Below are 227,825 nucleotides of genomic sequence, written 5' to 3'. Positions count from 1 at the left end.
CAGGGTGAGCTGGCGCCAGAGCGGCAATTGCCAGCCATTGAGGTAGGAGAGCTTGAGCAGCCAGAGGGTCAAATGGCTGAGCCCCACCGCGACGATGAGTCCTATGCCAATCTCCTCTAGCATCAGGCTCAGCGCCAGGGCCCCGGTGCCCTGGTGCTGCTCGGTCGGGGCGATCAGTGCCAGCAGCAGCAGGATCACGGGGACGCAGATGCCATCGTTGAGCCCGCTCTCCTGGTTGAGCCCCTCCCGTATCGGAGCGGGCACGGCAGGATTGCTGACCACGGCTTGCCCGAGGGCGGCATCGGTCGGCGTCAGTATGGTGGCGAGGATGGCAAGTTCGAGCAGGGGGAGGTCGGGAAATAGCCAGCGGCCGAACAGGGCGCCACCCACCAGGGTCAGGGGCAGACCAATTAGCAGCAACCGGATCGGCAGACGACGGTTGGCTCGCAGCACCTGCCAGTCGGTATTGGCGGCATCGCTGAACAGTACTATCACCAGGGTCAGCTCGGCCAGCAGCTTGATCCCCTCGTTGTCGATCTCCAGGGTGAACAGGTTGAGGGCGCCTGGGCCGAGCAGGGCCCCCGCCAGCAGGAACAGCAGGGGACCATTGACAAGCTTGGATTCGAAGCGGCCAGCTATCAGGCTGTAGACCAGCAGGAACGCGGCAATGATGGTCAGATTCTGGTAAATGAGGCTGGTATCCACGGGGTCAATCGGTCAGGCAATCTGGGTCGAATGCAAACTCGCCGTCCAGCCAGCGCACTATCTCGTCGACACAGGCTTGATCCCTGAACGGCAGGTAACGAGCCCGCAGCCGGGTGATCTGTTCCGGGGTGAGCTGGGCCAGCCCCACATCCTGAAACAGTGGCAAGTCGGCCTCTATCATGGCGGCAATCTGGGGGCCGCAGGTGGCGTGCAGCGCATCGTGCAGTGCCTTGTCCGGGTCGTAATGCTTGCCGAGTCGGTAGCTCATCGGCAGCGTTGCCAGCGGCAGGGCCGAGAGTGCGGCCTGCTTCATGGGGTTGATGCCGTGGCCCGAGGTGAGTTCCAGCAGATCGGCGGGCCTGTTTTCGAAGGCGCGCAGGTACAGATAGCTGCTCGCCTTGCTGCCGTCATTGACGGGATAGTTATCCCACAGGAAGGGCTTGCGGCCGAGCAGCTCGGTCACCTGTTTGAGGTGCGGGGCCGGGTATTCGCTCGAGCACACCTTGGGTCCCGTCCAGAAGATGTCGAAGCGCTGATCCAGCCCCTTGCCAATGTCTTGGAGATAGTTGGCCGGCATGGCGCCGAACACCTTCTCCAGCACGGGGTCGGTCGAGTAGTAACTGGGACAGAACAGCAGGCGACGGGACTGGCTGTGGGCGGCGATGTCATGGGCAATCTTGATCTGCAAGGGGGCGAGTTCAGGGCTGTCACCCACCATATCATCAAACAGCACCGCCAGCATGTCCGGGGCCAGCTCGGCATCGATGACCTTCAGCTTTTCGAGCAGGGCCGGGCGTTGACGCTCGTAGTCGTGATGGGCACCCATGGGGCTCAGGCCTACCCCAAAGGCCAGACCGTTGGCACGACACTGCTCGGCAAACTGGCGCAGGGCGTTGAGGTGCGCTTCTGGCCAGGGCAGGGCCCAGTGCTTGCGCAGATAACCGTCATCCTTGGGGGCATAAAGGTAAAAACCATAGCCGTGGCGAGGCAGCCACTGGGCGTAGTGGGCGCGGGCGGCCCAACTCCAGCCTTTGCCAAAGAAGCCCTCGATGAGACCAAGGTGGGGGTTAGGCGCGCCAGCGCCCGACATCAGGCTGTGCTCAGACATAGTGTTGCTCCATCAGGCGGCCTGTCAGACCGGGTCCTCGTCGAGGAAGCGCACACCTATCTTGCGTGCCTCATCCCCATCCATTTCTGCCACTGTCCAGATCATGCCTTGCCATGAATATTGGTCACCCACGACCAGATTATCGCCCAATCGGCCTGCAAGGAAGAGGCCGAGGCTCTGATTGGGATCGTCCAGTTCGGCGAGATCCAGCCCGTAGATAGGAGCCAAATCCACCAACCTTGCTGAGGCTTCCAGCAGGAAGTCACCGAAGAAGCGCGGTCCCAGATCCTGCTCAGGTGCCTGGCTGAACAGCTGGCCCAGGGCGGTCAAGTCATGTTCATGGCCAATGACGCAGAGAATGTCGTCGGCCTGCAGCCGGGTACTGCCCGAGGGGTGGAGCAGGTCCTGACCGCGAAACAGGGCGCAGACCCGGGTGCCGCCTGGCATCTTGAGGTTGCGCAGCGGCGAACCTATGCACCATTTATCCGAACCGAGCCGGTAGATGAAGGTCTCCCACTGGCTGTCGACATCGATCTCCAGGCCGGAGCGATTAATGGGGGAGGGCGGCACTGGCACCTCTACCCGCGCCAGGCGCGAGGCCAGTGGCAGCGAACTGCCCTGCAAGATGAGGGAGACCAGCACGACGAAGAAGGCGACATTGAAATAGAGCTGGGCGTTGGGCAAGTCAGCCATCATGGGGAACACCGCCAAGATGATGGGCACGGCGCCACGCAGTCCCACCCAGGAGATGAACCAGCGCTCGCGGGGGGCGAAGTTCTTGAATGGCAGCAGGCCTATCCAGACCGAGAGCGGGCGTGCGAACAGTATCATCCACATGGCCAGCGCCAGGCCCGGCAGGGCGATGGGCATCAGATTGCTCGGGGTGGCGAGCAAGCCCAGTACCAGGAACATGCCTATCTGGCTGAGCCAGGTGAGGCCGTCTAGCACGGACAGCGTGGTGCTGCGGCTGCGGATGACCCGGTTGCCGAGCAAGAGGCCGGTGAGATAGATGGCGAGAATACCGCTGCCCCCCACCGCCGTGGTGACGGCGAAGATCAACAGGCCGCCGCTGACGGTCAGCAAAGGGTAGAGTCCGGGTGCCAGCTTGGCGCTGTTGATAAGTTTCCACAGCAGCCAGCCTGCCCCCAGGCCAATGCCGGCTCCCAGGCCAAACTGTTGCAGTAACTTGAACAGGAAGGACCAATCCAGCCCCTGCTGGCCGGTGGCCAGGATCTCGATCAGCGTGATGGTGAGAAACACCGCCATGGGATCGTTGCTGCCCGACTCTATCTCCAGGGTGGCGCCAACCCGCTCGTTGAGACTGCGCCCCCCTAGCAGGGAGAACACGGCAGCCGCATCGGTGGAGCCGACGATGGCGCCGATCAGCATCCCCTGCAGCAAGCTGAGATCAAACAGCCAGGCGGCCATCAAGCCCGTCAGGCCTGTGGTGATGGCGACCCCCAGGGTGGCGAGAGAGAGGGCGGGCCAGAGAGCAACCCGGAATGAAGAGACTCGGGTGCGCATGCCGCCGTCGAGTAAAATAATGGCGAGTGCCAGGTTGCCGACCAGGTAGGCGACCGAGTAGTCGGCAAAATGAATGCCCCCCGGGCCATCTTCTCCGGCCAGCATGCCGACCGCGAGGAATATTACCAATATGGGGATGCCGAGCCGGGACGAGAGTGCGCTCAATAGGACACTGGCACCCACCAACAGGGCACCAATAAGAAAGAAACTGTTGATGCTGACTGCATCCAATGGCGTACTCCTTCTGTCAAAATGCAAATCAGGCACATTATATGCATTTAGCCCCCGCTTGTGTGGGCTATTTGTGCATTATTTTGCAATTTACGGACATGTCGGCCCTGTCCGTCTGGCGATGCCGTCTGACTATGAAGGATTCCAATGAGGCCAGGTTGAGATGAAGGGCGGGGCAAGCGGGAGAGTGCAGCGAGACGGGGTAAATCACCATGAAAAAGGACCCGTAGAGGGGCCCTTCTGGTTAGTAATCGTCGTCGTCATCTTTGACTTCGCGGATCTTGTCCTTGTACTTGGGGAGCTGTTTTTCGAGCTGCTTCATGTCCTTGATGGCATTGAGAAACAGGCCAAGCAGAAAGAGTAGCGGCAAGCCTATTAACAACCAAAGACTCATAAGGTACTCCTTTTGATGTCGTGGCCGCTGTCGTAGGGAACGACATAACGGGCCAGGATTTCGTCGAGATGGGTCAGGATAGTCTGCTTACCTTCAATATCCGCCTGTTGCAGGCAAAGCGCCAGCGCCTTGGCATCTAGCCGCTGCCCCTTGGCTTCTGGCCGGAAGCTCAGGTGCCAGGGTTCGAAGGCGACCTCGCTCTCAATCTCCAGCTCATCCCCCTTGTCGTAGGGCAGAAAGAAGCCGAACTCCCCCATGTGGTCGACTAGCCAGTCGGATAACCCGGCGAACCAGCCTCCCGCCTGATATTCCCAGGGCTCGAGGGTCAATCGAACACCCTCGGGCAGGCAATCCGGATCATAGATATCGAGATCCGTGCCCCAATGGTGGCGGCTGGTACCGGGCAGGGCACTCCAGCGCAAGATGGCATGGAGCCGCTCGACCTCGTTGAGCAGCAGGGCATCCAGGGGCTGGCCGTTGGCATCCTGCAGTGGCCGCTCACCCCGCCATTTGCCGTTCCAGATGGCGAGCTGGCGTTCGAAGCCGCGCCAGCTCGAGGCCGGTTGCAGGTTATGGCCTTCGGCGGCGGCGGCCACTTGCATCCTCTGGAAGGCGGCGGCGGCGGCGGGAGTGAGGCGATGAGGCCCCGTCCCCAGCAAGATGAGGTGCCCCTCATCCCGACCAAGCAGTTGATCCTGGGTCATGTCGGTTCTCGCTCCTGCGCGGGGTTCATGCCAGCAGACGCTCCAGCACACCCTGGTACATGTCAGCCAGCAGATCGAGATCCTCGGCCTTCACGCACTCGTTCACCTTGTGGATGGTGGCATTGACCGGGCCCAGTTCGATGACTTCGGCCCCGGTGGGGGCGATGAAGCGGCCATCTGAGGTGCCGCCGGTGGTGAGCAGGGCCGGGCGCTGGCCATTGACGCTCTCAATGGCGGCCACTGCCGCTTCCAGCAGGGCGCCGGTGCCGGTCAGGAAGGGCTGGCCGGAGAGGGTCCACGTCAGCTCATAGTCGAGACCATGGCGATTGAGCAGGCTTTCAACCCGCTGGCGTATATCAAGGTCAGTGAGCTCGGTGCTGAAGCGGAAGTTGAACTGGACGTGCAGCTCCCCCGGAATGACGTTGGAGGCACCGGTGCCGCTCTGGATGTTGGCAATCTGGAAGCTGGTGGGCGGGAAGTAGTCATTGCCCTGATCCCAGACCGTACTGGCCAGCTCTGCCAGGGCAGGGGCCGCCTTGTGAATGGGGTTGTCCGCCAGATGGGGATAGGCCACATGCCCCTGTACCCCACGCACCAGCAGATCGCCGGTGATGGAGCCACGTCGGCCGTTTTTCACCACATCCCCCACTTCACTGGTGGAGGAGGGTTCGCCAACGATGCACCAGCGGATCTTCTCGTTGCGGGCCTCAAGGGCCTCGATGACGCGCACTGTGCCGTTGATGAAGGGCCCTTCTTCATCGGAGGTGATGAGGAAGGCAATCGAGCCCTGGTGATCCGGGTGGGCGGCGACGAAGCGCTCGGTGGCGACCACCATGGCGGCGAGTGAGCCTTTCATGTCGGCGGCACCGCGGCCATAGAGGATGCCATCCATGATGGTTGGCTCGAACGGCGGCGTGTGCCACTTATCCAGCGGCCCGGCGGGTACCACATCGGTGTGGCCGGCGAAGCAGAACAGCGGCCCCTCGGTGCCACGGCGGGCCCAGAGATTGGTGGTGTCTTCAAATACCATGGGCTCGATGACGAAACCGAGCCGGGCGAGGCGCTCGCTCATCAGGGTCTGGCACCCTTCATCCAGGGGGGTCACTGAGGGGCGGCGGATCAGATCCTTGGCCAGTGTGATGACAGTCGACATCGGCGTTCCTTACACGAAAAGGTTAACGAGAGAAGAGAGATTGATAGTGATCGGCCTTGAAACCCAGGTGCAGTTCGCCATCCACGTCCAGCAGCGGGCGCTTGATCATGGCGGGCTGAGCCAGTAGCAGGGCATGGGCTTTGGTCTGATCTAGCCCCTGTTTTTCCTCATCCGGCAAGGCGCGGAAGGTGGTGCCTCTGGTATTGAGCAAGGCTTCCCAGCCGAGCTTGCCGAGCCACAGATCCAGCTGCGCTGGCGCCAGGCCATCGACCCTGTGGTCGTGAAAGCGGTAATCGACACCGGCTTCATCGAGCCATTTTCGGGCCTTCTTGATGGTGTCGCAGTTTTTGATGCCATAGAGGGTGACGGCCATGGGGAGTCCTTCTCTGGGGGCTGGGCCCCGAAATCAACGGAAGGCCAGATTCTGGCATTGTGGACCGCCCAAGGCAACGACCTGGGCCGCCGTGGGTTCTGGAACTGGAGTTTTGTCGTCAATGAGCGGCCAGACATGGGCATTCCCCATGCCAGACCCAGGGCCACGACCTGGGCGGTCATGTGTTCTGGTACTGGGGTCCAATGAAAGGCCAGGGATTAGGGAGGGGGATGGCGGGTGGTGCCACACATTCAAGGCCCGGGCCTCTAGATGTCGCCCAGTTGAGCGGCCCAACGCAGCAGTACCCCTTCGAACCAGTTGAGCAGGGCGTGGTTATCATCCCGTCGATGGCGGATCATGCTGATCTCGAAGCGCGGCAGCGGGAAGCTGAGCTCGCATTCGGCCAGATCGAGCAGTGTCATCATGGGTTGCAGTATGCGGGCGGGCGCGGTCAGCAGCAGCGGGCTCTGGGCCAGGATGAAGGGGGCGGACAGAAAACTCTGTACCACCAGCGGGATCTCGCGCTGCAACCCGTGGGCCGCCAGCAGTTCATCGACGATACCGTGTGGCTCGCCTCTGGGACAGACCAGCAGATGCTTGCCCCTGGCGAAGTCGGCGATGCTGATTTGTTGACCCAGCAGAGGATGGTGGCGGTGGGCGCAGCTTTGCAGGCGATCCTCGAACAGGGGCTGGCGCCGAAAACGACCAGGGAGGTCATCCTGTTTGCTGATCACCAGGTCGACTGCGCCCTGGTCGAGTTGATGCTCGAATACCAGGGTCAGGGGGACCATCTGTACTCGCAAGCGAGGGGCGAGCCGTTGCAGTTCGGTGATCAGGCTGGGCAGGATCACGTATTCGACATAGGTGTGGGCCCCGATGCGCAGAACTCCCTCGAAACAGCTGGGATCCAGACCCGGTGACGGGCTCAGAGTCTGTTCTATGCCGGCGAGGATCTCGCGCAGGGGCAGCAACAGTGCCTCGGCCCGCTCGGTGGCTTCCATGCCTTGGGGCGTGCGGATCAGCAAGGGGTCGTCATAGAGCAGCCGCAGGCGAGACAGGGCCCGGCTGACGGCGGGCTGGCTCATGGCGAGCCGCTCGGCTGCCTTGGTAGTGTTGCGTTCCTCGAGCAGGGCCTTGAGCACCACCAGCAGGTTGAGGTCTATGCCTCGTAAATTCACTCTATGCATAATGGGATACTAATAAATCATTTCCTAAATGAGAGCAGTCACTCTAGTCTCCTGCCGTCGACGCTCGGCGCGCCAGTCAGTTGTCTGTGACCGCTGATGAGCGGCTGCCGAACAGTTGCCCCTTTTTGCGTGGTGCCTAGGGTGGCGATGCGACAAACCTGAACTCTTTTCCTCTGCCAGGCAGAGTGTTGCTTGCTTGTATGCCCGCCATCATGGCGGGCTTTTTTTATGGGGTTCCGGGCCATCCGAGCCAGACAAATAAAACGCGCCTCGGGGCGCGTCTTGGGCAAACAGGGGGAGGCTTATCCTCAGGGGGAAACGGGCCACTGGTAGTCAAATACCCGGGCCCGCTCCCAGGGGGCTTCCGGCAGACCTGAGGTGAGGCCTGTGTACTTACCGATATCGTCCACCACTATGGCAGAGAGCACGGGCAGCTGATGTTCGGTGCAGTACATGCGGATGCGCTGCAGCAAGGTGCGCAGCTCGTCCTGGCAGGTCTCCAGCCCGGCCATCTTGGCCAGTTTGGAGTAACGGATGGTTGAGCGTTCCTTTGCCGACTCGACGAGAATATTCCACAGCTTGTAGTCGCAGGTTGTCATGCTTGCGGTGGCCTGGTTTGTCATAGCTCTCTCCGGTGCGAAGTGGTCGCAGGGTGTCGATGCCGATAGTGGCAGCTTGAGCGCGCCGGATCTTGATCCAGCGCAAAAAGCGGGTTATTAGCCCCGCCCTGGCAGTTGGAGGAATTCTAAAGCTTTGTCTTTAGATTAAAAGACTGAATTTTACATTTTTTGTAGAGTTTATGATTACCGAAACACCCTGGTGTGCCGTTTTTTGATAGGGATCAATAGGCGGAAGCGAATGAACCTCTAGATTGCACTACGTGATAGACCAATCGACAACGTTACCCTGCCGGCCCTGGACATCCAAGACCACGAGTCGATCAAGTCTTACCTTGGACAGCACTGCCGCTGATTTGAACCTCAGCGCCGGGCTCGCTGCCCAGGAAACCCTGAATGAATGGGGCCTGACCCCGCGTAGGAGAAGCTAATGTCGTTCTCTCTGGATGAATATCTGGCCGAACTGGCCCCCTTCATCAACCTCGATTGTGGCACCCGCACCCCGTCCGGGGTCGCCAGGGTTGCCGATCTCATGACCGAGAAGTATCACGGTCTTGGCTGGCAGGTGCAGCGCCATCAATTCGCCGCCGAGTGCGGTCCCTGTCTCGAGATAACCAATGCCCCGGGGGCTAGCCACTATGACGTGATGCTGGTGGGTCACATGGACACCGTCTTCCCCGAGGGCACCGCCGCCAAGCGGCCATTGCGCATCGAGGGGGATCTGGGATTTGGCCCCGGTGTGTCTGATATGAAAAGCGGTCTGCTGTCTACCTTTCATGCCCTCAAGGGGTTGTCGCCCGAATTGCTGGCCCGGCTTAGGATCCTGGTGTGCTGCAACTGCGACGAGGAGCTAGGGTCGCCCTGGTCAAAGGAGTGGCTGGTTGAAAAGGCGCGGCAATCTAGTTGCGTACTGGTGGCCGAGGCCGCTCGTCCCGATGGCTCGCTCATCAGCGCCCGCAAGGGGAACGCCAAGTACCGCCTGCGTTTTCATGGCCGCGCCTCCCATGCCGGTTCGGCCCTGGCGGAAGGGGTGTCAGCCATCACCGAGTTCGCCCGTTGGGCATTGGCCATCAATGAGCTGGTCAACTTCGAGACGGGAACGACCCTCAATGTCGGTACGGTGCAGGGCGGCACGGGCGTCAATGTGGTACCGGACTTTGTCGAGGCCATGGTTGATCTGCGTTTCTGGAGCAATGAAGAAGCTGAACTCATCGATCATCGCTTCGACTTCATGGCCAATAACCCCTTCCTGGCCGGATGTCGAGTCGAGGTGGACAGGCTCGCCTTCAAACCGGCCATGCGGCCGAGTGAAGATACCAGGGCCTTGATGGCTCTGGTGGAGCGGGCGGGGGTCGCCGAGCGGATGACAGTCAACTGGGTGGAGGCAGGCGGTGGTTCTGATGCCAACTTTACAGCGGCAGCCGGGGTGCCCTCCCTGGATGGCTTTGGCCCCATGGGGGGCGGTTTTCACTCCGAGGCGGAGTTTTTGCAACTGGGCAGCATAGGCCCGCGCATTCGTTTGCTGCGCCAGGTATTGAGGGCGCTGGCCGAGAGCCGGCAAGCCTAGCCAGGGGATAAAGCGAGCGTGCCGACGAGTGCACGGTTCAACAATAACGGGAGGCCAAGGCCTCCCGTTATTGTGCGTGGTGCGCCCGGCTTAGAGCAGTATGCTGGTCAGCACATAGCCCAGGGTGCAGGAGGTGGCGACACCGATCAGCCCCGGAATGATGAAACTGTGGTTGATGATGAACTTGCCGATGCGAGTGGTGCCGGAGCGGTCAAAACCGATGCAGGCCAGATCGCTCGGGTAGGTTGGCAGCACGAAGTAGCCGTAGCTCGCGGGCAGGAAGGCGATCAGCAGCTTGGGCTCGACACCCAGGGCCAGTCCCATGGGGGCGATGGCGGTGAGGGCGGCGGCCTGGCTGTTGACCAGCTTGGAGATGAGGAACAGCACCAGGGCATAGGTCCAGGGCTGGGCCTGTACCACGTGGGCCAGCGACTCCTTGAGCAGCGGCATGTGGGCCTGGAAGAAGGTCTCGCTCATCCAGGCGACCCCGAACACCGAGAAGATGGCGACCATGCCCGCCTTGAATACCGCACCGTTGGAGATATCACCCGGCTTGACTTTGCAGCGCATCAGGATGATGGCACCGGCGATCAGCATCATCATCTGGATCACCAGGTTCATGGAGAGGGGGCCTGTCTTTTCCTTGATGGTGAATACCGGGCGCAGCCCTTCGTTGGCACCGAGCAACACTACGGCGGCGATGGCGGCGAAGAAGATCCAGGTCGACCAGTAGGCCTCTTTCGGGAACTTGGTATTGAGCAGGGTTTCACCGCCGCCATAGATGAAGCTGCGCTGCTCCGGATCCTTGATCCTGGCCTGGAACTCTTCATCCTTGTCCAGATCCTTGCCGCGGCGCAGGCTCCACAGGGCCGCCATCATGACCCCGCTCAATGAAGAGGGAATGGCGATCATCAGGATATCCAGCAGGCCGTAAGCCTCACCGATACCGTGCCCGGCCGCCAGGATGGAGACCATGGAGACCACGGCGACCGAGACTGGCGAGGCACAGATCGCCATCTGGGAGGCGACGGAGGCCACGGCCATCGGCCGCTCGGGGCGGATGTTCTTTTGCAGCGCGATGTCGGCGATGATGGGGAACATGGTGTAGACCACGTGGCCGGTGCCGCACAGGAAGGTGAGGGTCCAGGTGGTGAGTGGGGCCAGTATGGTGATGTACTGGGGGTGACGGCGCAGCAGCCGTTCGGCTATCTGCATCATCAGGTTGAGGCCGCCGGCGGTCTGCAGGGTGGCGGCGCAGCCGATCACCGCGAGTATGGTCAGCATGACTTGCACTGGCGGTTCGCCCGGCGCCAGACCGAACACGAAGGTCAGCAAGAACAGGCCTATGCCACTGATCAGACCCAGTCCCATGCCCCCGAAGCGGGTACCCAGCAGCAAGCAGCCGAGTACCACCATAAACTCCATCAAGATCATTCCATTTCCTCGCGTGATGTCGAGTCATTCCCCTGTGTGCGTCAGTGGTCATGACTCCGGATTATTGCTGTTATTTAGCCCTTAAGGGTTAGTTGTCATTGTGCCCGCCCATGGGTGGCAAAAAGTTGCGTTACTTCAATAACTCATCGCTTTTTGATTTAACTGCATAAAAATTACGGTTTTTCCCCTGTACAGGGGTCTGCGCATCGTGATCGGCAGGGGAGGCTGGGGGCATTCGAGAACCTCCTGTCAGGAGGCCGCTGGGTGTCGATGAAGCGGTGTGGCAGGTCTTTACCGAACAAGCCTCTCGCCGGGCCGGCAGGTGTTCATTCCCGCGGGTCTAGGCGGGGCTGGCTCTTTTGCCCTTTAGCTTGCCAAGTACCTGGGCGCCTCTGTCACGACCTTCACCAGCACGGCGAATGTCGAGTGGGGTCGGTCACTGGGGCCGCTGTGGTGGTCGTTAGCCTTGAGTGGGAGGCGCTGGGCGGCTGCGGGGAATAAAAAAGCCGACCCTGGGGTCGGCTTTTTGCGCAATGGCTCGCCTGGCGCTGAAGATCAGAACTCGGCGGTGCGGGGGGTACGGGGGAAGGGGATGACGTCACGGACGTTGCCCATGCCGGTCACATAGACCACCAGGCGCTCGAAGCCGAGGCCAAAGCCGGAGTGGGGCACGGTGCCGAAGCGGCGCAGGTCGCGATACCACCAGTAATCTTCCTTGTTCAGACCCATTTCGGCCATGCGCTGATCGAGTACCTCGAGGCGCTCTTCACGCTGGGCACCGCCGATGATCTCGCCGATCCCGGGGGCCAGTACGTCCATGGCGGCAACAGTCTTGCCGTCATCGTTGAGACGCATGTAGAAGGCTTTGATGTCTTTCGGGTAGTTCTTCACCACCACAGGAGACTTGAAGTGCTCCTCGGCCAGGTAGCGCTCGTGCTCGGAGGAGAGATCGATGCCCCAGGAGACAGGGAACTCGAACTTCTTGCCACAGTCTTTCAGCACTTCGATGGCATCTGTGTAGTCGATCTGGGCGAAATCGGAGGAGACGAAGCGCTCCAGACGATCGATGGCATCCTTGTCGACATGCTGGGCAAAGAACTCCAGATCGTCGCGGCGCTCGGCCAGTACGGCGTTGAAGACGTATTTGAGCATGGCTTCGGCCAGGGCGGCGTTATCGTCCAGGTTGGCGAAGGCAATTTCCGGCTCAACCATCCAGAACTCGGCCAAATGGCGGCTGGTGTTGGAATTCTCGGCGCGGAAGGTGGGCCCGAAGGTGTAGACCTTGGAGAGGGCACAGGCGTAGGTTTCGACGTTGAGCTGACCGGAAACGGTCAGGAAGGTCTCCTTGCCGAAGAAGTCCTTGTCGTAATCGACCTTGCCGGCGTCGGTGCGCGGCAGGTTTTCCAGATCCAGGGTGGAGACCCGGAACATCTCGCCCGCACCTTCGGTGTCGGAGGCGGTGATGAGCGGAGCCGCAATCCACAGATAACCCTCTTCATGGAAGAAGCGGTGGATGGCCTGGGCCAGGCAGTTGCGCACCCGAGTCACGGCGCCGACTATGTTGGTGCGCGGGCGCAAGTGGGCCTGTTCACGCAGGTATTCGATGCTGTGGCGCTTGGCGGCCATGGGGTAGGTGTCCGGATCTTCGACCCAGCCTACGACCTTGACGTCGGTGGCTTGCAGTTCGAAAGCCTGACCGTTGCCCTGGGAGGCGGCAACCACACCGGTCACTTCCACGGAGCAAGCTGTGGTCAGACGCAGCACTTCATTCTCATAATTGGCCAGGGTATTGGGGACGACGGCCTGAACTGGATGGAAACAGGAGCCATCGGATACGGCCAAAAATGAGATCCCCGCCTTGGAATCACGGCGAGTCCGGATCCACCCTTTGACTGTCTGGGTGGTGCCAACCGCATATTTACCGGTCAGCACATCTACTACGGATGCGTGCGTCATCGAAATATTGTCTCCAGCTTGTTCTTGCAGCGCTATGGGTCCGCCCGGGCACTGCTTGGCCCATGATGGCAGACTGAGCCGACAATCTTACCCGCGCAGGTTTGATAAACAAGCAAAAATGTCGGACTCTGAAGGGATTGAGAGCCAATCGGGCAGAAGGAGCAGAGTGTGGAGGAACGACGGCGGGGACAGGGCAGGCTGATCGTGTTGCTGCACTGGCTGGCCATCGTCTGCTGGGGCTGTGTCATGGTGCTGCTCACCCTGTATCACTATGCCCGTCCCGAGATTGCCTATGGTTTCCTGCGTTATGGCGGCATCACCGTCAGGGAGCACTGGGATCCGGCCTTGACCCCCTGGCTGGAATACAGCCTCTGGGGCTGCGCCGCCTTCACCTTGCTGGTGCTGACGCTGCAATACCGGCGCAGCCGCCGCGAGCAAGATGGCTACTCGCTCTCCCTCATCGTCCTGTTGCTCATCCTTATCATCAGCTTGCTGCTGTTCTACTTCGGCTGACCCGGGTCTGGATGCCTGGTATCGGACTGAGTGCCCTCTGCGCTACCCGACTGTGGGTGAGGGGGCTGGGTGTCATGGACGGCAGTGGCGTGGCTTGCCGCGCAGGGACGCTTGCCGAGCTGGCGTTCGACTCCATCCAGCATCTGGTTATAGGCCAATATGACGCGGCCTATCTCGTCCCCCTCATCCCCGTCCAGTCGATGACCAAAGTCATGGCGATCTGTTGCCTCTTCGATGGCGCGGGTGAGCCGATTGAGGGGGCTCACTATCCAGGTGCGTATCACCCAAAGGGTGAGCAACAACCCGAGACCGAAGATCAGGGTCAGGCTCAGGGCCGAGGTGAGGATGTTCTGCTCAACCCGGGTAAAGAGGGTATCGAGGGAGTAGTCGAAGCGCACCGCGCCCAGCACGGTATTTTCCGCCACCTGATGGCAGCTGGTGCAGTCGGTGCCGCGAAAATCACGCTGGGCGAGCAGGGGGCGGGTTACCACCAGCCGGCTGTGCTGGCCGTCGTGTACCACTTCCATGCTGCTCTTGCCCGCCAATGCCAGAGTGTCGAACTCGTCCCTGGGCCCCTCGTTGTCGAGACCTGCGCCAAATTGTTTGCTGACTGCAGCGCCGCGCAAGATGCGGGCATCTTCGACGTGGGCGTGGTTCAGGAACTTGTGACGCAGGGTTTCGCGCGCCGCCATTTTGTTGGTCAACATCAACATGTTGAGGCCGTCGAAGTAGGCCTCTATCTGCTCGCTGCTCTGCTCCTTGATCATGGTCAGAATAAGGTCGCGCTCGCGTACCGCCTGATAGGCGGCGGAGAAGACCAGCACCATGGAGAAGATAAACAGCAGGAAGAAGTTGAATTTGGCGGCAATGGAGAGGCGCATGAGAGCAGTACATCTGTTGGTAAAACCCGCCGCGCAGTCTACTCGTCTTGGCCGCGCGGGTCTGATGGCTTGCTCACACTCTTGTTAAAAAGCGCCTGTCCATTCCCGCATCTCTGTCTGGGGGGCATCTATTGGCCGTGGCGCTGGATGATGGGAAAGGGCGGGCTCAGTACTCCCCTTCGCTGATGGCGGTGCCGATGGCCTGGGTCAGCCGGGTCAGCTGGGCCGCGGTGATGACGAACGGCGGCATCAGGTAGATAAGCTTGCCGAAGGGACGGATCCAGGCGCCCAGTTCGACAAACTTGCGCTGGATGCGCGCCACGTCCACCCGCTCCTTCATCTCCACCACCCCGATGGCGCCGAGCACCCGCACATCGGCCACAGCCGGATTGAGGGTCAGTGCTACCAGCTCGGTTTTCAGCTGATGTTCGATGGCCTGCACCCGTGCCTGCCAGGGGGATGCGAGCAGCAGATCTATGGAGGCGTTGGCTACCGCGCAGGCGAGCGGGTTGGCCATGAAGGTCGGACCGTGCATGAAGACGCCGGCCTTGCCCTCGCAGATGGTGCGGGCGACATGCTCCGTGGTGAGGGTGGCCGAGAGCGTCATGTAACCACCGGTGAGCGCCTTGCCCAGACACAGGATGTCGGGGCTGATGCCCGCCCAGTCGCAGGCAAACAGTTGGCCGGTGCGGCCAAAGCCGGTGGCTATCTCGTCGGCGATGAGCAAGATGCCGAACTCGTCACACAGGGCACGCACCCATTGCAGATAGCGAGGGTGATAGAAGCGCATGCCGCTAGCCCCCTGCACGATCGGCTCGAGAATGATGGCGGCTATCTCCTCGTGGCGATCGGCGACCAGTTCCGCCAGTTCCACCACGCAGTTTTCATCCCATTGGGCGTGAAAGCGGCAACCCGGTGCCGGGGCGAAGAGCTGTTCGGGCAGGAAGCCTTTATAGAGCTCATGCATGCCGCCATCGGGGTCGCAGACGCTCATGGCGCCAAAGGTATCCCCATGATAACCACCGCGCAGGGAGACGAAGCGGGATCTGGGGCTGCCCTTGCTGTGCCAATACTGCTGGGCCATCTTGAGCGCCACCTCCACCGCCACTGAGCCCGAGTCGGCCAGAAAGACTCTGTCCAGTCCGGCCGGGGTGATCTCCACCAGTTTGCGGCACAGTGCGATGGCGGGCTCATGGGTGAGGCCACCGAACATGACATGGGACATCTTGCCGAGCTGGGCCACCGCTGCGGCATCGAGTTGCGGTACCTGGTAGCCGTGAATGCTGGCCCACCAGGAGCTCATGCCATCGACAAGTTCGCGACCATCGCTCAAGGTCAGGGTCACCCCCTTGGCGCTGGCCACTTCATAGCAGGGCAGGGGCTGGGTGAGAGAGGTATAGGGGTGCCAGATATGGTGCAGGTCGAATTCTTGATTGGTCATTATGCGTTCTGTTGTCAATGTTGTTGATCTGGTCGGTGTTGACAGTCTACGCGCGCTCTTTACACTAGCCAACAATTTCAGCCACTTGCCACGCAGGGTGCTAGTGTCAGGCGCTAGTCTGTCAGGCGGGCAGGGGCATATCTATAAAAAATGGAAGCCACCCATGAGCGCTCTTGTCGATTCTCCCTCTCTGCACGCCACAAAGGCCACCCACCCTCGCCAGGGCTCGGCCCCCGCAGCCGTTCGCCATGACTGGACTCTGGCCGAGGTGCAGGTGCTGTTTGCCCTGCCATTCAATGATCTCTTGTTCCAGGCTCAGGTGGTGCATCGCGCCCATTTCGACCCCAATGAGGTTCAGGTGAGTACCTTACTCTCCATCAAGACCGGAGCCTGCCCGGAAGATTGCAAATATTGTCCCCAGAGTGCCCGTTACCACACCGGGCTTGAGACTGAGCGATTGATGGAGGTGGAGAAGGTGCTGGAGCGGGCCCGGGAAGCCAGAGCCAATGGTTCATCGCGTTTTTGCATGGGCGCTGCCTGGCGCAATCCCAAGGAGCGGGACATGCCCTACATATTGCGCATGGTCGAGGAGGTGCGAGGGCTGGGCATGGAGACCTGCATGACCCTGGGCATGCTCACGGCGGATCAGGCCAGTCGGCTGGGCGCAGCGGGTCTTGATTACTACAACCATAACCTCGATACCTCCCCCGAGTTCTACGGCGACATCATCACCACCCGCACCTACCAGGACAGGCTCGATACCCTGGCGAACGTCCGAGGCGCCGGCATGAAGGTCTGTTCCGGCGGCATCGTCGGCATGGGCGAGCAGGGCAAAGACAGAGCGGGTCTGTTGATGGCGCTCGCCAATCTGCCACGCCACCCCGAGAGCGTGCCCATCAACATGCTGGTCAAGGTGAAGGGTACCCCCATGGAAAATCAGCAGGATCTGGATCCGTTCGAATTTGTGCGCACCATAGCGGTGGCGCGCATCATGATGCCGACCTCTCACGTGCGTCTCTCCGCCGGGCGGGAGAAGATGAACGAGCAGATGCAGGCCATGTGCTTCATGGCCGGTGCCAACTCCATCTTCTACGGCTGCAAGCTGCTCACCACCCCCAATCCGGATGAGAGCACTGACATGCAGCTGTTCAAGCGACTCGGCATACGCCCGGCCCAGCGAGCCCAGAAACCCGACGGGGTGCAGGAAGAAGAGCTGTTGACCCGAGTGGCCAGCCAGCCGGTGAGCGGCGATCTCTTCTATGATGCCAGCCACCCCAAGGGACCGCGTGCATGAGCAGCATTCGTCATGCAGCCGATCGCACGCCGGTGAGCCGCAGCGAGATGGGGGCCCGCAGGCGAGTGCCGCAGGGTGTTTATTCGGCTATCTCCCATGGTACTTGCATGCCAACGCCAGCAAGGAGCGTGCAATGAGCTCTCCCTTCGCCTTGGGCGAGGCGTTGGCCGCACGGGCGCGAGAAGGGCTGCTGCGTACTCGCCAGAGCGGCAATGGTGGTGCCGGTACCCGGCTGCAGGTGGCGGGACGCGATTATCTCAACTTCTCCTCCAACGACTATCTGGGGCTGGCCGGTCATCCGGCATTGGCCCTCGCTTTCAAGGAGGGGCTGGATCGCTATGGGGCGGGCTCCGGAGCCTCCCCGCTGGTGACAGGTTACAGCCATGCCCATCAGGCGCTGGAGGAGCAGATTGCCGACTGGTTGGGGCTGGAGGCCGTCATGTTGTTCAATTGCGGCTTTTCTGCCAATCAGGCGGTGCTCAAGGCGCTGCTCGGCAAGGATCACTTGCTCTGGCAGGACAGGCTTAATCACGCGTCCTTGCAAGAGGCGGGCAGCCTGTTGCCCTGCACGATGAAGCGCTTTGGCCACAACGACATGGCGCAACTCGCCGCGCAGCTTGAGCCGGGTCGAGGACTCATCGTGTCGGAAGGGGTGTTCAGCATGGATGGGGATCAGGGGCCCTGGTCCGAGCTTGCCCGGCTGGCCGAGCAGAGCCGTAACTGGCTGATGATAGATGATGCCCATGGCCTGGGCGTACTCGGCGCCGAGGGACGTGGCACCTTGCACGAACAAGGGGTGGCTGCCCGGCGAGTTCAGATACAAATGGGCACCTTTGGCAAGGCGCTCGGGGTGGCTGGCGCCTTTGTCGGCGGCAGTCGCGAGCTGGTGGACTATATGGTCAACTTCGCTCGTCCCTATGTGTACAGCACTCATATGCCAGCGGCCCAGGCCCATGCGGTGCTGCGCGCCGTCGAGCTGGTGCGCGGTGGCAGCGAATCGCGGGAGCGATTGCGCCAGCTCATCGGCCGTTTTCGCGAAGGAGGACGCCAACTGGGTTGGTCTCTTGGCATGAGTGCGACCCCGATCCAGCCGCTACTGGTGGGCGCGAGCGAGGCCGCCACCCGGCTGTCGAGCCGCCTGCGCGAAGAGGGGATCTGGGTGAGCGCGATACGCCCGCCTACGGTACCTCAGGGCAAGGCGCGGCTGCGCATCACCCTGAGCGCGGCCCACAGCGAGCAGCAGATAGATCAGCTGCTCGATACCCTGGGGGAGGCGAAGTCCCATGTTTGAGATGCATCAGGGCAACCCAGGGCGTAGCCTGACGTGCGAACCTTTCCAGCGGGTTGACAAGCGGGCACTTGCCCGTCGTTTTGGTGCTGCCGCCGCCTCCTACGATGCCCATGCCCGTTTCCAGCAGGAGGTGGGTCAGGCACTCCTGGCCAAGCTGCCTGATGGCCATTGGGGAGAGGGGCTGGATCTGGGCTGTGGCACTGGTTTCTTCCTGCCTGCCTTGGGAGCGCGTTGCAGCCAGCTGTGCGGCTTGGATCTCTCCCCCGGCATGCTGGCCCAGGCCAAGTTGCGGGCCAGCGGTGCCCGCTTGTTGTGTGGCGATGCCGAGGCGCTGCCTCTGGCCGATGCCAGTGTCGATCTGCTCTTTTCCAGCCTGGCGTTGCAGTGGTGCGAGCGACCGCAGCTGGGGTTCAGCGAGCTGAAACGGGTGCTCAGGCCAGGCGGCCAGATCATCTTCTCGACGCTGCTGAGCGGTTCACTCTGGCAGTTGGCGCAGGCTTGGCTGGTCGTCGATGACAAACCCCATGTCAATCGCTTTCTCGACGAAGCCCAGCTCAGAGAGGCCCTTGAAAATGCGGGCTTTCAGTCCCCAGATATAGAGGTGCGCCCCTGGTCTCTGGGTTATGGCCAACTGCTGGAATTGCTGCGCGATCTCAAGGGGATTGGAGCGAGTCAGGTCAACGAGGGGGCCGAGGGCGGGTTGGGCGGACGTACCCGGCTCGCCCGGCTCGCCGAGGCTTATGAAGCGTTTCGCCGCCCCGACAATTTGCTGGAAGCCAGTTATAGCGTGGCCCTGGTGCGACTGGGCTGAACTTGGCGCACCTGCTTGTTTTCACCTCACGTCAGGAGTGGCGATGACGACATTTTTTATCACGGGCACTGATACCGATGTGGGCAAGACCCTGGTCAGTCGCGCCCTGCTGCAAGCCGCGAGTGCCCAGGGCCGACAGTGTGCCGGGTACAAGCCCATCTCGGCGGGCTGTGAGCAGACCCCACAAGGGCTGCGCAACAGGGATGCCTTGCAGTTGCAGCAGGCCGCCAGCCTGAGCCTGCCCTATGAGTGGGTCAACCCCTTCGCCTATGCGCCCCCCATAGCCCCGCACATAGCGGCGGCTCAGGTAGGGCAACCCATAGAGGAAGCCGGACTCACGGCCGGGCTGCGACGGCTCGAGCGCAGTGGCGCCGAGCTGGTGCTGGTTGAGGGCGCGGGGGGCTGGCATCTCCCCTTGAATGACCAGCGGCTGCTGTCTGATTGGGTGACGGATCAGCGACTGCCCGTGGTTTTGGTGGTGGGTGCCAAGCTGGGTTGCCTCAATCATGCCCTGCTGACGGTGGCCGCCATAGAGCAATCGGGGCTTCGCCTGGCGGCCTGGGTGATGAATCGTCTGCCCTGCGGCATGAGTTGCTACGAGGAGAATTTGGCGACTCTCTGCCAGCGCTTGCCCGCGCCTCTGCTCGGCGAGATCCCGACCTTGAGCGAACCAGATAGCGCTAACTTGCAGGAATATCTCGATATTTCCCTGTTGCGCTGAGCGCAGCATTCAGGGAGCATTCATAGAAAACAACTAGTATGTGTGACAGGGAGCACAGTCTGATCTACCGCACTGCGCCCCACTCATTCTCACAAGGAGTCTATATGAAGCGAATTATGCTATTCCTGGTGACCAACCTGGCCGTCATGCTGGTGCTGGGGGTGGTACTCAATATCCTGTTCTCGGTGCTTGGCATCAACAAGTCCAGTATCTCTGGCTTGCTGATCTTCTGTGCCGTGTTCGGTTTTGGGGGTTCCTTTATCTCTTTGCTGATGTCCAAGTGGATGGCCAAGCGTAGCTATGGCGTCCAGGTCATCGAACAGCCCCGTAACGAGACCGAGCACTGGCTAGTCAGTACCGTGGCCCGTCAGGCCCGCGAAGCGGGGATCAAGATGCCGGAAGTGGGCATCTATGAGTCCGCTGACATGAATGCCTTCGCCACCGGAGCCCGTCGGGACGACTCGCTGGTAGCGGTATCTTCCGGCCTGCTCTACAGCATGAGCCGCGACGAGGCCGAAGCCGTGCTGGCCCATGAGGTGAGCCACGTGGCTAACGGCGACATGGTGACTCTGACCCTGATCCAGGGGGTGGTGAACACCTTCGTGATGTTCTTCGCCCGCATAGTGGCTGGCGTCATCAGCAACTTCTTCAGCTCCAACAACAGTGAAGAGAGCAGCAGCTCCGGTGGGTTTGCCTACATGATCACCGTGTTCGTGCTGGAGATGATTTTCGGTGTGCTGGCCTCGATGATCGTGATGTGGTTCAGCCGCCAGCGTGAATTCCGGGCCGATGCCGGCGCCGCCAAGCTGGCGGGTCGTGACAAGATGATAGCGGCGCTGCAGCGCCTCTCCCGCGGTGCCGAGCCGCAGATGGAAGGCGCCATGATGGCCTTTGGCATCAACGGCAAGCGTTCGGTGAGTGAGTTCTTCATGAGCCATCCGCCCATAGAGCAGCGTATCGCAGCCCTGCGTCAGGGGTGAGCCCATGCCATATGAAACGGCTGCCTCGGCAGCCGTTTTTTTATGCATTTTCCAATTGGCTGACCGATCACCCCAGTGTTGTCAGCCCGGGATGATTGACGGGGCAGGGGCAGCCGGAGTCAGGCTATTTCGATGTCGGTCAGAGGAATGGCACAGCAGGTCAGGATCTTGCCCTGAGCGCGCTCGGCCTCGGTGAGAGCCGGTGCGCTCGCCTGCTCAACCTCACCGGCAACCAGCGTCTGCTTGCAACTGCCACAGATCCCGGCCCGGCAGCTCCAGGGCAAGTCCAGCCCCTGCTTGCTGGCCTGATCGAGTATGCTGCCCTGGTTATTGCCAGCAAAGCGCTTGCCTGCTATCTGCAAGGTCACCCCTTGGTGGGGACGGGCACTGATGAGCGGGGCCCCACCGAAACTCTCCTGACGAATGCGCTTCACCCCGGCCCCTTGCAGCAGCGTGATGGCCCTGCTCATGAATCCCTGGGGGCCGCAGAGAAAGACGTCTCGCTCGCACAGATGCTGTACCAGGGCGAGGTGTTCGGCGCCGAGTCGGCCTTGCAGCCCCTGCCAGTGGCCGTCAGCCTGGCTCAGGATAAGGCTCAGTTGCATGCCTTGGCGTGCCAGGGCATGCAACTCCTCGGGGACGGGAATGTCAGCTTCGCTGCGGCACTGATGCATGAAGTGAACTTCGCCGAGCTCGCCGCGCAGGGCCAGAGTGCGGGCGATGGCAAGCATGGGGGTGATGCCTGAACCGGCAGACAGCAGCAGCAACTTGCGCTCAGCGCCAAGCTGGAAGTCACCGGCGGGATCCTTGGCCAGCACGCGATCGCCTACCTTGAGATGGCGGTGCAGCCACTGGGAGAGCCGGCCATCGGCCTGGCGCTTGACGCCGATGGCATAGCGCCCCGGCGCATCCGGGCTCGAGCAGAGAGTGTAGCGGCGCTGCACCCGTTCCCCCTTGATATCGACAAACAGCGGCAGATGTTGACCCGCCTGGTAGTCGGGCAAGGGCTCGCCATCCTCGGCTTCGAACCAGAAGGTCTCCAGATCCCGGGCCAGGGGTGTGCGTGCCACGCAGATCAGGGCGCGCTTCTTCGGCGCGCCATTGCCGTAGACCTGAGGGCGTACCCGCTCCAGCACCTCTATCTCACTGCCAGCCGCGATCCAGCCCTCATTGAGGGCTACCAGGTTTTGGCCGAAATAGACCTCGCCGTCTTCGCCACGACGATAGTGAGTCAGAGTGGCGAGCGGCTCCTTGAGCGCATTGAAGCGGCTGGATCCGGATTCGACTGTGGTCATGATGCAGCGGCTGCAGGGTTTGGCTATCAGGAACTCGACTTCACCGATGCGAATACGGCGCCAGCCATCTTCCTCGAAGGGGCGCAAACCGCTGGCCACCAGATTGGTGCGAAACTGGCTCATCTGATGCAATGCATCGGATCTCAAGTTGAGATCCTCCAGGGAAGCCTGACCTATCAGCAACAGGGGATAACCATCGGCGAAGCTGACGCGGGTGCCGGTTTTATCGCGAAAACGGGCCGATTGTTCGCCAAGCCAGAGCAGGCGTACCGGCTCTCCGGCCACCCGGCTCAGCCAGTGATCCGCCAGCTCATGGGTACGCAGCGCGGTAAAGCTGTCACCCCAGACGCCGGTGGCTTGAGGCGTGAGCAGGAAATCCTGTTCCAGCAGAGTGAGCAGCTCCTGGCCCGGATAGCGCAGTTGCAGGCCGCCCTCGACGGGGCTGGCCACGACTTGCTGCAATTGGGGATGGGTTCGGGCCGTGATGAAGGTGCCGTCCGGCTTGACCACCATGTAACGCCGGTCGCCATCCAGTCCCTCCTCGCCAACGCGGGCCCGGTTCAGGGTCATGCCCGCGGTGGATTTGATGGGATAGAGGTGAATGCTGTCCAGACGGGGCATGGTGCTCTCCTTGAGCGTGGCAGGGCGAGGGCACAAGATAACGGTTTGACCCCGAAAGCTCAATCGAGGTGCAATCAGTGCTGGGGGAGGCAAACGAAAAACCCGGCCTATGGGCCGGGTTGAGAGGATAAATTGCTTATCCGTGCAATCACTCGATCAATTTTCTAGGCGTTCAATGAGACTGATGTTGTTTGAGGATGTCGTATATCTCCTCTTTGAGTTTAAGTTTCTGTTTTTTCAGATCCCTCAACTCAGGACTGAAGTCGCTGGCATGATGCTTTTCCAGTTTTCTGATGGTCCCGTCCAGCTCGTTGTGTAAGGCAAACTTCTGATGGAAATGGTCATCACTGCTCTTCAGTTGCGAGATAAGGTCTCTGTACTCTGGGAACATGTAATGTCGCCTCCTTGTTGCGCTTGGGTGTGCCGACACGATTAAAACTACACCTCGGAGTTCGAGATAGATGTGATCGAGATCGCAGTTATGAGCTGTCTCCAGATCGCTGTCATAACATTGTCATAAGCGATTGAATCAACTGATAACTTTATCGCGCAGCGCGCATTGTCTCGGTAAAAATCGGGGGGAGGTCACAGAAAATGCACAGGGACAGCGATGCGGGAGGTGACAGCGCAGCAGGCGGGTCATCGGCCGAATAAACAAAGGGGCCACAGGCCCCTTTGTTGTCATTGCGATAACCGCGGGTGCAGGCTTACTCCTTTTTCTTCTTAGTCTTCTCGGGCAGCGCCTTGCCATCACGGGCGATGACTTTGCCCGCTTCAAAACCAATCTGGGCCGCCAGCTCCTCAAGATCTCCCGCCTTGGCCTCGTTGCCGATGGCATAGCGGTAGTTGGCTATGGTGATCTTGTCGGCCACAGGTGTGCCCGGGACTATGGGTTCACGCCAGCCTTGGCCGATGTGCGCCACCAGGGTGCCGTTCATGATGAGCTCGCCGACTATCTCCTGGCTGGGTTGGCCCTTGCCGAAGGTCAGCCCTTGGGGATGCTTCTTGCCAATCAGCGGTGCATCGCTGGCCGGGAGCAGCTGGGTGCGGATCAACCATTTGGGATCCTTGGTCTTGCCGAGGGCCTTGCCGGTCTGATACTCGTTGATCTTGATGGTCTTTATCATCTGGGCGGTGAACTCTTTGGTCAGCGCCTTCTGGGCCTCGTTTGTTGCATCTATGACGATGGGCGCCACATACCAGGTCTGGGGCGCTTGCGCCTTGGGGGCAGTGGCATCCGTTTGCGCCAGGGCCAGAGGGCTGAGCAGCAGAGTAGCCAACAAGAGTCCGATTTTCTTCATTCTGATCCCGCTTATGTTTCAACTAGGAGTTTGTTTTGCCAGCGACGACTGCGCCAGCGCCAGAACATGGCCAGTCCGCGAACCCATTCATCACAGGCGAGCGCCAGCCAGATGCCGACCAGTCCATAGCCTTGCATGATACCAAGGTAATAGGAAAGGGGAACGGCGATGCCCCACATGGACAGCAGTGCCATGTAGAGCGGGAAACGGGCATCCCCGGTGGCGCGCAGGGCGTTGATCACCACCAGGTTGAAGGTGCGGCCAGGTTCGAGGATCAGGCTGATGAGAAACAGCTGAGCCACCATGTCGATGATGTCGCCATCTGCGGTGAACAGACTGATAATCTGCCGTCCGCTGATGGCCACGGCAATGGCGATCAGGGTGGTGACGATCAACCCCAGCTTGAGGCTGTGCAACAGCTGGGCGTAAGCCTGCTCGAAGCGGCGGGCGCCGGCCAGGTGACCGATGATGATCTCGTTGCCAAGGCCGATGGAGAGGCCGAACAGCAGAATGAACAGGCAGATCTGGAAGAAGTAGCTCTGGGTCGCCAGCGCCTTGTCACCGAGCAGGCCGACGAAGGCCGTTACCACCATGAACTGCAGCATCCAGGAGAGGTTCTCCCCCGCCGCCGGCAGGCCGATATGCAACACCTTGCGCAGCATGGGACGGCTGGGTTTGAGGATCTCTGGCAGGCGCAGCCGGATCCCCGTCTTGCGCGCTACCAGCCAGACCAGCAGTACCACGCCAACCAGACGACCCACGACTGTGCTGATGGCGACCCCGGCCACTCCGAGTTGTGGCAGGCCAAACCAGCCATAGAGCAGCAACAAGTTGCCGACGAAGGTGATGAGGTTGACTATCAGGGTCACATACATGGCCTGACGGGTATGACCGTGGGCGCGCAGGGTGGATGCGAGACAGAGGGCGGCGGCCTCGGGCAGCAGGCACAGGCCGATGATCTGGAGGTAAAGCAGGGCATCGCCCATCAGGTGATCGGGCAGGTTCATCAAGGCCAGCATGGGGGCCGCTCCCAGCATGACTCCCACAGCGGCGACCAGCCCGACCAGCAGATTGAAGCCGATGGCCGTGTGGATGACGATACGTGCCTTCTCCCGATCGCCTGCGCCCAGATACTGGGTGATCACCACGCTGGTGCCTATGCTGACGAAGCTGAACAGGGTGATGGCCAGATCGAACACCTGATTACCGACCGCCAGCGCCGCCACCCCCTGGTAGGAGACGTGACCCACCATGAAGGTGTTGAGGGCCCCGGTCAGGAAGTGCAGGGCGAGATCGATAAACAGCGGCCAGGTCAGCGCGAACAGCGTGCCAGGTCCGGCTTGGGATTGAGTGTGCATGGGGAGTCCAAATACTGGGGATGGCCCTCGTCAGGGCCATCTGGACGGGCATTTAACACCAAGAGTCTGCGGGGTGCAATCTTGCTCTGAGAGGATAGCGCCAGACCATCGCCATTCGGATGGACTGGCGCCCAATCAGGCTTGAGTGGTACTCGCCTCTTGCTCGCAGGGGAGGGTGAGCCGCGCCGAGTCCGGCAGCGCATCATCTTTGGGCCACTGGGAGAGGATAGCGTTAGTGGTGCTCTCCACTACGTCGTCATCCTTGAACAGGGGCTCGCGGTAGCAACGGGTCATGCGCAGTGCCTGATACATGTCGGGGCAGAGGATGATGCCTTCGTCGCCGACCCGGATCCCGGCCTGGCGGAACCAGTGGCTGAGCTGGCCGTGGCGCCCCGCCATTACCATGTGGATACCACGGCGTTTCAACTCGCGGTGCAGCTCGCCGACCATGCTCATCACGCTGATGTCCTGATGAGTGAAACAGGCCACGGCATCCACCACCAGACACTGGGGGCTATGGGGATCCTGCACCAGCAGCGCCAGCACTCGCCGTTTGAAGTAGGGGGCGTTGAAGTAGGTGAGCGGTGAGTTGAAGCGGTAGACCAGCACCCCCGGGATCGCCTTGGCCTGTTCGTTGTCGCCCAGGGTGCGAACCACCCCTTCATCATCCATGCCGAGCAGTTGATCCGTCGGGCGCATCACGTTGCGCAGGAACTGGAACAATCCAAGCAGCACCGCGAGCGTGATGCCGGGGATGACCCCCATGGTGAGCACGCTGATAAAGGTGATCAGCGCCAGCCAGAAGGCGGCGCGATCGGAATCCTTCAGCGCCCACAACCCCTTGAGATCGAGCAGGGAGATGGATGCCATCACCAGTACCACCCCGAGGGCGGCGGTGGGGATATATTGCAGCGGTGAGGTCAGGTAGAAGGCAATGAAGCCGATGATGATGGCGGCGATGATGGAGACCAGCTGGCTCTTGCCACCGTTGGCATCGTTGACCGCGGTGCGCGAGTCGGCGCCACTGATGGCAAAGCCCTGGGAGACGGCGGAGGCGAGATTGGCCATGCCCAGCGCCCTGAACTCCTTGTCTGCATCAATCTCATAGCCATTTTTGGCGGCAAAGCTGCGGGCAGTGAGCATCATGGAGACAAAGCTCACCATGGCAAGGTTGAGGGCGGGTAGCACCAGTTCACGCAGCAGCCCGGGGGGAAACTCCGGCATCTGGAAGGCGGGCAGGCCCGAGCCAATGGTGCCCAGGGTATCAATCCCGAACTGACCCAGATGACCCGCCCATACCAGGGCAGCCGTGGCCACCATGGCCACCATGGAGGAGGGCCAGCCCGGCCGGTAACGTTTGCTGAGCAGCAAGATGAGCAGGGTGAAGAGGCTCATGGCCAGGGTGGGCAGATGGGTACGCGCCAGATAGTTGGTACCGCTCATGATCCGCTCGATGAGGTAGCGTTCGTCAAAGGTGAAGCCGAGGATCTTGGAGAGCTGACCCACCATGATGGTGATGGCGACCCCGTTGAGCAACCCCATCAAGATTGGCCGGGAGAGAAAATCGGCAAATACCCCCAACTTGAAGCGGCTGGCGAGCAGGCACCAGAAGCCCGTCATGGCGGTCATCGTCATGACAAGTTGCCAATGGCGGGTCGCATCGCCTGCGGCAAGGGGGGCGACCACGGCGGCGATGACGGCGCAGGTAGCGGCATCGGGACCGACAATGAGCTGGCGTGAGGTGCCAAACAGGGCGTAAACCATCATCGGCAATATGCAGGAGTAGAGGCCGACGATGGCACCTACACCGGTCAATTCGGCATAGGCGATAGCCACAGGCAGCGCAACGGCGGCCACCGAGAAACCGGCCCGAACATCGGGCAGCAACCAGGCCCGTTGGTATTGCAACAAGGCAACCAGGCCCGGCAGCCAGCGCTCGAGAGAGAAAAAATCGCGCATCATGAAACCCGTATTATAAAAGCCACTGTATATCAGTCACTTTAGTTAAGTTGTTGTGCCAAAGTGGCTTTTTACTGAGGGTGGCAAGCAGCCTGGGCTAGCGTCATCCTGATTGAGGGATCCAGAGCTGAGGCCAGAGTCGGCGCCATGCCTTGGCGGCGACCCGCTCATCAAACACAGACCGGGGTTGCCGACAACGGGGGTTGGGCAGAACCTCAAGGGACCAGCAGCTGGTCAGACCAAAGGGGGCCAGCCAGTGCAATTTACCATCCGGTAGCAGGCGCACTCCGACGCAGGTGGGCAGTTCGACCCAGTGACCCAGAGCTTGCTCGCTGCTGTCAAAGGGGGCCACTCCCTGGCGAAGGTGCATGCGGGCCTGATTGCGCACCTGCCAGCGACCGGCCAGACGCGCGCTCAACCAGGCTTCGTGGGCCGACTCTTGTGTTCCCTTAATATCTGCCGGATCCAGATAGACAAGATCCAGGTCGTTGAGCGGGGTCGGCTCGGCGTTATGGTGCAGATGATCCCAGATGAGGTTGCGTACAAAGCCTGCCCCGAGCGCCCAGTCAGGCAGCTCCAGCGTGGCGGCCATCTTCAGGCAGGCCATGCGATAGGGGTCGGCGCGCAGCAGTGCCTCGGTCTGCACCCTCAGCCGGGGCTCGAGAGCGTCACTCATGGGAGCCGAGAGCTCAACCGCCATGGCGTCGCAACCAGGTCTCGATATAGCTGCAGCTCGGGATTATCTCGAGATTTTGTCCCTTGCACCAGTCGAAGAAGGCCCGGGCCAGCTGGTCTGCCAGCCCCTGACCGCGCAGTTCGCCGGGCACTAAGGTGCTATAGGCATCGACCTGGTGTTGGTCGAGCAATCGGTAGCGCAGGCGCGCCTCATGGCCGTCAACCACGCAGAGGAAGGCTTGCTGCTGCGGATCATGGATGATGTCTGTCATGGCAACTCCTGTTCATGGCCACGCCGGCGCATGGCCCTTTGCCGGGGTGACGAGCTCGCTTACACTGATCCCCCTCATGGAAGGGCCAGGTTGCGGGGCGACCCCATCACCGCCCCTTGTCTGATGACACTCATGATGCCACGTTAGCTGCGCCAACTCATCCGCGCATTTGCACAGGAAGCCACGATGGCCTTTGCCACCCTAGACGATTTGATAGGCGATACCCCGCTGGTGCGCCTGCAGCGTATCAATCCCCATGCGGGAGTCACCATTTTGGTCAAGCTGGAGGGCAACAACCCTGCCGGTTCGGTCAAGGACAGGCCTGCGTTGAACCTCATTCTCGCCGCCGAAGCGAGCGGTCGCTTACCGCCCGGCGCCAGACTGATCGAGGCCACCTCGGGCAATACCGGTATCGCCTTGGCCATGGTGGCGGCCACCAAGGGCTACCGGATGCGGCTCATCATGCCGAGCAACATGAGCCAGGAGCGCCGCGCCGCCATGCAAGCCTATGGTGCCGAGCTGGTGCTGGTCGACAATGGCATGGAGGGGGCGAGGGATCTGGCGCAGGCCATGGGGGCCAAGGGAGAGGGGTTGGTGCTGGATCAGTTCAACAATCCTGCCAACCCGCAGGCCCATTACCAGAGCACAGGCCCCGAAATCTGGCGCCAGAGTGGCGAAGCCATCACTCACTTCGTCTCGGCCATGGGCACCACTGGTACCATCATGGGGGTCTCTCGTTATCTCAAGGAGCAGAACCCGGCGGTGCAGGTCGTCGGTCTACAACCGGCGGAAGGGAGTCAAATTCCGGGGATCCGCCGTTGGCCCGCCGCTTACCAGCCCGCCATTTTCGAGCCTGAGCGGGTTGATCGGGTGCTGGACATCACCCAGGCGGAGGCGCTTGCCACCATGCGCCGTCTGGCCAGGGAAGAGGGGATTTGTTGCGGCGTCAGCTCGGGAGGGGCAGTGGCGGGAGCACTGCGTGTCGCCGCCGAGCTTGAGCAGGGAGTGATCGTCGCTATTATCTGCGATCGAGGGGATCGCTACCTCTCCACCGGGGTGTTCGATGCCCCGATCTGAACTTCCTGGCATAAATCAATAAACAGCAGGGGCCATGGGCCCCCGCTGTTTATTGAGCGCTTAGCGGATCAACCAGCTCAGCAGCAGCTTCTTGTACCAGCGATCATAGGGCGGCTGGAGCAGGATACCCGGGCTCCACTTGCCCCGGCGCAGCACCGTCTTGGCCTTGGAGAAGGTGAGAAACCCCTCCCGGCCATGGTAGTGGCCCATGCCTGATGGGCCTATGCCCCCGAAAGGCGCATCGTCCGCCGCAACCTGCTGCAGGGTCTCATTGATGGCGACCCCACCGGAGTGCGTCTCTCTGATCACCCTGGCCTGCAACTCGGGATCCAGGCTCATCAGATAGAGTGCCAGGGGCCTGGGTCTGCTCTGGATATAGGTAATGGCCTCATCGAGGCTGTCATAGGGCACCAGTGGCAGCAGGGGGCCGAAGATCTCCTCTCGCATCAGTTGGCAGTGGCCGGGCAGCTCGGTCAACAGATGGGGCAGCAATCGGCGCTGTTCGTCATCCCGGGCCGGGGTGGCGCAAGGGTGAGCCTGGGCGCCGGCGGCAACGGCCTCCTCCAGCCAGTCGATAAGCCGTTGATACTGGCGCAGGTTGATGATGGAGGCGTAGTCATCGCTCGCCAATCCCTGAGGGTAGAGGCGCAAGAAGCGTTCGCGATAAGCCTGGATAAACGCGCCCTCCTGCCCCCTGGGCAGCAGCACATAGTCGGGCGCGACACAGACCTGGCCTGCATTGAGACTCTTGCCATACAGTACTCGTTCCACCGCCAGGCTCATCGGCATGTCAGGCCCGATGAGGCAGGGGGATTTGCCGCCGAGTTCCAGGGTGAGTGGGGTGAGCTGGCGGGCGGCGCCGGCCATCACCTGCCGACCTATGCTGGTCGAGCCGGTAAACAGCAGATGATCGAAGGGGAGGGCGCAGAAGGCCGCCCCTTGCTGGGCATCCCCCTCGCAGACTACCACCTCGTCCTGCTCGAAGGCATCGCTCAGCAGCTGGATGAGGACTGCATTGGTGGCCGGGGTGAACTCGGAGAGTTTGAGCATGGCTCTGTTGCCGGCAGAAATGGCACCGATGAGTGGCCCCAGGCTCAGCATCACCGGGAAGTTCCAGGGCACCACTATGCCCACGACGCCCAGGGGCTGATAGACCACCTCAAGCCGGGCAGGAGTGAGCAGCAGCCCCGGGCTACGTCGACTCGGGGCCATCCACTTCTTGAGGTGTCTGCGCACATGTTTGAGCTGGGTGAGGCAGGGCAGTATATCGGCGAGCAGACTATCGGCTCGGCTGCGTTTGCCATAGTCGTTGGCCAGCGCCCGACAGAGGGCCTCCTTGTGGCTCAGCAGGGCTTGCTCTAGTCGCGCTAGTCTGGCCAGTCGCTCGGTAAGTGACGGGGCTGGGGCGGCCTGATAGGCTGACTTGAGTCGATCCAGCTGGGTGGCATAATGCATGGCCTGTTCCATAGGGGCTCCCGGACAGAATTGGGTCCGGGGACGTTAACCCGGCCTCGCGCATCCTGTAAAGCCACAGGCCCGGGATCGGCGGCGAAGCGTGCGCCGTCGCCCACTTTCGGTGACAGTATGCTTTTTACAGCCCATGGACATCTTTGGCACTGGCCAAAACTAACCATTTTGGGGTAATTTATATCTCATCACAGCAGAGGGAGAGAGTGCCATGACAGAGGAATTGGAACGCTTGCTGACCAAGGTCAATGATGTGGTAGACCGTATGCCTGCCAGCTTCAATACCTATGAGTTCGTCCAGAAGTTGGCGCTGCATCATCAGGGAGCCTACTTTGCGGCTGGACACTCTCTGGCGGAGCAGCCCTTGCCTGTGCTCAAGCTGATCCATCGCCAGGTGGGCGAGGTGCTCGGATCCAGCGATCGCCTCATAGAGGGGGCTCATCTGGCTTGTGTCACCCCTTGGGGAGAGACCGCCAGCTCACCACGCTGGCACCGCAAGGCGTAGTCGGTTTCAAGCAGCAATCAGGCCCCGATGGGGCCTGATTGATGTCAGCCCGAGGGCCCGGTGACTGAGGTCAGGCGGCGCGCCTGCCAGTAGTGCTTGCGCCAGTAGACGTTGTCGAGGCGTGAGCGGATCACTCCCTTGCTGGTGGAGGCGTGGATAAATTCGCCTGCGCCGGTATAGACGCCGACGTGATACTGATCCCAACCCGTCTTGAAGAACACCAGATCTCCATGACGGAGCTCGCTGCGTGCTATGGCCTCGCCGAGATCGGCCTGGGACTCTGTGGTGCGGGGCAGCTGGAAGCCCAGCACTTGCTGGTAAGCGAGCTGGGTGAAGGCGGAGCAGTCGAGCCCGGCCCGGTTGGTACCGCCCATGCGATAGGGAACGCCGCGCCACTGTTGAAAGAAGCCGTCGAAGGCTCTGTCAGGGGTTGAGGGCGCTACCGGCTCGGGTGTGCTGGAGCAGGCGGCCAGCAACAGGGCAAGCAGAGGCAGGATCAGTTTCATCAGCATCACTCTCCCATACATAGAACCCGCACGTGCCCAAGAGCGCAAGACTTGCTGCTCACCATGGCTGAGAGCAGCCCCTTCACTGCGGGAAAACCGGCTCAGGCTGGGGCTCGATCAGCGGTTTGACCAGCTCTGCCAGCTTGTAGAAGGTCTGCACCCGGGTGGTACTGGGGCGCCACACCAGGCCTATCTCCCGATAAGCTTGTTCACCCGGCAGCGGGATGGCCACCAGATCAGTGTTATCCAGGATGCCGGCGTCTATGGCCATCTGCGGCAAGAAGGTCGTGCCTAACCCGGCGCCGACCATCTGCACGAGCGTGTGCAGGCTGGTGGCGGCAAAGGGATTGATCTTGCTCTTGTCGCGCAGTCGACAGGCGCTCACCGCATGCTCGGTCAGGCAGTGCTCGCGCTCGAGCAGGAAGATGCTCTGACTGGGCAGCTCTTTATAGTCGAACGGCATGTGCAGCCCCGCCGCCATGTCGCTGGGCATCACCATGTGGAAGGGATCCTGACCGACCGGCTTGCAATGGAAACCGCCGATTTCGATGGGTAACGCCAGGATCAGCAGATCGAGCTGCCCCTGCTCCAGCTGCTTGAGCAGGTTGCTGGTGGTGTCTTCACGCAGCAACAGCTCCAGGTCCGGATAGGTTTTGGCGCAGCGCTGCACCAGCTTGCTGAGCAGGAAGGGGGCTATGGTCGGAATGCAGCCGAGCCGCACCGTGCCCTGCATGACGCCACCCTGCTGCTGGCCGAGTTCCATCAGATCCCGGGCGTCGGAAAGCAGGTTTCGGGCCCGCTCGACCACATCCAGGCCGATGGGGGTCATGATGAAGCTTTTGTGGTCGCGCTCCACCAGTTGCAGGTTCATCATGTCCTCCAGGGTCTGGATGCCGGTGCTCAGAGTAGACTGGCTGACATGGCACGCCTTGGCGGCGCGGTTGAAGTTCTTGTGTTCGTCGAGCGCTATCAGATATTGGAGCTGTTTCAGGCTGGGCCAGCGTTGCATAGGAGTACCTGATCCGTTCTATCTATTTAATTTGATTTAACTAATCTAACATTGGTGCCGTTTTTTGTCGCTTTAATAAAGGACGCTGACAGGCTGAAAGCCTCCCTGTGTTCAGCCTGTCGCAAGCTTCATCCCCGGGGATGGCGGGCAAGCGGAGCGGCTGTGCGAGTGACGAATCGGGGTTTGCCAATGAAAAACGCGCCCGAAGGCGCGCTCTTGGGTCGATGGTGCTGCACTCCCATCACTCTTCGAAGATGCCGAAGTGTTCCTTGGAGAAGGCGACGCGCTGCGCCACCGTCATCTTGGTGGAACCCAGCTTCTCTATGGTCTTGAGATTGGGGACCAGGCCGCGGCCGTTGGCTATCTGGATGGCGAGGCCGGGGCGGGCGTTGAGCTCGAGCAGCATGGGGCCACGGAACTTGTCGAGCACCATGTCGGTACCGATATAACCCAGGCCGGACATCTCGTAGCAAGATGCCGCCAGCGTCAGCAAGATATCCCAGTGAGGAACCTTGAGCTCGTACAAGTCCAGGCCGGTGTCCGGGTGGTGGCGCAGGGGGTTGCCAAACTGCACCGCCCGCAGCGCCCGGCCGGTACGCAGGCACAGGCCCACCCCCACGGCGCCCTGATGCAGGTTCGCCTTGCCGTCCGATGCCGCGGTAGAGAGGCGCATCATGGCCATCACCGGGAAGCCCTTGAAGATGATCACCCGGGCATCGGGCACCCCTTCAAACGAGTAGCCGTCGAACACATCATCGAAGTTGATGAGGCCTTCCACCAGCGCCACGTCAGGCTTGCCGCCGAGAGAATAGAGCCCGGCCAGTATGTTGGAGACATGGCGCTCCAGATCCTGGCCATTGGAGGCGCTACCGTTGGGTTTGTAGAAGAGGCCATCTTCCTGGCGCAGGATCACCAATATCCCTTTGCCCCCCGAGCCCCGGGCCGGTTTGATGCAAAAGCCCGGCCACTCCTTGACCAGCTCGGTGATGCGGGCCACATCATGCTGCTCGCGAATGGTCCCGATGAGATCAGGCACTGTCACTCCGGCATCCAGCGCTATCTTCTTGGTCTGCAACTTGTCATCCACTAGTGGATAGAGGTTGCGCGGATTATAGCGGCTGATATAGGTGTGGTTGCGCTTGTTCATGCCGAGGATGCCTGACTGGGCCAGGCTCCACGGGCTGGTGTATTTTTCCCAGAACCACATCTGTTACTTGTCCTTACCCGGTGTGACGCCGGACTTCATCTCATCCACCAGCGGCTTGAAACGCTTGAGCTCGCTCAGTTTGTAACCTGTGTAGTTACCCATCACCAGCACGGTTGCCATCAGCACCAGCTGCAGGCCGAGGAAGTTGAAGGTGAGGTGACGGATCAGCTCGTTGTCCATGGCCAGGTAGGCGATGACCGCCACCAGCAAGGAACCACCGCCTTGGCGGAACACCTCTTTGGATCCCTCTTCTTCCCAGAGGATGGACATGCGCTCTATGGTCCAGGAGAGGATGATCATCGGGAAGAAGGTGATCTTCACCCCGCTGGTCAGTCCCAGCTTGAAGGCCAAGGCCGAGAAGAGACCAATCATCGAGATCACCATGATGATGATCGCCGATATTCGGGCCACCAGCAGCAAGTTGAGCCGCGACAGGTAGGAGCGAATGACAAGACCGGTACCGACGATCAGCAGGAAACCGACCAGCCCCGTGATGAGCTGAGTCTGGATGAAGGCGACTGCAATCAGCACCGGCATGAAGGTGCCCGAGGTTTTGATACCGACCATGACCCGCAGGAACACCACCATCAGCACGCCTATGGGGATCAGCAGCAGACCCTTGAACAGGGCTTGCTCTTCCAGCGGCAAGCTGTGGATGGAGAAGTTCATCATCTCGGACTGCTCGAACTTCTGGGCCAACGCCACACTGACGGGCTGTTCCTGAGCGATCATCGAGAAGGTGACCTTGGAATTATGACCACCGGTCACATCCAGCAGGGCACCGGAGTTGTACTCCCACAGCAGCAGATTGGCGGGGCGGCCCTGTTCGCCGGTCTCCGGGTTGAACAGCTGATAATCGGTCGGGCTGTTGAACACCTGCAAATAGTCGACCAACTCCTGGCGACGGCGACCATCCTCCAGGCTCAGGGCATGGACGACCCGAGTCGGCACGTCGGCGTTGTTGAGCAGTTCGGCAATCAGATTGGCGCGGCTCTTGTGAGATTTCAGCAGTTGGGCGTTCTGCTCCTGCTTCTCGATCTCCTTGATGATCTCGCGGGTCAGGGTGTAACCATCGGCGGATCGCTCCTGGGCGCGTTCGAGGATCTGCTTCATGGCCGTGGCGTAAGGCTCACTCTCGATCTGCTTCTCGATGGCGGGGGGCTGGGCCAGGGCGGCGGGTTTGGCATGGGCATCGGCCATCATGTCGACCCGATAGTAGAGCTCCTGGCGACCGGTCGCGGAGCGGATGGACCACTCGGCCCGGGCATCCCCGTTCTTCTCGACAAACGACAGGCCATAACCCGGACTCGCCGCGTTCTCGTTCATCAGGGTATAACCCGGCTGGGTACCCGGAATGGCCAGGGAGGCGATGACGGGTTCCCCGGTCGCATCGAACTCCAGCTTGGCCTCGATGGACCAGATCTGGCGCTTCTCACCCGGGGTGAGCGGCACGTCCAGGGCAATATGGTGATAGATGGTCATCCCCATGCCGACGATGAACAGCAGGGCAACCAGCAAATAAAACGGCTTACGGGAAACCATGGATTATTTCACATCCTTGAGCTTGGGTTTTGGTTGGATATATTCGCGGGCCACGTCGACCACGGCGATATCTTTCAGGAATTCGCGACCCAACAGCACGGGGAAGGTCATGTCGCTACGGTCTTTCAGGGTAAATTCGGCCTTCTCGGTCATGTCGCCGATGCGCACTGTGAGGCGCACGACGGGGCGACGGTCGAGATCATCGGCAGACGCCTGGCGTACGCGCACATGGCGGACCAGCGGCGCTTCGATCTGGATCTTGTCATCCAACTCCTGATGGCTCAGGAAGAAGCGTACCCAGTTTTTGCCGTTGCGCTCGAAGATGGTGATCTCCTGGGCACTGATGGAGGAGGTGGTTGCCCCGGTATCGACCCGAGCCTGGAAGGCGTCATTGGCGGCATCCACCCAGATCCACTCGGCTTCGCCGACCAACAGCTTGCCATCGACGGTGTGGCCCTGTGCGGGGGCGGCGCACTGCTCAGTCGGCACGACAGGCGGTTTGGGAGGCTGTGCGGGCAGAGTGGCCAGCTTGTTATCGACTTTCTTCACAGATTCTTTCATGTTGACGACATCGGTATTGAGCTGAGTTAGCAGTTGCTGTTGCTGGGCGGTCTGGCGCTCTTGTTGCGCCATGGCGAGCTGGATCTTCTGTTCGCTCAGGCTCAATTCGGTTCTGAGTTCGGCCAGGGTCAGCGGCGGCACTGTGGGCGCCTGTTCCAACTGGGCGCACCCGCCGAGGCTGAGCAGAGAGAGCAGGGTCATTCCTTTCAATTTGCTTTTCATGTCATTCATTTAGCTGTGCTTCCTGGAATTGAATCAGTGTAACTTCCACAACTGCCCTCGGCTAGTCTTTGGCCTTGGTAGCGATTAATACGGCGCGTTTGGGGGCGGGTAGCCCTTCGACGGTGCGGGAGGGATCGGCTGGGTCCAGATAATCTAGCAAGGACTCATTGACCATCCACTCAGTGCGACGCTGTTCGTCCATGCTGGTCATATTTTCATCAACGATGCGCACATCGCAGAAGCCACAGCGTTCCACCCAGCGTTTGAGGGCCAGGCTTGAGGGGATGAACCAGACGTTGCGCATCTTGCCGTAGCGATCCGATGGCACCAGTACCTGCTCCTCATCCCCGTCGATCACCAGCGTCTCCAGCACCAACTCACCACCATCACGCAGTTGATTACGCAGCTGTTCGATGTGTTCTATAGGGGACTTGCGATGATAGAGCACCCCCATGGAGAAGACGGTATCGAAGGCCCGCAGGGTCGGCAGTTCCTGGATGCCGAGCGGCAGCATCTGGGCTCGCTGGTCATTGCCTGCAAAGTGGCGAATGGCCTCGAACTGGCAGAGGAACAGCGGGCTGGGATCGATACCGACCGCAAGCTTTGCGCCTTCCCCGACCATGCGCCACAGGTGGTAGCCACTGCCACAGCCCACGTCCAGTACGTAACGCCCGTCTAGCGGGCTGATGTGGGGCAGCACCCTGTCCCACTTCCAGTCGGACCGCCACTCGGTATCTATGTGGATGCCGTGTACGGTGAAGGGGCCCTTGCGCCAGGGCATAAACTGGCGCAGCAGGCTTTCCACCTTCTTGCGCTCGCCAGCATTCAGGCTCTCGCTGCTGCCTATTTCGACCCGACTTGTCAGTTCTATCTGACCGGGTTCCACCATAGGCAGTTTGTTGAGGGCGCGACTCCAGCGTGGCAGATCACCGTGCAGGTTGTCGTGCTGCCAGGCATGCAGTTGAGCGGGCAGGGTATGCAGCCAATGGCTGAGCCGGGTCTTGGCGATCAATTGATAGAAATTGGCGAAGTCGATCATGGTTTATTGGGCGTCGCTGGATTTGATGGCAATCATGGAACCGAAGTTGAAGCACTGAAACCAGAGATCCTGATGGACGAAGCCGGCACTGCGCAGGCGAGCTCTGTGGGTCGCCAGGCTGTCGGTGCGCATCACATTCTCGAGGGCGGTGCGTTTCTGGCTGATTTCCAGCTCGCTATAGCCGTTGGCCCGCTTGAAATCCAGATGCAGATCGATGAGCAGCTCGTTGACCGGCTCATCGTCGAAGCGAAACTTCTCGCTCAGGATCAGGATACCGCCGGGACGGAGGCCATCAAAGATGCGCTGGATGAGCGCCGCCCGCTGCTTGGGGTCGACAAATTGCAGGGTGAAGTTGAGTACCACCACCGAGGCATCTTCGATGGCGATGTCGCAGATATCAGCCTCGACCAGCTCGACCGGCACCTCGGATTTGAACCCCGAGAGGTGAGCGCGGGCACGCTCTATCATGGGACGGGAGAGATCGACGGCCGTGATGCGGCAACCCGGTTGTGTCAGGTTGCGGCGCATGGCCTGGGTCGCGGCGCCCAGGGAGCAGCCGAGATCGAAGAGGCGACTGTCTGGTTGGGCGTAGCGAGCTGTCATCATGCCGATGGCGGAAATAATGTTGCTGTAACCCGGCACAGAGCGCTGGATCATGTCAGCAAAGACATCGACGACCTGCTCGTCAAAGCAAAAATCGCCCAGTTGGGCGATGGGGGCGGCAAAGATCTGATCATGCATAGTGGTGCAATCCGGCAAGGGATGTGCACATCCCCGGCTTTGTTCAATTTTGGTATTGGCTGACACTCGAATGGTACCGGGAGTCAACGGCTGGCGAAGGGTGACTGGGACTGCTTTTTTGCTGGGCCCCCTGACCGTTCGCACGGGCCATCTGTTGACCCGTCATAGGGGCGTTAGTCTAGAGGATTGCTGGCCATTTGTCTTGAACAGGGCGAAGGGGCCATCGTAAATAATCCACTTTTCCCTGCCGCAGACTAAAACATCAGCACCCCTTGGCGGGCACGATCCACTTCTCCCGGCCAAGGCGCCATTTCTTGGCCGAGCAATTGCACTATTTGACGTGCCAATGCAGGGGCCTGGGCATTGTCTGCGGTATGGACGAACAGATAGAGATCCTTGTCTTCAGCGAGCCATTGGCGCCAATGAGGCAACCAGCTTGGCAGGAAAGGGTGATTGGCGACGGGGTCCGGCAAACCGATGAGGCGCACCACAGGGGCTAGCCCCGTGGCAAGCAGGTGCACCGGCAACTGCGGTTTCTTGCCCTGGGCGTCAATCATGGCGGGCGTGGAGGCGGCAACCGAAAACAGAGGCCGTGAATCGAGCATGATGCGGTTGATGCCTTTTTCCATCAACATGCGATTGAGGGCCCGTTCCGCATCCCCCTTTGCGAAGAAATCGGGGTGGCGTACCTCGATCGCATAGCTGAAATCCCGGGGCAGACGATTGAAAAACTCGGCAAGACGAGGCAAGCCTGAGGGTCCGAAGCGGGCGGGCAGTTGCAGCTTGAGCAGCCCCAGCTTGTGGTGCAGCGGGCCGAGCAGGGCAATGAAGTCACTCACCTGCTTGTCCACGCTGACCAAGTCGCTCTGGTGACTGATGGTTTGCGGAAACTTGAAGGCGAAACGAAATTCATCGGGCACCGCCTCGCTCCAGCGCCGCACCGTCTCCGGGGTCGGCAGGGCATAGAAGGTGGTATTGCCTTCTACCGTGTTGAACACCCGGGCGTAGTCGGCCAGGTGATCGGCGGGCTTGGCTCCCTGGCCGAGTAATTGACCTGGCCAGGCGGTGTGTGACCATTGGGGCAGGCCCAAAAAGAGGCTCATTGCGGATCCTGTCTGCTGGTTTATCGCGTTTTGCGCCCATTTTTTGCCTTGAGATGTAAAAAACAGGGCAAAGGGGGCTGCTGGCTATTTTACCCAAATGGGGGTTTTCCTCTATAATGCCAGCCCTTTTGTTTGCCAATTTGTTGTTACTCACGCTGCTGTGCGCATATTGTGGCGACGGTAGCGGCCATGAATTGGCCAAACAACGACGCTTTCCGATGCCCTCTGACCGACTGCCCGGCCGCTTGCCAGCCGCCTCTGGTCGAGCCGATATCGGTGGCAGGTGTCCGATCCAGGGGATCGGACGGTATGAGACAGATTTCAAACCGGGTAAGAACCAGCATCTGGCCAGTGGCGAGACAGACGGCGCTGACCTGTCGTGCCCGGCGACTCAGGGTTAACCGTCTCTCTTACAATTTCGAAGGAAGAAGTCCATGCGCTCTATCTATTGCGGACAGGTCAATGAAGCCCATGCCGGGCAGACCATTACATTGTGTGGTTGGGTCCATCGTCGTCGCGACCTTGGCGGTCTGATCTTTATCGATATGCGTGACCGGGAAGGCATAGTGCAAGTCTTCTTCGATCCGGACAAACCGGACGCCTTCGCTCTGGCCTCAGAACTGCGCGGTGAATTCTGCATCCAGGTGACCGGTGTGGTGCGTAGCCGCCCCGATTCCCAGCGCAACAGCGACATGGCCACCGGTGCCATCGAGGTGTTCGGCCACGAACTGACCATCATCAACCGCGCCGAGCCGCTGCCGCTCGACTTCAACCAGGTCAACAGCGAAGAGCAACGCCTCAAGTTCCGTTATCTGGACCTGCGTCGCCCCGAGATGGCCAAGTACCTGAAGACCCGTGCCAAGGCCAGCGCCTTCGTGCGACGCTTCATGGACGAGCAGGGCTTCCTCGACATCGAGACCCCGATGTTGACCAAGGCCACCCCGGAAGGGGCCCGTGACTATCTGGTGCCAAGCCGGGTGCACAAGGGCAAGTTCTACGCTCTGCCGCAGTCCCCGCAGTTGTTCAAGCAGTTGCTGATGATGTCCGGCTTCGATCGCTACTACCAGATCGTCAAGTGCTTCCGCGATGAAGATTTGCGTGCCGACCGTCAGCCGGAGTTCACCCAGATAGACGTGGAGACCTCCTTCATGACCGCACCGCAGGTGCGCGAGCTGATGGAAGAGATGATCCGCCAGCTGTGGCAGCACGTGCTGGCGGTGGATCTGGGCGATTTCCCGGTGATGACCTTTGACGAAGCCATGCGCCGCTTCGGTTCCGACAAACCGGACCTGCGCCTGCCGATGGAGCTGGTCGATGTGGCCGATCTCTTGACCTCAGTCGAGTTCGCCGTGTTTGCCGGCCCTGCCAACGACCCGAAAGGCCGCGTGGCAGCCCTGAAAGTGCCGGGCGGCGCCGAGCTGTCTCGCAAGCAGATCGACGAGTACACCAAGTTTGTCGGTATCTATGGCGCCAAGGGGCTGGCCTGGATGAAGGTCAACGACGCCGCCAGTGGCATCGAAGGGGTGCAGTCTCCGGTGGCCAAGTTCCTCTCTGATGCCATAGTGCGCGAGATCCTGGCCCGTACCGGCGCCATGAGCGGCGACATCATCTTCTTTGGTGCCGACAGCAAGAAGGTGGTAGCCGATGCCATCGGTGCCCTGCGCCTGAAAGTGGGTCGCGATCTGGGTCTGGTCGAGAATTGCTGGAAGCCGCTGTGGGTCATCGACTTCCCCATGTTCGAGGAAGATGGCGAAGGTGGTCTGGCCGCCATGCACCACCCCTTCACCGCCCCGAGCGATCTGAGCCCGAGCGAGCTGAAAGCCAACCCGCTGGGCGCCTATGCCAACGCCTATGACATGGTCATCAACGGTTACGAAGTGGGTGGCGGTTCTGTCCGTATCCACAACAGCGAGATGCAGTCCTGCGTGTTCGATATCCTGGGTATCACTCCGGACGAGCAGCGCCTGAAGTTCGGCTTCCTGCTCGATGCCCTGAAATATGGCACCCCGCCCCATGCCGGCTTGGCATTCGGTCTGGATCGCCTGAGCATGCTGTTGACCGGTACCGACAACATCAAGGATGTCATCGCCTTCCCGAAAACCACCACGGCGTCCTGCCTGATGACGGATGCCCCCAGCTTCGCCAACCCGGCCCAGCTTGGTGAGCTGGCGATTGCCACCGTTGCCAAGGCGGATACCGAGGCGAAAGCCTGAACACATAAATAGAGACCGGGTCGCCATGCGACCCGTATCCCATTGATTTGAAATTATAACGGAGCATTTTTATGGCAGGTCACAGTAAATGGGCCAACATCAAACACCGCAAGGCAGCTCAGGATGCCAAGCGCGGCAAGATCTTCACCAAGCTGATCCGTGAAATCACTACCTCGGCCCGTATCGGCGATCCGGATCCTGCCAACAACCCGCGCCTGCGTGCGGCGGTGACGGCAGCCCTGACCAGCAACATGACCCGCGAAACCATCAACCGCGCCATCGCCCGTGGCGCCGGTGGTGGCGACGGCGAGCAGCTCGAGACCATCGTATACGAAGGCTACGGCCCGGCAGGCTCTGCGGTCATGGTGGAGTGTCTGACCGACAACCGCAACCGTACCGTCGCCGAAGTGCGTCATGCCTTCAGCAAGAGCGGCGGTAACCTGGGCACTGACGGTTCGGTCGCCTATCTGTTCAGCAAGAAAGGGCTGCTGACCTTCGTCGGTGTTGACGAAGATGCCCTGATGGATGCGGCACTGGAAGCGGGCGCCGATGATGTGGTCACCGAAGAGGATGGCTCCATCGAGGTGTACACCACCCCGAACGACTTCGGTACCGTGCTGGATGCGCTGGAAGCCGCCGGCTTCAAGCCCCAGAACGCCGAAGTGACCATGATCCCCTCCACCGAAGCCGAGCTGGATGCGGAAACAGCCCCCAAGCTGATGCGCCTCATCGACATGCTGGAAGATCTGGACGACGTGCAGGAGGTGTACCACAACGGCTCCATCTCCGACGAAGTGGCAGCGACCCTCTGATCGTCAGGTTGCACCTTAGAGGCGGTGGCATCATAACGGTGCCACCTTCCTTTGACGAAGTGGTCGCTTTCCTCTGAAAGTCCACTGAGTACAGACAGCGAACGGCAGCCCATGGGCTGCTGTTTTTTATGATGCCCGCTCATAGCGCCCCGATTTTCATGGCGCGTCGCCTTCCATGGGCTTTTCTCTTAATTTTCACTTAAGTCTCGACTTCTATGATGCCTACCAAGTTTGGCTCCCAGCGAGCCGGTTTTCTGGTTAGTGGAGTCTGTCTATGCGCATCACTATGAGTGCCATCAAGGTTAATGTCCTGCTGGTGCTGTTGTTTACTCTGGTATTCAACTGGCCTATCTTCCTGCACTTTTATCACGCACTCTCTCGTCTTGATCACGTCAAGGTCGGCTTCGTGCTCTCCATTCCGCTGGTGTTGCTGGCGGCGCTCAATCTGGTGTTCCTGCCGTTTAGCATCAAATATCTGCTCAAGCCTTTCTTCAGTGTGCTGATCCTCCTTGGCTCCCTGGCCAGCTACGCCATGCTCAAATATGGGATCGTCTTCGATCAGAACATGGTGCAGAACGTGGTGGAGACCAATGCCGGGGAGGCGAGCTCTTATCTCAATGCTTCTGTCTTGACCTGGTTCATGCTGACGGGAGTGCTGCCGACCCTCTGTCTGCTGCTGCTCAAGATTGAATATCCCACGCGTTGGTACAAGGGGGTGGGCCTGCGGCTGGGGGGAATGGGACTCTCCGCCTTGCTCATCTTCGCCGTGGGGGCCCTCTATTATCAGGACTATGCCTCGGTGGGCCGCAACAATCACACCATGGCCAAGGAGATAGTGCCCGCCAACTATGTCGCTGGCATCTTCAAGTATGTGAAGACCAGCTTCTTCACCCCGGCCATGCCTTTTCTGGCGCTGGGTACCGATGCCGTGGTCGCGGCCGAAGGCCACAGCAAACCGACGTTGATGTTCCTGGTGGTGGGAGAGACGGCGCGCAGCAAGAACTACTCCCTGAACGGTTATGAGAAGCACACCAACGCCTTTACCGACCAGGAGCCGGGCTTGATCTCGTTTTCCCATGTGCTCTCCTGCGGCACCGCGACGGCGGTCTCCGTGCCTTGCATGTTCTCCAACATGACCCGGCGCGAGTATGACGAGAACCGGGCCCGTCATCAGGACGGCCTGCTGGACGTGCTGCAGCATGCCGGGGTAGGGGTGTTGTGGAAGGAGAACGATGGCGGTTGCAAGGGAGTCTGTGATCGGGTGCCGACCCTGGTGGTCGAGCCCAAGGTGCATCCCGAGCTGTGCAAGGGGGATTCTTGCTATGACGCCGTCCTGCTGAAAGATCTGGATCAGCAGATTGCCGGGATGAAGCCGGGCAACAAGCTGGTGGCTTTCCACCTGATGGGCAGCCATGGTCCCACCTATTACCGGCGCTATCCGGCCTCGGAGCGGGCCTTCGTACCAGATTGCCCGCGCAGCGACATCGAGAATTGCACCAACGAGGAGCTGGTCAATACCTATGACAACACCATTCGTTATACCGACAAGGTGATAGGTCAGCTGATCGCTACCCTCAAGGGGCTGGAGCAGGATTACAACGTGGGGCTCATCTATCTGTCGGATCACGGCGAGTCTCTGGGGGCCATGGGGCTCTACCTGCACGGTACTCCCTACAAGTTTGCGCCGGACGATCAGACGGTGGTGCCCATGTTGACCTGGATGGCGCCACGCAGCGCCCAGGAAGATGGCTTGAATCTTGACTGCCTCAAGCAGGAGGCACAGGCCAAGCGTTTCTCCCAGGACAACCTGTTCCACTCTGTGCTTGGCATCATGAACGTCAAAACCAGTGCCTACGATGGCGCCCTGGATCTGTTCAAACCTTGCCGAAGGGGTGTATAGCTAACCGCGAGAGAAGCCCGAAAATGACAACGGCAGCCATTGGCTGCCGTTGTGGTATCTGACGTGCCGACTCAGCGGCGCGCCGTCACTTCTGTTCCATGATGATCTGCAGCAGATCCCCTTCCAGCAGACCGCGCTTGACCAGGGCGAAGCCGCCTATGGTGGGCTGGTTCTGGAAGCGGGCCTTCACTATGGGCAGGCCACGGTGGAAGCTTGGCAGGGACTGATGCTCGACGCAGCGACGGATAGCCGGGAACAAGATCTCCTCGGCTTCGGTGATTTCGCCTGCGATCAGTACCTTCTGCGGGTTGAACAGGTTGACCGTGATGGCCACGGCCCGGCCCAGATGTTCACCCACATTCTCAATCACGCTGCGCGCCAGTTCATCACCGGCCAGGGCTGCCTTGCAGACTTCCTGGATGCTGATGTATTTGTCCTGCAGGCTGCTTTGGTGGCCGCGGCTGATCAGCTCCTTCACCTTGTCGACAATGGCCTCGTTGGAGGCGATCGTTTCCAGGCAACCAAAGTTGCCGCAGTGGCAGCGCTTGCCGAGCGGTTCGACCTGAATGTGGCCTATCTCGCCGACGTTGCGGTTCTGACCGAGAAACACCTTGCCCTTGGTGATGATGCCCGAACCCGCCCCCTGGTGAACACTGACCAGAATGGAGTCCATGCAATCGCGGGATTCACCAAAGAAGTGCTCGGCCAGTGCCAGGGAGCGAGTGTCGTTGCCGACATAGCAGGGCAGGTTGAAGTGGTTCTCCAGCAACTTGGCCAGGGCCAGGTTGCGGATCTGATATTTGGGGGTATAGATGACCATGCCCGATTCAGGGTTGACCAGGCCCGGCATGGTGAGCGCGATGCTGATGAGATTGCGGCTGCGTTCCTGATGAGCGTCGATGAAGGCGCCAATTTCGCGCAGCAGCATATCGACCACGGGTTGCTGGTCTATCTCGGTCACTTCGGTGATGTGCTGGTCGAGTTCCTTGCCATCGAGATCATAGAGACTCAGTTGCAGGTAGCCTCGACCCAACTTGGCGGACACAAACTGAAACCGATTCTTGATGGTGGTGAGGGAGATGGCACGCCGCCCGCCGGTTGAGGCTTGCGGTGAGGTCTCCTTGATCAGACCATGCTCGATCAGTTGCCGGGTTATCTTGGTCACGCTGGCCGGGGCCAGGTGACTCAACTCGGCAATCTTGACCCGGGAGATGGGGCCTTGCAGGTCGATGAGCCGATATACGGCTGCACAATTGACCTGCTTGATAAGGTCTACGTTTGCTATTTGTCCGCCAGTCATGATGTCACTGTTGTGTGTAGTGTCCGTTAACCACGGTCCCGAGGACCTTGAAGGCCTGATCGAAGACGGTGAGGTTGGCTATCTTGCCGACCTGGATACTACCGAGACGTGAGTCCCATCCAATGGCGCGTGCAGGGTATAGGGTGGCCATTCTCAGCGCTTCGGCGAGGGGTAACCCCACCTGTTTGACCAGATTTTCCACCCCTTCAATCATGGTGAGGGCAGAGCCGCCGAGTGTACCATTCTCATCGACGCACTGACCATCACGGAAATAGACGGTGGCGCCACAAAAATCAAATTTCTCAAAGCCTTCCGGCGCACCGGCCGGGGCGGTGGCATCGGTCACCAGCACCAGTCGCTCCCCCAGCACCTTGTGGGCGAGGCGGACGTTGGCCCAGTGCACATGATGGCCATCGACGATGACACCCGTGTAGACATCATCCCTGTCATAAATGGCACCGACCACGCCCGGCTCGCGGCCGTTCACCGTCGGCGTCATGGCGTTGTAGAGGTGAGTCGCAAAGCGCATGCCGCTGTCAAACCCGGCCATGGCCTGCTCGTAGCTGGCGGCGGTGTGACCTGCTGAGACCAGGATGCCGGCCTCCACCAGGCGACGGATGTGCTCCGGGTTGTTGCGCTCGGGGGCTAGGGTGATCTTGGCGATGGCGTCACCGTTGGCGCAGAAGAAGTCGATCATCTCGTCGGCGGGCTGGCGGATCTGATCCGCCGGGTGTATGCCCTTGCGCTTGAGGTTGGTGTAGGGCCCTTCCAGATGCACCCCCAGCACCTCATTGGCGCGCGCCTGCATGTAACTGCGGGTGACCGCGACCGCCTGTTTCATGTCCGCATCGGGACTGGTGATCAGGGTCGGCAGGTAGCTGGTGGTGCCGGATTTGAGGTTGGCCGCCTGCATGGTGGCCAGCGTTTCTGTGGTGATCTCGGCGTTGAACATGACACCGCCGCAGCCATTGAGCTGCAAGTCGATGAAGCCGGCACTGAGGTTGGCGCCATCCAGATCGTGGCGAGCCACGTCCGGCGGCAGCGCCGCCAGGGGCTTGATGGCGACTATCTGGTTGCCATCGATGAGTACCCCATGGCCGGTCAGCACTTCGCTGCCGGTGTAGAGGGTGCAGTTGGTCAATGCGTACATGGCGTTATCCTCACAGACGACCGATGTTGTCCGCTTCCAGTTGTTGGAAATAGCGGACTGTCTTGACTTTCAGCTCCATGGTGGACGGCTCGTCGCACACCATCATGCCCTTCGGATGCAGTTGCAGGGTGGAGATGGTCCACATGTGGTTGACGCAGCCTTCGACGGCCGCCTGCAGGGCCTGGGCCTTGGCGTGGCCGATAACCAGGATCAGTATCTCCTCGGCATCCATCAGGGTGCCCACGCCCACGGTCAGGGCCAGCTTGGGGACCTGCTCCATGTCGCCACCGAAGAAGCGGGAGTTGGCGATGCGGGTATCCTCGGTCAGGGTCTTGACCCGGGTGCGGGAGGCCAGGGAAGAGGCCGGTTCATTGAAGGCGATGTGACCGTCGTTGCCAACGCCACCCATGAACAGATGGATCCGGCCATAGGACTTGATTTTGTCTTCGTAGCGTTTGCACTCGGCCACCAGATCCTCTGCGTTGCCGTTGAGGATATTGATGTTTTCCGGGCGAATATTGACGTGACTGAAGAAGTTGTTGTGCATGAAGCTGTGGTAGGACTCGGGGTGCTCCTTGGCCAGGCCAACGTACTCGTCCATGTTGAAGGTCACCACGTGTTCGAAGCTGACCTCACCCGCTTTGTGCAACTCAATCAGGCGCTTGTAGGTGTTGAGCGGCGTGCCGCCAGTGGGTAGACCCAACACGAAGGGGCGCTCGGCGGTCGGCTGGAAAGCATTGATGCGGTCGACGATATAACGGGCAGACCACAGACCGACTTGGCTGGCTGACTTGAGTGGGATCAGGCGCATTTCGAGTACCTCTAGTTGTTGTCACCGGCATGGGCACGATGGTAAGACGTAATGACAAAGCTTAGTTGTTTTATAGCGTAAATAAAGATTGGGAACTAAGCCACATCTATCCACTACCTTTATGTCGTTTGGGTGATAATGATCACGATTATGGCTTTATTAATTTGCGAAGCGAAATAAAAGACCTAGACTGCCAATCAAGCCTTGATGGCTTATGCGTCGAACGTAATAAGCACTTAATTTATAGAAAAACATTAACTAAGGAGAGGAACCGTGAACATTCTCGGTTATTTACAGAAGATCGGCCGTGCCCTGATGGTACCGGTAGCGGTATTGCCCGCCGCAGCGATCCTGATGGGTATAGGTTACTGGATTGACCCGAATGGTTGGGGTGGCGGCAGCCCTTTGGCCGCGTTCCTGATCAAGGCCGGTGCCGCCATCATCGACAGCATGCCGATCCTGTTCGCGGTCGGTGTCGCTTACGGTATGTCCAAAGATAAAGATGGTTCCGCCGCCCTGGCCGGCCTGGTCGGTTTCCTGGTGGTCACCACCTTGCTGAGCCCGGGCGCCGTTGCCCAGCTGCAAGGTATCCCGCTCGAGCAGGTTCCTGCTGCCTTTGGCAAGATCAGCAACCAGTTCATCGGTATCCTGACCGGTGTCATCGCGGCTGAGCTGTACAACCGATTCAGCAGCGTCGAGCTGCACAAGGCGCTGGCCTTCTTCTCCGGCCGTCGCCTGGTCCCCATCATCACCTCCGTGGTCATGATGGCAGTCTCCTTCGTGCTGATGGCCGTATGGCCTGTCATCTACGGTGGTCTGGTTCACTTCGGCGAATCCATCGTCGGCATGGGCTCTACCGGTGCCGGTATCTATGCCTTCTTCAACCGCCTGCTGATCCCGATCGGTCTGCACCACGCCCTGAACTCCGTGTTCTGGTTCGACGTGGCTGGCATCAACGATATCCCGAACTTCCTGGGCGGTCAGAGCTCCATCGATGCCGGTAAAGCGGTCGCCGGTGTGACTGGTATGTACCAGGCTGGCTTCTTCCCCATCATGATGTTCGGTCTGCCGGGCGCCGCCCTGGCCATTTACCACAGCGCCAAGAAAGAGAACAAAGAGAAAGTCGCCTCCATCATGATCGCAGCCGCCTTCGCTGCCTTCTTCACCGGTGTGACTGAACCTCTCGAATTCTCCTTCATGTTCGTGGCCCCCGTGCTCTATGTGATCCACGCCATACTGACTGGTATCTCGGTGTTCATCGCGGCCAGCATGCATTGGATTGCCGGTTTCGGTTTCAGTGCCGGTCTGGTGGATATGGTGCTCTCCAGCCGCAACCCGCTGGCCGTCAACTGGTACATGTTGTTGCTGCAAGGTCTGGTGTTCTTCGGCATCTACTACAGCGTGTTCCGTCTGGTCATCGTCAAGCTGAACCTGAAAACTCCGGGTCGTGAAGACGACGAAGCCATCCCGGCCAAGGCCGTGATCACCGACCGTACCGAGCTTGCCAAGCAGTATCTGGAAGTGCTGGGTGGTCATGACAACCTGGTCACTATCGATGCCTGCATCACCCGTCTGCGTCTGACCCTGAAAGACCGCAGCATCGTCGACGAGCGTCAGCTCAAGGCCCTCGGCGCGGCCGGTGTGGTCAAGCTGGGTGAACAGAACCTGCAAGTGATTCTGGGCCCCTTGGCCGAGATCATTGCCGGTGAGATGAAAGCCCTGCGTTAAGTGTTACCCGGACGGGCGTCTCCTCCTGCCCGTCCGCTCAAGCTAAGTCCATTGTTGACATAAATAGGGCCCCGCCTATGGGGCCCACCATAAAAAAAGCCAAGCAATTCCAATCTTTACTTCAACCAAGAGCAGCAGTTATGAAACTCAAGATCTCTCTCTTAGCCCTCGCTATGTCTGGCGTTTTTGCCGCGCCAGCCATGGCCGCCGATGCCGCCAACCAGGCCCTGGTCGATTCCCTCGCAAGCAACCTCGTCATCAAGTACGAAGTCGTCACCAATGATGGTGCCGGCGCCGGTCTGGATTGTCAGGCGCTCGGGTCCGAATGGGCCAGTTGTGGCGTGGCCAAACTGCACCTGACCAATCAGGGCGCAGAGGTTAATTCCAAGGATTGGGAGATCTATGTCTCCTCCATCCGTCGCATTCAACGGATCGACAACGATCAGTTTGCCATCGAGCATCTGACCGGCGACCTCTATCGCCTGACCCCGACCGACAAGTTCCAGGGCTTTGCCAAGGATGCCACTGTCGAAGTGCCTTTGGTCGTGGAGTATTGGGTACTGTTCGAATCTGACATCATGCCAAGCTGGTATGTCTCCGCCGAGGGGGCTGAACCCAAGGTGATTGCGAGCATGGGCAACATCGATGATGCCACCAGCTATGAGAAGCCGATGCCGGCCGATGGCTGGAAGCGCACCAAGGATGACAACAACGTTCTGATGAATGCGCAGACCCGTTATGAGGCCAACCGCACCAGCACGCTGCTCTCTGCACAGCAAATTGACAACCAGATACTGCCGACCCCGGCAAAACAGGTCATCAAGGTGGGCCCGCAGGTGGATCTCGCCAGCATCAAGCTCGATGCCCTGGACCTGCCGACCGATCGCGCGGAGGCCATCAAGGCGCAACTGACCAAGCTGGGGGTGACCCTCTCCGACACCGGCTATCCCGTGACCATCAAGCTCGGCAGCAAGGTCAAACAGGCCGAAGGCTATCAGCTCGACATCGGCAAGGATGGCGCCATCATCCGTGGTCACGATGTCAATGGCGCCTTCTGGGGGACCCAGTCGCTCATCTCCCTGATCGGGGTCGATGACAAGCTGGTCAGCCAGATGAGCGTCGAGGATGCGCCGCGCTTTGAATACCGGGGCATGCAGACCGACGTGGCCCGCCACTTCAGGACGCCGCAGACCCTGCACAAGCTGATCGACCAGATGTCGGCCACCAAGCTCAACGTGCTGCATCTGGGATTGACCAACGATGAGGGCTGGCGCCTGGAGATCCCGGGTCTGCCGGAGCTGACCGAGGTCGGTGCCGAGCGTTGCCACGATTTGTCCGAAACCAAGTGTCTGCTGCCACAGTTGGGCTCGGGTCCGGCTGCGGACAACCAGGGCTCCGGTTTCTACAGCAAGGCGGATTACATCGAGCTGGTGCGCTATGCCAAGGCGCGCGGCGTGACCGTCATCCCCGAGATCAACATGCCGGCCCATGCCCGGGCCGCAGTGGTCTCCATGGAAGCCCGTTACCAGCGACTCATGACCGAAGGCAAAGAGGCCGAAGCGAACCAGTATCGCCTCACCGACCCGGCCGATACCTCCAAGGTCACCTCGGTGCAGTTCTACGACAAGATGTCCTTCATCAACCCCTGCCAGCCGGGCGCCACCACCTTCGTGGCCAAGGTGATGGATGAAGTGGCCCAGATGCATCAGGCAGCCGGTCAGCCGCTGACCGCCTGGCACTATGGCGGTGACGAGGCCAAAAACATCATGCTGGGCGGGGGTTATCAGGATCCGGCCACGACCAAGCCCGCCGATCTGGTGGCCTGGAAGGGCAATACCGACTGGAGCAAACAGGACAAGCCCTTTGGCAAGTCCCCCCTGTGCCAGAAGATGATTGCCGACGGCAAGATTGCCGATGTGCAGGAGTTGCCGGTCTATTTCGCCAAGGAAGTGAGCGAGATGGTCAAGGGTCACGGCTTCTCCACCCTGCAGGCGTGGGAAGATGGTCTGAAGTATGCCAAGGGAGCCAAGGATTTCGCCACCGGCAGCACCCGGGTCAACTTCTGGGAAACCCTCTACTGGGGCGGCTTCAACGAAGCGATGAAGTGGGCTCACAATGGTTATGAAGTGGTGCTCTCCAACCCGGACTACCTCTATTTCGATTTCCCGAACGAGGTGCATCCGGCCGAGCGCGGCTACTACTGGGCGACCCGCTTCAATGACACCCGCAAGGTGTTTGCCTTCGCCCCGGAAAACTTGCCGCAGAACGCCGAGACCTCGGTCGACCGGGATGGCAATGCCTTCGTCGCCAAGGGCGATCAGGATGCCGTCAAGTTCAAGGGGATGTCCGGTCAGTTGTGGAGCGAAACGGTTCGCACCGACGCCCAGTATGAGTACATGGTCTATCCGCGCATCTTCTCGGTGGCCGAGCGCGCCTGGCACAAAGGTGGCTTCGAGCTGCCCTACGTGAAGGGCCGCGAGTTCTCCGGTGAAACCACGTTCGTCAACAAGGCGACCCTGGCCAAGGAGTGGAACCGCTTTGCCAACCTGCTGGGCCAGCGCCAGTTGCCGAAACTGGATGTCCAGGGTGTCGAGTATCGCCTCTCCGTGCCGGGTGCCAGGGTCGTTGACGGCGTGCTCAATGCGAACGTGGACTTGCCGGGTCTGCCCATCCAGTACAGCCTGGATGGCAAGCACTGGAACGCCTATGACGCGGCGGCCAAGCCGACCGTGAATGGCAAGGTGTGGCTGCGTACCACCAGTTTCGATGGCAAGCGTACCGGTCGGGTGACCGAGCTGAACTGATGGTTGCTGACCGTTAACACCGGGTGGGTCGCAAGACCCGCCTTTCCCAAGGCCTGTCATCCCTTGGCCTTGGGAAAGGTTGACTGTGCGTGTGAACCTTTGTTGTGTGTGAGTCTGTTTTGATTTTTCATCTTGAAACCCCGCCTGGTGCGGGGTCTTTTTTTATCTGTGCGCTTGTGAACAAGCTGCGCGCTGGCTCAGAGGGGATCCTCAGGCCAGTCGATATCCTGCACGCAGCCGGGATCGTTGAGTGTCAGACAGATCAGGCGGTCGGTGTGGCGATCCAGCACCCGCTTGGCGCCTCTATCACCAGAGATCCGGGCAAGCTCGGGCAGCAGATCGGCGGGGAAACTGACGGGATGACCCTGCTCGCCCTGATAGACTGGGCGCACCAGCGAGTCGCCATCCTGGGCAGCCTGCAAGGTTTGCAGGCTGCTGGGGGAGAGGTGCGGCATGTCGGCCAGTACCACCAGCAGACTGTGGATGGCCCTCTGCTGGCTGAGCAGGGTACGCACGCCATGGGCCAGGCTGTCCCCCAGCCCGCCATCGGTCGCTACCTGGGTAATGACTGCACCGCTTGGTGCCAACAGTTGCTGTAATGCTTCATCTTGCTGCCTGAGTACGACCAGCACACAATCATGGTAGGGGAGCAGGGTAGAGAGGGTGCGCAGTATCAGCGGAGGTGACCCCGCCAGGCGCTTGTCACTGCCGTAGCGACGGGAGAAACCGGCGGCCAGCAGCAGGGCAACCCGTTCAGGTTGCATCTTGCTGAAGCCTCATGCGGATGCCATGGCGGACGGCGATAACCTCGGCCAGGGTGGCGATGGCGATTTCGATCGGGGACTTGCTGCCGATCGGAAACCCGATAGGGGCATGGATCCGCGCCAGTTGCGGCTGGCTGGCATCGCCTATCCGCCGTAGTCGCTCCCGCCGGAGTTCACTGGTGCGTATCGAGCCCATGGCCCCCAGATAGAAGGCGTCGGATTCAAGCGCAGCCATCAGTCCGGCATCATCGATGCGGGGGTCGTGTGCCAGGGCAAGCACGGCGCTCTGGGCGTTGGCGTGACGTTCGACAAAACGTTCTGGATCGCACCACTGCACCTCGATGCCACCCTGCTCAGGCCCCCAATGCCAGTCAAAGCGGTATGCGTCGCGGGTATCACATAGCAATACCTCAAAACCGGCGGCCTGCCCGAGCCTGGCCACTTGTTCGCTCACCTGGCTGATCCCCAGCAGCAGCAGACGCCAGCGCTGGGCATAGCCGAGTCGAACGATCCCGGGTTCGTCCCGGCCAGGGATCTCGCCGCTCAGGTAGGCCCTCTCCCTTTGCGCAATGCGGACCTCTCGCACGAAGGAGGTTGCACCTTGGAGCAAGGCAAGCCATTGCTGCAAGTCTTGCATGGCTTCATCGCCTGGTATCAGGTGCTCGACCAGTAGCTGGATGCTCCCACCGCACGGCATCTCGAACTGATTGCCATTGGGGGTCAGGTGAGCGCCATAGTCAAGCAGGCTCAGCGGTGCGTCGTGCTCCCCCTTGGCCAGCTTCTCGACAAAGGCGTCCTCGATGCAACCACCGGAGATGGAGCCGCTGCGACAGCGCCCATCGGTGGCAAACAGTGCCCCCCTTGGCCGAGGGGCCGAGCCATAGGTGGCCACTATGCTGCACAGCCAGACAGATCTGCCCTGGGCGAGCCAGCTCAAGCTTTGGCGTACTACGTCGACGTTATGGTCACTCATGATACTCGGCCAGCTCCTGTTTAAGCGCCTTGACCTCGTCGGCACTCACCTTGGCGGGCTGGTTGGCCCAGGTCTGGCGCAGGAAGTTGGCCAGGTCTGCCAGCTCCTGCTCGCTCATCTCATCGATATAACCTGGCATGGGGGCAAAACGCTCGGTCTGACTGTAGCCTTGGGCCGGGATCCCATGCAGCAGTATGGCCAGGGTGTTGACTGGGCTCTGCTGATCCAGGGTCCCATTGCTGGACAGGGCAGGGGTCACATTCGGCTTGCCTTGACCATCTTGGCCATGGCAGCCGGTGCAGTAGTTGCGATAGAGGGCATAACCGGGATGCTGGGTATCCAGGGTGACAGCCTTGGTCTCGGGGGATGGCAGTGGCGTATCGCTGTCGAGCAGGTAGCTGGTCACTGCATGCATATCTTCCTGGGTCAGATAGGCAAAGCTCTTCTCCACCACCGGGTACATGCCAGCGAATACACTCCCTTTGACCGAGTAGCCTTTTTGCAGCAGCCTGGCCAGTGACTCCTGAGTCCAGCCTTGGCGCCTTAACTCGGTGGCGGTGATGTTGGGCGCCATCACCCCTTCAATCCTGGCCCCTTGCAGATAGTGGGAGGAGTCCATTGCCATGAAGATGTTACGCGGTGTATGGCACTCGCCACAGTGGCCCAGCCCGTCAACCAGATAGCGGCCTCTGTTCCAATTGGCGCTTTTTGTTGAGTCGGGTGTGAAGGCGGTGTCTTCATGAGCCACCAGGTTCCAGCCCAATAGCCCGGTGCGCACGTTGAAGGGGAAGCCGACCCCATTGGCTCTATTGGGGGTCGCTGCTGGTTTGGTCTGCATGAAGTAGGCGTAGAGCGCCTTCATGTCGGCATCCGTGACCAGGTGATAGGAGGTGTAGGGCATGGCGGGATAGAGACGCCCTTTTGGCGCCTTGCCGTTGTGCATCACGTCATAAAAATCTTGGTAGCTGTAGTCGCCGATGCCCTGCTTTTTGTCAGCGCTGATGTTGGTGGAGTAGATGACGCCAAAGGGGGTTTTAAACGCCAATCCCCCCGCGTAGGTCTGGCCGCTTTCGGTGGTATGGCAGGCGGCACAGTCGCCGATCTTGGCCAGGTAGCGCCCTTGCTCAACCAAGGGATCCTGAGCCTGGACGCCTGCGACGACCCCCATGCCGAGGAGAGGAGCCAATGCCAGTCTGGAGAGGTGCATCATTTGACCACTCCTTCTTTGATGAGCATGGCTTTGACCCCCTCGTAGTATTTCTTGTAACCCGTACAGCGACAGACGTGATCGTTCAGTGCCGCCGAGATGGTCTGCTCCAGATCGGCCATCTTCACCGGCTGTTTGCGCAGGCGTTCGAGCAGGACAGTGGTCTCGTTGACAAAGCCCGAAGTGCACCAGCCGCACTGGAAGGAGAAGTGATCCAGGAAGGTTTGTTGCACTGGGCTCAGAGCGATTATTTTGCCCAGGCTATTGCGTTTGGCATGCCCTTCCACGGTGCGCACTCGCTTGCCGTTGAAGCGGCCCACGCCGTTGATGCAGGTGCGTACGCTCTCGCTGGTGCCATCCTCCTTGTCGACGACTATGGTGCAGGCGTGGCAGACCCCAATGCCACAGCCGAACTTGGTACCAGTCAGATTCACATACTCATGCAGGAAGTCGAGCATCATGGTGTTGTCATCCACCTCGAGCGGGCCGACGAGACGGTCATTGATGGTCATGGTTACTGTGGTCATTGGATGGCCTTCTGAATGTCGGTTGCTGTCACGGGAAGATGATAGAAACGGGTGCCGCTCGCCTGATAGATGGCTTCAACCAGAGCTGCCACTACGGGGATCATCACCACTTCGCCTATGCCCTTGGTGGCATCGGTCGGCGAGAGGGGATCGAGCAGGGTGTGGGTGAAGTTCCAGACTGGCAGCTGATCGGCGCTGGGCACACGATAGCGGTTCAGGTTCCAGGTGCCGTTGCCCGGCCCTTCCTGTCCGGCGGGTAGGTATTCATACAGGGCATGACCCACCCCCATGGCCAAGCCGCCCTGGATCTGGCCTTCCACCAGCTCCGGGACTATGACCCGACCTGCGTCCAGCCAGCTGTGGGCCGACAAGATGTGCACTTTGCCCGAGCCCTTCTCCAGGGCGACCTCGACCAGGGTGGCGCAAGGGGCGTAGTAGGTCACCATGGCGTTGTTCAGGCTGGTCTTGGGGTAGTAGGCCTGGGTGCGATCGAGCAGGTGGTAGCCGTTGGCATCGGCCTGTGCGCGTTGCTCGCTGCTGGCGCCGTCGCCATAGCGTATCGCCAGCGCATCGATGGGCAGGCGCAGACTCTGGCCCTCGAGGGGGAAGTCGCACTCGGCCCAGGCCCAGCGGTTGAAGCTGTGTACCATGGCACCGGTAATGAGACCCTTGGCATGGGCGTGAGCCGCCAGCAGGGAGAGCGGCAGCGGCGGCATGCCACGGGTCGTCAGCCCCGCATCGGTCCAGCTTGCCTCGCTGGAGGGACCCAGATCCAGACCGGCCTGACCGACGAAGTACTGCTTGCGCCAGATAGCTGTCGCCGTCGGCCAGAGGCTCTGTTCAAACAGGATACGGGCTGCGGTGGCGGTGGCGTGACTCTGGAAATAGGAGGAGATGGAGGCGGAAGAAGCCTGCGGAATGGCCAGCGTCCAGCGCGGGTTCTTCTGCATCTCGTCCTGGCGTTCCTGGGAGATGGTGTAGGGGTTATCGGTTTCGACCAGCTTGAAGCTTTCCCAGAGTGCAATTTCGGCGAGATCTATGGTGTCGGCTGGCTGGCCGAAGTAGTGGCTGACGATCTCGGCTTGTGAGGTCTGGATCCCGGTACCCATCTCCATGCCGCTGATCTTGAGAAGGATCTCCCCCTTGCTGGTCAGCTCGACACAGGCCGAGGGGGCCACGGCGCCGGTGCCGTAATCCTTGGTGGTGATACTGAAGCCTGTCCCGTGCAGGCGATCCGGATGTTGGGCTTCATAGGCCTGCTTCCTGCTCTGGCGCTGGGCCCATAGCTCATGCTGCTCAGCCATCGCCAGGATCTCGGGATAGCGGTTATTCCCTTCGGGAATAGCGCCCTGGGTATTGGGCTGGCCGGGCTTGATCAGATTGCGGCGACGCAGTTCGAGGGGATCCATCTTCAGCAGCGCAGCCGCTTCGTTGACCATCATCTCCATGGCCGCCATGGTTTGCAGGGAGCCATAGCCACGCATGGAGCCACAATCCGGGTTTTCGGAGGGCAGGGCGACAGCCGTGATGTCATTCTTGGGCAGGTAGTAAACCCCTTGAATGGCACTGGCGCCCACGCTGGCCACCGAGCCGGTGAAGTTCAGGCGACCGCCACCGTCAACGGTCATGGCGGCGATCAGGGCGCGAAACTTGCCGCTCTGTTTATCGACTACCAGCTTGTTCTGCATGTTGAACGGGTGACGCTTGAGCCCACCCTGGAACTGTTCGAAGCGATCATTGGCCAGGCGTATCGGGCCGTCGGCATAGAGGGTTGCGAGCAGGCCGTAAAAGGGAAATATGGTGTGATCCTTGGCCCCGAAACCTCCCCCTATGAAGGGGGAGTGCACTACCAGCTTGTCGACCTTGCCTGCCAGCGGGCCTTTGGCCAGCATCTCGGCGGCTTCGTAGTAGAAGTCGTGGGGGGACTGGGTGCACACCACCAGGTGCATGGTGCGCTCCTTGGCATCGAACCAGCCGTTGGCGTTTTCCGTCTCCATCATCATGGGTTCGATGAACTGGGTCTGATAGGTGCGATCCAGCACCAGGGCATCCTCGCTCTCCAGCTCTTTATGGACGAGTTCGGCCTGATACATGCCCTGCTCGCCCGCATTGCCACTGGCATTTGGGGTTGGCCATACCGGCAGGTGGCTGGCGATAGCCGGAAAGAAGAGCCCGTTCTTCAAGGCACTGTACTGATCACTCATGCCTAGCTTGCCCTCGATCCGCACGATGCGCCAGCAAGCCCAGGGATCGCGGGAGGCGGCAATCAGCGGTGTCACGTCGCCGTAGCGCACCACATTGCCGTTGAACTGCAGCATTTGCTTGGCTCTGTTGAAGGTGGCGAAATCCGGGAAGAACAGCATGGCAACCGCATGCCCCAGGTAGTCCGGGGTACTTCCTTCGCTCACCATCATGTTGATGCCGTAGAAGGATGGGAGTTCGACACCATCGCGGACCAGGTCGGCGGCGGTAAGCACCCGGCTGGGCTGGGCATTGGCGGGCAACATGGAGAGATCCAGTCCCAGATAGATGCGATCCGCCTTGTCGGCCCGGATCAGCAGTGCATGTTGCTGCTGGGATGGCCAGCCTGCCAGATCCTGCGCGCGATAATCCCGACTGTAGATCTTCTGGCCTGTGACTTTGGCCAGTCCGTCGCTGCGAAACTTGATCTTGCCGCCTTGTTTCCACTGGCTGAGCAACTCGGGATCGAAGACCTCATCTTCCATGCAGGACAGGGAAAGGTTGGCGAGAAGCGGGGCGCTGTAGACGGCAATGCCGGCTATGACGCACTGTTTGATGAATTCACGTCTTGATAAGGGATAGGACATGGTTCAGCTACCTGTATGAGGGTCAGACGAGTGGAACGGGGGAAAGATCGGCCAGTGTTGTCGGCCATCTCTCCTGATGTCACAGAAAAAGTAATGAGATTGTTAATATAATACTGCGGTGACGAACTTTGGAAGATGCTTAATGATTGTTGATTCATTTCACATTAACCACTTTTGATATTGAAATCACGGCCATAAACAGAATCGTGTCTGTGCGCATGCAAATAGTGTGGCCAAGACCAAGTCGTCGGCGTTGCATTTTTGTACCGAATTCATCAGCTCGGTTGATAGCAAGTTGTTGCGGGATGAGTCGCTTCCGACCGGGAAGCGGGGCTCCCTCGGTGCGAAGGGCGGTAACTGTGGCGGAACACGGGTTGTGGCGGTAAATTCCTGTTGAGCCTCATGGATGAATAGTGGATCATTGTTGGTTTCTAAGCGGGGGCGTGCGGTTGCCCCACGAGCTGAGACATTCGAGGTGAATTCATGACCGAGGCGAGCAGCCCAACCAATTTTATTCGTCAGATCATCGATGAAGATCTGGCCAGTGGTAAGCACAAGAGTGTGCATACCCGTTTCCCTCCCGAGCCGAACGGTTATCTCCATATCGGCCATGCCAAGTCCATCTGTCTGAACTTCGGCATCGCCAAGGACTACCAGGGCCAATGCAACCTGCGCTTCGATGACACCAACCCGGTCAAGGAAGATATAGAGTACGTCGAGTCCATCAAGCAGGACGTGCAGTGGCTCGGCTTCGAGTGGAGCGGCGAGATCTGCTACTCCTCCGACTATTTCGACAAGCTGCACGGCTACGCCATCGAGCTGATCGAGAAGGGTCTGGCCTATGTGGACGAGCTCTCTCCCGAGCAGATGCGCGAGTATCGTGGCACCCTGACTGAAGCCGGCAAGAACAGCCCGTTCCGCGAGCGCAGCGTCGAAGAGAACCTGGCACTGTTTGCCAAGATGAAGAACGGTGAGATGGCCGAAGGCAGCGCCTGCCTGCGCGCCAAGATCGACATGGCATCTCCCTTCATGGTGATGCGCGATCCCGTTATCTATCGCATCAAGTTTGCCCACCACCACCAGACCGGTGACAAGTGGTGCATCTATCCGATGTACGACTTCACTCACTGCATCTCGGACGCCCTGGAGGGGATCACCCACTCCCTCTGTACCCTGGAGTTCCAGGATAACCGCCGTCTATACGATTGGGTGCTGGACAATATCAGCATCGATTGCCACCCCCGTCAGTACGAGTTCTCCCGTCTGAACCTCGAATACACCGTCATGTCCAAGCGCAAGCTGAACCTGCTGGTGACCGAGGGGCATGTCAATGGATGGGATGATCCTCGCATGTTGACCGTGTCTGGTCTGCGTCGTCGTGGTTATACCCCGGGAGCCATTCGTGAGTTCTGCAAACGCATCGGCGTGACCAAGCAGGACAACATCGTCGAGATGAGCATGCTGGAAGCCTGCATTCGGGACGATCTCAATGAGAACGCCCCGCGCGCCATGGCGGTGTTGCATCCCCTCAAGGTGGTGATTGAGAACTTGTCGGCTGACGAAATGCTGACTGCCCCGGCACATCCGAACAATGCCGAGATGGGCACCCGTGAGCTGCCTTTTGGCCGCGAGATCTTCATCGATGAAGCGGACTTCAAGGAAGAAGCCAACAAGCAGTTCAAGCGATTGGTGCTGGGCAAGGAAGTGCGCCTGCGCAACGCCTATGTCATCAAGGCCGAACGGGTCGAGAAGGATGCGGATGGCAAGGTGACTTGCATCTATTGTTCCTATGACCCGGACACCCTGGGCAAGGATCCGGCAGACGGTCGCAAGGTGAAGGGGGTGATCCACTGGGTCAGCGCCACTCACTCACTGCCAGCCGAAATCCGTCTCTACGACCGCCTGTTCAAGATGCCAAACCCTGGCGCCGAGCAAGACGTCGAAGCGGCCCTGAACCCGGACTCCCTGATAGTCATTGCAGGGGCTCGTGTCGAGGCCTCCCTCAAAAATGCCAAGCCGGAGTTTGCCTACCAGTTCGAGCGTGAAGGTTACTTCTGCGCCGACAGCAAGCTCTCCAGCCCGGAGCAGCTGGTGTTCAACCGCACCGTTGCACTGCGTGACGTCTGGGGCAAAGCCGAAGGCTGATGTATAGGGAAAGAGGGCAGGGGAGACCCTGCCACTTGCCCGGATTTGAGCCAAAAAGAAAGCCAGCGCGATGCTGGCTTTTTTATTGTCTGCGACGCACAGGCAAGTTTACTCGTCGTGCTTGCAGTCGCCGTTGGCGCAGTGGCCATACAGATAGAGGCTGTGATTGGTCAGCCGAATATTGTGATGCTTGGCGATGTCACGCTGACGCTGTTCTATCACTTCATCGGAGAACTCGATCACCTTGCCACAGTCGAGGCAAACCAGGTGGTCATGGTGCTCCTGGGTCGACAGCTCAAACACGGACTTGCCGCCTTCAAAGTGGTGACGGGTGACGATGCCTGCATCATCAAACTGGTTCAGAACGCGATACACGGTCGCCAGACCAATCTCTTCACCATGATCGATCAGTCGTTTGTAGAGGTCTTCGGCACTGGTGTGCTGGCATTCCGGCTGCTGCAGGATCTCGAGGATCTTGACACGCGGCAGTGTGATCTTGAGCCCGGCCTTTTTTAACGCTTGATTATTGTCTGGCATATTCACTTATTCGCATTCTCGAAGGTGGGGTTATTCTGAGTGACTGGCGCGGGAATGGCAACCTTCAACTCATGTCAGATGTCATTATAGGTCTTGTGGTCACAAAAAATAAACCCAGTAATTCAAGGGCTTTAGCCATAATTTATCCGAAGGGGGCGAGCATTAGATTATTTTTGCCCCCTTGTCAGGTCGTTGATTGTTGTTAAGATGTAACACCTGTTTGTCTGGTCGGATGAGATCCATGGATTGGCTTTTTGACAATGCGGCCTGGGTGCGCCGCGCCCTCAACGCCTGGCCTCCTTTCTGGGGAGCTGGCATCAAGATAGAAACCCTGAGCGATGACTTCCGGTTCTGCCGGGTGACCTTGAAGTCCCGCTGGTGGAACAAGAATGCCAACCGGACCCAGTTTGGCGGCAGCATGTTCGCCATGACGGATCCCATCTACCCGCTGATGCTGATGGGGTATTTCAAGAACCACTACTACGTCTGGGACAAGGCGGGCAGCATCAACTACATCAAGCCAGGCAAGGGCAAGCTGGTGGCCGAGTTCAACCTGACCGAGGCCAAGCTGGCTTCAATCCTGGCGGCGACCCGTCAGGGGGACAAACACTTCCCCGAGTTTGATGTACTGGTAAAAGATCACAAGGGTGAGCTGGTCGCCGAGATCAAGCGCACGCTCTATGTCCGCCAGCGCAAGGAGCGCAGGGGGCGCTGTGAGTCGATGACGTGATCTCCAGGGCTAATTACATCCCATAAAAAAACGGCCTCTAGGGCCGTTTTTTTAGTAGAAGTGACTCACTCAAGTTCGGCGAGGCACATCTCTTCATGGATCTGCTTGCTCCAGCCCTTGACGCGCTCGGCGGTCAGTTCTGGTTGGCGATCCTCATCAATTCCCAAGCCGACGAAGTGCTTGTCATCGACCAGGGCCTTGGAGGCCTCGAAGTCGTAGCCCGCAGTCGGCCAGTGGCCAATGATGATGGCGCCCTTGGCCTCGACGATGTCACGCAGGGTGCCCATGGCATCGAGGAAATACTCGGAATAGTCTTCCTGATCACCGCACCCGAAGATGGCAACCAGTTTGTCGGTGAAGTCGATCTCTTCGAGTTCCGGGAAGAAGTCATCCCAGTCGGCTTGGGCTTCGCCGTAGTACCAAGTCGGGATACCGAACATCAGCAGGCTGAAGCTGTCGATGTCGGCCTTGCTGCTCTTGGCGATGTCACGGACTTCAATCAGTTGTTTGCCCAGTTCTTTCTGGATCATCTTGGCGACAGCTTCGGTATTACCGGTATCGCTGCCGAAAAACAGACCTACACTTGCCATAGTGTTTAGTTACCCGTATTTGGTGTTGATGCTTAACGGTCAGATCAGCTGACCCGCCACGAGAGCAGAGTCGATCTGTTGCTTCAGGATAGATTGGATCAGCTCGGCGCGGCTGACGTTCTGTTGCAGCGCAAGTTGGTTCAGGCGCTCCAGCATTTCGGCTTCCACCTTTAACTCTACCCGCTTCAGTCCATTCTCCCGATCGCGCTTGAGCTGATTGCGCTTGTTGATCTTGAGCTGGGTCTCGCGGGGGAGTGGATTGGTTTTCGGCCTGCCGGGGCGCTTCTCATTTGCGAACAGATCCAATGTTGTTCGATCAGTTTGCTGTTTGGCCATACTTCATCTATGAGCTGTTAGCCGAGACCCGAGCCTTCCCAGCTCAGTTCAATCAGCCCCTTGGCGACAAAACCCGCGCAACCTAAAAACAGTACCAGCCAGACGATGAAGCGACCGAAACGGGGCACGTTGCCGCGTTTGAGTACGTCCTGGATAGCCAGGCCAATCAATAGAAAGACGGCCACGAAGAATAATTTCAGGCCCAGACTCTCGATCAGTTCAATGTGTTGGCTCAGCATGGATTGCGCACACTCCTTATGACGGGCCGCACTATATCACAAAGGATTTGAAACTGTTAACCGCCTATAGACAGGAAATCCACAACCAACTTGTTGAACAAAACCGGCTTCTCGGCGTGTAGCCAGTGGCCGGTTCCGGCGATGACCCGAGCCTTTGCTGCGGGGAATTGCGCCATCACCGTCTCGGTATAGGCGGGCAGCATATAGTCCGACTCACCGCCCTTGATAAACAGGGTCGGCCCGTCGAAACGGCTCTGGCTATCCGGCCAGCCCATGATGTTGGCGTAGTTGTGCTCAAGGGCCCGCACATTGAAGCGCCAACCCCAACCAGATTCCCCCTTGGCGAAGGATTTGAGCAGGAATTGGCGCACGCCCGGGATCTCTATGTGCTCTGCCAGCAGCGTTTCTGCCTCGCTGCGACTCTTTGGCATCTTGGCCAGGGTGGCGTTGAGACCGGCAAACACATTCTGGTGACGGGCGTGGGGGTAGGCGACCGGCGCCATGTCCGCCACTATCAGGCGTTCGATCCGCGTGGGCGCCTGCTTGGCCACCTGCATGGCGACTTTACCTCCCATGGAGTGGCCAATCAGGCTTGCCTTCTCGATGTGCAAGCTATCGAGCAGCGTCAGCAGATCGGCCGCCATCAGGGGATAGCTCATCTCCATGGAGTGAAAGGAGGCGCCGTGGTTGCGCAAGTCCAGACTGATGACGCGATACTGGTCCGCCAGTGCACGAGCCAGCAGGCCCAGGTTGTCCAGGTTGCCAAAGAGGCCATGGATCAAAACGACGGCCGGGCCCTGGCCTTGATCCTTGTGATTAAGCAGCGGCAAGGCTGAAGGGGGGGCTGACAATGGTTGTTCTCCTGTGCTGTCTATCCGGGGATCCTGGCATCTGGTTCAGGTTTTGCGCTCCTGTGGGCCAAAAATGCGCCATGGTGGCCTGGATCACTATCTGGTGCGCCATTATGCCGTATTCTCGAGGAGATTCATGCACATCTGACGGGCCGCTTGGGCCGCCGGGTCTGGCTATGTATAATCGCACCATCCCACTTTCTGTGAGTCCAGCGCCAACCCTATGAAAACCATCGAACTTGATGACGATCTCTACTTCTATATTGCCAGTCAGACCCGTCACATTGGCGAGAGTGCCTCCGATATATTGCGTCGCCTGCTGGAGCAGTCCGCCCAAGTCAAGGTGAGCGAGGCGCCCAGCCAGGCCGAGCCACTGACCGTTCAGACTCCGGCTCCTGTCACTCAGGAGAAGTCTGGGATACAGGCCTTGCTGGCGTCGGGTGCCCTGCAGCAGGAGGATAAATCGATCAACCGTTTCATGCTGTTGTTGGGGGCGCTCTACCGGGATGACCCTGTTCGTTTTACCCAGGCAACCGAGATAAAAGGGCGAAAGCGCGTCTATTTCTCCCAGGATCCCGAGGCCCTGCGTGCCAGTGGCAGCACCACCAAACCCAAACCGGTACCGGATACCCCCTTCTGGGTCATCACCAATACCAATACCAGCCGCAAGCAGAATATGGTCGCCCAGCTGATGGCCAGCATGGGTTATGACGAAGCCTTGATTGCCGAGGCGTGCAGCACCGTATGACACTGAGCTCAGGCTAAGACGGTTCTGATTTTTGAATGTGCAGGGCCTTCGCAAGGGCCTGTTTCGTTAAGCAGCAAATGCATATAGCAGCAAGGATAACGCCATGGCACAGCATCCTCATGCCGGTCAACCGGCCCGTCTAAGCGACCTGACCAACATCCCCCGTCTGGTCAGCGCTTACTACCTCAACAAGCCGGACATGAGCCGCCCCGAACAGCGTGTCGCCTTTGGCACCTCTGGTCACCGTGGCAGCGCTCTGCACAATGCCTTTACCGAATCCCATATCCTGGCGGTCACCCAGGCGCTGGTGGAATATCGCCAGCAGGCCGGCATCACAGGGCCCCTGTTTGTCGGCATGGATACCCACGCCCTGTCTGAGTCAGCCTTCGCCAGCGCGGTCGAGGTGTTGGCCGGCAACGGCGTCGAGACCCGCATCGAGGCGGATCTGGGTTTCACCCCGACCCCGGTCATCTCCCACGCCATCTTGCATCACAATGCCAGCAAGCCTGCGGCGCTGGCGGACGGCGTGGTGATCACCCCGTCCCATAATCCGCCGGAAGACGGTGGCTTCAAGTACAATCCTCCCCACGGCGGCCCGGCAGAAGGGGAGATCACCAAATGGGTGGAAGAGCGTGCCAACGCCATCCTGGAAGCCGGCTTAGCAGGGGTGAAACGCATGCCGTTTAGCGATGCCCTCAAGAGCCCGCTCGTGGTACGTCACGACTATGTCACCCCCTATGTGGACGACCTTGGCAACGTGCTGGATCTGGATGCCATCAAGCAGGCTGGCATCAAGATAGGGGTCGATCCCCTCGGTGGCTCCGGCGTGGCTTATTGGGATGTGATCGCCAAGCGCTATGGTCTGCACATCGAAGTGGTCAACTACAAGGTGGATCCCACCTTCTCCTTCATGACCCTGGATAAAGACGGCAAGATCCGCATGGACTGCTCCAGCCCCTTTGCCATGGCGGGCCTGATTGCCCTCAAGGACAAGTTCGACATCGCGCTGGGCAACGACCCTGATTACGACAGGCACGGCATCGTCACCCCCGCCGGGCTGATGAACCCGAACCACTACCTGGCCGTTGCCATCCAATATCTGTTCACCCACAGAACCGGCTGGCCACAAGCGGCTGCGGTCGGCAAGACGCTCGTTTCCTCTTCGATGATCGACCGGGTCGCCGGCGAGATTGGCCGTACCCTGAAAGAGGTGCCGGTCGGCTTCAAGTGGTTCGTGGACGGTCTCTACAGCGGCGAGTTTGGCTTTGGCGGCGAAGAGAGTGCCGGCGCCTCCTTCCTGCGCAAGGATGGCAGCGTCTGGACCACCGACAAGGACGGCTTCATCCTGGCCCTGCTGGCCGCCGAAATCCTGGCCGTCACCGGCAAAGATCCCCAGGCCCATTATGATGCCCTGGAAGCGAAATTTGGCCGCTCCAGCTACCGCCGTATCGATGCCCCGGCCAACAGCGCGCAAAAAGCGGTGCTGGCCAAGCTGGACCCAGCCCTGGTAGAGGCCTCCACCCTGGCGGGTGACCCCATCACCGCCAAGTTGACCCGCGCGCCCGGTAATGATGCCGCCATCGGTGGCCTCAAGGTGACCACCGAGCACGGCTGGTTCGCGGCGCGCCCTTCGGGCACCGAGTCCATCTACAAGATCTATATGGAGAGCTTCAAAGGCGAGGCGCACCTGGACCTGATCCAGCAAGAGGCCCAGCAGATTGTCTCTGCGGCCCTGGCCAAGGCAGGCGTCTGATCCTGGTTTCAGGCTGACAAGCGAACCTGCCAATAAAAAGAGGAGCCTTGATGGCTCCTCTTTTTCATCTCCTCCCGGCGCTTTCATCCACGTTTTCCAGTCATCCCTTGCGGGTCAGCCTGTCTCTGAGCGCAAATCGGGTCGGCAGCTTCATCAGGAACAACGAGCACAGGATCACCCCAATGCCAAGCCATTGACGGCCATCCAGCGTCTCGCCCACCATCAAGACTCCAAGCGATACCGCCACCATGGGATTGGTAAGCGCCAACATGCCCATCATCTCCGGGCCGTGGCGCTTTAGTCCCCAGAGCCAGGCCCAGTAAGCCAGTGCGGTGTTGAGCAGGATCAGCCAGATAAGGCCTGGGGCCGCCTGCACCTGTGGCAAGGGCATGGGACCGGCCAGCCACCAGGCGAGCGGGATCAGCATCAGGCCGCCGAGCAGCAGTTGCCAGGCGGTGAGGGCCATCAGATCGCTCACCGGCCAGCGCTGCATCCAGCGGCTGGATTGGCCGATCAGCAGGGTTGCCAGCAGGGCACATGTCACACCTATGGGATCCAGATTGGCGGAAGGGTTGAGCAGCAGCAGCACACCAGCGAGGCCCATCAGACCGAGCAGCAGCCACTTCAGGCTGGGTCGCTTGCCATCCTGCCACCAGGCCAGCCCCATCAGAATGAGGGGCAGGGTGGCACCCAGGGTGCCGGCTACCGCACCCGGCAGCCGGAAGGCGGCGACGAACAAGAGCGCGAAGAAGGCGGTGATGTTGCAAAACGCCAGCAGGAACTGCTTGCCCCAGGGCAGTGGCGGCCAGCGGGGATGAAGCAGCAACAGCAGTATCCCAGCGGGCAGGGCACGCCAGACTGCCACCCAGTAGGGGGAGTAGTCGATCAGGTAGAGACTGACCACAGCATAGGTACTGCCCCACAACAGGGGAGCGAGCAGGGCAATCAGGACAGGCATGACATATCTCAATATTAAGTATCTTTAAGTGAAGATACATTGGCGGCGATTTGCTTTACTATCAAGTATCTCGATATAAAGATAAGTGGCAGCGTTATGGCAGAGGATCATGTAGACCAGTTGTTGGCTCAATGGGCACGGCAGAGACCCGATCTCGATTGCAGCCCGATGGGGGTGTTGGGCCGTGTGGCGCGCATGGCCGCCATCGCCGGACGGGAGGTGAGTGACGAGCTCAAGGAGTGCGGGTTGCTGGGCTCGGATTTCGATATCTTGGCGACCCTGCGCCGGGCCGGTGGGCCGCTCACCCCGACTGCACTCTATCAGTCTGCCATGTTGAGTTCGGGGGCCATGACGGCCAGACTCGACAAGCTGGAGCTGCGGGGGCTCATCGAGCGCCAGGCGGCGCCGGATGACAGACGCAGCCTGCTGGTCAACCTGACCGAGACAGGTCTGGCCCTGATTGACCAGGCGGTCGAGCGTCATGTGGCTAATGAGCGGCGACTGCTTGCTCCCCTCAATCGGGAGGAGCAGGTCCAGCTCGCGGCCCTGCTCAAACGCTGGTTGCTGGAAAACGAGTGATGCCACAGATAAAAAAGGCCCCGAAAGGGGCCTTTTTTATGTTGTTGATCCGGAGTCAGTAACCACGGGCAGCCTTGACCGCCAGACCCAGCTGCCAGACCGCCATGGCGTAGTGGGTGCTGTGGTTGTAGCGGGTGATGGCGTAGAAGTTCGGCAGACCATACCAGTACTGATAGCTGCTGCCGACATCCAGTCGCAACAGGCTGGCCTTGCTGTGGGCGCCGAGTGGCGCTATGGGGGAAAGGCCAGCCCTGCGCAGGGTATCCAGGCTGTAGCTTGTCTGGAAGCCGGTTTCAAAACCGGGTGCCTGGCCCTGGGCTCTGACCGCCACTTGATCGCCCTTGCGCCAGCCGTGGGCCTGGAAGTAGTGGGCTACGCTGCCGATGGCATCCACAGGATCCCAGAGGTTGGTGTGGCCGTTGCCGTCAAAGTCGACCGCATAGCCGTGGAAACTCGACGGCATGAACTGGCCGTAGCCCATGGCGCCAGCGTAGGAGCCGGTCGGTTCGCTCGGATCGATCCCTTCGTTGCGGGCCATGATCAGGAACTGCTCCAGCTCGCCGCGGAAGAAGGTGGCGCGGCGGGGATAGTCAAAGGCCAGGGTGGCCAGGGCATCCAGGATCGGGGTTTTGCCCATCACTCGGCCCCAGCGGGTCTCGACCCCTATGATGCCGACGATGATCTCGGGGGGCACGCCGTACTGAGCAGAGGCACGATTGAGTTCGGTCTCATAGTCGCGCCAGAAGTTGACACCATTTTGCACATTGTCCGGGGTGATGAACTTGGCGCGATAGCGATTCCAGGCACCATTAGGTCCGCTTGGGCCTGTAGCTACCGGTGCCTGACGGTCCATCAGGTTGATGATCCACTGCTCGCGAGAGGCCTGGGAGAGGGTGTTGTGCAGCTCGGCCCGATCGAAGCCGTGCTTGTTGACCATCATGCTGATAAAGCTGTTGACCTCGGGGTTGCTGGCAAAATCCCCCGCCAGCACCCCAGATGCCTGTTTGGGCGGTGGGGTGAGCAGGAAGCTGCTCTTTGTCTGAACCTTGGGTACGGGAGCCGGTTCGTGAGCGGCGCTGCTGCAGCCGATGAGCAAGGGAAAGAGTACGGCCAAGGGTATGAAACGATGCATAAGGCTTCCAACAGCATAGAAAACAGGATTTCGCCATGGTAGTGGATCCATGGCGATGCGCAAGGGCCGAGCCGAGGGAAAAAGTGGCCACTGTGCTCGAGGATTACAGGTCACCCCGCCGTGGGTCAATGGCAGGGCAGCTCTGCGGATTCAGGACTTGAGGCTGTGGTAACCACTCCAGAGCCGGGTCGCTACCGTGATGAGGCACAAGGCGGCAAAGCCGTAGGCCAGGGGAGCAAACCAGTGGGGGAGCAGGCACATGAGCACGAACAGGGCGATGGTTTCGCTGCCCTCTGTCAGGCCTCCCAGGTAGTAGAGTGACTTGTGATGGTAGACGGGATTCTCGATGCCACGTTTGCCCGCCATGATGGCAAAGGCCAGGAAACTGGACCCCGTGCCCATGAAAGCGAACAGCAGGGTGGCGGCGGGCAGGGCATTGGCGGGACTGGCCAGGGCAAAGCCCCATACCACGGCGGCGTAGAAGATGAAGTCGAGAGTGATGTCGAGGAAGCCACCGCAGTCGGTAATGCCGTGGATCCGGGCGATGGCGCCATCCAGCCCATCCATGATGCGATTGAGCAAGATGCAGATCAAGGCTTCCTCAAACTGGCCGAAGGCGAGCAGGGGCAGGCTCAGCATGCCGATGAAGAAACCGGTGATGCTGATCTGGTTGGCGCTGATGCCCCAGCGGGCCAGGGGACGGGCGATCACGGCCAAGGGACGGCGGATCAACACAATGGCATGGCGGTCAAACAAGGGGAGCGTCCTCTGAGATAGGGGAATAGCGGGTGGCAGGCGACGCCATCGCGGCGAGATCCAGGATGGTGGCGGGGGCATCCTCTTCATCATGGCTGACCAGAATGGCCGGGATGGCGCGGTTGGTTATCTCCTCGAATACCAGGGCGCGAAACGCGGCGCGTAGCGGCTTGTCGAGGCGTGCGAAAGGTTCATCCAGCAAGATGGCATCCGGCTCGGCGAGCAGGGTGCGCAGCAGACTGACACGCGCCTTCTGGCCGCCGGAGAGGGCGCCGGTATGACGGTCGGCCAGCTCTGCCAACCCGACCCGGGCCAGCGCCTGCTGGGCTTGCTCGCGCCGCGCCGCTCCCTTGATATGGGCCGGCATGCCAAACATCAGGTTCTCGACCACCGAGAGGTGGGCGAACAGCAAATCTTCTTGAAACAGCATGCCGATGCGGCGCTGATAAGCGGGCAGCGTACTGAGGAGGCGGGTCCCGAGCCGTATCTCACCGTCAAGTTGCAGGGGGCCTCCCGGAGGCAGCACCCCGGCAAGGCCAGCCAGCAGCGAGCTCTTGCCACAGCCACTTGGCCCCATCAGGGTCAGGATCTCCCCGGGGGCTATGCGGCGCTCGGGCAGTTGCAACAGTGTCTGCTGACGTAGAACCAGAGTCAGGGGGCCCAAGTGCAGGGGCTGCGTCATGAGGTGCTCTCCATCGAGTTTGGTCTGCGCGGCAGACACAGAGCCAGGGCGTAGATCGCCAGCGGCAATGCCAATTGCAGTAAGCCATAGAGACTGGCGAGGCGGCGGTTGAGGCCAGAGCCGATGGCCACGGCGTCGGTCGTGATCGTGATGATGCGCCCGGCGCCAAACAGCAGGGTCGGCAAATATTGGGCCAGGCTGACGGCGGCGCCCACGGCGAAGGCAAAGGCCAAGGGACGCCGCAACAGGGGGCCCTTGACCCGCCACCAGGTTTGCCAGGAATTGGCCCCCAGGGTGGCGGCCGCCTGGACCAGACGATCGTCAAACTGACGATAGGGACCATAGAGGCACAGATAAACATAGGGATAGACGAACAGCAGCTGGCTCCAGAATACCAGGGTGCTGCCGACCGGCAGGCCGAGCCAGTCGGCACCAAGACGGGCCCCCAGCAGCAGGCTGGCCTGGGGGAGCAACAGCGGCAGGCAGATCAGCCAGAGCGGCCAGGGCCTGCGTCCACGTTGGGCTTCCAGGGCAAGTACCACCAGGATGAGGGTCGCGATGGCAGTCGACAGGGCAAGCCAGGTGCTGTGGCCGAGGGGCAGAGCGAGCTCGCCGATCGCTTGTTGCCAATGGCGCCCACTCCACTGGCTGGGCCACGGAGCGGGGAAGGACCAGCGGCGGGTGAAGGACCAGAGGATCAGGGCGGCCAGCACCAGCAGATTGACTGACAGCAACAGGGTGGACAGGGTGGCAGCCAGGGCCGGAACCAGCCGGGCAGAGGGGCGTTGGCGTTGGCCATTGAGCATCCAGCCTTTGCCCCAGGTCAGATGAAGCCACTCAAGGGCGCGTAAGCTGGCGAGCAGCAGCAGATTGAGGCCAAACAGCAGCAGGGCGCCGTTGTTGGCCAGGGCGCGCCAGCTCAGGTCGGCATCCTGATACCAGAGCCAGAGCCGCACGGCCAGCGGTGCCGGTTGGGTGGGGCCGAGCAGCAGCCCCAGATCGACCACCCCTAGGCCATAGGCGGCTACCGCATAGAGCGGCAGGCGCAGACTGGGCCAGAGACTGGGCAGGATCAGTCGCCACCAGATCTGGGCCGGACGAAAGCCGAGACTTTGCCCCAGCCACTGTTGGCGGGCGAGCAGGGGAGGCTCCAGGGCACCTAGCGCCATCAGCAGCAGGAAGGGCACCTCTTTGAGGACCAGCATGATGATGAGGCCTAGCCCCCAGGGATCATGCAGTGTCTGCCAGTCCGGTGGCAGGCTCAGTCCGGTGATCCCGGGGGAGACCAGCCGCAGCAACCAGCCGGAAGGGGCGATGAGAAAACCAAAACCGATGGCAAAGGCCACATGGGGCATGGCCAGCAGGGGGGCGAGCAGGCGGCGCAGCAGTGCGACGCTGCGATTTTCACTGTGGGCCAGCAAGAGGGCGACCAGCAGCAGGCTGAGCAGGCTGGAGGCAGAAGCTATCCAGAGGCTGAGCCAGATGGACTCCCCCAGACCTGGTTGGGCCCAGAGCCGCAGCCAGGGCGCGGAGCCTCTGGCCTGGCCAAGCAGGATCAGCAGGCCGCCGAGCAGGGGCAGCCAGAGCAGGCCCGCCGTCAGCGGCAGGATCAGGCGCCGCATCTAGTGGCCGTAACGCTCGGCCCAGGCGCTTTCCAGCATCAGCTGCCAACTGGGATGAGGCTCGGCCAGCGCCTTGAAGCGCAAGGCGGGCACGGCATTGGCGGGCAGGGCATCCTGGCGCAATACGCTGGGGTCGCCCCAGATGGCCGGTTCGGCCTTGCGCGCCTGGGCGGCGGGGCTGAGCAGGAAGTTGGCCACCACCTTGGCTCCGGCGCGGGCCGTGGCGTTGAAGGGAATGGCCAGGAAGTGGCTGTTGGTCAGTGCCCCCTTATCCATGGCGACCGCCTTGACACCGGGAGGCAGGCTGCCTGTCTCCACCGAGCTCAGGGCCTCCTGGGGATTGAAGCTGATGGCCATGGCCAGTTCGCCATCATCGAGCAGTTGCTTGGTCTCGGCGGCGCTGGCCGGGAAGGCTTTGCCTTGACGCCACAGGCTGGGATGCAGGGCATCGAGGAAGAGCCAGAGCGGCGCCGTGACTTGGGCAAAGGCGGCGTCGGTCGCCGGGCGATAGAGGGGGGCCGGATCGAGCGCCAGCTCCAGCAACATCTGTTTGAGGAAACTGGTGCCGTGGAACTGGGGCGGCTTGGGGTAGCTGAACCGGCCCGGGTTGGCCTTGGCCCAGGCAAGCAGCGCCTTGGCCGAGCGCGGTGGTTCAGGCACCTGGTCGGTGTCGACCATGAAGTTGAGCTGGCCCAGTCCCCAGGGCGCTTCCAACCCCTCGACCGCTACAGTGAAGTCTTTGTCGACCGGCAAGCTGGGGTCGACCAGCGCCATATTCGGCAACTCCTGGCTGAAAGGGGCACCGAGCAGGCCGTTGTCTTTGAGGGCCTTGAAGTTTTCGCCATTGACCCAGAGCAGGTCGATGGGGCCTCCCCGGGTCTTGCCTGCCTGCTTGCCCGCGAGCAGCTGACTGACGCTGGGGGCGATGTCATCCACCTTCACCTGCACCAGGGTGAGCCGATAGTCGCGCGCCAGCTCCTTGGCTGCCCAGCCGAGGTAGCTGTTGATCTCAGGGCTGCCGCCCCAGGCGTTGAAATAGACCGTCTGTCCACGGGCCTCGGCCAGGGTCTGCTGCCAGTTGATGTCGGAAGAGGCCTGGGCCTGCCAACCCCAGAACAGGGCCAACGCGGCTATGCCGTAACCTAGTTTGCCAGAGGTCATCATGGCTCCTTGTGGTGAGTGGAGGGCTGGGCCGGATCCCGCAGGGGAGTCGGGCCTGTCTGCAACGGATGTTGTCTGGCATCGAGCTTGCCACGGCGGCGCCAGTGGTGGTATCGGGCCAGCCAGGGCAGCAGGGCCTCGGGTTTGTGGGCCTGTTTCCACTGGCCAGCCACATACTTGTTGCCCTCCATCAGCGTGGGGTAAGCGTGAATGGTGCCCAGTACCTTGCCAAGGCCCAGCTTGTGGCGCATGGCCAGGGTGAACTCGGCGATGCGCTCGCCGGCATGGGGGCCGACGATGGTGGCGCCCAGGATCTTGTCTTTGCCAGGGGCGGTCAGCACCTCGATGAAGCCCTGGGTTTCGCCATCGGCGATGGCCCTGTCCAGCTCTTTGAGTTCGAAGCGGCTGCTTTCAAAGGCAATTCCCTGTTCTTGCGCCTCCTTGCGGTTGAGGCCGACCCGGGCCACCTCCGGGCTGGTATAGGTGGCTGCCGGGATGACGCGATAGTCCGCCTTGACGCGTTTGAACTGGCCAAAGAGGGCATTGACCGCGGCATACCAGGCTTGATGCGCGGCGAAATGGGTGAACTGGTAGGGGCCGGCCACATCGCCCACCGCTGAGATGCTGGGGTAGTTGGTGGCGAGGAAAGCGTCCACGGCTATGGTGCCGCGAGGGGTCAGCTCGATCCCCAGCGCTTCCAGGCCAAAGCCGGTGACATTGGCCACTCGGCCCAGGGCCAGCAGCAGCTGATCTCCCTCAACTTCCAGACGCTGATCCCCCCGGCACAGGTGCAGGTGGATCTGGCCTTGCGTCAGGGATTCGACCCGCTCGGCACGCCAGCCAATCAAGAGTTCGACCCCGTCATCCTTCATCTGAGCTTGCAGCAACTCGGCCACCTCGCGCTCCTCCCGGGGCAGGAGTTGATCCGCCAGCTCGATCAGGGAGACCCGGATGCCGAGTTGGGCAAAACTCTGGGCCAGCTCGCAGCCGATGGGGCCCCCGCCGAGCACCATCAGATGGCGCGGGGCCGTGCGTAACTGCCAGAGGTTGTCCGAGGTGAGGTAGTTGACGTCACTCAGCCCCGGGATAGGCGGTACCAACGGTCTGGCACCGGTGGCGATGACGATGTGGCGGCTGGAGAGACGCTGGCCGTCCACCTCCAGCTCCCAGGGGGAGATGAGGCGTGCCTCGCCTTGTATGCACTCGACTCCTAGCGCCTCATAGCGAGCCACCGAATCATGGGGCTCCACTTCGCGTACCACTCGGGCAACCCTGGCCATCACGGCCTCGAAGTCGGCAGTGGCAATGAGCGGTGCGAAGCCAAGCTCGGCGGCCCGGCGCTGCTCCAAGGCGAAGCGGGCGCTGCGGATCAGCGCCTTGGAGGGGACGCAGCCAGTATTGAGGCAGTCGCCGCCCATTTTGTGCTTTTCGATGAGGGCCACCCGAGCCTTGACGGCGGCGGCAATATAGCTGGTGACCAGGCCACCGGCCCCGGCGCCTACCACCAGCAGGTTGTAATCGAAGTGGGCTGGTCGCGGGAATCGGGCAAGCCGGCGGCGCAGGGCAAGCTGGCGTTGAGCAGCCCGGGCCAGCCAGGGCAGCAGGCCGAGCAGGCAGAGCGCCGTGATGAGGCCGGGAGAGAGGATGTTGCCGGTGCTGGTGAGTTGGGCCAGCTGGCTGCCCGCCAACACATAGACGAAAGTGCCGGGCAGCATGCCGAGCTGGCTTACCCAATAGAAGGTGCGAAGCGGCAGGGCGGTCAGCCCCATCAACAAGTTGATGAGGAAGAAGGGGAAGACGGGAATGAGGCGCAGACTGAGCAGATAGAAGGGGCCATCCTGGGTCATACCGGCATCGATAGCCGCCAGCTTGTGGCCAAAGCGGGCACTCACCCAGTCACGCAACAGGAAGCGGGCGCTGAGAAACGCCAGGCTGGCGCCCAGGGTACTGGCAAAGGAGACCAGCAGCAGACCCCAACCGATCCCGAAGATGGCGCTGCCCAGCAAGGTCAGCAGGCTGGCCCCCGGCAGGGAGAGCGCCGTGCTCAGCACATAGACCATGAAGAAGAGGGCACTGGCTTGCCAAAAGTGAGCGTCCACCCAGGCCGCAAGCGCCGCCTGGCGGGCTTGCAGGGCATCCAGGGTCAGATATTGGCCCAGCCCCAGGGCGAAGAAGGTACCGATCAGCAGCGCGATCAGCAGCAGCAATCCCAGTTTGCTTCCTCTCATGATGGTTTCTCCTCTTGAGACTGGGGCTCCTGCTTCTCTTCGGCATCAGGTTGCACCGGCAACTGGCAAAAACCCTGGGCCGGGATGTCCAGGGCGGCATTGAACTTGGCAGACATGTTCTGGAAGGCGACCAGGCCGGCCAGCTCCACCAGGGCATCATCATCGAACCAGGGGCGCAGCGCCTCAAACTGGGCTTCGCTCACCCCGTCCAGACCCGTCATGGCCTCGGTAAAGTCGAGCACGGCGCACTCCCGCTCATCGAACAGGGTACTGGTGCGCCACTGGGCCAGGGCCTCGACCTTGGCAGTGGAGCCTGCGCGCTTGACCAGGGTCATGGCATTGATATCGACACAGAATCGGCACCAGTTAAGTTGAGATACCCGCACCGTCACCAGAGAGCGCAGCACGGGATCGATGGGGGAGCGCTTGCGGTTGATGACGCCATAGAGGGTCGCCACGGCGGCAAACAGCCTGGGGGAGCGACCCCAGCACTTGCCCGGGATCAGTACCTGGCCGTAGTTGCGTTGCTGCAGCCAGAAAAAGGGACGGATAAACCAGGCATAGTCCCGATCCGCTTTCAGCTTGATGCGCATGCTAATCCTCTTTTTGCTTCATCTTGGGTTTGTAGGCACCCCCTAACCGTTCGTTGAGCAGATCCATAAAGGTGTGGATCCGCGCCCGGTTGGCGCCCAGGTCGCTGCGCCCCTGACGGGAGGCGGAGCGCATGTCGATACGGGTCTCTTTGGGACCGGCAAAGACCCGCAGTGCCACGTCATCCTGAAAACCGAACCACGCCGTCGTCACCACGGCATCGAGTCCGTGGGGGCCGGGGTGCACCTGCCAGCCCAATTCCTGCATCAGCTCGCTGGCCTCGGCGATCACCTCGGCCTCGGAGGCGCGGGTATAAAGAGGACCGGGGTTGTCCGCAAAAGCTTTCAGGGGAGGGGCATTGATCGGGAGATCCGACGGGGTTCTGAGCTCGGCGGCCCAGCTGAGGGCGGGGGGGTGATAGGGGTCCGTGCTGACATCGTTGGTCAACGGCATGCGTAGTGCCTGCACCACGAACAGCAGGGGCAGCAGCAGCGGAATGGCCCCCCACAGGTTGGCGGCCTTGCTCCGGCACCAAGGGAGGCGCACCAGCAGGAAAAGAGAGAGCAGAGCCCCGGCCATGCAGAGCGTAAAGCCAGCCCACCAGGGCCAGATCGCAAAACGGCTGCCCAGGGCGCCACACAGGGGTAACAACCAGGCTAGCAGGGGTAGAACAGGCATGGTCAGCATGGCAGAACCTTTGGGGAAATGGCCAAAGGATAAACCTAATTGACTGATAAGGTTAATTTATTTTAACGATTGACCCGAAATGGCTCAATTGGCTGACCGAGGCGGGCGCAAGTAGCACGCCCGGCCAAATCGGGCGGTGACTAGGGTCAGTTGCGGTAGAGCACCTTGATCAGATGAAAGCCGAACTTGGTACGGATCGGGCCCAGTACCTTGAGCAGTTCCCCCTTGAAGACGGCATCATCGAAGGCTTTGACCATGTCGCCTTTGCTGAACTCGCCCAGATCGCCGCTGCGCTTGCCGGAGGGGCAGGTGGAGAAGCGTTTTGCCATCTGTCCAAAATCGGCGCCCTTGTCGATTTTACTCTTTATCTCGAGACACTCTTTCTCTGTCTTGACCAAAATGTGTTGGGCGCAGGCTTTGTTCATGGGTTCTCCTCTTCGCGTGCATTGGCGGACTGAGCCGGGCCTCGTCATGATACCGGCCGGATCGGGCGGCAAGATTAGCGCAATTGTTGCCCCTCGTCAGCCCGGATCACCGGCTTGTGGTGGCGAGCCTGCCAGAGCAGCTCCAGGCCGAGCAATCCATACAGGCTCCAGAGTGCCAGTGGCTCCAGCCATTGACCGCCCAGATTGAGGCTGGCCAAGGCACAGGTTAACAGCAGCACCGTCGTGAGAGGGAGACGCCAGTGGTATGGCAAGGGGGCAAGCAGGGCCGAGCCGAGCAAGATGGCGAGGCCAAAGGGCAGATTCAAGGCCGTGAAGGCAAGGGCCTGCTGACCGTTCATGCCAAACAGCAAGGCCAGCAGAGCGCTGCTACAGGCCAGAAAGGTGATGAATTCGAGCCGTTCGGCGATGTAGTCGGCCAGTTGTTCGCTGCGTGTAGCCATGGGAGTGCTCCTCTGATTGATGTCTCCAGTGTGGCGCAGAGGGGGTGGGCAAGGGAGCGGGATAAATAGATTAGGGTGAACGAATAAGCCATTACCGAAACACAAGCTTTTGAATGTAAATGGATAAAGCAGGATTGCTGCGCATTTTCCCATCCCGTCGAGGCGGCCGCACAGCCAAGGGACTTGCCATTTTCAGAAGAGATAAACAGCCCTGGGACAGGGAGGCTGCATCGCTACTCGATGGGGCCCCCAGGCTTTACCTGACAAAAACTGTCGCGCCAGCCCGTCAGGTGACAGGGCTGGATCCCGGGCACTTTGTACGCCATTTGGACATATGGGGGGCCAATTTTGCCAAAGCGGGTTAACTTATAGCCAACTGGTTAAATTTTATGGCAAATTCAGGTCGCTGATGGGTCTGAATCCCGTTACCTACTATGGTAGGATGAAATCCGTGAGGCCAGGACCTCGCCAATATCATCACGATGGCACCAACATCGTTCGCTTGAGCATGAAATTCGGGGAAGTTGACGTTTGACAGGATGCTATCTGCCCACCCCTTCGGGTAAATCGCAGCCGCGCCGCCGGGTGCGCGCCTGGCTCTGGCTGACGCTCTGCCTCTGCTGCCTGGCTTCCCCGGCCATGGCCGCCAAATTGACCTATCAGGTCAAGGGGCTCAAGGGTGCCAACAAAGAGAACGTCGAAGCCTATCTCAACGCCCTGCCCGTTTATCAGGAACGCCAATACAGACCCGCCCGGGCCAAGATCATCGAAAGTACCGAGCAGGCGCTGCAGGTGTATGGTTACTACCAGCCTGAGGTCAAGCTGACCCGGAACAAGGACAAACCGTCCAGGGTCATCGTCAGCGTCAAGGCAGGGGAACCTGTGCTTATTTCCCGGCTGGATGTATTGCTCGAGGGAGATGCGGGCAGCGACGAGATCTACAGTGAACTGCTCGACAAGCTGCCCCTCAAGGAGGGCGATCAGCTCAATCACGGCAAGTACGAATCCATCAAGGCGGATCTGGGTAGCCTGGGACTGGCGCGGGGCTACTTCAATGCCCGGATCAGCAAGAGCCAGGTCAAGGTCTACCCGGAGAAGGGCACGGCCGAGATCTATATAGTGTTTCGTTCCGGTACCCGCTATCACTTTGGCGAGGTGCGCTACAGCGCTACCCCGGAAGAGCTGCGCCTCATCCAGCCCCTCGTCAGCATCAAGCGCGGCGAGCCCTATCTCGCCATCAAGATGGCGGAGACCTCCCAGGATATCTCTTCGACCAAGCTCTTCAAGCAGGTGGATCTCAAGCCACTCATCAGTGAGGCTCAGGGAGATCAGGTGCCTATCCAGGTCACCCTGGCGCCGCGTACCCAGCACGAGATAGAGACGGGTATCGGTTATGCAACCGATGTGGGCCCCAGGGTGAGTGCCACCTGGGAGAAGCCCTGGATCAACCGCTATGGCCACCGCCTCAATGCCACCGCCAATGTGTCGGCGCCTCAGGCTGATCTCAGTTTCGATTACCAGATCCCGATCATCGGCAAGAATCCGCTGCAAGATTACTACTCCCTGCAGGCTGGTTATCGCTACACCAACAACAACGACACCCGCTCCGACTTGACCACCTTCGGTGTTCATCGCTGGAAGCGGCGCCCGGATGCCTGGGACAGGGACGTCTTCGTGCGTCTGGAAAACGAACGCTATGAACAGGGGTCGGATGCGGGCAACAGTCTGCTGTTGATCCCCGGCGTCTCCTGGTCACGACTGCGACTGCGTGGCGGCATGGTGCCGGATTGGGGCGACAGGCAGCAACTTACCCTGGAGTTTTCCGACCCCACCTGGGGTTCGGACATCCGCTTCATGCGCGCCTGGGGCCGTACCAAGTGGCTGCGTACCCTGGGAGAGAACAACCGTTTCCTGTTTCGGGCCGAACAAGGGGCCATCGTCGGTGATGACTTCTCGCTGGTGCCGCCTTCCCTGCGCTTCTTCACCGGTGGTGATCAGACGGTGCGCGGCTACGGCTATGAGGACATAGCGCCGAGGGATGCGGATGGTCAGCTATTGGGCGGCCGTTACACCACGGCACTCAGCGCCGAATACAACTACAGATTCAGCGAGAAGTGGTTGGGGGCGTTGTTTGTGGATGGCGGCACCGCCACCGATGACTATCAGGAGGCCTGGAAGATAGGCACCGGGGTCGGGGTGCGCTGGGTGACCCCAATCGGTCAGGTCAGGCTGGATCTGGCGGTTGGCATCTCGGAGGAGGATAAACCCCTGCGTCTGCATTTTGCCTTGGGGCCTGAATTATGATCTGGTTGAAACGTATTTTCCTCTGGCTGATGGGCCTCATCTTCCTGTTGTTGATCGGCATCAGCTTGCTCGGTTTTACCCACCAGGGGAATAAATGGCTCTGGGAGCAGGCCAAATCGGCGCTGCCCGCCCTCAAGGGTGAGCTGGTGGCCGGTCAGCTTGGCTATGGCTGGACTCTGGAAGGGGTCGGCTGGCAGGACGAGTTGGTGGATGCCAGGGTCGAGCGTGCCGTGCTCGACTGGGATCTGGGCAAGCTGCTGCAAGGCCAGCTCTGGATCCGCTCCCTGAGCCTGACCCATCCGGTCGTCAAGGTAGCCGAATCGGCGCCAAGCGAAGAGACTCCCAGCGAGCCCTTCGTCTGGCGCCCTCTGCCTATCCGCATCCAGATCGATGCCCTCAAGATCAGCGATCTGGACGTCGATGTCCCCGGTCTGGCGCTGGTGCTCAACTCCCTCGACATTGGCGCCAAACTGGACAGGCATGGTCTGACGGTGCGTGGCCCGGTACTCGATGGGTTGACGGTCAAGCTGGCAGAGACGGCGCCCGCTGACCAGCAAGCCCTGAACGAGGGTAAAGCATCCACAGATAAAGCTCCCGACAAGGCATCGGAATCGACCACCCTGGTCGCGAGCTCGGAGCAGGGCGCCATCGCCATCGAATTGCCCAAGATAGACTTGCCTTTCCCGCTGAGTCTCGAGGGGGTGATGCTGACTCGACTCAGCTACCAGCAAGGGGATCTCAAGGAGGGCATCGACAAACTGCTGCTCTCGGTGCGGGGGGAGGGGCAGCGTATCGACATTGATCAGCTGTTCCTGCGCCACGCCATGGCCGATCTCGATCTCAAGGGTCACATCAGTTTGCTGGGTGACTATCCCCTCGACTTGACCCTGACCGCCAAGGCCCGCAAGGCCCTGCTCGATAACCAGCTCAAGGGTGAGCAGGCGACCCTGACCCTGGGTGGCTCGGTCGGCAAGCTGGCCTTGGCCCTAGACGCCAAGGGGCCGGTCGCCGCCAAGCTCAAGGGGTCACTTGCTGCTCTGGACCCGGACCTGCCCTTCGATGTGACGCTGAACTGGCCCGGCCTCAACTGGCCGCTGCACAAGCCGACGGAAGGGGAGCCCAGTTATCAGTTGCAGAAGGGGAGCCTGACCGCCAAAGGGGCGTTGTCAGGCTATCAGTTTGCCCTCAATACCGCAGGCAAGGGGACCGATGTTCCCCCCTTCAAACTGGCTCTCAAGGGCAAGGGCGACTTGGGTCAGCTCAGCAACATCGACCTGCTGCTTAATGCCCTGCAAGGTGAGCTCAAGCTCGATGGCAAACTGGCCTGGCAAAAAGGCGTGCTGTGGCAGGGGGTGACCAGCTTCAAAGGGATAGACCCCGCCGAGCTGGTACCCGAGATCAAGGGCACCCTGGCGGGCCGGGTCGAGAGTGAGTTTCAGCTCAGCGATGCCGGTCATTGGCGGCTCAAGGTGCCGACCCTCAAGGTCGACGGCAAGCTCAACAAGTACCCGCTTGCCATCACCGGCCAGCTCAGCGGCGACGATGCCATGAATTGGCAGATCCCCGCCTTCATGCTGCAAACCGGCCCCAACAAGTTGCAAGCCAAGGGCAAGCTCACCGAACAACTCTGGCAGCTCGATGCCACGCTGGCTGCCCCGGATCTCTCCGGCATCTACCCCGGTTTGCGTGGCGATCTGAGCGGGACTCTGGCCTTGGGTGGCAACCAGCAGGCGCCACGCCTCAATGCGGCCCTGAGCTCGCCCCGTCTCTTTTATGCCGGTACTGACCTCAAGGGCATAGTGCTCAAGGGCAATGGCGTGATCGGCGAGGTGCCGGCGGGCAAGCTGGCCCTGACGGTGGCGAAGCTGACCCAGGGCAGCACTGTTCTCAAAGAGATCAAACTGGATGCCGACGGCGATCTTGGTCGCCATCGGCTCTCTCTTGATATGAAGGGGGATCCTCTGGCGGCAAACCTGCGCCTCAATGGCGGCGTGCAGAAGAGTCATTGGCGTGGCGCCCTGACGGAGCTCAGCATCAAGACCCCCATGAAGCGCTGGAAACTCAAGGCACCCTGGAACCTGGACGTCGATCTCGACAAGCAGCGACTGGCCATGAGCGATCTCTGCCTGGGCTCCCAGCAATCCAGTCTGTGTATCAAAGGAAGCCAGGTCTCGGCGGCGCAAGGGGAGCTCGCCTTCGCCTTGAACGAGTTTGACTTGAAACGGTTGCGCCCCTGGCTGCCGGACAACTTCCAGTGGCAGGCGGTGTTGTCGGCCGATGGGCGTGCCAGCTGGAAAGGGGATCAACCCAGAGTACATGCCACCCTGCGCACCACCCCTGGCACCTTCATTGCCGATGAGCTGACCACCCGTTATCAGCAACTGGCCATCGGCTTCGATCTCGAGCCCCAGCAGGCCTCCCTGCGCCTCGATTTCGTCTCCGCCGACATCGGCAACATCGACACGGATCTCATCATCAAGGATCCGAGCGGCCGTGGCGCGCTCTCGGGCCAGCTCAAGTTTAACGGCCTCAAGCTAAGCCCGTTTGCGCCCTTGATCCCCGAGGTGCGTTCCCTGCAAGGGGTGATCAGTGCCGATGCCCGCTTCGACGGCACCCTGAAAACGCCCTTGCTGTTTGGTCAGCTCAATCTGGTCGAGGGCGAGGTGCAGACCCACACCGACATGGTGACCCTCAAGCAGCTCAAGACCCGCCTCAAGATCGAGGGCAACCGGGCCGAGCTGGACGGCAGCATGCTGGTGGGCAAGGGGCCGCTTGCCTTGGGGGGCTGGATAAGCTGGGCCAAGAATCCCGTCGAGGGCAGCCTGACCATACAGGGCAAGGATCTGGAAGCGCAGTACCCCGGCATGGGCCGGGTGCGTGTCTCGCCGGATCTTGCCATCTCCCTGGGTGACAAGACGCAAGTGACCGGCAAGATAGTGATCCCCTGGGCGCGGATCCTGGTCAAGAACCTGCCGGAGAGCGCAGTGGCGCGCTCCGACGATGTCACCATCATCTATGACGAGCTGGCGCCGCCGGTAGAGCAGACCGCCCTGCCCCTGGAGATGAATGTGGCGATGGTGCTGGGCGATGACATCCGCCTTGAGGCCATGGGGCTCAAGACCAGGGTGACCGGTGGCATCAACCTCAACCAGGAGCCGGAAAAGCCCCTGTCCGGCACGGGGCAGCTGGAGCTCAAAGATGGTCGCTTCAAGGCCTATGGTCAGAACCTGATCATCAAGGAGGGGCGCATCATCTTCTCCGGCCCGCTGGACAAGCCTTACCTCAATATCGAGACCTACCGGGATCCTGACACCATAGAGAACAATGTGACCGTCGGTGTCCGGGTAACGGGGCCGGCCAGCAAGCCGAAGATCACCGTCTATTCGGAGCCGCAGATGGCCCAGTCCGAGCAGCTCTCCTACCTGTTGCGCGGAAAGGGCCTGCAGACCGGAGGGGAAGATGGCGGTTTCAACGGCCTGCTGGTGGCCGGAGCGGTCGGGCAGGTTGGCGGCGTCGTGTCCGATATCGGCGAGTCGCTGGGCATGAGCGATGTCTCCCTGGATACCGAGGGGAGTGGGGATGATACCCAGGTGACCCTATCTGCCTATCTGTTGCCGGGTCTGCAGTTCCAGTACGGGGTGGGGGTGTTCAGTCCCATCGCCGAGTTCAAGCTGCGCTATGAGGTGTTGCCGAGGCTCTATCTGCAGGCCATGAGCGGGGTGGCGCAGGCGGTGGACATCTTCTACCGCTTTACCCTCTAGCGGGAATGGCAATGAACAAGAGGGGGGCTCAGGCTCCCCTCCTGCTTTCAAGGTGCAGCCGATTCCGGCATCAATTGGCACAAGACTGGCGCTGTTGAGGATGAGTGAGTCGGCGTGCAACCGTCGACGTCCCGGGCTTATGACGCCTGTTGGGAGCAAAGATTTGGTTCGGGAGATGGCTGCGCTATGTCGCGACGCTTCTGCCCATGAGCGCTATGGCAGCAACCTGCCCTAAACGTTGGCCCGATGCTGCCGATAACAGGGAACCTCTCCCAGACCAGACTCGTCATGCTACCCAATACCATCCGTGAACGCCTGCTGGTCGATGAAGGTCAGCTGGGCCAGCGCCTCAATCAGGATCTGTTGCGGGGCGATCGCGCCGATTTTCGCCTGCACCTGGCCCTGCTCACCGAGGCGGTGGAAGAGCAGCCCTGGTTTGATGAGGCTCTCTCTTCCCCCGAGGCGAAGATGGATTGGCGCGCGCGGTTCGGACTGGCTCCGGCGACTCCCTTGCAGGCCGACGAGGTGGCCGACAGCTCGCACCTGACCGAGCGGCTGCAGCAGGGGGGCAGCATGGTGGACGCCAGACTCTGGTTGGCGCTCAATCCTCCCCCTCTGGTGGGGCGGCAAGCTGTGCTGGATCAAGGGGTGCTTGATAACTTGAGCGCCCTGGGCCGGGCACGAGCAGCGGCGCATTGGCAGTTGGCCAACAAGGGGCGCGAGAGCCATCCCCTGGTTATGTTGCCGCTGCTGGACAGGCTGGCTCAAGGAGTGGATGCCAGGCTGCACTGGCGAAGTTGACCTGGCTGAATGGGCCCCAAAAATTGGCGACTCCGCACTCTGGCCCAGAAAAGATGGCCATAGAAAAAGGCGGCTAAGCCGCCTTTTTCTCTCCAACTGATTATTTTTCACATTAAGCATCAACTTCCGCGTCGGATTCTTCCGGTTGGGCTTGCTCCTTGAGGGGAGACTGGCCACGGCGCGCCAGGGGCTTTTCGGTATGACGATTGAGCTGACGCTCCAGCTTCTGTCCCAGGTCGTTGATAGCAGCGTAGAGATCCTCGTGTTCTGCCTGGGCAAAGAGTTTGCCGTTGGGAATACCGGCGGTGGCTTCAATGTTGAACATCAGTCGTTCTTTGGAGACGATCACATGGGGTGTGATAAGCGGCACCTGAAGACGCTCGAGCTTATTGAAGCGAGATTCAATACGCTCGCGAATTGCCGGGGTGATCTCGATGATTTTACTGGTGATTTCAATTTTCATATTGGCCCCCTTCGGGTCGTCTTGCTTGTGTCTTCACCTTCAGAATACCCATGGAGTGAGCAGATAATGTGATCTGAATCACATTATCTGCTCTTTGTTATTCATCAAATTGTAAATTGTGATCTTTTCGGCTTCTGGGCCAAAAAGCACTTGAGCTGCATGAAATGGGCAGGCAGTATGGGGAAATTGGATCCTATCTGTCCCTTCCCGGCAGCACAGTCTGCCGACTTTAAATCAGGTTTCACCCGAACAGCCCCCCCATTTTTCCTTTCCCACTATATTCGGGGAGGCGAGGGCGATCTCGGTATCCTGCGCATTCTGGGGCAGAGACAATAAGTTGGAGTCGTACATGAAGCAGCAGGCCACTCAGATGATGTGGTTTTATGATCCGGGGCAGGGCCAGTGGCGGGTCTCGGATCATGCCTCTAACCAGCTTTGGCAAGGGGAGGGCGCTCACCCCTGGAGCGATAACCTGGATCCTGCCGACGAGGTCGGCTTTGCCGAGTTCCTTTCCCGTCTGCAGCAAGGGGACAAGCCTGGCCAATTTATTGGTCACCTGCAGGGGGAGGATGGTCAGGCGCATCATTTCCTCTGGTGCGGCCAATATCTCCCCGAGCAGGCACTCTGTTGTGGCTGGGTCAGTCCGATAGAGGTCAACGATCACCCCTTCCTGCCAGCCCAGGCCAATGACCGACGCTCCCCGTTGCGGGTGCAAGATCCCCTGCTGGCTCAATTGGCACAGGCGCTCTCCGCCAAGACAGGCCTGGAGTTCTTCAATACCCTGGTCGATGAACTGGCCCTTATCCTCAATGCCGATACGGTCTGGTTGGCCGAGCGAGGGGATGCGGCGTCACTGCGGGTCCTGGCTAGCCATGGGGTCGATCTGGATCACTACCTGCTGGCGGGCATGCCCTGCCAGACCCTGTATGAGAAAGGCCAAGCCTGCACTTTGGTGCTGGAAGCCCCAGTCTCGGGTCACCCCTGGCTTGCCCCGGGGCTCACCTATCATGGGCATCCCCTGTGTGATCGCCATGGCCAGACCTTGGGTCACCTGGCGCTGCTTTTCTCCGGTTCAGTGGCTTTGCCGGATTTGGCCGCCGTCCTCACCATTTTCTCGGTGCGTATGGTGGCCGAGTTGGAACGGCTGCAGAGTGAAGCCCAACTGCGGCTCTCTGCCGTGGCATTCGAGACCCATGAAGGCATCATCATCACGGATCCCGATTACAAGGTATTGCGGGTTAACCATGCTTTCAGCCAGATCACCGGTTTCTCCAGCCAGGCGGTGCTTGGCAAGCGGCTGAGCAGCGATCTCTGGCCCAGTGAGGGGGGGCTGGGTTATGAGCTCGACCACTTGAGCCGCTGGCAGGGGGAGACGATGCGTCGCCACGCCCGTGGTCACGGCTATCCCCAGTGGGAAATCGTGACCCCAGTGCAGGATGACAAGGGGCGGATCAGTCACTTCGTCATCTGCTTCGAGGATATTTCCGAGCGCAAGGCCGCCGAGCGACGCATTCAGGATCTCGCCTATTACGACGAGCTGACCGGACTGCCAAACCGGCGCCAGCTGCACGAGACCCTGGCGCAGACCTTCATGGCGGCGAGCCGGGATCATCTGGTCGGCGCCCTGCTGTTTATCGACCTCGATCACTTCAAGACCATCAATGACTCCCTCGGCCATGCTGCCGGTGACTGGCTGCTCAAGGAGGTGGCCGCTCGCCTCAAGCGGTTGGTACGCCAGGGGGATTGTCTGGCCCGCCTCGGTGGCGATGAGTTCGTGCTGCTGTTGCCCTCGCTCTCCAGCAGTCCGCCCCAGGCGGAGATGCAGGCCGACTTGATTGCCGAACGCTTGATTGGCGAGATAGCGGCGCCCTATCGTCAGGGTGGGCAGGTGCTGCACATAGGCGCCAGCGTGGGCATCACTCTGTTTCCGGGGCGTGACCAGGGGGTGGACGATCTGCTCAAGCAGGCTGACACCGCCATGTATCAGGCGAAATCGGCCGGCCGCAAGACCCGCCGCTTCTTCGACGCCGCCATGCAGCATCAGGCGGACCGGCGCCTGCTCATCCACAACGAGTTGCGCAGCGCCCTGACCGGGGGAGAGCTGATGTTGCACTACCAGCCCCAGCATCTGGTGGAAGGGGGGGATCTTATCGGGGTCGAGGCTCTGATCCGCTGGCAACCGCCAGGACGAGCGCTGGTCTCTCCGGCCGAATTCATCCCCATCGCCGAGGAGACGGATCTCATCGTCGACATCGGCAACTGGGTTCTTCATGAGGCGTGCAGCCAGTATGTGAGCTGGGAGGAGAATGGGATCCATATTCCCCAGTTGTCGGTCAATGTCAGCGCCAAGCAGTTTCATGCCCATGATTTTGTCGAGTGCATCCATGATGTGCTGGCGCAGACGGGCATGGATCCGGCCTGCCTGAACCTGGAGATCACCGAGTCCGTGGTGCTGGGCCATGCGGAGGACACCATCAGCAAGATGACCGAGCTCAAGCAACTGGGCATCAGCTTCGCCATTGACGACTTTGGCGCCGGTTACTCTTCCCTGAGCTATCTCAAGCGCTTGCCAGCCGACGAGCTGAAGATAGACAGATCCTTTATCCAGGATATTCCCCGGGACGGTGACAATATGGCCATCGTCGAGGCGGTGATCGCCATGGCCCGTCACATGGGGTTCAACGTGACGGCGGAAGGGGTGGAGTCGCGCCAGCAGCTGGAATTCCTGCGGGCCCAGGGCTGCCACTTCTACCAGGGATATCTGGCTTCCAAGCCTCTGCCCGTGCCTTATCTGGAACGCTACGTCAAACGGATGGCGGGCAAGTTCGAGACGAGAAATTCCATCGCGGCAGAGCTGTAGCGCGGGCCGTTTACGGGTAGAATGGGGAGACAGAACAGGGCGCCATTGGGCGCCCGATTTTAGGGAGAAGTCGAGTGAAAGCCGTCTGGGGAATCATCTTATCCGCCCTCCTGGTGCCGGGGGCCATGGCGCAGACCATGGATCAGTTGCGCTATCGCCAGGCCTATGATGCGGTGCGTGCTAACGACATGGCTCGCTTCCAGATGCTCAGAAGTCAGCTCGGCCACTATCCGCTGTTGCCTTATCTGGACTATTACCGACTCGCGTTTCGTCCGGGCGGCGCCGAGTATGGCGAGGTCACTCGCTTCATCAGGGATCACGCCGATACCCCCCAGTCCAATCGTTTGGAACGCAGCTATCTCGTTCATCTGGCCCAAAGCAATCAGTGGTCCCAGTTCCTGCGGCTCTATCCCGATGTCCCCAATTCCACCGAGCTGCGCTGCATGCACTACGAGGCGCGCTACCATACCGGCCATCGCGAGGAGGGGCTGCGCGAGGCGGGCAAGCTCTGGCTGAGCGGTGAGTCACGCCCGGATGCCTGCGACTCGCTGTTTACCCTCTGGCAAGGTGCCGGGCTGCGGACCCAGGAAGTTATCTGGTCGCGGATGATGCTCGCCTTCGAAGGGGGCAACAGCAACCTGGTGAATCATTTGACCAGTCAGCTCGGCACCGGACTCAAGGGCAGTGGCGCCCTGATGGCCAGCTTGTTGAGCCAACCCGCCAAGGTGATGAACCCCGTCTATTTCAGCCAGGAGCGCCACTCGCGCCAACTGTTGCTGCAGGGGCTGGTGCGTTATGCCAACAGCGAGCCAGATCGGGTGCTGGGGGCATTGGCCAGCTATCGCAGCCGTTTCGCGCTGAGTGCCCAGGAACTCAAGCCGGTTGAGTACGCCATCGCCCGGCGTTACCTGCTGGATAGATCCCCGGCTCAGCGGGTGTGGGTCGACAGCCAGGTGCGGGCTCAGCCCGAGCTGGTGGAGCTGCGGGCTCGGCTTGCCGTCTGGGAGGAGGATTGGCGCGGCCTGTCCGGCTGGATAAAGCAGATGCCGCCTGCGCGCCAGAAAGAGGACCGTTGGCGCTATTGGTTGGCGCGGTCTCTGGAAGTGCAGGGCCAACAGAAGCCAGCCAAAGCGCTCTATATTGAGACCGCCGGCCTGCGGGGCTTCTATGGCTTTATGGCCGCTCAGCGCAGCGGGGTGCCCTATCGCCTCAAGAATGAGCCGCAGGTCAGGGCCCCGGATTGGCGCAGTGCCGCAACCCGCTGGCCCTTCCTGGCCCGGGTCAAGGAGCTGCTCGCCATGAACGAAATCGCCGCGGCTCGCTCGGAGTGGATCCACAACATGGATCGCAACTCGGTGGCCCAGCGCATCGAATTTGGCCATGTCGCCCTCAATCAGGGCTGGCATGAGCTGGCTATTCTGGCCAGCATTCGCGCCGAGGCCTGGGATGCCCTGGACTTGCGCTTCCCGCTGCCTCTGCAACGCACCTTCTCCCAGATGGCCCGTGAGCGGGTCATGAATACCAGCCTGCTCTATGCCATCTCCCGTCAGGAGAGTGCCCTCTATCCGCTGGCGCAGTCACCCGTGGGCGCGCGGGGTCTGATGCAATTGATGCCGGCCACCGCCAAGGAGACCGCCGGCAAGCTGGGAGTACCTTACCGGGATCCTCAGCAGCTGTTTGATCCCATGATGAACATTCGCCTCGGCAGTGCCTATCTCAAACGACTGCTGGATGTGTATGACGGTAACCGCATTCTGGCTGCCGCCGCTTATAACGCGGGACCGGGCCGGGTGAAACGCTGGCGCGATGCGCACACCGACAAGCCGATGGATGTCTGGGTCGAGAGCATCCCTTATCAGGAGACCCGCAACTATGTGCAGAATGTGCTGTCGTTCGACCTCATCTATCAGCACAGGCTCAAGCAACCCTTGCGTTTCATGTCCGAACGAGAACTGCGCCACCAGTACTGACGATGTGCGGCGCGGCCCCGGCTCCCTATCCTCAGTGGATAGGGGTATCATGGGGCAAGGTTCTGTTACAAAAAGAAACCTGCCAGGTGATCGGGCGCCGCGTTCAGGATTGAACGGGTCGCTATAATGGCGAGCCAAGCGCGGCGAACCCCCTAATGAAAGGAATTGAGAGTGGCAACGATTAAAGACGTTTCCCGAATGGCCAATGTCTCCATCTCGACTGTGTCCCGTGTCATCAACAGCACGGCACAGGTCGCTCCGGAGAAGAAGGTGGCGGTGTTGGCGGCCATGAAGGAGCTGAATTTTCGTCCCAACAGCTTTGCCCAGGCGCTGGTCAGTAAACGTTCCAATTGCGTCGGTGTACTGGTGGGGGATTTGTGTGGTGGACCCTTCTTTGCCCAGATGATGCGCGGCATCGAAACCGTGGTCGATCGCGCCGACAAGTTTACTATCGTGATGTCAGGCAACCATGATGAGGTGCGTGAGCGCCATGCCATACAGGCTCTTCTGCAACGTCAGTGCGATGCCCTGATCTTGCACAGCAAGGCACTGCCGGACGAGGAGTTGAGCGAGCTGGCGGCAGGTTCCACTCCCGTGGTCTTCATCAATCGTCAGGTGCCGGGTGCCGAGGATCGCTGCGTCTGGCTGGATAACCAGGCGGGTATTACCACGGCTTGTCAGCATCTGCTCGATGCGGGTCATCACCAGATAGCCTTTGTCACTTCGGATGACGAGGAGTTTGTCGATGGCCAGCAGCGCATGGCCGGTTATACCCATGCCTTGGCGCGGGCCGGGATAGAGGTCAATCCTGCCCTGATAGGTCGCGCCTTTGCCGACGAAAACGGCGGCTATGTGGCCATGACGGCGCTGCTGGCGCGCGGCGTCCCGTTCAGTGCCGTGCTGGGCTTCAATGATGCCATGGTGGCGGGGGCCATCTCCTGCCTGCTCGAGCGTGGCTACAAGATCCCTCAACAGGTCTCAGTGGTGGGGTTCGACGATATTCCCTACGCCCGTTATATCTATCCCAAGCTCACGACGGTGCGCTACCCCATCGAAGCCATGGGGGGACGGGCGGCAGAGTTGGCGCTGCGTCTGCTGAACCATAAGCCGGCGGAGGGGTTGACGCTCAAGTTCGAAGCCGAGCTGGTCGCCCGGGAATCTGTCACCGAAATGGCATGACAAGATGGCCCCAAGCGGGCCATTTTCAAGCCAGAAATTGAAAGCGTTTTCAGAAATCCCTTTCAACTGTGATCTGCTTCATAGCTTTTTGGCTGGGAGAACACTAGCATGAGCCCCACGAATTAGGAGCTCAGGCTCCCGATTTTCCCGCTGTGGGAGATGACTGGTTATCCAGCTGTTTCCTTCGTTACTTTCGACGGTCATCATGGATGGCCGTTTTTTTTTGGTTTTTTTCCCGCTCGGGTCGCCGAACCTGGCCGCAGGGGCATACCATCCATGGCCATAGAGTTTTCATCAACAGCGGAGGTGAACATGCAAGATGCTGTCCCAGGACAAGCACGATATGAGAGCGCAGCAGACGCTGTGTCCAGCGTCGGAATAGTGGGGGCCGGCTGGCTTGGTCTGCCTCTTGCTCAAGCGCTGATTGACGAGGGGCGGAAGGTGGCGGTGACGGTGACCAGTCAGGAGAAGGTTGATCTTCTGCGGGCCAGCGGACTGGATGCCTGCCTGTTGCATCTCTCGGCGCAGGTGAACGCAGCCTGGCCTCTGGCCGTCGGCAGCCTGATCGTCTGTGTGCCGCCCGGCAAGACGGATGACTACCCAGGCGCCATCATGCAATTGTGCGCCAAGGCCCGGTCAGCCGGGGTGCGCAATATCCTGTTCGTCAGTGCCACCTCGGTGTGGGCGCCGGGACAGCGGGAAGAGGAGCAGGCTGCCCCCCAAACTGAACGGGGGTTGCGCATGCTGGCGGCGGAACAGGCGGTGCTGGCTGCCGGTTTCGAACGTGCCATTGTGATCCGCCCGGCCGGGCTCTATGGCCCTGGCCGCCACCCTGGTCGATTCTTGGCAGGCAAGACGGTCAGTGGCGGCGATCAGGCGGTCAATCTGGTTCATCAGCAAGATGTAGTTGCCGCTTGCTGCTTGCTGCTCGCACAAGGGGTGTCAGGCAGTTGCTACACCCTGAGCGCTCCCGGTCACCCCAGCCGCCGCGAATTTTACCGCGTCGCAGCCCGGCGTCTTGGTCTGGTGGCCCCTGATTTCATCGAACCGGCGGGTGATTTTTCGCCTGTGACAGGAGCGCGGATCTGCCGCGAGCTGGGTTTTGATTATCGGGTACCAGATCCCCTGGTCTGGTTGGCGAGCGAGGCGGGCGTGGCATTGTGAGCCGGGCTCAACGGTGGCTGGATACCTTGACTGGTGTGAGCCTTGGCCATTGGCATGGCGGCGGGGAGATCATCAATTCGTCTGGCGCTGGCAGCCCCGGGATTGGGCATAGCATTTGCCAAGGGCGGAGCCTGTCCCTATCATGCCGCCACCCCAATCATAGAGAGTAGTAATGATGGTCGATACGAATACAGCTACCCAGGCACGTCAGCCCGAAGGGGATCTGCTGCTGCGCACCCTGGCGATGCCGGCAGATACCAACCCCAATGGCGACATCTTCGGCGGCTGGATCATGTCCCAGATGGATATAGGGGGCGGTATCATGGCCAAGGAGCTGGCGAAGGGGCGGATCTGCACCGTCTCGGTAGAAGGCATGACCTTCCACAGCCCGGTCAAAGTGGGTGATGTGGTCTGTTGTTATGGTACTTGTCTACAGGTGGGACGCAGCTCCATGCGGCTTAAGCTGGAGGTCTGGGTCAAGCCGGTACTGCGGGCGAATGATGCCCAGCGCTACTGTGTTACCGAGGGGGTCTTCACCTACGTGGCTATTGACGATCAGGGTAAACCGCGCTCGGTACCTGTGTAGCGGGAGTCAGATAAGCCGGGCGTTGATGATGGATATTTCCTGCTCAAACCCGGTTTTTTGCCGTATCATGCTCTCCAGCATCTCCTCAGACCCCACGCACTGGTTCGTATCGAACACACAGAGATCGCACTGTGGGTCGCGCCTGATCTGGTATCGGGTGGATAACTCAACCTGATGGCAATTGCCCTGCTGATCGTAAAAGGTCACACGGTATTGTTGCTGTCTGGGCATGGGGATCCTCCACAGTGGCTTGACGTTGAGCGCGAATGTTCAGCCTAGTCTGCTTGGATGATATTTTGTTGAACGAGCACGCAAAGATAGCCAGGTGGTTGTTAGCCAATGAAAAATAGTTATCGTATTCTGGGTACCTCTCTGCTGACCCTGGGCCTGGTCGGCTGCTTCGAGGTGCCGTCCAGGGATCATCTGGTCACGGCGCAAGGCATAGTACCCAACCTCAGCTGCCATCAGCCGCCGCTGGTGGCCCTGGCTGCCGAAGCCTTGCCTCGGGAATTCGGCATCACCGTCTGGAATCTCTACAAAGGGCAGCGCAAGAACTGGCATGAGGGCATGACTGCGTTTGCCCAGGATCAGGATCTGCTGTTGCTGCAGGAGTCGGCGACCAAGCCCGACATGCTGGCCTGGCTGCAGGCCGGTCGTTTCCAGTGGCAGCAACTGCAAGCCTTTACCCAGGGCGGCGTCTCATTTGGCGTGATGACGGTGGCCAAGACGCACCAGGCGTTCGTCTGCGGCGTCCGTTCCCCAGAGCCACTGCTGCGCATTCCCAAATCGGGTCTGGTGAGCCTGTACCCCTTACAGGGCGATCCTGACGGTGTGCTGGTGGTGAACCTGCATGCGGTGAACTTCGAACTTGGCATGGCCACCTTCCGCGAGCAGCTCAACGACCTGACCGCCCTGGTACACCGTCATCAGGGCCCCGTGATCCTGGCCGGTGATTTCAATACCTGGAGCGAGAAGCGGGAGTATTGGCTTGCCAAGCTGGTAGAAGAGCTGGGCTTGCAAGAAGCGATCCCTTCGCCGGACTTGCGACGCCGTGCCTTTGGCCGCCCGCTGGATCACCTTTACTTCCGGGATCTGGATCTGGTTGAAGTGAAGAGCCCGGCGACCGATGCTTCTGATCACAATCCCATCATGGCCCGCTTCGCCGCCCAGTCTGTGACCCCTTAAGCCGAGACCTCAAGCTCGACTTGAAGCAATAAAAAACCACCCGTAGGGTGGTTTTTTATTGGCGATACAGCGCTTAGCTGTTGTTGTCGACAAACAGGGTCAGCTCCTGACCCGGCTTGAGATAACCGCTTTTGTCGAGCTGATTCCAGCGCATCACGTCCACGACGGCGACCTGGAAGCGGGCGGCAATGGCGGAGAGCGAATCACCGCGACGTACCTGATAGACCATGGACTTGTCACGGCTCTTGGCACTCTTGGACCAGATCACCAACTGCATACCGGGTTTGAGCGCGGATTTGGCGTTGAGGCCATTCCATTTCGCCAGATCGTTATGGGTCACCCCATGAGCGCGGCTGATGTTCCAGAGCGTGTCGCCGGAGCGCACCTTGTAGTGCCGCTTGTTGCCAGAGGCGTTGGCGGCGAGCTGGGTTGGCTTGCTGGGCGCGGTTTTTTGTACCGAGGCGGTAGCCATGGGTTTGCCGCCGGTCGGAATATAGAGGGTCTGACCACGACGCAGGCTATTGCCGCGCAGGTTGTTGGCGGTCTTGAGCTGATTGACGCTCACCCCGTTTTGCATGGCTATCCGTGACAGCGTGTCACCGGAGCTAACCTGATAGGAGCGCGTAGGCACACGCTCACGCTGCGGCAAGTCTGCCAGGGCCAGCTCCAGGCTGTCGGCATACTCTACCGGCACCAGCAGGCGGTAGGAGCCTCTGGGGGAGGTGGTCCAGCGGCTCAGGGCCGGGTTGACCTCTTTCAGATCGGCGGGACGAAGTCCGGCGAGCTGAGCGGCCACATGCAGATCTATCTGCCCTTCGGTTGTGACTACCCGCAGCTTGGGCTCGTTGGCGAGCACCGGCAGGCTGATATTGTACTTGTCGGGATTGCTGAGCACATCCGCCATGGCCAGGACCTTAGGCACATACATGCGGGTCTCGCGCGGCAAGTCCAATGACCAGTAGTCGGTGGGCAGGCCTCGCTTCTGATTGCGCAGTATGGCGTTGCGTACCCGACCTTCACCGGCGTTATAGGCGGCCAAGGTTTGCAGCCAGTCGCCGTCGAAGAAGCGATTCAGGTATTCGAAGTAGTCGAGGGCGGCATTGGTCGAGGCGATCACGTCGCGGCGACCGTCATACCAGCTGTCATGACGCAGACCGAAATTACGGCCAGTCTGGGGCACGAACTGCCACAGGCCGACCGCATTGCTGCTCGAGCGGGCATGGGGATCGAACATGCTCTCTATCATGGGGATGGTCACCAGCTCCATTGGCAGCCCGCGCCGTTCGATCTCCTCAACGATAAGGTAGAGGTAGGGTTCAGCACGACTGGCAATGGTGGCCAGATGATTGTCACTGCGCAGGATAGTCGCACGTTGTTGACCAATGCGCTGGTTATCCTGGAAATCCAACTGCATGTCATCGCTGATACGGGCCCAGAGGTTATCCGTATCCTGCACCTCGTCTAGCTGATCGTCGCTAAAGAAGGATCCTGAAACATGCTTTTTATGCAGTTTTTTGCTGACTTGTGGGGACTTGATCGGCTCATTTGCCGTTAGCGCCCGGTCATCCTGATGATTCAGGTTTTGGCATCCGCTGAGTAACAGCGTCGCCAATAAGGCCGTTCGTAACTTCATCTCACGCAGGTCATCTTGGTAGAAAATCAGCGCGCATCATAAGCGGCAAACCTGGCCTGATCAAGGTTTGTTCAAAAAGTGTCCTTCCAGCGCCTGAGTACGGCAAAGGTATCTACTGGATTTTCCAAGTATTTCATCCCCTGTTTCTCAGCAGAAAATTTTACGTTCGGCACGTTGCAGCGCAGAAAAACGTTGAATTCCCGCTCGTCACCCAAGCGGGTTGGCAGACTCGGAAGGCCCTGCTGGCGCAGCTTGCTGATCTGGCCAATGCGTTTTTGCAAGGTCAGGTTGTCAGGCTCGACGGCGAGACAAAAACGCAGATTGGAGAGGGTATATTCATGGGCGCAATAAACCAGGGTGTCATCTGGCAGCGCGGCCAGGCGCATCAGTGAATCATGCATCTGATCTGGGGTGCCTTCGAACATGCGGCCGCATCCACCAGAGAAAAGGGTATCACCACAAAACAGCATGCCGCTGCCATGGTAGGCGATGTGACCCAGGGTGTGGCCGGGCACATGCATGACGGTGAGGGTGAGATCGTGCCAGCCAATCTTGTCTCCCTCATCGAGCCACTGGCCATGTTGATCAGGCAATGGGCTCAGCTTGGGGCCATACAGCCGCGCCTTGGGGTAGCGTTTGAGCAGCGCATCGACCCCGCCGACATGGTCGTGGTGATGATGGGTGAGCAGTATGGCATCGAGATCAAGGCCAAGGTCATCGAGCCTGGCCTGGACGGGCACAGCGTCGCCCGGATCGACAACCAGACAATGATTTTCGTGTCTGATCAACCAGATATAGTTGTCATTAAAAGCGGGTATCGTGATCACTGGATACATGGCATTGGCCTCTTTATGTTCTCTTCATGGAGGGGATCTTATATAACTGGGTGGCGTGTTAACCCATGTTCCGGAGGTTGAGTCCTATTATGCAGCTGGCCCGCACCGAACAACAGCTCGAGATCCCGACCAGTTGGGCCGAGATACCGCTGGGAGATTGGGTCGCCGCAGAGATCCAGGAGCGGCTCGATAGCTGGTGCCCGCAACTCTTTGGCTATCACCTGCTCAAGATAGGCAGTCTGAGCGCCGAGCTCTCCTGCGGCCATTCCAGCATTCGTCATCAGATTGGCATGGCAGGGCAGGGGCGGCTGCTCGATTGCCTGGGGGATCCCCTGGCGCTGCCAGTCAAGGAGGGCAGTGTCGATGCTTGCCTGCTGGCCCACGTACTCGATTTCAGCAAGGATCCCCATCAGGTGCTTCGTGAGGCCGAACGGGTGCTGACCGATGATGGTTGGCTCATCTTGAGCAGCTACAACCCCTTGAGCCTGGCTGGTCTTGGTCACCTGCTGCCTGGGTTCAGTCACCGACTGCCCTGGTCGGCGCGCATGTTCAGCCCGGCCAGAGTCACCGACTGGCTGCAGCTGCTGGGATTCGAGGTGATGTACGATGACAGATTCGGCTACGCCATGATGGGAGAGCGCAGCCGCATCGGCTGGTGGCGCGAGAGCCTGGGTCGTGATTATCTGCGCCCCTTCGCCTCTGTCTATGTGATAGCGGCACGCAAGCGGCGTTATCCGCTGGTGCCGGTGCGCCGCCCCTGGCAGCTGGCCAAACAGGTGACAGCGCCGGGCATGGCTCGCCAGGGCGGGTAGCCGGTAGCTGCAGATCTCAACAGGAGGTGTCAGGGCTGGTAGCCGACATCTTCGGCCAGCTGTTTACCACTGGCGGCATCCCGGGCCAGCTCATCACAGCGCTCGTTCTCGGGGTGACCCGAGTGACCCTTTACCCAGAGCCATTCAATCTGATGGCGGGCGGCTTCGACGTCGAGTTGCTTCCACAAGTCCACATTCTTGACCGGCTGACGGCCAGCGGTCATCCAGTCTTTCTTCTTCCAGCCGATGATCCACTGGGTGATGCCCTGGCGAACATACTGGCTGTCGGTGGTGAGCCGCACCTGGCAGGGTTCGCTCAAGGTGCGCAGGCCGACGATGGCGGCCATCAGTTCCATGCGGTTGTTGGTGGTCAGGCGATAGCCCCCAGCCAACTCCTTGCGATGCTGACCGAAGACCATGACTGCGCCATAGCCGCCCGGGCCCGGATTGCCGAGGCAGGAACCATCCGTATATAAATCAATCTGTTTTAACATGAGCCTTGGGGTAAACTAGCGAGTAAAACCGAAGTTTGACATAGATTGGAACATGAACACAGCCCAAGCCAACCGCCAAATTATTCTGGATACTGAAACCACAGGTATGAACTTTAGTGGGGGTCCGCACTATCTGGGCCACCGCATCATAGAGATCGGCTGCGTGGAGGTGATCAACCGTCGCCTGACCGGTAACCACTATCATGTCTACCTCAAGCCGGATCGGCTGGTGGATCCCGAGGCCATCCGGGTACACGGCATCACAGATGCTTTCCTGGTCGACAAGCCTCCCTTCAGCAAGGTCGCGAATGAGTTTATCGACTTCATTCGTGGCGCCGAACTGATAGCCCACAATGCCCCCTTTGACGTGGGCTTCATGGATTATGAGTTCAGCAAGCTCGGCCTCTCTCTCAAGACCACTGATATCTGCACCGTCACCGATACCCTGGCGATGGCGCGGGACCTCTTTCCGGGCAAGCGCAACAACCTGGATACCCTGTGCGATCGTTACGGCATAGACAACTCCCACCGTACCTTGCACGGCGCCTTGCTCGATGCGGAGATACTGGCGGACGTCTATCTGTTGATGACAGGTGGCCAGACCAAACTCAATCTGGCCGCCGAGGGGGGGGATGATAACAACAAGGACACAGGCATACGCCGCCTGGATGCCAACAGGTCACCGCTCAAGGTGATCCGCGCCAGCGCTGAGGCGCAGGCCGACCATGAAAGCCGGCTGGATCTGGTACAGAAGAAGGGAGGTAGTTGCCTGTGGCGTCAATGAAATCTGGGGCTGGGCAGGGGAGTGGCTTGGGTCACCGGAGACGGGTATCTCTCTGGCTGCTGGGAGGCTTGCTGCTTGGCACAATGCAGGCCACGGCACAGGCCAATGAGGTATTCGGTCCCTCTGATGTACCGCTGCTCGACAACAGATTTCGCATCGACTACGGGATAAAGGAGGTCTCCTTTATCATCAAGCGCCAGCCCGGCAGCCCCTCGGTGATCCTGGTGCGCCCCGATGGCAGCAAGCTGTACGCAGGCCGGGTGCAGGCTCCCGAGGTGGGGTGGCTCGCCCTGGGGGATCAGGATGTGATCACCGTACGCCATCCGATGGCGGGCCCCTGGCAGGCGATTGGGGCAGTCGATCCCAGCAACCGAGTCCGGCTGCTCAGCGATGTGACGCTGGATATGCAGCCCTTGCCCCAGCGTCTCTATCAGGGGGAATACCTCAAGCTGGGGGCGCGCCTGCTCATCGATGGCAACATCCCGGATCGCAGCTATTACCTGACCGACTTGGGGATGACCGCCCGCCTGCAAGCCTTCAGCACCCCGGAACAGCAGGGGGAGCCCGTGTTTGAGAAGCAACTCGGTCATTATCTGGACGATGGCAAGGGGCTTGACGAGGTGCCAGTTGATGGCATCCTCACCACCGAGGTGTTGCTGGATGCACCGGCTGGCAAGTATCGGGCCTTGATCAGCACAGGCAATCAGGTGTTCGTGCGGGCCCGTGGGCAGGAGGTATTGCTCTACCCGTTACCGGTGAATTATCAACTGCGCAGCACAGGGGAACAGCAAGGGCCCGAGCTGGTGCTGCAGATCGATGAGGATGAGCTGGATCCGGCCACGGTCGCCATCAAAGGCGAGACCACCAGCAATACCGGTGCGCACACCGGCTTCAGTGCCCAGGGCGGTACGGGGGTGCTCAAGGTGGATCTCGCCAAGTTGACCCAGGTCGGCAAGTATCGGATCAGCGCCGAGCTGTTTGCCACCAGCCGCAGTGGCCGGGAGCTGCGTATCGCCCTGCCGGACAAGTCATTTGACATCTATCCGGTGCTGGCGCCTGTGGCACTTGCTCCGCCGACAAGCGAGGCCGTGCCAGCGCCCGCCTTCGAGGAGGAGGAAGGCACCCCCTGGTGGCTCTGGCTGACTATCGGTCTGAGCGTGCTGGCGGTGCTGGGGGCTGGTGCGGGTTTCATGCTGTGGCAAAAACGTCGTGCCTTCAAACGGGCGATGGCAGCCCAGCAGGCGGCAGAGGCCGAGCCCGGCCCGGTGCTGGATCTCAACCTGCCCGAGCAGTGAGGCCCGGAGGCAACAAACAGAACGAGCCAGCCGACATAGCACAAGGCCGCCGTCCCCAGGGACGGCGGCCTTGTTGTTTAGACTCTCTGTTGAGCCAGCGTTAAGCCGAGTTGCCGCTCAGCAATCGCCGATGAACTTATCTCGGTAGGCGGCGCGAATGGCGAGAAAGTCATCGAGATTGTCCATCATCAGATCGACTAGCCGGGGATCGAAATGCTGACCGCGCTCCTGGTTGATGAGGGCTATCACTTGCTCCAGCGGCCAGGCCTGCTTGTAGCAGCGATCCGAGCCCAGGGCATCGAACACGTCTGCCAGGGCGACGATGCGCCCGACCAGGGGGATGGCTTCCCCAGCGAGCCCTTGGGGGTAACCGCTGCCGTTCCATTTCTCGTGATGGTTGCCGGCTATGGTGGCGCCAATCTGGAACAGGGCCAGCTTGCTGCCGCACAGCATGTCGTGCCCGAGTTGGGCATGGGTCTTCATCACCTCCCACTCTGCCGCATCGAGTTTGCCCGGCTTGTGCAAGATGGCATCCGGGATACCGACCTTGCCGATGTCGTGCAGAGGAGAGGCGCGCTTGATAAGCTCGCTCTGCTGCTCTTCCATGCCAAGGAGCTGGCAGAAGAGCTCGGTATAGAGGGCAACCCGTTTGACGTGCAGGCCGGACTCTTTGGAACGTGATTCAACCAGCTCGCCGATGCGATAGATGATTTCGCGCTCGTTGTCGGCAATCACCTCGTTGAGACGGATGTTTTCCAGCGCCACTATGATGTTTTCGGTAAACAGGCTGAGCAGGCTGGTGTCCATCTGACTCAAGGGACGATGGGCTTCGATGTGAAACAGCAGATGATGGCTGCGGTTCTGGCAGTAGAGCACCATCTCATGGCCGTGGTAGACGTTGGCCGAGCGGGTCATGGCCTCGCGAAAGATAGTTGGCGCATCGTGCAAGCGCATGGGCTCTTTGTCGGACAAGAGCGGGACCAGCATCTGATCTTTCAGCTCATAGGTCGCTTGCCTGACGTTGTAGATCTGCGACTCTTCCAGGCTGAGCAGGGTGCATAGCTGGGTCTGGGCCCCTTCGACGAACTGGCGCAGGGCCAGTTTGTCGAAAATGCCCTTGGAAGCCTGGATGACCTTCTCCAGCCCATGGCGATGATTCTCCAGGGAGCAGATATCACGATAGGAGCGCAAACTGGCGCGCAGCAGGGTACGCAACTTCTGGGAAGTGAGCTCCGTCTTGTCCTTGTAGTCGTTGATATCGTAGTTGTTGACCACGTCATCTTCCGGTGCCTGACCGGGCTGACCGGTGCGCAGCACTATGCGTACCAGCTTGTTATGGCACTCCTCACGGGTGAAACGCACCACCTCCAGACCGGCATCGTCCGTTTCCATCACCACATCCAGCAGCATCAGAGCCACATCAGGATGGATGGTGAGCAGCGTCTTGGCCTCGGCGGCCGAATAGGCATGGAGGAACGTGATGGACCTGCCATCGAATTCAAACTTGTTCAGGGTGAGTTTGGTGATGCGATGAACCTCCGGCTCATCATCCACTATCATTACCTTCCAGCCTTCCTGCTGCTTATCCTGAAGAGGCAATACCTCGTCATCGATAATCAGGATGTCATCATCCATATCCGGATCCTGTGTTTCACCTGCTGCCTACCTTAACTGCTTCACCGAGGTTAGCAAACTCATTGAAATATAAATAGCGAACTGGATCGGCTTCAAATTGCCGAGGGGGATGATATGACACGAAATTCGCATTTTCCTTGTCATGAGCCATCCCCTTGGCAAGGGGGAGAGGAGAGAAAAATAAAAAAACGCCTCCCGATGGGAGGCGTTTGTGGCAACAGCAAGATCAGGCTGCCCTGTGGTAGGCGGATGCCTCGAACAGGGCTTTGTTGGCCACCAGATCGATGGGATCGAAATCATCGACATTGATGGTGCGCAGTCGGCTGACTTCGGCGCGGCGCAGCAGCTCGGCTTCCGCCTCACTCAGGGTGCCTGCTGCCAGACCCACGTCGGCTACCTTGTCCAGCTGGGTGAAGGGGCGACGGACGCCATCGGCCTTGCACACCTTGTCAAACAGCGGCTCGGCAGCCAGCACGTCGTCCAGCGCCTGTTCCAGCAGGCCGAAGGGGTTACCCTCCTCGCGGGTGAGATATTGGCCTTCAGCCAGCCGACTGCGGGTTGCGCTCGGCGTCTGCAGCAGACGGGCGACCTGCTGGTCCAGCTTGTCGCTTGGACGCTTCAAGTCACGACCCAGCGGCAACACGATGACGCGCAGGGCCAGGCCAATCCAGCGATTCGGGAAGTTGCGCAGCAACTCGTCGATGGCTTCCTGGGCCTTGAACATGGCGTCTTGCAGCGCCCAGTGCAGCAGCGGCAGGTCGGCCTGCTGGCGCCCCTCGTCCTGATAGCGCTTGAGGGCGCTGGAGGCGAGATAGAGCTGGCTCAGCACGTCGCCCAGGCGAGCGGAGACCCGCTCCTTGCGCTTGAGCTCGCCACCCAGGGTGCCCATGGCCATGTCGGACAGGAACGCCAGGTTGGCACTGAGGCGGGAGAGCTGCTGGTAGTAGCCCTTGGTCTGATCCCTGTAAGGAGCAGCAGCGAAGCGGGCGCCGGTCAGACCCAGCCAGAAGCTGCGCACCAGATTGCTGATGGCGAACCCGACATGGCTGAACATCGCCTTGTCAAAATCTTTGAGCGCCTGCTCCTTGTCCGGGTGGCTGGCCGCCAGCATCTCGGGCAACACATAAGGGTGGCAACGAATGGCTCCCTGGCCATAGATGATCATGCTGCGGGTCAGGATGTTGGCCCCTTCAACCGTGACGGCGATGGGAGCCCCCTGATAGCCACGGGCCAGGTAGTTGTTTGGCCCCATGCAAATCGCCTTGCCGCCGTGGATGTCCATGGCATCGATGACGCATTTCTGGGCGCGGTCGGTGAGGTGATACTTGACGATGGCGGAGATGACCGAGGGCTTCTCGCCGAGATCGATGCCGGTCACCGTCATCTTGGCGGCGGCGCCCATGATGTAGGCGTTGCCGCCCAGGCGTGCCAGCGGCTCTTCGATGCCTTCCATCTTGCCGATGGGCAGCTTGAACTGGCGGCGAATACGGCTGTAAGCGCCGGTCGCCAGGGCCAGCATCTTGACGCCGCCTGTGCTGTTGGAGGGCAGGGTGATGCCACGGCCGACCGACAGACATTCGACCAGCATGCGCCAGCCCTGACCGGCCATGGCAGGACCACCGATGATGAAGTCCAGCGGCACGAACACCTCTTCGCCGCGGGTTGGCCCGTTCTGGAAGGGCACGTTGAGCGGGAAGTGACGACGGCCTATCTCGACACCTTTGATCTGGGTCGGGATCAGGGCGCACGTAATGCCGAGCTCCTCTTCTTCACCCAGCAGGTGATCCGGATCGCGCAGCTTGAACGCCAATCCAAGCACGGTGGCGATTGGTGCCAGGGTGATGTAGCGCTTGTTCCAGGTCAGGCGCATGCCGAGCACCTCTTCCCCTTCCCATTCACCCTTAGCGACGATGCCAAAATCGGGGATGGAGCCTGCATCCGAGCCCGCTTCCGGGCTGGTCAGAGCGAAACAGGGGATCTCCTTGCCTATGGCCAGGCGGGGCAGGTAGTGGTCCTTCTGCGCCTCGGTGCCATAGTGTTGCAGCAGTTCCCCCGGGCCCAGCGAGTTGGGCACGCCGACGGTGGAGGCGAGCACGGCGCTGGCGCCGCACAGTTTCTGCAATACGCAGGATTGGGCATAGGCGGAGAATTCCAGGCCACCGTATTTCTTTTTGATGATCATGGCGAAGAACTTGTTGTCCTTCAGAAATTGCCACACCTCGGGGGAGAGATCCGCGCGCTCATGAGTCACTTCCCAGTCGTTGACCATGCGGCACACCTCTTCGACCGGACCGTCCATGAAGGCTTGCTCGGCGGCGGAGAGGGTACTGACCGGGATGGCGTGCAGCTTCTTCCAGTCCGGGTTACCGGCAAAGAGATCCGCTTCCCACCAGGTGGTGCCCGCTTCGATGGCTTCTTTCTCGGTACGGGACATCTCCGGCATGATGGACTTGTAGAGTTTGAACAGCGGTTTGGTCAGCTGACTGCGGCGAAAATCAACCAGATTCAGCGGCAGGGCGATCAGCACAAACAGGGCCCAGACCAACAGGGGCACATGGCCAAACAGGGTGCCCAGCATCAGGGCGGCCAAGGTGACCAGGCTAGAGATAAACAGGGGCACCCGGCGATAAGCCAGGGCGCCGATAACCAGGATCACCCCGAGCAGAGTGAGGGTCGTCGTCATTACTTGCTCCTTGCGTGATAGGATGCCAAATTGGCTCAACTCATCCAGAGGTCTGACCTGTTGGATATGGTCCTGTTGTAATTCATATGCACAAAGTTATCAAGTTGTTTACAAGCTTGTTACCGACGTAATGTGAGCACCCTAACGCAATTTGACGTAGCCAGTACCCGCCCGGGGGCGACTCCTTCTCCGGCTTGTGCGAGAATGGCCGCGACGACATTTTGGAAGAGATATCATGTACCAAGACTTGATCCGCAATGAACTGACCGAGGCGGCTGGCGTGCTGCAGGCATTCCTGGCCGATGAGCAGAACCTGAACAACATCGAGGCCGCCGCCCGCTTGCTGGCTGACTCCTTCAAGCAAGAGGGCAAGGTGCTCTCCTGCGGCAACGGCGGCTCCCACTGTGATGCCATGCACTTTGCCGAAGAGCTGACCGGCCGTTATCGCGAGAACCGCCCCGGTTATGCCGGTATCGCCATCTCGGACCCCAGCCACCTCTCCTGCGTCTCCAACGACTTTGGCTATGACTATGTCTTCTCCCGTTATGTGGAAGCGGTCGGTCGCCGTGGCGACGTGCTGCTTGGCATCTCCACCAGCGGCAATTCAGGCAACATCCTCAAGGCCATCGAAGCCGCCCATGCCAAGGGCATGAAGGTGATCGCCCTGACCGGCAAGGATGGCGGCAAGATGGCAGGCCTGGCCGATATCGAGATTCGGGTACCCCATTTCGGTTATGCCGATCGCATTCAGGAGATACACATCAAAGTGATCCATATCCTGATCCAGTTGGTCGAAAAAGAGATGGCCAAGTAAGGTCGCAGTGAGATGGACGAACCGCTGGATCTGAATTCGTGCGGGCAGGGGGAGAGTTATCATGTGTGAGCTGCTCGGCATGAGTGCCAATGTACCGACTGACATCTGCTTCAGCTTCACCGGGCTGATGCTGCGCGGTGGCAAGACGGGGCCCCACAAGGATGGCTGGGGCATCACCTTCTATGAAGGAAAGGGGTGTCGTACCTTCAAGGATCCCGAGCCCAGTGCAGAATCGCCCATCGCCAGACTGGTGCAGGCGCTGCCCATCAAGAGCCGCGCCGTGGTCAGCCACATCCGTCAGGCAAACCGGGGCTGTGTCTCGCTCGAGAATACCCACCCCTTCACCCGTGAGTTGTGGGGCCGCAACTGGACTTTCGCTCACAATGGCCAGCTGACCGGTTACAAGAGGCTGGCGACAGGGCGGCACAGGCCCATCGGTGATACCGACAGTGAGCATGCCTTCTGCTGGTTGCTCAGTCGGCTCGAGCAAAAGTACCCCCGCCGCCCCGCCAATTTTCCGGCCATGTTCCGCTATCTGGCGAGCCTGTGCGACGAGTTGCGTGCCTTGGGGGTATTCAACATGCTGCTCTCCGATGGCGAGTACGTGATGACCTATTGCAGCAACAATCTGCATTGGCTCACCCGCTGTGCCCCCTTTGGCGAGGCACGTCTGCTCGATGAGGATGTGGCCATCGATTTTCAGCGTGAGACCACCCCAGACGATGTGGTCACCCTGATAGCGACTCGGCCCTTGACCGGTAATGAATCCTGGCAGCAGATGGCACCGGGGGAGCATTGCCTGTTTCGACTCGGCGAGCTGGTGTCCCGCCAGGGCGGCATGATGCCGACCTGAATCGGGTCAGGGTGACTGTGTGAAGGTCGCAGGATAAGAGAGAGGGAGGCCCATGGGCCTCCCTCTTGTCTTGACCCTTCCCGGCACCGCAGTGCCGGGCTCAGGTTCAGTCGTTGGCGTAGCCTGCCTGGCCAAGTGGCTCACCATCGAGCCAGGCCCCCGTGGCATCACAGCGCAACCTACCCTGACAGAACCACTGCACCACCAAGGGGTAGAGGCTGTGTTCCTGCACCTGCACGCGGGCCGCCACATCGCTCGCCTCATCCTCCGGGAAGATGGGTACCCGCGCTTGCAGCACCACGGGGCCGCCATCGAGTTCTTCGGTGACGAAATGGACGCTGGCGCCATGTTCCTTGTCACCGGCCTCGATGGCGCGTTGGTGGGTGTGCAGTCCCTGATACTTGGGCAGCAGGGAGGGGTGGATGTTGAGCATGCGTCCCTGATAGTGACGCACCAGGTTCCCGGTGAGGATCCGCATAAAGCCGGCCAGCACGATGAGATCGGGCTGGTGGCTGTCGATGCGGGCCATCAGAGCCGCGTCATAGGCCTCGCGGCTCTCGAAGCCCTGATGGGCGAGCACCTCGGCGGCGACACCTGCGTGCTTGGCCCGAACCAGACCATAGGCATCGGCCTTGTTGCTGATGACTGCCACGACCTGGCCGTCAATCCTGCCCTGAGCGCAGCCATCGAGTATGGCTTGCAGGTTGCTGCCACTGCCGGAGATCAACACTAGGATGCGGGTCATTTGATGATGACCTGCTCCTCGCCATCGGCGGCCTTGGCGATATGACCAATGTGCCAGGCGTTTTCACCCTCTGCCTTGAGCAGGGCCAGCGCCTTGTCCAGCTCGCTGGCAGGCAGGGCGATGATCATGCCGACGCCACAGTTGAAGGTGCGATACATCTCAAAGCGAGTGACGTTGCCTGCTTGCTGCAGCCAGCTAAACACCGCTGGCCACTGCCAGCTCTGCTCGTCGATCACCGCCTGGGTGTTCGCTGGCAGCACACGGGGGATGTTCTCCCAGAAGCCGCCGCCGGTGATGTGGGAGAGGGCATGGATCTCGCACTCTTTAATGAGCTTGAGCACGGGTTTGACATAGATGCGGGTTGGCTCCAGCAAGGCGTTGGCCAGAGTGGTGTCACCCAGTGGCTGCTGCACGTCGGCCCCGGACACTTCCAGGATCTTGCGGATGAGGGAGAAGCCATTGGAGTGGGGGCCACTGGCGGCCAGGGCGATCAGGGCATCGCCGTCACCGACCTTGCTGCCGTCGATGATCTCGCTCTTCTCGACCACACCGACACAGAAACCGGCGATGTCGTAGTCATCCCCTTCATACATGCCAGGCATTTCGGCGGTTTCGCCGCCGACCAGGGAGCAACCGGACTGCTCGCAGCCCAGGCCAATCCCGGTTACCACGCTGGCGGCGGTATCCACGTTCAGTTTGCCAGTGGCATAGTAGTCGAGGAAGAACAGCGGCTCTGCGCCTTGCACTATCAGGTCATTGACGCACATGGCCACCAGATCGATGCCAACGGTATCATGCTTTTTCAGATCGATGGCCAGACGCAGCTTGGTCCCCACACCATCGGTACCGGAGACCAATACTGGCTCCTTGTAGCCCGCCGGGATTTGACACAGGGCCCCAAAGCCGCCAAGACCACCAAGGACTTCAGGACGACGAGTGCGCTTCGATACGCCCTTGATACGTTCAACCAGTGCGTTGCCGGCATCGATATCAACGCCAGCATCCTTGTAGCTCAGTGAGGTTTTGTCAGTCACGCGAGTAGTCCCCGTCATGTATAGAAGTGGAGGGTAAAATTCGGGGCACATTCTACCAGCCGGGGCCGAAAACCAGAAAGGAAATCGTTTGCGCGTTTTTCCCCGGAAAAGCTCTACAGCCAGGGGTTTTTATTGTATGATTCCGCGATTTTTCTTGCGGCAGTTAGAGGAGATAATAATGAAGGTCATCGAAGCCAAACACCCCCTGGTCAAGCACAAGATTGGCCTGATGCGCGAAGGCGACATCAGCACCAAACGCTTTCGTGAACTGGCCAAAGAGGTTGGCAGCCTGCTGACTTACGAAGCCACCTCTGACTTCGAAACGGAGAAGGTCACGATCAATGGCTGGAACGGCCCGGTAGAAGTTGACCAGATCAAGGGCAAGAAGGTGACGGTCGTGCCTATCCTGCGTGCCGGTCTTGGCATGATGGACGGTGTGCTCGAGCACATGCCGAGCGCCCGTGTCAGCGTGGTCGGTATCTATCGCGATGAAGAGACCCTGCAGCCGGTCCCTTACTTCGAGAAGATCGTCAGCAACATCGAAGAGCGTCTGGCCCTGGTCATTGACCCCATGCTGGCTACCGGCGGCTCCATGATCGCCACCATCGACCTGCTCAAGAAGAAGGGTTGCCACTCCATCAAGGTGCTGGTGCTGGTTGCCGCTCCGGAAGGACTCAAAGCCCTGGAAGCCGCCCATCCTGACGTAGAAGTTTATTGCGCCGCCATCGATGACGGCCTGAACGAAAAGGGCTACATAGTCCCGGGTCTGGGCGATGCCGGTGACAAGATCTTCGGCACCAAGTAAGTCCGAGACGCGCCTGGCCTGTCTCTGGGGTTAGATAACCCCTCACAAAGCCGACCCCTGGGTCGGCTTTGTCGTTTCTGCCGATCCCTTTCGTGTCGTTGTTGATGGGAGGCCGGCTTGCTGCTGAATGGGGCTTGCCGCTACCATAGAGCCACATCCTGTCCGCCAGAGAGCTGTTTCCCATGCATAAATTTCTGTTCGCCCTCTGTGGCGCCCTGTTTGCCTGCGTCCTGTCGGCCGCTCAGGTCAATGATCTTTACCAAGGCATGGCGCCAACCAGTGGCGACATGACGGCGGCCCAGAGTCAGGCTCTCTCCGAGGTGCTGGTCAAGGTGAGTGGCAAGCGCGACATCCTGGCGCAGCCTGACGTGGTCAAGGCACTGGCTGCCCCCAAGGAGTACGTGCAGCAGTACGGCTATCAGGATGAGGGCCAAGTGAAGATGCTCAAGGCGCAGTTCGTGCCCGCCAAGGTCAATGCCCTGATTGCGGGCAGCAAATATGCGCTGCTTGGTCCCGCCCGTCCGCAACTGGCGTTCTGGCTGGTTCAGGACGATGGGGAGCGGCGTATCATCTCGGATCAGTCCGGTGATGGATGGTCCCCTGTATTGCGCAGTCAGGCCCGGATGCTGGGGCTGCCAGTCAGCATCCCCTTGATGGATCTGGATGACAGCATGGCGGTCAGTGCCACCGATGTCTGGGGCCGCTTCGCCGGTCCCATCCTCAAGGCCAGCCAGCGTTACGGCGCCGAGATGGTGTTGCTTGGCCAATTAGTGGCCCAAGGTGAAGGATGGACCCTGAATTGGGCCCTCTATGGTCCCAAGTCGGGGGCAACCGAGCAGCTGACCAAGGGAGAGGTGCAAGGTAGCCAGCAGGAGATCGCCACCGGTTTGGCCGATGCCCTGGCCGGATGGCTGGTGGAAAACTATGGTGCTCGTCTTGGCGGCGTCAGCTCGAGTCAGGCGTTGCAGATAGAAGGAGTGCAGGGGATAGATGACATGATCAGCCTGCAAAAGCTGCTGCAGGGCATGGCGAGTGTCACTCAGGTCACCATAGGCCAGCTCAATGGTGACAAGGTCAACTTCTCCCTCACCTTGCAGGGGGATAGGGCCGAACTCATTCGTGGTCTGGAGTTGGAGCCCAGGCTGCAGCGGCTACCCGATGAGGGCAACCTGCGTTACCAATGGTCGCAGCCTTAGATGATGCCAGCGCCGGGCCCAGGTCCGGCGGTTCTCTATCTGGCCGAGCGATGTTACACTAGCGCACAAATGTCACAGTCAAAGCCCACCGAGTGAAGCAACCGGCCCAACTGTCTTTAGCCGTACAACTTCCGGATGATGAAACCTTCGTCAGTTTCTATCCCGGCAACAACGCCCATCTGATCACGGCTCTCAAGAATGCCGCTATCGGTCAGGGCGCACCTTTCCTCTATTTCTGGGGTGCCAAGGGCTCAGGCCGCTCCCACCTGTTACATGCCACCTGCGCCGAGGTCAACGCCCGCGATGCAGCCGCCGCTTATCTCTCGCTCGATCAGTTTGAGCAACTCGACCCCAGCATGCTCGATGCCATGGAGAGCCTGCCGCTGGTTTGTCTCGACAGCCTGGAGGCCATCGCTGGCAATACCCTCTGGGAGCGGGCCCTGTTCGATTTTTACAATCGCTGGCAGGAGAAGGGAGAGGGAACGCTCGTTGTGACCGGCTGCAGCGCGCCGCGCAAGCTGGGTCTGCAACTGCCGGATCTGGCCTCCCGCCTCGACTGGGGGGTCTCCTTCCAATTGCAGGAGCTCGACGACGAGGGCAAACTCAGTGCCTTGCAACTGAGAGCCGAGCTACGTGGCTTCAAGCTGCCCATCGATGTGGGTCGCTTCTTGCTCAATCGCCTCTCTCGTGACATGCGCACCCTGCTCAGCACACTCAATCGACTCGATAACGCCTCCTTTAGCGCCAAGCGAAAACTTACTATTCCCTTTGTGAAAGAGATCCTCGCGCTGTGAGTTGATGCACAACTGCATGTGCATCACTTTCCATCCTTCGCGGTGGAGCAAAAAGAAACCCCGGTCTGTGCCGGGGTTTTTTGTTGGCGCCATGCAAGGCCGGTTGTACCTGCATTAATGGAACTGATCTTCTTCGGTCGAGCCAGTGAGGGCGGTGACGGAAGATTGGCCACCCTGGATGACGGTAGTGACCTTGTCGAAGTAACCCGTGCCCACTTCCTGCTGGTGTGCCACGAAGGTGTAACCCCGGCTGGCGGCGGCAAACTCCGGCTCCTGCACCATCTCGACGTAGTGCTTCATTCCCTCGCCACGGGCGTACTGGTAGGCCAGCTCGTACATGTGGAACCACATGTTGTGAATGCCCGCGAGGGTGATGAACTGGTACTTGTAACCCATGTCGGACAGCTCCTGCTGGAAGCGGGCGATGGTGGCATCGTCCAGGTTCTTCTTCCAGTTGAAGCTCGGGGAGCAGTTGTAGGCCAGGATGGTATCCGGGTACTGCGCCTTGATGGCCTCGGCAAACTTGCGCGCCTCGTCCAGATCGGGCTTCGCGGTTTCGCACCACACCATGTCGGCGTAAGGGGCATAGGCCAGACCGCGGGAGATGGCCTGCTCGATGCCGGCTTGTACCTTGTAGAAACCTTCGGCGGTACGCTCGCCGGTCAGGAAACCTGCATCGTAGGGATCGGCGTCCGTGGTCAGCAAGTCCGCCGCGTTGGCGTCGGTACGGGCGATCACCAGGGTCGTGGTGCCACAGACATCGGCTGCCAGGCGTGCCGCGACCAGTTTCTGTACCGCTTCCTGGGTGGGCACCAGCACCTTGCCACCCATGTGGCCGCATTTCTTCACCGAGGCCAGCTGATCTTCGAAGTGCACGCCGGCGGCGCCTGCTTCAATCATGCCCTTCATCAGCTCGAAGGCGTTCAGCACGCCGCCGAAGCCGGCTTCCGCATCCGCCACGATCGGCAGGAAGTAGTCGATGAAACCGGCGTCCTGCGGGCCTACCTTGTTGGCCCACTGGATCTGGTCGGCACGGGCAAACGAGTTGTTGATGCGCTCAACCACGGACGGGACCGAGTTGGCCGGGTAGAGGGACTGATCCGGGTACATGGTGGAGGACAAGTTGTTGTCCGCCGCCACTTGCCAGCCGGAGAGGTAGATGGCTTCGATGCCCGCCTTGGCCTGCTGCACCGCCTGGCCGCCGGTCAGGGCACCGAGACAGTTCACATAGCCTTTCTTGGCGCTGCCATGGATCAGCTCCCACAGCTTGTCGGCACCACGTTGGGCCAGGGTATGGGCGGGGACCAGGCTGCCGCGCAGATTCACCACGTCCTCGGCGCTGTAGCCGCGCTTGATCCCTTTCCAGCGGGGGTTTTCTGCCCAGTCTTTCTCGATAGCCTGGATCTGTTGCTCACGGGTCAGTGCCATATAAGTTCCCTCTTTCATGATTTCACGTTTCCATTGATTTGTTATTGGCGGGCTCCGCTGGGGAGGCCCCTCGTTCAGAGCCGCTCGTAACCGGGCAGCGTCAAAAAATCGATCAGGGTGTCGGCGCAGGTGATCTGCTCCATCAGCTCGCTCGCCTCGGCAAAGCGCCCGGCTTGCCAGCGTTCGGTGCCCACTTCCGCTTCGACGACCTTCTGCTCCTCGGCCAGCATCTGGCGGAACAGCGCCTTGGTCACCACTTGGCCGTTCGACAGGCTCTTGCCGTGGCGGATCCACTGCCAGATGGAGGTGCGGGAGATTTCGGCCGTGGCCGCGTCTTCCATCAGACCGTAGATGGGCACGCAGCCGTTGCCGCCTATCCAGGCTTCCAGGTATTGCAGGGCGATCCGGATGTTGGTGCGCATGCCTGCCTCGGTACGATCCCCCTCGCAGGGTGCCAGCAGGTCGGCGGCGGTGATGGACGCATCCTGCTCGCGCAGCACCTCGATCTGGTTCTTGGCTCCGCTCGGGATGGCCGCATTGAACACTGCCATGGCGGTATCGGCGAGGCCGGGGTGGGCGACCCAGGTGCCGTCGTGGCCATTGCTCGCTTCCCGCTCTTTATCTGCTTTGACTTTCGCGAATACCTGCTCGTTGACAGCCGGATCCTTGGCCGGAATAAAGGCAGCCATGCCGCCCATGGCCAGGGCGCCGCGTCTGTGACAGGTCTTGATCAGCAGGCGCGAGTAGGCGGAAAGGAACGGCTTGTCCATGGTGACCACCTGGCGGTCCGGCAGGACGCGGTCAGGGTGGTTCTTCAACGTCTTGATATAGCTGAAGATGTAGTCCCAGCGGCCGCAGTTGAGCGCGACTATGTGATCCTTCATCTGATAGAGCAGCTCATCCATCTCGAACACCGCCGGCAGGGTCTCGATAAGCACGGTGGCCTTGATGGTGCCGCGGGGCAGACCGAACTTGTCCTCGGTCCAGGCGAACACCTCGCTCCACCAGCGCCCTTCCAGATGACTTTGCAGCTTGGGGACATAGAAGTAGGGGCCCGAGCCCTTGGCCAGCAGCGCCTGATGGTTGTGCAGGAAATAGAGTGCGAAGTCGAACAGGCCGCCGGGGATGGATTCACCGTTGAAGGTGACGTGTTTCTCCGGCAGGTGCAGGCCACGTACCCGGCAGACCAGCACGGCCGGATCGCGATTGAGGGTATATGCCTTGCCTTGCGGGCTCTGGTAGGAAATGGTGCCGTTGACGGCGTCGCGCAGGTTGATTTGACCCTCGATCACCTTATCCCAGGCGGGGGCGAGGGAGTCTTCAAAGTCTGCCATGAACACTTTGACGTTGGCATTGAGGGCGTTGATGACCATCTTGCGCTCGACCGGGCCGGTTATCTCCACCCGGCGGTCTTGCAGATCGGCGGGGATGCCGCGCACTGCCCACTGACTTTCGCGAATATGGGCCGTTTCTGGCAGGAAATCCGGCAGCTCGCCGCCGTCGATGCGCGCCTGACGGGCGATGCGTTGCTTGAGTAGTTCTTTGCGCTGGGGAGCGAAATGTTCCACCAGCTCGGACACCAGAGCCACCGCTTCCGGTGTCAGTATTTGTGCATACTTGGGTTGCATGGGGCCTTCAATGCGAAGGCGATCACTGCAAAGGGCCTGGGCCGGTGCCGACATGGGGTCACTCCTGTGAAAAATTACATTTTGAACTAAATAACTACGACTAAAGTCGATCCCTGTTCACTTCCCCCCTTGGATATACCAAGTGACATGTTTGTTAAGGTGCTGAAAATTATTAGTGTCGTCAACCTATTTTTTAAAACACCCGTTTTCTTAAAGTGGTTAAGATTATGTTTTATATAGATTTGAGTGAGTTGAGCAAAAGCTCCATACAGATGAAAAACTCCTGTTGGGCAGTGACCCCGTGAAAGTCTAACTGGGAAAGGGGACTTGCAGCATTATGTTGTTAATTACGTAATTAAATTACAAATGCAAAGGCAGATCCCGACCTTACTCCAGACCTGCTATCCCGGGGTGTATGAGGCGGGTTTCTTGGCATCAGTTGGCGCAAGGCCTTTGTTGGTAAAGGGAAAAGTGATTTTGTTTAAAACTGGGGGGCGGGCTTGGTCAGACCACAACTCATCTTGAGGACGGGTATCAGATTGGAGCGCAATAACGTAGGTTTGTGTCGGATGCCAGCGAAGGCGGGGGCGGCCCAAGTACAACGGCATTAGTATAAAATTCTGGTTATTGTTTTATTCGCGAAATATGACACTTTTTTAATCAGGCTGACGAATCATGGGGGGCTGGGGGATCTCACAGAGGCTTAACTACCCCGCCAAAGGGGCTTAATACTCTTCATCGGGCTCGGCAAGATCGATGATGTCGAGCCGAACAACCTGTTCGTCATCGGGTTCCTGAGGAGGGGTATTAGATGGATGCTGGGTGGTCATGTCTGCTTGCCTCTGGGTAGATTGCAAGCCGGTGGGTAGGATCCTTACCCTGATTTCCGCATCCTTGTAGCGAGTGCCGGCACAAAGGCGCACATCCTAGCGGCTAATTTATAAAGGCTCAAGCGGTTCTGTATAAAATATACCCCGCCACTGGCTAAATTATTCATTAAGGGGTGGTTTCGCCCTGTCGCCATTGTTCATCTTTGTGAAAGGTGCGGCCATCTGCTTATCGGCATCAGCCCTGGAAGCCCAGACGAACCGAGGAGAAAAAGCACACAAAAAAATAGCCCAGTCGCGAGACTGGGCTATTTTCGGGGAATGATGGTCGGCGTGAGAGGATTCGAACCTCCGACCCCTGACACCCCATGACAGTGCGCTACCTGGCTGCGCTACACGCCGACTGCGTCAGCTTGGCTGACGGATGGGAAGTCTAATGAGATGGTCTTTGCGGCGCAAGTCCTTTTTTATCAGAGAGATGCCGATTGCTTCTTTATTGCGCAGACTAGATGTTTCTTGGGCTATGCGGGGGGATTTGGCATAATCGCCCCCCATTTTTAATGCCTGTTTACCCGTGTCACTGCCAAGGGGGAGAGTTTGGAAACCGAGATGTCAGCACAGGATGAAATCTGGATGAGGCATGCCATGGCCCTGGCCGCCAAAGCCGAAGGGATGGGCGAGATCCCGGTGGGGGCTGTGCTGGTGCTGGGGGATCAGATAGTGGGGGAGGGATGGAATCGCTCCATCACGAGCCATGATGCCTGTGCCCACGCCGAGATCATGGCGATCCGCGCCGCCGGAGAGCATCTGCAAAACTACCGTCTGCTCGATACCGTGCTCTATGTGACTCTGGAGCCATGCTGCATGTGTGCCGGCGCCCTCATTCACAGCCGAGTCAAACGAGTTGTGTATGGCGCGACGGATCTTAAAACGGGAGCGGCAGGCTCTGTGTTCAACATATTGCAGGACGAGCGTCACAACCACCGGATAGCGCTGCAGGCAGGGGTGCTTGCCGAGGCTTGCTCCGCCCAGCTCTCTGCTTTCTTCAAGCGGCGCCGCGCCGAGCAGAAGGCGGCCAAGGCGCACCAGTCAAGCCACTCTGAACCCTGAGGCGAGGGCGGGGCCGGCCGCTCGATGCATGAATCAGTCATGGCCAGTTCAACTGAGCTGGCCATGGGGCACTCTCCTTCACTCGCTTCAGTCTGGTAATGTCGCCGGGCCATTGGTCTATTTTATTTTGCCATTCAATCCCTTGGCAGAAGGCTCGCCCACGAATATCGACCAGGAACAAACTCCCTCCCTCATGTAACAAAACTGTCATGCAACCGCCATATAATGCCGCCAAGCCTAGCTCACATTGAGGTTTTGCATGTCATCGGAATCTATTCACCTGATCATGGTGGGCAACAGAAAGCGCCGGATCAAGGACAAACTAGCCAAGTATGGCGTCACCGCAGGGGGAACCCTGGTGTTGGTGGCGCTCTTGCTCATCTTCTTCTATCTGCTCTATGTGGTGAAACCCATCTTCGACGGCGCCTCCATGGCCCCGCTCTCCAATTTCTCCTTGCCGGTCAAGGACAAGACGGCCCTGATCGGGGTCGAGGAGCAAAACGAGATAGGGTATCGCTTCAGCGACAGGGGAGAGGTCAATTTTTTCGCGCTGCAAGATGATGCTCGCTTCAAGGCTGGCGAGGCCATCGGCCAGGCTCAGGTGCCAGGCGACATCAGTGCGGTGGCGATCCCGACCCCGGGCAAGACCTACCTGACCTATGGCTTCAAAGATGGCAAGGCGCTGGTGGTTGAGCCCAAATTCAAGGTGAGCTATCCCAAGGATGTGCGACTGATTGAGCCCGTGCTGGGTTACCCCTTCGGCGAAGAGCCCATTGTGGTGGATCCCGAGGGCAAGCCGCTCAGCCAGCTGGTATTTGAGGCGGGCAAAGACAAGATGGTCGCTGCTGCCCTGACCCAGGATGGCCGCGGTGTCATGGCGGTGATGAGTGGCGAGGAGAACTTCATCTCGGGTGAGGTGGAGTGGACCAGCAAGAGCTATCCCATTCCGGCTCTGCCTCGCCAGGTCGATCAGATGCTGCTGACCCCTAACCTGCGTATCTTGATGGTGCGTTCGGGCAACCGTCTCTCCGTCTATGACATCCAGAGCCTCGACGACATCCAGCTGCGCAATGTGCTAGACATCAATGCCCCCAATGCCAACGTCACCCAGTTGGCGCTGCTGGCCGGGGCTTCTTCCATCCTGGTGGGCAATGACAACGGCGTTATCTCCCAGTGGTTCGAAGTCGCCAAGAACGGCAAGCGCGAGTTCACCTACATCCGTGACTTCAAGAGCGATGGCCCCGTGGCTCAGCTCGCGCCGGAGCAGTTCCGCAAAGGCTTTGTCTCGGCAAGCCAGGATGGCACCATCAACTTCTTCCACGCCACCGGTGAGTCCAAGCTGCTCGACGAGAAGATAGAAGGTGGCGGCTTCAATGGGGTAGCCATCTCCCCGCGCCACAATCTGTTGCTGCTGCAACAGGGCAACGAAATCAAGAGCTACTCGGTCGAGAATGAGCACCCCGAGGTGACCTGGTCCGCCCTCTGGCAAGAGGTGTGGTACGAAGGCTATCCCGAGCCCATGTATGTCTGGCAGTCCACCTCCGCCAGCAATGACTTCGAGCCCAAGTTGAGCCTGATCCCCATTTCGTTCGGGACCCTCAAGGCGGCCTTCTACGCCATGCTGTTCGCCGTGCCGATCGGTGTGGCCGGCGCCATCTACACCGCCTATTTCATGTCCGCCGGGATGCGCAAATTCGTCAAGCCGACGGTGGAGATCATGGAGGCACTGCCGACGGTGATCCTGGGCTTCCTGGCCGGTCTCTGGCTGGCCCCCATCGTCGAGGATTATCTACCCGGCATCTTTATGATGCTGGTGATGTTGCCCCTCGGCATGCTGCTCACGGCCCTGGCCTGGCATGGCTTGCCGGGCAGGCTCAAGCAGCTGGTGCCAGATGGTTCGCAAGCTATCTTGCTCATCCCCGTGGTGCTCTTCATCGGTTGGCTGGCCCTGTCCCTGAGTCCCATGGTTGAGCACGCCTTCTTTGGTGGCGACACCCGCAGCTGGCTCACCAACGAGATGGGCATCAAGTTTGACCAGCGCAACTCCCTGGTCGTGGGTATCGCCATGGGCTTTGCGGTGATACCGACTATCTTCTCCATCGCCGAGGATGCGGTCTTCTCTGTGCCCAAACACCTTACCCAAGGCTCGCTCGCCCTGGGGGCGACCCCTTGGCAGACCCTGAGCCGGGTGGTGATCCTGACCGCGAGTCCGGGCATCTTCTCGGCGGTGATGATGGGGCTTGGCCGCGCCGTGGGCGAGACCATGATAGTGCTGATGGCCACGGGCAATACCCCCATCATGGACTTCTCCATGTTCCAGGGGCTGCGTACCCTGGCGGCCAACATAGCGGTAGAGATGCCGGAATCCGAGGTGGGCAGCTCCCACTACCGGGTACTCTTCCTCGCCGCCTTCGTGCTGTTTGTGTTCACCTTTCTCGTCAACACCCTGGCTGAATTCGTTCGCCAGCGTCTGCGTGAAAAATACAGTTCCCTGTAGTGAAGGAATCGACAATGGGTAAGTGGTTTAAATCAGGGGCCCCCTGGATCTGGATGACGGGCGGCGCTGTCAGTCTGAGTCTGGTCGCCGTGCTGGGTCTGTTGTTGCTCATCGGCTGGCGTGGTCTCACCTACTTCTGGCCGCACCCCATCTATGAGTGGCAGGTAAAAGATGCCAGCGGAGCCAAGAGCACCCTCATCGGCGAGATCAATGACCGGGAACTGGTGCCGGTCGAGCAGTTGCGTGCTGCCGGTCTGGCCCTGACAGGGGAGGAACGCAAGGACTTGACCCGTTATCTGGTCAAGACTGGCAACCGTGAATTCGTCGGACTGGATTTTCGCTGGGTGCTGGAGACCGACATCCTGTCTCGCAGCCAACCCAAGGAACTGGCGGTACTCGAGCGCAGCACCAATGGCAACTTCTATGGCTACCTCAGTGCGGCCAGGGAAGATGGCAAGGTCATCACCACAGATCTGCACCCGGTGATAGAGCGGATGCTGGCGCGCAGCAATCGCCTCTCCGAAGAGGCCGATGCACTGCAAAAAGGCGACATAGGCAGCATCAACTATCAGCTCGAAAAATTGCGTCTCAAGGAGCGCAAGGCCGAGCTGGACGGGGAGGTGACCGACAGCCTCAAGGCCGACCTGGCCAAGCAGCGCGAGACCCTCAACGCCGACTATCAGGTGCTGGAGAAACAGCTGTTTGACCTGCGGCGCCAGGCCGATCGCGATGCCATCAAGGTGCGCGACATGCGCGGGGTCGAGGTCGAGATGCCCATGTCCAAGGTCTTGGACATCACCTGGCCCAATGAGATGAGCCTGCTGGGCAAAGTGGGTCACTGGTTCCATCAGATAGGCAAGTTTGTCAGCGGCGAACCCCGCGAGGCCAATACCGAAGGGGGCGTCTTCCCGGCCATCTTCGGCACCGTCTTCATGGTGATACTGATGGCCATCATAGTGACCCCGCTCGGGGTGGTGGCGGCCGTTTACCTGCACGAATATGCGGGCAAGAATGGCCTGACCAAGCTAATCCGTATCGCGGTCATCAACCTGGCGGGGGTGCCCTCCATCGTCTACGGCGTGTTCGGGCTGGGCTTCTTCGTCTATACCCTCGGCGGTTCGCTGGATCAGCTCTTCTACCCGGAGGCGCTGCCGAGCCCGACCTTTGGCTCCCCCGGTGTCATCTGGTCGGCGCTGACGCTGGCCATCCTGACCCTGCCGGTGGTGATCGTCTCTACCGAAGAGGGGCTGGCGCGGATCCCGAGCACTGTTCGTCAGGGCTCCCTGGCCCTGGGCGCGACCCAGGCCGAGACCCTGTGGCGCATCGTACTCCCCATGGCGAGTCCGGCCATCATGACGGGTCTTATCCTGGCCATTGCTCGTGCGGCGGGTGAAGTGGCCCCCCTGATGCTGGTCGGCGTGGTCAAGTTGGCACCGACCCTGCCGGTGGATGGCAACTTCCCCTACCTGCATGTGGAGCGCAAGTTCATGCACCTGGGCTTCCACATCTATGACGTGGGCTTCCAGAGCCCGAACGTAGAGGCGGCCCGGCCACTGGTCTATGCGACCTCTTTCCTGCTGGTGACCGTCATCGTCGGGCTCAACCTGACGGCTATCGGTATTCGGAATCACTTGCGCGAGAAATTCCGCTCTTTGGAACATTGATGCGACTGTCCTGACTGATGTTGAGCCAATGGATGAACAGTATGAACCTGACCGACATCACCGGCTTCGTAACCACTTGCGTGAAAAATTCCGGTCGCTGGAGCATTAATCCGGCGCCAGGCAGAGACTGAAGTCAGCGATGAGCGGCTTGATAGCGAGCCGCCATCCCTGCTGGCAACCAATTGCGGCCGCTGGAACATGTAGATTCCAGCGGCGCCAGACAAGATTTTGAGACTTTTTGAGGTAATCAGATGATCAACGTGACGCCGACTTCGACCCTGCACAAGGCCCTGGATCTGAGCAGCCTGACCCCGGAGCAGACCGCGCTTGAGGTCAAGGACCTCAACCTGTACTACGGCAATAAACAGGCGCTGTTCAACGTGAATATGAAGATCCCCAAGGGGCAGGTGACTGCCTTTATCGGCCCGTCTGGCTGTGGCAAGTCAACGCTGCTGCGCTGTATCAACCGGATGAACGATCTGGTGGAGATCTGTCGCATCGAGGGGGAGATCCAGCTGCACGGTCACAACATCTATGACAAGAATGTGGATGTGTCGGCCCTGCGCCGCCGGGTCGGCATGGTGTTCCAGCGACCCAATCCCTTCCCCAAGTCCATCTACGAGAACGTGGTCTATGGTCTGCGCCTGCAAGGCATCAGCGACCGGCGTCAGCTGGATGAGGCCGCCGAGCGATCCTTGCGCGGCGCGGCGCTCTGGGAGGAGGTGAAGGATCGCTTGCATGACAACGCATTCGGTCTGTCCGGGGGTCAGCAGCAGCGTCTGGTGATCGCCCGCGCCATCGCCATCGAACCGGAAGTATTGTTGCTCGATGAGCCGACCTCGGCGCTCGATCCCATCTCGACCCTGACCATCGAGGAGCTGATCAACGAGCTCAAGACCCAGTTCACCGTGGTCATCGTCACCCATAACATGCAACAGGCGGCGCGGGTCTCGGATCAGACTGCCTTCATGTACATGGGCGAGCTCATCGAGTATGCGGACACCAACACCATCTTCACCACCCCGAGCAAGAAGAAGACCGAAGACTATATCACCGGCCGTTATGGCTAAGCACAAGGGACAAGGATGAGGGCCCATGGCCATCCTGGGATATAATCGGACCGACAAGGATTATTTGTATGGATAATATGAATCTCAATAAACACATCTCAGGTCAGTTCAATGCCGAACTTGAGGGCATCCGCAACCAGGTGCTGGTGATGGGGGGGCTGGTCGAGCAGCAACTCATCGATGCCATCGCAGCCATCCATGGTCAGGATCTGGAGGCGGCGCGCAAAATCGTCATCAATGACCACAAGGTCAACGGCATGGAAGTGGCCATCGACGAAGAGTGCACCCGCATCATCGCCAAGCGCCAGCCTGCGGCCTCTGACTTGCGTCTGGTGATGGCCATCATCAAAACCATCTCCGAGCTCGAGCGCATTGGTGATGTGGCCGACAAGATTGCCCGCATGCTGACCAACAACGCCAACAAGCCGCAACCGCCGCTGGTCTCCCTGGAAAACATGGGCCGTCGTACCATCAAGATGCTGCATGACGTGCTCGATGCCTTTGCGCGCATGGATCTGGACGCAGCCATCACCGTTTACAAGGAAGATGACAAGGTAGACCGGGAGTACGAGTCCATCATCCGTGAGCTGATGACCTACATGATGGAAGATCCGCGCACCATACCTCAGGTGCTGAACGTGCTCTGGGCGGCGCGTGCCATAGAGCGGGTCGGCGATCGTTGCCAACACATCTGCGAATACATCATCTATTTCGTCAAGGGCAAAGACGTGCGTCACACCAAGGTGGACGAGATCAACGAGCTGCTCGGCAAATCCTGATGGTTTAAGCGCCGCGCAACATCGCAAAGACGGGGCCCAAGCCCCGTCTTTGCGTCTGGGCGCTGCGCTGTTAGCATTGAGCCTTTCCCCGGCCTTGATGATGGAGCCTGCTGCATGGAATCCTTGAGCCTTCGCCGCTACAGCGCGCAGACCACCAGTCACCGCCACGATCATGCCCAGCTGGTATTGCCCCTCGATGGCCCCCTCGAGATCGACGTGGCGGGCGCGGCCCGGCGACTCCAGCCTGGCTGGGTCTGCATCATTGCCCCCGGCGAGCGTCACGATTTTTCCGCCGATCCCGACCTGCCTTTCCTCACCCAGGATGCTCACTGGCTGCCGCCCGCCCTGTTCGAATGCCCTTTTCAGCCCTTGAATGGGGATCAACAGCGCTACCTTGCCTTTATGCGTCCCCTGCTTGAGCGTGGCCAGGCCCCCCTTGGCATGGGCGAACTCTGGCTGCGACTGCTCGGAAAAGGGCGGGGGATCAGTCCGCGTCTCACTCGGGTGCTGGCTCATATGGATGCAAATTTGAGCCAGCCGCTGACGACCGCGGAGTTGGCCGCGGTGGCTTGTCTGGGGATCAGTCGTTTCAATCAGTTGTTTGCCAGCGAGCTGGGCACCAGCCCGGCCCTCTATTTGCAGCGCCGCCGCCTTGGACGAGCGCAAGACCTGCTGCGTCTAACCGGTTTGGCCATCGGCGAGGTGGCGGCCCGAGTTGGATACCAGAGCCAGGCGGCGTTCAGTCAGCGCTTTCTCAAGGCGCTGGGAGAGACTCCTTCCGCGTGGCGCAGGCACCATGGCGGCGCAGGCTTGCCAAGCGCGAACGGGGAGCAACCCGGAAGATGAGCCGTTATCTGCGAAAGTGATGGTTCACGACAAAAGATCGGCGCCTGGCAACAGCGCTCTGTCCCGGGGCATGACATGCTTGCCTGACGTGAACAACCAAGCCGCAGGATGAATGAGATGGAAGAGATCAGCTGGGACGACTTTGCCAAGGTGGCTCTGATGGTGGGCACAGTGGTGCGGGTTGAGCCCTTCCCCGAGGCCCGCCGCCCCGCCTACAAGGTCTGGGTCGATTTTGGTCCCGACGTAGGTGAGCGCAAGAGCAGCGCCCAAGTCACGGATCTCTATCGCCCCGACGAGCTGGTCGGCCGCCAGATAGTCGGGGTGGTCAACTTTGCGAGCAAACAGATCGGGCCCTTTCGTTCCGAGTTCCTGCTCACCGGCTTTTATCGCCCGGATGGTGCCGTGGTGATGGCCGTGCCAGATCGAGTGGTGCCTAATGGGGCCCGTTTGGGCTAAGTATCACACTCATCGGCAGAAATCTGGTAAAATAGGACACCGATGTGGCGGCTATCATGCCACATCCGGCTCCAGAGGGGCCCAGTTAGCGTCTTGTGCCAAGACGGGTGTTGAAATAGGTTAACCATGAGTTTTGCCGATAGTTTATTTTTACTCCTGCTACTGATTGCCAGTAGCGTGTTTTTCTCCCTTTCCGAGATCTCCCTCGCCGCCTCCCGCAAGATCAAGCTGCAGGTGATGGCCGATGAAGGGAACCGCCAGGCCTCCAAGGTACTGGCCCTGCAGGCCCAGCCGGGCAACTTCTTTACCGTGGTGCAAATTGGTCTCAATACCGTCGCCATCCTCGGCGGTATCTTGGGCGAGTCGGCCCTGAACCCTGCCATCAAGACACTGATTGCGGGCGTTTATCAGGGGCCCTGGCTGAGCGAGATCAGCTCGACCGCCTCCTTCGTGTTCGTCACCAGCATGTTCATTTTGCTGGCGGATTTGATGCCAAAGCGCCTTGCCATGACCATGCCCGAGCGGATCGCCGTGATAGTGGTGCGGCCCATGATGTTGTTCGTGATGTTGTGGATGCCCCTGGTCTGGTTCTTCAACGGCCTGGCCAACTTGCTGTTTCGCCTGCTGCGCGTCTCCATGGTGCGCAACGACGAGATCACCTCGGATGATATTTATGCGGTGATGGATGCAGGCGCCGCCGCCGGGATCTTGCAGCGCGAAGAGCATCAGCTCATCGAGAACGTGTTCGAGCTGCAGTCCCTTGGGGTGACCTCCGCCATGACGGCCCGTGAGAGCCTCATTTACTTCACGCTGCAAGAGAGTGAGGAGAGCATCAAGGCCAAGATCGCCGAGCATCCCCATAACAAGTTTTTGGTGTGCGATCACAACCTCGATAGCATCAAGGGTTTCGTCGATGCCAAGGAGCTGTTGATCCGCGTCATCAGCGGCCAGAGCATCGATCTCATCGGCGGCAATCTGGTACAGAACGTCATCATCATCCCCGACACCCTCAACCTCTACGAGGCGATGGAGTACTTCAAGAATCATCGGGGCGACTTTGCTGTGGTGATGAACGAGTACGCCCTGGTGGTCGGTATCGTCACCATGAACGATCTGATGAGTACCGTCATGGGAGAGTGGGCCACCCACGTGGTGGAGGAGCAGATAGTTCAGCGTGACGATAGCTCCTGGCTGGTGGATGGGGTTACCCCCATCACTGACGTGATGCGCTGGTTCGATATCGAAGCCTTCCCCGAGATGCAGAACTACGAAACCATCGCCGGTTTCATCATGTTCATGCTGCGCAAGATCCCCAAGCGTACCGACTCGGTCAAGTACGCGGGTTACAAGTTTGAAGTGGTAGACATAGACAGCTACAAGATCGATCAGCTGCTGGTTACCCGGATAGAGGCCACCCCGACCGAGAAGGTCTTTCAGGAGTCATGATGATGCGTGCTGTTTTGCGGCCTCTGGCCGTTCTCTCTCTGGCGGTCCTGCTGGGAGCCTGCACTTCCCCCGCGCCCAAGAAGGCGGTGGTTGCCCCCAAACCGGTGCCGGTTAGCCAGCCAGTGGTGGTGGCAGCGCCGGATCCCGACGCCGTGGTGCAGAGTGATGCCGCCTTGCCTACCCCTGTCTTTGACGAGCAGTATCATGGCCCGGATCAGGGATCGCTGGAGTCGGTGACAGCGCTGTTCGCCCGCGGCTACCTGGAGTCGGCCTTGCGCGAAACCATGCTGGCCGCGGTGCAGACCGACTATCCGCTGCTCGGCATGCGCGATGTGCGCATGAGCGATCCCGTGAGCAAGTTTCTCAGCTCACCCAAGGCCAGCCAGCTTGCAAATGACTATCTGCGCGCCGGAGTCGAGCGCCGCCTGGGTCATTCCTTGAGCACTGGCCAGTGGCAGCAGATCTGGCAGGGGTTGCCCAAGCAGGGGCGGGTGTCCGACTGGACCTTGCAACTCAAGCGAGTGTTGGCGGGGCGCTAAGCCGCCATGGCTGTCGGCGGCATCCGCTGTCGCCACTCCCCACATTTGGTATCCAGCAAAAGGCCACCCCGGGGTGGCCTTTTGCCATCCAGGCCGCCAATGCCGATGCCTGGCTTGTCATGCCTCCCTTCTCGACGATTTTCCCGCCCCCCGTGGGCCATCGTCATCACCCTGATTTATGCCGATGGCTGCCCGTCATGCGCAGATCCTGATTGCGTCCTCTTTTACTTTCCGTCATGATATTTCGGCATTCTAGCCATCCAGATGTTTTGATGGCTTTAATGTCGTATCACACAATAATCACCCGCCATGACGGGGACACGCAGAGAGACAGAGATGGAAAATAACGATTTGGTGGTGCTCGATGGTGGCATGGGTCGTGAGCTGGCCAGGCGCGGGGCTCCTTTTCGTCAACCGGAGTGGTCGGCCCTGGCATTGATGGAGGCGCCCGAGACGGTATCCCAAGTGCATCAGGCCTATGTGCGGAGTGGGGCCAGAGTGATCACCACCAACAGCTATGCCCTGGTGCCGTTCCATATCGGTGCCGAGCGTTTCGCGGCCCAGGGAGAGGCGCTGGCGGCGCTGGCGGGCAAGCTGGCCCGGACCGTGGCCGGGCAGACTGATGCCGGGGTGCGGGTGGCCGGCTCCTTGCCACCGCTATTGGGCTCTTATCGCCCTGATCTTTTCGAGCCTGCGCGGGTGAGCGAGCTTGCCTGGCCCTTGATCCGCGGGCTGGCTCCCCATGTGGATATCTGGTTGGCCGAGACCATGAGTCTGATTGCCGAGCCGTTGGCTCTCAGGGCCTTGTTGCCCCGCGACGGCAAGCCATTCTGGGTCTCCTTCACCCTGGAAGACGAGACGCCAGGAAAGGAACCTACCCTGCGCTCCGGCGAGCGGGTGGCAGATGCCGTCGATGCGTTGGCTGCGGCTGGCGTGGATGCCCTCTTGTTCAACTGCTGTCAGCCTGAGGTGATTGAGGCCGCGCTGCGGGTCGCCGCAGACAGATTGCAGAGTCAGGGATTCAGTCATATCCGGTTGGGCGCTTATGCCAACGCTTTCCCGCCCCAGCCCAAAGAGGCGACCGCCAACAATGGGCTGGACGAGATCCGCGCCGATCTGGGGCCGCTCGATTACCTCGACTGGGCAGAGTGCTGGCGCGAGCAGGGGGCGACTCTTATTGGTGGTTGCTGTGGCATAGGCCCGGAACATATTCAGGCCCTGTCGAACCGCTTAGGCTAAGGAACCTTGATGAAAGAGAACCGGATAGGACTCTGGTCCCTCACCGCGCTGGTGTTCAGTTCCATGGTGGGGGCGGGCATCTTCAGCTTGCCCCAGAACATGGCCGAGGTCGCAGGTGCGCGCGCCGTGCTGATTGGCTGGGCTATCACTGGGGTGGGGATCCTGGCGCTGGCCGCCTGTTTCCTCTATCTATCGCGGCTAAGGCCGGATCTGGATGGTGGTATTTATAGCTATGCCCGCGCCGGTTTTGGCGATCTGGTGGGCTTCTTTTCCGCCTGGGGTTACTGGCTATGCGCCACCATAGGGGTTGTGGGTTATCTGGTGATCGCCTTCGCGGCGCTTGGCAGTTTCATCGACACGCCGCAGCAGATCTGGTTCGGTGAGGGCAATACCCTGGGGGCCTTCCTCGGCGAGTCCTGCATCTTGTGGGCAGTTCACTTGCTGGTGGCCCGCGGCGTACAGCAAGCAGCCCTGTTCAATCTGGTGGCGACTCTGGCCAAGAGCCTGCCGCTGCTGCTGTTCGTGCTGTTTGCTTGCTACTACTTTGACCCGGTGACCTTCAATCAGGATCCGGCAGGCAGCAGCCTGGCCGTGCCGGTCTCCGAGCAGGTGCGCAACACCATGCTCATTACCCTCTGGGTTTTCACCGGCATAGAGGGGGCAGCCGTGCTGTCGGCTCGGGCCCGGCGCAAGCAGGATGTGGGCACGGCAACCGTGCTGGGAGTGGTGCTGGCGTTGCTGCTCTATGTGCTGATCTCCGTGCTCTCCCTCGGTATCTTGAGTCGTCCCGAGCTGGCTACCCTGCCCAACCCCTCCATGGCGGGGCTGATGGCGAACATGACGGGATCCTGGGGCAAAGGGCTGCTCAGCCTGGGACTCATCGTGTCGGTGCTGGCCTCCTATGTCAGTTGGACCTTGTTCTCGGCCGAGGTGCCGTTCAGCGCAGCCCGGCATGGTGCCTTTCCGGCCATCTTTCGCCGCCAGAATGACAGGGGAACGCCCATCGCCTCTCTCTGGCTCACCAGCTTGACGGTACAGGGCTGCCTGCTGCTGGTGTGGCTGCTGGGCAAGGGCTATACCAGCCTGTTGCTTATCTCCACCTCCATGATCCTGGTGCCCTACCTGCTGATTGGACTCTTCCTGCTCAAGCTCTGTCTGAGGGGAGAGGGCAGGCTTCGGATGCGCGTCGTGGCGGCGTTGGCGAGTGGCTATGGTCTCTGGCTGCTCTATGCCGCCGGGGTGGAGTACCTGCTGCTGTCGCTCTTGCTCTATGGCCCGGGTCTGTTGCTGTTTCTCTACAGTCGGCGTCAACTGGGCGAGGCGGGGCGCCTGAAAGGGCACGAACGTTGGCTGGCCGGCGTGACACTGCTGGCGCTGTTGCCCGCACTCTGGTCGTTTGGCCACATCTAGTGACGTCCAGGCAAGATGGCGTTATCCCCTTTGAGCAGCCAAGCTAAGGATGGGTGCCAGCACCTCGCTGGCACGCTTGTGGCGAGCAACCGTCCATTGGAAAAAGAAGAGAGAGCCTATGAACATCTGCAGGATAGGCCCCCTGTTATTGATACTGGCCGCGGGCCCCTTGTATGCCAATGACAGTGTCAACAGTGAGTTGAGTCATGTGGCGGGGGGAGCTGCCATGGCCGTCGGTTTTACCGTCATCTCTGATCACTACTGGAGTCAGGAGCACAGAGGCTGGATTGGCTTTGGCATATCCGCCAGCTTGGGGGTATTGGGCGAGCTGGCCGAGAAGGCAACGGGCAAGGGGCCTTTCTCAGGGCTGGATGCCGCCTCCAATGCTCTGGGCGCCGCCATGGGGGCTTTCGTCACGGATCAGTGGATCCTCTCCCCCGTGGTGAGCCCGGATTCCCACTATGCCGGTCTCAACGCCAGCTACCGCTTCTAAGTTCGGGTGTAGACAAGAAAGGGGAGCCGCCATGGCTCCCCTTTGTACTTGTCTGTCAGCACCGGCGAGTGCTCTCTAGAGTACTTGACTCAGGAACTGGCGCAGGCGGGAGGAGGCTGAGTTGTCGAAGAAGTCGTCAGGCTTTTCGTCCACCAGGAGTTCACCCCGCTCCATGAAGAGCACCCGGTCTGCCACTTCGCGGGCAAAGCCCATCTCGTGGGTGACGACCACCATGGTCATGCCCTCGCGCGCCAGCCCTTTCATCACGTCCAGCACCTCACCGACCATCTCGGGATCCAGGGCACTGGTGGGTTCATCAAACAGCATGATCCGTGGCTGCATGGCCAGGGCTCGAGCGATGGCGACCCGCTGCTGCTGACCGCCGGAAAGCTGGGAGGGATAACTGGCGGCCTTGTCGGCCAGCCCCACCTTGAGCAGCAGGGCCTTGGCCCTGTCCTCGGCATCCTGGCGCGACAGCCCACGCACCTTCTGGGGGGCCAGGGAGATGTTGTCCAGTACCGACAGGTGAGGGAAGAGGTTGAAGGACTGGAACACCATGCCTACCTCTTCGCGCAACTTGTTGACGTTGCCGGGCTCGGTCAGGCTGATACCGTCGACGATGATCTCCCCATCGTTGATGGTCTCTAGCTGGTTGAGAGTGCGCAGGAAGGTGGATTTCCCCGAGCCGCTCGGGCCGACGATCACTACCACTTCCCCTTCTGCGACTTGGGTACTGACGTTTTTCAGGGCATGGACGCCGCCGGCATAAATCTTCTCGACCCCGCTGGCTTTGATGATGGGGTCTTGCTTAGTTGCTGCGTGCATATTTCACCTCCAAGCGGCGCACCAGGAAGGAGAGGGTGCCGGTGAGTACCAGATAGAGCAGGGCCACGGTGAACCAGACCTCGAACGGACTGAAGGTGGAGCTGACCACCTCCCGGCCCGCCTTGGTGAGATCCGTGATCGAAATGACGGAGACCAGGGAGGAGTCCTTGATGAGGTTGATGAACTGACCCGCCAGGGGAGGCAGCACTCGCTTGAAAGCCTGCGGCAATATGATGTAGCGCATGGTCTGGGCCGAGGTGAGACCCAGACTGCGACCCGCTTCCATCTGTCCTTTGTGGATGGAGTCGATGCCTGCCCGTACAATTTCGGCCACATAGGCCCCGGTGAAGACCGCCAAGGCCGCCACCCCGGCGGTGAACCTGTCCAGGTTCAGCACTGTTCCGATGAAGAAGTAGACGATGAAGATCTGCACCAGCAGCGGTGTGCCGCGGATGAGTTCCACATAGCAACCGGCAAGATTGCGCAGCGCCGGGTTGGGCGAGAGGCGGGCCAGCCCCGCCAGGGTGCCGAGCAGTATGGCGAAGATCCCGGCTACCAGAGAAAGTTTGATGGTGACCCAGATGCCAAAGGCGATGGGGCCCGGGGTCCATTTCAGCTGAGTGTCGAGCACATCACCGCGAAAGACGGTATCTCCTTCCGACAGGTTGGAGCCGGTGGCGGCAATGGTTTGGCGGTGGGTTGCGTCCAGATCGTCTTGCAGCACCAGGGCGCCATTCTCGGCCACCACAGTGCCATCAAACTCGGCATAGCTGTTTTGCTGGGCCTGATAGACGATGTATTGGGGGATGCGCTCCCAGCGCCAGGTGTAATCGACCGATTGAACGGCCTTGTAGATGCCGAATACGGCAAGCAGCAGCATCAGCACGAAAACGCCGTGCCAAAGTAGTGAGCTGGGCTGTTTTTCCATCTGTTTGATGGGTCTCGGATTGAGCACAGTCGACAACCTCTTTCTTTATTGTGTGGGGGTCTGCGTGAGGGGCGCGGCCCGGGCCGCGCCCTCGAGAGGCTTACTTGAGCTGTTTCAACCAGTCGTTGGACTCGAACCATTTCTGATAGAGACGGTCGTAGCTGCCGTCACCCTTGATCTGGCGCAGGTAGTTGTTCATCCAGTTGAGGGTGTCTTGATCGCCTTTTCGAATGGCCCAGGCCAGGGGCTCGAAGGTGAAAGGAGTCGCCAGGTGCACCACGGCGCCCTTGTTTTCGGAGGCGAAGATGGCGTTGTAGGGCAGGTCATAGATGAAGGCATCGACCTTGCCGTTGATCACTTCCAGCTTGGCGTCATCCTGCGTTTCATACTGCAGCAGGGTTGCCTTGGGGATCATGCGTTTTACCGCCTGCTCACCCGTGGTGCCGAGCTTGACCGCAATCTTGAACTTGGGATCGTTCAAATCCTGATAGGACTTGATGGTACCCGCCAGCTCCTTGCGCAGCACTATGGTCTGGCCCACGACGATATAGGGGTCGGCGAAGTTGACGCGCAGGTTGCGCTGGGGAGTGACCGTCATGCCACCCATGATGACGTCGAACTTGTCGGTGAGCAGGGCGGGGATGATGCCGTCCCAGGCGGTGTTGACGAACTCCACTTTGACGCCCATCTCCTTGGCGACCATTTTGGCGAGATCCACATCGAAGCCGATGTATTTGCCCTGTTTGTTGGTCATTTCAAAGGGTTGGTAACCGGCGTCGAAACCGACGCGCAGTACACCGCGATCGAGCACGGCATCCAGGGTGGAGGGAGCGGCACTGGGGGCGGCGTTGGCCATGCCGCAGGCGAGCAGGGTAGAAAGTATCAGTTTTTTGATCATGGTGACTTCTCTGTCGATGTTGTGTTCAGCCTTGAACCTGATCCCGTGCGACTCCGTGGCACAAGAGACTGCTGCATCCGGCAACAGGTAAGACGATGCTTATTATCAGGGTGAGGCCAGGGCCTCGGGTGAGATCTTATGAGCGACCGCTGAGTGAAAAATGAACTCAAATCGGCCTATTGTCAGTCAACTCGGTGGCAGAGTGTCTTGACGCTTTAGTGAACTGCTCATAAAGGCGCACAAAAACAACATATCTATCTAAGGTGATAGGTTCAAGCGCAATCTCTCCATGACGGACAAGTTAACCGTAAAGGGGGTCAAACGGATTTTCTTCAACAATGACAATCAATTATCTCGTCATTAACGAATGGCTCTCATCCAGGAGACGCTGCGCAGGCATGGGTTTGGCAGCGGTGGATAGCGAATTATGCTGAGGGCATGTTGTTTTTGCTGGGGCGAGCCTGACGGCAGGGCGCCATCGGCAAGAGAAGAGTGCACCCCGTTAGCAGGGGAGGGGGCTTTGGTTGAATGACGGACAAGAGGCGCTTCAGGGCGTCCGTGGGACGCCCTCGGTGGCTCGCAAGATCAGCGATGCAGTTCGCCCGCGCGCTCCGGCTGATAGACGACCTCCAGGATCTCGACCTCGATGTTGCGACCGGCGGGCCCGGACCAGCTGATGTTGTCACCGACCTTGAGGCCGAGCAGGGCGCTGCCAACCGGGGTCAGCACAGAGATCTTCGACTCATCACCCTGCACATCCTTGGGGTAGACCAGGGTCAGGCAGAAGGGGGCGTCACTGTTCTTCATCTTGAAGCGCACCTGACTGTTCATGGTGACCACGTCCGGCGGCATGTCGGCCGGATCGCGGATCTCGGCGCGATTGAGCTCTTCTTGCAGGGCCTGATGCTGGGGCGAGTTGCCAAGCAGAGGTTCAATTCGGTCCAGATCCAGGCTGGAGATAATAAGATGGGGAGCAGTCATAGGGTATTTCCTCATGAAATAGGGTTAACGAGGCCGCAGGGGCCCAAATAGATTGGGAAGAATGGAAGAGACGAACGCGGCCCCCGACAGCTCGTGGGAAGAACGAGGGCGGGGGCTCAGCTGGGTGTGAGCAGAATGGGAAAAATCAGACTGGTTTTCATGACGATACCATAACCATTATGGTTTCTTTTGGCAATCCTTCAGCCCATGCTCAGGGGGCCTGGTAATCGTACTGACGCAGTATACGGGCCAGGCTGCCATCGGCTCGCATCCCTTGAATGACATCATGCCACCGTCTGGCTTCCTGCGAGGGAAAATCAGGGCTGGCGGCCAGATAGAGCGGCATCTTGGCCAGGGTAGCCCCTTTGACCAGCTCGGAGAGCCGCAGTCCCGCCTCTTGCTGGGCGTAGCGTATGGTATTCCAGGCGGCGGCCCAGGCCTGGATCCGACCCAGCGCCAGCTTGTCGGCGTTGTTGCGCTCGGTGGTGACTATTTCCAGGGAGGTTACTCCCAGCTCCTGGAGCAGGTTGTGGCTAAGGGAGTGGCGCAGCACGCCTATCTTGAGCGGGCTCTTTTCATCCAGTCTCAGTGGTGCCGGGTGGTAGTGTTGGTCGCTGGCGAGCACGAAGGCTTCATCGAGCAGTGGCACTATCCATTGCAGCATCGCCTCGCGATCCGGGCTGCGTACCGGCGGCAGCAACAGGACCCGGGATCGGTGCTGGGCCTCCTGGATGGCGCGCGCGAAGGGCATCAGCTCTATCTGTATGGGTTCGCGCAAGCGCCGTGCCGCCTCTTCAATGACCTCTACCGCCATGCCGGTCGGCGCCCCTTGTTGGGGGCGGATCACATAGGGGGGCACTTCGCCCGCCAGCAGGGTGACCGCCTGGACAAAGGGGCTAAACAGGACAAGCAGCAGGCACAGAAGCAGGGACATGGCACGTCATCATGGTTAACGAGAGGCCAAGTGTACCATCTGTGGCCTGTCTATTTAGTCGAAAAAGTCACGAATGTCCCGTGGTTGGTAATCGGCTAATGCGAGCCAGGGGGCCCGGGGACTCAGCTTGGCGGGAGTGAGCGTCATCTTGTAGCTGCGATAACCATCAAGGGAGCCTGACTCGACTTGCAAGGGGACTTGCAGCTGTTCTGACCAGAGAATACGGGTGCGCTCATGGGCCGTCTTGTGTTCATACCAGCGAGCCCCGGCGGGAGCGTCTTTTTCCAGCAAATCCATGGTGGCCAGCAGCTCAGGGTCAATCAAGAAGCGCACCTTGGCCCAATTGGGCGTAAAGGCTACCTGACCATACTCCTCGGGAGGCACACTCACCAACTGCTTGTGGTAGCTGTCCGCGTAGTGCAGCTGGACTGTGCCCCCCTCATCCAGGCTGACCCAGCGGGCAGCCATCTGATGAGTGAAGTGTTTATGACCGGGCTGACCATCATGCTGCTGGTGATAGGCGCGGGCCACTGTGATGGGGATGAGTCGTTCGCTCCATACTTGACTGCCGCGGCGCTGCCAGCGCTCCTGCCAGCTGCTTTCACGGATGACGCCATCGGCGCTGGTGGTGCGATCCTGATACTGGATGCGGGCGGCCAGATCCGGGGCATCCGCCGTGCGGGCCTCGGCGGACAGGGTTGTGAGCGGCAGGAGCAACCCCATCATCAGGGCTGCCAGGGGAAGAGGGGTCTTGCTCATGAGGTCTCTCATCGTGCGGTCTTGGGCCAACCTGGTGCGGGGTCAGCAAAGGGGAAGAGCGTAAAATCAGGGGCCGCCGTCGATGCGGCCCCTGCGCTGACAGGTTGCCTGTCTCTACTTAGAGACCCAGGGCCTCTTTTATTTTGCCAAACACCTTGATGTTCTCTAGGGTGCCCTTGAAGCGCTCGCTACCGGCGCCATCGGCAAACAGCATCACATCGCCGCCGCCATGGGTCTCGGAGCCGAGCTTGACACCGGTCTCCTGCAGGTAGTCATCCGCCATCACCTCACTGCTGGTCAGGGTGGGGCGCACGTCGGCGCGGTTGGGACCATTGCCAAATACCAGGGTGGTGAAGGGTTTGCCATCCACGTCGTTCTGGGTCGAGCCATCGCCGTTTTTCACCAGATCCAGCACGGGATTGCCCTTGGCGGCGTAGCCGTTGATGGTCATGGTGTGGTCATGGTCTGCGGTGACCACTATCAGGGTATCATTCAGGTCGACCTTGCCGAGCGCCGTCTTGACCGCGTCATCCAGGGCGACTGCATCGGTCAGGGCCCGTTTGGCATTGGTGCCATGCAGGGCGTGGTCGATGCGACCCCCTTCCACCATCAGGAAGTAGCCTTGACTGTTTTTGGCCAGCAGATCGATCGCCTTGGCGGTCATTTGCGACAGGGATGGCTGGGTACTGGCGGCGCCCTTGGCAACCCTGTCGAGCTCATAGTCGAGGTGGGACTTGGCGCTGAACAGGCCCAGCACCTTGCCGTCACTCACCTTGGCCAAATCACTCTGGGTGGTCACGTACTGATAACCCTGGGTCTGGAGCTCGGCGGTCAGATCCCGGCCATCGGCTCGCCCGCCCTTGTTGCTGCCGGCATCATAGGGGGTCCAGTGATTGGCGCCGCCACCGAGCAGCACATCGATCCCATCCCCAAGGGCGCTGTTGAAGCCGGCGCCGCCCGGTACCGCCTGGGCGGAGATGGCGTAGGCAGCATCTCGGTGGCAGATGTGGGAGTATGTCGCCGCCGGGGTGGCGTGGGTCAACTCGGTGGTGGTGACGGCGCCCACCGACTTGCCGGCGGCCTTGGCCAGCTCGAGCAGGGTCGGAACTGTGTGGCCGTTGTCAGCCGTGCAGTTGTTGATGCTCTTGTTGCCGTTGGCATCCTTGCCAGGCGCCACGGCCAGGGTGTCGGCGCTCATGCCAATCACCTCGTTGTTCATCTTGACGCCTGTGGTGTAGGCAGCCATCGAGGGAGCTGAGTCCGTGGTCTGGGCATCGTTGGAGAAGGTCTTGATGCGGGCGCTGCGGGGCAGGGACATCATCTCGAGGTTGCCCTCCTCCCCCACCTTGAACAGGCGGGTGGCGGTGAGCACGGTCGGGCCCATGCCATCGCCAATAAAGAGAATGACGTTCTTGGCATCGCTGGCCTGAACCTGAGGCACAAGGGCCAGGGTGGCCAGGGTCAGGGCGGCGCAGATCGGTGAGGTCTTGAATCGTGTTTTCATGGGGTCTGTTCCTTAGAGCTGGGCCGCAGCCTTGATCTTGCCAAAGACGGCTGTGTTGTCGAGGGAGCCATGGAAGCTGTCCGCACCCTGGCCAATGGCGCCAAGGAATACATCCGTGCCGCCGTGGGTCTCGCTGCCGAGCTCACCGACTTTGACGACCACCTCCTGGTGGTAGTCATCGGCACCGACGGTGGCGTCGTCCAGCGGGGCCACGCTGGCCCGGGAGCCATCGACCCTGTTGTAGCCGTTGCCAAAGCCGATGATGGTGTAAGGCATGCCGTCGCTATCGAGCAGGTTGTCGCCGTTGACATAATCCTTGGCCAGACCCAATACCCCGGGGTTGCTGGCGGTGGTCTTGCCGGTGCGCTTGGCGTAGCCGTTGAGCACCAGGGTGTGGTCGTGGTCGGCAGTGACCACGATCAGGGTGTTCTTCAGCTCGGGGTCGCTCTTCTTGACCTCATCGATGGCGGCCTGGATGGCGTGGTCGAAGGCGAGGGTATCTTGCAGGGCGCGTTTGGCATTGGTGTCGTGCAGGGCGTGATCGATACGTCCCCCTTCCACCATCAGGAAGTAACCCTTCTCCTTGTCCTTGAGCTGCTTGATGGCCGCCAGTGTCATGTCGCTGAGGGAGGGTTCATCTTGCGGCCTGTCCAGGTCATATTTCATGTGGCTGGCGCCAAACAGGCCTAGCAATGGCTTGCCAGCGGCAGCGCCTTGCAGCTCACCCAGGTTGCTGGCGAACTGGTAGCCCTGGCCCTTCATCTCCTCGATGAGATTGCGCCCATCGGTGCGCTTGCCTTTGTCTGCCTGGGGCAGGAAGAAACTGCTGCCTCCGCCGAGTACCACGTCGATGCCATCCTTGAGAGCCGGATTGTAGCCAGCGCCCCCCGGTACCATCTGCACGGCGATGTCCGCCTCAAGGTCCCGGTTGCAGATATGGGCATAGGTGTCGGCCGGGGTGGCGTGGGTGATGCGGGTGGTGGTCACCACCCCGGTACCGCGCCCATCGGCCTTGGCCAGCTCGAGCAAGGTGGTGACAGGCTTGCCGGCGCTCAAGGCGCAATCGTTCTGCTGGGTGGCATCGCCATCCATGCTGATGACGCCGTTGTTGCTCTTGACTCCTGTCATGTAGGCCGCCATGGAGGGGGCCGAGTCTGTGACCTGGGCATCGTGGGAGAAGGTTTTGATAAACGCCGTCTCTGGCAGGGTATCCATGGTGAGATCCCCCGCTTCCCCGACCCCGTAAATGCGGGCGGCGGTCAGGGTGTTGATCCCCATGCCATCCCCGAGGAAGAAGATCACGTTCTTGGCGCGGGTTTCGCCCGGATTCTTGTCACCACTGTTGTCACTGTCGCTGCTGGAATTGCAACCGGCGGCCAGGGCGGCGCCTATCATGAGTGCAATTCCTGTGATTTTTTTCATGGGTTCGCTCCTTGTAAATCCAGAGCGAAGCCTAGAGAGGCAAGATGACAGTTTGAATGAACTCAGATGACACTATGATTAAACCCATGATGAATTGCCTTGCTAATCAGTTTGTTAATATTTTCTGAAACGTCCCGGCAGCCCCCTTGGCGCAGATCCGCACCAAGGGGAGATAAGAGTCTGTCAATGTGGGGAAAAGCAGGTAAAATGCGCCCCGTTCCGAGCAGAGAAGGTGAGAGAGAATGTCGATTAACTGGTTCCCCGGTCACATGCACAAGGCCCGTAAAGAGATTGCCGAGGTCATGCCCCAGGTCGATGTCATCATAGAGATGCTCGATGCCCGGATCCCCTTCTCCAGCGAGAACCCGCTTGTGCCGGAATTGCGGGGAGATACCCCCGTTATCAAGGTGCTGAACAAGGCTGACTTGGCCGATCCTGCCATCACGGCGCTCTGGGTTGAGCACATGGAAAAGGAGAAGGGGATCAAGGCCCTTCCCCTGACGCAGCAGGAGCCGGAGAAGATCAAGAATCTGCTGGCCCTGTGCCATGAGATGCTGCCGGATCGCAATTTTGATGTGCGCGGGGTGCGCGCCATGATCATGGGCATCCCCAACGTGGGGAAATCCACCCTGATCAACACGCTGGCGGGCCGCACCATAGCCAAGACCGGTAACGAGGCGGGGGTGACCAAGTCCCAGCAGCGGATCAAGCTCGACAACAATGTCATCCTGACCGACACCCCGGGTTTCCTGTGGCCCAAGTTGAATCCACCCTCGTGCGGTTACCGCCTGGCCGTCACCGCCGCCATCAAGGACACTGTCTTTGACTATGCCGACATCGCCATGTTCGCCGCGGATTACTTCATCAAGGCCTATCCAGAGCGGGTCAAGGCGCGCTACCAGATCAGCGATCTGCCCGAGACCGAGATCGAGCTGCTGGAGATGATTGCCCGTCAGCGTGCCTTCGTGCGCAAGGGGGGCTTGGTTGATCTGCACAAGGCATCCGAGATCTTGATCAACGAGTTTCGCTCAGGTTTGTTGGGTCGCATCTCGCTGGAGACACCGGAGATGGTGAGCGCCGAGATAGTGTTGGCGGCCGAAGAGGCGGAGCACAAGGCCAAGGAGAAGGCCGAACGCGAGGAAGTGCGTCAGGCGCGTGCCCGTCGCAAGTATGCCAGGAAGCGCAGCTAACGGACCTGAGCTGCTCAATGACAGAAGAGGCGACCCCGGGGTCGCCTCTTCTGTTTAGATTGACGTTGAAACAGTGGTACGAGTCCTGGCCCAAGGGAAAGGGGTGAGCCAGGATCGCTCACACTGTTCAAGCACGTTGACCAACAACAAGGGGAGCCGAGGCTCCCCTTGTTTTTCTATGGCAATGACCTTACTGCTGCTGGATAACCCAGATCTGGAAGGCTTTGCGCGTCTCGGTATCGGCCTTGTTGTACCAGCTTTGCAGCTGGGTCAGGGCTTCGGGGTTGCTCTGAGCCTTGCTCGGCGCAACCTGCACAGGGGCGCTGGCGGAGGCCATCACGGCGGCGGTGGAGACGGCTACCGTGGTTGGCTGGTTAAACGCCTTGCCCATGGAGATCAGCTCCTGCTGATAGTCACGGGTCAGTTGGAAACCCTCGACTTTGGGCAGGATGAACTGCTCCGTCTTGAGGGACTGGCCGCTCACCTTGTCTTTCAGGACCACGTTCTGGGTCTTGATGAACTGCTGGGCTTCGGCTTCATTACGAGGCTTCTTGTAATCCAGAGTCAGCTGCTGGTTATCCTTGGCAGTGAAGTTGATGACCAGGGGCTCAGCGGTCACGAACTTGGTGTCGTTGCGGCTGGAGTAGTTGCCCTCGAAGGCGACAACCAGTTGATGATCTCCTGCCTCGAGCGGGAAGCTGTTGGACTTGTCGAGCAGCTTGGGATTGATAGATGTGCCATCGATCAACTGCACCACATAGGGTGGGGTGACTTCCAATTTGACATTGGCCAGGGCGCTACCCGCCCACAACAGACCAGCCAGGGCCGGCACCAAAACAGTCAGTTTCATCTCTTCTCCTTGAACAGTCAGGCGATGGCCTGCTGAAAACAGGGGCCATTTTTGCAGGTTTGCACGAGAGCGGCAATAGCCAAGGGGGCACAGCCCTTGTCATGGTAGGCCGCCTCCTCTAATACCCTGTTGCTCAATAGACAGAGCAAGAGACCGGCAAGCTGTCTGCGGCCCTTGTCTCCGATTTGCAAAAGATGCATCGATGTGCGGCTAAAAGAGGCGCAAGGAGAACAGGGCATAAAGCAACCTCGGTCTGCTTGTACCTTGTCGAGGCTCAATCGGTGCGGCGGCTAAAAGCAGGTTCAAGGAGGGTGAGGATCGAACAATCTTGGTCTGCTTGTGCCTTGTCGAGGCTCAATCGATGCGGCGGCTGAACGGGGGCAGGGCATCGAGCAACCCCTTGCCGTAGCGCTTGGTCAAGAGGCGACGATCCAGTATGGTCACCCGCCCCCTGTCCGTCTCTTTGCGGATCAGGCGACCACATGCCTGGATAAGCTTGCGGGAGGCTTCGGGTACCGTCAGCTGCAAGAAAGGATTGCCGCCACGTTGTTCGACCCACTCTGCCGTGGCCTCTTCTACCGGCGAGTTGGGCACGGCGAAGGGGAGCTTGGTGATCACCAGATTGGTAAGATAGTGGCCGGGCAAGTCCAGTCCTTCCGAGAAGCTGCCGGTGCCAAACAGCACGCTGCCCTGTTCTCCATCGCATTTTTGCTTGTGCAGGCTCAGCAGAGCGCTGCGTGACGCCTCGCCCTGTACTAATAAAGAGAGCCCCTTAGCGCGCAATCCTTGCGCCACTTCGTTCATCTGGCGATAGGAGGAGAAGAGCACCAGGCTCGCCTCCTTGCCCGCGATCAGCCGTGGCAGCACCTCAATCAACTCCTGGGTGAAACTGGGGGCGCTGGGTTCATTGGCCATCTTGGGCAGATAAAGCTCCGCCTTCTGGTAATCGAAGGGGGAGCGCAGGCGCAGATAGCGGGTGCCATCATGCTCCTTGAGCCCCACCTGATGGCGAAAATAACTAAAGGAGGAGAGGGCGCTCAGGGTGGCCGAGACCAGCACGGCGCCGAGGCAACGTGACCAGAGCCACTCTTCCAGCAGATAGCCGACCTCGATGGGGGAGGCGTGCAGCCAGATCTCCCCTTCGTCCCCTTTCACCATCCAGCGTGCCATGGGGGTTTTGCCTTGCGGCACATGGCGACCCAGCATCTCCCAGAGGGCGTTGAATCCCTCCAGGCGCTGCAGATGAAAACCGGTCTCGGCCAGCAGCGGCTCGGCCTCCTTGCGGCGGATCTCCCCATCTTTCAGGGCCTCGGCGATGGCACCCTGCATTCTGTCCAGGGCCCGCAGCGCTTTCTTGCTCGCCTCTTTCAGGTTTTCGGCCAGCATGGGCAAGGGCTCGGGCAGTATGCCACCTTCGAATCGATAGTGGGGATCCTGACCAAAGAGCCCTTCATTGGCGCTAAGCCACTGTTCCAGGGCCTTGAGGTCCGGCTGCAAGGAGGCGAGGGCATCTTGCAGTTTGAGCTGGGGGTCGATCAGGCTCTCTTTATTGAGAGTGCGAGTGAGCTTGCCGGCACTCTGGGCCAGCTTCTCCAACCAGCGGCGCGAACCCTTGATGCTGGCGCTGGCCGCCCCATGGTCCCGCGCGATGGTGGGCAGGTGATGGGCCTCGTCTAGCACGTAGAAACACTCATCCGGGCTTGGCAATATGATGCCGCCGCCCATGGTGAGATCCGAGAGCAGCAGGGCGTGATTGACCACCAGGACGTCGGCGGCCTCCATGTCATTGCGAGCCCGATGGAAGGGACAGTGCTGATGATGGCTGAGTGCCTTGTTGCAACTGTGGCGATCGGCGGCGATACGTAGCCAGCCTAGATCGGGTATGGGATCTGGCCAGTTGTCACGATCCCCATCCCATTTGCCATCGGTATAGGCCTGCCAGAGGGCTTGGTAGAGACTCCGGTCACTGGCGCTTGGCTTGTGCTTGCTCAGTGCCTCGAAGTTGAATTCAAAATTGCTCATATCGGCGCCGCTTGCCGCTTGTTCCAGCAAGTGTTCGCAGCAGTAGCGCTGCCGTCCCTTGACCAGCATGAACTTGAATGGCAGTTCACTGTGGCGATGATAGAAGGGCAGGTCCTTGTGGATCAGCTGCTCTTGCAGCGCCACTGTCGCGGTGGAGATGATGAGCTTCTTCTGGCCAAGGCGGGCCACGGGAATGGCTCCTTGTGCATAGGAGAGGGATTTGCCTATGCCGGTTCCTGCCTCGGCCACCAGAATGCGGCGGGATCTGTCATATTCCCCGGTGAGCGTCTTGGCTATCTCTGCCACCAGGAAGTTCTGCTCTTTGCGCGGCATGAAACCGGGCAAGCTGTCGGCAATCTGGCGATAGGTAGCACGTATGCTGGCTTTGAGACGGGTAGATAACATGGGCTTGATGGGCGCGCGGCTTAGGGGGCAGAAACACAGGATACCCGTAACTCGGCTGCCGGGTCGAGGCCGTGATGACAGACCCTGCATTACGCTGTCGCCATATGTTCCGCCGTGGCGACAAAACACCTTGGGACTCAACTTTCGGAGTGTAGAAAAGCAGCGTTTTTCGCTGTAAACGTTTTCCCTCGCGAAGGCGCAATAGATGGGAGCGAGATCACATTTTTCTCCCTATGACTATCGATCCACCGAAAAGTTCCAAGTTTTTTCATTGCGGATTGCAAAACCCGATGCTAGTCTCGGGCCCCATAGTGATGCAAAGAACATCGCTAACACAGGGAATAACAACAACTTAGTGTTTAATTACAGTAGGCATTGGAAACTATGAAAAAGACAATTCTGGCTATTGCTATCCCGGCTCTGTTTGCTTCCGCCGCTAACGCCGCGGTCATCTATGACAAAGACGGTGTGACTTTTGACGTTTACGGCCGTGTTCAGGCTAACTACTACGGTGACCACAATAAATCGGTCAGCGGTACAACAGACTCTTATAAGTTTGATTCTAAGACTGGTAAGACAGTATTCGTACCAGGCAGCGCTGGTGGTTACGAAGACGTCGATGGTGAGCTGGTTGGTTCTTCCCGTCTGGGTTGGTCCGGCAAAGTTGCCCTGAACGACACCTGGTCTGGTATCGCCAAGACCGAGTGGCAGGTTTCTGCCGAAAACTCCGACAACAAATTCAACTCCCGTCACATCTACGTGGGTCTGGACGGTAGCCAGTACGGTAAGATCATCTTCGGTCAGACCGACACCGCCTTCTACGATGCCCTGGAAGCGACCGATATCTTCAACGAATGGGGTGACGTAGGTAACTTCTACGACGGTCGTCAGGAAGGTCAAGTTATCTATTCCAACAGCTTCGGCGGTTTCTCCGGCAAACTGTCCTACCAGACCAACGATGATGTCGCTGTTAAAGTCTCTGACGTCGGTCAAGGCGTGAAAGAAGACGCCGTCTTCGGTGATGATGTCAAGCGTAACTACGGCTTCGCTGCTGCTGCCGGTTACGACTTCGACTTCGGTCTGGGCTTCGATGCCGCCTACTCCACTTCCGAGCTGGAGAACGCTGCTGGCAACAAAGGTAATAAAGACGAGTGGGCCATCGGTGCCAACTACGCCATCAACGGTTTCTACTTCGCCGGTATGTACACCCAGGGTAAACTGGACAACGACAACACCGGTTGGGATGGCAAGGGCCGTGGCTACGAGCTGGCTGCTTCCTACAACGTTGACGCCTGGACCTTCCTGGCTGGTTACAACTTCACCGAAGCCAAAGACAACGGCAACAGCTACGAAGATCAAGTTGATGAAACCCTGCTGGGCGTTCAGTACAACTTCACTTCCAAGTTCAAAGCCTATACCGAGTACAAAATCCAGGGTATCGACAACTTGGACGACGAGTGGACTGTTGCCCTGCAATACAACTTCTAATCTCGGCTCCCTTGTATAGGGAAATGAAATTGAGTTGATGAAACGGCCAAGCTTGCTTGGCCGTTTTGCTTTTCTCTTTTCTCTTACTTTTTTCTTCTTTGGCCTGCCCTGCGCCACATCACGTTGTCTACTTCCCCAGCTTGGTATCAGCTTCACTATTCGTTAGATTAATCAGCTTGTTACCCCGACAGGGAAGGAGCGGGCCTTGATCGATTTCACTCATCCGGCGTGGCAGACGTTTGCCCAGCAATTATTGGCGCAGGATGTGGTCAGTGTGCGGGATAGAAACCTGCAACCTCTCATCGGCCTGCTGCGCAGTCATCAACTGCTGCTCTCCCTCGGCGCCCATCAATATCAGCTCACGCCGGCGGGCCGACGTTACTTGCAGCGCGAACTCACCCTGGCCAAGTTGTCTGTTGCCCCGCCAAGTCCGGAGGAGTGGATCCATGCCCAAGGCTGGCAGCTCAAGGAGAGGGTCAACCAGCGGGTACTCGCTGCCCTCTATCGCAAGGATGAGCAGCCATTTAGCACCGCCGAGCAGATAGATTTTGAAGACAAGGGGATCAGTCTGTGTGGCGATGGCCTCCTCAGGCTGAGGGCGAGCCACCCCTTTAGTCTGTTTTTGCAGGGAGGGCAATTGCTTGATGCCGCGCCCTGGTTGCAGGGGGTGGGTGAGATCAGCTTGCCGGAGCGCAGTCTGGCACGGCTTGGCAAGTTGATCTGGCCAGGTCAGGAGCCCGTCCGGGTCATCACCACCGATAACCTCGGGATTTTCACTGAACTGGTGATGCCAAAAGACAGCATCCTGGTATGGGGGGATCGCGAGGCGCCGCACCTGCTGACGCCCTTGCTGGCCGCCTTGCCCCCCGGGGTTAGCTGGCACCATATCACGAGTCTGGATCCGGCGGGGGCGGCGCGGGTGCAGGCTCTGGCCGCGCGTATCGCGCGCCCGGCAAGCTGGTGGCTACCTCGGGATCTGGCACCGTTCATGACGCACTATGGCAGTCCCCTGGCGGGAGCAAGAGCCTGGGAGCCCAGCGTGCTGCCCCGCGCTTTTCGCACAGCCTGCCATCCGCTGATTGCCGCGCGGCAGGGGCTCAGTGCCGAGGTAATGGCACTGGCTTCGAGCTGGGATGCCGTGTCCGGATAGTCGGCAAAACATGGAACTAAAAAGCGGTTTTCCCACCTGATGGGCGGTGGTATAAAGAGGAAGCGCAGCGCCGCCAAAGGGCCGCTGTGTTTACCATCCAGGACGCCCCCCAATAAAATCAATGGAACACAGGGAAAACCATGTTTGAAAAGGTTGTTGCCGCCCCAGCGGATCCGATTCTGGGCCTGACCGATGCCTTCCGCGCCGATCCTCGTACCGACAAGATCAATCTCGGGGTAGGGATCTACAAGGATGAATCCGGAGCCACTCCTATTCTGCGCAGTGTTAAACAAGCCGAGCAGATCCTGCTCAATGACGAGAAGAGCAAGAACTACCTCGGCATCGAGGGCACGGCCGCCTATGGCGCCGTCGTGCAACAGCTGCTGTTTGGCAAGGGCGCCGAGCTTATCAACAGCGGTCGGGTCAAGACGGCGCAGGCGCCGGGGGGCACGGGTGCCCTGCGTATCGCCGCCGAGTTTGTGGTGCGCAACAACTTGAGCAAGACGGTCTGGATCTCGGATCCAACCTGGGCCAACCACGTCAGCGTCTTCCAGGCCGCCGGCCTTGAGGTGAAGTGGTACAAATATTACGATCCTAGCCGCAAAGGGCTCGATTTCTCCGCCATGCAAGCCTCTCTGGCCGAGGCGCAAGCGGGCGATCTGGTGCTGCTGCACGGTTGCTGCCACAACCCGACCGGCATAGATCCGACCCGTGAGCAGTGGCAAGCCCTGGCCGAGCAGAGCCTGGCCGCTGGCTGGTTGCCGCTGTTTGACTTCGCCTATCAGGGGTTTGCCCGTGGTATCGAAGAGGATGCCGAGGGGCTGCGTATCTTCGCTGCCAGTCACGACGAGTTGCTGGTTGCGAGCTCTTTCTCCAAGAACTTCGGGCTCTACAACGAACGGGTCGGTGCCTTTACGTTGGTCAGCGCCAGCAAGGCCGTTGCCGATGTGGCCTTCACCCAGGTCAAGACGGTGATCCGTGCCAACTACTCCAACCCGCCTTCCCATGGGGCTGCCGTGGTGACCACCATAGTGCAGGATGAAGCCCTGTATGCCGAGTGGGTGGCTGAGGTGGCCGAGATGCGAGTGCGCATTCGCGAGATGCGCGAGCTGCTGGTGGAGAAGCTTGCAGCGCTGGGGATTGCTCAGGACTTCAGCTTTATCCGTGAGCAAAATGGCATGTTCTCTTTCTCCGGATTGGACAAGGCCCAGGTTGAACGGCTCAAGCAGGAATTTGGCATCTATATCGTGGGTTCTGGCCGCATCAGCGTGGCGGGTATCACTCATGCTAATATCGATCCCCTGTGCGATGCCATCGCCAAGGTGATCTGACGACAGCCTTCACTCTCTCGAGTGAGTGGCTTAGGTCAGAAACAAAGAGGCCCGCATGATGCGGGCCTCTCTTCATTTATATAGCCTTGTCAGCGGCGACGCTTACTGTTGCCTCCGAGCAGGGATCCGAGCACGCCCCGTATCAGCTGGCGACCCATTTCGTTTCCCAAGGTGCGAGCCACACTCTTGGCTGCCGTCTGCACCACTCCATCGTGCTGGCCACCCCGGGGGCCGGTGCGGCCAAACAGTATCTCGCTGATAGATCCAAACAGGCCGCCCTCAGGTTCGGCTTGCTCGGAGACCTTGCCGGACAGGGGTGGCTCAGGCGCGGCTTGAGCTTGTCCTTTCAGCCGTTCGAAGGCGGACTCCCTGTCCTGGGTCTGTTCATACTGGCCAAACAACAAGGAACCCTTGATGAGGGCTTGACGTTCGGGCGTCGTGAGCGGGCCTATTCGGCTGGCGGGGGGCGCTATCAGAGCCCGCTCCACGACCTGAGGGCGGCCCTTTTCATCCAGGGTCGAGACCAGTGCCTCACCGACACCGAGTTCAGTGATGACGCCGGCGGCGTCAAAGGCCGGATTTGCCCTGAGGGTGTCGGCCGCGATACGTACCGCCTTCTGATCCTGCGGGGTGAAGGCTCGCAGAGCATGTTGTACCCGGTTGCCGAGTTGACCCAGCACGCTGGCCGGGATGTCGGCCGGACTCTGGGTCACGAAATAGACGCCCACCCCTTTGGAGCGAATGAGCCGCACCACCAGTTCTATCTTTTCCAGCAGTGCCTTGGGGGTGTCGTTGAACAGCAGGTGCGCCTCGTCGAAGAAGAACACCAGCTTGGGTTTATCGGGATCGCCAATTTCGGGCAGCTGTTCGAACAGTTCGGAGAGCAGCCACAGCAGGAAGCAGGCGTAAAGGCGGCTCGACTGGGTCAACTTGTCCGCTGCCAGTATGTTGATGTGGCCACGGCCCCGTTCATCGGTCTGCAGCAGATCCTGGATGTCGAGCATGGGTTCGCCGAAGAAGTGATCGGCTCCGGCCCGCTCAAGGCTGAGCAGATTGCGCAAGATGGCGCCGACCGACGCGCTTGATACATTGCCATAACTGGTGGTGAGCCGTTTGGCATTCTCGCCGACGAACTGCACCATGGCGCGCAGGTCCTTGAGATCGAGCAGTAACAGCCCCTCATCATCGGCTACCTTGAAGACCAGCTCCAATACGCCGCTCTGGGTATCATTGAGGCCAAGCAACCGCGCGAGCAGCAAAGGGCCCATGTCGGAGATGGTGGCGCGCACCGGGTGGCCCTGCTCACTATAAAGATCCCAGAATACCACCGGGCTGGCGCAAAAGACGGGGGCCTCAATGCCCATTTGACCGAGTCGCTCCTCGAGCTTGGGGGAGCTAGTCCCCGCCGCGCCCAGGCCGCTGAGATCGCCCTTTACGTCAGCCAGAAAGACGGGGACCCCCTGATTGGAGAAACCCTCCGCCAGCACTTGCAATGTCACTGTCTTGCCTGTCCCGGTTGCTCCCGTTATCAGACCATGGCGATTGGCCTTGGCGGGTAGCAACGAGAGGGAGTTTTTGCCGGCATAGGCGAGGATCCGCGGGTCAGCCATGGGAGCTCCTTGTGGCAGGTTCGAGTAGCAACCGATTGATTGTATTCAGTGTGGTGCCAAGATGGGCCCCTGACAAGGGGCCGTTAGAGCGGGGGAGAATCAACGCTGGGCAACACGCCTGTCACGAAGAGGAGACGGGGGTTATACCGGTTTTAACCTGTTCGATGACGGCGAAACAAGCGGAGCAATAGCGCGCAAAGCAGCCCTCCCAGGCTCGCGGTCAACAGGCCAAGCAGCAGGCTGCCGAGCAGGAAAGGGGGCAACAGGCTGGCGGCCTCCTGCTCGAACCAGGCCAGCGACCACTCCAGATGAAAAGGGGCCGGGGTCAGTTGCAGCAGTGTGCAGCCGGTACGATAAGCCCACAGATACATGAAGGGCAGGGTAATGGGGTTGTTGAACCAGACCGCCAGCAGAGCCAGGGGCAGATTGAGGCTAAAAAGCACTGCCAGTCCCACGGCGATCAGGCTGTGCATCGGCAGGGGCACCCAGGATGCGAACAACCCCGCAGCGCAGGCACCGGATAGCGCCCGGGTGCCCGATTGCCAAAGCGCCGGTGCGAACAGGCGTTCGCCAAACAGAGCAAACCACTTGTGCTGGCGTAGCTGCTCTGGAGTGACCTTTAATCGACTGCGCCAGTGGTTGTTCATTCTTTGTCCGCGCCGCGGTTACGCCATTGGCGCACTATGCTCAGCCGCCAGAGGCCGCGTACTACCACATAACCGGTGATGGAGCTGAGGATGGCCAGTACCAGGGAGCCGAGCAGCAGAGGCGGGGCTATGGTCTCGAAGACAGATGTCAGCCAGCTCCAGGTAAATTCAATCTCTATATGCTGGGAGGGTTGGCCCAGCAGATGACAGCCAACCACATAGGCGGCGTAGAACAGCGGCGGCATGGTGAGGGGGTTGGTGAGCCAGACCAGGGCAACCGAGAGCGGCAGGTTGACGCGAAACAGGATGGCGCCACCGGCGGCCAACAGCATCTGGAAGGGGACGGGGATCCAGGCCATGAAGAGACCGACCGCAAAGGCGCCAGCGGCGGAGCGGCGATTTAAATGCCAGAGATTGGCGTCGAGCAGCAGGTCGCCGAAAAGACGTAAGTGCTTGTGTTCCTTGAGCGTTTTATGATCCGGCATCCAGCGTTTAATGAGATGTTTGGGCATAATGAAACCTTGCTAAATACTTGCTCCATGGATCTGCGTTTATTGTCGTTTGCCCTCGGGGCAAGCTCCTGTCTGCTTTGGCCATGGTTGCCTTCATTCCAATGGGGGGGATTATGGCTGTCCCTGCTGATCCCCTTCTGTTTTATACGCGCCTGGCGGCTGCTGTTTCTGCTATTGGGCATCCTCTGGATGCAAGTAAACATGCAGGCTCGGCTCTCCTGGTTGGACACCCTGGGGGAGCAGGCGAGCCACATCATAACCGCACAGTTGCAAAGTGCAGAGCCTCAAAATGATAATTTTACGCGACTACAACTTAAGGTCATCGAGCTTGATGGTCGCAGCTTACCCCTGCCTCCCTTGGTACGCATCAATGCTTACCAAACTTTACCCGAGCTGACATCGGGCTCGATCCTGACCCTGGCAGCCTCTCTCAAACCCGCCCATGGCTTGGCCAATGAGGCCGGCATGGATGGTCGTCGCCTGTTGCTGGGCAAGGGGATCAGCGCGACCGGCAACCTGCGTCGCCTTATTCGGGTCGAGCTCGAGCCACCCGGTTGGCGGACACTCTGGCTGGCCAGTGCCGGGCAAGCCTGGCAAGGGCTGGCGCAGGCGCCTTTGCTAGCAGCGCTCACCTTTGGCGAACAAGGTGGCATTTCGGACCGCCAATGGGAGCTGTTTCGCGGCGCAGGCCTGACCCACATCATCGCCATCTCGGGTCAGCATATTGCCCTGGTCGCCGTGCTGGGTTTCTGGCTGGGGCGACTGTTTGGGCTGAAAGGGGCGCTGGTCGGCACTCTGCTCTTTGCCGGTACATACAGTTGGTTGGCGGGTTTTGCGGTGGCGACCGAGCGGGCCCTCATCATGGTGTTGGTCTGGAGTATGCTGCGAGTATGGAAAAGGGATTGGCCCCCGTATCGAGTCTGGTTACTGGCCTTTGTGGCCATCTTGCTGTGGGACCCTTTTGCACTCTTCGCCGCCGGATTCTGGCTCTCTTTCCTGGCGGTGGCGCTCTTGATGGGGGCGAGTTACCTCTATGGCAGACCCAGTCTGCTGCGGCTACAAGGGATCTTGCTGCTCGGTTTGTTGCCGCTGCAACTTGCGTTGTTCGAGGGAATGGCGCCTTTGGCGCTGGTTATCAATCTGCTCGCCTTGCCGCTCTTTTGCCTCTTCATCATCCCTCTGGCACTGATTGCGGTACTGGTGAGTCTCTTCTCCCCGAGCCTCGCTCATGGCCTGTTCTGGCTGGCAGATGGGGCGCTCGGTTATCTCATGGTCAGTCTGGAGTGGCTCAATAGCCAGTGGTCACTCTGGTGGCCGCTACCAGGCTGGGCGCTGCCGCTGAGTATCTTGCTCCTGCTGGGCTGGCTAGCCTGCACCCTGCCTGGCGGTCGCTGGCTTGGTTTACCGCTGCTCGCCGCCGCCTTGCTTGCCTGCTGGCCGGCGCCACCCAGTTGGCAGGTCAGAGTGCTGGATGTGGGGCAGGGGTTGGCGGTGCTGCTCAGTAGCCGTGGTCATCACATCCTGTTTGATACCGGCGATCGCTATCCCGGTGGCTACAACATGGCGGATGCGGCCATCTTGCCGCTGCTGCATCGGCTGTCGGTCGATGAGCTTGACATCTTGATCCTGAGTCACAAAGACCGGGATCATGCGGGCAACAGGGAGGCCCTGCACGCAGCGCTGTCGGTCAGGGCTGAGTACTCTTCTTACGCTTTCTCGCCTGGCACACAGGCTTGTCAGCGCGGTCAGCAATGGCTGTGGCAAGGATTGACGCTGCGCATGCTGTGGCCGGAGCGCAGCGGCGCCGGACGCAACAATGATGGCTGCGTGCTGCAGATAAGCGATGGCCGGGTGAGTGTGCTGCTGAGCGCCGACATAGAGCGGGAAGCCGAAGCGCGCCTGCTGGCGCTCGAAGGGCAGGGGCTGCACAGCACAGTGCTGGTCAGTCCGCATCATGGTAGCAAAACCTCTTCAACCCCGGGCTTCGTGGCCGCCGTTGCGGCAAGGGAGGTGATCCACAGCGCCGGTTTCATGAACCGCTGGCACTTTCCACGGCCTGAAGTCGTGGCGCGCTATCGCGCCCTGGTGCCCGATTCACGGCAATGGGTCAGTGGGCAGTCGGGGGCGATTTTGATTGAGGTGGGGCCAAATGGACTTGATATCCAGGGGGAGCGAGATACCGGTCCCTGGTATCGACGCAGTGGAGCTTGGTGGAAACCACAGCTTTGGCTAGAATAGCCCGTCATTTCCCATTTATAACGGCGATTCATGCAACAAGATAACTCTCAAGATACCTCTCAAGAGAGCTGGCCCGTGTTCAAGCGGCTGCTCGCCTACGTTCGCGATCGCAAGCTGGGTCTGGCGGGCGGCATCATCGGCATGCTGGGCTATGCGGCGGTCGACACCGCCTTCGTCTACTCCATCAAGCCGCTGATCGATCAGGGTATCAATGGTAACGACAAGACGGTGCTGACCTGGATGCCCTTCTTCGTATTGGGCATAGTCGCGCTGCGCGGCGTCGCAACCTTCCTTTCCACGTTCTGCATGGCCTGGGTCGGTAACCATGTGGTGCTCAAGTTGCAGCAGCAGGTGTTCAATCATCTGATGGCCATGCCGATGAGCTTCTTCGACCGGCAGAATACCGGCGCCCTGCTCTCCAAGGTGACCTATGATGCGAGCCAGGTCTCCTCTGCGGCGAGCTCGACTCTGGTCTCCATCGTGCGAGAGGGGGCGACCGTTATTGGCCTGCTCGGCTTGATGTTCTGGCACTCCTGGCAGCTCTCCATCATCTTCCTGGTGGTGGGCCCCGTGGTCGGTGTCTTGATTAGCTTCATCAGCCGCCGTTTCCGCACCATCAGCCGTCAGATCCAGAAGGCGATGGGCAACATTACCACCTCGACCGAGCAGATGCTCAAGGGTCACAAGGAGGTGTTGATGTTCGGTGGCCAGGAGGTGGAGTCCAAGCGCTTCTTCCGCGTCAGCAACCATATGCGTCAGCAAAACATGAAAATGGTCGCGGCCAATGCCATCGGCACACCCGTGGTGCAGATGGTGGCGTCCATCGCCCTGGCTGTCTTCCTTTATGCGGCGACGGTCGACGGGGTGCGTGAGACCCTGACTGCGGGCACCTTCACCGTCATGATCACCTCGATGATGATGCTGCTCAAGCCGCTGAAAAGCCTGACCGACATCAACAACCAGTTCCAGAAGGGCATCACTGCCTGCCAGAGTCTGTTTGGCCTGCTCGACAGCGAACCTGAACCCGATACCGGTACGCGTCCTCTGGACAGGGCCCGGGGCGAGATCGAGTTTCGCAATGTCACCTTTACCTACCCGACCAAGCTGACCCCGGCGCTGCACAATGTCAGCTTCAAGGTCGAGGCGGGCAAGTCCGTGGCGCTGGTGGGGCGCTCGGGCTCTGGCAAGAGTACCATCGCCAGCCTGCTGACCCGTTTCTACGACATAGACGAAGGGGAGATCCTGCTCGATGGGATCAACATCCAGGAGTACCGCTTGAGCGATCTGCGCAAGCAATACGCCCTGGTTTCCCAGCATGTGCATCTGTTCAACGACAGTGTCGCCAACAACATCGCCTATGCTGCCGGAGATCGCTATAGCCTCGAGCAGATCCGTCATGCCGCCGTGGTGGCCCATGCCGATGAGTTCGTCAGCAAGATGAGCGAGGGTTACGATACCGTGGTGGGCGAGAATGGCGCCTCACTGTCCGGTGGCCAGCGCCAGCGTATCGCCATCGCCCGCGCCCTGTTGCGCGATGCCCCCGTGCTGCTGCTCGATGAAGCGACGTCCGCACTGGATACCGAATCCGAGCGTCACATTCAGGCCGCCATCGACGAGCTCTGCAAGGCCCGCACCTCCCTGGTGATCGCGCATCGCCTCTCCACCATAGAGAAGGCGGACGAGATCCTGGTGATTGATGAGGGGCGCATCGTCGAGCGCGGCAACCATGAAGCCTTGATGGCTCATGGGGGCACCTATGCCCAGCTGCGCGCCATCCAGTTTGGCGACATGTCTGTGGGAAATAAAGGCTGATGCTGGCTCGGCTCTGGTATGGGCAGAGTGGCTGGCGCTGGTTGCTGGCCCCCTTTGCCCTGCTGTTTGGCCTCATCAGCGGCCTGCGTCGCCTTGCTTTTCGGCGTGGCTGGCTGGGGGCCTATCGCGCCGGTCTGCCGGTGATCGTGGTCGGCAACCTCTCGGTTGGCGGCAATGGCAAGACGCCGGTGGTGATCTGGCTGGTGGAGCAGTTGCAGGCTCGTGGCTGGCGACCCGGTGTGGTCAGCCGCGGTTATGGTGGCAAGGCTCCCCATTATCCTTATCGACTCGATGCTGGCAGTACGACCGCAGAGGCGGGGGACGAGCCGGTGCTCATCGCCCGCCGTTGTGGCTGCCCCGTGGTGGTGGCGCCAGTGCGGGCCGATGCGGTGCGACTGCTTGAGGCAAGTGGCGAAGTAGACATCATCATTACCGACGATGGCCTGCAGCACTACGCCCTGGCGCGAGATATCGAACTGGTGGTGGTGGATGGCGTGCGCCGCTTTGGCAACCGCTGCCTGCTGCCCATGGGACCACTACGGGAACCCCTTTCCAGGCTCAGGCGCGTTCATGCCGTGCTCTGTAACGGTGGTGAACCTGGCCCCGGGGAGTACGGTATGCAGCTGGTGGCGGCCAAGCCACGCCGGGTGCTGGACGATGCGTCCCCGGATGCTCCCTTGGGGCCCGAGATCGATGCCCTGGCGGGTATCGGCCATCCCCCTCGTTTCTTTGCGACCCTGACCGAGCTGGGTTATAAGCTGCGCCAGGCTCAGGGGTACGCGGATCATCACCCCTTCGATCGCAGCGAGCTTCTCGCCCGTTTTGCGGATCGTCCCCTGTTTATGACCGAGAAAGATGCCGTCAAGTGCCGCGCCTTTGCGCAGCCGAATTGGTGGTATCTGCCGGTCAGTGCCGAGCTGCCTCAGGCATTGCTCGACACCCTGTTGAAATCCTTGAAGGAGTCTCGTTTTGGCACTGGACATTAAGCTGCTCGACATCATTGCCTGCCCGGTCTGCAAGGGCAAACTGCAATACCACAAGGAAGCGGGCGAACTCATCTGCCGCTTCGACAAACTGGCCTATCCCCTGGAAGAGGGTATCCCCGTGCTGCTGGAGAACCGTGCCCGTAGCCTGACCAGTGATGAGCTGCCCTCATGAGCTTCGTGGTGGTCATTCCGGCTCGTTACGCCTCAACCCGTCTGCCAGGCAAGCCCCTGGCAGACATCCATGGTCGGCCGATGATCGCCCATGTGGTGGCCAAGGCGCACCAGTCCGGGGCCGAGCGAGTCATTGTTGCCACTGATGATGAGCGGGTGCGTGCTGCCCTGTGCGAGAGCGGGGTCGAGGTGTGCATGACCTCCGCCGATCACCAGTCTGGTACCGAGCGCCTGGCCGAGGTGTGCCGTCACTACGGCTTTGCAGCCGATACCATAGTGGTCAATGTGCAAGGGGATGAGCCACTCATTCCCCCGGCGATTATCCGTCAGGTGGCCGATAACCTGGCCGGGGCCAGTGCGCCCATGGCCACTCTGTCGGTGCCCATCACAGCGGCGGAGGAGGTGTTCAATCCCAATGCGGTCAAGGTCGTGACCGACAAGGATGGCTACGCCCTCTACTTCAGCCGTGCTCCCATTCCCTGGGATAGAGATGGCTTCGCTGCCAGCAAGGAGCAGGTAGGCCCCTGGTTCCAGCGCCATATCGGTATCTATGCCTATCGCGCTGGTTTCATCGAGCGCTATGTGGCCTGGGCGCCGAGTCAGCTCGAACAGGTGGAGTCTCTCGAGCAGCTGCGGGTGCTCTGGTATGGCGAGAAGATCCATGTGGCCCAGGCGCTGGAGGCGCCGCCGGTGGGTGTCGATACCCAGGCCGATCTGGACAAGGTACGGGCCCTGCTGGCGGCATCTTGATGGTGCTTCCCATGGTTGAAACGGCATCTTCGGAGGCCGTTTTTTGTTGATGGCTTATATAGTTATTTGATTAATAACGTTATTTATGTGCTTCCTCAAACTTTTCCCCGCCATGATTTGCCAAATCGATCAGTTTGGTTATGATGCAAGACGCCGTGTTAACCCTAACTGGCGCATAACAAGATAAGAAACGGGGTGTTTGGGTGATAAATGTATTCCTGGTCGATGATCATGAGTTGGTGCGTACAGGGATAAGACGCATTCTGGAAGACGTCCGTGGTATCAAGGTGGTGGGCGAGGTACAGAGTGGCGAATTGGCGGTCACTTTCTGCCGTCAACATCACCCGGATGTGATCCTGATGGATATGAACATGCCTGGTATCGGCGGGCTGGAAGCGACCCGCAAGATCCTGAGGTTGCGGCCCGATGTTCGCATCATAGTGCTGACCATTCATTCTGAAAATCCCTTCCCGACCAAGGTGATGCAGGCGGGGGCCGCCGGCTATCTCACCAAGGGTGCTGCGCCGGAAGAGATGATCCATGCCATTCGCCTGGTACACTCGGGGCAGCGTTACATCTCCCCCGAGATAGCCCAGCAGATGGCGCTAAGCCAGTTTGCCTCCGCCGACGAGAACCCCTTCAAGTCTCTGTCCGAGCGCGAACTGCAGATCATGATGATGATCACCAAGGGTCAGAAGGTGACCGATATCTCAGAGCAGCTCAATCTGAGCCCGAAAACGGTCAACAGCTACCGTTACCGGCTGTTTAGCAAGCTCGATATCAATGGCGATGTAGAGCTCACTCATCTGGCCATTCGTTATGGCATGCTCGATGCCGATACCCTGTAACGATGGATGCGAGTGAAATATAAAGAGGCGGCTTGAGCCGCCTTTTGCGTTTTTGGGCGGCGGCAAGGTAAGCTGCTGCCATCCAAGCCCTTTCGTTTCGCTGCCAAGCCGAGAGCCTTATGACTACCAGCCCCCCCTCTTCCTTCGACAGCAAAGCCTTCCTCAAGGTGGTCAGCCACCAGAGCGGCGTCTACCGCATGTATGACAGTGGCGGCACCGTCATCTATGTGGGCAAGGCGAAGGATCTGAAAAATCGGCTCGCCTCCTATTTTCGCAGCAAGGTCGACAGCATCAAGACCCGTACCCTGGTGCGCCAGATCAGCGATATTCAGGTGACGGTGACCCACACCGAGACCGAGGCGCTGATCCTCGAGCACAACCTCATCAAGCAATATCAACCGCGTTACAACGTGCTGCTACGCGATGACAAGTCCTACCCCTGGATAGTCATCACCGGCCACCGCCATCCGCGGATCGGCCTGCACCGGGGGGCGCGCAAGTTAAAGGGCGACTATTTCGGCCCTTACCCCTCAGGAGGCGCGGTACGGGAGAGTCTGCACCTGATGCAGAAAATATTTCCGGTGCGTCAATGCGAAGATGCGGTTTATGCCAACCGCAGTCGCCCCTGCCTGCTCTATCAACTCAAGCGTTGCGCCGGTCCCTGCGTGGCCGGTCTGGTGAGCGAAGAGGAGTATGCCCAGCAGGTCGAGCTAGCCCGATTGTTTCTGGCGGGCAAAAACCAGCAGGTAATAGGCTCGCTGGTGGGCAAGATGGAGTCTGCCAGTGGTGATCTGCGTTTCGAGGAGGCGGCCCGCTATCGGGATCAGATCCAGGCGCTGCGCAGGGTGACTGAGCAGCAGTCGGTGAGCGGCAACGTGCTGGACGAGCTGGACGTGGTCGGGGTGGCCTTCGAACAAGGTACCGCTTGTATCCATGTGCTATTCATTCGCCAGGGCAAGGTGCTAGGCTCGCGCAGCTATTTCCCCAAGGTGCCCGCCGATACCGATCTCGATGAGGTGGTGCAGTCTTTCCTGCTGCAGTTTTACCTGTCGGGGCAGGGCGGGCGTCAGATCCCCAGCGAAGTGCTGCTCGATGTGGCCCTGGAGGATGAGGCACTCATCGCCGACACCCTGAGCCAGACCGCGGGTTACAAGGTGCGGGTGCAGAGCCGCACTCGGGCCGAGCGGGCCCGCTTCATCAAGCTTGCCGCCATCAATGCCCAGAGTGCGCTGCGCTCGCGTCTGGCTCATCAGAGCACAATGGCGGCGCGTCTGGCTCAGCTCGAGGAGTTGCTCGAACTCGATGGCCCCATCAACCGCATGGAGTGCTTCGATATTTCCCACACCATGGGGGAGCGTACCGTGGCGTCTTGCGTGGTGTTCAACCGCGATGGGCCCTTCAGCGCCGAGTATCGTCGCTTCAACATCGAGGGGATCACCGGTGGTGATGACTATGCCGCCATGGAGCAGGTGCTGGAGCGCCGTTTTGGCAAGCAGCAGGAGCCGGACAAGGTGCCGGATGTGCTCTTCATCGATGGCGGTCTCGGTCAGTTGCGCCGCGCCGAGGAGATACTGGCTCGCCAGCTGGATTTTTTGGGGGGCAAGCATCCCCTGCTTATCGGCATCGCCAAGGGGGTAACCCGCAAGGCGGGGTTGGAGACCCTCATCATGGGAGAGAGCCATGAAGAGCTTCATCTGCCGGCAGACATGCCCGCTCTGCACTTGATCCAGCACATCCGTGACGAATCTCACCGCTTCGCCATCACGGGTCACAGGGCTCGCCGTGCCAAGGCGCGCACCACCAGTACCCTGGAAGATATCCCGGGGGTGGGCCCGAAACGGCGTCAGGCGCTGCTCAAGTATCTGGGGGGCCTGCAGGAGGTGAAGAAGGCCAGCGTTGATGATCTGGCCCGGGTACCCGGCATCAGTACCGAACTGGCACAAGCCATTCATGAGGCGCTGCACGGCCATTGAGCATCACGGCATGCATAAGGGCCGTGACGGGGAGGGGGCCAAAATGTCATAATGGCCCGGTATTTCAAGGTTATTGATGGATTAATAAACTAAGGCGGGTGCCAGCCCGGTTGCCACGGTAACCGGCTTGGGGCTACCATCTAGCGGCATACAAGAAGTGGCTGAAAATAATGACAAATATTCCTAATCTTTTGACGTTTTTCCGGATATTGCTGATCCCCGTCTTCGTCGTCCTGTTCTATTTACCCTACCAGTGGTCCTATCTGGCGGCGGCTGTCGTCTTCTTCCTGGCGGCAGCCACCGACTGGTTCGATGGCTACCTGGCCCGCAAGCTCAACCAGTCCACCGCCTTCGGGGCCTTTCTCGATCCCGTCGCCGACAAGATCATGGTCGCCGCCGCCCTGGTCGTCATCGTCGAACACTACAACACCGTCTGGGTCACCATACCCGCCATGACCATGATAGGGCGCGAGATCATCATCTCGGCCCTGCGCGAATGGATGGCCGAGCTCGGCAAGCGCTCCTCGGTGGCGGTAAGCTGGATTGGCAAGTGGAAGACCATGATCCAGATGGCCTCGCTAACCGGCCTCATCTGGCAATATGATATCTGGATGGTATGGTGCTCTTACCTGCTGCTCTATGTTGCGACAGTGCTCACCTTCTGGTCCATGTTCCAGTACCTGAGAGCGGCCTGGGCGGATCTCACCTACCACTCCCGCTTCTGATCGAAAACGCCCTATCATCTCCACTGCCCGCCCGCTAGTGTGCCTGGAGCAAGAGTAGTGGTTTAGTGCTTTGGGTCGAAGTAATGACAACAAGCACTGAAAAAAGACAAAAAGTGTAAAAAATGGTCGAACGATCAGAGTATTAAATATTTGGGGTTGACTGGTGAGCCAGCATCGCTAGAATGCGTCTCGTAGTCAGGCGTTACGCCAGACCCTGCGGGAATAGCTCAGTTGGTAGAGCACGACCTTGCCAAGGTCGGGGTCGCGAGTTCGAGTCTCGTTTCCCGCTCCAAATTTTGACAATAGAGAGCCAACTCTCTTTTGCATGGCGCGTTAGCAAAGCGGTTATGCAGCGGATTGCAAATCCGTTTAGTCCGGTTCGACTCCGGAACGTGCCTCCATATTGATAAGCTTGCACTGCGAGCTTGATACCGATTGCGGTGCCCGAGTGGTGAAATCGGTAGACACAAGGGATTTAAAATCCCTCGCTTTTCGAGGCGTGCCGGTTCGATTCCGGCCTCGGGCACCATTAAAATCAAAGACTTACGAAGGCCACTAGCGATAGTGGCCTTTTTGTTTTTTCCTCAGTGTCCACATTTGATCCACACAGAATTATTCCGGCAGTTCTTCCAGCTTCACTTCGAGTTGCAGGCGGTTGGTGTAGCCCTGATTGGTGAGGTCATGGACCACCTGGGTGAGTAGCCAGGGAGCCGCGTCAATGTCGGGTTTGAAACCCCTGACGGTGGTGGGTTGTTCCGGGTAGAGCTCGGGGCGTCCCTTTGCCAGGGTGATGTTGAACTCGGCCACGCCGCGCTGTAGCTTTTCCCATTCAGCCCGGGCGGCCCGCATGGCGTTATTTTGGTTGGCGTAGATGTGGCGTAGCTCTTTGACGTTCTCGCTGCTGCCGACCAGCAGCTCGTTTTCTTTCTTGTTGACCACGACCCCGGGCGGCAATGGCCGTTCCTGCTTCGGTTTGGCCATCTTCTTGCGCTTCACCTCGATTTTCATTTTCTCGGCGGTCTTGTTGTCTTGCCAGTAGGCGGTCACGCCGGTGTACGCATCCCGGTCGGCAACCGAGAAACGATGCTGATCGCCATCCCTACGGGTGATGGTGATGGCGGGCAGGGGCTGGCCACTCGCGGTGGTGCCCTGGCCCGCCTTGATGAACATCAGTCTGGCAGATTTGACGGTGGCGATGGCATCGCACTGGCCAGCCAGGCGGGTGAGAAAGGCGAGATCGCTTTCGTTGGTCTGGTCGATGTGGTCGATCAGTTGTCCCTTGAGCGAGTCACCGACGCAGGGGGTGAGCTGATAGGGGGCGGCGAGCTGTTCGACGATGCTGCTGACGGTGGCTTGATGCCAGCTGCGCTCGCGCAGCTTGTTCATGCCGCCGCGCAGGTCGGCCGATTTGCCCCTGATGGTAAGCACGTCAGGGGCCCCGCCGTGCTCCACTTCGTCGATTTTGTAGGTGCCCTTGTCGACCAGGGCGCTGCCTTGCCAGCCGATGAGGGCTCGCAGGGTGGCACCTCGGCGTGGCATGTCGAGCTTGCCATCGCTGTCATCGAGGATGATCTCGATGGTGTCGGCCGAAAAGCCCCGGTTGTCAGTGATGGACATCGACATAAGGCGTGGACGGATGGCCGCTGAGATGTCATTGCCATCAACCAACACCTGATATCCCGGTATCGGATGGCCTTGGCGCAGGGCATCGAGCGGATTGGTGATACCTACATTCTCGGCCAGGCGGCTGCCGAACTGGTTGAAGGCGTCCATCACAGGATCCCCCCGAGTTTGCCACCGACACTGCTGATCAGTTTACCCACACCTAATCGCCCAACCAGGTTGCCAGCGGTTCGGCCCAGCAATGTGTTGCCGAGCGAGCTGTCGTTGTCATCGACCCGCTTTAGCTTGATGGTGAACTCGATTTTTCTGGCGGTGCCATCAGCGAAGAACTCGCTGCGGGTGGTGCCGATGCTCTCGATCACGAAGGAGCCACGCATCACACCATCGCCCTGGATCAGGGGGAAGGCTTGGCCACTGTCGCCCATCTGATTGAGCATATCGAGGGAGACGGGGCCACCGGTCAGCTCGGGGAGTAGCACCCCGCTGAAGGTGCTGGTTTCGTCATCCGGGCCGAGGTACTGATAGCCCGGGCGGGCGCCGACCCGGTTATTGCCAGGGTGACGCCATGCCCGGTCGTCTTGTTGGGTAAGGGGGGCCAAGGTCGAGCGCATAAATACGAACCAGCCCAGGGTCATCATCATGGTGTCAGCTCCTTAGTTGCGGTCGGTCAGAGAGGACCGGCCTCTGGCGGCGGCCTGCCGCTCGCGCCGATCCAGTTCGCGGCTGACCTCTTGCGCCACGTCCGCGCCGGATTGCCCTGGTTGCTGGACGATGTGGATCGGGGCGTTGATCTGGGTGGTGGTGCTGCCTCTGGCCACCGGTTTGGGAGTGGCAACTATACGTGGGCCGTATCCGGACCCACCGGCCAATGCAGGGGTGTTGTAGTTGCCGGTAAGGTATCCCGATTGCTTGACGTTGGCCGCGACTGAACCGCCCCCTTTCATCCAATCAGGCAGCAGGTCGGTGAGGGCTTTTATCTTGTTTTTCAGACTTTCCCATTTGGCGCTTATGCCGCCAATCAGACGATCTCGACGGCTATCACTTCACCAGTGTCATCACGTTGGGTTGAACCCGCAAAACGCAGGCTAGTGCCGTCAGCTTTGGGCTCACCCATGCAGCGCAGGAGCTGGTCGCCGTAACCGCCGAAGGTGAAGGAGACATCAAGCGCGCTGTCATCCAACCCCATGTCGATGTTGACGGCGCCGCCCATGCCGCCGCCACGATAGGCTTCGAACTTGCGGGAGAGCTTGGCCGGGGTGAAGTCTTCCGCTTCACCGACCCAGTTGTCGCCATTGAGAAAGACATTGAGGCGTTTGATTTTGCGAGGCAGTGACATGGGGGCTCCTTATGCGGCGGCCGCGACGCGGGCGCCAAAGTCGATCAGGTAGGAATCGGTGATGCGCTGCTGGAAGCCGAGGTCTTCGAGCGGCGGTACCGGGGTGTAGTCGTAATCGATGCGCAGCTTGCCAGCCTTGAGGGTGTCTTTGTCGTTGAGCTCCTCGTTGTACCAGCAGTCGAAGCCGAGCAGGTACCCGCCGGTGACCAGTTCGCGGCCCTTGGCCTTGATGCCCTCGATGATGTCTTTCACCAGGGTGGGGGTCATGGGCTTGTCGACGGCCCACATGTGCGCCTCGGCCATGGTGTCAGCCAGGATCTGGGCGGTGCGGGTGTAGTTCTCGAAGGCGAACAGGGGATCGTCCGAACAGGTGCGGTTGCCCCAATAGCGGAAGCCGTTGGCCTGGATCAGGCAAGTCACCTCGTTGGCGTTGAGCAGGCCGACCTCGGTGTCGGGGTCTTGCAGATCCCAGAACAGAGATTTGGTCGTGCCATCAACCCCGGTCACGGCGACGTTGGACAGGGTCTTGTGCCAGCCGATCTCTTTGTCTATGAGCGCCCGCAGTGCGGCGGCTTTGAGGCAGGCATCGAGCTTGACGCTGGCATTGTCGGCAACGTCCCACGCCGTCCAGTCTGCATGGATCAACATCAGTTCACGGCTGGTGAAGTTTTCACGGTAGGCCAGTGCGGCTTCGATGGTGTCGGCGATGGTCGGCACGTAGGCAAAGGCGCGCAGTTTCTTGGCCATGCCAGCCAGGGCGGTGGCCACGGCTAAGGTGCAGTTGTCCGGCACGCAGAGAATGCGGGGCTTGACACCGGTTTGAGGCCGGTGTCAGGTGATAACTAGATCTGTACACATATTGGCGCGCTTGCCATGGCCTAACATGGCGATCCAGCGATACTCGGCTTGCGTATGCTCACGAGCGATGAACCAGAGGCAGCCCAGGGCTCCTCCCACCCCCCACAGGCTATAGCGGGTGCCGATAATGGTCTGTCCTGCAACAGCCATCAGTGCGTGGTAAACCGGTGAGATATCGGGCATATACACCTTACTTAAAGTATGTGGTTCGCTTGTCGAAGAGACATTGTCAAAACGTCCAGATTGCTGGAAGGGTTGGGCCCGCTCCCCCGTAATGAAAACACAGTCGCTTGTTGCTACGATGGCGGACAGGTCAACGGTGGTGGGCCAGATAGTACAACCAATCAGTTTTGTATGTTTGTCTAGTCTGTGGTTGGCGGGGGCACCGACCCTGATACGGCTACCTGCAGGTTAGAATCTGTCAGTGATGCCTGTGGAGCATCCCCTTCGTGGCAATTGCAACTGCGGTCACGCCTGAGTTGCTGAGATCAATTTTGGAGACGACTCCGCTGCCGGCGAATCGAACAGAATGATATCGCAAGCGGATAGGTCGGTAAAAACGGTGCTGGGTTGCCTAGGGGGTGAACAGTATGCCTGCCCCTTCGCGTGGCTGGTAGCGGCTGAGATCACATCATGGATCACCCGGCCATGGCGGAATCTATTGCCGGTTTTCAAAGGAGGCGTAATCCAGAGTTATGGCGAGCCTGTTGGACAGGTCAGAGCTGAAACCCTCGGCTATTACATTATGTGGCCCAATGACGAGACCAGTAAACTCGGGGGCTCGCGGCACACTGATGAGAAAATAGGTATTTGAACCATTCTCAATGCCAATCTGCCTGATATTGGAGATGCGGATAGTTTCTGGCCGCGGAGGCCGGGGCTAGGCTCCCGCACGGATGTGGGCCACCACATACCCTAGGTGTTCTCAGGTTCAGGTTGATAGCATCAACCTGATGCCACCAAAATAAGGCGCCGCCGTAGTCTGGGCGAGTATCGATGGGATGCAGTTTATCGCTGAACAGTTAGCTACTCATATTTCAAGCCATAGGTAACACCACGCCCTGTGAGCAAGATAGGCATCCATTTCGATAGATGTGTTGTTGCCATTAAGATCAAAGACTGACGAAGAAGGCTGGCGATAGCGGCCTTTTTGTTTTTTCCTCAGTGTTCACTTCTTATCCACACAGATTGATTCTGGCAGTTCGTCCAGCTCCACTTGGCGTTACTGGCGGTGACCCTGGTCGCTGAGGTCGTGGACTGCCTAGGGCACAGAGCCGACATTTATCTTGGTAGTTTCACATTCGCCGTTGAAAGGTATGCTTTTCCAAGTCCAAGTCCAAGTCCAAGTCCAAGTCCAAGTCGGGGCGCCATCAACGAATGCAATGAACTAAGGCCATTCAAGGAGGGCCTCAGGTTTTTCTGCTTATCGGTCCATATTGTGTTGGCCACTGCCGAGCCGAGCCGAGCCGAGCCGAGTAGGGGGATCAGACAAGTGAACGCCTCCTTGTGGCGTCAGGTCGAGAAGAGAGGATGGCGAAGTGGTTGAACACCCAGGCGGGGACGTTGCCCGCCTGGGGTTGGGATCAGCCTTGGATGTTGACCACTATCCGGCCGCGTACCTGACCCGCCAGGAAGGCGTCACCGTGCGCGACGGCCTGGGAGAGGGGGATTTCCTGGGTGAGGAGGTTGAGGCGCTCGATGTCGAGATCCTCGGCCAATCTGTCCCATGCTTGATGGCGCAGGGAGAGCGGGGCCATGACGCTGTCTATGCCACAAAGCGTCACGCCACGCAGAATGAAAGGCATCACGGTAGAGGGGAAGTCCATGCCGCCAGCCAGTCCGCATGCCGTCACGACGCCGCCGTAGCGGGTCGTCGCGCAGGCATTAGCCAGGGTGTGGCTGCCCACGGTGTCCACGACGCCAGCCCAGCGCTCCTTGCCAAGGGGGCGACCCGGTTCGGACAGCTCGCTGCGGTCGAGCACTTCTGCCGCGCCCAGTGACTTGAGGTAATCCGCTTCGGCGAGACGCCCGGTGGAGGCGACGACTCGGTAGCCCAGCTTGGCCAGCAGGGCAATGGCCACACTGCCAACGCCGCCATTGGCGCCAGTGACCAGAATGCTGCCATCTCCCGGAGTCACGCCGTGCTTTTCCAGCGCCAGTACGCAGAGCATGGCGGTATAACCGGCCGTGCCAATGGCCATGGCCTCCCGGGCACTGAAGCGAGGGGGCAGGGCAACCAGCCACTCTCCCTTGACCCTGGCTTGTTCGGCCAGCCCACCGCAATGGGTTTCACCGACTCCCCAGCCATTGAGTACCACCTTGTCGCCAGCCTGCCAATCGGGGTGGCTGCTCTCCAGTACTGTGCCCGCGAAGTCGATCCCCGGGATCATGGGGAACTTGCGTACCACCGGGGATGCCCCCGTCAGTGCCAGGCAGTCTTTGTAATTGAGCGATGACCACTCAACGGCCACAGTGACATCCCCCTCGGGCAACGTCTCCTGGGCGATGGCCTGGTAGGTGGCGCGATAGCCCGCCTCATCTTTCTCAATCAGGATACCCTTGAACATCTGTGTACTCCCTTAATTGGACTCGTTGGTTATTAATAAACGGTAAAAATCAGGTCGCTATCTTCATGAAAAATTGCAGGAAAGAGATCATGGGCTCGGTGCTCCTCACCAATCTTGCCCGCAGCACAGCCCCCTCCCAACCGATCCAGAACACATGAGCAAGGGCCGCGCAGTCGGTCTCTGCGGCCAGATCTCCCGTGGTCATGGCGTCCTTGAGCGATTGCGCGAGCAGCGCCTCCCAGGCGCAGAGGATCTGCTCGAGGCGCAGACGCAGTGCAGGTTCGAGCTGGACGACCTCTTGACCCAGGTTGCCGATGAGACAACCGCGTTTGAAATCAAACCTCTCCATACCCCGGCAGGCGCTATCGACGAAGGTTGCGAGCCTGGTCAGGGGGGGTTGGCTGCCATCCCCCAGATAGCGGGTCAGCTTGGCGCAGAAGTAGCGGTGATAAGCATCCATCACCGCCAGGGTGAACTCACTCTTGCTGGCAAAGTAGTGATAGAAGGAGCCTTTGGGGATCTGGGTGGATCTGAGCACCTCATCTATGGAGGTGGCACTGATGCCCCGCTCGGTCAGCAACTCCATGCCACGGCGGATCAGCAGGTCACGGGTGTCTGCATAGGATTGCCCGTGGAGGGCAGGGCGGCCACGGGGGCGGCGCGGAAGTGAGTCATTTGTTTGCATAGGGAGTTATTAGACGCCTCAACTAGAAATAGATCAAGCCGTAATAAACGTGTGGATATAGCCAGTGGAAGCGACAGCCTCGGGTTGTATGACAGGGGTCAGCTCTGGCTGGGCTGGGCATTAACGTGATGATCAGATGCCAGGCTCACCACGGCGGTCAGATCCCTTGCCGACTATCTGGTTTTGCACCATTCATTTAGCAAGCATTTGATTTTAAATGTTTTTATTTTTAATCGGCAGCGTAGCCGGACGATGTTCATCCCCTCATCGGCTCAATAGGGATGGAACATACCCGGCAGGAGGCGACCTATGGCCAATTGACATGCTGGACAGGCAGTGGGATGGCTGAGGCCTGGATGTATTTATTTGGGTCTTAAGTCTCCCTTAAGAATGCTTGAGCATAGTGAGTAGCATCAACAAGAAACACGGGCTGCCGACGATGACGCCAGACTTTCATCATACCGCTTGTGATAGCCCTCTTGCCGCAGGCTGCCGGGCTGATCAGATCCAGACAGCTGTTTCTGTTCGGATGCTGCCTGTCTCCTGGATCAAGGCTGCCTCAGGAGCACGGCCTGGTTGTCGATGGACGCCTTTGAACGCGATCGCCAGCCACTCTCATGGCGCCTCCGATATCCGCAAGATGCCGCCCATCCCCCAAGGTCCTCCACTCCTCATCCCTTGATCAGGTGCGAGCCTGGCCTGAAAACCTCTCAATAACGACCAGACGAGTCTCTACCCGGCTGCAGCCCGCTATTGGCCAGCGATATCGATCCCATCCGCAGGGCATGGCGACCAAGAACACAACATAGATGAAAATGGCCGGTTCAATGACGGAACCGCCAAGCCAACAAGGAATATCAAGGATAAAAAGAACAGTGATGATGCTGTGCCTTGGCGCCGCCCTGTGCCAAGGCGCCTGGGCCAGCAGTGCATTTGAAACCTATGGCGACATAGCCCAGTTTGCCATTCCCCTGGCCGCGCTCGGCATCTCCTGGTCCAAGGATGACTATGAAGGGATGCGTCAGCTCGGTTACTCGGCGGCCGCGACCGAAGGGACAGTGCTGATCCTGAAAAATACCGTTGATGCCACGCGCCCCAATGGCGGCGCCAAGAGCTTTCCTTCGGGCCATACGGCGCTGGCGTTCAGCGGCGCCAGCTATTTGCAACTTCGTTACGGTTGGCAGTACGGCGTACCGGCCATCATTGCCATCATTGCCGCCAGTGCCGTGGGCTGGTCACGGGTCGATGCCAAGCAGCACTACTGGCGTGACGTGATAGCCGGGGCGGCCATCGCCTCGGGGCTAAGCTATCTGATCACCACGCCCCAGCAGACCGAGCTTGCCCTGTTTCCGACCATGTTGCCCGATGGGGCGACCGGCATAGGTCTGAGTTATCGCTACTGATCTCAGGGAGGGCAGCCCTTGATTGGCGAGGGTGACGAAGATGCGAGCGGGCCTTAAGTTTTCCTTAAGTCTCATCCGGCATCATGGTTGCCGAGTCATCAGGACGCCAAGCCACCCTCAACGAGGTGCTATCTCCCATATTGTAAAAATATAATCATCAACTAGATGGCTTCAAATGTGCCCTATCCCCGTTGGTGGAGGGATCCGCTGACAAGGTATGGATGCTGTGATGAAACCTAATCAACTTGTGTTTGTGTGGGACGGGGTCGTGCGGCTCTTCCATTGGGCCACGGTACTGCTCTGCATGCTCAACTTCTTTGTGGTCAAGGAGGGCGGTCGCTATCACAGATACATTGGCTACACCCTGGCGGGTCTGCTGCTGATCAGGATCATCTGGGGATTTGTCGGGGGGCACTATGCCAGATTCGGGCAGTGGTGGCCGACCCCAACGCGGGTAAAGAGCTATCTGGCCGCCTTGAAGCGAGGGGAGCATCCATATTATCTGGGTCATAACCCAGGGGGCTCCTTGATGATCCTCATCATGCTGGTCGGGCTGATAGGGACAGTGGTGACCGGGCTCATGACCCGCTACGAGTCTATCTTTGGCGATGATCTGCTGGAGGAGATCCATGGTCTGTTCGCCAACGGTTTGCAGTTTGCCATTCTGATCCATGTGCTGGCCGTGGTCTTCACCGATCTATTGACCAAGGGGGATCTTATCCGTGCCATGGTGACGGGGTGCAAGCGGGTGCCGGAAGGGACCTTGTGTCAGGATGTCAAACCAGATGCGCCTAGCAAGGCCAATATAGATAATTCCAATAAATAACAATAACTAACTTGTTTTTTCAGGCAATCGGGACAATAAATGCAATTGAAATTTGGTGTTGTTAAGCTGGTATTGATATTGGCTTTCGCGTTCGCCTTTATCTTGAATTGGTCGATTTTGATCCACTTCTATACCATTTTATCCACCCTGGAGCACTTCAAGCTGGGCTTTGCCATCTCCATTCCGCTGGTATTGGTGGCAGCCCTGAATGTCGTGTTCATGCCCTTCTCGTTCAAGTATCTGCTCAAGCCCTTCTTTGTATTGATGTTTCTGCTCGGTTCCCTCGCCAGTTATGCGATGATCCGGTACCGGGTGCTGTTTGACTACGGAATGATCCAGAACATCTTCGAAACCAACCCCGAGGAGGCGAGCGCCTACCTCAACCCGACGCTGCTGTTCTGGTTGCTGCTGACCGGTGTGGTGCCTTCACTGCTGCTACTGCGCACTGAGATCATCTATCCGGCCAGCGGGTGGCGTGGTCTGGGGCAGCGACTGTTGTCGATGACCATCTCCCTGGTGCTGGTCGCCGGGGTGGCGGCACTTTACTACCAGGATTACGCCTCTGTGGGACGCAACAACCCCACCTTGAATCGCGAGATAGTGCCGGCCAACTTCGTCTATGGCACCTTCAAATATGTGAAAAATACCTATCTCACCAAGCGAGTACCCTTTGCCACCCTAGGTGAGGATGCCCGCCAGGTCGCCCGGGGTAACAAGCCGACCCTCCTGTTTCTGGTAATCGGGGAGACGGCGCGCAGCAGCAATTTTGCGCTCAATGGCTACGACAGGCCGACCAACCCCTTCACCGAGCAAGAACCCGGGCTGGTCTCTTTTCGCCATGTGAGTTCTTGCGGCACGGCAACCGCCGTGTCAGTGCCCTGCATGTTCTCGAACATGACCCGCAAGACCTTTGACGGCAGCAAGGCGAGCAATAGCGAAGGGCTGCTTGATGTGGTTCAGCACGCCGGGGTCTCCGTGTTTTGGAAGGAGAATGACGGCGGCTGCAAAGGGGTTTGCGATCGGGTGCCGAACATGGTGGCAGATCCCAAGCTAAATCCGGACTTCTGCCGTGGTGAGACCTGTTTCGACGAAGTGCTGCTCAAAAATCTCGATCAGGAGATAGCACAGATGAAGGAGGACAAACTGATAGGATTTCATCTCATCGGCAGCCATGGCCCCACCTATTATCTGCGTTATCCCGACGCACAGCGTTTCTTTACCCCGGATTGCCCCCGTAGCGACATAGAGAACTGCAGCAATGAAGAGCTGCTCAACACCTATGACAATACCATTCGCTATACCGACTATGTGGTTGCCAAGTTGATTGCCAAGCTCAAGCACTATGAGCAGGATTACAACGTGGGCCTGATCTATCTGTCCGATCATGGCGAGTCGCTCGGCGCCATGGGCCTCTATCTGCACGGTACCCCCTACAAGTTCGCACCGGACGATCAGACCAAGGTACCGATGTTGAGCTGGCTCTCGCCGGGATTCCTGGCTCACAAGGGGATCGACATGGGGTGCCTCAAGCAAGCCGCGGCCAGCAAACGCTACTCCCAGGACAACCTGTTCCACTCGGTGCTGGGGCTGCTCGGCATCAGCACCAGAGTCTACGATCCCGTGCTGGACATCTTCGCCACCTGCCGCCGTTGAGCACAGTGACCTGCCAATAAAAAGGGCGCCCCGGGGCGCCCTTTTTACCTGCCATAGCCTGTCGGCTCAGTTGGCCATCTTCTTGTAGACAAAGAGCACCAGCAGCGCGCCGACCACGGCGATGACCAGGCTGGGGAGGTTGAAGCCAGTCACAGTGCCCATGCCGAGCAGGGTGCTGACGTAGCCCCCGACCATGGCACCGACCACCCCCAGTACCACCGTCATGATAAAACCGCCGCCATCTTTGCCCGGCATGATCCACTTGGCCAGTATGCCCACGATCAGACCCAGCACAATCCAGGAGAAGAATCCCATGACAAAATCCTCATCAATGTTTGGAAGTGAGACTATAGGCCCAAATGTCACCTGATCACAGCTCCCCAGCGGGGCATGAGCCAGCAATCGTCGGACTCATGGGCCGTTAACAGCTTAGATCATGGGGTTTGATGTGGCAGGGAGCGCTGTTCGAGATGCTGGCCACTGGGCTTGCACACCAGGATAGATCCCTGCTCGAACCAGTCTCCCAGCACGATGCGGCGGGCGCTGCGTTTGCCGAGGCGAAAATCGTGAATGGCGGGCCTGTGGGTGTGACCGTGGATCAGCAACTGGCAGTCGTGGGCCTTCATCATGTCCGCGACGGCTTGCTCGGTGACATCCATGATGGTCTGGGGCTTATGGCTGTTTTGCTGCTGGCTCTGGCCCCGCAGCTTGCCCGCTATCTTGCGTCTGCGCGCCAGGGGCAGGCGCAGGAAGAGCCAACGTAGCCACGACAGCTGGGTGATGCGGCGAAACTTCTGATAATCGAGATCCTCGGTGCAGAGCAGATCGCCGTGGCTGAGCAGGGTACGGGTACCGTAGAGATCGATGATGCAGGGATCGGGCAGCAGCATCATGCCAGCCCGTTTGGCAAAGCCCTTGCCGAGCAAGAAATCGCGATTGCCGTGGATGAAATAGAGCGGCACACCGCGTTTGCTCAGGGCCAGGAAGGCATCGGCCACCTGGTTGTGGAGCGGGCAGGGATCGTCGTCGCCAATCCAGAACTCGAACAGATCGCCGAGTACATAAAGGGCATCGGCCCCCGGTGCCTCCTGTTGCAGAAACTGGATCAGGGCCGCCGTCATGTCGGGGCGGGCGCTGCAAAGATGAAGATCGCTGATAAAGAGGGTGCTCATGGGGCCCTATTGGTGAAGGTCATGGCGAAATGCCGGGTAAAGGATTGAAAAAGGAGTGTCAGCTCCCGGGTATCAAGGCGAGGGCCAGTGTAACAAGCCAAGGTCACTCCCTTCCAGCGCCAGCAACCCTTGATAGGGATCGCCCGGCAGCGCCAGCAGCTGACAGATGGCCGCTTCCCCCTTGAGCCCCTGCGCCAATCGCAGCGCCAGCACGGCGCGGTAGAAGTCGATGCCCAAGTGCTCAAGCAGCGCCGCCATCAGGCTGAGATGACGCCAACCGTGCAAAGATTCGATGGGCCGGGGCGTGACATAGAGCTCGATGGGCCAGGATTGGCCGTCTGGGCCGATGAGGTGCTGCTCCAGCAGCCAGATGTCGCGGCCTTTGTCCCGGCCATGCCAGCCCTGTGCGGCGAGGCGGGTGGCAAGGCTGGCCGGCTCCGGATGCTGGCAAATCACATCGAGGTCGCTGCCGGGCCTGTCCAGACCGATGGTCAGGGTGCTGACCAGGGCCACGTCTTGGCAGATGGTCTGCAAGGCTGGCCAGAGGCCACGTTCGGCCAGCAGGGCATGGGCCGATCGCTGGCGGTCATTGCCGAGCGCCAGATAATCGATGCGGCGCCAGTCAGCGCCAGATTGGCCGCGCGCAGATGGAAAAACTGCGGCCAAAGCCGCAGTGATGTCATCGCGCAAAAGGCAGCAATCAGTCAGCAAGGGTGACCTTGGTGATGACCACATCTTCTACCGGCACGTCTTGATGCATACGGCCGGAGTTGCCGGTCTTGACGCCCTTGATCTTGTTGACCACGTCCATGCCGGCGGTCACTTCACCAAATACGCAGTAGCCAAAGCCCTGGGTGGTGGCGGATTTGAAATCGAGGAAGTCGTTGTTGCTGACGTTGATGAAGAACTGGGCGCTGGCGGAGTGCGGCTCGGAGGTGCGGGCCATGGCGATGGTGCCGACCTTGTTGGACAGACCGTTGGCCGCTTCGTTCTTGATGGGGGCGCGAGTCTCTTTCTCGTCAAAACCGGCGGCGTAGCCACCGCCCTGGATCATGAAGCCGTCGATGACGCGATGGAAGATGGTGTTGTCGTAGTGACCATCACGGCAATATTGCAGGAAGTTGGCCACGGTTTGGGGGGCTTTTTCGGCGTTCAGGGTGAGGGTGATGTCGCCGTGGTTGGTGTGCAGAGTAACCATGATATGTCCTTTATTCTGTCGGGTGAAACATTGGGCATGTGACCGGGCCCGGAGGCAGTCACAGGCAAGCTTTCATCTAGGGGCAAAAATAGTGGCCGCAATTCTAGCCTATCGCAGCCCCCGGGCAAAGCCGCAAGGGCGCTCTCATCGCACAAGCCTGCGTCAATCTTGGGGGCGCGCCCAGGCCATATGCTCCTTTTGGCCGGTTCTTCGCCGACATGGCCGTCAATTGGCGAAAAAGCAGGCTGAACGGGGCAAAAAGGCCAGGCGCGCGCCGGGCCTCGGCTCGTTTTCTGACGGGGATGCGGTTAGAATGGCAGGCCATTTCACTCACAGGCAGTGGTTCTCATCGATGCTGAAGATATACAACACACTCACTCGTCAAAAAGAAGAATTCAAACCCATCCACACCGGCAAGGTGGGCATGTATGTGTGTGGTGTCACCATCTATGATCACTGTCACATCGGCCATGGCCGCACCTTCGTCGCCTTCGACGTGGTGGCCCGCTACCTGCGTTACTGCGGCTATGAACTCAACTACGTGCGCAACGTCACCGACGTGGACGACAAGATCATCAAGCGCGCCGCCGAGACCCAGGTCACCTGTGACGATCTCACCGAGCGCCTGATCGGCGACATGCACGCCGATTTCGACGCCCTCGGCATGGTGCGCCCGGACGTAGAGCCGCGCGCCACCCAGCACATCCCCGAAATCATCGACATGGTCGAAGCACTGATCGCCCGCGATCACGCCTACGTGGCGGACAACGGCGACGTCATGTTCATCGTCGAGTCCTATGCCGACTACGGTAAGCTCTCGGGCCAGGATCTGGAGCAGCTGCAGGCCGGCGCCCGGGTCGATGTGGTCGAAGCCAAGCGCAACCCCCTGGACTTCGTGCTGTGGAAGATGTCAAAGCCCGGCGAGCCGACCTGGGAGAGCCCCTGGGGCCCGGGTCGTCCCGGCTGGCACATCGAGTGCTCCGCCATGAACTCCAAGCACCTTGGCAACCATTTCGACATCCATGGCGGCGGCTCTGACTTGCAGTTCCCCCACCACGAGAACGAGATCGCCCAGTCCTGCTGCGCCCACGAAGGGGAGTACGTCAACACCTGGATGCACAGCGGCATGGTGATGGTGGACAAAGAGAAGATGTCCAAGTCCCTCGGCAACTTCTTCACCATCCGCGACGTCCTGACCCATTTTGATGCCGAAACCGTGCGCTACTTCCTGATGTCCGGCCACTACCGCAGCCAGCTCAACTACTCGGAAGACAACTTGAAGCAGGCCCGCGCAGCTCTGGAGCGGATGTACACCGCCCTGCGCGACCTGCCTGCCGCCGCCGCCGGTGGTGACGAGCAGGTGGCCCGCTTCAAAGATGCCATGGACGATGACTTCAACACCCCGGAAGCTTACTCCGCCCTGTTCGACCTGGTGCGCGAGATCAACCGCCAGAAGGCCGAAGACATCAATGTCGCCGCAGGCCTAGGTGCCCGCCTGCGGGAACTCGGCGCCGTGCTCGGCATTCTGCAACAAGACCCGGAAGCCTTCTTGAAGGGTGGCGAAGCGGACGACGAAGTGGCCGAGATAGAGCAGCTGATCGCCGCGCGCAATCAGGCCCGTGCCGACAAGAACTGGGCCGCGGCGGATGCCGCCCGAAATCGTCTCACCGAGATGGGAATCGTGCTGGAAGACAGCGCCGGCAAAACCAGCTGGCGCCGTGCCTGAGGCCGCTTGTCCTGTTGGTGCCAACCGGTTGACCCAATAAAAAACCGCAGCCTCAGGGCTGCGGTTTTTGTTTGGGCGAGGGCTTTGCCCTCGAAGGGGTTTCGCCGCCGCTGCGCGGCTTGGCGAGTGATTTTGGAAAGACCCGCTCTCTTTGGCAAATAACACCAAAAGTCTTCTCCCCCAGTAAACCGCCCGCTTCGCGGGTTCCCTCCTCTCGTCCAACGGGTCGGACGGAGCGCCGCAGACGGCACTTTGGCCTACGCCATCCCTGGCTTCGGCCAAAGCCCGCTTCGAACCTCCCTGTTCTCGCGCCAAATCGGGGTCGAGCTGTGCTCGCCCTGATCCGATTTGGCCCATATGCCGACTGCGGCTGCGCCATCATCCCTGATGGCGCTCCTGACCCGTTGGACTCGACTCGGCGGCTTGCAGGGGGAACCAATACCGTGCCCGCGCGTGGTTTAGTTATCATCTTGAGTTGAGCGCCTTTTTTCCCTTACTAGGGAAAGCATCGAGCAAATAGAACATCGGTTTGAGAGGAAGACTGTCGGAAGAAGATAAACAGCAGCTTTGAGTGCAACTATCTATTTCAGATGATCAATTTCGACATCAAATAAATAGTTGAAAATCAAACCAATCTCAACTTTTACTAAAAACATATTACCTTAAAATATCTAATCGGCCCACAGCTCTTCTATATTAACATCTTCACTGTCAGGTTGTTTTTCCTTTTCTAGCTCATCTACCTGTAATAGCATAGGTAAATCAAAGGCTGTTCCTGTAGCAACACAGCACCCCCTCGATAAATTTGGAATCATGTTTCTAGACATGTTATCAAGAGTGCTTATTGTATTGTCTATTAAAAACAGATCTCTTTCATTAACTAGCCGATGAATAAAGAAATTGTGGATTTGAGACACTATTGTTGGTGATATATCTGCTGGTCTCTGGCTTGAAAGTGTCAAAAAAAAACCAAATTTACGACCTTCCTTAATTATTTCTTCAAAGGTTTCTAGGCGATAGTCTTTCCAGCTTTCACTCTCTCTCGTTGATTGCTGAGACAAAATGTTATGAGCCTCATCAATAATAAGATGAATGGTTCTATCTGGTGGGTTACTCACAGCTATCTTATGTGGGTTGTAAAAGTGCTTTGCTATAAGGAGTGGGAGTACTTTTTTGATATCTTGGTTGCACTTCCGTAGTGATATTACAGTCACGGGTTTATTCGGTGGTGGAGCATCTGTAACATGAATTACTTTAGATAAATTTAATAATGAAGAATCTACGCGTTTTAATAATGGTTGTATAAAATCAAATTGTACATAGCCGCTGATAAGATCTCGTATTAACTGTATATGACATCTGATATTAAACTTGTCCAGTTCGCTTAGGTTGTTTGGAATTGTAATTGAGTTGACATCACCTTCAAGTTTATTTCTATAGGTGAGACCATTGGCATTAAAAAAAGAGTCGTTTGGAATGTGAAATGCCTTGCTTGAACTATGATAGGATATATTACGTAATTTCCTCCGAATTATGTCGTTCCCGATTATATTGGTAATTTCACGCATGAGGTCTAATAGTTCTGGGTGTGGCGCTGTAGCAGTGAAAACTTTCTCATAGGTTTTTTTGATATAGTTCAAAAAGTTATCATCAGTATCATATCGCAATTGTCCATTTACAATTCTATTGATAAATGGTCTCTGAGTGTTTGGTGTGGCTTGAAAAAGCAAGCTTAGTGTATCTGTATCCCAAAATTCCGATTTTGCTAATGGGAACGAGTTTTCTTTATTGCGAGTGTTGAGTTGATAGATAGTCTTATACTTTTCAGCAGTAAGTTGGCCATTCGTATATTCACCATTGAAATCAATGACTATGAACTGGCTCTTGCCTTTAATGTTTTTTATCTTCTTATCAAATAATGTAGTGTAAATGTTTGTGAGAGTGTTTGATTTTCCGCTACCCGTATTTCAAAAATTCCTATGTGAGAGTTGAATAACTTTTTCCACGGGAGTGAAATGGCTGATAGTCCTTTTCAATAAGTTGGCCATTTATATTCACCATTGAAATCAATGACTAAATGTTTTTTATGTAGTGTAAATGTTTGTGAGAGTGTTTGATTTTCCGCTACCCGTATTTCCAAAAATTCCTATGTGAGAGTTGAATAACTTTTTCCACGGGAGTGAAATAGGGAGTTCTTCTTTTAACAGCCTACCTATAATAAAGTCACCATTTGATTTTCCATAAATGTCAGGAAGTTTGTTCTCTTCAAGTAGAAATACGGGATCTTTAATTAATGGTAGGTGTTTAATACCTTCAATAAATTGATCATTTTCAAAGTAACCAATAGGTTTTAGATCAACAATCCTAATATGGTGGTGCTCATTGTCTATCTTGCTCTCGTCAAGATATTCACCTTCGACGATGCAAATTATTTTTTTAAAACCACGCTCAATTTGAACGAACTCTCTTATCGATATGCCTTTATATTTAGTGCCATCATAAAACAGCAAGTCTTTGTTAGAGTTTTCAAAAACGCGAATAGATATTTTAACGCCCCTAACAGCTACTACCTCACCTACCAAAATTGACATAAACTGCCTCGCTAATTTGGGGTTTTTAATATATCGCTGTTGAATGCGTCAAAGTTAAGGTAAGTATCGTGCTTGACTAATTTAACGTTGTTGAATCCCTTAAAAATCTTACTCATATATGTTAAAGATATATCATCAAAACAGCAGATGTACATCGTCAGAGTCTTGTTTCCTAATGAACGTTTTACGAGGTTTGTTATGTGTTCATCCGCAAATGAAAATCCAAAAGCGATTAAAGTGGAATCATACTTTTCTAGCTCGTAGCTCATTAACCTAAGCATTTGATAATAGTGCTCATCAAATACTGTTTCATGGAATTTCCACTTTGTTGGATTCACGATAGGGAGTTTTTTATTTCTGTATATAAAACCAGAATTCATTTAGACCAGAATTATTTCTGTGAAATTGGCATCGAAAACGATTCTATCAAAATCCTCTCGTACAGATTCTGTATTATTTAAAATCTCACCCAGTTTCGTTATTTTATCTGTTATAGGAACAAAGAAGTTTTCTGGAAATTTACATTTTTTATCCTCATAGTTGACTAATATTTTGCCATCACTTAATGTCCAAAATGCAGAGCCATGAAGATGGATTATATTTACTTGTGGAATTTCAAAGCTGTTTTTTCCAAATATACCTTTTTTTATCAAGGATGTATCAAAGTTACAAGCATCTATGAACTTTCTACGAAATCCTTTTGAGCCATCATTTAGATTAAAATCTAGATCTGAAAAATCTAAAATGAGCTCCTCATAAGCATCAGCAAAGCAAGCATCATAGTTAGTAGTAAAAATATTTACCTTATTCTGAGATTTGTTTTTGGATGCGACCAATTTTAAGTTTTTAAGTAACTTCTTATAGTTTTCTATAATTTTCATTTTGGCAACATCATCAGGGACATCACATTCTGAACCGAACTTAGTATATTGGATGTCAAATGTTATTACCGGGTGAATGCAGTTGATATAATAATGCATGAATAGCAAAGTTTTTAAGTTTGTTTTTTTAGTATCTTCAAAATATTTACCAAGTGTTTCTATTGTTTCGCTTTTCATTTTTGTTGCAAGGGTCGGGAATAGCCCAAAAGATGCGCCTGAACCTATTAAAAAATTGATATTGTTTTGCCAAATATCATTAATGTTGATCTCTTTTATTTGTTCCATATGTTTGTTCTTTTATGTGATATGAAAGGAAGTTATATCTGAGACTATATGATTATTTTGTAAGGGGCGTAGGTTCGACTAGCGAAGCGTAATCGGATGTTAGAAAAAATAAGGTATTTTCACAGCCGAATAGCTCACTTTCGGGTCTTCAATATAAAGCTATTTCCCGATAAATATGTGAGATGTTGGCTTCTGTACTTATATGCATTTTTCACCTATTCAACTATGTCGATTTTACTTGTTGCATAAGCACGACAATCAGGTTCCGTCATGGGGTGGTTCAGAGATAACAACCTTCCCGATCTTTGCCCCAAATAGATAGGGGGCTGTTAGCCGGCCTCGGTACTGCGGGTTGGGTGTTGCCCCCTGTTGTTCGCCGAGGTGAGCCTGTTTGTCCAGGCCGCGAGGCAGGACGCCGAGCGAGCGCCGCTGGGCCAAGGATGGCCCATCGGCGCGTGCCGTCGGACAAACGGGTGAACCGAGGGAACCCGACGCAGGAGGGCTAACAAGTGGGGGAGAAGACTTTTGGTGACTTTGGGTCTTTCCAAAGTCACTCGCCAAGCCGCGCAGCGGCGGCGAAACCCCGTCGAGGGCAGCGCCCTCGTGTCCTGCATGGCGCAGCCATGCCAATCAGGCTAGCGACCCCTCACCCTAACCCTCTCCCACAAGGGGAGAGGGGATTGTTGCCGCGGACGATTACGCTTCGCTAATCGACCCTACACGCTTATTGGCACCCTACCTTGCTCCCGCAAGGGGAGAGGGAATTGTTACCGTGGTGCAATGCGCTCCGCTTATTGGCACCCTACGTGCGTATTTCCCCCAACGCCGAAGGGGAGGGGGAACTCTCCCGTTGCTTGGAGCCTTATCCCCCTGATGCTAGGATGCTCAACTCCATCCAGAGCGAGCCCAATCAACCATGGCAAACCAGTCAGTAAGCAGTAACAACAAAATTATGCAGGCAGGGCGCTGGCTCGCGGCGAAAGTGACCACCCTCTTTGCGGGGCTCTGTGAGTTCCAGCAGCGCATCTGGGTGGTCAGCATCATCAAGGATGCCTACACAGACACCTTTATCGTCAATGAAGACAGCTTCGAGGAGCCGATGCAGTGGATGCTCCGCAAGGGCTACAGCGCCGACTTGCTGCAACGGGTCAATGAGATGCGGCGCTCCCAGGTGATCCAGCTTGAGCTCGGGGATGTCAGCCATCGCCTGATGCGGGTCAAATAACCCCGCTGGGAGGCTCGTTTCGCCAACCCGGCAGCGGATGCCTTGGGCGGACAAGTACGCCCTTTCCCCCATGGTCCCGCGATGAGGGCCCGCGACACAGCTTATTTCAGCTTTGTTCTCTCTCCCTTCAAGGCCCCGGCATAGATGCAGAACGCCGAGTTGTAGTCGTTATAGGCAATGGCGTAATTAAAATCGCAAAAGTAGGCCGGGTGCTTGGTCGCAATGGCATCCCCAGCCTTGCACTGCGCCTGCATGTTCTCCACCAGTGAATCACTGTTCTCCCCCAGACACGCCTTACCCGTGGGCTTGTCGTCGCCGCAGGCCGTCAGCAGGGTACAGAGGGCGATGCCCATCAAGGGTTTGAGTAGGTAATGCATGTTGATCCTGATCTGGTGAGATGAATGCATTGGCGCAATGGAGGTGCCATGCGCTTCGCTGATTGGCCCCCTGGTTTGCCGCCGACTTGGCACTCTATGCGATACAAGGACGCTGGGTATTGCGCGGGGCGCCTGGTGCCATGCGTTTGGCTGATCGGCGCCTTGCGGCGTGGGGGCTGCATCCGCCAAACACGCTACCGCCCCTGGCTTGTCGCTGCCACAGTGCGCTGACCCTGGATAAAAAGAGGGCCAACAGGCACCCATGGCCATTTTATGGATCCCGCGAGGCAGGAGTCACGGCATTGCGGCGATCCCGGCCGGAAATAACTGGTTTTCTTGCGCTGCTTCAAACTTCGGGCCATCCAGGTCCCTTTCTATCTCGCAAGCCGGGGTGGCCTGAGGGGAAAATCGTTGGCTGAACGGCCCAGTGGCGAGTGCCAATGCGACCATGGATGAGGGGGCGGGCAGGGGCTGGTTGAAGGCGAAAGATGACGACATGTCGTGCGGTGCAAGGCGAGGGGGCTCGGGGGGCACGTCAGGGGCAATCCTGGTCGGCGACATGGGAGGCTGTGAGCCGCGACCTCTGGCGAGGCCGCGCTGAAGAAGGGATCAGGGGGCGGGGAAGTACTTGCGCTGGATCTGCTGAAATTCGCTGCTGGCCAACACTTGGGTCAGGCCATTTTGGAAGGTCTTGACCACCGCATCATCGACCCCCTGGCTAAAGGCGTAGCAGAACTGCTCCGAGCTCAGCACCCAGCGCACCTGATAGCGGGCCGGATCCGCGCCCGGGCTGCTCAGCAGACTCATGACGGTGGTCTTGTTGGTCGACACCAGATCGACCCGGCCCGAGTCGAGCATTTTGATGGCCTGACCCAGGCGGTTGGCACTCATCACCTTCTGTTCGTCAAAGCCGTTGTTGAGCAGCAGCTGCTCCCCCACATCGGCCCGCACCGCCCCTATGTTGTACTGCTGGGCATCTTCAAGCTTGTTGATGATGATCGCGCGCCGGGTCAGACCCAGCAAGACGATCTCGGCGTAGCCGATGGGGCAGGCCCATTTGAACAGCGGATCCCGCGCCTCGGTGCGGGCGGTGGAGAAGAGCACCACATTGGGTTTCTGGGTCAGCAGGTAGTAACCCCGGGCCCAGGGCATGATGGCGATAGGCTGGGGCGGCGTTGCGGTCTGTTGCCAGACCCGTTGCAGCAGTTCGACCGCGAGGCCCGCAGGCTGGCCCGTCTCATCTAGGTAGTTGTAGGGGCGGTACTCTTCGCTCAAGTAATGCAGGCCCGCCAGCGGCGTGGCGGCCCAGGCCGGTGCGGCGAGCATGGCAACGATCAACGGCAGACTGAATGTGGGGGTCCATGCTCTCATGCGGCCTTCTCCTGTACGCCCGGGTCAACCTTGAGTGTCGCCAACTAGCAGGATTTCGCCAGCCATGGCCCCTCGCCATGGGGCTCACCAGCGGCCGCGGGTCGCTCCCAGCGGGCGCAACTGCGCATCGCGCAAACCTAGCAACAGGCTGCTGCCATCGGGTTGCAGGCGAAACTCGCCATAGGCCGCCCCGGCCAGCACCTCCCCTTGTCCCTCCTCGAAGAAGTAGGCGTTTGGCCCGACTTTGACGCTGCCCTCCCGATGAACGAGGTTGAGCAGCCGTTCGTCCGGCGCCAGTTTCCCAACCTCCCCGTGCGGCTGCCAGTGGGCCACGCCTTGGTTGTCTAGCCGGATCACCAGCTGGCTGCTGCCCGCCGGTTGCAGTGGGTGAGCCTGGGCCCATTGGCGGGCTATCTCGTAGTTGAGCCGCATATAGTCGCCCTGCATCAGGGAGCGGGGATCCACAGGGGCCAGACGCAGCAACACGGGTTCGCCGCTGTCGATGGCATGCTCGAAACGCCAGACCTGGGCGTTGACGCCCAGCAAGATGGCGAGGCCACAGAGCAAGATGGCGAGGGTTTTCATGAGTGTCTCCCAAGACGCAGCAACAGGGTGCGCACCAGCAAGAGGGCGGTGCCAGAGCCGAGCAGCAGCCAGGATTTGGTCATCAGCGGCAGCGCCAGATCGTAGTAATAGAGAGAGCCGAAACCGAGCAGCAGCAGGGTGGCCAGGGTCATCATGCCCAGACTCCCGGCATAGAAGCCGAGCAGGAGTACCAGGGCGCCCGCCCCCATGCCGGGGATCAGGGCCGCCAGCAGCACCAGGGGCAGGGCAAAGAGGCCCTGGCGGCGAGGCAGCTTCAGGTGGTGGAGCAGGGCGAGCAGCAGGGCCGCGCACAGCAGCGGGTTGAGCCAATGGGGCAGGCGCGACTGCCCCAGCTCCTCAAGCACGTTGGTCTCGTCAAACAGCGGCTGATGCAAGCGCCCAAGCAGGATCAAGGAGAGGGCCAGGCCAAAGGCCATGGCCTCGAACCGTTCATGCTGATGAGGGCGGCGCTGTGCCCAGAGCCAGCAGGCGCAGAGCAGCCCCATCACCAGCGGCAAGGCCAGGATCTGCAAACCGAGGCAGGCGAGCGCCAGGGTCAGCAGCAGGGCGGCGGCCAGGGTGTGAAACAGCCGGATCAGCCAGTGTTCAAAGCAGAAGGCGATGGCGAATGCCAACCCCGAGAGCCCGGCCCAGGCGCCAACAGCGTGCACGTCCATCCGATCGATCAGGCCATAGAGCAGCCAGGCATCCGCCGCCAGGGTCAGGGCCAGCACGAACTGATCCCAGAGATCGCCGCTGCGGGCACTGCGGTTGAGCAACAGGGCCATGGCAAGCAGCGTCGCGCCAAGGGCCAGGGCATGATCCGGGCTGTCTATCACATCGCCAACGCTCAAAAAGAGGAAAAACAGCAAGAAGAGGGCGGCGAGCCAGCCAACCACCCCCAGCATGAAGCGATTGGCCCAGTGGGGCTCGTTATCCCGGGGTTCATCCCCCTCGACCAGCTTGGCCGAGCGCAGGATCTGCCAGAGTTCAGGCTGTGAGGACATAGGGGCTCCGGCAAGCTAGGAAAACGGCACGGGCCGAGGCCCCCTGGTTACTGATTGGCAGCATGGTGACCTCTTTGTTGTTGCAGCCAGCGGCTCGCGGCCACCGACAGGCCAATGGCGATGAGGCTAAGCAGCAAGAAGCCATTCACATCCGGCTCCATCCATTTGCCGAGTGCCGCCAGCAAGACGACGATGACGCTGAGGCATCCCATGGCGAGCCCGGTGATGAAGCTGTGGTGCCAGCAGCCATAGGCGGCGCCGAGCCAGAGTAGCCAGACCGGCCAAATCCAGGCAGAGGCGGCGTCGAACAGGGCAAGCAGGGCGAGCAGGGTGACCCCAAGCCCGGCCATCAGCGCGGGCAGATAAGCGGGCATCACCTTGTAGCGGGCAGGCAAGCCCCAGAGCAGCCCCCAGAGCAGGGCGTTGAGCAGGGTGAGGCACCAGGCCAGCCCCTCCTCATCGAAGGAGAAGATCAAGGCGAACAGACCGAGTCGCCAGTAGAGCACCAGGGCGAGCTGGGCCAGTAGCCAGCTGAAGGTCCAGAGCAGAGGACTCTTGCCGAGCAGGGCCCAGGGCAGCAGCAGCATGGCCCAGAGCGCAAACAGCTGCCAGGGATCGGCCCCGGTCTGATAGGTCTGGCCAACCAGGGCGAGCAGGGCGCCGAGATTGAGGGCGCACAAGCAGAGCAGCCCCTGACGGGCACCGTCACTGAGCCGGACGCGCCACAGCACCAGCATCATGGCGAGCAGGGGCAGCTCGACCAGGCCCAGGCGCGGCAGTCGCCCCAATGCCTGCCAGTTGAAGGCGACAAAGAAGATGAGACCGGCGCCAAGGCAGAGGCAACCGAGCAGCAGCAAGAGGCGGTCGAACAATCCCTGCCAGCGTGCGGGGGCGGGGGGCAAGTCGGCCAGACGGAGGGCCTCGGGCAGCTGTGCTGGTGCGAGGTGGCCTCGCTTGACCCAGTCGAGCAGGGGACGGCGGGAGTGGCGGTGCATGGCATGGCTCCGAATAAAGTGCCCCATTATGGCATAGGGCAGGGGCGCCAGCACCCGTCAGGGAGGGGCAAGCAGGGATAGGGGGTGAGCGAGGTTGGAGTGCTGGCTCTGCCTGTATGGCAAGGGCAGGCTGGCCCCTGAAAAACCCAGGCCCCATCACAAGTGACGGGGCCTGACTCCATTCATGCAAGGGCGACTTGGGGTGGCCTTCGGCTATCAGGCGGTGACAATGAGAGTGCTGATCCCCAGAATGATAAACAGGATGGCGCAGCCAATCCGGATGCTTTTGAGTGGCAGCTTGTCGGCGCCGAGCTTGCCGAGCAACACCACGGGCACGTTGGCCAGCATCATGCCGAGGGTGGTGCCGGTGATGACTTGCACGAGCGAGTCATATTTGGCCGCCAGCAACACTGTGGCTATCTGGGTTTTGTCGCCAATCTCGGCGATAAAGAAGAGCACGAAGGTGGCGAGGAAGGGGCCGTATTTGTCGAGCTTGCTATCTTCATCATCCATCTTGTCCGGCACCAAAATCCAGACCGCCATGGCGATAAAGGCTCCCGCAACCAGATAGGTCATCAGTTTGGGGTCGAGCCAGCGACTGATCATCTCACCAATCCAGGCGGCACCCGCATGGTTGAGCAGGGTCGCGGCAAACATGCCGGCAATGATGGGCCAGGGCTTGCGAAAGCGACAGATCAGCAGGAGTGCGAGCAGTTGGGTCTTATCGCCTATTTCGGCGACGGCCACGCTCAGGGTGGAGGTTAACAGGGCTTCCATAAAGATACCGGGGGACGGAATTGTTATAAACCAAAGACAAGCCTGCGCCATCCGTCCCCGGTATTGGCACTGGCCCGTCAAAGGTCTTGTCAAATCCGGCATTGCTCGTTGCGGATCACGCTGACCATGGTGAGTTTGCACCAAGTATGTTGATCAGAGTCTGCGGGCTTTTTAGCCCGTCAGCGACTACTCCCCCTCGATGGGAGCGGGCATTCTAGGAAAGATGCCCGCTAATTACAAGAGGTTGGCCAAGGTGGGTGCCTGAGGAGGGCGACTGGCTGGCAAAGCGCACATCCGGCGCTCTGCTATCGGGAAACCTGTGAGTCTCGGCCTTAGCCGCCGACCTGCTTGACGGTGAAGCCCGCCTTTTCCAGCTCGCTGCGGATGAGATCGCGCTTGTCGCCCTGGATCTCGATGATCCCCTCCTTCAAGCCGCCGCCGGTACCGCACTTTCTCTTGAGCAAAGTGGCAATGGTTTTTTGCTGTCCCTCCGGGACCCCATGAATGGTGATGACGCCGGCGCCCTTGCGCCCCTTGGTCTCGCGGCGAATACGCACCACGCCATCGGCGGGGAAGGGGGAGGCCGGGCTGGCCTGGGTGCTGGGGGCGATGACGCCGCCGTCCGTGCTGAAAACCAGACGGCTGTTGTTGTCCTGATGCATGGTGAACTCTGCAACTAGCTAAGCGAAGTTTGATTTTACGCAAATTATTGCGCAGGTCACAGCTTATAATGGCCACAGAAAAGAGAATTGTTCTTGTTTAGACTCATCACAGTTTCTACCTAGGGGTTGGCCATGGTTCTCACGCAGTTATCACCGGGGCAGAGCGCTCGCATCAAAGATTTGAATGCACTCGATCGCAGCCTGCGCCGCAAGCTGATGGTGATGGGGCTCCTGCCTCAATCGGAGGTGACCCTGCTGCGTTTTGCTCCCCTGGGAGATCCGCTTCAGGTTCAGTGCCAGGGCATCTGCCTCTCGGTGCAAAAGAGTCTGGCCAATCAGATTGAGGTGGAGTCCCTATGAGCGTCAACCTGGTCACAGTGGGCAATCCCAACAGCGGCAAGACCTCGCTGTTCAATGCCCTCACCGGCGCCCGTCAGCAGGTGGGCAACTGGAGCGGGGTCACGGTCGACAAGAAGATGGGTAGCTTTAGCGCAGGGGAGCAGGATTATCGGCTGACCGACTTGCCCGGCATCTATAGCCTGGCGGCGCAAGATGCCAGCCTGGATGAGCAGATTGCCAGTCGTTTCGTGCAGGGCCAGCGCCCGGACTTGTTGCTCAACGTCATCGATGCCGCCAGCCTGGAGCGCTCCCTCTATCTGACCTTGCAACTGCGTGAGCTGGGCCTGCCCATGCTGGTGGTGCTCAACAAGATGGATCTGCTGGAAAAACGGCGCATCACCGTTGACGAGACGCTGCTCAGTGCCCGGCTCGGCTGCCCCGTGGTGTCGCTTTCGGCCCACAACCCGGGTCAGGTGCGGGCCCTCAAGGCCCGCCTCGATGATTTCATCGGCGTGCCCCAGACGGCGCTGCATCTCGATTACGGCCAGGGCCTGGAGGCGGACATCGCCGAACTGGAGAGCCTGCTTGCCCCCCATCCTCTGGCGAGCCGTGGCCGGGCCCTGCGCCTGCTCGAAGAAGATCCCGTGATGGCAGAGACCCTGCTGCCCGGTCAGCAAACGGCGGCTGCCAACCTGGTGAGCCGTGCCCAGCGCCAGCAGGATATCGACTTGCAGCTGGCGGACGTGCGTTACGGCCACATTCACCTATGGTGTCAGCAGGCCTGCCAGCAGCGGGGCAAGCTCAACGCCGCCCAGAGCGAATGGCTGGATCGGGTGCTGCTCAATCGCTGGATAGGCATCCCTTTCTTCCTGCTGGTGATGTATCTGATGTTCATGTTCGCCATCAAGGTGGGCAGCGCCTTCATCGACTTCTTCGACATCCTGGGCGGCGCCCTGTTCGTCGATGGGGTTCATCATCTGCTGGGGCTACTCGATGCCCCCGAGTGGCTAGGTGCCATAGTGGCGGACGGCTTTGGCGCCGGTCTGCAGACGGTGGCGACCTTCATCCCCGTCATCGGCTGTCTCTATCTGTTTCTCGCCGTGCTGGAGAGTTCGGGCTATCTGGCCCGGGCCGCCTTCGTGGTCGATGCCCTGATGCGCCGTCTCGGCCTGCCCGGCAAGGCGTTCGTCCCCATGCTGATGGGCTTTGGTTGTACCGTGCCTGCGGTGATGGCGACCCGCACCCTCAACTCCGAGCGTGAACGGCTGATGACGTCGGCCATGGCTCCCTTCATGTCGTGCGGGGCCCGCTTGCCGGTCTATGCCTTGTTCGCGGTGGCTTTCTTCCCAGAATCTGGCCAGAACCTGGTGTTCGGTCTCTATCTTGTCGGCATTCTGGTTGCCGTGCTCACCGGCCTCTTGCTGCGTAGCACCCTCTTGCCCGGCAAGAGTGACTCCATGTTGATGGAGATGCCTGATTACGAGCTGCCCCGCCCCATCAACGTGGGGATCAAAACCTGGCAGAAGCTTAAATCCTTCGTGCTGGGCGCCGGTAAAACCATAGTGCTGGTGGTGGCGGTGCTGAGCGTGCTCAACTCCCTGGGCACGGATGGCAGCTTCGGCCATCAGGATCAGGAGAGCTCGGTGCTGAGCAAGGTGAGCCAAGGCGTGACGCCGCTGCTGCACCCCATCGGGATCCGCGAGGATAACTGGCAGGCCACGGTCGGCATCGTCACCGGTATCTTCGCCAAGGAGGCCGTGGTCGGCACCCTCAACAGCCTCTATGGGGGAGGCGAACAGGCCGCCGGTGCCGAGTACGATCTGTGGCAGAGTGTGCAAGATGCGTTGGCCAGCATCCCCGCCAATCTGGCGGCCATCAACCCGGCCGATCCCCTCGGCATAGACATCGGCGATGTCGGGGATGCCAGCGTCGCGGCGGCGGAGCAAGAGGTGAGCCTCTCCACCTACGGCAACATGCAGGCTCACTTCGACGGGGCGGCGGGTGCCTTTGCCTACCTGCTGTTCATCCTGCTCTACATGCCATGCGCCGCCGCCATGGGCGCGCTGGTGCGCGAAACCGGTCGCCCCTGGGCTATCTACACCGCGCTCTGGTGCAACTACATGGCCTTCATGGGCGCCACGCTCTTCTATCAGGGGGCCAACTTCGCCCGTCATCCCCAGCAGAGCCTGGCCTGGATTGGTTTTTATCTCGGCTCCCTGGCGCTGCTCTGGTGGCTGGGGCGCAGGCGCGGTGACATAGTGAGTCGCCGGGTGGTGGCACTGTGATACTGCATGAATTGGGAGATTATCTGGCCCGGGAGCACAGGGCCAGCCGTCAGGATCTGGCCCGTCACTTCCACACCTCGGAAGATGCCATCGAGGCCATGCTCGGGGTCTGGATGCGCAAGGGACGCGTCATCAAGCAGGAGAGCCAGCTGTGTGGCGGCAGTTGCTGCGGCAAACAGCAGCTGGTGATGTTCGAATGGTGCGAGCCGGGTCGCATTGGTCTGGTACAACGCGGCTAGCCGCGACAATTCCCCTGTTATGCAAGAACCCGCCAGCGGCGGGTTCTTTTTGATGGGATGGCGTCTGTGTCAGGTCCAGTCCAGCTCGTCCTTGTCATCCTTGCCGGGCTCCAGGCTCCAACCGCTGGCGTCGCTGCTGTTGGCAATCTGGCCCTTGTCACGCCACAACTTTATCTTGAGGCGCAGGTTCGTTTGCGAATCCGCATTCTTGACCGCCTCCTCTTCGCCTATTACCCCTTCCACCACCAGATCGAACAGCGCCTCGTCGAAGGTGACCATGCCAAGGGTGCGGGATTTCTCCATTACCTCCTTGAGGCCGCCAAACTCGCCGCGCTTGATCATGTCGCGAATGGTGTGGGTACCGAGCATGATCTCCACCGCCGCCCGGCGTCCGCCATCCGTGGTTTTCACCAGGCGCTGGGAGACGAAGGCCTTGAGGTTGTTGCCCAAGTCGTTGAGCAGTTGCGGGCGGCGTTCCTCGGGGAAGAAGTTGATGATGCGATCCAGCGCCTGGTTGGCGTTGTTGGCGTGCAGGGTGGAGATGGCCAGGTGGCCGGTCTCCGAGAAGGCCAGGGCATGCTCCATGGTCTCGCGGTCACGGATCTCGCCAATGAGGATCACGTCCGGAGCCTGACGCAGGGTATTTTTCAGGGCCGCATGGAAGCTGCGGGTATCCACACCCACTTCGCGCTGGTTGATGATGCTTTTGCGGTGGCGGTGCACATATTCCACCGGATCCTCGATGGTGATTATGTGGCCGCCGCTGTTGCGATTGCGATGGTCGATCAGCGCCGCCAGCGAGGTGGATTTGCCCGAGCCGGTGCCGCCGACGAAGAGCACCAGACCCCGTTTTTCCATGATGGTCTCGAGCAGCACAGGGGGCAGCTTGAGGTCCTCGAAGCGGGGGATCTCGGTCTTGATGTTGCGCGCGACCAGCGAGACCTCGTTGCGCTGCTTGAAGATGTTGACGCGAAAGCGGCCAATCTGGGGCAGGGAGATGGCAAGGTTCATCTCCAGCTCCTTGTCGAACTGCTGCTTCTGCTCAAGGTCCATGATGTCGGCGGCGATGGCGGCCACCTCGCCCGGGGCGAGAGGGGCCTCGCTGAGGGTGCGCAACACCCCCTGAAACTTGGCGCTGGGGGGCGCGCCGGTGGAGAGGTAGAGGTCGGAGCCATCCTGGCTCGCCAATAGCTTCAGCATCTCGTGCAGATCCATGACTCGTCTCGCTTAGCCGTCAATGATGTGTGTAATCAAACAGATTGTATCCGGTTATCAACTCATGAGTTTCTCGCGAAACACAAAAAAGACCGCCCCCATGATGCAGAGCCCGGCCCAGAGGTAGTCCCACTTGAGATCCTCCTTGAGATAGAAGACCGAGAAAGGCACGAAGATGGTGAGGGTGATCACCTCCTGCAAGATCTTGAGTTGGCCCACATTGAGTACCGTGTGGCCGATGCGGTTGGCGGGTACCTGAAACAGGTATTCAAGCAGGGCGATGCCCCAGCTCACCAGGGCGGCGATGATCCAGGGCTTGTGGTTCATCTCCTTGAGGTGGGCATACCAGGCGAAGGTCATGAAGACATTGCTGCAGATTAACAGTCCGATGCTGGCCAGAATAGGGTTCATGAATGGCTCCTTGGCATAAGGGGTTGGTTGCATACTGGCGTTTTTGCGCTGACGAATATGCCATGCCTGAGTGGCTCCATCGCGCAATGGCGCCTGTTATATCTCAGCCGAGTCATATCCATAAAGCCCTCTTCTAAGGTATTTTTAGCGAACCATCTCAACGAGGAAAGCAGGGAATGTTCAAGTGGAGCTGGCTATCTGTTGTCCTGATATGGGCCAGCCTGGCGCAGGAGGCGCAAGGGTTACCGGACGGTCAGGGGGCACCCGCCATGTTGACGGTCGCGACTGACGTCTGGCCCCCGTTTCGAATACTCAAGAGCGATGGCAGTTTCGAGGGACTGGATGTGGATATTCTGGCGGCCTTGGCGCGCCACATCGATGTGCCCATCAAGGTCGAGCGGTTCCCCTGGGGACGCGCCTTGCACCGGATGCAGACTGGCCAGGTCGATCTCATGATAGGGCTGGCCAAGACCCCGGAGCGCACCGTCTTTATCGATTATCTGCAACCGGCTTATTATCAGTGTCGGCCCGCGTTCTATGCCGAGCCGCTGCTCGCCGCCCAGATCCGCCGCTACGGGGACTTGGCCCACCACGAGGTGGGCTATGTGCTCAAGTCGGTCTACTTCAGCCCTTTCGATGGCGACAGAGCCCTGGAAAAGCACGGGGTGGCCACCGAAGAGCAGCTGCTTGGCATGGTCTCGCGGGGACACCTGCCGCTGATGATTGGCACGGATTGCCAGGTTGATTACGCCCTGAGCCGCGCCAACCCGGCGGGCCTCATCAAGACGCGCTATCGCCCGGATAAACCGGTCACCCTTTATCTGGGCATGAGCAAGCACTCAAGGGCCCAGCCGCTCAAGGGCAAGCTGGAGGCGGCCTTGAGCGAGATGGTGGCAAGCGGCGAGATTGGCCGGTTGGCCGAAAGGTACAAGCCCCGCTGAGCTGGCCCAACGGGTGCAACGCTACTCTCCCGAGCCTGGCGCGGATGCCAAGACCCCTTAGCGGGTTCTTGACCACATGGCCCTCTGCCTTGCTATCATGGCGGCCATGATGAGGGGCCTTATCGATCCCCTCGGTTTTGGTCCACAGACTTCTGCCCGGGATACGCCTTGTTTACCACCTTGATCGCCCGCCAGCGCCGCTGGCAGCGGGGCCTGCTGCTTGGCCTGCTCTGCCTGACCCTGTTGCTGTTTCTACTGTCGCTCTGCGTCGGTGCCTTCATGGTGTTGCCTTGGCAGCCGCTGGGGGCGCTGGAACAGCAAATTTTGCTGGAACTGCGGTTGCCCCGCGCCCTGCTTGCCCTGCTGGCAGGAGCCTCCCTGGCCTGTGGCGGCGCCGTGTTGCAGGTCATGCTGCACAATCCGGTGGCCGAGCCCGGTCTGCTTGGGGTATCAAGCGGGGCTGGACTTGCCGCCATGGTCGCCATGGCGCTGGCCAAGGGCGCCGACATGGCGCTGCCGGGCTGGGCCCTCTCCCTGGCAGCCTTCGGCGGCGCCCTGCTGGTGACTATCCTGCTGCTGCTGGCTGCCCGGCGTGCCCACCTGGGGCACGCTCGCCTGCTCCTGCTTGGGGTGGCGATCGGCATACTCACCAACGCCGTGATGACCTGGCTGATGTATTTCGCCGACGATGGTTCAGTGCGCGAGTTCATGTTCTGGATGATGGGCAGCCTGGCCTATGGCAGTCAGCAGCTCGGTTGGTGGTGGCTATTGATGCCATTGACCCTGCTCTGGCTGATTGGTCAGGGCCGGGCGCTGCAGCAGCTGTTGCTGGGGGAGACCCAGGCCCGCCTGATGGGGCTGGATGTGCATCGGCTGCGCGTACGCCTGGTGTTGGCAGTCTGCCTGCTGACCGGACTCGCCGTGGCATTGTGCGGCGTCATCGGCTTTGTCGGTCTGGTGGTGCCCCATCTGCTGCGTCTGTGCGGGGTGAGCGATCAGCGTTTCTTGCTGCCAGCCTCTGCCCTGGGGGGCGGCGCCTTGCTGCTGGGGGCGGATCTCAGTGCCCGGACTCTGCTGGCGGCTGGGGAGCTGCCCATCGGAGTGGTGACCGCCTCGGTCGGCGCCCCCCTCTTCATCTACCTTCTGCTCAGGCAATCCCATGACCAACCCCGTTGATGACAAGGCGCTGCTCTGCGCCCGGCAACTGAGCCTGACGGGCCGATTGGCACCGCTCTGCCTCGATTGGCAGGGCGGCCAGCTGGTGGCCCTGCTCGGCCCCAATGGCAGCGGGAAATCGACGTTGCTCGGCGCTCTGGCCGGTCTGCTCCCCGCCGCAGGCAGCATCACCCTGGCAGGGGAGGATCTGGCTTCATTGAACCTGCATGATCTGGCAAGACGCCGGGCCATGCTGCCCCAACGCCAGCCCCATCTGTTTCACACCCCGGTGTTCTCGGTGTTGGCACTGGGTCTGGGGGCGTCTGGCGCCGTCAGTCGGGCTGCCCGGGAGACCATGACAGCCCTCTGCCTGGCCCTGGAGCTCGATAGCCTGCTGGCACGGGATTTTAGCCAGCTTTCGGGGGGAGAGCAGCAGCGGGTATTGATTGCCCGTACCCTGTTGCAGGTCTGGCCAGGACTCAATCCCGAGGGGCGGCTGCTGTTGCTTGATGAACCCTTGGCTGGGCTGGACTTGCACCATCAGCTGGCGCTGCTGCGCCTGCTCAAGTCGGTCAGTCGCCAGGGATTGCTGGTGGTGATGGCCATTCATGACATCAATCTGGCCATCGACTGGGCCGATCGCCTGCTCTGCCTGCAAGGGGGGGACATGGTGTGTGAAGGGGGCGTCGAACTCATCGATGAGGCGTTGCTGGAGCAAGTGTTCCAGATCAAGACCGATCGCATCGAGGCGGCCGGCCGAGTCTGGTTTATGCCGAGTATGTAGCGGGCCGCCGGTCGCGCAAGAGAAAGGGGCAGGTGTCCGTGACACCTGCCCCTTTGCGTGGCAACTCATCGCGCCTGGCGCGGCCGTTAGCGCAGGTTTGCCTTGCTGATCCGCACCTGGGCCGCCTCGGCCAGCATGGCCAGCAGGGTTTCGGTGTCATCCCAGGAGAGGCAGGCATCGGTGATGCTCTGGCCGAAGGTGGCCGCGCAACCGTTCTCCACGTCCTGACGTCCTTCCACCAGGAAACTTTCGGCCATGATGCCGGCGATGCCAGTGCGGCCACGGCGCAGCTGATCGCAGATATCCTGCGCCACCAGCAGCTGGCGACGATGATCCTTCATGCTGTTGCCATGGCTGAAATCCACGACCAGCCGCTCGGGCAGATTGACCTTGGCCAGGGCCTCGCAGGCTTCATCCACGCTGGCGGTGTCGTAGTTGGGCCTGTGGCCGCCACGCAGGATCACATGACCATAGGGGTTGCCCGCGGTGCGATAGATGGTCATCTTGCCGTCTTTATCCGGCGAGTAGAAGATGTGGCTGTGGCGGGCTGCGCGCACCGCATCGATGGCGATGCGCGTGTTGCCGTCGGTGCCGTTCTTGAAGCCAACCGGGCAGGAGAGGGCGGAGGCCATCTCGCGGTGTACCTGGGATTCGGTGGTGCGCGCGCCAATGGCGCCCCAGGTGATCAGGTCGGCGATATACTGACCGGTCACCATATCGAGGAACTCGGTGGCGGTGGGCAGGCCCAGGGCGTTGATGTCTGCCAGCAGCTTGCGCGCCAGCTTGAGTCCTTCATTGACGTCGAAGCTGCCGTCCAGGCGCGGATCGTTGATGAGCCCCTTCCAGCCGACAATGGTGCGCGGCTTTTCGAAGTAGGTGCGCATCACTATGCACAGTGTTTCTTGGTATTGGTCGCGCAGGGCATTGAGCCGGGTGGCATATTCCAGGGCGGCGATGGGATCGTGGATGGAGCAGGGACCCACCACCACCAGCAGGCGCTGGTCGTTCCCGGCCAGTATGGCCTCGACGTCGCGGCGGGCATTGAGCAGGTTCTGGGCGATCGCATCAGTAATGGGGAAGGCGCTGGCGAGTTCGCTCGGGGTGATGAGGGACTCCAGGCGTCGGGTGCGCAATTCATCGGTGTGAATGGACATACAAACTCAAGTCTCGAGTGGGTGGCATAGCCACAGGCGGCGAAAAAAGCAAAGAGATAAAATAAAGCAAAACCCTGTCGATTGAAACCTTGAGCGGCTCTGATAGGATGTGAGGCCATTTCATCCCTACCCGAGGTAGTTTTTGTGGCAAAACCTGGCGCGACCGGTCTGACCCGTATCATCAATGCAACCGGCTATAGCATGAAGGGGCTGAAATCGGCCTGGCTCAACGAGGCCGCCTTCCGCCAGGAGCTGGTATTGATCCTGCTGTTGATGCCGCTTGCCTTCTGGGTCGGGGGTGATCTCAACCAGATACTGTTGCTGATCGCGGTGAGCTGGCTGGTGGTGATTGTTGAGGTGCTCAACTCGGCAGTAGAGGCGGTGGTGGACCGGATAGGCTCTGAGCATCATGAGCTCTCTGGGCGAGCCAAGGACTTGGGCTCAGCTGCCGTTTTCCTCGCGCTGGCGTTGAATGTCGTGGTGTGGGGCGCGCTGGCGGGGCGTAATCTGCTCGGCTGGTGGTAAGCCTGCGAACACGGCTAGCAAAGAATAAAGGCGCCTGATGGCGCCTTTATTCTTGGTCCGGTTTGGCTGACTCACTCTGCGATGAGCAGGGTGTAGGAGCGGTTGCGGCGCCAGATCTTGCGTTTGGTGTCATTGAGCTTGAGTTTGCGTCTGGGGCTCCAGCCGCTCTTTGTCGCTTTGACCAGACGGATCTTTCTACGTTTTTGCATCTTGGTCTCCTCCTTAATGGCATGACAGGCCGGTGGCCGTCAGGCGACATCATTGGAACTTAAGGGTGGAGCCCATCTGAAAGTGCTGTCTGCTATCTCGACCTGGGGTGTGTGAGGGACAAAAACAATTTCGGATAGGCTCCGATGTGACAGGATGATAGCAGGCTTGCACGGGCTTAGACAGACGCTTGATTCAGCCTTGTTCGGCACCCGTGATCCGGCTCACTACCTCGGCGATGGGGCTGGGGTGGGATGCCTCGTCGCTGGCGGGTTCACTGTCATCCTCATCCAGCTCCTCACGTCGTTGGGCCTTCTGCTGTTCGTTGTCGAGCCAAAGCAGGCTCTGGTAGTACTGGCGCACGTTGTTGACGTAGTTGCGCGCCTCGCCGCCGCGGGCATAGCCGTAACGTACCTTGCTGTGCCAGCGGGCCTGTTGCAGCAGCGGCAGCACTTCCTTGACGTCTCCCCAGCTGTCGGGATCCTTGCCCAACTGCTTGGTGAGCCGCCTGGCATCCATCATATGGCCATAGCCGATGTTGTAGGCGGTGAGGGCAAACCACACCTTCTCGTCGTCGGGTACCGAGTCCGGTACCTTGTCGATCATCAGCTTGAGGTAGCGGGCGCCCCCCTCGATGCTCTCCTCGGGATGGGTTCTGTCCTTGACTCCCATGGCCTTGGCGGTGTTTTCGGTCAGCATCATCATACCGCGCACCCCGGTATAGGAGCGGGCATCAGGATCCCAGTGGGACTCCTGATAACTGATGGCGGCCAGCAGGCGCCAGTCAATCTCCAGGGCATGTTGCTTGAACAGCTCCTGATACTTGGGCAGCAGCTCCTTGGCCCGGCGCAGGAAGGTGCGGGTATCGACAAAATCGAAGTTCTGCACATGGCCAAAATACTTCTCGTCGAGCTTGGCAATGGCGCCATCCATGAAGCGTTGGCCGAAGAAGTCGATGACACCGGCATAGAGGCTGTCATCGGGCAGCCGGTTCATGACCCAGGCCACGGTCTGGCTATCGGAGAGGGTGAGTGCCTCGGCAAGCTCGGGGTAGTAGCGCTGGGTGCGGGCCAATACGGTATTTGGCACTATGGTGTAGTCAATTTTCCCCTCGGCCAGCATCTTGAGCAGATCGTCGGTATCCGACTTGGGGTCGGCTTGCCAGCTGAGCTTGGGGTGGGTCTTGTGAAATGCCTTGAGTAGATCTTCGCCACTGGATCCCTTGGCTACCACCAGCTTGCCGTCTATGTCATCCAGGCTGCGCGGGCGCCGGGAACCATTGCGATAGACCAGCTTGGGAGAGACCTGGTAGAAACCGGGGCCGAAACGAAATTGGGCGCGACGTTCAGGGGTGACGACGATGGCGGCGGCAACGAGGTCCAGTTTGCCACCCTCAAGCAGCCCGACCAGTTCAGCACTGGTGTTGACTGGAATGATGGTCAGTTTGACGCCGAGCCAGTCGGCAAAAGATTGAGCCAGCTCGTAATCGTAGCCGAATGCGGTGTCGTCTCTCTGGTAATAGGAGGTGGGTCCATACAGGGTGCCGACCCGGATCTCGCCTCGCTGACGGATCTGCTCCAGCTGGCTGGAGGGGGTGTGAAAGTCACAGCTGGCGAGGAGCAGCGTCATGATCACGGCGAGAAATAGTCGAACAATGTGGCGCAAGTAGGCGAGTACCCTTGTTGAAAAATTCGGCATTTGTCAAAAAAGAGGCTCCTTTATACCAGAGAGTCCGAGACGAGTCACACCGGCGCGGTGGATAAAAACGTTTGTCCGGCAGGGGAGGGATCCCTATAATACGCGCGTCTCAAATCCCCCCACACATTAAAACTTGGTGAGAAAGGTCATATGGAAATCTTGCGAGGTGCGCCTGCACTGTCTGAGTTTCGTATCAACAAGTTGCTGCAAAGCTTCGCGCACAGAGGACTCGAGATAAGCAGTATCTATGCCGAATATGTGCATTTTGCCGAGTTGTCGGCCCCGCTCACGGATGCTGAGCGAACGACACTGGGACGGTTGCTGCGCTACGGCCCGACTATCCCCGAACACGCCCCCAGCGGCCAACTCTTCCTCGTCACCCCCCGTCCCGGCACTATCTCCCCCTGGTCTTCCAAAGCAAGCGACATCGCCCACAACTGCGGCCTGACTCGGGTCAAGCGGTTGGAGCGTGGTATTGCCTACTATGTGGAAGGCGAGTTCGATGCTGCCCAGCGCGCCGATATCACCGCCCTGCTCCATGACCGCATGATGGAGACGGTGTTCAGCGCCCCTGAACAGGCGAGCGCCCTCTTTGCCCATCAGGCACCGCGTCCCTTCACTCAGGTGGACGTACTGGGTGGTGGCCGCGCCGCGCTGGCTGAGGCCAACATGGCGCTCGGCCTGGCCCTGGCCGAGGATGAGATCGACTATCTGGTGGAGAACTTCACCAAGCTTGGTCGCAACCCCAACGACATCGAGCTCTACATGTTTGCCCAGGCGAACTCCGAGCACTGTCGTCACAAGATCTTCAACGCCGACTGGACCATAGATGGCGAGCGCCAGCCCAAGTCGCTGTTCAAGATGATCAAGAACACCTTCGAGCAGACCCCGGACTATGTGCTGTCTGCCTACAAAGACAACGCCGCCGTGATGGAAGGGAGCCAGGGTGGCCGCTTCTTCCCGAGCAGCAAGGGTGAGTATCAGTATCACCAGGAGCGCGTCGACATCCTGATGAAGGTCGAGACCCACAACCACCCGACCGCCATCTCCCCCTTCCCCGGAGCCGCTACTGGCTCCGGTGGCGAGATCCGCGACGAGGGCGCGACCGGACGCGGTGCCAAGCCCAAGGCCGGCCTGGTCGGTTTCTCCGTCTCCAACCTGCGCATCCCCGGTTTCGAGCAGCCCTGGGAGCAGGATTTCGGCAAGCCGAGCCGCATCGTCAGCGCCTTTGACATCATGCAAGAAGGCCCGCTCGGCGGTGCCGCGTTCAACAACGAGTTCGGCCGTCCGGCCCTGCTCGGTTACTTCCGTACCTTCGAAGAGCAGGTACCCAGCCACAACGGTGTCGAAGTACGTGGCTATCACAAGCCCATCATGCTGGCCGGTGGCCTTGGCAACATCCGCAGCGAGCATGTGCAAAAGGCGGAGATCCCGGTGGGCGCAGCCCTGATCGTACTGGGTGGCCCGGCCATGAATATCGGCCTGGGCGGCGGCGCGGCATCGAGCATGGCCTCCGGCCAGTCCGCCGAGGATCTGGACTTTGCCTCGGTACAGCGCGACAACCCCGAGATGGAGCGTCGTTGCCAGGAAGTGATCGATCGCTGCTGGCAGCTGGGGGATGAGAACCCCATCGTCTTCATTCACGATGTGGGTGCCGGTGGCCTCTCCAACGCCATGCCCGAATTGGTCAATGACGGTGAGCGAGGTGGTCGTTTCGATTTGCGTGCCATCCAGAGCGACGAGCCGGGCATGAGCCCGCTGGAGATCTGGTGCAACGAATCCCAGGAACGCTACGTACTGGCGGTTCCTCAGGAGAAGCTTGCGCTGTTCCAGGCACTGTGCGAGCGCGAGCGCGCCCCTTATGCCGTGATAGGTACCGCCACCGCCGAGCCGCATCTCACGCTGTCCGACAGCCACTTCGACAACCAGCCTATCGACCTGCCCCTGGACGTCCTGCTCGGCAAGGCGCCCAAGATGCACCGCGATGTGCAGAGCCTGCCTGCCCAGGGCAAGGCCCTGATGCTGGATGGCGTGACGCTGTCTGATGCCGCCGAGCGGGTACTGCGCCTGCCGACGGTCGCGGAGAAATCCTTCCTCATCACCATTGGCGATCGCACCGTGACCGGTCTGGTCAATCGCGACCAGATGGTCGGCCCCTGGCAGATCCCGGTGGCCGATTGCGCCGTCACCGCCGCCACCTATGACAGCTATCACGGCGAAGCCATGTCCCTGGGTGAGCGCACCCCGGTGGCACTGCTCTCCCACGCAGCCTCTGCCCGCATGGCGGTCGCCGAGGCGCTCACCAACCTGGCACCGGCTCACATCGGCTCCTTGAAGCGGGTCAAACTCTCCGCCAACTGGATGTCTGCCGCCGGTCACCCTGGCGAAGACGCCGGCCTCTATGAGGCGGTCAAGGCAGTGGGTGAAGAGCTCTGCCCGGCCCTTGGCATCACCATTCCGGTCGGCAAGGACTCCATGTCCATGAAGACCCGCTGGCAGCAAGATGGCGAGGAGCGCAGCGTCACCTCGCCGCTCTCCCTGCTCATCACCGCCTTCGCGCGGGTCGAGGATGTGCGCAACACCGTCACGCCGCAGCTGCGTACCGACTTGGGCGAAACCGACCTTATCCTGATTGACCTTGGCAACGGCAAACAGCGTCTGGGTGCCTCCGCCCTGGCTCAGGTCTATCGTCAACTGGGCGACAGCGCGCCGGATCTTGACAATCCGACTCAGCTCAAGGGCTTCTTCAACGCCATCCAGGCGCTGGTGGCCGATCGCAAGATAGTGGCCTACCACGACAGATCCGACGGTGGTCTCTTCGTCACCTTGACCGAAATGGCTTTCGCCGGTCACTGCGGCCTCGACATCCAGCTCGATCGCGTCGGTGGTGAGCTGCTGCCAGCCCTGTTCAACGAAGAGCTGGGCGCTGTCATCCAGGTGCGCCGAGTCGACAAAGAAGCCGTCATGACACTGCTGGCGGGTCACGGTCTGGCCGCCTGCGCCCATGTCATCGGCAGCGTCGACGACCAGGACAGCCTGCGGTTCAGTCGCGCCGGGCAAGAGGTCTATCGTGCCAGCCGCACCGCCCTGCGCACCCTCTGGGGTGAAACCAGCTGGCAGATGCAGCGCTTGCGTGACAACCCCGAGTGTGCCGATCAAGAGCATGCCGCCCGTCAGGATGCGACCGACCCGGGTTTGCAGGCTCGCTTGAGCTTCAACCCCGCCGAGGATGTGGCCGCGCCCTATATCGCCCGCGGGGCTTCTCCCCGTCTGGCGGTGTTGCGCGAGCAGGGGGTCAACTCCCATGTGGAGATGGCCGCCGCCTTCGACCGTGCCGGTTTCACCGCCGTCGATGTGCACATGAGCGACATCCTTGAGGGACGCATCGCACTGGACCAGTTCCAGACTCTGGTCGCCTGTGGCGGTTTCTCCTACGGTGACGTGCTGGGCGCCGGTGAAGGTTGGGCCAAGTCCATCCTGTTCAATGAAGGGGCCCGCGAGCAGTTCCAGCGCTTCTTCGAGCGCGCCGACACCCTGTCCCTCGGCGTGTGCAACGGTTGCCAGATGATGTCCAATCTGCGCGAGCTTATCCCGGGGGCCGACTTGTGGCCGCGCTTCGTGCGCAACCGCTCCGAGCGCTTCGAAGCCCGCTTCAGTCTGGTGGAAGTGCAGGATTCACCCTCTGCCTTCTTCGCGGGCATGACCGGTTCCGTGATGCCCATCGCCGTCTCCCACGGGGAGGGACGAGTGGAGCTGCGTGATGCCGCGCATCTGAGTGCACTTCAGGCCAGCGGCCTGGTGGGGCTGCGTTTCGTGGATAACCGGGGCATTGTCACCGAACAGTATCCGGCCAACCCGAACGGCTCGCCAGATGGCATCAGCGCCGTGACCACGACTGACGGTCGCGCAACTATCATGATGCCGCACCCTGAGCGGGTGTTCCGCACCGTGGCGAACTCCTGGCACCCGGACAACTGGGGTGAGGATGGCGCCTGGATGCGGATGTTCAGAAACGCTCGCGTGCGTCTGGGTTAATCCCGGCCAAGTGCGTAGCACTCAGTCAAAAACCGGCCATGATGGCCGGTTTTTTTATTGCTCGCTCGGAGGGGGCTAGTGCAGCGCCAGCTTCTCGAAGCCCTGCACCAGGCTGATGACGGGTTGGGGGTAGATGCCCATGGCCAAGACGATGATGGCGGAGAGCAGCACTACCAGCCCCCCGGAAGAGAAGGCCCAGTCGGCCTTGGCATCGCGCACAGGCATGCCGGGTTCGCGCAGGTAGAGGGTGACCATGACGCGCAAGTAGTAGTAGAGCCCCAGGGCGCTGCCAAGCACGATGGCGCCACAGAGCCACCACAGCTGGGCATCGACCGTCACCCCGATGAGATAGAACTTGCCGATAAAGCCCAGGGTCATGGGGATACCCGCGAGGGAGAGCATCATCACCGTCATGACGGCGGTCAGGTAGGGGCGATGCCAGAACAGGCCCCGATAGCTGTGCAGGGCGTCCGCATCCTTGCCGCTGTAGGGGCTGGACATCATGCTGATGACCCCAAACGCCCCCAGGCTGGTGAACAGATACATCAGCAGGTAGACGCCGGCGGCCTCCACCGGGATCTGGCCGAGGCGGCTTGCGACCACCACCGCCAGCAGGTAGCCGAAGTGGGCGATGGAGGAGTAACCCATCATCCGCTTGATGTTGGTCTGGATCAGCGCCAGCAGGTTACCCACCAGGATGGAGAGCACCGCCATGGCCGCCAGCAGCCAGTGGATCATGGGATCCGAGGTGGCCGGCACCGCCAGGTAGAAGCGCAGCAAGACGCAGAACACGGCAATCTTGCTGACGGTGGCAAGGAAGGTTGCCACCGGGGCCGGCGCCCCTTCATAGACATCCGGGGTCCAGAGGTGGAAGGGGGCGAGCGACAACTTGAAGGCGAAGCCGACCAGCATCATTCCCAGGCCGCCCATCAACAGCGGCTGGTGAGCGGGGCTGGTGGCGAGCGTCTGCCCGAGATCATTGAAACTCAGACTGCCCGCCTGGGCATAGAGCAGTGCCATACCAAACAGCAAGAAGGCGGTTGCGGCGGCGGAGAGCACCATGTACTTGATGCTCGCCTCCAGGGAGTGGCGTTCGCGATAGGCGTAGCCGACCAGGCCGAACATGGGCAGAGTCAGCATCTCTACGCCGATGAACAGGGAGGCGAGATGACGGGAACCCGCCAGCACCAATCCACCGGCGGTGGCGATGAGCAGCAGCAGGTAGAACTCTTCCCGGTTGTCCGGATAGCCCTTGAGCCAGGAGTGACCGAAGGTGCAGGTGGCCAGGGCGCCAATAAGCACCAAGCCCATGTAGAAGACAGCGTAGCTGTCTATCTGCAGCAATGGGGTCACTCCTTGATCCCCCTGCGCCATGACCAGGGGCAAGGAAAAGAGGGCCAGGTTCAGGCCTATGATGGTCACCACGAAGGCGGTGTCATCGCAGCGCCGCCAGGCGATGGCCAGCATCAGGGCCACCATGGCCCCTGTGGTCAGCAGCAGCGGCAGCAGTGCCAGCAGTTGAGCTGCGGTAAACGTCATGACAGTGCTCCTGTAATGGACAAGGAAGGCAGCAGAAGAGAAGTCATCATTGCAGAGCTCCTGTGGCCGGCAGCGCATACCAGTGCAGCACGCTCAGCAGGCTGCTGCTGGCGGTATCGAGCACAGGCTGGGGGGAGAGGCCGAGCAGCACCAGCAAGCCTGCGATGGTGAGCATCATGGTCAGCTCGCGACTGTCCAGCCCCTTGAGTACCTGCTCATCCCTGGAGGGGCCGAAGCAGGCCCGTTGCAGCATGATCAGGGAGTAGACCGAGGCCAGCACCAGGCCGAAGGTGGCGATGACGGTGATGATGGGGGCCACTTGATAGCTGCCGATGAGGATCAGAAACTCGCCGACGAAGTTGCCGGTACCCGGCATGCCAAGGGAGGCCACCGAGAAGAACAGCATCACCCCTGGCAGATAGCGCAGCCGCCCCCAGAGGCCGCCCATCAGGCGCAGATCCCGGGTGTGCAGACGCTCGTAGAGCTGACCGCACAGGATGAACAGACCGGCGGCGGAGAGGCCGTGGGCTATCATCTGCACCACGGCGCCTTGCATCGCCAGCTCGCTGCCTGAATAGATGGCGATCACCACGAATCCCATGTGGGAGATGCTGGTATAGGCCACCAGTCGCTTGATGTCGGTCTGGGCAAAGGCGAGCAGGGCGCCGTAGAGGATGCCGACAAGCCCCAGCAGCATGGCGTAGGGGGCGAACTGGGCGGACGCCTCCGGGAACAGCGGCAGGGTGAAGCGCAGCAGGCCGTAGGCGGCGGTTTTGAGCAGGATGCCTGCCAGATCCACCGAGCCCGCGGTCGGCGCCTGACTGTGGGCATCGGGCAGCCAGCCGTGCAAGGGCACCAGCGGCATCTTGACCGCGAAGGCGACGAAGAAGCCCAGCATCAACAGCCACTGCACGGTTTCGCTCATCGGGGTATGGAGCAGGTCGAGGTAGTTGAAGGTGAAGACGCCGGTGGCGCTGTGATGAGTCAACACCAGCCCCAGAATGGCGACCAGCATGATGAGGCCGCTTGCCTGGGTGTAGATGAAGAACTTGGTGGCCGCGTTGATCCGGGACTTGCCATTGACCCCTGAGTGGCCCCAAAGGGCTATCAGGAAGTACATGGGGACCAGCATCATCTCCCAGAAGAAGAAAAACAGGAACAGATCCACCGCCATGAAGACGCCGAGCACCCCCCCCAGGATCCAGAGCAGGTTCAGGTGAAAGAAGCCGATGCGCTGCACTATCTCCTTCCAGGAACAGAGGACCGCCAGCACGCCGATAAAGCTGGTGAGCATCACCATCAAAAGCGACAGACCATCCACCGCCAGGTGCAGGGAGATGCCAAAGCGGGGGATCCAGGGCAGCTGCCACTCGGCAACCCAGACGGGCGTCCCCTGAGCCAGCATGGAGAAGTCACCACCGAGCCAGATGGCGCCCGAGATCAACAGACAGGCACTCATCGACAGCAGGGCGACCCAACGGACGAATTGTCCGCCGAGCCGCTCCATCTGCCAGCAGAGCAAGCCGCCGATAAAAGGAATGAACAAGATCCAGAGTAAGGTCACGATATCAGCTCTCGTCTATTTGCTAATCACTTGCAGGCCGTGGCCATGCGGCGAGTTCAGGGGCTGCATGGAGTCAGCCGAGCAGTAGCAGGGCCAGGATCAGGGCCGCGCCCATTCCCATAGAGGCGGCATACCAGCGCAGCTTGCCGGATACAGTCCAGGCCAGCAGCTGGTGGCCACCCTGGGCCAGCACGGCTGGCAGGTTCATCATCCTATCCAGCGGATCCTTGCCAAGCAGGCGGGTCATCAACAGGTATGGCTTGACCCAGATCCAGTCATAGAGCCAGTCAAATCCCCAGGCATTGAACCAGAGGCGGCTGAGCAGACGTCCAGGCCCGCTGGAGGCAATCTTGTTTGCCAGGTGACGCTCCCCGAGAAACAACAAGGCGGCCAGGGCGATGCCAGCGATGGCGATGCTGCCTGAGAGGATCTCCAGACTGTGGCGTCCCTCCTCTATCTGATCCCCAGGCCCTGCTGGCAGCACCCCCGCCAACGGCGGCACTATCAGGGCGCCTATGGTGGTGGATAGCACCATCAACACCAGCAGCGGCAGGTGATGAGCCACCCCCCTGCCGGGATGGGCCTGGGTCTGCTCCTTGCCGTGGAAGGCGATGAAGATGAGGCGGAAAGTATAGAGGGAGGTCATGAAGGCGCCCAGCAGACCGGCCCAGAGCAGGGCGCTCTGACCACTGGCCTGCACCTGCCACAAGATGGCGTCCTTGCTGTAAAAACCGGCGGTGACCAGCGGCAGGGCGGCCAGGGCCGAGCCCCCGACCAGGAAGCAGGCATAGACCAGTGGCAAACTCTTGCGCAGGCCCCCCATCTTGAAGATGTTCTGTTCGTGATGAGTCGCATTGATCACGGCCCCGGCACAGAGGAACAAGAGCGCCTTGAAGAAGGCGTGGGTCATCAGATGGAAGATGGCCCCTTGCCAGGCACCAACCCCGAGGGCCAGAAACATGTAGCCTATCTGGCTCATGGTGGAATAGGCGAGGATCCGCTTGATGTCGGTCTGCACCAGGGCGGCGAAACCGGCCAGCACTAGCGTGATGGCACCGACCAGCGCCACCAGTTGCAGGATCTCCGGCGCCAGCAGGAAGAGGCCGTGGGTGCGGGCAATCAGGTAGACACCGGCGGTCACCATGGTCGCGGCGTGGATCAGCGCCGAGACCGGGGTCGGGCCTGCCATGGCGTCCGCCAGCCAGGTCTGCAGCGGCAACTGGGCGGATTTTCCGACAGCGCCACCGAGCAGCATCAGGCAGGCCAGGGAGAGAGCAGGGGATCCGCCCGCCAACATCACGGGGGCGCGCACCAGCAGCTCGTGGATGTTGAGGGTACCCAGCTCCCGGTAGAGGATGAAGAGGCCGATGGCGAGGAAGACGTCACCCACCCGGGTCACCACGAAGGCTTTGAGTGCCGCCGCGCCGTTTTTACGATCCTGGTAGTAGAAGCCGATCAGCAGATAGCTGCACAGCCCGACCCCTTCCCAGCCCAGATACACAAACAGCAGATCATCGGCCAGCACCAGGAACACCATGCTGGCGATAAAGAGGTTGGTGTAGGCGAAGAAGCGGGAATAACCCTCTTCCCCACGCATGTACCAGGAGGCGAACAGGTGGATGAAGAAACCCACCCCGGTCACCACCCCCAGCATGGTGAGCGACAGACCATCCAGCGCCAGGCGGAAGGTCGGCTGAAAGCTGCCCACCGACATCCACTGCCACAGCGTCTGATGATACACAGCCCCAGCGGGCAGGGTGTTCAGGAAGTCTATGCCAACCCACAGCGTAGTCAGGGCGCAGAGCCCTATGCTGCCCACGCCGATGATCGCCGAGCTGTGCTCGCCGAATCGCCCCAAGGAGAAGGCCAGCAGCAGCCATCCCAGCAGCGGAAACAGAAAAGTCAGGTATAAGAGGCTCATCCACGCATCTCGCTCACAATGTCGACATTCAGGGTCTGATAACGGCGATAGAGCTGCAGCAGCAGGGCTAGGCCGACGCTGGCCTCGGCCGCGGCCAGAGAGATCACCAGTATGTACATGATCTGGCCATCGGGTTGACCCCAACGGCTACCCGCCACCACGAATGCCAGGGCGGAGGCGTTCATCATGATCTCGATACTCATCAGAATAAAAAGCAAGTTGCGGCGGATCAGCAGGCCGCACAAGCCGATGCAGAACAGCATGGCTGCCAGCAGCAAGCCATGCTCCATAGGAATACCGTTCATCGGCATCCTCCTTGCGGTATTGGCAATAACGTCGGCAGCAGGCCGTCATGGTTCACCGGCGAGACCCTCTTCATGACTGTCCTCCTTCATGAGGCGGGCGAGAGGCACTTTTGGGGAGTGAAAGCACGTCACCGCTCTTGTCTTCCCGGCCCAGGTGATAGGCGGTGACCAGACCGGCCAGCAAGAGGATGGAGGCCAGCTCCACCGCCAGCACATAGGGGCCGAACAGGGCGATACCGACCGCCTTGGCGTCTACGTCGACAAGCCCCAGTTCTCCCCCTGTCACGGCCAGAATGCCGTGGGCCAGAAAGCCAAGCAGAATGAGGGAGAGCAGGGCTGGGCCTCCCCAGGTTTTGGGGGTGAGCCAGTGCCTCTCCTGAGCCTGGGAAGAGCCAAGGTTGAGCATCATCACCACGAACACGAACAGCACCATGATGGCACCCGCATAGACGATCACCTGCAGGGCACCGGCGAAAGAGGCGCCCAGGCAGAAGAAGATCATGGCCACGGCGATGAGCGAGATGATGAGGTTGAGCAGCGCATGCATGGGGTTGCTGGTGCTTATCACCCGCAGCGTGCTGTAAACGGCGACCAGGGCCGCGGCATAGAATGCCAGTTCCATGATTGACTCCTAGGGCAGCAGGCTCTTGACATCGATGGGTTTGGCTTCGTGTTCGGCGTCCCCTTTGGGTTTGCCGTCGATGGCCATACCGCTCATGCGGTAGAAGTTGTAGTCCGGGTACTTGCCGGGGCCGCTGATCAGCAGATCCTCCTTCTCGTACACCAGATCCTGGCGGCGATACTCGCCCATCTCGAAATCCGGCGTGAGCTGGATGGCGGTGGTGGGGCAGGCCTCTTCACACAGGCCGCAGAAGATGCAGCGGGAGAAGTTGATGCGAAAGAACTCCGGATACCAGCGGCCATCGTCTCGCTCCGCTTTTTGCAGCGAGATGCAGCCGACCGGGCAGGCCACGGCGCAGAGGTTGCACGCCACGCAGCGCTCGTCACTGTCCGGGTCGCGGGTCAGCACGATGCGGCCGCGAAAACGGGGGGCGGCATAGACCTGCTGCTCCGGGTAGCTCAGGGTCTCGCGGGGGCGCCAGGCATGGGAGAAGACCATCCCCAGACTGCGCAGTTGGGTGCCAACACCCTTGATAATGCTCGTAATTTTCATAGGTGCCTCACTGCACGTTCATAAGCACGACGGCGCCGGTTACCAGCATATTGAGCAAGGTAAGCGGCAAGCAGACTTTCCAGCCAAAGGACATCACCTGGTCAAAGCGCGGGCGGGGCAAGGAGGCCCGCAGCAGGATGAAAAACACCATGAAACAGGCGGTCTTCAGGGCAAACCAGATGAAGGGCGGCAACCAGGGGCCGTGCCAGCCACCAAAGAACAGGGTCACGATGAGCGAAGAGATCAGCACTATGCCGATGTACTCGCCCACGAAGAACAGACCCCATTTCATGCCTGCGTATTCGATGTGATAACCGTCGGCGAGCTCCTGCTCGGCCTCCGGCTGATCAAAGGGATGGCGGTGGGTGACGGCGACGCCGGCAAACAGGAAGGTGATAAAACCCAGGAACTGGGGCACTACGTTCCACAAGCCGGTTTGGGCCTCGACGATCTCCCGCAGGTTGAAGCTGCCGGTCTGGATGACTATGCCCATCAGGGAGAGCCCGAGGAACACCTCGTAGGAGAGGGTCTGGGCCGAGGCGCGCAGGCTGCCGAGCAGGGAGTATTTGTTGTTGCTCGACCAGCCGGCGAACAACACGGCATAGACCGCCAGCCCTGCGATGGCCAGGATGTAGAGCAGCCCCACGTTGAGATCCGCCACCCCCCAGGTGGGGGTGATGGGCACCACGGCAAACGCCAGGATAAAGGCGGTGAAGGCGATGATGGGGGCCAGCACGAAGATCCGGCGATCGGCGAACGGCGGGATCCAGTCCTCCTTGAAGAACATCTTGACCATGTCGGCCACCAGTTGCAGCAGGCCGAAGGGGCCTACCCGGTTGGGGCCGTATCTGTCCTGCCAGAGCGCCAGCAGGCGGCGCTCGATGAAGCTCATGAAGGCGCCTGCCCCCACTATGCCCAGCAAGACGACAAGGGCCTTGCCGACGGCTATCAGCAGCTCGATAAGCTCGTTGCTCATGCAATGGCCTCCTGCAAGTCACTCACATAGCACCGATGCAAGGCGGTCGGCAGGCCATGGGCCCCCAGGGGCAGGCCGAGCAGCCCGGGGGTCAGCCTATCGCTCAGCCGCAGAGTCAGTCGCCAGTGGTGACCACCCCAGGAGAGCGCGACCAGGCTGCCAGCCGGGAGGGCAAAGCGGGTGGCGTCGATCGGATTGAGGATCAGTTCGGGCTGCGCCATCCGCGCCTGGATGACGGGGCTCTTGGCGGAGAGCTCTTCCCCGCCAAATAACTGCTCATAGCTCACTACTTGCAAGGCATCCTGCGCGCAGAAGGGGGCCGGGACAGTGCCAAACCAGCCGAGGGACTCGGTACCTTCAGCCTGCGGGTCACCTGGCTCCAGCAGACGGCGACCGGGATTGCCAGCGCGCAGGTTGCCGCCCACTTCATCCTGGAATTTGTTCCAGGCGGAGGGGGAGTTCCAGCCCGGCGCCCAGGCGAAGGGCACCTGTGACTGGGGTTGGCGGGTACCGGAGAAACCTTCCATGGAGAAGCTGAAGGGAGAGTCTGGATCTTGCGCGACCCGGGGCTCGCTCACGTCCTGATCCGCCAGCATGGAGGTGCGGCCACTGTAACGGTTGGGTTCGCGGGCTATCTTCATGCCGCGGATGCGCAGCCCGGCATTGGGGGCGGCCTCCAGCATGGCGCCAAGCAGGGGAGCACTGGCGGCACAGTCTCTGCTCACCTGGTCGAAATGCTCCCAGCGCAGGGGTTTTCTATCCAGTGCCCCTTGCAGGGCAGCCAGCCAGCGCCAGCTTTCGCGTACCTGGATGTCGGCGTCGTAGAAAGCGGGGACATAGACCTGGAAAAAGCGCTGGGCACGACCCTCCATGTTGACCAGGGTGCCGTCGGCTTCGGCGAAGCTGGCGGCGGGCAGTACCAAGTCTGCTTTCTGAGCGGAGCCTGTATCTTGATGATCGATGACCAGCAGGTGTTGCAGGCGAGTGAAGGCGGCATCGATGCGATTGCGAGGGGCGCGGCGATAGAGATCGTTCTCCAGGATGATCAGTGCCAGCGGCGCCATCCCTTCGATGTGATCCAGCGCCGCTTCCAGCGGGGCCGCTGACGAGGCCAGCATGGTCAGCCCTAGGCTGTTGGCCTCCGACGCCACCAAGGCCAGATTGACATCTGGTGCGCGGCTCTTGAGGGCGCGAGCTATGTTGCTGGCTGCCTCAAGCAGCGCCTGGCAGCGGGCGCCGGAACCTGCGATGACCAGCGGTTTTTTGGCATTGCCGAGCAGCGCTGCCCAGCGGACCGCCTGCGCCTGCTGTTCGGGGGGGAGATCCACGACGGCGGGGGCCTTGCTATCAAGCTGGTGGGCGATGGCAAAACCGAGGCGGGCCTGATCGGCGTGGGGGGCATGCAGTTTGTCGGCCGCCACATCGTCCAGACGAGTACTGTCCAGACTGGTGATGAGCAGCGGGTAGCGGTCGTTCTGCGCCAGGGTCTGCACCGCGGCAACCTGCCACAAGTCCACCTTCAGCTTGCGGGCTATCTCCCGTCCCTTGCCTTGGACCGCCTGACGCAGGGCCAGGCTGATCCGGGCGGCGCTCATGGTGACATCCTCACCCAGCACCAGGATGGCATCGGCCTCTTCCATGTCCCGCAGGCTGGGGGTACGAATGCCACCGTATTGAAATATATGGAGCATCTTTTGCAGGCACTCCCATTCGCTCTGCTCGACGCCGCAATAGAAGTTGTCGGCCCCGACCAGCTCGCGCAGGGCGAAGTTGCTCTCCAGCGACGCCCGCGGCGATCCTATGCCGATGACGGCGCTTGCGGTGCGCAGCGCATCGGCGGCGCGGTTCAAGGCTCCATCGACCGTGATCGCCAGCTTGTTACCATCCTGCTGCTCTTTGTCTTCACGCAACAGCGGCTGGCGCGGACGATCGGCGAGATTGACATAGCCATAGCCAAAGCGGCCGCGATCGCAGAGGAAGTAGTGGTTCAGCGCGCCGTGGAAGCGGTTCTCGATGCGGCGCAGCTCGCCGTAACGTTCCCCCGGGCTGATGTTGCACCCCACCGAACACTGCTGGCAGATGCTGGGGGCAAACTGCATGTCCCACTTGCGGTTGTATCGCTCGGAATGAGTCTTGTCGGTGAACACCCCGGTGGGGCAGACCTCCACCAGGTTGCCGGAGAACTCGCTCTCCAGAGTGCCATCCTCGACCCGGCCGAAGTAGAGGTTGTCGTGGGCGCCGTAGACCCCCAGATCCTCGCCGCCAGCGTAATCCTTGTAGTAGCGCACGCAGCGATAGCAGGCGATGCAGCGGTTCATCTCGTGGTTGATGAAGGGGCCGAGTAGCTGATTCTGGTGGGTACGCTTGGTGAAGCGGTAGCGGCGGCTGTTGTGACCTGTCATCACCGTCATGTCCTGCAGGTGGCAGGCGCCCCCCTCTTCACAGACCGGGCAGTCGTGGGGATGGTTGGTCATCTGCCACTCCACCACGCTCTTGCGAAATGCTCTCGCCTCTTCGTCCTCGATGGAGATGTAGCTGCCATCGGTGGAGGGGGTCATGCAGGACATGACCAGCCTGCCGCGCTTGTCATCGGCATTCTGATACTGCTTGACCGCGCACTGGCGGCAGGCACCGACGCTACCAAGCGCCGGGTGCCAGCAAAAATAGGGGATGTCGAGACCCAGCGACAGACAGGCTTGCAGCAGGTTGTCCGCCCCGTCTACCTCGTACTCTCTACCGTCTACATGAATGGTGGCCATACAGCTTCCCTGCATCAATGAGATAAAATCCGTGACTCGTAGCAGCACAATGCCTCTTTGCCTTCAGCCGGGGGTTACCAGCGTTCGCCCAGCAGATTGGGTTGAATCCCTTTGAGCCGCGTGTGGTTATCTTGTGGCCCCTTGATACCTGCCTCGAACTCGGCTCTGAAATACTTGAGGGCACTGCCAAGGGGCTCGACGGCGCCGGGGGCGTGGGCGCAGAAGGTCTTGCCCGGGCCCAGAAAACTGACCAGTTGCTCCAGGGTGGCGAGATCGCCGGGCTGACCTTCGCCGTGCTCCAGCGCGCGCAGCAGCTTGACGCTCCAGGGCAGCCCATCGCGGCAAGGGGTGCACCAGCCGCAGGATTCGCGGGCGAAGAACTCCTCCATGTTGCGCAGCAGGGAGACCATGTTGACGCTGTCATCCACCGCCATGGCGAGCCCTGTGCCCATGCGGGTACCGACCTTGCCGATGCCACCGGCATACATCTGGGCATCCAGGTGTTCGGGCAGCAGGAAGCCGGTGCCGGCGCCCCCTGGTTGCCACGCCTTGAGACGGTAGCCTGGCTTCATGCCACCGGCATAGTGCTCGAACAGCTCGCGGGCGGTGATGCCAAAGGGCAGCTCCCACAGACCCGGGTTATTCACCTTGCCGGAGAAGCCCATCAGCTTGGTACCGTGATCTTCCGAGCCTGGCAGCGCCATCCCCTGATACCAGGCCACACCGTTGCCGATGATGGCGGGCACGTTGCACAGGGTCTCGACGTTGTTGACGCAGGTGGGCTTGCCCCAGATGCCGCTGACGGCGGGGAAGGGTGGCTTGGCGCGCGGGTTGGCGCGCCGTCCTTCCAGGGAATTGATGAGCGCAGTCTCTTCACCGCAGATGTAACGCCCTGCGCCGGTATGGACGAACAGCTCGAAGTCAAAGCCCGAGCCCAGGATGTTCTTGCCGAGCAAGCTGGCGGCCTTGGCCTCTTCCACCGCGCGGCGCAGGTTGATGGCGGCATCGACATATTCGCCACGCAGGAAGATGTAGCCACGGTAGGCCTTGAGGGCCCGGGCACTGATGATCATCCCCTCGATCAGCAGATGGGGCAGTTGCTCCATCAGCAGCCGGTCTTTGTAGGTGTTCGGCTCCATCTCGTCGGCGTTGCAGAGCAGGTAACGAATGTTCATGCTCTCGTCGTTGGGCATCAGGCCCCACTTCACCCCGGTGGAGAAACCGGCGCCGCCGCGCCCCTTGAGGCCGGCGTCCTTGACGGTGCCGACGATGTCAAGAGGGCTCATCTGACTCAGTGCTTTGCGGGCCGCATGGTAGCCTTGCTTGCTCTGGTATTCGTCCAGCCAGACCGGCTGGCCGTCGTCGCGCAATCGCCAGGTGAGCGGATGTGTATCTGGGGCACGGGGGGTGCGATTGGCAGTGCCAAAAGAGGCCAGAGTCTTGTTTGGTTGCAGGCTCATGGACATAGATTGCCCTCCAGGGTCTTGAACTGGCCGCTTGTATCTGATCTACGGGAGAGGCACGAGTCAAGGCTCATGGGTAGGCCTCCAGTGTTTTCAGCAGACCAATGGCATCAAGCCCGCCATAGGTGTCGTCATCGATCATCAGCACCGGTCCCTTGTCGCAGTTACCGAGGCAGCAGACCGGCAGCAGGGTGAAGCGGCCGTCGGCCGAGGTCTGGCCGGGAGCAAGGCTCAACACCTCTTGCAAACCGGCCAGCAACAGTTCATGACCGTTGATGAAACAGACCATGCTGTCACAGATCCGGATGATGTGACGCCCGACCGGCTGGCGGAAGATCTGGCTATAGAAAGTGGCGACCCCTTCCACGTCGCTGGCGGGGATGCCCAGCTCGGCAGCGATGGCGTGAATGGCACCGTCCGGTACCCAGCCGCGCGCCTGCTGCACAATTTTGAGCGCTTCTATGCTGGCGGCGCGGGCGTCTTCGTAGTGGTGCGTCTCATGTTCGATAGCATCGCGTTCGGCCTGGCTCAGGGTGAACCCGCCCCCCTGGCATAGGCGCGGTCCCTCTGGTGTCTGGCTGTTCTGGCACTGACGTTGCTGGCTCATGGCATAACCTTTTGTGGCTTGTTCTTGTTGTCGTGTAACGGGTCTTGGTAACAGCCGTTACTCAACGGTCCACATCCGACATAACGAAATCGATACTGCCCAGGTAGACGATGAGGTCCGACACCATCTGGCCACGGATCACCGAGGGGATCTGTTGCAGGTGAGCAAAGCTCGGGGTGCGGATCCGGGTCCGGTAGCTCATGGTGGAGCCGTCGCTGGTCAGGTAGTAGCTGTTGATCCCCTTGGTCGCCTCTATCATCTGGAAGGACTCGGCGGCCGGCATCACAGGCCCCCAGGAGACTTGCAGGAAGTGGGTGATCAGGGTCTCGATGTCTTGCAGGGTGCGCTCTTTGGGCGGCGGCGTGGTGAGGGGGTGATCCGCCTTGAAGGGCCCTTCCGGCATGTTCTTCATGCACTGGGTGATGATCGCCAAGCTCTGGCGGATCTCCTCGATGCGCACCGTGGCGCGGTCGTAGGCATCGCCGTTGCTGCCCACCGGCACCTCGAATTCGAACTGATCGTAGCCGGAATAAGGGCGCCATTTGCGAACATCGAAGTTGAGGCCGGTGGCCCGCAGACCCGCGCCCGTGGTGCCCCAGGCCAACGCCTGCGTTGTGGTGTAGGCGGCAACGCCTATGGTACGGCCGCGCAGGATGCTGTTACGCATGGCCGCTTTCTCGTACTCCATCAGCCGCTTGGGCAGCCAGCTCAGCAGGTTGTCCTGGATGAGTCGTGCCCAGCCGACTGGCAAATCATGGGCCACGCCGCCGATGCGAAACCAGGCCGGATGCATGCGCGCCCCCGTGATGGCTTCGATGATGGTGTAGATCTTCTGGCGGTCGGTGAAGGTGAAAAAGACCGGCGTCATGGCGCCCACGTCCTGGATGTAGGTCCCAAGGAACAGCAGGTGGCTCTGGATGCGGAACAGCTCCGCCATCATCACCCGGATCATGTCGACCCGGTTGGGTACGGTGATCCCTGCCAGCTTCTCGACCGCCAGCACATAGGGCAGGTTGTTCATCACCCCGCCCAGGTACTCGACCCTGTCGGTGTAGGGGATGTAGCTGTGCCAGGACTGGCGCTCGCCCATCTTCTCGGCACCGCGGTGGTGATAGCCGATGTCGGGCACGCAGTCGCGGATCTCTTCCCCGTCGAGCTGCAGCACCAGGCGGAAGGCGCCGTGTGCTGAGGGGTGGTTGGGGCCGAGGTTCAAGAACATGTAGTCCTCGTGCTCATTGCCCCGGCTCATGCCCCACTCTTCGGGCTTGAACCGCAGGTTGTCCTGCTCCAGATCCTGTTTGACCGCATCGAGCATGAAGGGATCGAACTCGGTGGCCCGGGCCGGGTAGTCCTTGCGCAGCGGGTGACCCTGCCAGCTCTTGGGCATCATGATGCGGGTAAGATGGGGGTGACCGTCGAAGGCGATGCCCATCAGATCCCAGACTTCCCGTTCGTACCAGTTGGCGTTGGGGAACTGGTTCGTGATGGTCGGCAGCGTCAGGTCGCTCTCTTTGAGCGGCACCTTGAGCATCACATCGGCGTTTCGGTCGATGGAGAGAAGGTGATAGAAGACAGTAAAATCGCTCTGGGGCAGACCATCGCGATGGCTGCGCATCCGCTCATCCGTGGCGCTCAAGTCATACAACATCACGAAGGGGGAGGGGATCTTGCGCAGGAAGCCGATGACATCTTGCAATAATTCCCGGGAGAGCCAGAGCACCGGCACGCCGGTCCGGGTGCTCTGCACCGTGAAGCGTTCAGTACCGAAATGGGCAAAGAGTTCACCGACCACTTGGGTATCCTGGTGATCGGCGGTTTGCCACTGGGCCATGGTGTCGTTACGGGGGAAATCTCGCGTCAATTTCATGGTCAGATCTCATCCGGCGTGCGCAGATTGGTGACTGCTATCCGCTCGCCGCGTTTTCGATCCTTCTCGGCTGGCATCTCGGGGCGGTAGATCCCCTGATCGCCCACGGTCCAGGAGAGAGGGCGGCGCTCCTTGCCGATGGAGTCTTGCAGCAACATCAGGGCTTGCAAGAAGGCCTCGGGGCGAGGCGGGCAGCCGGGAATATAGACGTCGACCGGCAGAAACTTGTCCACCCCTTGCACCACGGAATAGATGTCATACATGCCACCCGAGTTGGCGCAGGCACCCATGGAGATGACCCATTTTGGCTCGAGCAGCTGTTCATAGAGGCGCTGAATGACGGGGGCCATCTTGATGAAGGGAGTGCCGGCGATCACCATGAAATCTGCCTGGCGTGGCGAGGCTCGAATGACTTCGGCTCCGAAGCGGGCCACATCGTGGGGAGAGGTAAAGGCGGTACACATCTCCACGTAACAGCAGGAGATACCGAAGTTGTATGGCCAGAGGGAGTTCTTGCGTCCCCAATTGACCGTGTCTTGCAGCACCTCCTCAAGCCGCCCCATCATGATGCCGCGGGTCGCCTGTTGCGCCAGTGGATCATCCACGGTCTGGCGCTGTTCCTGGGGGTAACGCTCAACGGGCGCGTCTGGGTCAATTCGAGTCAAGACATACTTCATGGTGCAACCTCAAAGGGAGAGTCAGTCATTCAGTCTGGCTTCTTGTCAGTCAGGCCCGTTTTCTTCGGGGCCCAGTCGAGGGCGCCGATACGCCACAGGTAGACAAGGCCTACCAGCAACAGCGTGATAAAGATGGCGGCTTCGATGAAACCGACCCAGCCAGTCTCCCGGACGGAGACGGACCAGGCGAAGAGATAGAGAGCCTCGACGTCAAAGATGACGAAGAACATGGCAACCAGATAAAACTTGGCGGAAAAACGTAGACGGGCGCTGCCGACAGAGTCGATCCCTGATTCGAAAGGCTGGTTTTTTGCCCTGCCGTAGGCGCGCCCCCCCAACAAGGCAGCCAATCCGATCATGGCCAGACAGAGGCAAATGGCCGCAACCACATAGACGGCAAAAGCCCAATGCTGGATAGCGACATCAGCAAACATATAGGTTTTCCCTAACAAAATTAATTATGTGAGACAACAACCCTGTCACGCAGTATGGCACTTTCATACTGATTTATATGTCATTGTTCAGGTTGTTTATTAATCAGCCCAGGGAGATGTTGCTTTTTGCTACGGGAGTCAAACTTCTAGCCAGAGAATGGTTTTTAATCGTTCATAAAAGCCGAAAAGTATGGCCGGGTTGTGGGAGAAATGGCCTAACTAAATAAAAAAGCCCCGCATTGCAGGGGCTTCTCATCAGGGTGTGAGGAGGGGGAGGGCCCGTTCGGCCGCCTTGCCTTGGGAGAGGGTAATCTCGACTCGCCGGTTGGCTTGCCGGTGCACGAGGGTGTCATTGGCAAAGCGAGGCTGGGTGTCGGCAACCCCTTGAGCAACGACTCGCTTGGCATCGATCTTCGGGTTGGTCAGCAGGGTATGGACGATGGATGCCGCCCGCAGGACCGACAATTCCCAGTTGTTGCGATATAGCTCAATCGGCGCCAGGGAGTTATCTGTGTGACCCGTCACTACCACCATGCCTGGGATATCCGCCAGTACATCGGACACCTTATTGACCAGGGGAATGAACTGGGGTTGCAGAAAAGCCGAATCGGCAGGAAACAGGGTTTTTTCACCGATGCGGATCACCAGCTGACTGCCGAGTTGCTCCACCTCCAGCTCCTTGGATTCAATCTGGCTCTTGAGCTGCTGATCCAGTTTCTGCTTGGTGACGACTACCCACTCCTGCTCCTTGCTCTTATGGGGCCAGGACTCTGCCGTGCCAGGGTTCTTGGAGGCACCAATGGTTTCGTTAAAGGGATCGGCAGCAGCTGTTGGCGCCTGAGTTTCCAACATAGGAGCTTCTTGGGGAACACCCGGTGTGATTTTGGTGTCGGGTTCGAGGATCCCGGTGCCGCCCTGCATCACCGGCGAGCCTGCGGGAGGAGAGATGAGCCCTATCTTGCCGAGCGACTCAATGAGTCCCTGGATCAGCACCCGGGTTTCCGACTGCTTGGTCATGGCGAAGGAGTAGAGCACCACGAACAAGGCAAACAGCAGTGTCATGAAATCGGCATAGGATACCAGCCAGCGTTCATGGTTTTCCGGAGATTCAGCCTTTTTCTTCTTGGCCATCGTGGCCTCCGAGGTAGGGCTCCAGAGTCACTTGCAGCCGTTGCTGTGATTCACCGTCCAGGATGCAAAGAATGCCGGTCAGGGTCATCTCCTTGTAGTGACGGATCTGATGGGCAAAACCTTTGTAGCGGTTGCCAAATGGCAGGAAGATAAGGTTGGCGGCGCCCACCCCGTAAATCGTTGCGATGAAGGCGACCGCAATAGCCCCCCCAAGCTGGTCTGGCGCATCCAGCAGACCCATGGCATGGATCAGGCCGAACACGGCGCCGACGATCCCCATGGTTGGACAGTAACCCCCCATGGCTTCATAAAACTTGACGGTCTGTTCGAGATCTTCCTGCTCGAACTCGATCTCATTTTCCAGCACCTCGTGGATCTTGGTCTTCTCGTAACCGTCGACCATCATCTGCACACCTTTTTTCAGGAAGGGATCCTTGATGTCGTCGGTCATGGCTTCCAGCGCCAGCATGCCACTGCGCCTCGCATTGCCTGCCAGGGTTTCCAGCAGTTGGGCCTGCTCCTGCATGTCGAGGCGAAGGGGAGTGATGAGCCATTTGAAGCGTTTTAAGGTTCTCGCTACCACGGAGAAAGGGAACTGGGTCAGAGCCGCACCGACAGTGCCCCCGATCACGATGAGGAAGGCGGGCAGATTGAGCAGGGCACTGGGATGACCACCTTCGATCATGTTGCCACCCAATATGGCGATCAATGCTAACAGCAAACCGATCAGACTCATCTATCCATGTCCCTCTGCATTAAGGTGTCGCTAGTGTAGTCATGTAACCATCAGTTTTTCAAAATGATATCCAATTGACGATCCATTACTGAGAGCTAACACAGGATAAGAAGTCACCCTTTTTGGCCTGAGCCGTAAAAACATAAGGTGAGCAGTTGCCAGTGGGGGCAGAAGCAAGGGTCATCAGCAACAGGGAAGGGGAGACGCAGGGATGAGAACAGGCGGGATACAGTTGTTCAGCATTGGGGTTTAGAGTAAGGGGCTCTGCGATCGGGTGAGGTACTGATGGAAATATGGCTGAGCTGTGAACATAGGCGATACCCAGCACACTTCGCCATGGAGAGAGCCTGCAAAACAAAAAACCGACCCTGAGGTCGGTTTTTTTTAAATTTGGCGGTGAGGGAGGGATTCGAACCCTCGATACGTTGCCGTATACACACTTTCCAGGCGTGCTCCTTCAGCCACTCGGACACCTCACCAAATTTTCGACTGTTATTTTACCTGTTCAATCGTCAGGATTGCTCATGGCCTTGGCCGCGACAACGGGGCGTAATTTAGGGGAAAGCCGGTGGCGGGTCAACCCTTTTCCCCCTTGTTTTTCATATCATTTTCCGTTTGTACAGCTTTTATGCCGAGATTGGTGCTTTTATCGTCTCATGGCTTGTCCAGCATGATCAGACTGTCGGGCAGCTCGTTCTTGTCATTGGTGGGAGGGAAGGCATCGGCCAATATGGCACCGGTGCGGGTCACACACTCAATAAAGCCCGGCTCGACTTCGCCCTTGCGGATGCGGGCGGTAAAGTCGTCGATGATCTCCTGCCACTGGACATTGTCTATGTGTTTGGCGACTCCGTCATCGACCAGGATCTCCACATAGTGTTCCGCCACCGAGACGAAGATGAGCACCCCCAGTCTGTCGTGAGTACGGTGCAAGCCTTGCTCGATAAACTGCAACCGCGCCATCAGCGCCGCCCGGTGGCGGCGCACCTGCTTGGGAATGAGCCGCATCTTGATGGGGGTCCAGTGAAACAGCAGGGTCAAGACGAGCCAGACCGCCCACTGGGTCAGCAGTATCTCGTACCAGCCGAGCCAGAAACCGAGCTCGAACACCAGCAGAGGAGTGAGCATGGCCAGCAGGGCTGCCCACAGCGTGGGGATGTAGCGATAGCTGTCGCTGGCCGGCGCCAGCACTGTGACCAGTTCAGCGTCGGTGGCCTGCTCGGCCTGCTTGACTCTGGCTTGCAGTGTGTGAAAAAACTGTTTGGATATCATGTCATTACCTAAGAGTCATTAGATCACCAGCCGCCGGAGGCGCCACCGCCGCCGAAGCTGCCACCACCGCCGCCGAAACCGCCACCGCCAAAACCGCCACTCGACCGCCCGGCGCCGAAACCGCCAGCGGTGTAGATGGCACTTCTGCGGCCTCGGCCACCACCGCCCCCTCCACCACCGCGCAGGTTGTGCAGCACTATCATGGCAATCACCATGATGATGAAGATGAGCAGGCCGTTGACCTTGTCCTTCTTGGGAGGGGCCTTGGCCTGATACTCGCCTGCCAGGGCCTGCATGATGGCCTGGCTGCCGCCCAGAATACCGGCGGCCATATCACCCCGCCGAAATTCGGGCAGGATCCGGGTCTGGATGATGTTGGCGGCAATGGCATCGGGCAGCACTCCCTCCAGGCCATAACCGACCTCGATACGCACCTTGCGATCTTCGGGGGAGATGATCAGCAGCACCCCATTATTCTTGCCCTTCTGGCCAATGCCCCAGTGGCGTCCGAGCTGATAGCCGAACTCCTCTATGGTATTGCCATCCAGATTGGTGAGGGAGACGACCACCAGCTGGACACCGCTCTTCTGCTCGAAGGCGGCCAACTCGCCAGTGAGGCGATTAGCCTGCTCCGGGCTCAGCAGATGCGCCTCATCCACCACTCGCCCGCTCAGGGCGGGAAACTGGGGGGCGGCCAGCAAGTTGAAGGAGAGCAGGGCACCGAGCAGTAGCAGCCCCAGCCGTGTGAGTCTGGTCATTAGAAGGCGACCTTGGGCGCTTCATCGGCACCTGGCTTGGCGCTAAAGCTTGGCTTGGGTTCGAGATCAGAATAAAGCAGCTTGGCCCAGATAACCCCCGGGAAGGTACGCAGCTCGGTATTGAACTGGCGCACCGCCTCTATGTAGTCGCGACGGGCCACCGAGATGCGGTTCTCCGTTCCCTCAAGCTGGGCTTGCAGGGTGAGGAATTGTTGATCCGCCTTCAAATCCGGGTAGCGTTCTACCACTACCATGAGGCGCGACAGGGCACTGCTGAGCTGGTTCTGGGCCGCCTCAAACTGTTTGAGTTGGGCCGGATCGCTCACCTGTATGCTACCGACCCGGGCGCGGGCATCGGTGACCGCCTTGAGGGTCTCCTGCTCATGGCTGGCATAGCCCTTGACGGTAGCGACCAGATTCGGCACCAGATCGGCGCGACGCTGATACTGGTTCTCCACTTGACCCCAGCTCGCCTTGACCTGTTCGTCCAGGGTCGGGATCGTATTCATGCCGCAACCGGTCAGGGTCAGCAGCAGGGAAAGCAGCAGGAAGGCCCGACTGAAGGGGCGCCAAATGCGTGTAGCCATCTTGTTGTTCTCCAGTGATTTTTCAAAATTGACTCGCACACCATACAGCTTGTACTCACCCCTCACAACGGCCAGGCAGTTGCGGCAGCTTGCTGTAGATGGTCGAGGTCTTGGGGAGTTGCGGCTTGTCCTTGAGCCAGGATGCGAGTTCGGCGCCGCAGCCATTGCCCGGCGGTATGGGGGCCTGAGGCAGGCAGTCAGGGCTGCCTATGGGACAACGCAACCGGACATGGAAGTGGCTGTAATGACCGACCCAGGGTCTGAGTTTCTGTACCCAGGGTTCGCTTGGCGCACGTTTGCACACTTCGGCCTTGAGTACGGGGTTGATAAAGATCCGGGTGACATCGGGGGATTGGGCGGCGAGGCGCAGCAGGGTCAGCTGCTGCGGACCGAAGCGACCCGGCAATGTTCGGTAGCTTGGCTCGTCGATCAGCGCCCACTCCTTGGGGGCATCCTGTTCCCAGCGACTGATAGGTCTGTTCGCCATTCGAAACCAGATGTCGGCATCGAGCCCGGTCTGGTGGCTGCGGTGACCCGAGCTGAAGGGGCCGCCACGGGCCATGGCGAGATCGGCAATATAGAGATCCGGCAAACCGGCCATCTTGGTCTGGCTCGCCAGCCCCTCGAGGTAATGAATGAGTTCGGGGTGGCCGTAGTAGCGCAGTCGCTTGGTACGGATCACCTGATAACCAGGACCGGTCAGCGGCAGGGCCATGCCGTTTTTCAGGCAGCCACCGGCGTAACCGCCAATGGCCTCGGGTTGCAGGGTACTGGTCAGCAGGAGCAGGGTGGCGATAAGCATAATGCCCTCTCGGAAAACGGGAAAATGGGTGCCTTTTGAGCGCCACCAGCATAGCAATAGAGCGGGGGGCAGGGCCAGTGCGGACCACGACCTTGCATCATTGCCAGCCTTATTGCCACAATGCGGCCCTCGAAGGGGATTTGAATAGAGGAAGAAGATGATGAAAGCGAGTGAGCTGGTCGGCAAGGATGGCATTTTCTGGTTGCAGCCACCGGCCGGGCGCTTCTATCCCGTCATGGTGGGCCTGCTGTTGCTGAGCCTGGGGGCGGTCGGGATAGCACTCTGGCAAGGCTATCCCCAGATGGGACTCTTGCCCTGGGTAGGCGTCATCTTCGGCGGCATAGTGTTGCTGATGATGTTGGTGCCCCGCCACTGGCAAGCCTGGCGCATGGCGGAACTTGCCTGGGATGCCGAGCATCTCTACCTCATCAACGGTTCGCAAGACAGGGCCAAGGCGGTTTCACGAGCGGCACTGATCGAGGTGGACCGTGAGCGGCGAGTCGGCCATAACGGGGAGTGGCTCGCCTTCAGTCTGGACTTGGCTATGGCACAGGATGACCTCGATGAGGCGACCGAGGTGTTGGGATTAGGGGGAGAGCCGGCCCACGAGATAAGCCCCGGCATCTATCGCTTTGGCTTTAAACGAGCCTGGCACAGCCGCTCGGCACTGGGTCGAATATTGGCCAAATTGGTGTCGAACCAGGCTGATTAATTTCTAGACAAGTTGGGGCTAAGCTCAGATACTGCCTGTTACTCGAATTGAACTTGCCGCCCGACTTACTCGAGAGATCAATGGCTTGAGTGGTCAGGCGGGGAGTGCCAGGACATGATGCCCTGGCCAGTCCGGCGTAGCGGTTGTGCCCTTGCTTCTGCGTCGGTGATTGCATAGAGAAGGCACCCTGACTCGAGAGTGGATGGCATGAAGATTTACGTAGGAAATCTGTCGTACCGGATGACGGCCGACGAACTGACAACCGTATTCAGCCAGTTTGGACAGGTAGAAAAGGTCGATATCATCATCGATCGCGATACCGGTCAGTCCAAGGGATTCGGTTTTATTGAAATGCCGGTAAACGGGGAAGCCGAGAAGGCGATCGCCGATCTGCACGGCACCGAGATAGGTGGACGAACCATCACGGTCAATCAGGCCAAACCGAAGACAGATGCACCACGTGGTCGCCCGCAACGTCATCGTTGAGGTGCTTCGATAATGCAAAACGGCATGGGTTTCCCCATGCCGTTTTTGTTGGTGCTTGACCTGACCCGGCCTTGCGAGGCGGTTCAGGGCACGTCGTAGCCCAGCGCCGCTTTGCGAATGCGGAACCACTGCTGGCGATCGAGGCGCACTGCCTCCGAGGCAACGGCGTTGGCGATCCGCTCGCGCTTGCCCGAGCCGATGATGGGCAGTGGCCGGCTTGGCAACATCATTACCCAGGCGTAGACCACTTGCTCTATGGTCTGGGCGCCGCACTCTTCGCGGATCCGCTCCAGTTCATGGCGAAGATTTTCAAAGCGGCCATCGTGGAACAGGCTTCCCCCTCCCAGGCAAGACCAGGCCATGGGGCTGATGCGCAGCTGCTGACACAAGTCCAGGGTGCCATCCAGGGTGAGATCCATGTTGAGGGGGGAGATCTCCAGCTGATTGGTCACCAGCGGGAAAGGCAGGCGCGATTGCAGCAGCTCGAACTGGCGGGCGGTGAAGTTGGAGACGCCGGCGTGCTTGATCTTGCCTGCCTGCTTGAGGGCGATGAAGGCCTCGGCCACCTCGTCGGCATTCATCAGGGGATCCGGGCGATGGATCAGCAACAAGTCCAGATGATCGGTGGCCAGCTTTTGCAAAGAGGCCTCGGCGCTGGCAATGATGTACGCCTTGCTGGTGTTGTAATGGTTGAGGGCGTGCTCAGGCTTGGCGGTCAGCGCTATGCCGCACTTGCTGACCAGCTCCATGCGCGAGCGCAGGGAGGGTTCGAGGCGCAGCGCCTTGCCGAACGCCTCTTCACACTGATAGCCGCCATAGATATCGGCGTGATCTATGGTGGTAACCCCGAGATCCAGGTGGTACTTGATGAGATCCCGCAGGGCGGTCGGATCGAGTTGCCACTCCATCAGGCGCCAGTAACCCATGATGATGCGAGAGAATTCGGGCCCTTGGGGGTGCAGGGCCAGGCGGGATACTGTCATGATCTTCTCCTTGGGATAAATGCTGGCCCTATCTTGGCCCCTGCGCCCCGGCAAGGCAATAATAGCGGCCGTTGCAATTCGTACTTTGGTTCTGACCGGGAGGCGTCATATGGAAGGCTTTGCCACGCGCTTGCGCGAGCTGATGGGGGAGATGAGCGTCAGCGCCTTCGCCCGTAAAGTGGGGCTGGGGGAGGCGCTCATCCGCAAGTATCTCAAGGGCGCCGAGCCCGGTTTTGCCAAGGCAAACCAGATTGCCATGGCCGCCAACTGCTCCCTGGAGTGGCTGGCCACCGGCTGTGGTTACCTCTATCGCCAGGCCGAAGTGGTCGACAGGCAGGCACTGCAGGGGGCACGGGTGTTGAGCTGTGAGCAGGATGCGACCATGATCCTGCCGGATGAGGATACCCTGGTCAGGTTGCTCGCCTATTATCAGTTCCTGCGCAGCCACAAGCGGGCCGATGGCTTTCTCGATCTTGCCATGGCTCGCCAATTCGGCAAGCATCTGGACGAGGCGTGAACGGCGCATCAGCCGATATCTGTTACCCTTGATAGCCAAGGGAAATCGGCGAACAGGGGTGGGTAATGGGATACCTTATCTTGGGAAGCGGTGGCTTGGGGTCTGCCCTGGCCCTTGAACTGACGCGGCGCAATGAAACTTTCGTTCTGGCAGGGCGCCATGTGCCGCCGGGCATAGCGGCGGCCGCTACCTTTCCCATGCTGGATGTGGATCCCCTGGCGTTCGAGGCCCTGTTTACCCTGTTTGACGAGTTGCCGAGCGTCATCATCAACACCATAGGGGTGCTGCATGATCTGCGCTTCATGCCGGAGCGTCAGGTGGAGGAGGTCGATCCCCTCTGGTTGTGCGAGAGTGTGCGCATCAATGCCTGGCCGACCCTGGCCCTCGGCGCCTACCTGAGCCAGCGCATGACGACCCGGAGCAATTGCCTGCTTATCACCCTGTCGGATCTCGAGGGTAGCCTGACCGCCAATGTAACGGGAGAGCACTATAGCTACCGGATGAGCAAGGCGGCTCTCAACATGGGCGTCAAGACGTTAGCGCTTGAGTGGCGCGAGCGCTTCCCCCGGGCCGCCGTGGTGGCCCTGCACCCGGGGCCCATGCACACCCCCTTGCGCGCACCGCTCCTGGTCATGCCCTCTGGCGACATGGTGCGCCACCCGGTCGATGTAGCCCCACGGCTGCTTGATGCCATCCGCACATTGGGGCCGGCAGACTCGGGGCAGCTACAGGATCTCGATGGTCGTATTCTGCCCTCCTAGCCAAGTTGTCATCGGTCATCCTCCTTGCCAAACAGGGCTCAGCTGGCTTAACGTCAGGCTCTTGCCATTGGAGGGACAGGATGCGCTACATAGATCTACGAAGTGATACGGTAACCCAACCCACGGACGCCATGCGTCAAGTGATGCTGCACGCCCAGGTGGGTGATGATGTTTACGGTGAGGACCCCGGCGTCAACGCCCTAGAGGAATATGCCGCCAGCCGCCTGGGTAAAGAGGCTGCCCTCTTTGTCCCCTCGGGCACCATGTCCAACCTGCTTGGCGTGTTGTCTCACTGCCAGCGTGGCGAAGAGGCCTTGCTTGGCAATGGCGCCCATATCTATCGTTATGAAGCCATGGGCAGTGCCGTACTGGGGTCGGTTGCGCTCAATTCCGTGCCCATGCAAGCCGATGGCACCCTGGCGTTCAGCGATCTCAAACAGGCAATCAAGCCCGATGATCCCCATTTCGCCCAGGCGCGGCTGCTCTGCCTTGAAAATACCCACAATGGCAAGGTGCTGCCCCTGAATTACCTGCATCAGGCCCGTAATTTCGTTGATGAGCATGGTCTCAAGTTGCACCTGGATGGCGCCCGGGTTGCCAACGCCGCCGTGGCGAGCGGCGTCTCCCTTGCCGAGCTTGCGGCGCCCTTCGACAGTGTCTCGCTCTGCCTGTCCAAGGGATTGGGGGCACCGGTGGGATCCGTGCTGGTGGGGGATGGGGCCTTTATCCAGCGCGCCAGACGGTTGCGCAAGATGGTAGGGGGCGGTATGCGTCAGGCCGGTTTCCTGGCCGCTGCTGGTCAGTTTGCCCTGGAGCACCAGTTCGAGCGTCTCGCAGACGACCATCGCCGGGCCCGCCGCCTGGCCGAGGGGCTGGCCGCGCTGCCCGGCATCGCGCTGGATCTCGGGCAGGTGCAGACCAACATGTTGTTCTTGCAGCTCACCCAAGGAGAGAGCAGCACCCTGCTGGCCTTCATGAAGGAGCGCGGCATCCTCTTCTCCGGCTATGGCGAAATGCGACTGGTGACCCATTTGCAGATTACCGACGACGACGTGGCCGAGGTGATCGACGCCTTTAGCGAGTATTGCCAGGGGCGCTAGGGATCAACGGCAATCGAGCCGAGCAGGCAGTGTTATGGATTGCAATCGATAGCACGAACCCATAGCAGACAACCGATAACAAAAAGCGCAGCTTGGGCTGCGCTTTTTCATTAGGGGAAACTGGCGGGTGTCGGCTTAGTACGCCTGCTGATGCACATCCAGTACGGCGCGACCGGACGGATCGGCCATCTCCTTGAACTTGGCATCCCACTCCAGCGCGGTCGGGGTGGAGCAGGCGACCGATTTGCCGTAAGGCACACAGCGTGCGGCGGATTCAAGGGGGAAGTGCTCCTCGAAGATGCTGCGGTAGTAATAGGCCTCCTTGGTGAGCGGGGTATTGATGGGGAAGCGGTAAGCGGCCGCCTCGAACATCTGATCCGTCACTTCGACCTCGACCATGGCTTTCAGACTGTCTATCCAGGAGTAACCCACGCCGTCTGAGAACTGCTCTTTCTGACGCCAGGCCACTTCGTGGGGCAGCAGCTCCTCGAATGCCTGGCGCAAGATGTGTTTCTCTATCTTGCCGTTGCCACACATCTTGGCGGCAGGATTGATACGCATTGCCACGTCCATGAACTCCTTGTCGAGGAAAGGCACACGACCCTCCACGCCCCAGGCTGCCATGGACTTGTTGGCACGCAGGCAATCATAGAGGTGCAACGCATCGAGCTTGCGGACCGTCTCTTCATGGAAATCTTTGGCGCTCGGTGCCTTGTGGAAGTAGAGGTAACCGCCAAACAACTCGTCTGAGCCCTCTCCCGAGAGCACCATCTTGATGCCCATCGCCTTGATGTAACGTGCCATCAGATACATGGGGGTCGAGGCGCGGATGGTGGTGACGTCATAGGTCTCGAGGTGATAGATGACGTCGCGCAGGGCATCGAGCCCCTCTTGCACCGTGAAGTGGATCTGATGATGAATGGTGCCCAGGTGATCGGCCACCTTCTGGGCCGCAGCCAAGTCAGGTGAACCTTCCAGTCCGACGGCGAACGAGTGCAGCTGGGGCCACCAGGCCTCGCTCTTGCCATCGTCTTCGATGCGACGAGCGGCATAAATTTTGGTGATTGCCGAGATGACGGAAGAGTCGAGACCACCGGAGAGCAGCACGCCGTAGGGCACATCGCACATCAGCTGGCGCTTGACGGCAGCTTCCAGGGCGGCGCGCAACTCCTCTACCGAGGCCGGATTGTCCTTGACGACGTCAAACTCGCGCCAATCGCGCTGATAGTAGTGGGTCAGCTTGCCATCTTTGCTCCACAGATAGTGTCCGGGGGGGAACTCTTCCACGCTCTTGCACACCGGCACCAGGGCTTTCATCTCTGAAGCGACATAGAAGTTGCCATGCTCGTCACGGCCGGTATAGAGGGGGATGATCCCCATGTGGTCGCGACCAATCAGGTAGGCATCCTGCTCGGCGTCATAGAGGATGAAGGCGAAGATACCGTTGAGATCATCCAGGAAGGCGGGGCCTTTCTCCTTGTAGAGCGCGAGCAATACCTCACAGTCAGACTTGGTCTGAAACTGGAAGTCCACCTTGAGCTCTTGTTCCAGCTCCTTGTGGTTGTAGATCTCGCCGTTGACGGCCAGTACGTGGCTGCGCTCCGGGTTGTAGAGGGGTTGGGCGCCATTGCCCGGATCAACGATGGCCAGCCGCTCGTGGACCAGTATGGCCTTGTCTGAGCTGTAGACGCCGGACCAGTCGGGTCCGCGATGACGTAGTCGCTTGGACATCTCAAGCGCCGACTTGCGCAAGCTGGCCGCGTCAGACTTGATGTCCAGAATGCCGAATATTGAACACATTGATGTAAATCCTCTTTAATTTTATTGAGCCCCCCACGTTTGGGCTCGAAATTCCATTTACATTCCTCGCCTTCACAATGCCTAGCGCAAAAACCTTTTGCAAGCGGCAACTCCGCACAAAATCAGGGCTCTGGCCGCTTTTGATGCGAACAGCGCCCCTGACCTTGACGTCAACCCTGTTGACGCTGGCGTCATTCTGCTGGATGTGCCGCTGCCTGATGCCAGCCCGCCTCTTGCTTATTGAGAGGGGGATCCATCATTGGACCCGGCACCGGGCTCGAAGATCACATAGAGCTTGCGGCAAGGGGTAAGGGTCTCCCACTCGCCGATGAAGCCTGCCGGAATGACGAACTGATCTCCCGGGGAGAGGCGCAGTTGCGCGCCCAGGGCGTCGTGGATGCACACCTCTCCCTCAATCAGCTGGCAATATTCATGCTCGGTATAGTGAACGGCCCAGCGGCCCGGTTCGCAGGACCAGAAGCCGACATGAAACTGCTGGCTAGGATCCGAGTAGTGGTTCCAGACCGTCTGTGCGGGGTTGCCTGCCTTGACCCTCTCTGCTGGCGGGGTGAGAGGGGAGGGGGTGACCGTCTGGCGCTCGAGCAGGGTCCAATCTTTCAGGCTCAGCATGAAACCCCCTTGGCAGGGGATTGAGGCTGAGTGCGGGCTTGCATGGCACACGCATTGGCAACCTGTTCAGGTTGAGCGAGGGGCTGCATGGCACAGCTATTGGCAGAGTGTCTGGATAGAGCGAGGGTCAGCATTGTGCCTCCTTGGCAGATTTGGAGCGATGGCGGTGGCCAACAGGGACCATCATGGTCCCTGTTTTGTTTGTTTTATTTAACGAATGGATAAATAAGCTAAACGATTGAGCGCGCCTTGCCAAGATCCTCAGGCCCTTTCAGCCCCTTGATGACATGGCGGGCGAAGCCGCTGCCGGCCTCGTCATAGACGTTGAACACCGCATCCACCCCCTGTTCGCGCAAAGACTCGATATCGTCCTCGAAGCGGACTATGGCGGCTATCTGGCCGGTAAAGCCATGGCTGCGCAACTTCTCGATGGCATAGAGGTTGCCCGAATGGTGGGGCATGGCGAGCAATACCAGATTGATCTGGTTGGAGATCAGCACCTTGTCCCAAAAGTCGGTATCGGTTGCGTCGCCCTCGATCACGTTCATGTTGCGCTCACGCAGGGCCGGCAGCTTGCTCGCGTCATTCTCCACTCCCAGGATGACGGGGCCGTACTTGTGTTCCAGCTCGAAGTAGGCACCCTGACCGATGCGACCCATGCCGAGGATAATCACCTCGGCGTCGCCGAGCTCAATGGGCCTGTCTTCCGGATGCAGTTCCCGGGCCTGCAGGCCGCGCAGCCAGTTGCCAAATCTGTGATAGATGCGCTCACTCTGGCTGTTGAGGGGGGCCGAGATCATGAAGCTGGCTGCCAGTGCCAACGACAGCGCAATCAGCCACTCATGGGAGAGCCAGCCCGCCTTGGCGGCGATGGCGGCCACGATAAGGCCGAACTCGGAGAAGTTGGTCAGCGCCAGGGTAGAGAGCAGCACGGTACGCACCCTCAAGTGGGCACCGCTGTAGACCAGGTAGTAGAGGACGCTCTTGAACGGCAGAGCCAGCACCAGGGCCAGGGTTATCCACATGGCATCCTGAGTCGGCAGGCCGTTGAGCCCTATGGTCAGGAAGAAACAGATGAGGAAGAGGTCTTTTAAGTTGAACAGCGCCTTGGCAAGGCCCGCGGCGGCTGGATGGGAGGCCAGCATCATGCCGATGATCAGCGCCCCCAGATCGGGTTTGAGTCCCACCGCCTCGAAACCGGCAGCACCCAGCACCAGAGCCAGGAAGATGCCGAGCAGCACCTGCAACTCCCCATGGCCGGCCCGCTCCAGCAACTTGCCGAGCAGAGGGCGCAGCAGAGGCAGACCAAGTATCCAGAGCGCCCAGATACTCGGCAGCTTGCCACTGGAGATGGCGAGAAAGGCCACGGCGAAGATGTCCTGCATCACCAGCACGCCGATGGCCAGGCGAGCATAGAGAGCATTCATGTCACTGCGCTCCTCGAGCACCTTGACCGCGAATACCGTGCTGGAGAACGACAGGGCAAAGCCCAGCAGCACGGCGAGCTGCCAGCCAAGGGACATGGCCAGTGCCATGCCAAGCCCCTTGCAGACCAGCAGTACCAGGGTGAACAACAGGGTCGAGAGCAGTATGTGCAGGCTGGCGGTACCCCAGACATCGCGGCGCAGCAGGGTACGCACATCCAGCTTGAGCCCTATGGTAAACAGCAGCAGCGTGACCCCGAGATCTGCCATCTCGCTCAGGGCCGGGGTATTTTCATAGCCCATGCCGTTGAGGATGAAGCCGGCGGCGAGAAAGCCGAGAAGGGGGGGCAGGCCAATCAGGTTGACCAACATGCCGCAGGCGAAGGCCACGGCGATCAGTACAGGTTCCATACAATTACCATTTTCCGGGCGCGGGCCCTTAACACGTGATCCTGGGGTTGGGACGGCCAGCAGAGTCGCCGCTAACTGCCTCAGACGATGTCGATGTCGACCACGGAGTTGAAGATGTGGTTGGGACTAAAGGGCATCTGATCGATGTCAGCCACCTTGCTGACCCCAGACAGGACCAGTACGGTTTCAAGACCCGCCTGGAAACCAGCCAGGATGTCGGTACGCAGGTTGTCGCCGATGATGATGGTGTTGTCCGAATGGGCTTCCATCCGGTTGAGTGCGGCGCGGATGATCCAGGCACTCGGCTTGCCGACATAGAAGGGCTTCTTGCCGGTCATGCGCTCGATGGGAGCGCAGAGGGCGCCGCAGGCCGGGTACATCATGGGGCCATGAGTGTCGGGGTTGGTGGCGATGAAGCGGGCGCCCTGCGCCACGAATTTGGCCCCCAGCTGCATCATGGACCAGTTGTAGTTGCGGGTTTCCCCGACCACCACGAAGTCGGGGTCTATGTCGGTGATGGTGAAGCCTGCCTTGTACAGCTCATGGGTCAGGGCCCCTTCGCCTATCACGTAGGCCTTCTTGCCGTCCTGGCGCCGGAGGAAATCGGCCGTGCCCATGGCGGAGGTATAGAAGCTCTCTTCGGGCACTTCTATTCCGGCGGATCGGAAGCGATTTTGCAGATCTTTCTGGGTCTGGGCCGGATAGTTGGTGAGGAACAAGAGCTTGCTGCCCTGCTCCAGCAGGCGATGGACGAAGTGATCGGCACCCGGGATAAGATCGTTGTTGTGCAATATGACGCCGTCGATGTCACAGATGACGTTTTTCTTCATGTAAACTCCTTGCAGGGGCAGAGACGAGACGCAGACATTCTTGCATGTCTTCAATTGGTTATCTTTTTTGTGTCGCCATTATATGCCCCTTTGATGACAAGGTGTGACAGCAATTGCGCCAAGGCGTGTCCGCTGCTATCTGCGGTTTGGCCCGACAG

At 59.8% G+C, this 227,825-nt stretch carries 204 protein-coding genes, 5 tRNA genes and 2 pseudogenes (1 of these 211 cut by a window edge); 81 read left to right on the top strand and 130 right to left on the bottom strand.

Annotated features, from left to right (window positions below):
* From ACSMDR_RS04325 to ACSMDR_RS04285, 9 genes are all read right to left on the bottom strand, one after another.
* On the bottom strand, positions 1–705 hold the 5' portion of the coding sequence (locus ACSMDR_RS04325) for a cation:proton antiporter (protein WP_436467202.1). The gene continues 510 nt to the left of window position 1, outside the view; 705 of the gene's 1,215 nt are visible here — the first part of the coding sequence; it begins with the start codon at positions 703–705; its stop codon lies beyond the left edge, outside the window.
* A gap of 4 nt (positions 706–709) precedes the next feature.
* Complete coding sequence (locus ACSMDR_RS04320) at positions 710–1,813, bottom strand: beta-N-acetylglucosaminidase domain-containing protein (RefSeq protein ID WP_436467200.1); 1,104 nt, start codon at positions 1,811–1,813, stop codon at positions 710–712.
* A gap of 24 nt (positions 1,814–1,837) precedes the next feature.
* Positions 1,838–3,568 carry a potassium/proton antiporter gene (locus ACSMDR_RS04315; protein WP_436467198.1) on the bottom strand — a complete coding sequence of 577 codons (1,731 nt, stop codon included), beginning with the start codon at positions 3,566–3,568 and terminating at the stop codon, positions 1,838–1,840.
* Between the two features lie 244 nt (positions 3,569–3,812).
* Positions 3,813–3,962 carry a hypothetical protein gene (locus tag ACSMDR_RS04310; protein ID WP_005894335.1) on the bottom strand — a complete coding sequence of 50 codons (150 nt, stop codon included), beginning with the start codon at positions 3,960–3,962 and terminating at the stop codon, positions 3,813–3,815.
* Positions 3,959–4,666 (bottom strand): M15 family metallopeptidase, encoded by a 708-nt coding sequence (locus ACSMDR_RS04305; RefSeq protein WP_005894337.1) that lies wholly within the window; start codon positions 4,664–4,666, stop codon positions 3,959–3,961. Before ACSMDR_RS04305 ends, ACSMDR_RS04310 begins: the two co-directional genes overlap by 4 nt.
* Positions 4,667–4,691: 25 nt before the next feature.
* Positions 4,692–5,819, bottom strand: a complete 1,128-nt coding sequence (gene dapE / locus ACSMDR_RS04300) for a succinyl-diaminopimelate desuccinylase (protein ID WP_005894339.1) — start codon at positions 5,817–5,819, stop codon at positions 4,692–4,694.
* Between the two features lie 22 nt (positions 5,820–5,841).
* The gene (locus ACSMDR_RS04295) at positions 5,842–6,192 is read right to left on the bottom strand and encodes an ArsC family reductase (RefSeq protein WP_005894342.1); all 351 of its coding nucleotides are present in this window, start codon (positions 6,190–6,192) and stop codon (positions 5,842–5,844) included.
* A gap of 266 nt (positions 6,193–6,458) precedes the next feature.
* The gene (locus tag ACSMDR_RS04290) at positions 6,459–7,370 is read right to left on the bottom strand and encodes a LysR family transcriptional regulator (protein WP_436468194.1); all 912 of its coding nucleotides are present in this window, start codon (positions 7,368–7,370) and stop codon (positions 6,459–6,461) included.
* 317 nt (positions 7,371–7,687) lie between these two features.
* Entirely contained in the window at positions 7,688–8,002 is a 315-nt protein-coding gene (locus ACSMDR_RS04285; RefSeq protein ID WP_005894346.1) for a hypothetical protein, read from the bottom strand.
* Between the two features lie 424 nt (positions 8,003–8,426).
* Here ACSMDR_RS04285 and ACSMDR_RS04280 point away from each other — a divergent pair, with 424 nt between their 5' ends.
* Positions 8,427–9,563 (top strand): M20 family metallopeptidase, encoded by a 1,137-nt coding sequence (locus ACSMDR_RS04280; RefSeq protein ID WP_005894348.1) that lies wholly within the window; start codon positions 8,427–8,429, stop codon positions 9,561–9,563.
* 90 nt (positions 9,564–9,653) lie between these two features.
* Here the strand turns inward: ACSMDR_RS04280 and ACSMDR_RS04275 are convergent, their stop codons facing one another.
* Both ACSMDR_RS04275 and asnS read right to left on the bottom strand, forming a co-directional pair.
* Complete coding sequence (locus ACSMDR_RS04275) at positions 9,654–10,997, bottom strand: anaerobic C4-dicarboxylate transporter (protein ID WP_436467194.1); 1,344 nt, start codon at positions 10,995–10,997, stop codon at positions 9,654–9,656.
* A 555-nt stretch (positions 10,998–11,552) separates the two neighbouring features.
* The gene (asnS, locus tag ACSMDR_RS04270; protein ID WP_436467192.1) at positions 11,553–12,953 is read right to left on the bottom strand and encodes an asparagine--tRNA ligase; all 1,401 of its coding nucleotides are present in this window, start codon (positions 12,951–12,953) and stop codon (positions 11,553–11,555) included.
* Positions 12,954–13,121: 168 nt separating this feature from the next.
* Here asnS and ACSMDR_RS04265 point away from each other — a divergent pair, with 168 nt between their 5' ends.
* On the top strand, positions 13,122–13,466 hold the full coding sequence (locus tag ACSMDR_RS04265; RefSeq protein WP_436467190.1) for a hypothetical protein: 345 nt from the start codon (positions 13,122–13,124) through the stop codon (positions 13,464–13,466).
* Here the strand turns inward: ACSMDR_RS04265 and ACSMDR_RS04260 are convergent.
* Together ACSMDR_RS04260 and bioA are read right to left on the bottom strand one after the other, a co-directional pair.
* The gene (locus ACSMDR_RS04260; protein ID WP_436467188.1) at positions 13,454–14,347 is read right to left on the bottom strand and encodes a HAMP domain-containing protein; all 894 of its coding nucleotides are present in this window, start codon (positions 14,345–14,347) and stop codon (positions 13,454–13,456) included. The two genes, ACSMDR_RS04265 and ACSMDR_RS04260, sit on opposite strands and share 13 nt — an antisense overlap.
* A gap of 166 nt (positions 14,348–14,513) precedes the next feature.
* Positions 14,514–15,788 (bottom strand): adenosylmethionine--8-amino-7-oxononanoate transaminase, encoded by a 1,275-nt coding sequence (bioA, locus tag ACSMDR_RS04255; RefSeq protein ID WP_436467186.1) that lies wholly within the window; start codon positions 15,786–15,788, stop codon positions 14,514–14,516.
* Between the two features lie 163 nt (positions 15,789–15,951).
* Here bioA and bioB point away from each other — a divergent pair, with 163 nt between their 5' ends.
* From bioB to htpX, 5 genes are all read left to right on the top strand, one after another.
* Positions 15,952–17,082 (top strand): biotin synthase BioB, encoded by a 1,131-nt coding sequence (bioB, locus tag ACSMDR_RS04250; RefSeq protein WP_436467184.1) that lies wholly within the window; start codon positions 15,952–15,954, stop codon positions 17,080–17,082.
* Between the two features lie 133 nt (positions 17,083–17,215).
* Positions 17,216–18,373 carry an 8-amino-7-oxononanoate synthase gene (gene bioF / locus ACSMDR_RS04245; protein ID WP_436467182.1) on the top strand — a complete coding sequence of 386 codons (1,158 nt, stop codon included), beginning with the start codon at positions 17,216–17,218 and terminating at the stop codon, positions 18,371–18,373.
* Positions 18,366–19,184 carry a malonyl-ACP O-methyltransferase BioC gene (gene bioC / locus ACSMDR_RS04240; RefSeq protein WP_436467180.1) on the top strand — a complete coding sequence of 273 codons (819 nt, stop codon included), beginning with the start codon at positions 18,366–18,368 and terminating at the stop codon, positions 19,182–19,184. Before bioF ends, bioC begins: the two co-directional genes overlap by 8 nt.
* Before the next feature lie 43 nt (positions 19,185–19,227).
* Entirely contained in the window at positions 19,228–19,905 is a 678-nt protein-coding gene (gene bioD / locus ACSMDR_RS04235; RefSeq protein ID WP_005894365.1) for a dethiobiotin synthase, read from the top strand.
* 104 nt (positions 19,906–20,009) lie between these two features.
* A complete protein-coding gene (gene htpX, locus ACSMDR_RS04230; RefSeq protein ID WP_005894367.1) occupies positions 20,010–20,885 on the top strand; it encodes a protease HtpX in 876 nt (291 codons plus the stop codon).
* Positions 20,886–21,004: 119 nt separating this feature from the next.
* Here the strand turns inward: htpX and ACSMDR_RS04225 are convergent, their stop codons facing one another.
* The 7 genes from ACSMDR_RS04225 to ACSMDR_RS04195 form a co-directional block, all read right to left on the bottom strand.
* Positions 21,005–22,801 (bottom strand): MOSC N-terminal beta barrel domain-containing protein, encoded by a 1,797-nt coding sequence (locus tag ACSMDR_RS04225; RefSeq protein ID WP_005894369.1) that lies wholly within the window; start codon positions 22,799–22,801, stop codon positions 21,005–21,007.
* 172 nt (positions 22,802–22,973) lie between these two features.
* The gene (locus ACSMDR_RS04220; protein ID WP_005894371.1) at positions 22,974–23,192 is read right to left on the bottom strand and encodes an HP1242/YdcH family protein; all 219 of its coding nucleotides are present in this window, start codon (positions 23,190–23,192) and stop codon (positions 22,974–22,976) included.
* Between the two features lie 316 nt (positions 23,193–23,508).
* Positions 23,509–24,102: a hypothetical protein gene (locus ACSMDR_RS04215; protein ID WP_436467177.1), complete on the bottom strand. Its 594-nt coding sequence runs from the start codon at positions 24,100–24,102 to the stop codon at positions 23,509–23,511.
* Positions 24,103–24,113: 11 nt separating this feature from the next.
* The gene (locus ACSMDR_RS04210; protein WP_005894375.1) at positions 24,114–25,460 is read right to left on the bottom strand and encodes an MATE family efflux transporter; all 1,347 of its coding nucleotides are present in this window, start codon (positions 25,458–25,460) and stop codon (positions 24,114–24,116) included.
* Positions 25,461–25,595: 135 nt separating this feature from the next.
* Positions 25,596–27,419 carry a SulP family inorganic anion transporter gene (locus tag ACSMDR_RS04205; RefSeq protein WP_436468193.1) on the bottom strand — a complete coding sequence of 608 codons (1,824 nt, stop codon included), beginning with the start codon at positions 27,417–27,419 and terminating at the stop codon, positions 25,596–25,598.
* Positions 27,420–27,522: 103 nt separating this feature from the next.
* Positions 27,523–28,119 (bottom strand): nucleotidyltransferase family protein, encoded by a 597-nt coding sequence (locus tag ACSMDR_RS04200; protein WP_436467174.1) that lies wholly within the window; start codon positions 28,117–28,119, stop codon positions 27,523–27,525.
* Positions 28,109–28,366, bottom strand: coding sequence for a GNAT family N-acetyltransferase (locus ACSMDR_RS04195; protein ID WP_436467172.1), 258 nt, complete (start codon positions 28,364–28,366; stop codon positions 28,109–28,111). The genes ACSMDR_RS04200 and ACSMDR_RS04195 overlap by 11 nt, the downstream gene beginning before the upstream one ends.
* A gap of 186 nt (positions 28,367–28,552) precedes the next feature.
* Here ACSMDR_RS04195 and cysM point away from each other — a divergent pair, with 186 nt between their 5' ends.
* On the top strand, positions 28,553–29,443 hold the full coding sequence (cysM, locus tag ACSMDR_RS04190; RefSeq protein ID WP_436467170.1) for a cysteine synthase CysM: 891 nt from the start codon (positions 28,553–28,555) through the stop codon (positions 29,441–29,443).
* Between the two features lie 60 nt (positions 29,444–29,503).
* Here cysM and ACSMDR_RS04185 read toward each other — a convergent pair whose 3' ends face one another.
* Positions 29,504–30,910 carry a coniferyl aldehyde dehydrogenase gene (locus ACSMDR_RS04185; protein ID WP_436467168.1) on the bottom strand — a complete coding sequence of 469 codons (1,407 nt, stop codon included), beginning with the start codon at positions 30,908–30,910 and terminating at the stop codon, positions 29,504–29,506.
* Positions 30,911–31,121: 211 nt separating this feature from the next.
* Between ACSMDR_RS04185 and ACSMDR_RS04180 the strand changes: the two genes are divergently transcribed.
* Positions 31,122–31,415 carry a hypothetical protein gene (locus ACSMDR_RS04180; protein WP_005894388.1) on the top strand — a complete coding sequence of 98 codons (294 nt, stop codon included), beginning with the start codon at positions 31,122–31,124 and terminating at the stop codon, positions 31,413–31,415.
* A gap of 44 nt (positions 31,416–31,459) precedes the next feature.
* Here the strand turns inward: ACSMDR_RS04180 and ACSMDR_RS04175 are convergent, their stop codons facing one another.
* The 8 genes from ACSMDR_RS04175 to ACSMDR_RS04140 all read right to left on the bottom strand — a co-directional run bounded on the left by ACSMDR_RS04175 (position 31,460) and on the right by ACSMDR_RS04140 (position 39,345).
* Positions 31,460–31,927: a C40 family peptidase gene (locus ACSMDR_RS04175; protein ID WP_436467166.1), complete on the bottom strand. Its 468-nt coding sequence runs from the start codon at positions 31,925–31,927 to the stop codon at positions 31,460–31,462.
* Between the two features lie 76 nt (positions 31,928–32,003).
* Positions 32,004–32,930 (bottom strand): hydrogen peroxide-inducible genes activator, encoded by a 927-nt coding sequence (locus ACSMDR_RS04170; RefSeq protein WP_005894392.1) that lies wholly within the window; start codon positions 32,928–32,930, stop codon positions 32,004–32,006.
* A gap of 241 nt (positions 32,931–33,171) precedes the next feature.
* Positions 33,172–34,137, bottom strand: a complete 966-nt coding sequence (locus tag ACSMDR_RS04165; RefSeq protein WP_005894394.1) for an alpha-L-glutamate ligase-like protein — start codon at positions 34,135–34,137, stop codon at positions 33,172–33,174.
* Between the two features lie 3 nt (positions 34,138–34,140).
* Positions 34,141–35,679 carry an inactive transglutaminase family protein gene (locus tag ACSMDR_RS04160; RefSeq protein ID WP_436467163.1) on the bottom strand — a complete coding sequence of 513 codons (1,539 nt, stop codon included), beginning with the start codon at positions 35,677–35,679 and terminating at the stop codon, positions 34,141–34,143.
* A gap of 3 nt (positions 35,680–35,682) precedes the next feature.
* Positions 35,683–36,471, bottom strand: coding sequence for an ATP-dependent zinc protease family protein (locus ACSMDR_RS04155; RefSeq protein ID WP_495549117.1), 789 nt, complete (start codon positions 36,469–36,471; stop codon positions 35,683–35,685).
* 52 nt (positions 36,472–36,523) lie between these two features.
* Positions 36,524–37,501, bottom strand: a complete 978-nt coding sequence (cmoB, locus tag ACSMDR_RS04150) for a tRNA 5-methoxyuridine(34)/uridine 5-oxyacetic acid(34) synthase CmoB (RefSeq protein ID WP_436467161.1) — start codon at positions 37,499–37,501, stop codon at positions 36,524–36,526.
* Between the two features lie 3 nt (positions 37,502–37,504).
* Positions 37,505–38,242 carry a carboxy-S-adenosyl-L-methionine synthase CmoA gene (cmoA, locus tag ACSMDR_RS04145; RefSeq protein ID WP_005894813.1) on the bottom strand — a complete coding sequence of 246 codons (738 nt, stop codon included), beginning with the start codon at positions 38,240–38,242 and terminating at the stop codon, positions 37,505–37,507.
* 254 nt (positions 38,243–38,496) lie between these two features.
* Positions 38,497–39,345 (bottom strand): DUF72 domain-containing protein, encoded by an 849-nt coding sequence (locus ACSMDR_RS04140; protein ID WP_436467159.1) that lies wholly within the window; start codon positions 39,343–39,345, stop codon positions 38,497–38,499.
* A 434-nt stretch (positions 39,346–39,779) separates the two neighbouring features.
* Here ACSMDR_RS04140 and aspS point away from each other — a divergent pair, with 434 nt between their 5' ends.
* The 3 genes from aspS to ACSMDR_RS04125 all read left to right on the top strand — a co-directional run bounded on the left by aspS (position 39,780) and on the right by ACSMDR_RS04125 (position 44,270).
* Positions 39,780–41,558 (top strand): aspartate--tRNA ligase, encoded by a 1,779-nt coding sequence (gene aspS / locus ACSMDR_RS04135; RefSeq protein ID WP_436467158.1) that lies wholly within the window; start codon positions 39,780–39,782, stop codon positions 41,556–41,558.
* Between the two features lie 71 nt (positions 41,559–41,629).
* A complete protein-coding gene (locus ACSMDR_RS04130) occupies positions 41,630–42,370 on the top strand; it encodes a YebC/PmpR family DNA-binding transcriptional regulator (protein ID WP_005894821.1) in 741 nt (246 codons plus the stop codon).
* 274 nt (positions 42,371–42,644) lie between these two features.
* Entirely contained in the window at positions 42,645–44,270 is a 1,626-nt protein-coding gene (locus ACSMDR_RS04125) for a phosphoethanolamine transferase (protein WP_436467155.1), read from the top strand.
* Between the two features lie 85 nt (positions 44,271–44,355).
* Here ACSMDR_RS04125 and nagC read toward each other — a convergent pair whose 3' ends face one another.
* Genes nagC through nagB form a run of 3 tightly spaced genes read right to left on the bottom strand, consistent with a single transcriptional unit; the run spans position 44,356 to position 47,531 of the window.
* On the bottom strand, positions 44,356–45,570 hold the full coding sequence (nagC, locus tag ACSMDR_RS04120; protein ID WP_005894827.1) for a DNA-binding transcriptional regulator NagC: 1,215 nt from the start codon (positions 45,568–45,570) through the stop codon (positions 44,356–44,358).
* 4 nt (positions 45,571–45,574) lie between these two features.
* On the bottom strand, positions 45,575–46,720 hold the full coding sequence (gene nagA, locus ACSMDR_RS04115; RefSeq protein WP_436467154.1) for an N-acetylglucosamine-6-phosphate deacetylase: 1,146 nt from the start codon (positions 46,718–46,720) through the stop codon (positions 45,575–45,577).
* 10 nt (positions 46,721–46,730) lie between these two features.
* Entirely contained in the window at positions 46,731–47,531 is an 801-nt protein-coding gene (gene nagB / locus ACSMDR_RS04110; protein ID WP_436467152.1) for a glucosamine-6-phosphate deaminase, read from the bottom strand.
* A 273-nt stretch (positions 47,532–47,804) separates the two neighbouring features.
* Here nagB and nagE point away from each other — a divergent pair, with 273 nt between their 5' ends.
* Together nagE and ACSMDR_RS04100 are read left to right on the top strand one after the other, a co-directional pair.
* Positions 47,805–49,259 (top strand): N-acetylglucosamine-specific PTS transporter subunit IIBC, encoded by a 1,455-nt coding sequence (gene nagE, locus ACSMDR_RS04105; protein WP_005894835.1) that lies wholly within the window; start codon positions 47,805–47,807, stop codon positions 49,257–49,259.
* Positions 49,260–49,399: 140 nt separating this feature from the next.
* A complete protein-coding gene (locus ACSMDR_RS04100) occupies positions 49,400–52,063 on the top strand; it encodes a beta-N-acetylhexosaminidase (protein ID WP_436467151.1) in 2,664 nt (887 codons plus the stop codon).
* A gap of 197 nt (positions 52,064–52,260) precedes the next feature.
* On the opposite strand, the gene ACSMDR_RS04095 is transcribed toward ACSMDR_RS04100, so the two are convergent.
* From ACSMDR_RS04095 to ACSMDR_RS04075, 5 genes are read right to left on the bottom strand one after another with little or no spacing between them, the layout of a single operon-like run.
* The gene (locus ACSMDR_RS04095; protein ID WP_436467149.1) at positions 52,261–52,827 is read right to left on the bottom strand and encodes a nucleotidyltransferase family protein; all 567 of its coding nucleotides are present in this window, start codon (positions 52,825–52,827) and stop codon (positions 52,261–52,263) included.
* Positions 52,817–53,800: an XdhC family protein gene (locus tag ACSMDR_RS04090; RefSeq protein WP_436467147.1), complete on the bottom strand. Its 984-nt coding sequence runs from the start codon at positions 53,798–53,800 to the stop codon at positions 52,817–52,819. The genes ACSMDR_RS04095 and ACSMDR_RS04090 overlap by 11 nt, the downstream gene beginning before the upstream one ends.
* Entirely contained in the window at positions 53,793–55,010 is a 1,218-nt protein-coding gene (locus tag ACSMDR_RS04085; RefSeq protein ID WP_436467145.1) for a c-type cytochrome, read from the bottom strand. The genes ACSMDR_RS04090 and ACSMDR_RS04085 overlap by 8 nt, the downstream gene beginning before the upstream one ends.
* On the bottom strand, positions 55,007–55,534 hold the full coding sequence (locus ACSMDR_RS04080; protein WP_436467144.1) for a (2Fe-2S)-binding protein: 528 nt from the start codon (positions 55,532–55,534) through the stop codon (positions 55,007–55,009). The genes ACSMDR_RS04085 and ACSMDR_RS04080 overlap by 4 nt, the downstream gene beginning before the upstream one ends.
* Positions 55,531–58,362, bottom strand: a complete 2,832-nt coding sequence (locus ACSMDR_RS04075; protein ID WP_436467142.1) for a xanthine dehydrogenase family protein molybdopterin-binding subunit — start codon at positions 58,360–58,362, stop codon at positions 55,531–55,533. Before ACSMDR_RS04075 ends, ACSMDR_RS04080 begins: the two co-directional genes overlap by 4 nt.
* Before the next feature lie 483 nt (positions 58,363–58,845).
* On the opposite strand from ACSMDR_RS04075, the gene glnS reads away from it, so the two are divergent.
* Entirely contained in the window at positions 58,846–60,507 is a 1,662-nt protein-coding gene (gene glnS, locus ACSMDR_RS04070; RefSeq protein ID WP_436467140.1) for a glutamine--tRNA ligase, read from the top strand.
* 108 nt (positions 60,508–60,615) lie between these two features.
* On the opposite strand, the gene fur is transcribed toward glnS, so the two are convergent.
* Positions 60,616–61,044 (bottom strand): ferric iron uptake transcriptional regulator, encoded by a 429-nt coding sequence (fur, locus tag ACSMDR_RS04065; RefSeq protein ID WP_005894855.1) that lies wholly within the window; start codon positions 61,042–61,044, stop codon positions 60,616–60,618.
* Positions 61,045–61,285: 241 nt separating this feature from the next.
* Here fur and ACSMDR_RS04060 point away from each other — a divergent pair, with 241 nt between their 5' ends.
* A complete protein-coding gene (locus ACSMDR_RS04060; RefSeq protein WP_436467138.1) occupies positions 61,286–61,774 on the top strand; it encodes a DUF4442 domain-containing protein in 489 nt (162 codons plus the stop codon).
* 65 nt (positions 61,775–61,839) lie between these two features.
* Here ACSMDR_RS04060 and fldA read toward each other — a convergent pair whose 3' ends face one another.
* From fldA to ACSMDR_RS04040, 4 genes are read right to left on the bottom strand one after another with little or no spacing between them, the layout of a single operon-like run.
* Positions 61,840–62,364, bottom strand: coding sequence for a flavodoxin FldA (gene fldA, locus ACSMDR_RS04055; RefSeq protein WP_005894859.1), 525 nt, complete (start codon positions 62,362–62,364; stop codon positions 61,840–61,842).
* 39 nt (positions 62,365–62,403) lie between these two features.
* Positions 62,404–62,700 (bottom strand): LexA regulated protein, encoded by a 297-nt coding sequence (gene ybfE / locus ACSMDR_RS04050; RefSeq protein ID WP_005894861.1) that lies wholly within the window; start codon positions 62,698–62,700, stop codon positions 62,404–62,406.
* A gap of 17 nt (positions 62,701–62,717) precedes the next feature.
* Positions 62,718–62,939: a DUF2788 domain-containing protein gene (locus tag ACSMDR_RS04045; RefSeq protein WP_005894863.1), complete on the bottom strand. Its 222-nt coding sequence runs from the start codon at positions 62,937–62,939 to the stop codon at positions 62,718–62,720.
* Positions 62,940–62,995: 56 nt separating this feature from the next.
* The gene (locus ACSMDR_RS04040; RefSeq protein ID WP_436467135.1) at positions 62,996–63,790 is read right to left on the bottom strand and encodes an alpha/beta fold hydrolase; all 795 of its coding nucleotides are present in this window, start codon (positions 63,788–63,790) and stop codon (positions 62,996–62,998) included.
* Positions 63,791–64,013: 223 nt separating this feature from the next.
* Here ACSMDR_RS04040 and seqA point away from each other — a divergent pair, with 223 nt between their 5' ends.
* Positions 64,014–64,538 (top strand): replication initiation negative regulator SeqA, encoded by a 525-nt coding sequence (seqA, locus tag ACSMDR_RS04035; protein WP_436467133.1) that lies wholly within the window; start codon positions 64,014–64,016, stop codon positions 64,536–64,538.
* A 103-nt stretch (positions 64,539–64,641) separates the two neighbouring features.
* Positions 64,642–66,291 (top strand): phosphoglucomutase (alpha-D-glucose-1,6-bisphosphate-dependent), encoded by a 1,650-nt coding sequence (pgm, locus tag ACSMDR_RS04030; RefSeq protein ID WP_436467132.1) that lies wholly within the window; start codon positions 64,642–64,644, stop codon positions 66,289–66,291.
* A gap of 100 nt (positions 66,292–66,391) precedes the next feature.
* On the opposite strand, the gene ACSMDR_RS04025 is transcribed toward pgm, so the two are convergent.
* A complete protein-coding gene (locus tag ACSMDR_RS04025) occupies positions 66,392–67,249 on the bottom strand; it encodes a DMT family transporter (RefSeq protein WP_436467130.1) in 858 nt (285 codons plus the stop codon).
* A gap of 96 nt (positions 67,250–67,345) precedes the next feature.
* Between ACSMDR_RS04025 and ACSMDR_RS04020 the strand changes: the two genes are divergently transcribed.
* Entirely contained in the window at positions 67,346–67,828 is a 483-nt protein-coding gene (locus tag ACSMDR_RS04020) for a MarR family winged helix-turn-helix transcriptional regulator (protein ID WP_005894878.1), read from the top strand.
* A gap of 55 nt (positions 67,829–67,883) precedes the next feature.
* Here the strand turns inward: ACSMDR_RS04020 and mltB are convergent, their stop codons facing one another.
* The 10 genes from mltB to ACSMDR_RS03970 form a co-directional block, all read right to left on the bottom strand.
* Entirely contained in the window at positions 67,884–68,960 is a 1,077-nt protein-coding gene (gene mltB, locus ACSMDR_RS04015; RefSeq protein ID WP_436467128.1) for a lytic murein transglycosylase B, read from the bottom strand.
* Between the two features lie 150 nt (positions 68,961–69,110).
* Positions 69,111–69,716: a CDP-alcohol phosphatidyltransferase family protein gene (locus ACSMDR_RS04010; RefSeq protein WP_436467127.1), complete on the bottom strand. Its 606-nt coding sequence runs from the start codon at positions 69,714–69,716 to the stop codon at positions 69,111–69,113.
* Positions 69,709–70,398: an ATP-binding cassette domain-containing protein gene (locus ACSMDR_RS04005; protein ID WP_436467125.1), complete on the bottom strand. Its 690-nt coding sequence runs from the start codon at positions 70,396–70,398 to the stop codon at positions 69,709–69,711. Before ACSMDR_RS04005 ends, ACSMDR_RS04010 begins: the two co-directional genes overlap by 8 nt.
* Positions 70,395–72,020: an ABC transporter permease gene (locus ACSMDR_RS04000; protein WP_436467124.1), complete on the bottom strand. Its 1,626-nt coding sequence runs from the start codon at positions 72,018–72,020 to the stop codon at positions 70,395–70,397. Before ACSMDR_RS04000 ends, ACSMDR_RS04005 begins: the two co-directional genes overlap by 4 nt.
* Entirely contained in the window at positions 72,021–73,295 is a 1,275-nt protein-coding gene (locus ACSMDR_RS03995) for an ABC transporter substrate-binding protein (protein WP_436468191.1), read from the bottom strand.
* Positions 73,181–75,409: a dihydrolipoyl dehydrogenase family protein gene (locus tag ACSMDR_RS03990; protein WP_436467122.1), complete on the bottom strand. Its 2,229-nt coding sequence runs from the start codon at positions 75,407–75,409 to the stop codon at positions 73,181–73,183. Before ACSMDR_RS03990 ends, ACSMDR_RS03995 begins: the two co-directional genes overlap by 115 nt.
* On the bottom strand, positions 75,406–76,002 hold the full coding sequence (locus ACSMDR_RS03985) for a carboxymuconolactone decarboxylase family protein (RefSeq protein WP_436467120.1): 597 nt from the start codon (positions 76,000–76,002) through the stop codon (positions 75,406–75,408). The genes ACSMDR_RS03990 and ACSMDR_RS03985 overlap by 4 nt, the downstream gene beginning before the upstream one ends.
* 1 nt (position 76,003) lies before the next feature.
* A complete protein-coding gene (locus ACSMDR_RS03980; protein ID WP_436467118.1) occupies positions 76,004–76,687 on the bottom strand; it encodes a DUF1499 domain-containing protein in 684 nt (227 codons plus the stop codon).
* Between the two features lie 146 nt (positions 76,688–76,833).
* Complete coding sequence (locus ACSMDR_RS03975; protein WP_005907794.1) at positions 76,834–77,112, bottom strand: peptidylprolyl isomerase; 279 nt, start codon at positions 77,110–77,112, stop codon at positions 76,834–76,836.
* Positions 77,113–77,186: 74 nt separating this feature from the next.
* On the bottom strand, positions 77,187–77,573 hold the full coding sequence (locus ACSMDR_RS03970) for a hypothetical protein (protein ID WP_436467117.1): 387 nt from the start codon (positions 77,571–77,573) through the stop codon (positions 77,187–77,189).
* A gap of 531 nt (positions 77,574–78,104) precedes the next feature.
* Between ACSMDR_RS03970 and tamA the strand changes: the two genes are divergently transcribed.
* The 3 genes from tamA to ACSMDR_RS03955 all read left to right on the top strand — a co-directional run bounded on the left by tamA (position 78,105) and on the right by ACSMDR_RS03955 (position 84,439).
* Positions 78,105–79,877, top strand: coding sequence for an autotransporter assembly complex protein TamA (tamA, locus tag ACSMDR_RS03965; RefSeq protein WP_436467115.1), 1,773 nt, complete (start codon positions 78,105–78,107; stop codon positions 79,875–79,877).
* Positions 79,874–83,638 carry an autotransporter assembly complex protein TamB gene (gene tamB / locus ACSMDR_RS03960; protein ID WP_436467113.1) on the top strand — a complete coding sequence of 1,255 codons (3,765 nt, stop codon included), beginning with the start codon at positions 79,874–79,876 and terminating at the stop codon, positions 83,636–83,638. Before tamA ends, tamB begins: the two co-directional genes overlap by 4 nt.
* A gap of 288 nt (positions 83,639–83,926) precedes the next feature.
* Positions 83,927–84,439, top strand: a complete 513-nt coding sequence (locus ACSMDR_RS03955) for a VC2046/SO_2500 family protein (RefSeq protein WP_436467111.1) — start codon at positions 83,927–83,929, stop codon at positions 84,437–84,439.
* Between the two features lie 112 nt (positions 84,440–84,551).
* Here the strand turns inward: ACSMDR_RS03955 and hpf are convergent, their stop codons facing one another.
* Positions 84,552–84,902 carry a ribosome hibernation-promoting factor, HPF/YfiA family gene (hpf, locus tag ACSMDR_RS03950; RefSeq protein ID WP_005893875.1) on the bottom strand — a complete coding sequence of 117 codons (351 nt, stop codon included), beginning with the start codon at positions 84,900–84,902 and terminating at the stop codon, positions 84,552–84,554.
* Positions 84,903–85,251: 349 nt separating this feature from the next.
* On the opposite strand from hpf, the gene ACSMDR_RS03945 reads away from it, so the two are divergent.
* From ACSMDR_RS03945 to yciA, 5 genes are all read left to right on the top strand, one after another.
* Positions 85,252–87,762 (top strand): putative bifunctional diguanylate cyclase/phosphodiesterase, encoded by a 2,511-nt coding sequence (locus tag ACSMDR_RS03945; RefSeq protein ID WP_436467109.1) that lies wholly within the window; start codon positions 85,252–85,254, stop codon positions 87,760–87,762.
* A 74-nt stretch (positions 87,763–87,836) separates the two neighbouring features.
* Positions 87,837–89,732 carry a transglycosylase SLT domain-containing protein gene (locus tag ACSMDR_RS03940; RefSeq protein ID WP_436467107.1) on the top strand — a complete coding sequence of 632 codons (1,896 nt, stop codon included), beginning with the start codon at positions 87,837–87,839 and terminating at the stop codon, positions 89,730–89,732.
* Positions 89,733–89,903: 171 nt separating this feature from the next.
* Positions 89,904–90,911, top strand: coding sequence for a LacI family DNA-binding transcriptional regulator (locus ACSMDR_RS03935; protein ID WP_436467106.1), 1,008 nt, complete (start codon positions 89,904–89,906; stop codon positions 90,909–90,911).
* A gap of 363 nt (positions 90,912–91,274) precedes the next feature.
* Positions 91,275–92,075 (top strand): NAD-dependent epimerase/dehydratase family protein, encoded by an 801-nt coding sequence (locus ACSMDR_RS03930; protein ID WP_436467104.1) that lies wholly within the window; start codon positions 91,275–91,277, stop codon positions 92,073–92,075.
* A 172-nt stretch (positions 92,076–92,247) separates the two neighbouring features.
* Positions 92,248–92,661 carry an acyl-CoA thioester hydrolase YciA gene (yciA, locus tag ACSMDR_RS03925; protein ID WP_436467103.1) on the top strand — a complete coding sequence of 138 codons (414 nt, stop codon included), beginning with the start codon at positions 92,248–92,250 and terminating at the stop codon, positions 92,659–92,661.
* 6 nt (positions 92,662–92,667) lie between these two features.
* Here yciA and ACSMDR_RS03920 read toward each other — a convergent pair whose 3' ends face one another.
* A complete protein-coding gene (locus ACSMDR_RS03920; RefSeq protein ID WP_005893866.1) occupies positions 92,668–92,892 on the bottom strand; it encodes a hypothetical protein in 225 nt (74 codons plus the stop codon).
* Between the two features lie 108 nt (positions 92,893–93,000).
* Here ACSMDR_RS03920 and ACSMDR_RS03915 point away from each other — a divergent pair, with 108 nt between their 5' ends.
* Positions 93,001–93,846, top strand: coding sequence for an endonuclease/exonuclease/phosphatase family protein (locus tag ACSMDR_RS03915; RefSeq protein WP_436467102.1), 846 nt, complete (start codon positions 93,001–93,003; stop codon positions 93,844–93,846).
* A gap of 73 nt (positions 93,847–93,919) precedes the next feature.
* Here ACSMDR_RS03915 and ACSMDR_RS03910 read toward each other — a convergent pair whose 3' ends face one another.
* Together ACSMDR_RS03910 and gloB are read right to left on the bottom strand one after the other, a co-directional pair.
* A complete protein-coding gene (locus ACSMDR_RS03910; protein WP_436467101.1) occupies positions 93,920–95,479 on the bottom strand; it encodes a lytic transglycosylase in 1,560 nt (519 codons plus the stop codon).
* Between the two features lie 71 nt (positions 95,480–95,550).
* Positions 95,551–96,315 carry a hydroxyacylglutathione hydrolase gene (gene gloB / locus ACSMDR_RS03905; RefSeq protein WP_436467100.1) on the bottom strand — a complete coding sequence of 255 codons (765 nt, stop codon included), beginning with the start codon at positions 96,313–96,315 and terminating at the stop codon, positions 95,551–95,553.
* A gap of 89 nt (positions 96,316–96,404) precedes the next feature.
* Between gloB and ACSMDR_RS03900 the strand changes: the two genes are divergently transcribed.
* Entirely contained in the window at positions 96,405–97,127 is a 723-nt protein-coding gene (locus ACSMDR_RS03900) for a class I SAM-dependent methyltransferase (RefSeq protein WP_436467098.1), read from the top strand.
* 29 nt (positions 97,128–97,156) lie between these two features.
* Here the strand turns inward: ACSMDR_RS03900 and rnhA are convergent, their stop codons facing one another.
* Complete coding sequence (rnhA, locus tag ACSMDR_RS03895; protein ID WP_436467097.1) at positions 97,157–97,621, bottom strand: ribonuclease HI; 465 nt, start codon at positions 97,619–97,621, stop codon at positions 97,157–97,159.
* 52 nt (positions 97,622–97,673) lie between these two features.
* Here rnhA and dnaQ point away from each other — a divergent pair, with 52 nt between their 5' ends.
* On the top strand, positions 97,674–98,405 hold the full coding sequence (gene dnaQ, locus ACSMDR_RS03890) for a DNA polymerase III subunit epsilon (protein WP_436467096.1): 732 nt from the start codon (positions 97,674–97,676) through the stop codon (positions 98,403–98,405).
* Positions 98,402–99,700 (top strand): TIGR03503 family protein, encoded by a 1,299-nt coding sequence (locus tag ACSMDR_RS03885; protein WP_436467095.1) that lies wholly within the window; start codon positions 98,402–98,404, stop codon positions 99,698–99,700. Before dnaQ ends, ACSMDR_RS03885 begins: the two co-directional genes overlap by 4 nt.
* Before the next feature lie 117 nt (positions 99,701–99,817).
* Here the strand turns inward: ACSMDR_RS03885 and ACSMDR_RS03880 are convergent, their stop codons facing one another.
* Both ACSMDR_RS03880 and fadE read right to left on the bottom strand, forming a co-directional pair.
* On the bottom strand, positions 99,818–101,335 hold the full coding sequence (locus ACSMDR_RS03880; RefSeq protein ID WP_436467094.1) for an HD domain-containing phosphohydrolase: 1,518 nt from the start codon (positions 101,333–101,335) through the stop codon (positions 99,818–99,820).
* A gap of 226 nt (positions 101,336–101,561) precedes the next feature.
* Positions 101,562–104,018 (bottom strand): acyl-CoA dehydrogenase FadE, encoded by a 2,457-nt coding sequence (gene fadE, locus ACSMDR_RS03875; protein WP_436467092.1) that lies wholly within the window; start codon positions 104,016–104,018, stop codon positions 101,562–101,564.
* A 235-nt stretch (positions 104,019–104,253) separates the two neighbouring features.
* On the opposite strand from fadE, the gene lpcA reads away from it, so the two are divergent.
* Together lpcA and ACSMDR_RS03865 are read left to right on the top strand one after the other, a co-directional pair.
* Positions 104,254–104,832, top strand: coding sequence for a D-sedoheptulose 7-phosphate isomerase (gene lpcA / locus ACSMDR_RS03870; protein WP_005893852.1), 579 nt, complete (start codon positions 104,254–104,256; stop codon positions 104,830–104,832).
* A gap of 61 nt (positions 104,833–104,893) precedes the next feature.
* Positions 104,894–105,685, top strand: a complete 792-nt coding sequence (locus ACSMDR_RS03865; protein ID WP_005893851.1) for a class II glutamine amidotransferase — start codon at positions 104,894–104,896, stop codon at positions 105,683–105,685.
* Between the two features lie 106 nt (positions 105,686–105,791).
* Here ACSMDR_RS03865 and purN read toward each other — a convergent pair whose 3' ends face one another.
* Positions 105,792–106,430 (bottom strand): phosphoribosylglycinamide formyltransferase, encoded by a 639-nt coding sequence (gene purN / locus ACSMDR_RS03860; RefSeq protein WP_436467091.1) that lies wholly within the window; start codon positions 106,428–106,430, stop codon positions 105,792–105,794.
* Complete coding sequence (gene purM / locus ACSMDR_RS03855) at positions 106,427–107,464, bottom strand: phosphoribosylformylglycinamidine cyclo-ligase (RefSeq protein WP_436467090.1); 1,038 nt, start codon at positions 107,462–107,464, stop codon at positions 106,427–106,429. The genes purN and purM overlap by 4 nt, the downstream gene beginning before the upstream one ends.
* Before the next feature lie 178 nt (positions 107,465–107,642).
* Here purM and upp point away from each other — a divergent pair, with 178 nt between their 5' ends.
* From upp to hda, 3 genes are all read left to right on the top strand, one after another.
* Entirely contained in the window at positions 107,643–108,269 is a 627-nt protein-coding gene (upp, locus tag ACSMDR_RS03850) for a uracil phosphoribosyltransferase (protein WP_005893847.1), read from the top strand.
* A 182-nt stretch (positions 108,270–108,451) separates the two neighbouring features.
* Positions 108,452–109,465, top strand: a complete 1,014-nt coding sequence (locus ACSMDR_RS03845) for a DUF2066 domain-containing protein (protein WP_436467089.1) — start codon at positions 108,452–108,454, stop codon at positions 109,463–109,465.
* Between the two features lie 92 nt (positions 109,466–109,557).
* The gene (gene hda / locus ACSMDR_RS03840; protein ID WP_005893845.1) at positions 109,558–110,259 is read left to right on the top strand and encodes a DnaA inactivator Hda; all 702 of its coding nucleotides are present in this window, start codon (positions 109,558–109,560) and stop codon (positions 110,257–110,259) included.
* Between the two features lie 114 nt (positions 110,260–110,373).
* Here the strand turns inward: hda and aceA are convergent, their stop codons facing one another.
* The 3 genes from aceA to ACSMDR_RS03825 form a co-directional block, all read right to left on the bottom strand.
* On the bottom strand, positions 110,374–111,687 hold the full coding sequence (gene aceA / locus ACSMDR_RS03835; protein ID WP_436467087.1) for an isocitrate lyase: 1,314 nt from the start codon (positions 111,685–111,687) through the stop codon (positions 110,374–110,376).
* Between the two features lie 74 nt (positions 111,688–111,761).
* Positions 111,762–113,369 carry a malate synthase A gene (gene aceB / locus ACSMDR_RS03830; protein WP_436467085.1) on the bottom strand — a complete coding sequence of 536 codons (1,608 nt, stop codon included), beginning with the start codon at positions 113,367–113,369 and terminating at the stop codon, positions 111,762–111,764.
* Between the two features lie 1,098 nt (positions 113,370–114,467).
* Positions 114,468–114,544: transfer RNA gene (locus ACSMDR_RS03825), tRNA-Pro, on the bottom strand.
* A gap of 207 nt (positions 114,545–114,751) precedes the next feature.
* On the opposite strand from ACSMDR_RS03825, the gene tadA reads away from it, so the two are divergent.
* From tadA to ACSMDR_RS03765, 12 genes are all read left to right on the top strand, one after another.
* A complete protein-coding gene (gene tadA, locus ACSMDR_RS03820) occupies positions 114,752–115,252 on the top strand; it encodes a tRNA adenosine(34) deaminase TadA (protein WP_436467084.1) in 501 nt (166 codons plus the stop codon).
* Between the two features lie 259 nt (positions 115,253–115,511).
* On the top strand, positions 115,512–117,749 hold the full coding sequence (locus ACSMDR_RS03815) for an ABC transporter permease subunit (RefSeq protein WP_436467083.1): 2,238 nt from the start codon (positions 115,512–115,514) through the stop codon (positions 117,747–117,749).
* A 14-nt stretch (positions 117,750–117,763) separates the two neighbouring features.
* The gene (gene pstA, locus ACSMDR_RS03810) at positions 117,764–119,413 is read left to right on the top strand and encodes a phosphate ABC transporter permease PstA (protein WP_436467082.1); all 1,650 of its coding nucleotides are present in this window, start codon (positions 117,764–117,766) and stop codon (positions 119,411–119,413) included.
* Between the two features lie 251 nt (positions 119,414–119,664).
* Positions 119,665–120,483: a phosphate ABC transporter ATP-binding protein PstB gene (gene pstB / locus ACSMDR_RS03805; RefSeq protein ID WP_005893834.1), complete on the top strand. Its 819-nt coding sequence runs from the start codon at positions 119,665–119,667 to the stop codon at positions 120,481–120,483.
* 68 nt (positions 120,484–120,551) lie between these two features.
* Positions 120,552–121,262 (top strand): phosphate signaling complex protein PhoU, encoded by a 711-nt coding sequence (phoU, locus tag ACSMDR_RS03800; RefSeq protein WP_040318890.1) that lies wholly within the window; start codon positions 120,552–120,554, stop codon positions 121,260–121,262.
* A 114-nt stretch (positions 121,263–121,376) separates the two neighbouring features.
* Complete coding sequence (locus ACSMDR_RS03795; protein ID WP_436467081.1) at positions 121,377–122,108, top strand: helix-turn-helix domain-containing protein; 732 nt, start codon at positions 121,377–121,379, stop codon at positions 122,106–122,108.
* 117 nt (positions 122,109–122,225) lie between these two features.
* Positions 122,226–122,564, top strand: coding sequence for a tRNA-binding protein (locus tag ACSMDR_RS03790; RefSeq protein ID WP_436467080.1), 339 nt, complete (start codon positions 122,226–122,228; stop codon positions 122,562–122,564).
* Between the two features lie 126 nt (positions 122,565–122,690).
* The gene (gene paeA / locus ACSMDR_RS03785) at positions 122,691–124,010 is read left to right on the top strand and encodes a polyamine export protein PaeA (RefSeq protein WP_436467079.1); all 1,320 of its coding nucleotides are present in this window, start codon (positions 122,691–122,693) and stop codon (positions 124,008–124,010) included.
* Positions 124,007–124,549 carry a hypothetical protein gene (locus ACSMDR_RS03780; protein ID WP_040319011.1) on the top strand — a complete coding sequence of 181 codons (543 nt, stop codon included), beginning with the start codon at positions 124,007–124,009 and terminating at the stop codon, positions 124,547–124,549. The genes paeA and ACSMDR_RS03780 overlap by 4 nt, the downstream gene beginning before the upstream one ends.
* A gap of 336 nt (positions 124,550–124,885) precedes the next feature.
* Positions 124,886–125,788 (top strand): homocysteine S-methyltransferase family protein, encoded by a 903-nt coding sequence (locus ACSMDR_RS03775; protein ID WP_436467078.1) that lies wholly within the window; start codon positions 124,886–124,888, stop codon positions 125,786–125,788.
* Positions 125,789–125,797: 9 nt separating this feature from the next.
* Positions 125,798–127,198 carry a basic amino acid/polyamine antiporter gene (locus tag ACSMDR_RS03770; RefSeq protein WP_436467077.1) on the top strand — a complete coding sequence of 467 codons (1,401 nt, stop codon included), beginning with the start codon at positions 125,798–125,800 and terminating at the stop codon, positions 127,196–127,198.
* A gap of 118 nt (positions 127,199–127,316) precedes the next feature.
* The gene (locus ACSMDR_RS03765; protein WP_005898077.1) at positions 127,317–127,691 is read left to right on the top strand and encodes a hypothetical protein; all 375 of its coding nucleotides are present in this window, start codon (positions 127,317–127,319) and stop codon (positions 127,689–127,691) included.
* Positions 127,692–127,766: 75 nt separating this feature from the next.
* Here ACSMDR_RS03765 and ACSMDR_RS03760 read toward each other — a convergent pair whose 3' ends face one another.
* The 8 genes from ACSMDR_RS03760 to ACSMDR_RS03725 form a co-directional block, all read right to left on the bottom strand.
* Positions 127,767–128,516 (bottom strand): amino acid ABC transporter ATP-binding protein, encoded by a 750-nt coding sequence (locus ACSMDR_RS03760; protein ID WP_436467076.1) that lies wholly within the window; start codon positions 128,514–128,516, stop codon positions 127,767–127,769.
* On the bottom strand, positions 128,500–129,471 hold the full coding sequence (locus ACSMDR_RS03755; protein ID WP_005898081.1) for an amino acid ABC transporter permease: 972 nt from the start codon (positions 129,469–129,471) through the stop codon (positions 128,500–128,502). Before ACSMDR_RS03755 ends, ACSMDR_RS03760 begins: the two co-directional genes overlap by 17 nt.
* 73 nt (positions 129,472–129,544) lie before the next feature.
* Positions 129,545–130,342: a transporter substrate-binding domain-containing protein gene (locus ACSMDR_RS03750; RefSeq protein ID WP_436467074.1), complete on the bottom strand. Its 798-nt coding sequence runs from the start codon at positions 130,340–130,342 to the stop codon at positions 129,545–129,547.
* A gap of 585 nt (positions 130,343–130,927) precedes the next feature.
* On the bottom strand, positions 130,928–131,323 hold the full coding sequence (gene rnk, locus ACSMDR_RS03745) for a nucleoside diphosphate kinase regulator (protein ID WP_005898085.1): 396 nt from the start codon (positions 131,321–131,323) through the stop codon (positions 130,928–130,930).
* Between the two features lie 211 nt (positions 131,324–131,534).
* Positions 131,535–132,257, bottom strand: coding sequence for a substrate-binding periplasmic protein (locus ACSMDR_RS03740; protein ID WP_436467072.1), 723 nt, complete (start codon positions 132,255–132,257; stop codon positions 131,535–131,537).
* A gap of 54 nt (positions 132,258–132,311) precedes the next feature.
* Entirely contained in the window at positions 132,312–132,983 is a 672-nt protein-coding gene (locus ACSMDR_RS03735) for a hypothetical protein (RefSeq protein ID WP_436468190.1), read from the bottom strand.
* Positions 132,984–133,134: 151 nt separating this feature from the next.
* Positions 133,135–134,520: an alkaline phosphatase gene (locus ACSMDR_RS03730; protein ID WP_436467070.1), complete on the bottom strand. Its 1,386-nt coding sequence runs from the start codon at positions 134,518–134,520 to the stop codon at positions 133,135–133,137.
* Between the two features lie 12 nt (positions 134,521–134,532).
* The gene (locus tag ACSMDR_RS03725) at positions 134,533–135,942 is read right to left on the bottom strand and encodes an alkaline phosphatase (RefSeq protein WP_005898094.1); all 1,410 of its coding nucleotides are present in this window, start codon (positions 135,940–135,942) and stop codon (positions 134,533–134,535) included.
* Positions 135,943–136,184: 242 nt separating this feature from the next.
* On the opposite strand from ACSMDR_RS03725, the gene ylqF reads away from it, so the two are divergent.
* The gene (gene ylqF / locus ACSMDR_RS03720) at positions 136,185–137,132 is read left to right on the top strand and encodes a ribosome biogenesis GTPase YlqF (protein WP_005898097.1); all 948 of its coding nucleotides are present in this window, start codon (positions 136,185–136,187) and stop codon (positions 137,130–137,132) included.
* A gap of 190 nt (positions 137,133–137,322) precedes the next feature.
* Here ylqF and ACSMDR_RS03715 read toward each other — a convergent pair whose 3' ends face one another.
* Both ACSMDR_RS03715 and dinG read right to left on the bottom strand, forming a co-directional pair.
* The gene (locus ACSMDR_RS03715; RefSeq protein WP_436467068.1) at positions 137,323–137,982 is read right to left on the bottom strand and encodes a YccT family protein; all 660 of its coding nucleotides are present in this window, start codon (positions 137,980–137,982) and stop codon (positions 137,323–137,325) included.
* Positions 137,983–138,336: 354 nt separating this feature from the next.
* Positions 138,337–140,409: an ATP-dependent DNA helicase DinG gene (gene dinG / locus ACSMDR_RS03710; protein WP_436467066.1), complete on the bottom strand. Its 2,073-nt coding sequence runs from the start codon at positions 140,407–140,409 to the stop codon at positions 138,337–138,339.
* A gap of 384 nt (positions 140,410–140,793) precedes the next feature.
* Between dinG and ACSMDR_RS03705 the strand changes: the two genes are divergently transcribed.
* The 3 genes from ACSMDR_RS03705 to ACSMDR_RS03695 all read left to right on the top strand — a co-directional run bounded on the left by ACSMDR_RS03705 (position 140,794) and on the right by ACSMDR_RS03695 (position 144,378).
* Positions 140,794–141,897: a porin gene (locus ACSMDR_RS03705; RefSeq protein WP_436467065.1), complete on the top strand. Its 1,104-nt coding sequence runs from the start codon at positions 140,794–140,796 to the stop codon at positions 141,895–141,897.
* A gap of 205 nt (positions 141,898–142,102) precedes the next feature.
* Positions 142,103–143,047: a hypothetical protein gene (locus ACSMDR_RS03700; protein ID WP_436467064.1), complete on the top strand. Its 945-nt coding sequence runs from the start codon at positions 142,103–142,105 to the stop codon at positions 143,045–143,047.
* A gap of 140 nt (positions 143,048–143,187) precedes the next feature.
* On the top strand, positions 143,188–144,378 hold the full coding sequence (locus tag ACSMDR_RS03695; RefSeq protein WP_436467063.1) for an amino acid aminotransferase: 1,191 nt from the start codon (positions 143,188–143,190) through the stop codon (positions 144,376–144,378).
* A gap of 89 nt (positions 144,379–144,467) precedes the next feature.
* Here ACSMDR_RS03695 and ACSMDR_RS03690 read toward each other — a convergent pair whose 3' ends face one another.
* The 3 genes from ACSMDR_RS03690 to ACSMDR_RS03680 all read right to left on the bottom strand — a co-directional run bounded on the left by ACSMDR_RS03690 (position 144,468) and on the right by ACSMDR_RS03680 (position 147,147).
* Entirely contained in the window at positions 144,468–145,988 is a 1,521-nt protein-coding gene (locus ACSMDR_RS03690; RefSeq protein ID WP_436467062.1) for a helicase HerA-like domain-containing protein, read from the bottom strand.
* A 152-nt stretch (positions 145,989–146,140) separates the two neighbouring features.
* Complete coding sequence (locus tag ACSMDR_RS03685; protein ID WP_005898113.1) at positions 146,141–146,635, bottom strand: DUF2062 domain-containing protein; 495 nt, start codon at positions 146,633–146,635, stop codon at positions 146,141–146,143.
* The gene (locus ACSMDR_RS03680) at positions 146,632–147,147 is read right to left on the bottom strand and encodes a DUF2062 domain-containing protein (protein ID WP_005898116.1); all 516 of its coding nucleotides are present in this window, start codon (positions 147,145–147,147) and stop codon (positions 146,632–146,634) included. Before ACSMDR_RS03680 ends, ACSMDR_RS03685 begins: the two co-directional genes overlap by 4 nt.
* Before the next feature lie 27 nt (positions 147,148–147,174).
* Here ACSMDR_RS03680 and ACSMDR_RS03675 point away from each other — a divergent pair, with 27 nt between their 5' ends.
* The 11 genes from ACSMDR_RS03675 (at position 147,175) to ACSMDR_RS03625 (ending at position 157,179) form a co-directional block, all read left to right on the top strand.
* On the top strand, positions 147,175–149,385 hold the full coding sequence (locus ACSMDR_RS03675) for a DNA internalization-related competence protein ComEC/Rec2 (protein WP_436467061.1): 2,211 nt from the start codon (positions 147,175–147,177) through the stop codon (positions 149,383–149,385).
* 30 nt (positions 149,386–149,415) lie between these two features.
* The gene (gene msbA, locus ACSMDR_RS03670; RefSeq protein WP_436467060.1) at positions 149,416–151,197 is read left to right on the top strand and encodes a lipid A ABC transporter ATP-binding protein/permease MsbA; all 1,782 of its coding nucleotides are present in this window, start codon (positions 149,416–149,418) and stop codon (positions 151,195–151,197) included.
* On the top strand, positions 151,197–152,183 hold the full coding sequence (lpxK, locus tag ACSMDR_RS03665) for a tetraacyldisaccharide 4'-kinase (protein ID WP_436467059.1): 987 nt from the start codon (positions 151,197–151,199) through the stop codon (positions 152,181–152,183). The genes msbA and lpxK overlap by 1 nt, the downstream gene beginning before the upstream one ends.
* On the top strand, positions 152,167–152,355 hold the full coding sequence (locus ACSMDR_RS03660) for a Trm112 family protein (protein ID WP_005904665.1): 189 nt from the start codon (positions 152,167–152,169) through the stop codon (positions 152,353–152,355). Before lpxK ends, ACSMDR_RS03660 begins: the two co-directional genes overlap by 17 nt.
* Positions 152,352–153,104, top strand: a complete 753-nt coding sequence (kdsB, locus tag ACSMDR_RS03655; protein WP_005904668.1) for a 3-deoxy-manno-octulosonate cytidylyltransferase — start codon at positions 152,352–152,354, stop codon at positions 153,102–153,104. Before ACSMDR_RS03660 ends, kdsB begins: the two co-directional genes overlap by 4 nt.
* A gap of 203 nt (positions 153,105–153,307) precedes the next feature.
* Positions 153,308–153,952 (top strand): UvrY/SirA/GacA family response regulator transcription factor, encoded by a 645-nt coding sequence (uvrY, locus tag ACSMDR_RS03650; protein ID WP_005904670.1) that lies wholly within the window; start codon positions 153,308–153,310, stop codon positions 153,950–153,952.
* Positions 153,953–154,071: 119 nt separating this feature from the next.
* Positions 154,072–155,925 carry an excinuclease ABC subunit UvrC gene (gene uvrC / locus ACSMDR_RS03645; protein WP_436467057.1) on the top strand — a complete coding sequence of 618 codons (1,854 nt, stop codon included), beginning with the start codon at positions 154,072–154,074 and terminating at the stop codon, positions 155,923–155,925.
* 170 nt (positions 155,926–156,095) lie between these two features.
* On the top strand, positions 156,096–156,650 hold the full coding sequence (gene pgsA, locus ACSMDR_RS03640; RefSeq protein WP_040319236.1) for a CDP-diacylglycerol--glycerol-3-phosphate 3-phosphatidyltransferase: 555 nt from the start codon (positions 156,096–156,098) through the stop codon (positions 156,648–156,650).
* A gap of 216 nt (positions 156,651–156,866) precedes the next feature.
* Positions 156,867–156,942 (top strand) — tRNA-Gly (locus tag ACSMDR_RS03635).
* Between the two features lie 35 nt (positions 156,943–156,977).
* Positions 156,978–157,051 (top strand) — tRNA-Cys (locus tag ACSMDR_RS03630).
* A 41-nt stretch (positions 157,052–157,092) separates the two neighbouring features.
* Positions 157,093–157,179 (top strand) — tRNA-Leu (locus ACSMDR_RS03625).
* A gap of 83 nt (positions 157,180–157,262) precedes the next feature.
* On the opposite strand, the gene ACSMDR_RS03620 is transcribed toward ACSMDR_RS03625, so the two are convergent.
* The 8 genes and pseudogenes from ACSMDR_RS03620 to acuR all read right to left on the bottom strand — a co-directional run bounded on the left by ACSMDR_RS03620 (position 157,263) and on the right by acuR (position 163,719).
* Positions 157,263–158,423, bottom strand: coding sequence for a phage late control D family protein (locus ACSMDR_RS03620; RefSeq protein WP_436467056.1), 1,161 nt, complete (start codon positions 158,421–158,423; stop codon positions 157,263–157,265).
* On the bottom strand, positions 158,423–158,914 hold the full coding sequence (locus ACSMDR_RS03615) for a phage tail protein (RefSeq protein WP_436467055.1): 492 nt from the start codon (positions 158,912–158,914) through the stop codon (positions 158,423–158,425). The genes ACSMDR_RS03620 and ACSMDR_RS03615 overlap by 1 nt, the downstream gene beginning before the upstream one ends.
* Positions 158,915–158,926: 12 nt before the next feature.
* Positions 158,927–159,301, bottom strand: a pseudogene (locus ACSMDR_RS03610) (phage tail tape measure protein); the annotation flags it as partial.
* Positions 159,292–159,609, bottom strand: a complete 318-nt coding sequence (locus tag ACSMDR_RS03605; protein WP_436467054.1) for a phage major tail tube protein — start codon at positions 159,607–159,609, stop codon at positions 159,292–159,294. The pseudogene ACSMDR_RS03610 and the gene ACSMDR_RS03605, both read right to left, overlap by 10 nt.
* Before the next feature lie 9 nt (positions 159,610–159,618).
* Positions 159,619–160,434: pseudogene (locus ACSMDR_RS03600) on the bottom strand (phage tail sheath C-terminal domain-containing protein); the annotation flags it as partial.
* 6 nt (positions 160,435–160,440) lie between these two features.
* Positions 160,441–160,650 (bottom strand): hypothetical protein, encoded by a 210-nt coding sequence (locus ACSMDR_RS03595; protein ID WP_436467053.1) that lies wholly within the window; start codon positions 160,648–160,650, stop codon positions 160,441–160,443.
* A gap of 1,400 nt (positions 160,651–162,050) precedes the next feature.
* On the bottom strand, positions 162,051–163,034 hold the full coding sequence (gene acuI, locus ACSMDR_RS03590) for an acrylyl-CoA reductase (NADPH) (protein ID WP_436467052.1): 984 nt from the start codon (positions 163,032–163,034) through the stop codon (positions 162,051–162,053).
* A 49-nt stretch (positions 163,035–163,083) separates the two neighbouring features.
* The gene (gene acuR, locus ACSMDR_RS03585; RefSeq protein WP_436467050.1) at positions 163,084–163,719 is read right to left on the bottom strand and encodes an acrylate utilization transcriptional regulator AcuR; all 636 of its coding nucleotides are present in this window, start codon (positions 163,717–163,719) and stop codon (positions 163,084–163,086) included.
* A gap of 878 nt (positions 163,720–164,597) precedes the next feature.
* Between acuR and ACSMDR_RS03580 the strand changes: the two genes are divergently transcribed.
* The 3 genes from ACSMDR_RS03580 (at position 164,598) to ACSMDR_RS03570 (ending at position 167,601) form a co-directional block, all read left to right on the top strand.
* Positions 164,598–165,122: a phosphatase PAP2 family protein gene (locus ACSMDR_RS03580; protein WP_436467049.1), complete on the top strand. Its 525-nt coding sequence runs from the start codon at positions 164,598–164,600 to the stop codon at positions 165,120–165,122.
* A gap of 229 nt (positions 165,123–165,351) precedes the next feature.
* A complete protein-coding gene (locus ACSMDR_RS03575; RefSeq protein WP_436467048.1) occupies positions 165,352–165,948 on the top strand; it encodes a cytochrome b/b6 domain-containing protein in 597 nt (198 codons plus the stop codon).
* A 39-nt stretch (positions 165,949–165,987) separates the two neighbouring features.
* A complete protein-coding gene (locus ACSMDR_RS03570) occupies positions 165,988–167,601 on the top strand; it encodes a phosphoethanolamine transferase (protein WP_436467047.1) in 1,614 nt (537 codons plus the stop codon).
* 66 nt (positions 167,602–167,667) lie between these two features.
* Here ACSMDR_RS03570 and ACSMDR_RS03565 read toward each other — a convergent pair whose 3' ends face one another.
* The 4 genes from ACSMDR_RS03565 to ACSMDR_RS03550 form a co-directional block, all read right to left on the bottom strand.
* On the bottom strand, positions 167,668–167,916 hold the full coding sequence (locus tag ACSMDR_RS03565; protein ID WP_005895165.1) for a GlsB/YeaQ/YmgE family stress response membrane protein: 249 nt from the start codon (positions 167,914–167,916) through the stop codon (positions 167,668–167,670).
* Positions 167,917–168,035: 119 nt separating this feature from the next.
* Positions 168,036–168,773 (bottom strand): UDP-2,3-diacylglucosamine diphosphatase, encoded by a 738-nt coding sequence (lpxH, locus tag ACSMDR_RS03560; RefSeq protein WP_005895168.1) that lies wholly within the window; start codon positions 168,771–168,773, stop codon positions 168,036–168,038.
* 72 nt (positions 168,774–168,845) lie between these two features.
* Positions 168,846–169,484: a DUF4269 domain-containing protein gene (locus ACSMDR_RS03555; protein WP_436467046.1), complete on the bottom strand. Its 639-nt coding sequence runs from the start codon at positions 169,482–169,484 to the stop codon at positions 168,846–168,848.
* The gene (locus ACSMDR_RS03550; protein ID WP_005895174.1) at positions 169,474–169,971 is read right to left on the bottom strand and encodes a peptidylprolyl isomerase; all 498 of its coding nucleotides are present in this window, start codon (positions 169,969–169,971) and stop codon (positions 169,474–169,476) included. Before ACSMDR_RS03550 ends, ACSMDR_RS03555 begins: the two co-directional genes overlap by 11 nt.
* 352 nt (positions 169,972–170,323) lie before the next feature.
* On the opposite strand from ACSMDR_RS03550, the gene cysS reads away from it, so the two are divergent.
* Positions 170,324–171,697 (top strand): cysteine--tRNA ligase, encoded by a 1,374-nt coding sequence (gene cysS, locus ACSMDR_RS03545; protein ID WP_436467045.1) that lies wholly within the window; start codon positions 170,324–170,326, stop codon positions 171,695–171,697.
* A 671-nt stretch (positions 171,698–172,368) separates the two neighbouring features.
* On the opposite strand, the gene ACSMDR_RS03540 is transcribed toward cysS, so the two are convergent.
* The 3 genes from ACSMDR_RS03540 to ACSMDR_RS03530 all read right to left on the bottom strand — a co-directional run bounded on the left by ACSMDR_RS03540 (position 172,369) and on the right by ACSMDR_RS03530 (position 175,454).
* Complete coding sequence (locus ACSMDR_RS03540; RefSeq protein WP_436468189.1) at positions 172,369–173,601, bottom strand: ATP-binding protein; 1,233 nt, start codon at positions 173,599–173,601, stop codon at positions 172,369–172,371.
* Positions 173,602–173,781: 180 nt separating this feature from the next.
* Positions 173,782–174,288 (bottom strand): helicase HerA domain-containing protein, encoded by a 507-nt coding sequence (locus tag ACSMDR_RS03535; protein ID WP_436467044.1) that lies wholly within the window; start codon positions 174,286–174,288, stop codon positions 173,782–173,784.
* Between the two features lie 380 nt (positions 174,289–174,668).
* A complete protein-coding gene (locus ACSMDR_RS03530; protein WP_436467043.1) occupies positions 174,669–175,454 on the bottom strand; it encodes a hypothetical protein in 786 nt (261 codons plus the stop codon).
* 952 nt (positions 175,455–176,406) lie between these two features.
* Between ACSMDR_RS03530 and ACSMDR_RS03525 the strand changes: the two genes are divergently transcribed.
* Positions 176,407–176,679, top strand: a complete 273-nt coding sequence (locus ACSMDR_RS03525; RefSeq protein WP_436467042.1) for a hypothetical protein — start codon at positions 176,407–176,409, stop codon at positions 176,677–176,679.
* A gap of 101 nt (positions 176,680–176,780) precedes the next feature.
* On the opposite strand, the gene ACSMDR_RS03520 is transcribed toward ACSMDR_RS03525, so the two are convergent.
* The 7 genes from ACSMDR_RS03520 to ACSMDR_RS03490 form a co-directional block, all read right to left on the bottom strand.
* Positions 176,781–177,056 carry a hypothetical protein gene (locus ACSMDR_RS03520; protein ID WP_436467041.1) on the bottom strand — a complete coding sequence of 92 codons (276 nt, stop codon included), beginning with the start codon at positions 177,054–177,056 and terminating at the stop codon, positions 176,781–176,783.
* A gap of 609 nt (positions 177,057–177,665) precedes the next feature.
* A complete protein-coding gene (locus tag ACSMDR_RS03515) occupies positions 177,666–178,427 on the bottom strand; it encodes a substrate-binding periplasmic protein (protein ID WP_436467040.1) in 762 nt (253 codons plus the stop codon).
* An 84-nt stretch (positions 178,428–178,511) separates the two neighbouring features.
* Complete coding sequence (locus tag ACSMDR_RS03510; RefSeq protein ID WP_436467039.1) at positions 178,512–179,012, bottom strand: GDYXXLXY domain-containing protein; 501 nt, start codon at positions 179,010–179,012, stop codon at positions 178,512–178,514.
* Positions 179,009–180,019 (bottom strand): DUF4401 domain-containing protein, encoded by a 1,011-nt coding sequence (locus tag ACSMDR_RS03505; protein ID WP_436467038.1) that lies wholly within the window; start codon positions 180,017–180,019, stop codon positions 179,009–179,011. Before ACSMDR_RS03505 ends, ACSMDR_RS03510 begins: the two co-directional genes overlap by 4 nt.
* A 47-nt stretch (positions 180,020–180,066) precedes the next feature.
* On the bottom strand, positions 180,067–181,014 hold the full coding sequence (locus ACSMDR_RS03500) for a DUF2157 domain-containing protein (RefSeq protein WP_436467037.1): 948 nt from the start codon (positions 181,012–181,014) through the stop codon (positions 180,067–180,069).
* Between the two features lie 216 nt (positions 181,015–181,230).
* Positions 181,231–181,791, bottom strand: coding sequence for a TMEM165/GDT1 family protein (locus ACSMDR_RS03495; RefSeq protein WP_005895210.1), 561 nt, complete (start codon positions 181,789–181,791; stop codon positions 181,231–181,233).
* 332 nt (positions 181,792–182,123) lie between these two features.
* Complete coding sequence (locus ACSMDR_RS03490) at positions 182,124–182,453, bottom strand: translation initiation factor (protein ID WP_436467036.1); 330 nt, start codon at positions 182,451–182,453, stop codon at positions 182,124–182,126.
* 132 nt (positions 182,454–182,585) lie between these two features.
* Between ACSMDR_RS03490 and ACSMDR_RS03485 the strand changes: the two genes are divergently transcribed.
* Genes ACSMDR_RS03485 through ACSMDR_RS03475 form a run of 3 tightly spaced genes read left to right on the top strand, consistent with a single transcriptional unit; the run spans position 182,586 to position 185,316 of the window.
* A complete protein-coding gene (locus ACSMDR_RS03485) occupies positions 182,586–182,813 on the top strand; it encodes a FeoA family protein (protein WP_005895216.1) in 228 nt (75 codons plus the stop codon).
* Positions 182,810–185,077, top strand: a complete 2,268-nt coding sequence (gene feoB, locus ACSMDR_RS03480; protein ID WP_005895219.1) for a Fe(2+) transporter permease subunit FeoB — start codon at positions 182,810–182,812, stop codon at positions 185,075–185,077. Before ACSMDR_RS03485 ends, feoB begins: the two co-directional genes overlap by 4 nt.
* Entirely contained in the window at positions 185,074–185,316 is a 243-nt protein-coding gene (locus ACSMDR_RS03475; RefSeq protein ID WP_436467035.1) for a FeoC-like transcriptional regulator, read from the top strand. The genes feoB and ACSMDR_RS03475 overlap by 4 nt, the downstream gene beginning before the upstream one ends.
* 69 nt (positions 185,317–185,385) lie before the next feature.
* Here ACSMDR_RS03475 and tapW read toward each other — a convergent pair whose 3' ends face one another.
* On the bottom strand, positions 185,386–186,531 hold the full coding sequence (tapW, locus tag ACSMDR_RS03470; protein WP_005895225.1) for a type IVa pilus ATPase TapW: 1,146 nt from the start codon (positions 186,529–186,531) through the stop codon (positions 185,386–185,388).
* A 57-nt stretch (positions 186,532–186,588) separates the two neighbouring features.
* Entirely contained in the window at positions 186,589–186,942 is a 354-nt protein-coding gene (locus tag ACSMDR_RS03465) for a DMT family protein (protein ID WP_005895227.1), read from the bottom strand.
* 176 nt (positions 186,943–187,118) lie between these two features.
* On the opposite strand from ACSMDR_RS03465, the gene ACSMDR_RS03460 reads away from it, so the two are divergent.
* From ACSMDR_RS03460 to ACSMDR_RS03450, 3 genes are all read left to right on the top strand, one after another.
* Complete coding sequence (locus tag ACSMDR_RS03460; RefSeq protein WP_005895229.1) at positions 187,119–187,883, top strand: substrate-binding periplasmic protein; 765 nt, start codon at positions 187,119–187,121, stop codon at positions 187,881–187,883.
* Positions 187,884–188,051: 168 nt separating this feature from the next.
* Positions 188,052–189,059, top strand: a complete 1,008-nt coding sequence (gene btuC, locus ACSMDR_RS03455; RefSeq protein ID WP_005895232.1) for a vitamin B12 ABC transporter permease BtuC — start codon at positions 188,052–188,054, stop codon at positions 189,057–189,059.
* Positions 189,043–189,822, top strand: a complete 780-nt coding sequence (locus tag ACSMDR_RS03450; RefSeq protein WP_436467034.1) for an ATP-binding cassette domain-containing protein — start codon at positions 189,043–189,045, stop codon at positions 189,820–189,822. The genes btuC and ACSMDR_RS03450 overlap by 17 nt, the downstream gene beginning before the upstream one ends.
* 86 nt (positions 189,823–189,908) lie before the next feature.
* On the opposite strand, the gene ACSMDR_RS03445 is transcribed toward ACSMDR_RS03450, so the two are convergent.
* Positions 189,909–190,976, bottom strand: coding sequence for a 3-deoxy-7-phosphoheptulonate synthase (locus tag ACSMDR_RS03445; protein WP_005895238.1), 1,068 nt, complete (start codon positions 190,974–190,976; stop codon positions 189,909–189,911).
* 144 nt (positions 190,977–191,120) lie between these two features.
* Here ACSMDR_RS03445 and ACSMDR_RS03440 point away from each other — a divergent pair, with 144 nt between their 5' ends.
* Positions 191,121–191,501, top strand: coding sequence for a diacylglycerol kinase (locus ACSMDR_RS03440; RefSeq protein WP_005895241.1), 381 nt, complete (start codon positions 191,121–191,123; stop codon positions 191,499–191,501).
* Positions 191,502–191,572: 71 nt separating this feature from the next.
* Here ACSMDR_RS03440 and ACSMDR_RS03435 read toward each other — a convergent pair whose 3' ends face one another.
* Together ACSMDR_RS03435 and mltF are read right to left on the bottom strand one after the other, a co-directional pair.
* Positions 191,573–191,710 (bottom strand): hypothetical protein, encoded by a 138-nt coding sequence (locus ACSMDR_RS03435; protein ID WP_005895244.1) that lies wholly within the window; start codon positions 191,708–191,710, stop codon positions 191,573–191,575.
* Positions 191,711–191,903: 193 nt separating this feature from the next.
* Positions 191,904–193,406: a membrane-bound lytic murein transglycosylase MltF gene (mltF, locus tag ACSMDR_RS03430; protein WP_040318946.1), complete on the bottom strand. Its 1,503-nt coding sequence runs from the start codon at positions 193,404–193,406 to the stop codon at positions 191,904–191,906.
* A gap of 150 nt (positions 193,407–193,556) precedes the next feature.
* Here mltF and purL point away from each other — a divergent pair, with 150 nt between their 5' ends.
* Entirely contained in the window at positions 193,557–197,441 is a 3,885-nt protein-coding gene (gene purL, locus ACSMDR_RS03425) for a phosphoribosylformylglycinamidine synthase (protein WP_436467032.1), read from the top strand.
* A 75-nt stretch (positions 197,442–197,516) separates the two neighbouring features.
* Here the strand turns inward: purL and nuoN are convergent, their stop codons facing one another.
* The 20 genes from nuoN to mepA form a co-directional block, all read right to left on the bottom strand.
* Positions 197,517–198,980, bottom strand: a complete 1,464-nt coding sequence (nuoN, locus tag ACSMDR_RS03420) for an NADH-quinone oxidoreductase subunit NuoN (RefSeq protein WP_436467031.1) — start codon at positions 198,978–198,980, stop codon at positions 197,517–197,519.
* Positions 198,981–199,026: 46 nt separating this feature from the next.
* Positions 199,027–200,544: an NADH-quinone oxidoreductase subunit M gene (gene nuoM, locus ACSMDR_RS03415; RefSeq protein ID WP_436467030.1), complete on the bottom strand. Its 1,518-nt coding sequence runs from the start codon at positions 200,542–200,544 to the stop codon at positions 199,027–199,029.
* Positions 200,545–200,617: 73 nt separating this feature from the next.
* Positions 200,618–202,465 (bottom strand): NADH-quinone oxidoreductase subunit L, encoded by a 1,848-nt coding sequence (gene nuoL / locus ACSMDR_RS03410; protein WP_436467029.1) that lies wholly within the window; start codon positions 202,463–202,465, stop codon positions 200,618–200,620.
* Entirely contained in the window at positions 202,462–202,770 is a 309-nt protein-coding gene (nuoK, locus tag ACSMDR_RS03405; RefSeq protein ID WP_436467028.1) for an NADH-quinone oxidoreductase subunit NuoK, read from the bottom strand. Before nuoK ends, nuoL begins: the two co-directional genes overlap by 4 nt.
* A 70-nt stretch (positions 202,771–202,840) precedes the next feature.
* Positions 202,841–203,392, bottom strand: a complete 552-nt coding sequence (nuoJ, locus tag ACSMDR_RS03400) for an NADH-quinone oxidoreductase subunit J (protein ID WP_436467027.1) — start codon at positions 203,390–203,392, stop codon at positions 202,841–202,843.
* A gap of 9 nt (positions 203,393–203,401) precedes the next feature.
* Positions 203,402–203,944 (bottom strand): NADH-quinone oxidoreductase subunit NuoI, encoded by a 543-nt coding sequence (gene nuoI, locus ACSMDR_RS03395; RefSeq protein WP_436467026.1) that lies wholly within the window; start codon positions 203,942–203,944, stop codon positions 203,402–203,404.
* A 7-nt stretch (positions 203,945–203,951) separates the two neighbouring features.
* Positions 203,952–204,920 carry an NADH-quinone oxidoreductase subunit NuoH gene (nuoH, locus tag ACSMDR_RS03390; RefSeq protein WP_436467025.1) on the bottom strand — a complete coding sequence of 323 codons (969 nt, stop codon included), beginning with the start codon at positions 204,918–204,920 and terminating at the stop codon, positions 203,952–203,954.
* Entirely contained in the window at positions 204,917–207,679 is a 2,763-nt protein-coding gene (gene nuoG, locus ACSMDR_RS03385; RefSeq protein ID WP_436467024.1) for an NADH-quinone oxidoreductase subunit NuoG, read from the bottom strand. Before nuoG ends, nuoH begins: the two co-directional genes overlap by 4 nt.
* A 74-nt stretch (positions 207,680–207,753) precedes the next feature.
* A complete protein-coding gene (gene nuoF / locus ACSMDR_RS03380) occupies positions 207,754–209,139 on the bottom strand; it encodes an NADH-quinone oxidoreductase subunit NuoF (protein WP_436467023.1) in 1,386 nt (461 codons plus the stop codon).
* A 73-nt stretch (positions 209,140–209,212) separates the two neighbouring features.
* Positions 209,213–209,749 carry an NADH-quinone oxidoreductase subunit NuoE gene (gene nuoE / locus ACSMDR_RS03375; protein ID WP_436467022.1) on the bottom strand — a complete coding sequence of 179 codons (537 nt, stop codon included), beginning with the start codon at positions 209,747–209,749 and terminating at the stop codon, positions 209,213–209,215.
* A gap of 61 nt (positions 209,750–209,810) precedes the next feature.
* Positions 209,811–211,616 carry an NADH-quinone oxidoreductase subunit C/D gene (gene nuoC, locus ACSMDR_RS03370; protein WP_436467021.1) on the bottom strand — a complete coding sequence of 602 codons (1,806 nt, stop codon included), beginning with the start codon at positions 211,614–211,616 and terminating at the stop codon, positions 209,811–209,813.
* A 2-nt stretch (positions 211,617–211,618) separates the two neighbouring features.
* Complete coding sequence (locus tag ACSMDR_RS03365; RefSeq protein WP_436467020.1) at positions 211,619–212,293, bottom strand: NuoB/complex I 20 kDa subunit family protein; 675 nt, start codon at positions 212,291–212,293, stop codon at positions 211,619–211,621.
* Between the two features lie 29 nt (positions 212,294–212,322).
* The gene (locus ACSMDR_RS03360) at positions 212,323–212,727 is read right to left on the bottom strand and encodes an NADH-quinone oxidoreductase subunit A (protein ID WP_005899419.1); all 405 of its coding nucleotides are present in this window, start codon (positions 212,725–212,727) and stop codon (positions 212,323–212,325) included.
* A gap of 255 nt (positions 212,728–212,982) precedes the next feature.
* Complete coding sequence (locus ACSMDR_RS03355; RefSeq protein WP_436467019.1) at positions 212,983–213,858, bottom strand: flagellar motor protein MotB; 876 nt, start codon at positions 213,856–213,858, stop codon at positions 212,983–212,985.
* A complete protein-coding gene (locus ACSMDR_RS03350) occupies positions 213,836–214,594 on the bottom strand; it encodes a flagellar motor protein (RefSeq protein ID WP_436467018.1) in 759 nt (252 codons plus the stop codon). Before ACSMDR_RS03350 ends, ACSMDR_RS03355 begins: the two co-directional genes overlap by 23 nt.
* A gap of 391 nt (positions 214,595–214,985) precedes the next feature.
* A tRNA-Ser gene (locus tag ACSMDR_RS03345) sits at positions 214,986–215,073 on the bottom strand.
* A 175-nt stretch (positions 215,074–215,248) separates the two neighbouring features.
* Positions 215,249–215,866, bottom strand: a complete 618-nt coding sequence (locus tag ACSMDR_RS03340; RefSeq protein WP_005899402.1) for a TPM domain-containing protein — start codon at positions 215,864–215,866, stop codon at positions 215,249–215,251.
* A gap of 23 nt (positions 215,867–215,889) precedes the next feature.
* Positions 215,890–216,624 (bottom strand): TPM domain-containing protein, encoded by a 735-nt coding sequence (locus ACSMDR_RS03335; protein ID WP_436467017.1) that lies wholly within the window; start codon positions 216,622–216,624, stop codon positions 215,890–215,892.
* Entirely contained in the window at positions 216,624–217,226 is a 603-nt protein-coding gene (locus ACSMDR_RS03330) for a LemA family protein (protein ID WP_436468188.1), read from the bottom strand. Before ACSMDR_RS03330 ends, ACSMDR_RS03335 begins: the two co-directional genes overlap by 1 nt.
* 40 nt (positions 217,227–217,266) lie before the next feature.
* Positions 217,267–218,013: a penicillin-insensitive murein endopeptidase gene (mepA, locus tag ACSMDR_RS03325; protein ID WP_005899395.1), complete on the bottom strand. Its 747-nt coding sequence runs from the start codon at positions 218,011–218,013 to the stop codon at positions 217,267–217,269.
* A gap of 160 nt (positions 218,014–218,173) precedes the next feature.
* Between mepA and ACSMDR_RS03320 the strand changes: the two genes are divergently transcribed.
* Together ACSMDR_RS03320 and rbp are read left to right on the top strand one after the other, a co-directional pair.
* Positions 218,174–218,725 (top strand): hypothetical protein, encoded by a 552-nt coding sequence (locus ACSMDR_RS03320; protein ID WP_436468187.1) that lies wholly within the window; start codon positions 218,174–218,176, stop codon positions 218,723–218,725.
* A gap of 207 nt (positions 218,726–218,932) precedes the next feature.
* The gene (gene rbp / locus ACSMDR_RS03315; RefSeq protein WP_083940371.1) at positions 218,933–219,211 is read left to right on the top strand and encodes an RNA-binding regulator; all 279 of its coding nucleotides are present in this window, start codon (positions 218,933–218,935) and stop codon (positions 219,209–219,211) included.
* Between the two features lie 83 nt (positions 219,212–219,294).
* Here the strand turns inward: rbp and ACSMDR_RS03310 are convergent, their stop codons facing one another.
* Entirely contained in the window at positions 219,295–220,194 is a 900-nt protein-coding gene (locus ACSMDR_RS03310; RefSeq protein WP_436467016.1) for an aldo/keto reductase, read from the bottom strand.
* Between the two features lie 109 nt (positions 220,195–220,303).
* On the opposite strand from ACSMDR_RS03310, the gene ACSMDR_RS03305 reads away from it, so the two are divergent.
* From ACSMDR_RS03305 to ltaE, 3 genes are all read left to right on the top strand, one after another.
* Entirely contained in the window at positions 220,304–220,711 is a 408-nt protein-coding gene (locus ACSMDR_RS03305; RefSeq protein WP_436467015.1) for a helix-turn-helix domain-containing protein, read from the top strand.
* A 65-nt stretch (positions 220,712–220,776) separates the two neighbouring features.
* Positions 220,777–221,472 carry an SDR family oxidoreductase gene (locus tag ACSMDR_RS03300; RefSeq protein ID WP_436467014.1) on the top strand — a complete coding sequence of 232 codons (696 nt, stop codon included), beginning with the start codon at positions 220,777–220,779 and terminating at the stop codon, positions 221,470–221,472.
* A gap of 80 nt (positions 221,473–221,552) precedes the next feature.
* Positions 221,553–222,572: a low-specificity L-threonine aldolase gene (ltaE, locus tag ACSMDR_RS03295; protein ID WP_436467013.1), complete on the top strand. Its 1,020-nt coding sequence runs from the start codon at positions 221,553–221,555 to the stop codon at positions 222,570–222,572.
* A 135-nt stretch (positions 222,573–222,707) separates the two neighbouring features.
* Here ltaE and asnB read toward each other — a convergent pair whose 3' ends face one another.
* The 4 genes from asnB to ACSMDR_RS03275 all read right to left on the bottom strand — a co-directional run bounded on the left by asnB (position 222,708) and on the right by ACSMDR_RS03275 (position 227,667).
* On the bottom strand, positions 222,708–224,372 hold the full coding sequence (asnB, locus tag ACSMDR_RS03290; RefSeq protein WP_436467012.1) for an asparagine synthase B: 1,665 nt from the start codon (positions 224,370–224,372) through the stop codon (positions 222,708–222,710).
* A gap of 237 nt (positions 224,373–224,609) precedes the next feature.
* Positions 224,610–225,002 (bottom strand): cupin domain-containing protein, encoded by a 393-nt coding sequence (locus ACSMDR_RS03285; RefSeq protein ID WP_436467011.1) that lies wholly within the window; start codon positions 225,000–225,002, stop codon positions 224,610–224,612.
* A gap of 230 nt (positions 225,003–225,232) precedes the next feature.
* Entirely contained in the window at positions 225,233–226,837 is a 1,605-nt protein-coding gene (locus ACSMDR_RS03280; protein ID WP_436467010.1) for a cation:proton antiporter domain-containing protein, read from the bottom strand.
* Positions 226,838–226,917: 80 nt separating this feature from the next.
* Complete coding sequence (locus ACSMDR_RS03275) at positions 226,918–227,667, bottom strand: HAD-IIA family hydrolase (protein WP_005908109.1); 750 nt, start codon at positions 227,665–227,667, stop codon at positions 226,918–226,920.
* Positions 227,668–227,825: the final 158 nt, after the last annotated feature.

Origin of the sequence: Aeromonas molluscorum (assembly GCF_051376105.1) — a bacterium.
Lineage (GTDB): Bacteria > Pseudomonadota > Gammaproteobacteria > Enterobacterales > Aeromonadaceae > Aeromonas > Aeromonas molluscorum.
This window is presented reverse-complemented; position numbering and strand designations above follow the sequence as displayed.

Excerpts from the sequence above, each read along its gene's own strand:
- bioD (WP_005894365.1), top strand. The coding sequence starts at position 19,228 with ATGACGACATTTTTTATCACGGGCACTGATACCGATGTGGGCAAGACC.
- ACSMDR_RS04025 (WP_436467130.1), bottom strand. The coding sequence starts at position 67,249 with ATGCCTGTCCTGATTGCCCTGCTCGCTCCCCTGTTGTGGGGCAGTACC.
- fur (WP_005894855.1), bottom strand. The coding sequence starts at position 61,044 with ATGCCAGACAATAATCAAGCGTTAAAAAAGGCCGGGCTCAAGATCACA.
- kdsB (WP_005904668.1), top strand. The coding sequence starts at position 152,352 with ATGAGCTTCGTGGTGGTCATTCCGGCTCGTTACGCCTCAACCCGTCTG.
- mepA (WP_005899395.1), bottom strand. The coding sequence starts at position 218,013 with ATGCTTATCGCCACCCTGCTCCTGCTGACCAGTACCCTGCAACCCGAG.
- nuoH (WP_436467025.1), bottom strand. The coding sequence starts at position 204,920 with ATGAGCAACGAGCTTATCGAGCTGCTGATAGCCGTCGGCAAGGCCCTT.
- ACSMDR_RS03525 (WP_436467042.1), top strand. The coding sequence starts at position 176,407 with ATGCAGGCAGGGCGCTGGCTCGCGGCGAAAGTGACCACCCTCTTTGCG.
- ACSMDR_RS03435 (WP_005895244.1), bottom strand. The coding sequence starts at position 191,710 with ATGCAAAAACGTAGAAAGATCCGTCTGGTCAAAGCGACAAAGAGCGGC.
- nuoK (WP_436467028.1), bottom strand. The coding sequence starts at position 202,770 with ATGAACGGTATTCCTATGGAGCATGGCTTGCTGCTGGCAGCCATGCTG.
- ACSMDR_RS03580 (WP_436467049.1), top strand. The coding sequence starts at position 164,598 with ATGATGCTGTGCCTTGGCGCCGCCCTGTGCCAAGGCGCCTGGGCCAGC.
- ACSMDR_RS03865 (WP_005893851.1), top strand. The coding sequence starts at position 104,894 with ATGTGTGAGCTGCTCGGCATGAGTGCCAATGTACCGACTGACATCTGC.
- ACSMDR_RS03885 (WP_436467095.1), top strand. The coding sequence starts at position 98,402 with ATGAAATCTGGGGCTGGGCAGGGGAGTGGCTTGGGTCACCGGAGACGG.
- ACSMDR_RS04305 (WP_005894337.1), bottom strand. The coding sequence starts at position 4,666 with ATGACCCAGGATCAACTGCTTGGTCGGGATGAGGGGCACCTCATCTTG.
- nuoE (WP_436467022.1), bottom strand. The coding sequence starts at position 209,749 with ATGAGCCAGCAACGTCAGTGCCAGAACAGCCAGACACCAGAGGGACCG.
- lpcA (WP_005893852.1), top strand. The coding sequence starts at position 104,254 with ATGTACCAAGACTTGATCCGCAATGAACTGACCGAGGCGGCTGGCGTG.
- mltF (WP_040318946.1), bottom strand. The coding sequence starts at position 193,406 with ATGCCGAATTTTTCAACAAGGGTACTCGCCTACTTGCGCCACATTGTT.
- ACSMDR_RS03365 (WP_436467020.1), bottom strand. The coding sequence starts at position 212,293 with ATGAAGTATGTCTTGACTCGAATTGACCCAGACGCGCCCGTTGAGCGT.
- ACSMDR_RS04095 (WP_436467149.1), bottom strand. The coding sequence starts at position 52,827 with ATGCAACCTGAACGGGTTGCCCTGCTGCTGGCCGCCGGTTTCTCCCGT.
- hpf (WP_005893875.1), bottom strand. The coding sequence starts at position 84,902 with ATGAAAATTGAAATCACCAGTAAAATCATCGAGATCACCCCGGCAATT.
- ACSMDR_RS04310 (WP_005894335.1), bottom strand. The coding sequence starts at position 3,962 with ATGAGTCTTTGGTTGTTAATAGGCTTGCCGCTACTCTTTCTGCTTGGC.
- nuoI (WP_436467026.1), bottom strand. The coding sequence starts at position 203,944 with ATGAAAATTACGAGCATTATCAAGGGTGTTGGCACCCAACTGCGCAGT.
- ACSMDR_RS03765 (WP_005898077.1), top strand. The coding sequence starts at position 127,317 with ATGAACATCTGCAGGATAGGCCCCCTGTTATTGATACTGGCCGCGGGC.
- ACSMDR_RS03320 (WP_436468187.1), top strand. The coding sequence starts at position 218,174 with ATGAAAGCGAGTGAGCTGGTCGGCAAGGATGGCATTTTCTGGTTGCAG.
- ACSMDR_RS03690 (WP_436467062.1), bottom strand. The coding sequence starts at position 145,988 with ATGGCTGACCCGCGGATCCTCGCCTATGCCGGCAAAAACTCCCTCTCG.
- ACSMDR_RS03450 (WP_436467034.1), top strand. The coding sequence starts at position 189,043 with ATGACCAACCCCGTTGATGACAAGGCGCTGCTCTGCGCCCGGCAACTG.
- ACSMDR_RS04045 (WP_005894863.1), bottom strand. The coding sequence starts at position 62,939 with ATGCTGAGCCAACACATTGAACTGATCGAGAGTCTGGGCCTGAAATTA.
- lpxK (WP_436467059.1), top strand. The coding sequence starts at position 151,197 with ATGCTGGCTCGGCTCTGGTATGGGCAGAGTGGCTGGCGCTGGTTGCTG.
- ACSMDR_RS03520 (WP_436467041.1), bottom strand. The coding sequence starts at position 177,056 with ATGCATTACCTACTCAAACCCTTGATGGGCATCGCCCTCTGTACCCTG.
- msbA (WP_436467060.1), top strand. The coding sequence starts at position 149,416 with ATGCAACAAGATAACTCTCAAGATACCTCTCAAGAGAGCTGGCCCGTG.
- bioA (WP_436467186.1), bottom strand. The coding sequence starts at position 15,788 with ATGACCAATCAAGAATTCGACCTGCACCATATCTGGCACCCCTATACC.
- purL (WP_436467032.1), top strand. The coding sequence starts at position 193,557 with ATGGAAATCTTGCGAGGTGCGCCTGCACTGTCTGAGTTTCGTATCAAC.
- fadE (WP_436467092.1), bottom strand. The coding sequence starts at position 104,018 with ATGACGACGACCCTCACTCTGCTCGGGGTGATCCTGGTTATCGGCGCC.
- asnB (WP_436467012.1), bottom strand. The coding sequence starts at position 224,372 with ATGTGTTCAATATTCGGCATTCTGGACATCAAGTCTGACGCGGCCAGC.
- ACSMDR_RS03780 (WP_040319011.1), top strand. The coding sequence starts at position 124,007 with ATGATGATGCGTGCTGTTTTGCGGCCTCTGGCCGTTCTCTCTCTGGCG.
- ACSMDR_RS03750 (WP_436467074.1), bottom strand. The coding sequence starts at position 130,342 with ATGATCAAAAAACTGATACTTTCTACCCTGCTCGCCTGCGGCATGGCC.
- ACSMDR_RS03285 (WP_436467011.1), bottom strand. The coding sequence starts at position 225,002 with ATGCTGAGCCTGAAAGATTGGACCCTGCTCGAGCGCCAGACGGTCACC.
- ACSMDR_RS03725 (WP_005898094.1), bottom strand. The coding sequence starts at position 135,942 with ATGAAAAAAATCACAGGAATTGCACTCATGATAGGCGCCGCCCTGGCC.
- ACSMDR_RS03680 (WP_005898116.1), bottom strand. The coding sequence starts at position 147,147 with ATGCCCAAACATCTCATTAAACGCTGGATGCCGGATCATAAAACGCTC.
- ACSMDR_RS03335 (WP_436467017.1), bottom strand. The coding sequence starts at position 216,624 with ATGACCAGACTCACACGGCTGGGGCTGCTACTGCTCGGTGCCCTGCTC.
- ACSMDR_RS04280 (WP_005894348.1), top strand. The coding sequence starts at position 8,427 with ATGTCGTTCTCTCTGGATGAATATCTGGCCGAACTGGCCCCCTTCATC.
- tapW (WP_005895225.1), bottom strand. The coding sequence starts at position 186,531 with ATGGATCTGCACGAGATGCTGAAGCTATTGGCGAGCCAGGATGGCTCC.
- aceA (WP_436467087.1), bottom strand. The coding sequence starts at position 111,687 with ATGGCACTGACCCGTGAGCAACAGATCCAGGCTATCGAGAAAGACTGG.
- ACSMDR_RS03355 (WP_436467019.1), bottom strand. The coding sequence starts at position 213,858 with ATGGCCAAGAAGAAAAAGGCTGAATCTCCGGAAAACCATGAACGCTGG.
- ACSMDR_RS04130 (WP_005894821.1), top strand. The coding sequence starts at position 41,630 with ATGGCAGGTCACAGTAAATGGGCCAACATCAAACACCGCAAGGCAGCT.
- ACSMDR_RS03790 (WP_436467080.1), top strand. The coding sequence starts at position 122,226 with ATGGAAGAGATCAGCTGGGACGACTTTGCCAAGGTGGCTCTGATGGTG.
- rnk (WP_005898085.1), bottom strand. The coding sequence starts at position 131,323 with ATGACTGCTCCCCATCTTATTATCTCCAGCCTGGATCTGGACCGAATT.
- ACSMDR_RS04260 (WP_436467188.1), bottom strand. The coding sequence starts at position 14,347 with ATGCGCCTCTCCATTGCCGCCAAATTCAACTTCTTCCTGCTGTTTATC.
- ACSMDR_RS04000 (WP_436467124.1), bottom strand. The coding sequence starts at position 72,020 with ATGCGGCGCCTGATCCTGCCGCTGACGGCGGGCCTGCTCTGGCTGCCC.
- ACSMDR_RS03715 (WP_436467068.1), bottom strand. The coding sequence starts at position 137,982 with ATGAAACTGACTGTTTTGGTGCCGGCCCTGGCTGGTCTGTTGTGGGCG.
- ACSMDR_RS03945 (WP_436467109.1), top strand. The coding sequence starts at position 85,252 with ATGAAGCAGCAGGCCACTCAGATGATGTGGTTTTATGATCCGGGGCAG.
- tamB (WP_436467113.1), top strand. The coding sequence starts at position 79,874 with ATGATCTGGTTGAAACGTATTTTCCTCTGGCTGATGGGCCTCATCTTC.
- ACSMDR_RS04060 (WP_436467138.1), top strand. The coding sequence starts at position 61,286 with ATGGATTGGCTTTTTGACAATGCGGCCTGGGTGCGCCGCGCCCTCAAC.
- cmoB (WP_436467161.1), bottom strand. The coding sequence starts at position 37,501 with ATGATCGACTTCGCCAATTTCTATCAATTGATCGCCAAGACCCGGCTC.
- ACSMDR_RS04005 (WP_436467125.1), bottom strand. The coding sequence starts at position 70,398 with ATGACGCAGCCCCTGCACTTGGGCCCCCTGACTCTGGTTCTACGTCAG.
- ACSMDR_RS03305 (WP_436467015.1), top strand. The coding sequence starts at position 220,304 with ATGGAAGGCTTTGCCACGCGCTTGCGCGAGCTGATGGGGGAGATGAGC.
- ACSMDR_RS03495 (WP_005895210.1), bottom strand. The coding sequence starts at position 181,791 with ATGGAAGCCCTGTTAACCTCCACCCTGAGCGTGGCCGTCGCCGAAATA.
- rnhA (WP_436467097.1), bottom strand. The coding sequence starts at position 97,621 with ATGTTAAAACAGATTGATTTATATACGGATGGTTCCTGCCTCGGCAAT.
- pgsA (WP_040319236.1), top strand. The coding sequence starts at position 156,096 with ATGACAAATATTCCTAATCTTTTGACGTTTTTCCGGATATTGCTGATC.
- nagC (WP_005894827.1), bottom strand. The coding sequence starts at position 45,570 with ATGACTGGCGGACAAATAGCAAACGTAGACCTTATCAAGCAGGTCAAT.
- ACSMDR_RS04180 (WP_005894388.1), top strand. The coding sequence starts at position 31,122 with ATGACAGAGGAATTGGAACGCTTGCTGACCAAGGTCAATGATGTGGTA.
- ACSMDR_RS04195 (WP_436467172.1), bottom strand. The coding sequence starts at position 28,366 with ATGACAGACATCATCCATGATCCGCAGCAGCAAGCCTTCCTCTGCGTG.
- ACSMDR_RS03900 (WP_436467098.1), top strand. The coding sequence starts at position 96,405 with ATGCAGCTGGCCCGCACCGAACAACAGCTCGAGATCCCGACCAGTTGG.
- ACSMDR_RS03565 (WP_005895165.1), bottom strand. The coding sequence starts at position 167,916 with ATGGGATTCTTCTCCTGGATTGTGCTGGGTCTGATCGTGGGCATACTG.
- ACSMDR_RS03570 (WP_436467047.1), top strand. The coding sequence starts at position 165,988 with ATGCAATTGAAATTTGGTGTTGTTAAGCTGGTATTGATATTGGCTTTC.
- upp (WP_005893847.1), top strand. The coding sequence starts at position 107,643 with ATGAAGGTCATCGAAGCCAAACACCCCCTGGTCAAGCACAAGATTGGC.
- ACSMDR_RS03605 (WP_436467054.1), bottom strand. The coding sequence starts at position 159,609 with ATGTCACTGCCTCGCAAAATCAAACGCCTCAATGTCTTTCTCAATGGC.
- ACSMDR_RS04155 (WP_495549117.1), bottom strand. The coding sequence starts at position 36,471 with ATGAATGACATGAAAAGCAAATTGAAAGGAATGACCCTGCTCTCTCTG.
- mltB (WP_436467128.1), bottom strand. The coding sequence starts at position 68,960 with ATGCATCGTTTCATACCCTTGGCCGTACTCTTTCCCTTGCTCATCGGC.
- ACSMDR_RS03770 (WP_436467077.1), top strand. The coding sequence starts at position 125,798 with ATGAAAGAGAACCGGATAGGACTCTGGTCCCTCACCGCGCTGGTGTTC.
- ACSMDR_RS04295 (WP_005894342.1), bottom strand. The coding sequence starts at position 6,192 with ATGGCCGTCACCCTCTATGGCATCAAAAACTGCGACACCATCAAGAAG.
- lpxH (WP_005895168.1), bottom strand. The coding sequence starts at position 168,773 with ATGAGCACCCTCTTTATCAGCGATCTTCATCTTTGCAGCGCCCGCCCC.
- feoB (WP_005895219.1), top strand. The coding sequence starts at position 182,810 with ATGAGCGTCAACCTGGTCACAGTGGGCAATCCCAACAGCGGCAAGACC.
- nuoL (WP_436467029.1), bottom strand. The coding sequence starts at position 202,465 with ATGAGCCTCTTATACCTGACTTTTCTGTTTCCGCTGCTGGGATGGCTG.
- ylqF (WP_005898097.1), top strand. The coding sequence starts at position 136,185 with ATGTCGATTAACTGGTTCCCCGGTCACATGCACAAGGCCCGTAAAGAG.
- nagA (WP_436467154.1), bottom strand. The coding sequence starts at position 46,720 with ATGTACGCATTGACCAACTGCACCCTCTACACCGGCAGCGAAGTGCTG.
- ACSMDR_RS04200 (WP_436467174.1), bottom strand. The coding sequence starts at position 28,119 with ATGGCGGTTGAGCTCTCGGCTCCCATGAGTGACGCTCTCGAGCCCCGG.
- ACSMDR_RS04175 (WP_436467166.1), bottom strand. The coding sequence starts at position 31,927 with ATGCTGATGAAACTGATCCTGCCTCTGCTTGCCCTGTTGCTGGCCGCC.
- ACSMDR_RS03510 (WP_436467039.1), bottom strand. The coding sequence starts at position 179,012 with ATGAAAACCCTCGCCATCTTGCTCTGTGGCCTCGCCATCTTGCTGGGC.
- ACSMDR_RS03310 (WP_436467016.1), bottom strand. The coding sequence starts at position 220,194 with ATGACAGTATCCCGCCTGGCCCTGCACCCCCAAGGGCCCGAATTCTCT.
- ACSMDR_RS04020 (WP_005894878.1), top strand. The coding sequence starts at position 67,346 with ATGGCAGAGGATCATGTAGACCAGTTGTTGGCTCAATGGGCACGGCAG.
- ACSMDR_RS03740 (WP_436467072.1), bottom strand. The coding sequence starts at position 132,257 with ATGTCCCTGCTTCTGTGCCTGCTGCTTGTCCTGTTTAGCCCCTTTGTC.
- pstA (WP_436467082.1), top strand. The coding sequence starts at position 117,764 with ATGGGTAAGTGGTTTAAATCAGGGGCCCCCTGGATCTGGATGACGGGC.
- ACSMDR_RS03595 (WP_436467053.1), bottom strand. The coding sequence starts at position 160,650 with ATGCCCGATATCTCACCGGTTTACCACGCACTGATGGCTGTTGCAGGA.
- nuoG (WP_436467024.1), bottom strand. The coding sequence starts at position 207,679 with ATGGCCACCATTCATGTAGACGGTAGAGAGTACGAGGTAGACGGGGCG.
- ACSMDR_RS04220 (WP_005894371.1), bottom strand. The coding sequence starts at position 23,192 with ATGTTCCCAGAGTACAGAGACCTTATCTCGCAACTGAAGAGCAGTGAT.
- paeA (WP_436467079.1), top strand. The coding sequence starts at position 122,691 with ATGAGTTTTGCCGATAGTTTATTTTTACTCCTGCTACTGATTGCCAGT.
- purN (WP_436467091.1), bottom strand. The coding sequence starts at position 106,430 with ATGACCCGCATCCTAGTGTTGATCTCCGGCAGTGGCAGCAACCTGCAA.
- ACSMDR_RS03845 (WP_436467089.1), top strand. The coding sequence starts at position 108,452 with ATGCATAAATTTCTGTTCGCCCTCTGTGGCGCCCTGTTTGCCTGCGTC.
- ACSMDR_RS04225 (WP_005894369.1), bottom strand. The coding sequence starts at position 22,801 with ATGCCCCGTCTGGACAGCATTCACCTCTATCCCATCAAATCCACCGCG.
- ACSMDR_RS04080 (WP_436467144.1), bottom strand. The coding sequence starts at position 55,534 with ATGACCACAGTAACCATGACCATCAATGACCGTCTCGTCGGCCCGCTC.
- ACSMDR_RS03910 (WP_436467101.1), bottom strand. The coding sequence starts at position 95,479 with ATGAAGTTACGAACGGCCTTATTGGCGACGCTGTTACTCAGCGGATGC.
- acuR (WP_436467050.1), bottom strand. The coding sequence starts at position 163,719 with ATGCAAACAAATGACTCACTTCCGCGCCGCCCCCGTGGCCGCCCTGCC.
- ACSMDR_RS04100 (WP_436467151.1), top strand. The coding sequence starts at position 49,400 with ATGAAACTCAAGATCTCTCTCTTAGCCCTCGCTATGTCTGGCGTTTTT.
- ACSMDR_RS04075 (WP_436467142.1), bottom strand. The coding sequence starts at position 58,362 with ATGTCCTATCCCTTATCAAGACGTGAATTCATCAAACAGTGCGTCATA.
- aceB (WP_436467085.1), bottom strand. The coding sequence starts at position 113,369 with ATGTCGGCACCGGCCCAGGCCCTTTGCAGTGATCGCCTTCGCATTGAA.
- ACSMDR_RS04160 (WP_436467163.1), bottom strand. The coding sequence starts at position 35,679 with ATGGTTTCCCGTAAGCCGTTTTATTTGCTGGTTGCCCTGCTGTTCATC.
- dnaQ (WP_436467096.1), top strand. The coding sequence starts at position 97,674 with ATGAACACAGCCCAAGCCAACCGCCAAATTATTCTGGATACTGAAACC.
- cysS (WP_436467045.1), top strand. The coding sequence starts at position 170,324 with ATGCTGAAGATATACAACACACTCACTCGTCAAAAAGAAGAATTCAAA.
- ACSMDR_RS03985 (WP_436467120.1), bottom strand. The coding sequence starts at position 76,002 with ATGCGCATCAAGCTGAAAGCGGATCGGGACTATGCCTGGTTTATCCGT.
- ACSMDR_RS03340 (WP_005899402.1), bottom strand. The coding sequence starts at position 215,866 with ATGATATCCAAACAGTTTTTTCACACACTGCAAGCCAGAGTCAAGCAG.
- ACSMDR_RS03795 (WP_436467081.1), top strand. The coding sequence starts at position 121,377 with ATGGAATCCTTGAGCCTTCGCCGCTACAGCGCGCAGACCACCAGTCAC.
- ACSMDR_RS03500 (WP_436467037.1), bottom strand. The coding sequence starts at position 181,014 with ATGCACCGCCACTCCCGCCGTCCCCTGCTCGACTGGGTCAAGCGAGGC.
- bioC (WP_436467180.1), top strand. The coding sequence starts at position 18,366 with ATGTTTGAGATGCATCAGGGCAACCCAGGGCGTAGCCTGACGTGCGAA.
- ACSMDR_RS03575 (WP_436467048.1), top strand. The coding sequence starts at position 165,352 with ATGAAACCTAATCAACTTGTGTTTGTGTGGGACGGGGTCGTGCGGCTC.
- ACSMDR_RS03695 (WP_436467063.1), top strand. The coding sequence starts at position 143,188 with ATGTTTGAAAAGGTTGTTGCCGCCCCAGCGGATCCGATTCTGGGCCTG.
- ACSMDR_RS04085 (WP_436467145.1), bottom strand. The coding sequence starts at position 55,010 with ATGATGCACCTCTCCAGACTGGCATTGGCTCCTCTCCTCGGCATGGGG.
- yciA (WP_436467103.1), top strand. The coding sequence starts at position 92,248 with ATGATGGTCGATACGAATACAGCTACCCAGGCACGTCAGCCCGAAGGG.
- nuoF (WP_436467023.1), bottom strand. The coding sequence starts at position 209,139 with ATGAGCCTGCAACCAAACAAGACTCTGGCCTCTTTTGGCACTGCCAAT.
- ACSMDR_RS03505 (WP_436467038.1), bottom strand. The coding sequence starts at position 180,019 with ATGTCCTCACAGCCTGAACTCTGGCAGATCCTGCGCTCGGCCAAGCTG.
- ACSMDR_RS03490 (WP_436467036.1), bottom strand. The coding sequence starts at position 182,453 with ATGCATCAGGACAACAACAGCCGTCTGGTTTTCAGCACGGACGGCGGC.
- ACSMDR_RS03685 (WP_005898113.1), bottom strand. The coding sequence starts at position 146,635 with ATGAACAACCACTGGCGCAGTCGATTAAAGGTCACTCCAGAGCAGCTA.
- asnS (WP_436467192.1), bottom strand. The coding sequence starts at position 12,953 with ATGACGCACGCATCCGTAGTAGATGTGCTGACCGGTAAATATGCGGTT.
- ACSMDR_RS03970 (WP_436467117.1), bottom strand. The coding sequence starts at position 77,573 with ATGGCTACACGCAGCGAACAACTGGCCGACTACATCGCCGAACGGCTC.
- cysM (WP_436467170.1), top strand. The coding sequence starts at position 28,553 with ATGGCCTTTGCCACCCTAGACGATTTGATAGGCGATACCCCGCTGGTG.
- ACSMDR_RS03280 (WP_436467010.1), bottom strand. The coding sequence starts at position 226,837 with ATGGAACCTGTACTGATCGCCGTGGCCTTCGCCTGCGGCATGTTGGTC.
- ACSMDR_RS03460 (WP_005895229.1), top strand. The coding sequence starts at position 187,119 with ATGTTCAAGTGGAGCTGGCTATCTGTTGTCCTGATATGGGCCAGCCTG.
- nuoJ (WP_436467027.1), bottom strand. The coding sequence starts at position 203,392 with ATGGAACTGGCATTCTATGCCGCGGCCCTGGTCGCCGTTTACAGCACG.
- ACSMDR_RS03920 (WP_005893866.1), bottom strand. The coding sequence starts at position 92,892 with ATGCCCAGACAGCAACAATACCGTGTGACCTTTTACGATCAGCAGGGC.
- ACSMDR_RS03515 (WP_436467040.1), bottom strand. The coding sequence starts at position 178,427 with ATGAGAGCATGGACCCCCACATTCAGTCTGCCGTTGATCGTTGCCATG.
- nagB (WP_436467152.1), bottom strand. The coding sequence starts at position 47,531 with ATGCGCCTGATCCCACTCAAGTCAGCCAGCCAAGTCGGTCTGTGGTCT.
- ACSMDR_RS03675 (WP_436467061.1), top strand. The coding sequence starts at position 147,175 with ATGGATCTGCGTTTATTGTCGTTTGCCCTCGGGGCAAGCTCCTGTCTG.
- ACSMDR_RS03915 (WP_436467102.1), top strand. The coding sequence starts at position 93,001 with ATGAAAAATAGTTATCGTATTCTGGGTACCTCTCTGCTGACCCTGGGC.
- ACSMDR_RS03615 (WP_436467055.1), bottom strand. The coding sequence starts at position 158,914 with ATGATGATGACCCTGGGCTGGTTCGTATTTATGCGCTCGACCTTGGCC.
- gloB (WP_436467100.1), bottom strand. The coding sequence starts at position 96,315 with ATGTATCCAGTGATCACGATACCCGCTTTTAATGACAACTATATCTGG.
- ybfE (WP_005894861.1), bottom strand. The coding sequence starts at position 62,700 with ATGGCCAAACAGCAAACTGATCGAACAACATTGGATCTGTTCGCAAAT.
- ACSMDR_RS04320 (WP_436467200.1), bottom strand. The coding sequence starts at position 1,813 with ATGTCTGAGCACAGCCTGATGTCGGGCGCTGGCGCGCCTAACCCCCAC.
- ACSMDR_RS03350 (WP_436467018.1), bottom strand. The coding sequence starts at position 214,594 with ATGAGTCTGATCGGTTTGCTGTTAGCATTGATCGCCATATTGGGTGGC.
- ACSMDR_RS03530 (WP_436467043.1), bottom strand. The coding sequence starts at position 175,454 with ATGGAACAAATAAAAGAGATCAACATTAATGATATTTGGCAAAACAAT.
- phoU (WP_040318890.1), top strand. The coding sequence starts at position 120,552 with ATGGATAATATGAATCTCAATAAACACATCTCAGGTCAGTTCAATGCC.
- ACSMDR_RS04210 (WP_005894375.1), bottom strand. The coding sequence starts at position 25,460 with ATGCACACTCAATCCCAAGCCGGACCTGGCACGCTGTTCGCGCTGACC.
- nuoC (WP_436467021.1), bottom strand. The coding sequence starts at position 211,616 with ATGAAATTGACGCGAGATTTCCCCCGTAACGACACCATGGCCCAGTGG.
- aspS (WP_436467158.1), top strand. The coding sequence starts at position 39,780 with ATGCGCTCTATCTATTGCGGACAGGTCAATGAAGCCCATGCCGGGCAG.
- ltaE (WP_436467013.1), top strand. The coding sequence starts at position 221,553 with ATGCGCTACATAGATCTACGAAGTGATACGGTAACCCAACCCACGGAC.
- ACSMDR_RS04170 (WP_005894392.1), bottom strand. The coding sequence starts at position 32,930 with ATGCAACGCTGGCCCAGCCTGAAACAGCTCCAATATCTGATAGCGCTC.
- ACSMDR_RS03775 (WP_436467078.1), top strand. The coding sequence starts at position 124,886 with ATGGAAAATAACGATTTGGTGGTGCTCGATGGTGGCATGGGTCGTGAG.
- ACSMDR_RS03980 (WP_436467118.1), bottom strand. The coding sequence starts at position 76,687 with ATGCTGACCATGCCTGTTCTACCCCTGCTAGCCTGGTTGTTACCCCTG.
- bioB (WP_436467184.1), top strand. The coding sequence starts at position 15,952 with ATGAGCGCTCTTGTCGATTCTCCCTCTCTGCACGCCACAAAGGCCACC.
- ACSMDR_RS04205 (WP_436468193.1), bottom strand. The coding sequence starts at position 27,419 with ATGCGCGATTTTTTCTCTCTCGAGCGCTGGCTGCCGGGCCTGGTTGCC.
- tadA (WP_436467084.1), top strand. The coding sequence starts at position 114,752 with ATGTCAGCACAGGATGAAATCTGGATGAGGCATGCCATGGCCCTGGCC.
- acuI (WP_436467052.1), bottom strand. The coding sequence starts at position 163,034 with ATGTTCAAGGGTATCCTGATTGAGAAAGATGAGGCGGGCTATCGCGCC.
- ACSMDR_RS03815 (WP_436467083.1), top strand. The coding sequence starts at position 115,512 with ATGTCATCGGAATCTATTCACCTGATCATGGTGGGCAACAGAAAGCGC.
- ACSMDR_RS03705 (WP_436467065.1), top strand. The coding sequence starts at position 140,794 with ATGAAAAAGACAATTCTGGCTATTGCTATCCCGGCTCTGTTTGCTTCC.
- ACSMDR_RS03275 (WP_005908109.1), bottom strand. The coding sequence starts at position 227,667 with ATGAAGAAAAACGTCATCTGTGACATCGACGGCGTCATATTGCACAAC.
- ACSMDR_RS04125 (WP_436467155.1), top strand. The coding sequence starts at position 42,645 with ATGCGCATCACTATGAGTGCCATCAAGGTTAATGTCCTGCTGGTGCTG.
- ACSMDR_RS04285 (WP_005894346.1), bottom strand. The coding sequence starts at position 8,002 with ATGACAAACCAGGCCACCGCAAGCATGACAACCTGCGACTACAAGCTG.
- ACSMDR_RS04275 (WP_436467194.1), bottom strand. The coding sequence starts at position 10,997 with ATGATCTTGATGGAGTTTATGGTGGTACTCGGCTGCTTGCTGCTGGGT.
- seqA (WP_436467133.1), top strand. The coding sequence starts at position 64,014 with ATGAAAACCATCGAACTTGATGACGATCTCTACTTCTATATTGCCAGT.
- htpX (WP_005894367.1), top strand. The coding sequence starts at position 20,010 with ATGAAGCGAATTATGCTATTCCTGGTGACCAACCTGGCCGTCATGCTG.
- ACSMDR_RS04215 (WP_436467177.1), bottom strand. The coding sequence starts at position 24,102 with ATGAAGAAAATCGGACTCTTGTTGGCTACTCTGCTGCTCAGCCCTCTG.
- ACSMDR_RS03955 (WP_436467111.1), top strand. The coding sequence starts at position 83,927 with ATGCTACCCAATACCATCCGTGAACGCCTGCTGGTCGATGAAGGTCAG.
- ACSMDR_RS03550 (WP_005895174.1), bottom strand. The coding sequence starts at position 169,971 with ATGGTTACTCTGCACACCAACCACGGCGACATCACCCTCACCCTGAAC.
- ACSMDR_RS03465 (WP_005895227.1), bottom strand. The coding sequence starts at position 186,942 with ATGAACCCTATTCTGGCCAGCATCGGACTGTTAATCTGCAGCAATGTC.
- ACSMDR_RS04090 (WP_436467147.1), bottom strand. The coding sequence starts at position 53,800 with ATGAGTGACCATAACGTCGACGTAGTACGCCAAAGCTTGAGCTGGCTC.
- ACSMDR_RS03760 (WP_436467076.1), bottom strand. The coding sequence starts at position 128,516 with ATGCACGCAGCAACTAAGCAAGACCCCATCATCAAAGCCAGCGGGGTC.
- ACSMDR_RS03730 (WP_436467070.1), bottom strand. The coding sequence starts at position 134,520 with ATGAAAACACGATTCAAGACCTCACCGATCTGCGCCGCCCTGACCCTG.
- ACSMDR_RS04140 (WP_436467159.1), bottom strand. The coding sequence starts at position 39,345 with ATGAGCCTCTTTTTGGGCCTGCCCCAATGGTCACACACCGCCTGGCCA.
- ACSMDR_RS03880 (WP_436467094.1), bottom strand. The coding sequence starts at position 101,335 with ATGGATGATGACATCCTGATTATCGATGACGAGGTATTGCCTCTTCAG.
- pgm (WP_436467132.1), top strand. The coding sequence starts at position 64,642 with ATGGCACAGCATCCTCATGCCGGTCAACCGGCCCGTCTAAGCGACCTG.
- ACSMDR_RS03735 (WP_436468190.1), bottom strand. The coding sequence starts at position 132,983 with ATGATGGGGTTGCTCCTGCCGCTCACAACCCTGTCCGCCGAGGCCCGC.
- ACSMDR_RS03620 (WP_436467056.1), bottom strand. The coding sequence starts at position 158,423 with ATGGACGCCTTCAACCAGTTCGGCAGCCGCCTGGCCGAGAATGTAGGT.
- fldA (WP_005894859.1), bottom strand. The coding sequence starts at position 62,364 with ATGGCAAGTGTAGGTCTGTTTTTCGGCAGCGATACCGGTAATACCGAA.
- ACSMDR_RS03975 (WP_005907794.1), bottom strand. The coding sequence starts at position 77,112 with ATGAACAAAGCCTGCGCCCAACACATTTTGGTCAAGACAGAGAAAGAG.
- pstB (WP_005893834.1), top strand. The coding sequence starts at position 119,665 with ATGATCAACGTGACGCCGACTTCGACCCTGCACAAGGCCCTGGATCTG.
- ACSMDR_RS03535 (WP_436467044.1), bottom strand. The coding sequence starts at position 174,288 with ATGTCAATTTTGGTAGGTGAGGTAGTAGCTGTTAGGGGCGTTAAAATA.
- dapE (WP_005894339.1), bottom strand. The coding sequence starts at position 5,819 with ATGTCGACTGTCATCACACTGGCCAAGGATCTGATCCGCCGCCCCTCA.
- bioF (WP_436467182.1), top strand. The coding sequence starts at position 17,216 with ATGAGCTCTCCCTTCGCCTTGGGCGAGGCGTTGGCCGCACGGGCGCGA.
- dinG (WP_436467066.1), bottom strand. The coding sequence starts at position 140,409 with ATGTTATCTACCCGTCTCAAAGCCAGCATACGTGCTACCTATCGCCAG.
- cmoA (WP_005894813.1), bottom strand. The coding sequence starts at position 38,242 with ATGCATGATCAGATCTTTGCCGCCCCCATCGCCCAACTGGGCGATTTT.
- uvrC (WP_436467057.1), top strand. The coding sequence starts at position 154,072 with ATGACTACCAGCCCCCCCTCTTCCTTCGACAGCAAAGCCTTCCTCAAG.
- nuoN (WP_436467031.1), bottom strand. The coding sequence starts at position 198,980 with ATGACGTTTACCGCAGCTCAACTGCTGGCACTGCTGCCGCTGCTGCTG.
- ACSMDR_RS03300 (WP_436467014.1), top strand. The coding sequence starts at position 220,777 with ATGGGATACCTTATCTTGGGAAGCGGTGGCTTGGGGTCTGCCCTGGCC.
- ACSMDR_RS03990 (WP_436467122.1), bottom strand. The coding sequence starts at position 75,409 with ATGAGAGGAAGCAAACTGGGATTGCTGCTGCTGATCGCGCTGCTGATC.
- ACSMDR_RS03360 (WP_005899419.1), bottom strand. The coding sequence starts at position 212,727 with ATGTTTGCTGATGTCGCTATCCAGCATTGGGCTTTTGCCGTCTATGTG.
- ACSMDR_RS03485 (WP_005895216.1), top strand. The coding sequence starts at position 182,586 with ATGGTTCTCACGCAGTTATCACCGGGGCAGAGCGCTCGCATCAAAGAT.
- ACSMDR_RS03445 (WP_005895238.1), bottom strand. The coding sequence starts at position 190,976 with ATGTCCATTCACACCGATGAATTGCGCACCCGACGCCTGGAGTCCCTC.
- rbp (WP_083940371.1), top strand. The coding sequence starts at position 218,933 with ATGAAGATTTACGTAGGAAATCTGTCGTACCGGATGACGGCCGACGAA.
- ACSMDR_RS04165 (WP_005894394.1), bottom strand. The coding sequence starts at position 34,137 with ATGTGGTTCTGGGAAAAATACACCAGCCCGTGGAGCCTGGCCCAGTCA.
- glnS (WP_436467140.1), top strand. The coding sequence starts at position 58,846 with ATGACCGAGGCGAGCAGCCCAACCAATTTTATTCGTCAGATCATCGAT.
- ACSMDR_RS04185 (WP_436467168.1), bottom strand. The coding sequence starts at position 30,910 with ATGGAACAGGCCATGCATTATGCCACCCAGCTGGATCGACTCAAGTCA.